This window comes from [Bacillus] caldolyticus (assembly GCF_003595605.1).
Classification (GTDB): Bacteria; Bacillota; Bacilli; order Bacillales; family Anoxybacillaceae; genus Geobacillus; species Geobacillus thermoleovorans.
This window is the reverse complement of the sequence record NZ_CP025074.1, coordinates 2679821-2910506: the sequence shown is the minus strand read 5'-3', so window position 1 is coordinate 2910506 and position 230686 is coordinate 2679821. Positions and strand designations below refer to the sequence as shown.

The 230686-nt window shown below is 54.8% G+C and carries 217 protein-coding genes, 2 riboswitches and 6 other annotated features (2 of these 225 cut by a window edge); of the genes, 37 read left to right on the top strand and 180 right to left on the bottom strand.

Going from position 1 to position 230686, the window contains the following annotated elements:
- The 5 genes in view from hemB to hemA are tightly spaced (at most 15 nt apart) and all read right to left on the bottom strand, a layout consistent with a single transcriptional unit that may run on beyond the window.
- Positions 1 to 768, bottom strand: the 5' portion of a protein-coding gene (hemB, locus tag CWI35_RS15060) for a porphobilinogen synthase (protein WP_081130499.1). The gene continues 207 nt to the left of window position 1, outside the view; 768 of the gene's 975 nt are visible here — the first part of the coding sequence; the start codon lies at positions 766 to 768; its stop codon lies off the left edge, out of view.
- Positions 769 to 1539: a uroporphyrinogen-III synthase gene (locus CWI35_RS15055; protein WP_011232120.1), complete on the bottom strand. Its 771-nt coding sequence runs from the start codon at positions 1537 to 1539 to the stop codon at positions 769 to 771.
- The gene (gene hemC / locus CWI35_RS15050; protein ID WP_014196450.1) at positions 1539 to 2468 is read right to left on the bottom strand and encodes a hydroxymethylbilane synthase; all 930 of its coding nucleotides are present in this window, start codon (positions 2466 to 2468) and stop codon (positions 1539 to 1541) included. Before hemC ends, CWI35_RS15055 begins: the two co-directional genes overlap by 1 nt.
- A 15-nt stretch (positions 2469 to 2483) precedes the next feature.
- On the bottom strand, positions 2484 to 3302 hold the full coding sequence (gene ccsA, locus CWI35_RS15045; RefSeq protein ID WP_013144585.1) for a cytochrome c biogenesis protein: 819 nt from the start codon (positions 3300 to 3302) through the stop codon (positions 2484 to 2486).
- Positions 3303 to 3312: 10 nt separating this feature from the next.
- Positions 3313 to 4677 carry a glutamyl-tRNA reductase gene (hemA, locus tag CWI35_RS15040; protein WP_011232123.1) on the bottom strand — a complete coding sequence of 455 codons (1365 nt, stop codon included), beginning with the start codon at positions 4675 to 4677 and terminating at the stop codon, positions 3313 to 3315.
- A 166-nt stretch (positions 4678 to 4843) separates the two neighbouring features.
- Between hemA and CWI35_RS15035 the strand changes: the two genes are divergently transcribed.
- Positions 4844 to 5329, top strand: coding sequence for a LiaI-LiaF-like domain-containing protein (locus CWI35_RS15035; RefSeq protein WP_011232124.1), 486 nt, complete (start codon positions 4844 to 4846; stop codon positions 5327 to 5329).
- Positions 5330 to 5370: 41 nt separating this feature from the next.
- Here CWI35_RS15035 and yihA read toward each other — a convergent pair whose 3' ends face one another.
- The 24 genes from yihA to CWI35_RS14910 all read right to left on the bottom strand — a co-directional run bounded on the left by yihA (position 5371) and on the right by CWI35_RS14910 (position 32828).
- Entirely contained in the window at positions 5371 to 5958 is a 588-nt protein-coding gene (gene yihA / locus CWI35_RS15030; RefSeq protein WP_011232125.1) for a ribosome biogenesis GTP-binding protein YihA/YsxC, read from the bottom strand.
- Complete coding sequence (gene lon / locus CWI35_RS15025) at positions 5955 to 8297, bottom strand: endopeptidase La (protein ID WP_119877903.1); 2343 nt, start codon at positions 8295 to 8297, stop codon at positions 5955 to 5957. Before lon ends, yihA begins: the two co-directional genes overlap by 4 nt.
- Positions 8298 to 8527: 230 nt before the next feature.
- Positions 8528 to 10201: an ATP-dependent protease LonB gene (lonB, locus tag CWI35_RS15020; RefSeq protein WP_011232127.1), complete on the bottom strand. Its 1674-nt coding sequence runs from the start codon at positions 10199 to 10201 to the stop codon at positions 8528 to 8530.
- A 143-nt stretch (positions 10202 to 10344) separates the two neighbouring features.
- The gene (gene clpX / locus CWI35_RS15015) at positions 10345 to 11610 is read right to left on the bottom strand and encodes an ATP-dependent protease ATP-binding subunit ClpX (RefSeq protein ID WP_011232128.1); all 1266 of its coding nucleotides are present in this window, start codon (positions 11608 to 11610) and stop codon (positions 10345 to 10347) included.
- A gap of 230 nt (positions 11611 to 11840) precedes the next feature.
- A complete protein-coding gene (gene tig, locus CWI35_RS15010; RefSeq protein ID WP_014196455.1) occupies positions 11841 to 13127 on the bottom strand; it encodes a trigger factor in 1287 nt (428 codons plus the stop codon).
- 164 nt (positions 13128 to 13291) lie between these two features.
- The gene (locus CWI35_RS15005) at positions 13292 to 14272 is read right to left on the bottom strand and encodes a tetratricopeptide repeat protein (protein ID WP_014196456.1); all 981 of its coding nucleotides are present in this window, start codon (positions 14270 to 14272) and stop codon (positions 13292 to 13294) included.
- A 196-nt stretch (positions 14273 to 14468) separates the two neighbouring features.
- Positions 14469 to 15062, bottom strand: a complete 594-nt coding sequence (gene leuD, locus CWI35_RS15000) for a 3-isopropylmalate dehydratase small subunit (RefSeq protein ID WP_014196457.1) — start codon at positions 15060 to 15062, stop codon at positions 14469 to 14471.
- A 96-nt stretch (positions 15063 to 15158) separates the two neighbouring features.
- A complete protein-coding gene (leuC, locus tag CWI35_RS14995) occupies positions 15159 to 16574 on the bottom strand; it encodes a 3-isopropylmalate dehydratase large subunit (RefSeq protein WP_021322168.1) in 1416 nt (471 codons plus the stop codon).
- Between the two features lie 20 nt (positions 16575 to 16594).
- A complete protein-coding gene (gene leuB, locus CWI35_RS14990; protein WP_014196459.1) occupies positions 16595 to 17710 on the bottom strand; it encodes a 3-isopropylmalate dehydrogenase in 1116 nt (371 codons plus the stop codon).
- A gap of 17 nt (positions 17711 to 17727) precedes the next feature.
- Positions 17728 to 19275, bottom strand: coding sequence for a 2-isopropylmalate synthase (locus tag CWI35_RS14985; protein WP_014196460.1), 1548 nt, complete (start codon positions 19273 to 19275; stop codon positions 17728 to 17730).
- Positions 19262 to 20287: a ketol-acid reductoisomerase gene (ilvC, locus tag CWI35_RS14980; RefSeq protein WP_014196461.1), complete on the bottom strand. Its 1026-nt coding sequence runs from the start codon at positions 20285 to 20287 to the stop codon at positions 19262 to 19264. The genes CWI35_RS14985 and ilvC overlap by 14 nt, the downstream gene beginning before the upstream one ends.
- A gap of 102 nt (positions 20288 to 20389) precedes the next feature.
- The gene (ilvN, locus tag CWI35_RS14975) at positions 20390 to 20908 is read right to left on the bottom strand and encodes an acetolactate synthase small subunit (protein ID WP_011232136.1); all 519 of its coding nucleotides are present in this window, start codon (positions 20906 to 20908) and stop codon (positions 20390 to 20392) included.
- A complete protein-coding gene (ilvB, locus tag CWI35_RS14970; protein WP_033845346.1) occupies positions 20887 to 22626 on the bottom strand; it encodes an acetolactate synthase large subunit in 1740 nt (579 codons plus the stop codon). The genes ilvN and ilvB overlap by 22 nt, the downstream gene beginning before the upstream one ends.
- Before the next feature lie 70 nt (positions 22627 to 22696).
- Positions 22697 to 22963: a binding site (T-box leader), on the bottom strand.
- Between the two features lie 22 nt (positions 22964 to 22985).
- A complete protein-coding gene (gene ilvE / locus CWI35_RS14960) occupies positions 22986 to 23885 on the bottom strand; it encodes a branched-chain-amino-acid transaminase (RefSeq protein WP_011232138.1) in 900 nt (299 codons plus the stop codon).
- Between the two features lie 516 nt (positions 23886 to 24401).
- Complete coding sequence (locus CWI35_RS14955) at positions 24402 to 24908, bottom strand: metallophosphoesterase family protein (protein WP_011232139.1); 507 nt, start codon at positions 24906 to 24908, stop codon at positions 24402 to 24404.
- Entirely contained in the window at positions 24905 to 25519 is a 615-nt protein-coding gene (locus tag CWI35_RS14950) for an XTP/dITP diphosphatase (RefSeq protein ID WP_011232140.1), read from the bottom strand. The genes CWI35_RS14955 and CWI35_RS14950 overlap by 4 nt, the downstream gene beginning before the upstream one ends.
- Entirely contained in the window at positions 25516 to 26286 is a 771-nt protein-coding gene (rph, locus tag CWI35_RS14945) for a ribonuclease PH (protein WP_119877902.1), read from the bottom strand. Before rph ends, CWI35_RS14950 begins: the two co-directional genes overlap by 4 nt.
- Positions 26287 to 26437: 151 nt before the next feature.
- Positions 26438 to 27511 carry a GerMN domain-containing protein gene (locus tag CWI35_RS14940; protein WP_011232142.1) on the bottom strand — a complete coding sequence of 358 codons (1074 nt, stop codon included), beginning with the start codon at positions 27509 to 27511 and terminating at the stop codon, positions 26438 to 26440.
- A gap of 104 nt (positions 27512 to 27615) precedes the next feature.
- Positions 27616 to 28410, bottom strand: coding sequence for a glutamate racemase (gene racE, locus CWI35_RS14935; protein ID WP_011232143.1), 795 nt, complete (start codon positions 28408 to 28410; stop codon positions 27616 to 27618).
- Positions 28411 to 28419: 9 nt separating this feature from the next.
- Positions 28420 to 28863, bottom strand: a complete 444-nt coding sequence (locus tag CWI35_RS14930; protein ID WP_014196465.1) for a MarR family winged helix-turn-helix transcriptional regulator — start codon at positions 28861 to 28863, stop codon at positions 28420 to 28422.
- Between the two features lie 208 nt (positions 28864 to 29071).
- Positions 29072 to 29296 carry a helix-turn-helix domain-containing protein gene (locus CWI35_RS14925; RefSeq protein ID WP_008881129.1) on the bottom strand — a complete coding sequence of 75 codons (225 nt, stop codon included), beginning with the start codon at positions 29294 to 29296 and terminating at the stop codon, positions 29072 to 29074.
- 233 nt (positions 29297 to 29529) lie between these two features.
- On the bottom strand, positions 29530 to 30291 hold the full coding sequence (sdhB, locus tag CWI35_RS14920; RefSeq protein ID WP_011232145.1) for a succinate dehydrogenase iron-sulfur subunit: 762 nt from the start codon (positions 30289 to 30291) through the stop codon (positions 29530 to 29532).
- A 1-nt stretch (position 30292) separates the two neighbouring features.
- Positions 30293 to 32050 (bottom strand): succinate dehydrogenase flavoprotein subunit, encoded by a 1758-nt coding sequence (sdhA, locus tag CWI35_RS14915; RefSeq protein ID WP_011232146.1) that lies wholly within the window; start codon positions 32048 to 32050, stop codon positions 30293 to 30295.
- Positions 32051 to 32219: 169 nt separating this feature from the next.
- A complete protein-coding gene (locus CWI35_RS14910; RefSeq protein WP_011232147.1) occupies positions 32220 to 32828 on the bottom strand; it encodes a succinate dehydrogenase cytochrome b558 subunit in 609 nt (202 codons plus the stop codon).
- Between the two features lie 244 nt (positions 32829 to 33072).
- Between CWI35_RS14910 and CWI35_RS14905 the strand changes: the two genes are divergently transcribed.
- Positions 33073 to 33525, top strand: a complete 453-nt coding sequence (locus CWI35_RS14905; protein ID WP_013144566.1) for a YslB family protein — start codon at positions 33073 to 33075, stop codon at positions 33523 to 33525.
- Positions 33526 to 33573: 48 nt separating this feature from the next.
- On the opposite strand, the gene uvrC is transcribed toward CWI35_RS14905, so the two are convergent.
- The 27 genes from uvrC to zapA form a co-directional block, all read right to left on the bottom strand.
- Positions 33574 to 35346 (bottom strand): excinuclease ABC subunit UvrC, encoded by a 1773-nt coding sequence (gene uvrC / locus CWI35_RS14900; RefSeq protein WP_119877901.1) that lies wholly within the window; start codon positions 35344 to 35346, stop codon positions 33574 to 33576.
- 6 nt (positions 35347 to 35352) lie between these two features.
- Positions 35353 to 36798, bottom strand: a complete 1446-nt coding sequence (locus tag CWI35_RS14895) for a nucleoporin-interacting protein (RefSeq protein ID WP_119877900.1) — start codon at positions 36796 to 36798, stop codon at positions 35353 to 35355.
- 47 nt (positions 36799 to 36845) lie between these two features.
- Complete coding sequence (locus CWI35_RS14890; protein ID WP_011232151.1) at positions 36846 to 37772, bottom strand: FTR1 family iron permease; 927 nt, start codon at positions 37770 to 37772, stop codon at positions 36846 to 36848.
- Positions 37773 to 37797: 25 nt separating this feature from the next.
- Entirely contained in the window at positions 37798 to 38559 is a 762-nt protein-coding gene (locus CWI35_RS14885) for a hypothetical protein (protein ID WP_011232152.1), read from the bottom strand.
- A 343-nt stretch (positions 38560 to 38902) separates the two neighbouring features.
- Entirely contained in the window at positions 38903 to 39664 is a 762-nt protein-coding gene (locus tag CWI35_RS14880; RefSeq protein WP_023633488.1) for a glycosyltransferase family 2 protein, read from the bottom strand.
- Positions 39621 to 41120 (bottom strand): alkaline phosphatase family protein, encoded by a 1500-nt coding sequence (locus CWI35_RS14875; RefSeq protein WP_119878020.1) that lies wholly within the window; start codon positions 41118 to 41120, stop codon positions 39621 to 39623. Before CWI35_RS14875 ends, CWI35_RS14880 begins: the two co-directional genes overlap by 44 nt.
- A complete protein-coding gene (locus CWI35_RS14870; RefSeq protein ID WP_240432113.1) occupies positions 41117 to 42043 on the bottom strand; it encodes a lysylphosphatidylglycerol synthase transmembrane domain-containing protein in 927 nt (308 codons plus the stop codon). The genes CWI35_RS14875 and CWI35_RS14870 overlap by 4 nt, the downstream gene beginning before the upstream one ends.
- Entirely contained in the window at positions 42033 to 42977 is a 945-nt protein-coding gene (locus tag CWI35_RS14865) for an NAD-dependent epimerase/dehydratase family protein (protein WP_119877899.1), read from the bottom strand. Before CWI35_RS14865 ends, CWI35_RS14870 begins: the two co-directional genes overlap by 11 nt.
- A gap of 219 nt (positions 42978 to 43196) precedes the next feature.
- Complete coding sequence (locus tag CWI35_RS14860; protein WP_119877898.1) at positions 43197 to 44402, bottom strand: hypothetical protein; 1206 nt, start codon at positions 44400 to 44402, stop codon at positions 43197 to 43199.
- A gap of 141 nt (positions 44403 to 44543) precedes the next feature.
- Positions 44544 to 45665, bottom strand: a complete 1122-nt coding sequence (gene ssuD, locus CWI35_RS14855) for an FMNH2-dependent alkanesulfonate monooxygenase (RefSeq protein ID WP_020278119.1) — start codon at positions 45663 to 45665, stop codon at positions 44544 to 44546.
- Positions 45666 to 45677: 12 nt separating this feature from the next.
- A complete protein-coding gene (gene ssuE / locus CWI35_RS14850) occupies positions 45678 to 46220 on the bottom strand; it encodes an NADPH-dependent FMN reductase (RefSeq protein ID WP_014196479.1) in 543 nt (180 codons plus the stop codon).
- Positions 46221 to 46377: 157 nt separating this feature from the next.
- Positions 46378 to 47178, bottom strand: a complete 801-nt coding sequence (locus CWI35_RS14845) for an aliphatic sulfonate ABC transporter substrate-binding protein (protein ID WP_238979929.1) — start codon at positions 47176 to 47178, stop codon at positions 46378 to 46380.
- 189 nt (positions 47179 to 47367) lie between these two features.
- Positions 47368 to 48150, bottom strand: coding sequence for an ATP-binding cassette domain-containing protein (locus tag CWI35_RS14840; protein WP_014196481.1), 783 nt, complete (start codon positions 48148 to 48150; stop codon positions 47368 to 47370).
- Positions 48151 to 48184: 34 nt separating this feature from the next.
- Entirely contained in the window at positions 48185 to 48970 is a 786-nt protein-coding gene (gene ssuC, locus CWI35_RS14835) for an aliphatic sulfonate ABC transporter permease SsuC (protein ID WP_014196482.1), read from the bottom strand.
- A 150-nt stretch (positions 48971 to 49120) separates the two neighbouring features.
- Positions 49121 to 50119 carry a sulfonate ABC transporter substrate-binding protein gene (locus CWI35_RS14830; RefSeq protein ID WP_014196483.1) on the bottom strand — a complete coding sequence of 333 codons (999 nt, stop codon included), beginning with the start codon at positions 50117 to 50119 and terminating at the stop codon, positions 49121 to 49123.
- Between the two features lie 247 nt (positions 50120 to 50366).
- Complete coding sequence (gene trxA / locus CWI35_RS14825; protein WP_014196485.1) at positions 50367 to 50681, bottom strand: thioredoxin; 315 nt, start codon at positions 50679 to 50681, stop codon at positions 50367 to 50369.
- A gap of 151 nt (positions 50682 to 50832) precedes the next feature.
- A complete protein-coding gene (locus CWI35_RS14820; RefSeq protein ID WP_119877897.1) occupies positions 50833 to 51810 on the bottom strand; it encodes an electron transfer flavoprotein subunit alpha/FixB family protein in 978 nt (325 codons plus the stop codon).
- A 65-nt stretch (positions 51811 to 51875) separates the two neighbouring features.
- Positions 51876 to 52652: an electron transfer flavoprotein subunit beta/FixA family protein gene (locus CWI35_RS14815; protein WP_033012308.1), complete on the bottom strand. Its 777-nt coding sequence runs from the start codon at positions 52650 to 52652 to the stop codon at positions 51876 to 51878.
- A gap of 65 nt (positions 52653 to 52717) precedes the next feature.
- Complete coding sequence (locus CWI35_RS14810; protein ID WP_119877896.1) at positions 52718 to 53491, bottom strand: enoyl-CoA hydratase; 774 nt, start codon at positions 53489 to 53491, stop codon at positions 52718 to 52720.
- 25 nt (positions 53492 to 53516) lie between these two features.
- Positions 53517 to 54104, bottom strand: a complete 588-nt coding sequence (locus CWI35_RS14805; RefSeq protein WP_011232163.1) for a fatty acid metabolism transcriptional regulator FadR — start codon at positions 54102 to 54104, stop codon at positions 53517 to 53519.
- A gap of 59 nt (positions 54105 to 54163) precedes the next feature.
- Entirely contained in the window at positions 54164 to 55864 is a 1701-nt protein-coding gene (locus CWI35_RS14800; RefSeq protein WP_119877895.1) for a long-chain-fatty-acid--CoA ligase, read from the bottom strand.
- A 77-nt stretch (positions 55865 to 55941) separates the two neighbouring features.
- Positions 55942 to 56106: a hypothetical protein gene (locus tag CWI35_RS18335; RefSeq protein WP_011232165.1), complete on the bottom strand. Its 165-nt coding sequence runs from the start codon at positions 56104 to 56106 to the stop codon at positions 55942 to 55944.
- A 13-nt stretch (positions 56107 to 56119) separates the two neighbouring features.
- A complete protein-coding gene (locus CWI35_RS14795) occupies positions 56120 to 56527 on the bottom strand; it encodes a DUF350 domain-containing protein (protein ID WP_015375560.1) in 408 nt (135 codons plus the stop codon).
- A 14-nt stretch (positions 56528 to 56541) separates the two neighbouring features.
- Positions 56542 to 58896, bottom strand: coding sequence for an endonuclease MutS2 (locus tag CWI35_RS14790; RefSeq protein WP_346426314.1), 2355 nt, complete (start codon positions 58894 to 58896; stop codon positions 56542 to 56544).
- Between the two features lie 20 nt (positions 58897 to 58916).
- A complete protein-coding gene (gene polX / locus CWI35_RS14785; protein WP_119877893.1) occupies positions 58917 to 60641 on the bottom strand; it encodes a DNA polymerase/3'-5' exonuclease PolX in 1725 nt (574 codons plus the stop codon).
- 41 nt (positions 60642 to 60682) lie between these two features.
- A complete protein-coding gene (locus CWI35_RS14780; RefSeq protein WP_020755584.1) occupies positions 60683 to 61222 on the bottom strand; it encodes a CvpA family protein in 540 nt (179 codons plus the stop codon).
- On the bottom strand, positions 61215 to 61490 hold the full coding sequence (gene zapA / locus CWI35_RS14775; protein WP_015375564.1) for a cell division protein ZapA: 276 nt from the start codon (positions 61488 to 61490) through the stop codon (positions 61215 to 61217). Before zapA ends, CWI35_RS14780 begins: the two co-directional genes overlap by 8 nt.
- Positions 61491 to 61601: 111 nt before the next feature.
- Between zapA and rnhC the strand changes: the two genes are divergently transcribed.
- Positions 61602 to 62531 (top strand): ribonuclease HIII, encoded by a 930-nt coding sequence (gene rnhC, locus CWI35_RS14770; RefSeq protein ID WP_119877892.1) that lies wholly within the window; start codon positions 61602 to 61604, stop codon positions 62529 to 62531.
- Positions 62532 to 62808: 277 nt separating this feature from the next.
- Here rnhC and CWI35_RS14765 read toward each other — a convergent pair whose 3' ends face one another.
- From CWI35_RS14765 to CWI35_RS14755, 3 genes are all read right to left on the bottom strand, one after another.
- Entirely contained in the window at positions 62809 to 63474 is a 666-nt protein-coding gene (locus CWI35_RS14765) for a type 1 glutamine amidotransferase domain-containing protein (RefSeq protein WP_119877891.1), read from the bottom strand.
- A gap of 245 nt (positions 63475 to 63719) precedes the next feature.
- Positions 63720 to 66884, bottom strand: a complete 3165-nt coding sequence (locus CWI35_RS14760) for an MMPL family transporter (protein WP_119877890.1) — start codon at positions 66882 to 66884, stop codon at positions 63720 to 63722.
- Positions 66881 to 67333 carry a MarR family winged helix-turn-helix transcriptional regulator gene (locus CWI35_RS14755; RefSeq protein WP_119877889.1) on the bottom strand — a complete coding sequence of 151 codons (453 nt, stop codon included), beginning with the start codon at positions 67331 to 67333 and terminating at the stop codon, positions 66881 to 66883. The genes CWI35_RS14760 and CWI35_RS14755 overlap by 4 nt, the downstream gene beginning before the upstream one ends.
- 279 nt (positions 67334 to 67612) lie before the next feature.
- Between CWI35_RS14755 and CWI35_RS14750 the strand changes: the two genes are divergently transcribed.
- A complete protein-coding gene (locus tag CWI35_RS14750; protein WP_047758138.1) occupies positions 67613 to 68893 on the top strand; it encodes an alkaline phosphatase in 1281 nt (426 codons plus the stop codon).
- 129 nt (positions 68894 to 69022) lie between these two features.
- Here CWI35_RS14750 and CWI35_RS14745 read toward each other — a convergent pair whose 3' ends face one another.
- From CWI35_RS14745 to modA, 4 genes are all read right to left on the bottom strand, one after another.
- Positions 69023 to 69334: a contact-dependent growth inhibition system immunity protein gene (locus tag CWI35_RS14745; protein ID WP_025038947.1), complete on the bottom strand. Its 312-nt coding sequence runs from the start codon at positions 69332 to 69334 to the stop codon at positions 69023 to 69025.
- An 86-nt stretch (positions 69335 to 69420) separates the two neighbouring features.
- Positions 69421 to 69771 (bottom strand): fluoride efflux transporter CrcB, encoded by a 351-nt coding sequence (crcB, locus tag CWI35_RS14740; protein ID WP_033006429.1) that lies wholly within the window; start codon positions 69769 to 69771, stop codon positions 69421 to 69423.
- Positions 69771 to 70160, bottom strand: a complete 390-nt coding sequence (locus tag CWI35_RS14735; RefSeq protein WP_119877888.1) for a fluoride efflux transporter FluC — start codon at positions 70158 to 70160, stop codon at positions 69771 to 69773. Before CWI35_RS14735 ends, crcB begins: the two co-directional genes overlap by 1 nt.
- Before the next feature lie 46 nt (positions 70161 to 70206).
- Positions 70207 to 70269, bottom strand: a riboswitch (Fluoride riboswitch).
- Positions 70270 to 70419: 150 nt separating this feature from the next.
- A complete protein-coding gene (gene modA, locus CWI35_RS14730) occupies positions 70420 to 71211 on the bottom strand; it encodes a molybdate ABC transporter substrate-binding protein (protein ID WP_020756292.1) in 792 nt (263 codons plus the stop codon).
- Positions 71212 to 71456: 245 nt separating this feature from the next.
- Between modA and CWI35_RS14725 the strand changes: the two genes are divergently transcribed.
- Positions 71457 to 72380 carry a helix-turn-helix transcriptional regulator gene (locus CWI35_RS14725; protein ID WP_015375574.1) on the top strand — a complete coding sequence of 308 codons (924 nt, stop codon included), beginning with the start codon at positions 71457 to 71459 and terminating at the stop codon, positions 72378 to 72380.
- Between the two features lie 111 nt (positions 72381 to 72491).
- Here CWI35_RS14725 and pheT read toward each other — a convergent pair whose 3' ends face one another.
- The 6 genes from pheT to CWI35_RS14685 form a co-directional block, all read right to left on the bottom strand.
- Positions 72492 to 74906, bottom strand: a complete 2415-nt coding sequence (gene pheT / locus CWI35_RS14720) for a phenylalanine--tRNA ligase subunit beta (RefSeq protein WP_119877887.1) — start codon at positions 74904 to 74906, stop codon at positions 72492 to 72494.
- A 21-nt stretch (positions 74907 to 74927) separates the two neighbouring features.
- Positions 74928 to 75962, bottom strand: a complete 1035-nt coding sequence (pheS, locus tag CWI35_RS14715) for a phenylalanine--tRNA ligase subunit alpha (RefSeq protein ID WP_015375576.1) — start codon at positions 75960 to 75962, stop codon at positions 74928 to 74930.
- Positions 75963 to 76004: 42 nt separating this feature from the next.
- Positions 76005 to 76240, bottom strand: a binding site (T-box leader).
- A gap of 87 nt (positions 76241 to 76327) precedes the next feature.
- Complete coding sequence (locus tag CWI35_RS14710) at positions 76328 to 77080, bottom strand: TrmH family RNA methyltransferase (protein ID WP_015375577.1); 753 nt, start codon at positions 77078 to 77080, stop codon at positions 76328 to 76330.
- Positions 77077 to 77601 carry a peptide-methionine (S)-S-oxide reductase MsrA gene (gene msrA, locus CWI35_RS14705; RefSeq protein WP_013144533.1) on the bottom strand — a complete coding sequence of 175 codons (525 nt, stop codon included), beginning with the start codon at positions 77599 to 77601 and terminating at the stop codon, positions 77077 to 77079. Before msrA ends, CWI35_RS14710 begins: the two co-directional genes overlap by 4 nt.
- A 232-nt stretch (positions 77602 to 77833) precedes the next feature.
- The gene (locus tag CWI35_RS14695; protein ID WP_015374689.1) at positions 77834 to 79201 is read right to left on the bottom strand and encodes an ISLre2-like element ISGsp3 family transposase; all 1368 of its coding nucleotides are present in this window, start codon (positions 79199 to 79201) and stop codon (positions 77834 to 77836) included.
- Between the two features lie 247 nt (positions 79202 to 79448).
- Entirely contained in the window at positions 79449 to 80192 is a 744-nt protein-coding gene (locus CWI35_RS14685) for an HI0074 family nucleotidyltransferase substrate-binding subunit (protein WP_119878019.1), read from the bottom strand.
- A gap of 127 nt (positions 80193 to 80319) precedes the next feature.
- Between CWI35_RS14685 and sspI the strand changes: the two genes are divergently transcribed.
- Positions 80320 to 80529 (top strand): small acid-soluble spore protein SspI, encoded by a 210-nt coding sequence (gene sspI / locus CWI35_RS14680; protein WP_015375579.1) that lies wholly within the window; start codon positions 80320 to 80322, stop codon positions 80527 to 80529.
- Positions 80530 to 80557: 28 nt separating this feature from the next.
- Here the strand turns inward: sspI and CWI35_RS14675 are convergent, their stop codons facing one another.
- The 8 genes from CWI35_RS14675 to ytxC all read right to left on the bottom strand — a co-directional run bounded on the left by CWI35_RS14675 (position 80558) and on the right by ytxC (position 87585).
- Positions 80558 to 81646, bottom strand: a complete 1089-nt coding sequence (locus tag CWI35_RS14675) for a M42 family metallopeptidase (protein WP_015375580.1) — start codon at positions 81644 to 81646, stop codon at positions 80558 to 80560.
- A 92-nt stretch (positions 81647 to 81738) separates the two neighbouring features.
- Positions 81739 to 82224, bottom strand: coding sequence for a dUTP diphosphatase (locus CWI35_RS14670; protein ID WP_025039320.1), 486 nt, complete (start codon positions 82222 to 82224; stop codon positions 81739 to 81741).
- A gap of 418 nt (positions 82225 to 82642) precedes the next feature.
- On the bottom strand, positions 82643 to 82894 hold the full coding sequence (locus tag CWI35_RS14665) for a DUF1294 domain-containing protein (protein ID WP_014196509.1): 252 nt from the start codon (positions 82892 to 82894) through the stop codon (positions 82643 to 82645).
- 57 nt (positions 82895 to 82951) lie between these two features.
- Complete coding sequence (rplT, locus tag CWI35_RS14660; protein ID WP_011232190.1) at positions 82952 to 83311, bottom strand: 50S ribosomal protein L20; 360 nt, start codon at positions 83309 to 83311, stop codon at positions 82952 to 82954.
- Positions 83312 to 83336: 25 nt separating this feature from the next.
- Entirely contained in the window at positions 83337 to 83537 is a 201-nt protein-coding gene (gene rpmI, locus CWI35_RS14655) for a 50S ribosomal protein L35 (RefSeq protein WP_011232191.1), read from the bottom strand.
- Positions 83538 to 83550: 13 nt separating this feature from the next.
- Positions 83551 to 84072 carry a translation initiation factor IF-3 gene (infC, locus tag CWI35_RS14650; RefSeq protein ID WP_074044349.1) on the bottom strand — a complete coding sequence of 174 codons (522 nt, stop codon included), beginning with the start codon at positions 84070 to 84072 and terminating at the stop codon, positions 83551 to 83553.
- A gap of 56 nt (positions 84073 to 84128) precedes the next feature.
- Positions 84129 to 84262: a sequence feature (ribosomal protein L20 leader region), on the bottom strand.
- A 150-nt stretch (positions 84263 to 84412) separates the two neighbouring features.
- A complete protein-coding gene (thrS, locus tag CWI35_RS14645; protein WP_119877885.1) occupies positions 84413 to 86374 on the bottom strand; it encodes a threonine--tRNA ligase in 1962 nt (653 codons plus the stop codon).
- A gap of 59 nt (positions 86375 to 86433) precedes the next feature.
- Positions 86434 to 86664 (bottom strand) — a binding site (T-box leader).
- Positions 86665 to 86709: 45 nt separating this feature from the next.
- Entirely contained in the window at positions 86710 to 87585 is an 876-nt protein-coding gene (gene ytxC, locus CWI35_RS14640; RefSeq protein WP_011232194.1) for a putative sporulation protein YtxC, read from the bottom strand.
- Between the two features lie 213 nt (positions 87586 to 87798).
- On the opposite strand from ytxC, the gene CWI35_RS14635 reads away from it, so the two are divergent.
- Entirely contained in the window at positions 87799 to 89160 is a 1362-nt protein-coding gene (locus tag CWI35_RS14635; protein ID WP_119877620.1) for an IS4 family transposase, read from the top strand.
- Positions 89161 to 89790: 630 nt separating this feature from the next.
- Here the strand turns inward: CWI35_RS14635 and dnaI are convergent.
- From dnaI to CWI35_RS14545, 16 genes are all read right to left on the bottom strand, one after another.
- Positions 89791 to 90732 (bottom strand): primosomal protein DnaI, encoded by a 942-nt coding sequence (gene dnaI, locus CWI35_RS14625; RefSeq protein ID WP_013144524.1) that lies wholly within the window; start codon positions 90730 to 90732, stop codon positions 89791 to 89793.
- Positions 90733 to 90743: 11 nt separating this feature from the next.
- Positions 90744 to 92129, bottom strand: coding sequence for a replication initiation and membrane attachment family protein (locus CWI35_RS14620; RefSeq protein WP_025039135.1), 1386 nt, complete (start codon positions 92127 to 92129; stop codon positions 90744 to 90746).
- Positions 92130 to 92233: 104 nt separating this feature from the next.
- Complete coding sequence (nrdR, locus tag CWI35_RS14615; protein WP_013144522.1) at positions 92234 to 92695, bottom strand: transcriptional regulator NrdR; 462 nt, start codon at positions 92693 to 92695, stop codon at positions 92234 to 92236.
- 67 nt (positions 92696 to 92762) lie between these two features.
- A complete protein-coding gene (locus tag CWI35_RS14610) occupies positions 92763 to 93161 on the bottom strand; it encodes an aminotransferase class IV (protein WP_014196515.1) in 399 nt (132 codons plus the stop codon).
- A gap of 123 nt (positions 93162 to 93284) precedes the next feature.
- On the bottom strand, positions 93285 to 93659 hold the full coding sequence (speD, locus tag CWI35_RS14605) for an adenosylmethionine decarboxylase (protein ID WP_011232199.1): 375 nt from the start codon (positions 93657 to 93659) through the stop codon (positions 93285 to 93287).
- Positions 93660 to 93973: 314 nt separating this feature from the next.
- The gene (locus CWI35_RS14600; RefSeq protein WP_021322135.1) at positions 93974 to 95002 is read right to left on the bottom strand and encodes a glyceraldehyde-3-phosphate dehydrogenase; all 1029 of its coding nucleotides are present in this window, start codon (positions 95000 to 95002) and stop codon (positions 93974 to 93976) included.
- A gap of 116 nt (positions 95003 to 95118) precedes the next feature.
- Positions 95119 to 95724, bottom strand: a complete 606-nt coding sequence (gene coaE, locus CWI35_RS14595) for a dephospho-CoA kinase (RefSeq protein WP_014196518.1) — start codon at positions 95722 to 95724, stop codon at positions 95119 to 95121.
- A gap of 27 nt (positions 95725 to 95751) precedes the next feature.
- Positions 95752 to 96576 carry a DNA-formamidopyrimidine glycosylase gene (gene mutM, locus CWI35_RS14590; RefSeq protein ID WP_025039134.1) on the bottom strand — a complete coding sequence of 275 codons (825 nt, stop codon included), beginning with the start codon at positions 96574 to 96576 and terminating at the stop codon, positions 95752 to 95754.
- Positions 96577 to 97041: 465 nt separating this feature from the next.
- A complete protein-coding gene (gene polA, locus CWI35_RS14585) occupies positions 97042 to 99678 on the bottom strand; it encodes a DNA polymerase I (protein WP_119877884.1) in 2637 nt (878 codons plus the stop codon).
- A gap of 153 nt (positions 99679 to 99831) precedes the next feature.
- Positions 99832 to 101580, bottom strand: coding sequence for a two-component system histidine kinase PnpS (gene pnpS, locus CWI35_RS14580; protein ID WP_014196522.1), 1749 nt, complete (start codon positions 101578 to 101580; stop codon positions 99832 to 99834).
- On the bottom strand, positions 101573 to 102280 hold the full coding sequence (locus CWI35_RS14575; protein ID WP_015375585.1) for a response regulator transcription factor: 708 nt from the start codon (positions 102278 to 102280) through the stop codon (positions 101573 to 101575). Before CWI35_RS14575 ends, pnpS begins: the two co-directional genes overlap by 8 nt.
- 208 nt (positions 102281 to 102488) lie before the next feature.
- Positions 102489 to 102956: a MaoC/PaaZ C-terminal domain-containing protein gene (locus CWI35_RS14565; protein WP_011232207.1), complete on the bottom strand. Its 468-nt coding sequence runs from the start codon at positions 102954 to 102956 to the stop codon at positions 102489 to 102491.
- Positions 102957 to 103040: 84 nt separating this feature from the next.
- On the bottom strand, positions 103041 to 103979 hold the full coding sequence (mdh, locus tag CWI35_RS14560; RefSeq protein WP_013524302.1) for a malate dehydrogenase: 939 nt from the start codon (positions 103977 to 103979) through the stop codon (positions 103041 to 103043).
- Positions 103980 to 104005: 26 nt separating this feature from the next.
- Entirely contained in the window at positions 104006 to 105277 is a 1272-nt protein-coding gene (gene icd, locus CWI35_RS14555) for an NADP-dependent isocitrate dehydrogenase (RefSeq protein ID WP_011232209.1), read from the bottom strand.
- Positions 105278 to 105349: 72 nt separating this feature from the next.
- A complete protein-coding gene (citZ, locus tag CWI35_RS14550) occupies positions 105350 to 106468 on the bottom strand; it encodes a citrate synthase (protein ID WP_011232210.1) in 1119 nt (372 codons plus the stop codon).
- A gap of 293 nt (positions 106469 to 106761) precedes the next feature.
- Positions 106762 to 107217: a DUF441 domain-containing protein gene (locus tag CWI35_RS14545; RefSeq protein WP_011232211.1), complete on the bottom strand. Its 456-nt coding sequence runs from the start codon at positions 107215 to 107217 to the stop codon at positions 106762 to 106764.
- A 93-nt stretch (positions 107218 to 107310) separates the two neighbouring features.
- Here CWI35_RS14545 and ytvI point away from each other — a divergent pair, with 93 nt between their 5' ends.
- A complete protein-coding gene (gene ytvI / locus CWI35_RS14540) occupies positions 107311 to 108429 on the top strand; it encodes a sporulation integral membrane protein YtvI (RefSeq protein WP_023633466.1) in 1119 nt (372 codons plus the stop codon).
- A 142-nt stretch (positions 108430 to 108571) separates the two neighbouring features.
- On the opposite strand, the gene pyk is transcribed toward ytvI, so the two are convergent.
- From pyk to dnaE, 6 genes are all read right to left on the bottom strand, one after another.
- Positions 108572 to 110335, bottom strand: a complete 1764-nt coding sequence (gene pyk / locus CWI35_RS14535; protein WP_025039133.1) for a pyruvate kinase — start codon at positions 110333 to 110335, stop codon at positions 108572 to 108574.
- Positions 110336 to 110362: 27 nt separating this feature from the next.
- On the bottom strand, positions 110363 to 111322 hold the full coding sequence (gene pfkA / locus CWI35_RS14530; RefSeq protein ID WP_011232214.1) for a 6-phosphofructokinase: 960 nt from the start codon (positions 111320 to 111322) through the stop codon (positions 110363 to 110365).
- Positions 111323 to 111501: 179 nt separating this feature from the next.
- Complete coding sequence (accA, locus tag CWI35_RS14525; RefSeq protein ID WP_011232215.1) at positions 111502 to 112479, bottom strand: acetyl-CoA carboxylase carboxyl transferase subunit alpha; 978 nt, start codon at positions 112477 to 112479, stop codon at positions 111502 to 111504.
- On the bottom strand, positions 112464 to 113336 hold the full coding sequence (accD, locus tag CWI35_RS14520) for an acetyl-CoA carboxylase, carboxyltransferase subunit beta (protein WP_014196529.1): 873 nt from the start codon (positions 113334 to 113336) through the stop codon (positions 112464 to 112466). Before accD ends, accA begins: the two co-directional genes overlap by 16 nt.
- Before the next feature lie 39 nt (positions 113337 to 113375).
- On the bottom strand, positions 113376 to 114059 hold the full coding sequence (locus CWI35_RS14515) for a FadR/GntR family transcriptional regulator (protein ID WP_014196530.1): 684 nt from the start codon (positions 114057 to 114059) through the stop codon (positions 113376 to 113378).
- A 59-nt stretch (positions 114060 to 114118) separates the two neighbouring features.
- Entirely contained in the window at positions 114119 to 117394 is a 3276-nt protein-coding gene (gene dnaE, locus CWI35_RS14510; protein WP_162924029.1) for a DNA polymerase III subunit alpha, read from the bottom strand.
- Positions 117395 to 117509: 115 nt separating this feature from the next.
- On the opposite strand from dnaE, the gene CWI35_RS14505 reads away from it, so the two are divergent.
- Both CWI35_RS14505 and ytrI read left to right on the top strand, forming a co-directional pair.
- Complete coding sequence (locus CWI35_RS14505) at positions 117510 to 117851, top strand: sporulation membrane protein YtrH (protein WP_011232219.1); 342 nt, start codon at positions 117510 to 117512, stop codon at positions 117849 to 117851.
- On the top strand, positions 117848 to 118351 hold the full coding sequence (ytrI, locus tag CWI35_RS14500) for a sporulation membrane protein YtrI (protein WP_014196532.1): 504 nt from the start codon (positions 117848 to 117850) through the stop codon (positions 118349 to 118351). The genes CWI35_RS14505 and ytrI overlap by 4 nt, the downstream gene beginning before the upstream one ends.
- Positions 118352 to 118672: 321 nt before the next feature.
- Here the strand turns inward: ytrI and CWI35_RS14495 are convergent, their stop codons facing one another.
- The gene (locus CWI35_RS14495; RefSeq protein WP_011232221.1) at positions 118673 to 119620 is read right to left on the bottom strand and encodes a DHH family phosphoesterase; all 948 of its coding nucleotides are present in this window, start codon (positions 119618 to 119620) and stop codon (positions 118673 to 118675) included.
- A gap of 100 nt (positions 119621 to 119720) precedes the next feature.
- On the opposite strand from CWI35_RS14495, the gene CWI35_RS14490 reads away from it, so the two are divergent.
- Positions 119721 to 120029 (top strand): YtpI family protein, encoded by a 309-nt coding sequence (locus CWI35_RS14490; RefSeq protein ID WP_011232222.1) that lies wholly within the window; start codon positions 119721 to 119723, stop codon positions 120027 to 120029.
- An 84-nt stretch (positions 120030 to 120113) separates the two neighbouring features.
- Here CWI35_RS14490 and CWI35_RS14485 read toward each other — a convergent pair whose 3' ends face one another.
- Both CWI35_RS14485 and CWI35_RS14480 read right to left on the bottom strand, forming a co-directional pair.
- On the bottom strand, positions 120114 to 121421 hold the full coding sequence (locus tag CWI35_RS14485; protein ID WP_011232223.1) for a CBS domain-containing protein: 1308 nt from the start codon (positions 121419 to 121421) through the stop codon (positions 120114 to 120116).
- Positions 121422 to 121538: 117 nt separating this feature from the next.
- A complete protein-coding gene (locus CWI35_RS14480; protein ID WP_062898864.1) occupies positions 121539 to 122219 on the bottom strand; it encodes a metal-dependent hydrolase in 681 nt (226 codons plus the stop codon).
- Between the two features lie 139 nt (positions 122220 to 122358).
- On the opposite strand from CWI35_RS14480, the gene CWI35_RS14475 reads away from it, so the two are divergent.
- A complete protein-coding gene (locus CWI35_RS14475; RefSeq protein WP_023633836.1) occupies positions 122359 to 123453 on the top strand; it encodes a M24 family metallopeptidase in 1095 nt (364 codons plus the stop codon).
- Positions 123454 to 123583: 130 nt separating this feature from the next.
- On the opposite strand, the gene ald is transcribed toward CWI35_RS14475, so the two are convergent.
- The 3 genes from ald to CWI35_RS18330 form a co-directional block, all read right to left on the bottom strand.
- Entirely contained in the window at positions 123584 to 124702 is a 1119-nt protein-coding gene (gene ald / locus CWI35_RS14470; protein ID WP_011232226.1) for an alanine dehydrogenase, read from the bottom strand.
- Between the two features lie 88 nt (positions 124703 to 124790).
- Complete coding sequence (locus CWI35_RS14465; RefSeq protein WP_011232227.1) at positions 124791 to 125555, bottom strand: SDR family oxidoreductase; 765 nt, start codon at positions 125553 to 125555, stop codon at positions 124791 to 124793.
- A 96-nt stretch (positions 125556 to 125651) separates the two neighbouring features.
- Positions 125652 to 125792: a hypothetical protein gene (locus CWI35_RS18330; RefSeq protein WP_011232228.1), complete on the bottom strand. Its 141-nt coding sequence runs from the start codon at positions 125790 to 125792 to the stop codon at positions 125652 to 125654.
- Positions 125793 to 125904: 112 nt separating this feature from the next.
- Between CWI35_RS18330 and CWI35_RS14460 the strand changes: the two genes are divergently transcribed.
- Positions 125905 to 126351 (top strand): universal stress protein, encoded by a 447-nt coding sequence (locus tag CWI35_RS14460; RefSeq protein ID WP_021322122.1) that lies wholly within the window; start codon positions 125905 to 125907, stop codon positions 126349 to 126351.
- Positions 126352 to 126437: 86 nt separating this feature from the next.
- On the opposite strand, the gene argH is transcribed toward CWI35_RS14460, so the two are convergent.
- Positions 126438 to 127817, bottom strand: coding sequence for an argininosuccinate lyase (gene argH, locus CWI35_RS14455; protein WP_021322121.1), 1380 nt, complete (start codon positions 127815 to 127817; stop codon positions 126438 to 126440).
- Positions 127818 to 127879: 62 nt separating this feature from the next.
- Positions 127880 to 129100 (bottom strand): argininosuccinate synthase, encoded by a 1221-nt coding sequence (locus CWI35_RS14450; protein WP_011232231.1) that lies wholly within the window; start codon positions 129098 to 129100, stop codon positions 127880 to 127882.
- A 180-nt stretch (positions 129101 to 129280) separates the two neighbouring features.
- Here CWI35_RS14450 and CWI35_RS14445 point away from each other — a divergent pair, with 180 nt between their 5' ends.
- Together CWI35_RS14445 and CWI35_RS14440 are read left to right on the top strand one after the other, a co-directional pair.
- Positions 129281 to 129631, top strand: a complete 351-nt coding sequence (locus CWI35_RS14445) for a hypothetical protein (protein ID WP_021322120.1) — start codon at positions 129281 to 129283, stop codon at positions 129629 to 129631.
- 303 nt (positions 129632 to 129934) lie between these two features.
- On the top strand, positions 129935 to 131593 hold the full coding sequence (locus CWI35_RS14440) for an acetate--CoA ligase (protein WP_119877883.1): 1659 nt from the start codon (positions 129935 to 129937) through the stop codon (positions 131591 to 131593).
- A 288-nt stretch (positions 131594 to 131881) separates the two neighbouring features.
- Here CWI35_RS14440 and CWI35_RS14435 read toward each other — a convergent pair whose 3' ends face one another.
- Positions 131882 to 132415, bottom strand: a complete 534-nt coding sequence (locus CWI35_RS14435) for a MogA/MoaB family molybdenum cofactor biosynthesis protein (RefSeq protein WP_023633831.1) — start codon at positions 132413 to 132415, stop codon at positions 131882 to 131884.
- Between the two features lie 323 nt (positions 132416 to 132738).
- Between CWI35_RS14435 and CWI35_RS14430 the strand changes: the two genes are divergently transcribed.
- Complete coding sequence (locus tag CWI35_RS14430) at positions 132739 to 134250, top strand: response regulator transcription factor (RefSeq protein WP_119877882.1); 1512 nt, start codon at positions 132739 to 132741, stop codon at positions 134248 to 134250.
- A 70-nt stretch (positions 134251 to 134320) separates the two neighbouring features.
- Here CWI35_RS14430 and CWI35_RS14425 read toward each other — a convergent pair whose 3' ends face one another.
- The 22 genes from CWI35_RS14425 to sppA all read right to left on the bottom strand — a co-directional run bounded on the left by CWI35_RS14425 (position 134321) and on the right by sppA (position 156312).
- Positions 134321 to 135556, bottom strand: coding sequence for an AAA family ATPase (locus tag CWI35_RS14425; RefSeq protein WP_052524465.1), 1236 nt, complete (start codon positions 135554 to 135556; stop codon positions 134321 to 134323).
- A 47-nt stretch (positions 135557 to 135603) separates the two neighbouring features.
- Positions 135604 to 136518 carry a R2-like ligand-binding oxidase gene (locus tag CWI35_RS14420; RefSeq protein WP_023633828.1) on the bottom strand — a complete coding sequence of 305 codons (915 nt, stop codon included), beginning with the start codon at positions 136516 to 136518 and terminating at the stop codon, positions 135604 to 135606.
- Between the two features lie 47 nt (positions 136519 to 136565).
- Positions 136566 to 138056 carry an aldehyde dehydrogenase family protein gene (locus CWI35_RS14415; RefSeq protein ID WP_119877881.1) on the bottom strand — a complete coding sequence of 497 codons (1491 nt, stop codon included), beginning with the start codon at positions 138054 to 138056 and terminating at the stop codon, positions 136566 to 136568.
- Between the two features lie 58 nt (positions 138057 to 138114).
- Positions 138115 to 138543: a hypothetical protein gene (locus tag CWI35_RS14410; protein WP_021322114.1), complete on the bottom strand. Its 429-nt coding sequence runs from the start codon at positions 138541 to 138543 to the stop codon at positions 138115 to 138117.
- A gap of 172 nt (positions 138544 to 138715) precedes the next feature.
- Entirely contained in the window at positions 138716 to 139822 is a 1107-nt protein-coding gene (locus CWI35_RS14405; RefSeq protein ID WP_011232248.1) for a Zn-dependent alcohol dehydrogenase, read from the bottom strand.
- Between the two features lie 27 nt (positions 139823 to 139849).
- Positions 139850 to 140176, bottom strand: a complete 327-nt coding sequence (locus CWI35_RS14400; RefSeq protein ID WP_068894899.1) for a hypothetical protein — start codon at positions 140174 to 140176, stop codon at positions 139850 to 139852.
- A 16-nt stretch (positions 140177 to 140192) separates the two neighbouring features.
- On the bottom strand, positions 140193 to 141938 hold the full coding sequence (locus tag CWI35_RS14395) for an ABC1 kinase family protein (RefSeq protein WP_011232250.1): 1746 nt from the start codon (positions 141936 to 141938) through the stop codon (positions 140193 to 140195).
- 20 nt (positions 141939 to 141958) lie between these two features.
- Positions 141959 to 143101 carry a thiolase family protein gene (locus CWI35_RS14390; protein WP_011232251.1) on the bottom strand — a complete coding sequence of 381 codons (1143 nt, stop codon included), beginning with the start codon at positions 143099 to 143101 and terminating at the stop codon, positions 141959 to 141961.
- A 114-nt stretch (positions 143102 to 143215) separates the two neighbouring features.
- Positions 143216 to 144058, bottom strand: a complete 843-nt coding sequence (locus CWI35_RS14385) for an SDR family NAD(P)-dependent oxidoreductase (protein ID WP_044730574.1) — start codon at positions 144056 to 144058, stop codon at positions 143216 to 143218.
- A 15-nt stretch (positions 144059 to 144073) separates the two neighbouring features.
- A complete protein-coding gene (locus CWI35_RS14380) occupies positions 144074 to 144865 on the bottom strand; it encodes an enoyl-CoA hydratase/isomerase family protein (protein ID WP_011232253.1) in 792 nt (263 codons plus the stop codon).
- A gap of 97 nt (positions 144866 to 144962) precedes the next feature.
- Positions 144963 to 146177, bottom strand: a complete 1215-nt coding sequence (locus CWI35_RS14375) for an acyl-CoA dehydrogenase family protein (protein WP_011232254.1) — start codon at positions 146175 to 146177, stop codon at positions 144963 to 144965.
- Positions 146174 to 147316, bottom strand: a complete 1143-nt coding sequence (locus tag CWI35_RS14370; protein ID WP_011232255.1) for an acyl-CoA dehydrogenase family protein — start codon at positions 147314 to 147316, stop codon at positions 146174 to 146176. Before CWI35_RS14370 ends, CWI35_RS14375 begins: the two co-directional genes overlap by 4 nt.
- Before the next feature lie 20 nt (positions 147317 to 147336).
- Positions 147337 to 148872: a long-chain-fatty-acid--CoA ligase gene (locus tag CWI35_RS14365; protein ID WP_011232256.1), complete on the bottom strand. Its 1536-nt coding sequence runs from the start codon at positions 148870 to 148872 to the stop codon at positions 147337 to 147339.
- A 135-nt stretch (positions 148873 to 149007) separates the two neighbouring features.
- Entirely contained in the window at positions 149008 to 149358 is a 351-nt protein-coding gene (locus tag CWI35_RS14360; protein ID WP_011232257.1) for an SCP2 sterol-binding domain-containing protein, read from the bottom strand.
- A gap of 136 nt (positions 149359 to 149494) precedes the next feature.
- A complete protein-coding gene (locus CWI35_RS14355) occupies positions 149495 to 150007 on the bottom strand; it encodes a hypothetical protein (RefSeq protein WP_011232258.1) in 513 nt (170 codons plus the stop codon).
- A 232-nt stretch (positions 150008 to 150239) separates the two neighbouring features.
- A complete protein-coding gene (locus tag CWI35_RS14345; protein WP_011232259.1) occupies positions 150240 to 151430 on the bottom strand; it encodes an acetate kinase in 1191 nt (396 codons plus the stop codon).
- Between the two features lie 379 nt (positions 151431 to 151809).
- A complete protein-coding gene (locus CWI35_RS14340) occupies positions 151810 to 152799 on the bottom strand; it encodes a class I SAM-dependent methyltransferase (RefSeq protein WP_021322113.1) in 990 nt (329 codons plus the stop codon).
- Between the two features lie 119 nt (positions 152800 to 152918).
- A complete protein-coding gene (tpx, locus tag CWI35_RS14335; protein ID WP_011232261.1) occupies positions 152919 to 153419 on the bottom strand; it encodes a thiol peroxidase in 501 nt (166 codons plus the stop codon).
- A gap of 124 nt (positions 153420 to 153543) precedes the next feature.
- On the bottom strand, positions 153544 to 154008 hold the full coding sequence (gene ytfJ / locus CWI35_RS14330) for a GerW family sporulation protein (protein WP_011232262.1): 465 nt from the start codon (positions 154006 to 154008) through the stop codon (positions 153544 to 153546).
- Between the two features lie 11 nt (positions 154009 to 154019).
- The gene (locus CWI35_RS14325; protein ID WP_025039240.1) at positions 154020 to 154709 is read right to left on the bottom strand and encodes a DUF2953 domain-containing protein; all 690 of its coding nucleotides are present in this window, start codon (positions 154707 to 154709) and stop codon (positions 154020 to 154022) included.
- Between the two features lie 109 nt (positions 154710 to 154818).
- Positions 154819 to 155292, bottom strand: a complete 474-nt coding sequence (locus CWI35_RS14320) for an RDD family protein (RefSeq protein ID WP_011232264.1) — start codon at positions 155290 to 155292, stop codon at positions 154819 to 154821.
- Positions 155293 to 155304: 12 nt separating this feature from the next.
- A complete protein-coding gene (sppA, locus tag CWI35_RS14315) occupies positions 155305 to 156312 on the bottom strand; it encodes a signal peptide peptidase SppA (protein ID WP_023633311.1) in 1008 nt (335 codons plus the stop codon).
- Positions 156313 to 156421: 109 nt separating this feature from the next.
- Here sppA and CWI35_RS14310 point away from each other — a divergent pair, with 109 nt between their 5' ends.
- Entirely contained in the window at positions 156422 to 157225 is an 804-nt protein-coding gene (locus CWI35_RS14310; protein WP_011232266.1) for an NAD kinase, read from the top strand.
- Between the two features lie 163 nt (positions 157226 to 157388).
- Here the strand turns inward: CWI35_RS14310 and mbcS are convergent, their stop codons facing one another.
- The 5 genes from mbcS to ezrA form a co-directional block, all read right to left on the bottom strand.
- Complete coding sequence (gene mbcS / locus CWI35_RS14305) at positions 157389 to 158981, bottom strand: acyl-CoA synthetase MbcS (protein WP_011232267.1); 1593 nt, start codon at positions 158979 to 158981, stop codon at positions 157389 to 157391.
- Positions 158982 to 159129: 148 nt separating this feature from the next.
- Positions 159130 to 159333, bottom strand: a complete 204-nt coding sequence (locus CWI35_RS14300; protein WP_011232268.1) for an alpha/beta-type small acid-soluble spore protein — start codon at positions 159331 to 159333, stop codon at positions 159130 to 159132.
- Positions 159334 to 159414: 81 nt separating this feature from the next.
- Positions 159415 to 160620: a tRNA uracil 4-sulfurtransferase ThiI gene (gene thiI / locus CWI35_RS14295; RefSeq protein WP_011232269.1), complete on the bottom strand. Its 1206-nt coding sequence runs from the start codon at positions 160618 to 160620 to the stop codon at positions 159415 to 159417.
- Between the two features lie 4 nt (positions 160621 to 160624).
- Positions 160625 to 161770 (bottom strand): cysteine desulfurase family protein, encoded by a 1146-nt coding sequence (locus tag CWI35_RS14290; protein WP_011232270.1) that lies wholly within the window; start codon positions 161768 to 161770, stop codon positions 160625 to 160627.
- 378 nt (positions 161771 to 162148) lie between these two features.
- The gene (gene ezrA, locus CWI35_RS14280) at positions 162149 to 163852 is read right to left on the bottom strand and encodes a septation ring formation regulator EzrA (RefSeq protein WP_011232272.1); all 1704 of its coding nucleotides are present in this window, start codon (positions 163850 to 163852) and stop codon (positions 162149 to 162151) included.
- 195 nt (positions 163853 to 164047) lie between these two features.
- Between ezrA and hisJ the strand changes: the two genes are divergently transcribed.
- Together hisJ and CWI35_RS14270 are read left to right on the top strand one after the other, a co-directional pair.
- Entirely contained in the window at positions 164048 to 164872 is an 825-nt protein-coding gene (gene hisJ, locus CWI35_RS14275; protein WP_011232273.1) for a histidinol-phosphatase HisJ, read from the top strand.
- A gap of 92 nt (positions 164873 to 164964) precedes the next feature.
- Positions 164965 to 165441, top strand: a complete 477-nt coding sequence (locus tag CWI35_RS14270; protein ID WP_011232274.1) for a GAF domain-containing protein — start codon at positions 164965 to 164967, stop codon at positions 165439 to 165441.
- A gap of 55 nt (positions 165442 to 165496) precedes the next feature.
- Here the strand turns inward: CWI35_RS14270 and CWI35_RS14265 are convergent, their stop codons facing one another.
- Positions 165497 to 167356 carry a sensor domain-containing diguanylate cyclase gene (locus tag CWI35_RS14265; RefSeq protein ID WP_021322106.1) on the bottom strand — a complete coding sequence of 620 codons (1860 nt, stop codon included), beginning with the start codon at positions 167354 to 167356 and terminating at the stop codon, positions 165497 to 165499.
- 310 nt (positions 167357 to 167666) lie between these two features.
- Between CWI35_RS14265 and rpsD the strand changes: the two genes are divergently transcribed.
- Positions 167667 to 168269: a 30S ribosomal protein S4 gene (gene rpsD, locus CWI35_RS14260; protein WP_011232276.1), complete on the top strand. Its 603-nt coding sequence runs from the start codon at positions 167667 to 167669 to the stop codon at positions 168267 to 168269.
- Positions 168270 to 168315: 46 nt separating this feature from the next.
- Here the strand turns inward: rpsD and tyrS are convergent, their stop codons facing one another.
- Entirely contained in the window at positions 168316 to 169575 is a 1260-nt protein-coding gene (gene tyrS / locus CWI35_RS14255) for a tyrosine--tRNA ligase (RefSeq protein ID WP_015375638.1), read from the bottom strand.
- A 50-nt stretch (positions 169576 to 169625) separates the two neighbouring features.
- Positions 169626 to 169850 (bottom strand) — a binding site (T-box leader).
- Positions 169851 to 170005: 155 nt separating this feature from the next.
- Here tyrS and CWI35_RS14245 point away from each other — a divergent pair.
- Entirely contained in the window at positions 170006 to 172756 is a 2751-nt protein-coding gene (locus CWI35_RS14245; RefSeq protein ID WP_119877880.1) for a transglycosylase domain-containing protein, read from the top strand.
- Between the two features lie 344 nt (positions 172757 to 173100).
- On the opposite strand, the gene acsA is transcribed toward CWI35_RS14245, so the two are convergent.
- Positions 173101 to 174816 (bottom strand): acetate--CoA ligase, encoded by a 1716-nt coding sequence (gene acsA, locus CWI35_RS14240; RefSeq protein WP_119877879.1) that lies wholly within the window; start codon positions 174814 to 174816, stop codon positions 173101 to 173103.
- Positions 174817 to 174990: 174 nt separating this feature from the next.
- On the opposite strand from acsA, the gene CWI35_RS14235 reads away from it, so the two are divergent.
- From CWI35_RS14235 to CWI35_RS14225, 3 genes are all read left to right on the top strand, one after another.
- On the top strand, positions 174991 to 175623 hold the full coding sequence (locus CWI35_RS14235; protein WP_011232281.1) for a GNAT family N-acetyltransferase: 633 nt from the start codon (positions 174991 to 174993) through the stop codon (positions 175621 to 175623).
- Between the two features lie 92 nt (positions 175624 to 175715).
- Positions 175716 to 176360, top strand: coding sequence for an acetoin utilization AcuB family protein (locus CWI35_RS14230; RefSeq protein ID WP_011232282.1), 645 nt, complete (start codon positions 175716 to 175718; stop codon positions 176358 to 176360).
- Positions 176357 to 177526, top strand: coding sequence for an acetoin utilization protein AcuC (locus CWI35_RS14225; RefSeq protein ID WP_011232283.1), 1170 nt, complete (start codon positions 176357 to 176359; stop codon positions 177524 to 177526). Before CWI35_RS14230 ends, CWI35_RS14225 begins: the two co-directional genes overlap by 4 nt.
- A gap of 163 nt (positions 177527 to 177689) precedes the next feature.
- Here CWI35_RS14225 and ccpA read toward each other — a convergent pair whose 3' ends face one another.
- The 12 genes from ccpA to CWI35_RS14170 all read right to left on the bottom strand — a co-directional run bounded on the left by ccpA (position 177690) and on the right by CWI35_RS14170 (position 188693).
- Positions 177690 to 178682 carry a catabolite control protein A gene (gene ccpA / locus CWI35_RS14220; protein WP_015375640.1) on the bottom strand — a complete coding sequence of 331 codons (993 nt, stop codon included), beginning with the start codon at positions 178680 to 178682 and terminating at the stop codon, positions 177690 to 177692.
- Positions 178683 to 178884: 202 nt separating this feature from the next.
- Positions 178885 to 179967: a bifunctional 3-deoxy-7-phosphoheptulonate synthase/chorismate mutase gene (locus CWI35_RS14215; RefSeq protein WP_011232285.1), complete on the bottom strand. Its 1083-nt coding sequence runs from the start codon at positions 179965 to 179967 to the stop codon at positions 178885 to 178887.
- Between the two features lie 211 nt (positions 179968 to 180178).
- Positions 180179 to 180508 carry a bacillithiol system redox-active protein YtxJ gene (gene ytxJ / locus CWI35_RS14210; RefSeq protein WP_011232286.1) on the bottom strand — a complete coding sequence of 110 codons (330 nt, stop codon included), beginning with the start codon at positions 180506 to 180508 and terminating at the stop codon, positions 180179 to 180181.
- Positions 180509 to 180513: 5 nt separating this feature from the next.
- Positions 180514 to 180909, bottom strand: a complete 396-nt coding sequence (locus tag CWI35_RS14205; protein WP_011232287.1) for a hypothetical protein — start codon at positions 180907 to 180909, stop codon at positions 180514 to 180516.
- Between the two features lie 15 nt (positions 180910 to 180924).
- On the bottom strand, positions 180925 to 181338 hold the full coding sequence (locus CWI35_RS14200; RefSeq protein ID WP_011232288.1) for a DUF948 domain-containing protein: 414 nt from the start codon (positions 181336 to 181338) through the stop codon (positions 180925 to 180927).
- 146 nt (positions 181339 to 181484) lie between these two features.
- Positions 181485 to 182789: a UDP-N-acetylmuramate--L-alanine ligase gene (murC, locus tag CWI35_RS14195; RefSeq protein ID WP_011232289.1), complete on the bottom strand. Its 1305-nt coding sequence runs from the start codon at positions 182787 to 182789 to the stop codon at positions 181485 to 181487.
- A gap of 153 nt (positions 182790 to 182942) precedes the next feature.
- A complete protein-coding gene (locus CWI35_RS14190) occupies positions 182943 to 185300 on the bottom strand; it encodes a DNA translocase FtsK (RefSeq protein ID WP_119877878.1) in 2358 nt (785 codons plus the stop codon).
- A 106-nt stretch (positions 185301 to 185406) separates the two neighbouring features.
- On the bottom strand, positions 185407 to 186012 hold the full coding sequence (gene ytpR / locus CWI35_RS14185) for a YtpR family tRNA-binding protein (protein WP_013144448.1): 606 nt from the start codon (positions 186010 to 186012) through the stop codon (positions 185407 to 185409).
- A 20-nt stretch (positions 186013 to 186032) separates the two neighbouring features.
- Entirely contained in the window at positions 186033 to 186830 is a 798-nt protein-coding gene (locus CWI35_RS14180; protein ID WP_119877877.1) for a DUF1444 domain-containing protein, read from the bottom strand.
- Positions 186827 to 187000: a hypothetical protein gene (locus CWI35_RS18325; protein ID WP_014196573.1), complete on the bottom strand. Its 174-nt coding sequence runs from the start codon at positions 186998 to 187000 to the stop codon at positions 186827 to 186829. Before CWI35_RS18325 ends, CWI35_RS14180 begins: the two co-directional genes overlap by 4 nt.
- Before the next feature lie 40 nt (positions 187001 to 187040).
- A complete protein-coding gene (locus tag CWI35_RS14175) occupies positions 187041 to 187571 on the bottom strand; it encodes a DUF84 family protein (RefSeq protein WP_119877876.1) in 531 nt (176 codons plus the stop codon).
- A 45-nt stretch (positions 187572 to 187616) separates the two neighbouring features.
- Positions 187617 to 188693 (bottom strand): M42 family metallopeptidase, encoded by a 1077-nt coding sequence (locus tag CWI35_RS14170; protein WP_119877875.1) that lies wholly within the window; start codon positions 188691 to 188693, stop codon positions 187617 to 187619.
- Between the two features lie 116 nt (positions 188694 to 188809).
- Here CWI35_RS14170 and CWI35_RS14165 point away from each other — a divergent pair, with 116 nt between their 5' ends.
- On the top strand, positions 188810 to 189109 hold the full coding sequence (locus CWI35_RS14165; RefSeq protein ID WP_011232295.1) for a PepSY domain-containing protein: 300 nt from the start codon (positions 188810 to 188812) through the stop codon (positions 189107 to 189109).
- On the opposite strand, the gene CWI35_RS14160 is transcribed toward CWI35_RS14165, so the two are convergent.
- Positions 189104 to 189952 (bottom strand): YtnP family quorum-quenching lactonase, encoded by an 849-nt coding sequence (locus CWI35_RS14160; protein WP_119877874.1) that lies wholly within the window; start codon positions 189950 to 189952, stop codon positions 189104 to 189106. The two genes, CWI35_RS14165 and CWI35_RS14160, sit on opposite strands and share 6 nt — an antisense overlap.
- 80 nt (positions 189953 to 190032) lie before the next feature.
- Complete coding sequence (gene trmB, locus CWI35_RS14155) at positions 190033 to 190686, bottom strand: tRNA (guanosine(46)-N7)-methyltransferase TrmB (RefSeq protein ID WP_011232297.1); 654 nt, start codon at positions 190684 to 190686, stop codon at positions 190033 to 190035.
- Positions 190687 to 190894: 208 nt separating this feature from the next.
- On the opposite strand from trmB, the gene CWI35_RS14150 reads away from it, so the two are divergent.
- Positions 190895 to 191164: a YtzH-like family protein gene (locus CWI35_RS14150; protein WP_033026022.1), complete on the top strand. Its 270-nt coding sequence runs from the start codon at positions 190895 to 190897 to the stop codon at positions 191162 to 191164.
- Positions 191165 to 191273: 109 nt separating this feature from the next.
- Here the strand turns inward: CWI35_RS14150 and CWI35_RS14145 are convergent, their stop codons facing one another.
- The 6 genes from CWI35_RS14145 to pepV form a co-directional block, all read right to left on the bottom strand.
- Positions 191274 to 192053: a phosphotransferase family protein gene (locus CWI35_RS14145; RefSeq protein WP_119877873.1), complete on the bottom strand. Its 780-nt coding sequence runs from the start codon at positions 192051 to 192053 to the stop codon at positions 191274 to 191276.
- A 453-nt stretch (positions 192054 to 192506) separates the two neighbouring features.
- Positions 192507 to 194663 carry a type I pullulanase gene (gene pulA, locus CWI35_RS14140; RefSeq protein WP_011232301.1) on the bottom strand — a complete coding sequence of 719 codons (2157 nt, stop codon included), beginning with the start codon at positions 194661 to 194663 and terminating at the stop codon, positions 192507 to 192509.
- A gap of 101 nt (positions 194664 to 194764) precedes the next feature.
- Positions 194765 to 195703, bottom strand: coding sequence for an NERD domain-containing protein (locus CWI35_RS14135; RefSeq protein WP_119877872.1), 939 nt, complete (start codon positions 195701 to 195703; stop codon positions 194765 to 194767).
- A gap of 11 nt (positions 195704 to 195714) precedes the next feature.
- Positions 195715 to 196293 (bottom strand): RNA 2',3'-cyclic phosphodiesterase, encoded by a 579-nt coding sequence (thpR, locus tag CWI35_RS14130; protein ID WP_119877871.1) that lies wholly within the window; start codon positions 196291 to 196293, stop codon positions 195715 to 195717.
- A complete protein-coding gene (malA, locus tag CWI35_RS14125) occupies positions 196290 to 197483 on the bottom strand; it encodes a maltose permease (RefSeq protein ID WP_119877870.1) in 1194 nt (397 codons plus the stop codon). The genes thpR and malA overlap by 4 nt, the downstream gene beginning before the upstream one ends.
- Positions 197484 to 197551: 68 nt before the next feature.
- Complete coding sequence (pepV, locus tag CWI35_RS14120) at positions 197552 to 198967, bottom strand: dipeptidase PepV (RefSeq protein WP_119877869.1); 1416 nt, start codon at positions 198965 to 198967, stop codon at positions 197552 to 197554.
- 250 nt (positions 198968 to 199217) lie between these two features.
- On the opposite strand from pepV, the gene CWI35_RS14115 reads away from it, so the two are divergent.
- A complete protein-coding gene (locus CWI35_RS14115; protein ID WP_008880936.1) occupies positions 199218 to 199439 on the top strand; it encodes a DeoR family transcriptional regulator in 222 nt (73 codons plus the stop codon).
- A gap of 95 nt (positions 199440 to 199534) precedes the next feature.
- Here the strand turns inward: CWI35_RS14115 and CWI35_RS14110 are convergent, their stop codons facing one another.
- Entirely contained in the window at positions 199535 to 200281 is a 747-nt protein-coding gene (locus CWI35_RS14110) for a pseudouridine synthase (RefSeq protein ID WP_047818892.1), read from the bottom strand.
- A gap of 104 nt (positions 200282 to 200385) precedes the next feature.
- Here CWI35_RS14110 and CWI35_RS14105 point away from each other — a divergent pair, with 104 nt between their 5' ends.
- The gene (locus tag CWI35_RS14105; protein WP_011232307.1) at positions 200386 to 200598 is read left to right on the top strand and encodes a hypothetical protein; all 213 of its coding nucleotides are present in this window, start codon (positions 200386 to 200388) and stop codon (positions 200596 to 200598) included.
- A gap of 216 nt (positions 200599 to 200814) precedes the next feature.
- Here the strand turns inward: CWI35_RS14105 and CWI35_RS14100 are convergent, their stop codons facing one another.
- Entirely contained in the window at positions 200815 to 202440 is a 1626-nt protein-coding gene (locus CWI35_RS14100; protein ID WP_119877868.1) for a putative polysaccharide biosynthesis protein, read from the bottom strand.
- A 112-nt stretch (positions 202441 to 202552) separates the two neighbouring features.
- Here CWI35_RS14100 and CWI35_RS14095 point away from each other — a divergent pair, with 112 nt between their 5' ends.
- Positions 202553 to 203863, top strand: a complete 1311-nt coding sequence (locus tag CWI35_RS14095) for a BaiN/RdsA family NAD(P)/FAD-dependent oxidoreductase (protein ID WP_119877867.1) — start codon at positions 202553 to 202555, stop codon at positions 203861 to 203863.
- 192 nt (positions 203864 to 204055) lie between these two features.
- Here CWI35_RS14095 and CWI35_RS14085 read toward each other — a convergent pair whose 3' ends face one another.
- The 10 genes from CWI35_RS14085 to CWI35_RS14040 form a co-directional block, all read right to left on the bottom strand.
- Positions 204056 to 204235, bottom strand: coding sequence for a sporulation protein Cse60 (locus CWI35_RS14085; protein ID WP_008880941.1), 180 nt, complete (start codon positions 204233 to 204235; stop codon positions 204056 to 204058).
- A gap of 115 nt (positions 204236 to 204350) precedes the next feature.
- Positions 204351 to 205991, bottom strand: a complete 1641-nt coding sequence (locus CWI35_RS14080) for a M4 family metallopeptidase (RefSeq protein ID WP_063329853.1) — start codon at positions 205989 to 205991, stop codon at positions 204351 to 204353.
- Between the two features lie 90 nt (positions 205992 to 206081).
- The gene (locus CWI35_RS14075) at positions 206082 to 207269 is read right to left on the bottom strand and encodes an IS701 family transposase (protein ID WP_119877768.1); all 1188 of its coding nucleotides are present in this window, start codon (positions 207267 to 207269) and stop codon (positions 206082 to 206084) included.
- Positions 207270 to 207744: 475 nt separating this feature from the next.
- Entirely contained in the window at positions 207745 to 207873 is a 129-nt protein-coding gene (locus CWI35_RS18710; protein ID WP_014196587.1) for a hypothetical protein, read from the bottom strand.
- Between the two features lie 15 nt (positions 207874 to 207888).
- Positions 207889 to 209163: a helix-turn-helix domain-containing protein gene (locus tag CWI35_RS14070; protein WP_119877866.1), complete on the bottom strand. Its 1275-nt coding sequence runs from the start codon at positions 209161 to 209163 to the stop codon at positions 207889 to 207891.
- 345 nt (positions 209164 to 209508) lie between these two features.
- Positions 209509 to 209823: a rhodanese-like domain-containing protein gene (locus tag CWI35_RS14060; protein WP_013144427.1), complete on the bottom strand. Its 315-nt coding sequence runs from the start codon at positions 209821 to 209823 to the stop codon at positions 209509 to 209511.
- Between the two features lie 57 nt (positions 209824 to 209880).
- Complete coding sequence (gene leuS / locus CWI35_RS14055; RefSeq protein ID WP_011232314.1) at positions 209881 to 212298, bottom strand: leucine--tRNA ligase; 2418 nt, start codon at positions 212296 to 212298, stop codon at positions 209881 to 209883.
- Between the two features lie 75 nt (positions 212299 to 212373).
- Positions 212374 to 212595, bottom strand: a binding site (T-box leader).
- A gap of 91 nt (positions 212596 to 212686) precedes the next feature.
- Complete coding sequence (locus CWI35_RS14050; RefSeq protein WP_119877865.1) at positions 212687 to 213886, bottom strand: MDR family MFS transporter; 1200 nt, start codon at positions 213884 to 213886, stop codon at positions 212687 to 212689.
- A gap of 210 nt (positions 213887 to 214096) precedes the next feature.
- Positions 214097 to 214261 carry a hypothetical protein gene (locus tag CWI35_RS14045; RefSeq protein WP_011232316.1) on the bottom strand — a complete coding sequence of 55 codons (165 nt, stop codon included), beginning with the start codon at positions 214259 to 214261 and terminating at the stop codon, positions 214097 to 214099.
- Between the two features lie 18 nt (positions 214262 to 214279).
- Positions 214280 to 214543 carry a YtzC family protein gene (locus CWI35_RS14040; RefSeq protein ID WP_011232317.1) on the bottom strand — a complete coding sequence of 88 codons (264 nt, stop codon included), beginning with the start codon at positions 214541 to 214543 and terminating at the stop codon, positions 214280 to 214282.
- Positions 214544 to 214828: 285 nt separating this feature from the next.
- On the opposite strand from CWI35_RS14040, the gene CWI35_RS14035 reads away from it, so the two are divergent.
- Entirely contained in the window at positions 214829 to 215416 is a 588-nt protein-coding gene (locus tag CWI35_RS14035) for a tRNA 5-(aminomethyl)-2-thiouridylate-methyltransferase MnmM (RefSeq protein ID WP_011232318.1), read from the top strand.
- Between the two features lie 47 nt (positions 215417 to 215463).
- Here CWI35_RS14035 and CWI35_RS14030 read toward each other — a convergent pair whose 3' ends face one another.
- The gene (locus tag CWI35_RS14030) at positions 215464 to 216573 is read right to left on the bottom strand and encodes a tetraprenyl-beta-curcumene synthase family protein (protein WP_014196592.1); all 1110 of its coding nucleotides are present in this window, start codon (positions 216571 to 216573) and stop codon (positions 215464 to 215466) included.
- Between the two features lie 338 nt (positions 216574 to 216911).
- Between CWI35_RS14030 and CWI35_RS14025 the strand changes: the two genes are divergently transcribed.
- Complete coding sequence (locus CWI35_RS14025; RefSeq protein ID WP_011232320.1) at positions 216912 to 217460, top strand: gamma carbonic anhydrase; 549 nt, start codon at positions 216912 to 216914, stop codon at positions 217458 to 217460.
- Positions 217461 to 217482: 22 nt separating this feature from the next.
- Here the strand turns inward: CWI35_RS14025 and metK are convergent, their stop codons facing one another.
- Complete coding sequence (gene metK, locus CWI35_RS14020; RefSeq protein WP_021322704.1) at positions 217483 to 218694, bottom strand: methionine adenosyltransferase; 1212 nt, start codon at positions 218692 to 218694, stop codon at positions 217483 to 217485.
- 129 nt (positions 218695 to 218823) lie between these two features.
- A riboswitch (SAM riboswitch) is annotated at positions 218824 to 218938 on the bottom strand.
- A gap of 218 nt (positions 218939 to 219156) precedes the next feature.
- Between metK and pckA the strand changes: the two genes are divergently transcribed.
- Positions 219157 to 220743 (top strand): phosphoenolpyruvate carboxykinase (ATP), encoded by a 1587-nt coding sequence (gene pckA / locus CWI35_RS14015; RefSeq protein WP_119877864.1) that lies wholly within the window; start codon positions 219157 to 219159, stop codon positions 220741 to 220743.
- A gap of 645 nt (positions 220744 to 221388) precedes the next feature.
- The gene (locus CWI35_RS14010) at positions 221389 to 222636 is read left to right on the top strand and encodes an MFS transporter (RefSeq protein ID WP_033845326.1); all 1248 of its coding nucleotides are present in this window, start codon (positions 221389 to 221391) and stop codon (positions 222634 to 222636) included.
- 358 nt (positions 222637 to 222994) lie between these two features.
- On the opposite strand, the gene CWI35_RS14005 is transcribed toward CWI35_RS14010, so the two are convergent.
- From CWI35_RS14005 to CWI35_RS13995, 3 genes are all read right to left on the bottom strand, one after another.
- Positions 222995 to 223897: an Rpn family recombination-promoting nuclease/putative transposase gene (locus CWI35_RS14005; RefSeq protein WP_119877863.1), complete on the bottom strand. Its 903-nt coding sequence runs from the start codon at positions 223895 to 223897 to the stop codon at positions 222995 to 222997.
- 280 nt (positions 223898 to 224177) lie between these two features.
- Positions 224178 to 224420 (bottom strand): DUF2584 domain-containing protein, encoded by a 243-nt coding sequence (locus tag CWI35_RS14000; protein ID WP_011232325.1) that lies wholly within the window; start codon positions 224418 to 224420, stop codon positions 224178 to 224180.
- 92 nt (positions 224421 to 224512) lie between these two features.
- Positions 224513 to 225301 carry an alpha/beta hydrolase family protein gene (locus CWI35_RS13995; RefSeq protein ID WP_119877862.1) on the bottom strand — a complete coding sequence of 263 codons (789 nt, stop codon included), beginning with the start codon at positions 225299 to 225301 and terminating at the stop codon, positions 224513 to 224515.
- Positions 225302 to 225592: 291 nt separating this feature from the next.
- Here CWI35_RS13995 and CWI35_RS13990 point away from each other — a divergent pair, with 291 nt between their 5' ends.
- Genes CWI35_RS13990 through CWI35_RS13980 form a run of 3 tightly spaced genes read left to right on the top strand, consistent with a single transcriptional unit; the run spans position 225593 to position 228200 of the window.
- Positions 225593 to 226597 carry an ABC transporter substrate-binding protein gene (locus CWI35_RS13990; RefSeq protein WP_119877861.1) on the top strand — a complete coding sequence of 335 codons (1005 nt, stop codon included), beginning with the start codon at positions 225593 to 225595 and terminating at the stop codon, positions 226595 to 226597.
- An 18-nt stretch (positions 226598 to 226615) separates the two neighbouring features.
- Entirely contained in the window at positions 226616 to 227407 is a 792-nt protein-coding gene (locus CWI35_RS13985) for an ABC transporter ATP-binding protein (protein WP_119877860.1), read from the top strand.
- Positions 227391 to 228200, top strand: coding sequence for an ABC transporter permease (locus tag CWI35_RS13980; protein WP_021322711.1), 810 nt, complete (start codon positions 227391 to 227393; stop codon positions 228198 to 228200). Before CWI35_RS13985 ends, CWI35_RS13980 begins: the two co-directional genes overlap by 17 nt.
- A 118-nt stretch (positions 228201 to 228318) precedes the next feature.
- On the opposite strand, the gene ytkD is transcribed toward CWI35_RS13980, so the two are convergent.
- The 4 genes from ytkD to CWI35_RS13960 all read right to left on the bottom strand — a co-directional run bounded on the left by ytkD (position 228319) and on the right by CWI35_RS13960 (position 230228).
- On the bottom strand, positions 228319 to 228786 hold the full coding sequence (gene ytkD / locus CWI35_RS13975) for an RNA deprotection pyrophosphohydrolase (RefSeq protein ID WP_011232330.1): 468 nt from the start codon (positions 228784 to 228786) through the stop codon (positions 228319 to 228321).
- 58 nt (positions 228787 to 228844) lie between these two features.
- Complete coding sequence (locus CWI35_RS13970) at positions 228845 to 229177, bottom strand: hydrolase (RefSeq protein ID WP_119877859.1); 333 nt, start codon at positions 229175 to 229177, stop codon at positions 228845 to 228847.
- Between the two features lie 61 nt (positions 229178 to 229238).
- Positions 229239 to 229634, bottom strand: coding sequence for a phage holin family protein (locus CWI35_RS13965; RefSeq protein ID WP_014196599.1), 396 nt, complete (start codon positions 229632 to 229634; stop codon positions 229239 to 229241).
- Positions 229635 to 229787: 153 nt separating this feature from the next.
- Entirely contained in the window at positions 229788 to 230228 is a 441-nt protein-coding gene (locus tag CWI35_RS13960; protein ID WP_014196600.1) for a Dps family protein, read from the bottom strand.
- A 151-nt stretch (positions 230229 to 230379) separates the two neighbouring features.
- Here CWI35_RS13960 and ytzI point away from each other — a divergent pair, with 151 nt between their 5' ends.
- Entirely contained in the window at positions 230380 to 230541 is a 162-nt protein-coding gene (gene ytzI, locus CWI35_RS13955) for a YtzI protein (RefSeq protein WP_014196601.1), read from the top strand.
- Between the two features lie 22 nt (positions 230542 to 230563).
- Here the strand turns inward: ytzI and CWI35_RS13950 are convergent, their stop codons facing one another.
- On the bottom strand, positions 230564 to 230686 hold the 3' end of the coding sequence (locus CWI35_RS13950; protein ID WP_023633424.1) for an S-ribosylhomocysteine lyase. The gene runs 354 nt beyond the window's last position; 123 of the gene's 477 nt are visible here — the last part of the coding sequence; the start codon falls outside the window, past its right edge — the gene reads right to left on this strand; the stop codon is at positions 230564 to 230566.

The following is a 230686-nucleotide window of genomic DNA, read 5'->3' as shown; positions in this document are numbered from 1 at the left end:
AATATCCATGTAGGCAAGCGCTGGCTTCACCATCAAGAAATCAGCGCCTTCTTTGACATCCGACTCCGCCTCGCGAAACGCCTCAAGGCGGTTGGCCGGATCCATTTGGTACGTCTTCCGGTCGCCAAACTGCGGCGCGCTGTCGGCGGCATCACGGAACGGGCCGTAAAACGCCGAAGCGTATTTGATTGCATACGACATGATCGGCACATACTCAAACCCTGCTTCATCAAGCCCACGGCGAATGGCGGCGACAAAGCCGTCCATCATGTTCGACGGCGCGATGATGTCGGCGCCGGCTTGCGCTTGGCTCACCGCCGTTTTGGTGAGGAGCTCGAGCGACGGGTCGTTCAGCACGCGCTCGTTTTCGACGACGCCGCAATGGCCGTGGCTCGTATATTCACATAAACACGTATCCGCAATGACGACTAGACCTTTGTGTTCAGCTTTGATTTGGCGGATCGCCCGCTGAACAATCCCTGTTTCGCAATACGCCTGCGAACCGACTTCATCTTTTTCATTCGGCACACCAAACACCATGACGGCGGGAATGCCAAGCTTGGCGATGTCGTCCACTTCCTCAGATAAACGGTCAAGCGATAAATGGTAAACCCCTGGCATCGACGGCACTTCCCGCTTAATGCCGCTTCCCTCGACCACAAACAGCGGATAAATGAGATCCTCGACGCGAAGATGCGTCTCACGCACCATCGCCCGAATCGCAGCCGTTTGCCGCAAACGGCGATGGCGGTCAAATGACAGTGCCATTCATCGTCCCTCCATGGAAAAATATTGTTCCATCGCTTTGATTATACCATCCGTCGTGTAATCAGCTGGACAAATATGTACGGTGATTCCTTCCCGCTCCGCCGCCTTTTTTGTCACCGGCCCGATGCAGGCGACAGCGACGCCGGAGAGAAGCGCGGACGCTTCCTCGCCAAGAAGGCGGGCAAGGCTATGAACCGCCGATGGGCTCATCAACGTAATCGCATCTAGTTTCCGTTCGCGCAGCAACGCCAACAATGGTTCTCGACCGCTTAGGTCTGGCACCGTTTGATAAACCGTAAACTCATCGACCGCTGCGCCTGCCTTCCTTAACGCCTCAGGCAGCGTCGGGCTTGCCAAATCACCTTTGACAAACAGCACCCGGTCGCCTTGTTTTACGCGCGGTGCAAGCATGGCGGCAAGCCGTTCAGCGGTGAAATCATCCGGTACGAGCGCCGGTGAAACACCGTACTCAACGAGCGCGGCCGCCGTCTTCCGCCCGACGACGGCGACATTCGGCAGCGGCCGCGGCAACGAAACGTGCGGAAAAAAGAAGCGGACCGCGTTCACGCTCGTCAACACGAGCCAGCGGTATTCCCCGAGCCGTCCGGCGAGCGCGGCGATGGCTTCCGGCGCAGCCGCCGGGCGGATGGCTATGAGCGGGATTTCGATCGGCACGGCGCCAACGGCGCGCAGCTTGGCGGAAAACGATGCCGCCTGCCTTTTGTCACGAGTGACAAGTACCGTCTTGCCGGCTAGGGCGCGATTGGCCATCAGTCGCCCAGCTCCTTTTTCACCCGCTCGATCAGCGCTTTTGCCCCTTGTTCGCTCAAGATGGCAGCCGCCTGTCGGCCGACCGCTTCCGGATCGGCGCCAGTGACGATTTCTTTATACATTTCTTTGCCATCCGGGGAGGCGACAAGCGCGGTAAGACGCACCGTCCCCTCCTTCACTTCCGCGTAGCCGGCAATCGGCACTTGACAGCCTCCTTCCATTTGCTGCAAAAAGGCGCGCTCCGCCCGAACAGCCCGCTCGGTTTGCTCGTCGTTTAACCGGCTGAGCCATTGGCGCAATTCGTCATCATCCTCCCGGCATTCGACCGCCAGCGCCCCTTGGCCGACCGCCGGAACACAGACATCAAAAGGAAGATAGTCGCTGATGACGTCATCGCCCCAACCCATGCGCGCAAGACCCGCCGCCGCCAGCACGATCGCATCGTACTCTTCGCTTTCGAGCTTCGCCAACCTTGTGTCAATATTGCCGCGAATCCATTTGATCGTCAAATCCGGGCGATAGGCAAGCAGCTGCGCCGAACGGCGCAAGCTGCTCGTGCCAATGACCGACCCAGGCGGCAAGTCGGAGAGCATCCGGTTTCCTTTGCTGACAAGCACATCGCGTGCATCTTCGCGGCGCGGAACCGCACCGATCACTAAACCTTCGGGCAGCACAGCCGGCATATCTTTCATGCTATGGACCGCCATATCGATGCCGCCGGCGAGCAATTCATGCTCAATCTCTTTCACAAACAACCCTTTGCCCCCGACTTTCGAGAGCGTAACATCAAGCACCCGATCTCCTTTCGTGACGATTTCTTTCACTTCAAACGTAAACGGCGCCCCAAGCTGTTTCAATTCGTTGATCACCCACTTCGTCTGGGTCAAGGCAAGCTTGCTGCGCCGCGAGCCAACGACAATGTTCCGCATCTCGTTCCACCTCGATTACGAATACCAAAAATGAAATTTTGACAAACTGCCAAACAAGAAAAAGTTGACAAGCAAAAATAAAAACGAACCGATATTCCATAGCGCGATCGCCTTCCCTTGCATCTGCCGGACGGCTCGCTTGTAAAAATAGACGCCATAGACGAGAAGAACGACAAACGACCCGAGCACTTTCGCATCATACCAATGGAAATGGTCGATTTGAATGTACGCCCAAATCACGCCAAGAATGAGCCCTAATAACAACATAGGCAAGCCGAGCGCATTTAAAACATACGACAAAAAATCAAGCCGCGACAAATCCGCCATGCGCCAAAGGCGCGCCCCCCACTTTTTCTTTTTCAGCAAACTGTACTGCAACATGTAAAGCACCGAAAACAGAAACGACAGCGTAAACGCCGCATACGCTCCGAGCGAAAGGGTGATGTGGATGATCAGCAGCTCCGAGACGAGCCGCTCCGCAACAGCCGGCGACTGCGAAGACGGTGCAAACGTATGAATGGCCAAAATAAAAAAAGCAAGCACGTTCGTAAAAAAGACGATGAAATCGACGCGCAGCAGCCGATTGATGACGAGCGACAGCGTAATGAGCAGCCAAGCGTAAAAATAAAGCCCTTCCGACATCGTTAAAATCGGAAAGCGCTTCGTCTCCATGATGCGAGAAACAAACGTCACTGTCTGCAAAAGCCATACAATAGAAAGCAACCAGAAGGCGATGTCGTTCGCCTTCCGGTTTTGTTGCAAAAAATCGATGAAATAGAATAGGATCGAAGCGATGTAAAGCAAAATGGACAACTCATACAACAGCGCCACCATCCATCCCACCTTACAGCTGCCATGATGGGCGGGCGGCACGGACCGCTTCCGCGTCTTGTTCATCGCATTGCACGGATTTCGCCTGCTCTATATGCCGCTCGGCTTTCACCGCATCTTCGATATTGAAAATTTTCATAAACAGCAAAAGCGCCTCCTCGGCATTCGGGCCGGCGGCGAGTTCCTTCGCCTGCAAAATCGGATCGCGGAGCAGCTGGTTAATAATGCTTTTCGTATGCTTATTCAACACTTTCCAGTCGCGCTCCGACAAATGCGGCAGTTTCCGCTCCAAACTTTTCATCGTTTCTGCTTGAATGGCCAGCGCCTTTTCGCGCAATGCGGCAATGACTGGCACGACGCCGAGCGTCTGCAGCCATTGGCTGAACGCCATAAGTTCCGCTTCGATCATCGTTTCAATGCGAGCCGCTGCCTTTTGCCGTTCCGCCAAGTTGGCCGCCACCACATCTTGCAAATCGTCAATGTCGTACAAAAACACCGTTTCCAAATCAGCCAACGCCGGATCCAAATCGCGCGGCACCGCGATGTCAACCATAAAGAGCGGGCGGCCTTTGCGCATTTTCTCAAGCGGCGCCACCATTTCCTTCGTCAAAATATAGCCTTTGGCTCCCGTCGAGCTGATGACGATATCCGCTTCCAGCAAAGCGCATGACAATTCGCCGAGCGGCTTCGCTTCGCCGGCAAACTGCTTAGCAAGCTGTTTCGCTTTTTCAAGCGTCCGATTGACAACCGTCACCTTCCCGACGCCGCTGCCGTACAAGTTTTGCGCCGCCAGCGTCCCCATTTTGCCGGCCCCGATAATCAAGACGTGCTTGCCGGCAAGGCGGCCGAAAATTTTCTTCGCCAGCTCAACCGCCGCATAGCTGACCGATACAGCGTGCGCGCCGATGCCCGTTTCCGAGTGGGCGCGCTTCGCAAAGGTCACCGCCTGCTTGAACAGATGATTGAAAATCGTGCCGCTCGTCCCGACCTCTTGAGCGAGCAAATAGCTGTCTTTCACTTGCCCTAAAATTTGCGTTTCCCCAAGCACCATCGAATCAAGGCCGGCCGCCACGCGGAACAAATGCTTTATGGCCGCTTCTCCTTCAAGCACACGCAAATACGGAGCAATCGCTTCCACTTTGACGCCAAACCATTCGGCTAAAAATGCTTTCATATAGTAACGGCCGGTATGCAGTTGATCAACCACTGCATAAACTTCCGTCCGGTTGCACGTCGAGACGATCACATTTTCGAGCACGCTTTTTTGCTTGGCGAGCTGTTTCATCGCCGCACCGAGTTCCGCTTCTGCAAACGCGAGCTTTTCGCGGATTTCTACAGGGGCGGTTTTATAGTCGACGCCAACGACTACGATTTGCACGATGCCATCCCCCTTATTGACCGAATCCCTTCCATCATTATATCACAACCGTCCATCGTTCCGGTTTGAAAAAATTGTGAACATGCCTCCAAAGCTATGCTAAACTGTAGACAGTGATCATTCTATCATAAACATGTCCAAAAGGGAAACGGAGGACGCGACGATCATGAAAACCCGAACGGTATTCGCCGGCATCTTGTTCATCGGCCTCGGGCTGTATTTTCTCGCCGGACAGCTGGAATCCCCCCTTTTCCATTTCTTCCAAGGGTGGCCGGCCTTGCTTGCCATTTGCGGCGCGGCTTTGCTTGGCCAGGCGCATTCAGCGCGTGAATATGCTTACCTTTTCCCCGGCTTTCTTTTACTCGGATTTGGCGTTGAGTTGCTCCTTGCGAGTGCATTTTCGGCCTGGCCCCGCGGCGTGAACATGTTTTTTTTCCTCATCGCGCTCGCTTTTTTCGCCAGCAGCCGCAAACAAAAAGGCGGGGCCGGCTTTGGCGTGCTTTTCTTGCTTCTCGCTGTCGTGCTGACGTTTTCCGGGCGCGGCCAGCCGTTCTTTCACCTCGTCCAAGCCGGACTTTCCTCTGTCTGGAAGTTTTGGCCGCTCGGACTCATCGCCATCGGCGTCTATATATTATGGACTAGGCGAAAATAGCCTTGGAAGTGAAAACACCAGCGGAATCGCTGGTGTTTTCGTCATGAGGCCACAAACGGCAAAAGCGCCGCCCATGCTTCGTCTTTCCCTTGTCCGGTCTCGGCGGAAAACAAAATGAGCGGGTCGCCGTCAGCCATCCGCAGCGTCTCGCGCGCGATTTTCGCGTGTTTTTGATGCTTGCCGCGCGGCACTTTATCCGCTTTCGTCGCGATGACGATCACCGGGATCTCGTAATGTTTCAAAAACTCGTACATCATCACATCGTCTTTCGTCGGCGGATGGCGCAAATCAACGAGCAGGACCGCCGCCTTAAGCGCCTCGCGCGTCGTAAAGTACGTCTCCATCATGTTCCCCCATTTTTGCCGCTCCTGCTTCGACACGCGGGCGAAACCATAACCTGGCACGTCCACAAAGTAAAACGAGTCGTTAATCAAATAAAAATTCAACGTTTGCGTTTTACCTGGCTTTGAGGAGGTGCGCGCCAAGTTTTTCCGATTGATCATTTTGTTGATGAATGATGATTTGCCGACGTTCGAACGGCCGGCGAGCGCCACCTCCGGCCGTCCGCCGTCCGGATATTGTTCCGGCTTGACGGCACTGGTCACAAGCTCTGCTTTCTTCACATTCATCGCTTCCACCCCACCAACGCGTGCGGCAGCACCTCATCGAGATGAGAGACGAGCACAAAGCGCAAGTCGCGCTTCACCGTTTCCGGAATGTCAGCCAAATCTTTTTCATTGTCTTTCGGCAAAATGACGGTTTTCAATCCGGCACGATGGGCGCTTAACGTTTTCTCTTTCAGCCCCCCGATCGCAAGAACGCGGCCGCGCAGCGTAATTTCCCCGGTCATGCCGACAAAGCGGCTCACCGGCTTGCCCGTCAAAGCGGAAATGAGTGCGGTCGCAATCGTAATGCCGGCCGATGGCCCGTCTTTCGGCACCGCTCCTTCCGGAACGTGGATGTGAATATCATATTTCTCATGGAACTTCGGATCAATGTCAAGCTCCTCAGCGCGCGACCGCACGTAGCTGAACGCCGCTTGCGCTGATTCTTTCATGACATCGCCGAGCTTGCCGGTCAAAACGAGTTTGCCGTTTCCTTTCGCGAGCGACACTTCGATGGCGAGCGTATCGCCGCCAAACGCCGTATACGCCAGCCCGGTCGCCACGCCGACTTGGTCTTCCGCCTCCGCTCGGCCGTAGCGGTATTTTCGCTTCCCTAAAAATTCCTCAAGATTGTTTTCTGTGATCACAACCCGCTTTTTCTCGCCGGAAACGATGAGGCGGGCCGCTTTTCGGCAGATAGCGGCGAGCTGCCGCTCAAGCTCCCGCACCCCGGCTTCGCGCGTATAATGGCGGATGATATCGAGCATCGCGTCATCGCGAATTTGCAACGCCGCCTTTTTCAGCCCGTGCTCGGTGATTTGTTTCGGCAGCAAATGCCGCTTGGCGATATGCAGCTTCTCCACTTCTGTGTAGCCTGGTATGTGGATCACTTCCATCCGGTCCAAGAGCGGCTGCGGAATCGCCGCCAAATGGTTGGCCGTGGCGATAAACATGACTTTCGATAGATCGTACGGCTCTTCAATGTAATGGTCGCTGAACGTATGATTTTGCTCCGGGTCAAGCACCTCCAGCATGGCCGCCGATGGATCGCCACGGAAATCGCTCGACATTTTGTCGATTTCATCAAGCAAGAAGACGGGGTTGATCGTGCCTGCTTTTTTCATCCCCTGGATAATGCGTCCCGGCATGGCGCCGACATACGTGCGGCGATGGCCGCGAATTTCCGATTCGTCGCGGACGCCGCCGAGCGAAACGCGGACGAAGCGGCGGCCGAGCGCTTTGGCGATCGAGCGGGCGAGCGACGTTTTGCCGACCCCCGGCGGTCCGGCGAGGCAAAGAATCGGACCTTTTAACGATTTCGTCAGCTGCTTGACAGATAAAAATTCAAGCACCCGTTCTTTCACTTTATCGAGCCCGTAATGCTCCTCGTTTAAAATCGCTTCCGCCCGCTTAATGTCGTGGATGTCTTCTGTTTCTTTCGACCACGGCAAGGCGATGAGCCAATCGAGGTAGTTGCGAATGACTGCGCTTTCCGCTGAGGTCGCCGGAATTTTTTCATAGCGGTCAAGCTCCTTCAATGCCGTTTGTTTCACATGCTCCGGCATGCCGGCCGCCTCGATTTTTTCTTTCAGCTCCTCGACTTCGCCCGTTTTTCCTTCTTTTTCGCCAAGCTCTTTTTGAATCGCCTTCATTTGCTCGCGCAAATAATACTCTTTTTGCGTCCGCTCCATCGACTGCTTGACGCGGGCGCTGATCTTTTTCTCAAGCTGGAGCACTTCTTTTTCGTTGTGCAAAATTTGGATGATTTTATTGAGGCGCTCTTTCACGTCGATCGTTTCTAAAATGCGCTGCTTTTCCTCAAGCTTAAGCGGCAAGTGCGAGGCGATGATGTCCGCCATTCGCCCCGGCTCATCGATGTCGACGATCGAGGCGTAAATGTCGACCGACAGCCGCTTGGACAAGTTTATGTACTGCTCGAAATATTCAAGCATCGTCCGCTTGAGCGCCTCATCTTCTAAATCTTTCGCCGCCCGATCAGCAAACTTTTCGACTTTGACGAGAAAGTACGGCTCCTCGCTGATCACTTCCGTAATGAGCGCCCGAGCGACGCCTTCGACAAGCACGCGGAACGTGCCGTTCGGGAGTTTTAGAAGTTGCTTGACGCGCGCGATCGTTCCCATTTTATATAAGTCATCCATGTCCGGTTCGTCGATGGCAACGTCTTTTTGCGACGTCAGCAAAATCATATGATCCTCAACCATGGCTTGTTCGAGCGCTTTGACCGATTTCTCGCGCCCGACATCCAAATGGAGCACCATCGTCGGAAACACGAGCAGCCCACGCAGCGGCAAAAGCGGAACGACCGTCTCCTTTTTCTTTCCGTTCACGCCGAACACCTCCATCTCTCGCTTCTATTCGTTTATTGTATAGTACGGTAGCCGGGTTTGTAAAATTTGACGAACGAAAAAGCGCGCGGCGCTCCGTCTGCAGGCAAAGAAAAACCGACTTCAGCGACGATCCGCTTGCGCCGAAGCCGTACATAAAAGAGAGGCCGGGCGAACCGCCCGACTCGGTTGCGAGCGGATCGCCCGCTTTCGTTGCCAATCGTTCGCCTTGCCGCCGTTTCCTTTGGCTAGACGAGCTTTTTCTCCGAGCGGTCCATAGCCGCTGGCAGCAGCGCGGGGCCGCGGCGGAGCGCCTCTTCGCCGAACACATGGACGAGCACTTCCTCGAGGCGGCGGACGGCGATGATTTGAATGCCGCTGACTTCGCCTAGCAACGATTGCATATTCTCAATCGGGATGATGACTTTTTTCGCCCCGGCTTGTTTGGCCGCTTTGATTTTGGCGAACACGCCGCCGACCGGTTTCACGCAGCCACGGATGCTGATTTCTCCGGTCATGGCGACCGTATGATCGACTGGCAGCTGGTAAATGGCGGAATAAATGCCGACGGCAATCGCCACCCCGGCTGAAGGGCCGTCAACCGGCACCCCGCCCGGAAAGTTGACATGAATGTCGTAGCGGTCCGCTGGCACGCCCATCGCCCGCAACACCGTAATGACGTTTTCCGCCGAGCCGCGCGCCATGCTTTTGCGCCGCACCGATTTTTCTGCACTGCCGATGCTTTCCTCCTCGACAATGCCGGTGACATTGATCAATCCTTTTCCTTTCGCCGGCAAAGCGGTCACCTCAATTTCGAGCAACGCACCGGTGTTTGGTCCATACACAGCCAGACCGTTGACGACGCCGACCGCCGGAGCGGAAGCGATTTTCTTCTCATAGCGCGGAGTCATTTGGCTCGATTGAATGACCCATTCAATATCTTTGTCCAAAATGTTTTCTCGGTTTTCCGTGATGGCCAGGCCAGCGGCAATTTGCATCATGTTGACCGCCTCCCGCCCGTTGCGCGCATAGGCGGCAAGGAGGCGAATGCCGCTTTCTGACACGTTCAAGCGGATTTTTTCCGCCGCCTTTTTCGCGATGAGGGCGATTTCATCTTGGTCCAACTCACGGAAAAATACTTCCAGGCAGCGAGAGCGAATGGCCGGAGGAATTTCGTTCGGCGTGCGCGTCGTCGCCCCGACAAGACGGAAATCAGCCGGCAGTCCATTTTGGAAAATATCGTGAATATGGCTTGGGATTTGCGGATTTTCTTTGCTGTAATAGGCGCTTTCAAAAAATACTTTCCGGTCCTCAAGCACTTTCAACAACTTGTTCATTTGGATCGGATGAAGCTCGCCGATTTCGTCGATGAATAAAACGCCGCCGTGGGCGTTCGTCACCGCCCCTTGCTTCGGCTGGGGAATGCCGGCTTGCCCCATCGCCCCGGCCCCCTGGTAAATCGGGTCGTGCACCGAGCCGATGAGGGGGTCGGCGATGCCGCGCTCGTCAAAGCGCGCCGTCGTCGCGTCAAGCTCCACGAACACCGCATTTTTCTTAAACGGGGAGAGCGGATTTTTTTTCGCTTCCTCAAGCACGAGCCGAGCAGCTGCCGTCTTGCCGACGCCGGGCGGCCCGTAAATGATGACATGTTGCGGGTTGGGGCCGCATAAAGCGGCTTTTAACGCCTTGATGCCGTCTTCCTGACCGACGATGTCGTCAAAACTTTTCGGCCGCACTTTTTCCGCCAGCGGCTCGGTGAGCGAAATCGAACGCAGCTTGCGGAGCTGTTCCATCTCTTTGCGCGACTCTTTATCAATCGAAACTTTTTGCACACGTTGCCCTCTTAGCAAATTCCAAAAATAAAGGCCGATGATGACCCCGAAAAACAGCTGGATGACCAGTACGATGTTCGTCCAATCCATGCCCCGATATCCTCCTGCCTTTAGATGGTATGTAGTATGATAGTATCTCCGCGAACTGGCGGGAATAAACAAAAAAAGCGCCGACCGGCGCCCAGGGCATGGGCGGCAAAAAAAGAAACCGCCGAAAAAAGGCGGTTTTCCCATCAGGCAGATGTTTTCCGTTCCAGCTCGATGACGGTGCCATCATGACGGATCAGCGTCGGCGGCTTTGTGCCGCGCACCGTGTCGAGCGTGATGATGCACTTTTGCACATCTTCGCGCGACGGCAGCTCAAACATCACATCGAGCATAATGCCTTCGATGATCGAGCGAAGGCCGCGCGCGCCCGTTTTCCGCTCAATCGCTTTTTTCGCGATTTCACGGAGCGCCGCTTCTTCAAACTCGAGCTCAACGCCGTCAAGCTCAAGCATTTTTTGGTATTGCTTCACAATGGCATTTTTCGGTTTCGTCAAAATGTCGATCAACGCCTGTTCGTCGAGCGGCTCGAGCGTCGTAATGACCGGCAGACGGCCGATGAACTCCGGAATCAGTCCGAATTTGAGCAAGTCTTCCGGCAGCACTTTCGACAACAAGTTTTTCTCGTCGACATCCGTCTGGTTCATTTCCGCGCCAAAACCGATCACTTTTTTGCCAAGGCGGCGCTTGATGATCGGCTCAATGCCATCAAACGCTCCACCGCAAATGAACAAAATGTTCGTCGTATCGATTTGAATGAATTCTTGATGCGGATGTTTGCGACCGCCCTGCGGCGGAACGCTGGCAATGGTGCCTTCTAAAATTTTCAACAGCGCCTGTTGCACCCCTTCGCCGGATACGTCGCGAGTGATGGAAGGGTTTTCCGATTTGCGGGCGATTTTGTCAATTTCATCGATGTAAATAATGCCTTTTTCCGCCCGTTCGACGTCATAATCAGCCGCTTGGATGAGCTTTAACAAAATGTTTTCGACGTCTTCGCCAACATAGCCGGCCTCTGTAAGCGAGGTGGCATCGGCGATGGCAAACGGCACGTTCAAAATGCGCGCCAATGTTTGCGCCAGCAGCGTTTTCCCGCTCCCGGTCGGCCCGATCATTAAAATGTTGCTTTTCGACAGCTCGACATCATCGATTTTGCTGCCGGAATTGATCCGTTTATAATGATTGTAAACAGCAACGGCGAGCGATTTTTTCGCCTCATCTTGACCGATGACGTACTCATCTAGAATTTCCCGAATTTCCAACGGTTTCGGCACGTCTTTAAATTCAAATTCCTCTTCATTGCCGAGCTCCTCTTCAACAATTTCCGTGCATAGCTCAATGCACTCGTCGCAAATGTAAACCCCCGGACCGGCAACGAGCTTTCGCACTTGATCCTGTGTTTTGCCGCAGAACGAGCATTTCAACTGCCCTTTTTCATCATTGAATTTAAACATATCATTCACCCCTTGCCAACGAAATCGCGCCTGCTTATGTATCCATTTCCGCCATCTCTTATGTCGTAAAAACGTATGTATTCGCTATTTTACCATAAATGTTCCTGAAAAAGCGAATGAAAAAACTGTTATCTGTTTAGAAAAGTTTGAAAATTGCCGCTCAGGCGCCATTGTTGTGGATAAAGAACAAGGCACGAACGTCTCGCGCCTTGTTCTTTCCTTAAGATATATTATGCCGCAACCTTGCTGTGCTCTACAAGAAAATCGACTGTTTTCCGCCATTTCAAATCTTCTTTGACGCCATCTAAGCTGCCGAGCAGCTCTTTCAGCTTGTCCACGCTCAGCTTGTAGGCTTCCGCCATTTTTTCGAGCTCTTTGTTTACTTCCTCGTCGGTTACTTCAATGTTTTCGGCCTTCGCGATCGCTTCAAGCGTCAACGCCGCGCGCACCCGTTTTTCGGCATCTTCTTTCATTTGCTCGCGCAACGACGCTTCATCTTGGCCGGAGAATTGGTAATACAACTGCAAGTTCAGACCTTGCATTTGCAGGCGTTGGTCAAATTCGCGAAGCATCCGGTCGGTTTCGTTTTTGATCATAACCTCCGGAATATCCATTTCGGCGTTGGCTGCCGCTTTTTCGACAACCGCATTGCGCAAGGCAGTCTCCGCCTCGTTCTTTTTCGCCTCTTCCAAACGGGCGCGAATTTTCGCCTTCAGTTCGTCAAGCGTTTCGACTTCTTCATCGACGTCTTTGGCAAACTCATCGTCAAGCGCCGGCAGCTGTTTCGCTTTCACTTCATGCACTTGCACTTTAAACGTCGCCGGTTTGCCGGCCAATTGCTTCGCGTGGTATTCATCCGGGAATGTGACTTGGATTTCTTTTTCCTCGCCGGCTTTCATGCCGACAAGCTGTTCTTCAAATCCCGGAATGAACGTTCCAGAGCCGATTTCAAGCGAATAGTTCTCCGCCTTGCCGCCTTCAAACGGCTCGCCGTCGACAAACCCTTGGAAATCGATGACGACCGTATCGCCGTTTTCCACCGTCCCGTCTTCTTTCACGACAAGTTCGGCGTAATTTTCTTGCAAACGTTTCAATTCGTTTTCGACATCTTCGTCCGTCACGGTTGTATCCATTTTTTCCACTTCAAGCCCTTTGTATTGACCGAGCTTGACTTCCGGCTTTACGGTCACTTTCGCTTTGAAAATTAAGCTTTTGCCTTTTTCCATTTGCTCAATGTCAATCTCCGGCATTGACACCGGTTCGATGCCTGCCTCTTCGACGGCTTTGGCATACGCCTCTGGCAGCAAAATGTCGAGCGCATCTTGATAGAGCGCTTCGACGCCGAAGCGTTTTTCAAACAGAACGCGCGGCACTTTCCCCTTGCGGAAGCCCGGAAGCGTGATGTTTTTCACCACTTTTTTAAACGCGGCGTCCAAGCCTTTGTTCACTTTCTCGGCGTCGACCTCAACGGTCAATACGCCTTCGTTCCCTTCAAGCTTTTCCCATTTGACTGACATCCTTGTTCCCTCCACCTGAAATCATTGCTCGGACCATAGCGCACTCCGCTTGTCCAGATCTTTTTATGATGCCCAATTATGTAGACAAGTATGCGAAAACAGATACATAGCACAGCCATTATATTATAACATACAACAGCCATGTTTCAACAGAGAACGAGCCATTAGAGGGAGGAAAGTTCCTCTATTTCGTATAGCTTTTGGCAAAGCGTTGCCATCTCCGCCGCCTCCACACCGTAGCGGTCGGCCAAGGCGGTCGCGTCAGCATCCAAGCCTAAAAACCGGCTCGCCATCCAATGGAGAGCAGCAAGCCAGGCCGCTGCATCCGCCGGCTCTGGCGGAAACGGGTACAACACATATGCATAGCGAAGCCAAATGTCCGCCGCCGTTTCATACAAACTCGGGCTTTCCGCCGCGAGCTGCTGTTCAAGCCGACCCAGCAACGATGAAGCAAATTCCGTTTCCGTCTGTTCGTCCAACGCTGACGGGACGACCTCCATGCAACGGCCAAATTTCTCAACCGTCACCGTTTCGTTGACTCGCTTCCCTGTCAACAGGCGAAGGAGCATCGTTTTCGCCATCGGGCTTTTTTCCGGTGCGCGTAAATATTGCTTGAGCAACGGCAGCACCGGCTCGATGTCTTCTTTTTCCAGTTGTTTAATCAGTTGCAGCTGCTCAGCAATGTCCCCGGACTCAAGCAGCCGTCTCACCCGCTTCCACTCCGCGGGCGGAAGCGTGCGGGCATTCATTTTTTCACTGAATCGAAGCAGCTGGTGAAGCTGTTCGCGCAGCGAAACGGATAACGACGGACGACGCAAGGCGTGGCGGATCACGGTTTCGGCCTTGCTGTATCGATTCGTTTGCAACAATATGGCAATATACATTTGCAACAGTTCACCGTTGCCCGGTTGCTCGTCAAGCAAACCGGCAAGACGCCGCTCCGCCTCATCATATTCCCCAAGCTCATAGCAACAGACAGCCAGCCCAAGCCGAACCGGAAAGCTGTGGTCGCCAAGCTGTTCGGCGGCGCGCAAAAAGCGGAGCGCTTCTTTATACCGCTTCGCCTCGAGCGCAGCAAACGCCTCTTCCATCAGCCGTTCTTTCGTTTGCGGAAACATGATGATTTTTCCTTTTTTCCCGGCCATCTTCGCCCGCTCCTATATGTGTTTACCACAAGTGTAACAAGTTTTCTTAGCCGAAACAAGCCAACCCTTTTTGGCGCTTGCTGCCGCCGTCCATTTTCTTCATCCTCCTATATGCAAAACAAAGAGGCTGTTCCTGCCAAAATAACGGCGGAACAGCCGATTTTTGCCGCCGCGCTGCACCGCAAAAAACAGACGCTTACGGCCGCAGGCTATGCTGTTGTTCATACGCTTGAATATACGGTTCATAGACAAACGTTAAATCAATTTCATCCCATCCCTTTAACAGCAACTGTTTTCGATACGGGTCAATGTCAAACGGACGCGAAAATCCTTCATCGTCAAATACCCGCTGTTCTTCAAGCGAAACCGTCAGTTCATAGTCTGCGCGCTCGCTTTGGCGCAGCAAGTAGCGGACATCCTCTTTATCCAGCCGGATCGGCAACAGCCCGTTTTTTAAGCAGTTGTTGTAAAAAATATCGGCAAACGATGGGGCAATGATGACGCGGAATCCGTAATCTTGCAGCGCCCACGGCGCATGTTCGCGCGATGAGCCGCAGCCGAAGTTTTCATCGGCGACTAAAATCGTCGCCCCTTCGTTTTCCGGGCGGTTGAGCTCAAACTCCGGATTTGGCGTGCCGTCGCTCAAATACCGCCAATCGTAAAAGAGAAACTGGCCAAAGCCGGTGCGTTCAATCCGTTTCAAAAACTGCTTTGGAATGATTTGATCGGTATCAATATTCGCACGATCGATGCCGGCGGTTTTTCCGCGATGGATCGTAAACGGCTTCATCGTCCTTTCCCCCTTCCGTTATGGATGTCACTGATGGCAAAGGAGCTCGGCTTCCTAGGATGCCGCGCCGCCTCTTTTGCCATCACGATCGTCAATTTAACAGACCGGCTCGGCTTCAAGCTGGCGCACATCGACAAAATGTCCGTAAATCGCAGCCGCCGCGGCCATCACCGGGCTGACGAGATGCGTGCGCGCCCCTTTTCCTTGCCGCCCTTCAAAGTTGCGGTTCGACGTTGACGCACAGTGCTCGCCTTCCGGAATGATGTCCGGGTTCATGCCCAAACAGGCGCTGCAACCGGAGTCGCGCCACTCAAAACCGGCGTCGATGAAAATTTGCGCCAACCCTTCCGCCTCGGCTTGTTTTTTCACTTGCTGCGATCCAGGCACGACGAGCGCCCGTACACCCGGAGCCACTTTTTTCCCTTTCACGATGCTCGCCGCCGCGCGCAAATCGCTGAGGCGTGAGTTGGTGCACGAACCGATGAAGACGTGCTGCACCGGAATATCCGTAATCGGCGTGCCCGGCTTGAGCCCCATGTACTCAAGCGCCCGGCGCACCGCGTTTTGCTCTGTTTTGCTTTCAAATTGCTCGGGATGCGGCACGACGCCATCGACGGAAGTGCTCATCGCGGGGTTCGTCCCCCACGTCACCATCGGAGCGATCGTCGACGCATCGATTTCAATCGTTTTATCGTATTCCGCCCCCTCATCGCTTGCAAGCGCCCGCCACCGTTCCACCGCCTTGTCAAACTCCTCGCCTTTTGGCGCATATTTGCGGCCGCGCAAATAGGCAAACGTCGTTTCATCCGGGCTGATGAGGCCGGCTCTCGCCCCAGCTTCAATCGACATGTTGCAAATCGTCATTCGCTCTTCCATCGACATGCGTCGGATCGCTTCGCCTGTAAATTCGATAATATAACCGGTGCCGACGCCAACGCCATAGCGGCCGATAATGGCCAAGATGACGTCTTTGGCGGTCACTCCTTTGCCGAGGCGGCCGTTGATGCAGATTTGCAGCGTTTTCGGCTTATGCTGCCAAAGCGTTTGTGTAGCCAATACATGCTCGACTTCGCTCGTGCCGATGCCAAACGCCAAGGCGCCAAACGCCCCGTGCGTCGACGTATGGCTGTCGCCGCAAACGATCGTTTTCCCCGGCTGGGTCAACCCGAGCTCTGGGCCGATGACGTGAACGATTCCTTGCTCTTCGCTGTGTAGGTCGGCGAGCGGAATGCCGAACTCGCGGCAGTTGCGCTCAAGCGCAGCGATTTGGTTGCGCGCCACTTCGTCGGTAATCACAAATCGGTTAACGGTCGGCACGTTATGGTCCATCGTCGCAAAGGTCAAATCCGGCCGCCGCACCTTCCGCCCTTTTTGCCGCAATCCTTCAAACGCTTGCGGCGAGGTCACTTCATGCACTAAGTGCAAATCGATGTACAATAAATCCGGTTTGCCCTCCTCACGGTAGACGACGTGGTTTTCCCAAATTTTATCGATGATCGTTTTCGGCTTCATTGGCTTTCACCTCGCACGTCTTAGGCATAAACGGTCATAATTTGAGCAATGGCCGTATAATCCAGCACCGCCGCTTTGATTTCTTCGACCATTTCGTTCGTGGATACGATGCGGCCGCCGCTTGGCGCCAAGTCGGCGGTGCGCAAACCTAGGGCGAGCGCCTGCCACACCGCGTGCTCTACCGCCTCCGCTTCCGCGGTGAGCCCGAACGACAGGCGAAGCATCATCGCGGCCGACAAAATCGCCGCAATCGGATTGGCTTTGTTCATGCCGGCGATATCAGGCGCTGAACCGTGCACCGGCTCATACAAGCTCGGACCGGAAGCGGATAAGCTGGCTGACGGCAGCATCCCGAGCGAACCGGACAACATGGAGGCTTCATCGCTTAAAATGTCGCCAAACATGTTTTCTGTCACAATGACATCAAACTGCTTCGGCGCACGGATGAGCTGCATCGCGGCATTGTCAACAAGCATATGCTCAAGCGTGACGTCCGGAAACTGCTTCGCCACCTCTTCGGCCACTTCCCTCCATAGACGGCTTGACGAAAGGACGTTCGCCTTGTCGACCGAAGTCACTTTTTTCTTCCGCCCGCGTGCGAGTATAAACGCCATGCGGACGATCCGCTCAATTTCTTCCTTTTTATATAACAAGGTGTCCACTGCTTTTTCTTCGCCGTTTTCGACGACGCGGCCGCTCGGCTGGCCGAAGTAAATGCCGCCGGTCAGCTCGCGGACGATGACAAAATCGACGCCTTGCACGAGATCCGGTTTTAACGGCGAAGCGGAAACCAAACTGTCATAGCAAACAACCGGCCGCAAGTTGGCATATAAGTCGAGCTGCTTGCGAATGGCAAGCAATCCTTTTTCCGGGCGCAAATGCGGAGGGTTGTCATCCCACTTCGGACCGCCGACCGCCCCAAGCAGCACCGCATCGCTTTCTCGGCAAAGGCGGAGCGTTTCCTCGGGGAGCGGCGTCCCCGCCTCATCGATCGCCGCTCCACCGATCAATCCATATTCAAACGTAAACTCGTGGCCAAACCGGATGCCGACCGCTTTTAATACCTCGACCGCTCCGGACGTCACTTCTTTGCCGATGCCATCCCCTGGCAAGACGGCAATCCGATAGTTTCCCATTCTGAATCCCCCCGTTTTTATGGTGTTGCCACTTTCTCGTTTTCGCCGCGCATCGCTTCGATCATAAACACACGGTTGATGGCGTTGATGTACGCTTTCGCCGATGCTTCCAACACGTCTTGTGCAGTGCCGCGCCCGCTCGTCTCGATGTCATGGGCGCGCACTTTGACGAACACTTGGGCCAACGCATCGCGGCCGCCGCCGACCGATTCGATCCGGTAGTCAAGCAGCGTCACCGGCGTTTGGAAGCAACGTTCCAATGTATTGTACAGCGCCTCGACGCTGCCGGCGCCGGTCGCCGCTTCTTGGATTTCATTCCCCTTCCCGTCTTTCAGTACAACTACCGCTGTCGGAATTTGATTCGTCCCGTATTGCACTTGAATGGAAGACAATTGGTAAAAATCTTTAAAGTGGTCGAACTTCTCTTCGAAAATCAACGCGATTAAATCGTCGTCGGTAATGTCCTTCTTTTTGTCCGCCAATTCTTTAAAACGGACAAACAGCTGATTGATTTCTTCATCGGACAACGTGTAGCCGAGCTCCTCAACCCGGTTGCGAAGCGCATGGCGGCCGGAATGTTTGCCGAGCACCATCGAATTCGACGGCACGCCGACGAGCTCCGGCGAAATGATTTCGTATGTCGTTTTTTCTTTTAAGACGCCGTCTTGATGGATGCCCGATTCATGCGCAAACGCGTTTTTGCCGACGACCGCTTTGTTGGGTGGAACGACGACCCCGGTCAGCTTGCTGACAAGATTGCTTGTGCGCTTAATTTCCTGCAAATTGAGGCGCGTTTCCACTTGATAGTAGTCTTTGCGGATGTGAAGGGCGACAGCGATTTCCTCAAGCGCCGCATTGCCGGCCCGCTCGCCGATGCCGTTGATCGTGCACTCGACCTGCGTCGCTCCATGTTCAATGGCCGACAGCGAGTTCACCACCGCCATGCCCAAGTCATCATGACAATGAGCGGAGAGTGAAACCTTTTCAATATTCGGAACATTGTTTTGCAAATAGAGGAAAATTTCCCCGTATTCTTTCGGCGTAATATAGCCGACCGTATCCGGAATGTTGATCACCGAGGCGCCGGCTTTGATCACTTCGGCGACGATTTTCGCCAAAAACGGCAACTCGCTTCGGCACGCATCTTCCGCCGACCATTGGACGATCGGGAAAAAGCGCTTCGCGTATTTCACCGCCTCAACCGCCGCTTCAATCACTTGTTCCGGCGTCATCCGCAATTTATGCACCATATGGATCGGCGAGGTGGCGATGAATAGGTGGAGCCGCGGCTCCGCGCCGCCTTTTAACGCCTCCCACGCCGCATCAATGTCGCTTCGGACCGAGCGCGACAGCCCGGTGACCGAGCATGTTCTCACCGTTTCGGCAATTTGTTTGACCGCCTCAAAATCGCCTTTCGATGAGGCGGGGAAACCCGCCTCGATGATGTCAACCCGCAGCCGTTCAAGTTGACGGGCAATTTCCAACTTTTCTTGCAAATTCAAGTTCACACCAGCGGATTGTTCCCCATCACGCAATGTGGTATCAAAAAACTTAATTTTTCGCACCTGGCACCACCGCCTCGATTTGTTTTGCCTTCACAAACGGCATCATGCTTCGCAGTTCGCGTCCGACAATCTCAATCAAATGCTCATTCTCACGCCGGTTGATGGCGTTGAACTCCGGACGGTTCGCTTGGTTTTCCAAAATCCAGCTCTTCGCGAATTTGCCGGTTTGAATGTCATCGAGCACCTTTTTCATTTCCGCTTTCACAGCGTCGTTAATAATGCGCGGGCCGGTGATAAAGTCGCCCCATTGCGCCGTATCGGAAATCGAATAGCGCATCCACGACAAACCGCCTTCGTAAAGGAGATCGACGATGAGCTTCATCTCATGCAAACACTCAAAATAGGCGACTTCCGGCTGATACCCGGCTTCAACGAGCGTTTCAAACCCGGCTTTGATGAGCGCCGTCAGCCCACCGCACAGCACCGCTTGTTCACCGAACAAGTCGGTTTCCGTCTCTTCTTTGAACGTCGTCTCCAACACCCCAGCTCGAGCAGCGCCGATCGCTTTCGCGTAGGCGAGCGCCGTTTCTTTCGCGTGTCCGGTCACATCTTGGTAGACGGCGATGAGCGCCGGCACGCCCGCTCCTTCCGTATATGTGCGCCGCACGAGATGGCCTGGGCCTTTCGGCGCAACCAAGAAGACGTCAACATGATTCGGTGGGACAATTTGGCTGAAATGGATGTTAAAGCCGTGCGCAAACACAAGCGCATTGCCTGGCTCGAGTTCCGGCTCGATTTCCTCTTTGTACACGGCCGGCTGCTTCTCATCCGGCAGCAGCACCATGACGATATCAGCCTGCTTCGCCGCTTCGCGGACTGAATACACCTCAAATCCGTCTTGTTCTGCCTGCTCCCACGATTTTCCTTTTCGCAGTCCGACGATGACGCGAACGCCGCTGTCGCGCAAGTTTTGCGCATGGGCGTGGCCTTGCGAGCCGTAGCCGATGATCGCGACCGTTTTCCCTTGCAAATATTGTTCGTTTGCATCCCCGTTATAGTAGACTTTTGCCATGATTACCCTCTCCTTTGTTCTGTAGTTTGACAATCCCTACGCTTGGCCGCCCCTTGTTTGGCGGTTCCATGAAGCAATCAGCGCTGTTTTGTATGATAGCTGTTAAATAATGAACGCCGTTTTCTGATTCGTCGTCGCTTTTTGCGCCCCGCGGGTGAACGCGGTCGTTCCCGTGCGCGCCACTTCCTTAATGCCGTACGGGCGCAATAGTTCAATCAACGCCTCGACTTTCTCCGGCTCGCCGGTCACTTGAATGACGAGGCTGTCTTTGCTTACGTCGACGATCGAGGCGCGAAACGGCTCGATGAGCGTGTAAATTTCCTGGCGGACCGCCGGAGGAGCGGCAACTTTAATGAGCGCCAGCTCGCGGGCGACGATCGCTTGGTCGGTGATGTCATTCACCTTCAACACATCAATCTGCTTGTTCAGCTGCTTAATGATTTGCTCCGCCGTCCGTTCATCGTCAACGTTGACGACGAACGTCATCCGCGAAATGCCCTCGATTTCCGTATGCCCGACCGTAATGCTTTCGATATTGTAATGCCGCTTTGTAAACAACCCGGTAATGCGGTTTAAGACGCCGGGGCGGTTGTTGACTGTCATCGTGATGATTCTTCGCATGCTTTCACCCCCACCATTTCATGAAGCCCTTTGCCGGGCGCCACCATCGGATAGACGTTCTCGTCGGCGCGGACATGGAAATCAAGCAGCACCGGCCCATCCATCGCAAACGCTTGTTTTAACACTTCGGCCGCTTCCGCCTCCGTCTTCGCCCGCAGACCTGGCATCCCGTATGCTTCGGCAAGCTTGACGAAATCCGGCTGGTTCGGAATGAGCGAATGGGAGTACCGTTTGTCATAGAACAGCTCCTGCCATTGCCGCACCATGCCGAGCGCCTGGTTGTTGACGATGACGATTTTGATCGGCAGCCGTAGCTCCTGGATGACCGACAGTTCTTGGAACGTCATTTGGAAGCCGCCGTCGCCGACGATCGAAACGACCGTAGCGCTCCGGTCGGCGAGCTGGGCGCCGATCGCTGCCGGAAGCCCGAAGCCCATCGTGCCGAGCCCCCCGGACGTCACCCACCGGTGCGGCCGGTTGAACTTGTAATATTGCGCCGCCCACATTTGATGCTGGCCGACGTCCGTCGTCACGATCGCCTCGCCGTTTGTCATTTCATAGATCATCTCGATCAGTTTTTGCGGTTTGATCGTGCCGGCTTCCGGCTCATAATGGAGCGGGAAGCGCCGCTTCCATTCATCAAGCTGCGCGAGCCACGCCGCGGTGTCCGCCGGCTTGCCTTGCTGGGCGATCAGCTCTTGCAAGGCGGCTTTTGCATCGCTGACGATTGGAATTTTCGTCGGCACGTTTTTGCCGATTTCCGCCGGATCGATGTCGATATGGGCGACGGTCGCTTTCGGCGCGAAATATTTTAAATTGCCGGTGACCCGGTCATCGAAGCGGGCGCCGATGTTGATGAGCAAATCGCATTCACACAGCGCCATATTCGCCGTATACGTACCGTGCATGCCGGCCATGCCTAAAAACAGCGGATGGTCGGCCGGGAAACCGCCAAGGCCAAGGAGCGTATGAATGACCGGAATGTTTTGCTGTTCGGCGTATTGCCGCAATTCATTGGACGCATTGGCGTGCAAGATGCCAGCGCCGGCTAAAATGACCGGCCGCTTTGATTGGCTGACCGCCTCGACAAGCCGGCGGATTTGCCAATGGTTCGGCTGCGTCGTCGGCTGATAGCCAGGCAAATGAACGTCTTGATCGTAATCAAACTCCCCTTCGGCCGTCGTAATGTCTTTTGGAATATCGATCAACACCGGTCCGGGGCGCCCGGTCGTCGCAATGTGAAACGCCTCTTTAATGATTCTCGGCAGCTCGCTGATGTCGCGCACTTGGTAGTTGTGTTTCGTAATCGGCATCGTAATGCCGACAACGTCCGCCTCCTGAAACGCATCCGAGCCGATGACGCTCGTGGCCACTTGCCCGGTAAAGACGACGAGCGGCAGCGAATCCATCATCGCGTCGGTCAACCCGGTGACGATGTTGGTCGCTCCCGGGCCGGAGGTGGCGATGACGACCCCTGGTTTTCCAGAAATGCGCGCATATCCTTCCGCCGCATGGATGGCCCCTTGCTCATGCCGCGTCAGCACGTGGAACACGCCGGCTTTATACAACTCGTCATACAGCGGGAGCACCGCCCCCCCCGGATAGCCGAAGATGACTTCGACTTTTTCTTCCTTGAGCGCTTCAATGAGCATCAGCGACCCGCTCATTCTCGCCTTCGTCCTCGCTTTTTCTTGTTCCTCGACTTTCATTTTTGTCATCGTCGATCCTCCCTGTGATTTGTCATCCATATAAAAAACCTTTCCGCCCACGATGGCTGTCATTTCCAGCCAAAGGGGCGAAAAGGTTTCCTTTCCGCGGTACCACCCTTCTTCACGGCCGTGACGGCCGCCTCAGGAGCGGCCAGCCGAAGCCGGCCGCTCATTTTGGTAACGAGTGAAGCGCGCGTCTCCACTCGTCCAGCCCTACTAGCCGTCCGGCGTTCAGGCTGGCGCTCAGAGGTGAGTTCATCAAGCGGCAACATCACCGGTTCGCAGCTCCCCCGGCTCTCTGTGGATGTTGACCCCGCTGACTACTTATCCTCGTCAACGCTTTTTCGCTATCCACTTGTCATGGACGATCAACCGACATTGGCGTTCGTCGGATACACCTTTACTCCTTCGACGACCACGCGGCGGCGAAATTCTTCAAGCAACCGCTTGGTATGCGGTCCCGGCGTCCCGTCGCCGATCGTCCGGCCATCGACTTTAATGACCGAAATGACTTCGGCCGCCGTCCCCGTCAAAAACACTTCATCCGCGACATAGACATCATGGCGGGTAAACGGCTCCTCTTTCACCGTATAGCCGAGATCCTCCGCGATTTCGATGATCGCTTGACGCGTAATGCCTTCAAGCGCCCCGACATACCCAGGCGGTGTGTAAATGACGCCGTTTTTGATGATGAAAACATTGTCTCCCGAACCTTCCGCGACATAGCCTTGATCGTTTAAGATCAGCGCTTCGCTTACGTTCGCCAAATGCGCCTCGATTTTGACAAGCACATTGTTTAGGTAGTTGAGCGATTTGACTTTCGGGCTCAGCACATCAGAGCGGTTGCGGCGCGTCGCCACTGTCACCACTTCGATGCCGGTTTCATATAAATGTTTCGGGAAGAGCGCGAGCGGCTCGACGATAATCACGATTTGCGGCGTTTTGCATTTGTACGGATCCAGTCCTAAATCGCCGACCCCGCGCGAAACGACCAGGCGGATGTATGCATCTTGATAGCCGTTGCGGCGGATCGTTTCGAGCACGTGGCCAATCATTTCTTCCTTCGTGTACGGAATGTCGAGCAAAATCGACTTCGCTGAATTGTATAGCCGATCTATATGTTCTTCGAGGCGGAATACGTTGCCGCTATAGACGCGAATGCCTTCAAATACCCCGTCGCCATACAAAAATCCATGGTCATACACGGAAATTTTGGCGTTTTCTTTTGTCACAAATTCTCCGTTTAAAAAGATCCATTGTTCGCCCACTTCGGTTCCCCTCTTCCTTGATCAGTCAGCAGTTGCTTTGAACGGCTCGATCATTGTATTGAGTCGTTTCTCTTATTTGAAAATTATAATAATCCGAAACCTTTGCGCCGTCAATAACGTTTTTTGAAAATTCCGATTGGTCAAACTATTTGAATGCGCTTACATTATGATAGAATCAAGGTTTTGCCGATATAAAAAAATTTTTTCTTTCTTTGCCGTCTCATAGAAAACGCGCCCTTGAGCGCAGTTCGCTCCTCATTCGATATGAACATAACGGGCTCAAGGCGCGCTCATTTTTCTGATAGAAAAGATCCGTAAGCAACGTTCGCTTCTCACTCGGACATGAAAATGACGAATCAAAACGATGCGCCTTTTTCCACTTCATCTCCCCAAAACGAAAAAAGGCGGCCCAAACACAGGCCCCCTTTCCAAACACGCTATATGGCACTTCCATTTTGAAAGCGAACCTGTTGAAGCGGCCTTGCTTACCGTAAAAAAGCCGGCGGTTTTGCCGGCTTAGATAGAAAACGTTTGTTCCATTTTGAGAATAGGCTGTCCATCCACTTCATAAAACTGGACGTGCGCCCGTCCGCTGTCGACCGTCAGCACCGCGTACGTTTTTTCTTTTCTTCCCCGCGGCAAGGCGATGCTGCCGGGATTGATGAACAGCAACCCATCGATTTGTTCAGCACCGGCCAAATGCGAGTGGCCGAAACAAACGACGTGAGCCCCTGTTTCTTGTGCGCGATAGGATAAACGCAAAAGCGACGTTTTCACCCCGTATAAATGGCCGTGGGTGACAAACAACCGAACGCCGCCCACCTCTTCGATGCGCTCAGCAGGAAACGCGGCGAAATCGCAGTTGCCGCGTACGACGGCAAACGGGGCAATCTCGTCCGCCCCCACCTCCAACTCCGAGTCGCCGCAATGGATAAACAAATCCGCTTCATGGCGATGACGGTTGACAATTGCAGCAAGTTCGGCAGTCAGCCCATGGCTGTCGCTCACAATCACCGCCTTCATTCCGTCCGCCCCTTTCCACCGACGATCTCCTCCCACTGCTCATCGAGCTTCGTCAGCGCCTTGGCGCGATGACTGATTTGATTTTTTTCCTCGGGCGCAAGCTCCGCCATCGTTTTTCCCCGCTCCGGAAGGTAAAAAACCGGATCATAGCCAAAGCCCCCCTCCCCACGCGGCGCTTCGGCGATATAACCATCGCATGTCGCTTCGACAACGGCGGTCGGCCGCCCTGGGATCGCGACGGCGAGCGCACAATGAAAACGAGCCGTGCGCTGCTCCATCGGCACCCCGTCAAGCTCGCGAAGCAGCTTGGCGATGTTGCGTGCATCGTTTTTATCTTCCCCGGCATAACGGGCCGAATGAACGCCCGGCCGGCCGCCGAGCGCATCGACCACGAGCCCGGAATCATCGGCGATCACCGGCCGCTTTAGACGCCGCGACGCCGCTTCTGCTTTGAGCACGGCATTTTCCGCAAACGTGCTTCCCGTTTCTGCGACATCCGGAGCGTCCGGAAAGTCAAGCAGCGATTTCACTTCGACGCCCCGCTTGGCAAACAAAGCGGCGAACTCGCGCACTTTGCCAGCGTTTTTGGTCGCGATGACAATCTCCTTCACTCTGTGTCCTCCTCTGCCGCTTCTTTTTTTTCGCCGATGCGCGCCGCCCACTCGCCCAATGCGCGGCGCTGAACGGCGATGAGCTGCTCGATGCCTATTTGCGCCGCTTCAAGCAATTCATCGAGCTCGGCGCGTGAAAAAACCGCTTCCTCTCCGGTCCCTTGAATCTCAACAAATTGACCGGCTCCGGTCATGACGACGTTCATATCCACTTTCGCCCGCGCATCCTCGTTGTAATCTAAATCAAGAATCACCCCATGCTCCGGATCGATGCCGACCGAGGTAGCGGCGAGAAAATCGCGGATCGGAAGCGCCTCGAGCCTCCCTTCTTCCACCAGTTTGGCAAGCGCCAACACAAGCGCCACATACGCACCGGTGATCGACGCCGTCCGCGTTCCGCCATCCGCCTGAATGACGTCGCAATCGATCCAAATGGTCCGCTCACCAAGCTGTTCAAGATCAACAACCGAGCGAAGCGCACGGCCGATTAAGCGCTGAATTTCCATCGTCCGCCCCGACACTTTTCCTTTGCTCGCTTCCCTCACATTCCGCTGCTCTGTCGCCCGCGGCAGCATCCCATATTCGGCCGTAATCCATCCTTTGCCGCCGCCGCGCATAAACGACGGCACTTTCTCTTCGACCGTCGCCGTGCAAATGACTTTCGTGTCGCCGACTTCAATGAGCACCGACCCTTCAGCGTGCTTCATGTAATGCGGGTTTATATGTACAGGGCGCAGCTCGCAACTGCTTCGTCCGTCCGCTCTCATCAACTGAGTCCTCCTTTTCTCCATCTTCAACGGAATGCCAGACGCCGCATTTCTTTCCACCTAGCGAAAAAAAGAAAGAGGCGGAATACGTTTCCACCTCTTTGTTATACCATAACGTCCTATTCGTTTCCAGCCTGTCAGCACCAACCGGTTAAAATGTCCCGGTATTGACGTTTTGCGGCCGAGCGACCGGTTTGGTGAGCGGCTTGCCGTCTTCCGTGACAAGATTGGCTTTGCCATTGACTGTGATCGCCACGCTTTCGACTCCTTTTTGCTCAGTGAGCGACAAAACGAGGGAATTCAACACGACGTCGGAAATGACATTTTTCTTGTTGCTTCCATAAATGCCTTCGTTAAAGTTGAGCGTCACTTTGCCATCCTCATATTTCGGGGCATCGACAAGCTTCGCGTCCGGCTGAAAGACGCCGACAAGCCCGCTCCCTTGCTCTGGTCCTTGAATCAGTTCGTTGACGGCCGCGGCAATATCATCTTTCTCCTTATTGGACACACGCCGTGTCACCGGCACATAGTATGTGCTGTTCCCTTGTTGGGCGACAAAATAAACGGTGACTGGATGCGTATTCGTAATGTCTGGCACGCCGCTCGCTTCCATATTGATGCCGTCGGCGCGGCTTACCCCATCTTGAATCGGTGTTTTATTGACCGGCATCACGTTTTGATCGTAGCCGTTGATGCGGATTTTGACGCGCTTGATATTGTCAAATTGCGTCAACGTCCACGTAATGGACTGCAAAATTCGTTTTTCGTCCTCCGGCTTATAGTTTTTAAATTCTGGAGAAAAGTCGGCGATCAACGTTCCGTCTTTTTCCAATTTTGTGCCAAGCACCGTCGTTCCGGCCGGAATGACCGCGCGGAAGCCGTTCGGCAACATTTCTGACACAGGTCCGTCTTCAACCAAATATTCGAGTACTTGTTTCGCCACGGCCTGCGTTTTCGGCAATTCCACTGTTTGCGGCACGACAAAGCCGTTTTTGTCAATCAAGTACAGCTCTCTTTTCACCGTCTCGGTGGCCTTCGCTTTCTCCTTCTCTTCCTTTTGGCTTTCCGTCGCTTCCTGAAGCGCTTGGCCGTCTTTGACATAACTCGTCTCTTGCGGCGGATCGATCTCCTTCACCGCCTCATCTCGCCCAAACAAACCGCAGCCGCCAAGCAACAACAGCGAGGCGAGCAGCGGCGCCGCCCATATGTGAGTCGTCCGTTTCATTGACGTTCCCTCCTACTCGTAGTTTGTACTACTATGTATACGAGCCGTTTTCCAAAATAGAATAAAAAAATCCTTTAGCGCATGGACGCTAAAGGATTTGTTGGTTACAGCCGAATCGCTTCGACCGTGCCGATCGGCTTGCCAAACCACTTCCCGGAAATCTTTTCAAACAGCTCTTTCGGCCCAGTCGTGAAAAACAAATGCTCCGGTTCGCGCTCGCCGGTGTAAAGGAGCTGGCTGTGATGCAAAATCGCGCTCACTTCACGAGCTGTCTCACCGCCTGAGCAAATGAGCTTCACGCGTTTGCCCATATACGTGCGAATGAGCGGCGCGAGCAACGGATAATGCGTGCAGCCTAAAATCAGCACATCGATCGGCAGCGGTCGGAGCGGAGCGAGAGATTCGGCGACGATCGCCATCGCCTCCTGCCCTTCAAAGTCGCCGCTTTCCACCAGCGGAACGAATTTCGGACAGGCCAAGCTCTCGACTTGGACGCGCGGATTGATTGATTGAAGCGCCTTTTCATACGCCCGGCTTCGGATCGTGCCAATCGTGCCGATGACGCCGATGTGCCCGCGCCTAGTCGCTTTCAGGGCGGCGCGAGCGCCGGGATGAATAACGCCAAGCACAGGAATGTCAAGCTTCGCCCGCACGTCGTCAAGCGCGACCGCCGTCGCGGTGTTGCAGGCGATAACAAGCATTTTCAAGGGATATTGCCGCAAGTAATCAATCATTTGCCACGTAAATCGACGGACTTCTTCCACCGGCCGCGGCCCGTACGGGCAACGGGCGGTGTCGCCTAAGTAAATAATTTGTTCTTTCGGCAGCTGCCTCATAATTTCTTTGGCGACGGTCAAACCGCCGACTCCTGAGTCAATGACACCAATTGCTCTTTCCAAGTGATCGCCTCATTCTTTCGTCATTTCTTGATGCAATTTGCGCAAACAACGCTCAAAGACGACGATTTCCTCGTCTGAAAAGCTTTCAAGCACGCTCGCTAGATCGCGCTGGCGTTTCTCAATCACTTCTTCGATAATGCGCTCCCCTTTTTCAAGAAGGCGAATGCGGACGACGCGGCGGTCGTGTTCATCGCGGACTCTGGCGACAAGTCCGTTCCGCTCCATGCGGTCGACCAAGTCGGTCGTCGTGCTGCACGCCAAATACATTTTGTTCGATAACTCGCCGACCGTCAAGTCCCCTTCTTCAAGCAGCCACTGCAGGGCGACAAATTGCGGTGGGGTGATCGGATAGTTGGTTAAAATTTCACGGCCGCGCTGTTTCAAATTTGCGGCGATATAGCGAAGCAATTTTTCCAACTCGGCGACCGTTCTTTCATTCATCGCAGACGGCATACCATCTCTCCTTGATCGTTTCCGCGGCCAGCCTCAAACGGCGGCTTGCGCCGACAGCTATTCTTACTTTTCATTTTACAACACCGGCAAAGATAATCAACAAAAAAATGCGGCGGCCGCCGCGGACGAAGGCCGGACGGGCGCCAAGCCTCGTCCGGCCGCAAGGGAACATAACAGCCGGCTGTCCAACAAGGAAAGCCGGCATCGTTTATAGTTCAAGTTCGCCCATTCGAAGCAATTCAATGACAGCTTGCGAGCGCCCCTTGACCCCAAGCTTTTGCATCGCATTCGAAATATGGTTGCGGACCGTTTTCTCGCTGATAAACAGCTCTTTGGCGATCTCTTTCGTCGTCTTGTCTTGCACGAGCAATTCGAAGACTTCTTTTTCTCTTTTTGTCAAAAGCGGCTTCGATTGAAACGATTTGTCCTTCAACGGTTGTAACCCTCCTTGCTCTCAATGGGCCCGAACTGCCGGATGGGTATTTCCTCGCCATATCGTATGTGAGAGCAAGAGCGGCGGTGACGAAAATTTGCTTATCTAATAGAAAAATGGGTCTTTTTTTTCTTCATCTTTCGGTTCGCCGGAGACGGTTGGCTGCCGCTTGTCCAGAAAAACAAAAAATCCCCCTCATGTCTATTCGAATGAAGGGGATTTTGATTCTGCCGCTACACTTCGTCGCTGCCAAAGAAATCGCGGAACATTTGAATCGTCGTTTCGCGGTTTAACGCCGCGATCGATGTCGTCAACGGAATGCCCTTCGGGCACGATTGCACGCAGTTTTGCGAGTTGCCGCAGTTGGCCAGTCCGCCGTCGCCCATAATCGCCCGCAGCCGTTCGGCTTTATGCATCGCCCCGGTCGGGTGGGCGTTAAACAGCCGCACTTGCGACAGCGGCGCCGGGCCGATAAAGTTCGACTTGCTGTTGACGTTCGGGCACGCTTCGAGGCAGACGCCGCATGTCATGCATTTTGACAGCTCGTACGCCCATTGCCGCTTCCGCTCTGGCATGCGCGGCCCCGGACCCAAGTCGTACGTTCCGTCGATCGGAATCCATGCTTTCACTCGCTTCAACGCGTCAAACATCCGGCTCCGATCGATGACCAAGTCGCGGATGACAGGGAATGTGCGCATCGGCTCAAGGCGGATCGGCTGCTCGAGTTTGTCAATGAGCGCGGCGCACGCCTGGCGCGGTTTGCCGTTAATGACCATCGAACAGGCTCCGCATACTTCTTCCAGACAGTTCATTTCCCAAGCGACCGGCGTCGTTTTTTCCCCTTTGGCGTTGACTGGATTGCGGCGAATTTCCATGAGCGCCGAAATGACGTTCATGTTCGGGCGGTACGGAATGACAAACTCTTCTTCATACGGCGCGGAATCCGGACGATCTTGGCGCGTGATGATCAAACGAACCGTTTTGTTCTCGCTCATCTTACTTCACTTCCTCTTTCTTTTTGCTGTAGTCGCGCTTGCGCGGTTTAATCAACGAGACGTCAACGTCTTCATAATGGAACGCCGGACCATCTGGCGTGTAGCGGGCCATCGTCGTTTTCAGCCACTCTTCGTCATTGCGCTCCGGAAACTCCGGCTTGTAGTGCGCCCCACGGCTTTCATTGCGATGGTAAGCGCCAAGCGTAATGACGCGGGCGAGCTGCAGCATGTTGTACAGCTGGCGGATAAACGTCGCTCCTTGGTTGCTCCATCTCGACGTGTCGGTGACGCTGATGTTTTTGTACCGCTCCATCAGCTCTTGAATTTTCTCATCCGTCTTCAGCAACCGGTCGTTGTAGCGGACGATCGTCACGTTCGCCGTCATCCATTCACCGAGCTCTTTATGCAGCACATAGGCGTTTTCCGTGCCGTCCATCGCCAAAATGTTCTCCCATTTTTCCTGCTCCCGTTTCACATAGCTGTCGTATAACGTCGACGGCATCGCATCCGCCGATTTCTCGAGGCCGCGGATGTAGCGGACGGCGTTCGGGCCGGCGACCATTCCGCCGTAAATCGCCGACAGAAGCGAGTTTGCCCCGAGGCGGTTCGCGCCGTGAATCGAATAGTCGCACTCGCCGGCAGCAAACAACCCTTTGATGTTCGTCATTTGGTCATAGTCGACCCATAAGCCGCCCATCGAGTAGTGAACGGCCGGGAACACCTTCATCGGCACTTTGCGTGGGTCTTCGCCCATGAACTTCTCGTAAATTTCGATAATGCCGCCGAGCTTAACATCCAACTCTTTCGGATCTTTATGTGACAAATCCAAATACACCATGTTTTCGCCGTTGATGCCGAGCTTCAAATCGACGCAGACGTGGAAAATTTCCCGTGCGGCGATGTCGCGCGGCACCAAGTTTCCGTAAGCCGGATATTTTTCCTCAAGGAAGTACCACGGTTTCCCGTCTTTATACGTCCAAATGCGTCCGCCTTCCCCGCGCGCCGATTCGCTCATAAGGCGGAGCTTGTCATCGCCCGGAATGGCGGTCGGGTGAATTTGGATGAACTCGCCGTTCGCGTAGTAAACGCCTTGCTGATAGGCGATCGAAGCCGCTGAACCAGTGTTGATGACCGAGTTCGTCGATTTCCCAAAAATGATCCCCGGGCCGCCGGTCGCCAAAATGACGGCATCGGCTGGAAACGCTTTGATTTCCATGGACCGCAAATCTTGTGCGACGATGCCGCGGCAGATTTGCTCGTCATCCAAAACGACGCCTAAAAACTCCCAATGCTCGTACTTCGTGACGAGCCCGGCCACTTCATGGCGGCGCACCTGTTCATCAAGTGCATACAAAATTTGTTGGCCAGTCGTGGCTCCAGCATAGGCGGTCCGGTGATGCTGCGTCCCCCCGAAACGACGGAAATCAAGCAACCCTTCCGGCGTCCGGTTGAACATGACGCCCATCCGATCGAGCATGTAAATAATCCCCGGCGCCGCTTCACACATCGCTTTGACCGGAGGCTGGTTCGCCAAGAAGTCCCCGCCATAGACGGTGTCGTCAAAATGCTCCCACGGCGAGTCGCCTTCCCCTTTCGTGTTGACCGCTCCGTTAATGCCGCCTTGGGCACAGACGGAGTGAGAACGCTTTACCGGAACGAGCGAAAACAGTTCGACAGGCACTCCTGCTTCGGCGATTTTAATCGTGGCCATCAAACCGGCCAGCCCACCGCCAACAACGATGATTTTCCCTTTTTTCATAGCTACTCACTCCCTAATAGATTGCTGCTTTTGCTTGCATGCCGCACGTTTTGCCTTGCCGGCCCGCCATCGACCAAGCGATCGTTCGGCGAACGGCTAAGACGCGATCTGTCACGAGCCAACGCAGCAGTTCATCGTCGAATCATTCCCTAGGAATGGAACGCTTGTCTTACGCAAACGCCAAGATGGCGCGAATGCCGACAATGGAAAGCGCGATGAAAATGATCATCGTAATGTACGTAAATACTTGCTGCGAACGAGGGGACACCGTCAACCCCCAGCTGACGCAGAACGACCATAAGCCGTTGGCGAAGTGAAAGACCGTGGACAAGATTCCAACAATATAAAATCCGAGCATAAACGGATTGTCGACAATGTTGGCCATCATATCGTAGTTCACTTCGGCGCCGAATGCGGCTTGCACCCGCGTTTCATACACATGCCAGACGACAAAAATCAATGTAATGATGCCGGTGATCCGCTGAAGCATGAACATCCAGTTGCGAAAATAGCCGTACTGGCGAGTGTTGAATTTGGCTGTAAACGCGATATAAATGCCGTATACAGCGTGGAACAACAATGGAAGGAAAATAACAAAAATTTCAAGAAAATAGCGGAACGGCAAGTTTTCCATAAACGCCGCCGCCCGGTTAAACGCTTCCGGCCCACGGGTCGCAAAATGGTTGACGACCAAGTGCTGCACTAAAAAGATGCCGACGGGAACAACCCCCAGCAGCGAATGGAGCCGGCGATAGTAAAACTCGCGATTCCCTGCCATTATGTAAACCCCCTTCAATTGAATAAAAAATATGTCCCTCTCGCTCGCCATGCGGAAACGAAAACGCCTTCCATTCCCTTATTCGCTTTGTCACATTCATTGTACTCCCACATTGTACAAGCGTCAAGAAAACACTGCCACAAAATGTTCAAACATTCTCATAGTTGCGCCACCTTAGGAAAGAGGATGCACTCCGGCAGCAATTCAGCTATAATGGGGAAATGGATAGAAAGAGGGGAAAACGATGAAACAGCCACCATTAGAGGATCAATATCAAATGTTTGGGTCGATTGCGCTTTCCGCATTCGGGGCTGAGCTGCTTCGCCATTCGCTTCTTCCCGAGCTGCTTGGCAAAGATGCCGCTTCGCTGCTGTACTGGGCCGGCAAACAGCTGGCACGGCGCTACCCGCTCGGAACGCTCGATGACGTCGCCGTATTTTTTGAACGGGCGGGCTGGGGGGAGCTATCAACCGGCGAAGAGCGAAACGACGAACTATATATCGAGCTGTCAGGCCCCATCATCGCCGCCCGCTTTTCCTTGTACGGCAGCTGCTCGTTCCAACTTGAGGCTGGATTTCTCGCCCAGCAAATCGAACAACAAAAGCGGTTCGTCACCGAAGCGGTCGAACTGCCGCCAAAGCGGGACGGCAAAGCGCGCATTTTGGTGAAATGGGATCGGAAGCAGGCGATCGAATGAAATGTAGGCAACGGGCGCCCGCTCGCAAAACGGGCGCCCGTTCAGCCATTATTCATGCAGTTTTTCATAGATTTTCTCCGCCACCGCTCGCGGAATGTTCGCCCGCTGCAACTCTTCCACCGTCGCCTCTTTCATCTTTTTCACAGAGCCGAAATAATTCAAGAGTGCTTTTTTCCGCTTTTCCCCGACGCCGGGGATGTCATCAAGCACGGAATGGAACATCGTTTTCTGCCGCGTCTTTCGGTGAAACATAACGGCAAACCGATGCACTTCATCCTGGATGCGCTGCAATAAATAAAACTCTTGGCTTTGCCGGTCAAGCGGCACGACATCCGGCGGGTCGCCGGCCAAAAGCTCTGATGTGCGATGTTTTTCGTCTTTCGCCAATCCAGCCAGCGGCACATCCAGTCCAAGTTCGTTTTCGAGCACATCCCGCACCGCCGACAAGTGGCCTTTGCCGCCGTCGATAATGATCAAATCGGGAAGCGGCAATCCTTCTTTCAACACGCGCGTATAGCGGCGGCGCACGACTTCGCGCATCGTTTCATAATCGTTCGGCCCCGCGACCGTTTTCACCTTATATTTCCGGTATTCTTTTTTCGCCGGCTTGCCATCGAGGAAAACGACGAGCGCCGAGACCGGATCGGCCCCGTAAATGTTCGAGTTGTCAAACGCCTCGATGCGGCGCGGCGCCGGAATGCCAAGACGCTCTCCGAGACGTTCGACCGCTTTGATCGTCCGTTCTTCGTCCCGCTCGATGAAATAAAATTTTTCTTTCAGAGCAATGGCCGCGTTTTTGCTCGCCAGCTCAACAAGCTCTTTTTTCTTCCCTTTTTTCGGCTGGACGACGGCAACGCCGAGCAATTCGCGGGCGAGCTCGCCGTCAATGTCGGACGGGAGGACGACTTCTTTTGGCTTCAAATGATGCGCTTTCGCATAAAACTGACCCAAAAACGTAAGCATTTCCTCATCCGGGTCTTGGTAAAGCGGGAAGATCGACACGTCGCGCTCAATCAGCTTCCCTTGGCGAAGGAAAAACACTTGCACGCACATCCAGCCTTTGTCGTACGCATAGCCGAATACATCGCGGTCGATGAAGTCGTTGAGCATCATTTTTTGCTTTTCCATCGTCATCTCAATCGCCGCGATTTGATCGCGGTATTCTTTCGCCCGTTCAAACTCGAGCGTTTCCGCCGCCTCGTGCATTTTCTCGGCCAACTCCCGCTTCACGTCTTCATACCCGCCGTTTAAAAAGCGGACGATTTGTTCAACCATCGCCTTATTTTGTTCGTCCGACACCGGGTGGACGCACGGGGCGAGGCATTGGCCCATATGGTAATACAAACAGGCGCGCGAAGGCAGCGTCGAACATTTGCGGAGCGGATATAAGCGGTCGAGCAGCTTTTTCGTTTCGTTCGCCGCCTGCACGTTTGGATACGGGCCGAAATATTTGCCGCCGTCTTTTTTCACTTTGCGGGTGATAAGCAGGCGCGGATGCTTTTCTGCGGTGATTTTAATAAACGGGTAGCTTTTATCATCTTTCAGCATGACGTTGTATTTCGGATCATGCTTTTTGATCAAATTCATCTCCAAAATGAGCGCCTCGGCGTTTGACGAGGTGACGATGTATTCGAAATCAGCGATCTCCTCAACAAGCCGCTGCGTCTTGCCGTCATGCGTCCCGGTAAAATACGAGCGGACGCGCTCTTTCAGCGACTTCGCTTTGCCGACGTAAATGACCGTTCCGTGTTTGTCTTTCATCAAATAGCAGCCCGGCTGCTCCGGCAGCACAGCCAGTTTTTCTTTCAGCCGCTCGTTCATTGGCCATCACCTCACTGCTCCATCAACCCATTCGTACAGCGTAATCGTCCCATACACCGGATCAGCAAGCAAACTGGAACGATACGTTTTCATTTTGCGCACATGGCGGGAAACATCGATCCCTTGAGCCTCGAACCCTTGGACAACGTGATTGGTCATATATATCGCAGCATGGCGGTAGTTTTCTTTGTCTTGCAAAAAGAAGGAAAAATGGAGCACGTCTTTATGTGGAAAGGGCACGTTCAAATAGTCTAGGACGCGCGTCTCTTCCCACGTATATACCACAAACGGCTGCCGTTTGTCACGCAAATCGTCCGCAAGCTGATACACTGCTGGCGGCGTCTTTGCCTGCTCGCGCAACAGCCCGATGCCGATTGTAGACTGCAGCATCACCACTGCCGCGGCAAGAACAAACCGCCATGTCCGGGGCGCGGCCAGCAGCCGCCCCCACACGAAAACGAGCGCAATGTGAACGAGCGGAAGGAGATGACGCGGCTTGTCAATGTTTTGTCCGAAAAGCGCCCACAAAGCATACAGCAACGCGGAAACGACAAGCGGGCGCGGAAGCCCCAACCGCCCCGCGCGCCAGGCGATGGCGCCGACCACTGCATAGGCAGCCAGCAGCCAAGCATTTCGGCTGGCCATGCCGGTCCAAAGAAAGTTGTCAAGGACAAAGCGGCACACCCGCTCCCAAAATGGAAGAGGGCTCGCCGCCGCCGTTCCCCCCCAGTCGCTGAAATGACCGACAACAAACGCAAAGCCAAGCTTGAAAAACGGCCAAAGGCCGCCTTCCGTCGCCGCGACCGCTGCCACCCAAACAAATTGAAAGGCGGCCGCCGCCAACAGCGATGCCGCCACGCGGCCGAGGCGGCGGTGCGTTTTCCAGTCTTCATGCCAAAGCAACAATAACGCCGAGGCAAAGGGGATGTACGATAGGCGAACCCCCATGAGGATGCTGAATAACGCCATCGGCAGCAGCTGCGCGGTCCATGCCATTCGCCGCCGCGCCCATTCCACGGCCCAGATGTACCACCAAAGCACGCCGAGCGCCGCACCGTCTGACATCGGTCGGGCGGAGGCAAGGAGCACGTAGCTTGAAGAGAGCACCGAAAGCGCCGCCCATAACGCCGCTGGACGCGGCATATGCCGAGCAAGCAGCAAAACGATGGGAAAGGCGGCGGAAAACAACACGAGCACATTCAAGATCGAAAGCGCTTTGGCCGGATTGGCAATGAAAGCGTGCACCGCCATGCCCCCGAGGACGAAATACGGATAGCCTGGGAAATGCGGCTGCATGGCTAACACATCATAGCGCCTAAGCGCCAAGGCAAAATCGACTTCATCCCATGTGGCCGCATACGGGCTCGCCCAATACAAACAGGCGCCAACCAACAAAGAGGCCGTTCCGACACCAAAGCCAATCCAAAAGCGGTCGCCGAACCGTTTGTTCACCGTGTTCCCCTCCAAAGAAAAAGTACAAGGCGCAGCGGCCTTGTACGTTACATGACGTTTTTTGTTTTTTCCTCCAAAGCGGCAATCGCCGGTTTCTCGACCACAGCGCTCTTTTGACCGCGGCGGCTCGTCACCAGCAAATACACGACGGCGAAGTAGCCGATATAGGCGATCACTTCTTCAAGCGACGGCATCGCTGAATAGCCAAACAACGCTTTTAAAAAGACGCCGACTTCGCCGGAAAAGACGGGGGCGACGCCATGATCGCGCACGTAATGTTCGTAGTCAATCGGATGTTCTGGAAGCAGCCATGTCAAATCATATACATGCGGCATGACGCTGCCGATGAGCCCAATGTCCTGCATCATCGAAATGGCTTGCACGAGCAGGCCAGCGGCGATCAAGACGATAAAAGCTCCGGTTACTTTAAAGAATGCTTTCAGCGGAATGCGCATCGTTCCTTTAAAGAAGAAGTAGCTGACCAAAGCGGCAATGGCAATGCCTGTCGCCGCTCCCCAGCCTTGTATGGCCGCGCCGATGTTGCCGTGCGTGATGGCAGCGAAGAAAAAAACGGTTTCCACTCCTTCGCGCAGCACGACTAAAAACGAGTGAATGACCATGCCGGCGACATTGCCGGCGGTAATAAACTGGTCCATTTTCCCTTCAACGTTTTGTTTCATGTCCCGGCTATGCTCGGCCATCCAAAACACCATCTGCGTCAAGAGCAACGCGGAGACGATCATGATGCCGATTTTTAAGTAGATTTCACTGCCCATCGCGGCAAATCCCGTGAACACGACTTGAAACAAAATGGCCGCCCCGATGCTCGCCAACACGGCCAAACCAGCACCAAGCCATACGTACTTCGTGTATTCGCGGTGATCGACACGTTTCAAATACGATGTAATGATGCCGACGATCAGCAGCGCTTCCAGCGCTTCACGAAACGTAATGAGCAGCGCTTGGACTTCCATGTCTCCGCCTCCCCTTATATTTGGACTAAGCCCGTTTCCGACGCCGCACATAAATGAGAGCCGCGCCGAGAACCACAATAACGATGACAACGAGCGGAATCCAGTTTTTTACTTTAGACAAATCGGTCCACTCTTTCTTTTGCACTGCATCCGGCTTTTCTGCAGCGTTTTCCGAAAAATGGCCGACTTTTAGGCTTTTCAGGCCGAATTGCTTCTGCAGCGTTGTTAAAATCGTCTCTTTGCTTTTCTTAAACACGTTGATATCCGATTTTTTCTCGCCGACACCGAACAGCCCCGGGTTGCCAAGCGACTGAAGCGCCTTGTCAAACTCGGTGCGCAGCTGTTTATCAAGTGCAGGGTCTTTCCCTTGGATGACCGGCGACAGCGCTTCATACGTCGCAAACGCCTTCGCCAACAGCCGCTTGCTCGTGTCGTACTGATCAAAGTTTGCCTCAATATTGTCCAAACGGCGAGCGATATTGAGCACTAAAATGTTTTCCATGTCCTTGATCACCGTTTGACGGTCCTTCGCTTCGATGGCCGCAAGCACCGCCTTGGACGGCTCAGGTCCCATATGCATGTCGATTTCTTCTTTTACGGTTTCGAAAATTTCCTTCGCTGCAGCAAAGTTCGGCGGCTGCTCGTTCAACTTTTCTTTCATCTCTTTATACGCCTCAGCAACCGCCTCTTTGTTCGGGTCTCCATACGAATAGGCGAACGCTTTCAGCGGAATGAGATTGAGAATAATGATCACTGCTATGTAAAAAAAGAAACGAAACGATTTCACGTTCCCTTCTCCCTCCATCAAGATCAATGATAATCATTATCATACTTATTGTCAATAAAAAATCATCCATCGTCGAAAAGGCTGGTGAAAAAACGATCATCTTCCTCAATCCATCGTTCGCGATTAGAGAGAAAAACAGGATTCCTCAAGTTGAGAAGTAGATCCGCATGTCTTATGACATCACCCGCCTTCTAAAAGGCTGATGATTTAGTGCAAAATACTGCTGATTCCATCTATTTCTCAATTAGAGAAACTTCGCAGAATCAGCTTTCTTTTCTGATGAAAATGCCGCCGATTGGCGCGTGAATGCAGTTTTTCGCCTGCCTTCTAAGCGCGAACTGCCTTACGAGCAATGGCGCGCCCGCTCTTGGGAGCGCCCATGCCCTTCTCGATCGACGGCCACCTTTTTCACCGGGCGGCGCATTTCCTTCCAGATGGCCGGGATGACCGCGGTCATATAGGCGGTGAACTTGATGAACGAACGGCCGGTCGTCCGCACTTGATAGCGGATCGGCACTTCTTTCAAACGAAACCCTTTGCGCACTAAATTGAGCGTCAACACTTGGGCGTAGTTGTAATCGTGGATGATTTCCGCCTCCTCCATCGCGTGGCGCGAAAAGGCGCGCATCCCCGACTGTCCGTCATACAGCCGCTGTCCTAGAAGAAGCGACTGCAGCCAAGTGAACAAATAATTCCCAAGGCGGCGATGCCATTTCATGCCGCGAATCGTGCCAAGGAAGCGCGAGCCGATCGTATAGTCCGCTTCACCGGTGAAAATCGGCGCTAAAAGGTCAGGAATTTGTTCCGGCGGATATTCGTTGTCAGCATCGATCATCACGCCGATATCCGCGCCAAGACGGACACACTCTTCAAGCCCTCGCCGCACCGCCGCACCGAGGCCGCGGTTTTCCGGCAGGCGGCAAATGATATCGGCCCCCGCTTCTTTCGCTACTTCGGCCGTTCGGTCCGTCGATCCATCATCAATGACCAAGACGATGACCTCTACATCGGGATGAAAATGACGCGGAATGCGGCGGATGACATCTCCAATCGCTTCTTCTTCATTGTGCGCCGGCAAAAAGACGATGACGCGCTGCTTCTTCATCGCTCTCCTCCTTTCTCATCGCCTCGATCAAAACCGGACCACGGCTATGGCTCGGATACGGCGCGCCGAGCAAATAGGCGATCGTCGGCGCCAGCGAAACGAGGCTTTTTTTCTCATCGACTCGTTTTCCTGCCTCAATCGCCGGGCCGTATAGAAAAAACGGCACATACCGCTCCCCTTCATCGAGGTGGCCGTGGCCGCCGATGCCATCCGCTTGGCCATGGTCGGCGCAGACAATCAATGTCGCGCGCTCGAGCTCGCCCCGTTCCTCAAGCCAGCCGACAAACTCCGCGATCAACGCGTCGGCTTCTTCAATTTTTTCGATATACTCGTCATACAGCACACCGCGGCTATGGCCGGTCTGGTCGGTGGCGATCAATTGCACGACAAGCAAGTCCGGGTGCTGCTCTTCCACAATGCGTTTCGCCCGCTCGATGATATAACGGTCGGCGAGGTCGTTCGGCATGACGGCCGTCACCGTTTCGACATCGTCGCCGAACGAATCGACCAAATGAGCGATGCCAAGCAAGCGGCCTGTTTTCCCTACTTTGCGGAGCGAGTCGAAGATCGTTTCCACTTTCGCTCCGAGCTTCCATACCATATTCGAGCGAATGCCGTGCTCAAACGGATACGTCCCCGTCAGCATCGAGGTGAAGCAGACGACCGTGCGCGCCGGATAGACGGTTTCCATTTGCGCAAATTCCGTCCCTTGCGCGCGCAGCCGCTTTAAAAACGGGGCGTTGGCCGCTTCAAACCGGTCTTTGCGCATCCCATCAATCACGATGACATACACTTTGTCACTGACCGGCGCGGTGGGACTCGGCACATTGTTCGTATAAGTCGGAATGATCTCCGGCTGCCAGTCGAACAAATTCCGATGCAAAATCCATGAAAACAGCCACACCCCAGCGGCAAACAGCCAAAGCGCCCCGCACAGCGGCGCCAAAGCCGCTCCTTGATCGATCTGCTGCGAAGCGTATTCCCATACGGACAAAAGAAGAAAACATTTTGGCAGCTGCTCTTGGGCGTTGCCGCTGGTCGAATCGCTGTTTTTCAGCACCAGCTTCCAAAAGCGGGTGAAATTCCACCACGACGTGCCGATGCGCAAATGGTAATACAGCGTCCCCCAAAAAAAGACGGTAAAGAAAAAGTAAAGCCCCGACGCCAACAACAACAACGACGCATCAGCGAACGACCAAACGATGAGAAACACGACATAAGGGATCCATAAATAATTGCGCAAAAACAGTGGATAATCGTACACATAATAGACAACAAACAACGGCAGCACCGCCGTCAGGCCAATCAGCCATGTCCATGCATGGCCGCCCATAAGATCAGCGGCATGGTAGATGCTCATCGTTCCCACGACAAAAATCGGCGTGAACGGCTTTCCTTCATTCAGCAAATTCCAGCAGCGCGCCGCGATTTTTTCGAATCGTGATGCTTGTTTCATCGCTTCTCCCTTTCCTTTTTCCATACACCCCGCACCATCTGCCAGTCGGACCGCCAAAACCACAATACCGCGGCACCAGCGGCGTAAGAAAACAAAAACTTAAACGCATGGGTCAACACTGCCGCCGCATATGCTTTCTCCCACGGTGCGCCGAGCCGGGTCAACGCAAACGCCATCACCGCCTCGTATGTTCCGATCCCGCCGGGGGCGACTTGGGCGATCTGGCCGGAAATGGTCGCGCTGTTTGCCCACACCGCCTGTCCAAAGGAAAGCGGGATGCCGACTGCTTTCGCGATCACGCCAATGACGGCCGCTTCACACAACCAGCTCGCCGCCACAGCCGCAGCGATCTCCACACCGCGGCGGCCCTGCAACACCGTCCGCCACCGGCGCCATAACCGTTCGAGGCGGAGCGGACGGCGAAACATCACGAGCACAAGCGCTCCCCCTGCGGCGGCCGCCCCCGCCAGCGGAAGGCCGGGAATCCGATGCATGTACACATACACCCCCGCTGCCGCAAAAACGCCCAGCACGGCCATGTCCAATAGCCGCATGACCGCAACCGACTCAATCGCCTCAGCGGCGGAAACACCCGGCTGACGGGCAAGCACAGCGACGCGGGCGGCATCGCCCATTTTGACGGGGACGAGATGATTGATCAACAAGCTAAGCAACACCCCACGCCAATAGATGGAAAAGACGAGCGGTTTCCCGACATATTGCTTCCATGCCCATGCCCGCAGCCAAAAGGACGTGCCATACACAAAGACCGCAGCAGCCATGGCAGCCGGATGGCGGGCCAGCCCGGAGAGATGCCGAAGCAACGCACGGCCGTCGAAATAGCGATACGTCAGCCAACCAAACAGAACAACCATGGCCGCTCCGGCAACCTGGAGCCCCGCCTTGGCCGCCCTACCGCTCATATTCACGCGCCCACGCCACCGTACGGGCGAGCCCTTCGGCAAACGGCACGTTCGACCGGTAACCAAACGCCCTTTCCGCCTTTGTGATGTCCGCCCATGTTGCCTTCACGTCCCCTTTTCGCTCCGGCGCGTGCACGATTTTCATATCGGGAAAGTGCTTCCGCAACTCAGCGAGCAACTGCTCCATGGTGACGGGCGCCCCGGCGCCCAAGTTGAACACTTCGCTTCGCCCGCCGCTGCGGTGAAGTGCTGCGATCATGCCCTCCACAATATCATCGATGTACGTATAATCGCGCGCCGTCCCCTTGCCATACACGACAATCTCCTCGCCCGCCAGCAATCGGCGCAAAAACGTGCCGATCGCCATATCCGGACGACCCCACGGCCCGTAAACGGTGAAATAGCGGAAAATCGTCATTTGGTAGCCATACAAATGGGCATAGGCATGACAAAACGATTCCGCTCCGTATTTCGCCGCCGCATACGGCGACACGACGCGGCCGTCAGCCATCTCTTCCCGGAGCGGCACATTGCCGCGGTCGCCGTACACCGATGACGATGAGGCAAACAGCACATGCGCCGCCCCCGCTTCCCCCGCCGCCGCCAACACATTGACCGTCGCTTTGATGTCATAATCGATATACGCGAGCGGCTCCACGAGGGAATACGGCACGCCCGGCAGCGCCGCCAAATGGTAGACGACATCGGGGCGAAACTGGCTGAACCAACGCTTCGTCGCTTCCCCATCAAGCAAGTCGAAGCGGGCAAGCGGCACCCGGCCGCCGGTGAGCGCGTGAAACTGCCGCTCCTTCCGCTCAACAGGATAGTACGGATGAAAACAATCGATCGCTGCCACTTCATGACCTTGTTCATGCAGACGAGCGGCCAAATGACTGCCAATAAATCCGGCTCCTCCAGTGACAACAATTTTCAACGGTTTCACCCCATTACAAAATGGACTATCCATCAGCATCTTACCACAGCCGCTCGGAAAAGTCGCGGCGCCATGAAAAAAACCAAACGTTTCCGGACAGACGGCTGCCCTGAAGGCACACAAGCTGCCTGACATCCACCATCGAGCACTCTGCCGACATCAAATCCGCTGCCTCCTTCGTCAAACAAGGGCGTCCACAGGACGCCCTTGTTTGCTAGGTTATTTCGCTTTTTCGATCACTTGTTGCAGCGCAGCTTCAATTTGCGGCAGCCATTTGTCAGCTTCGGCTTTGTTTTTCGCCTTTGCCGCCTCTAGGTAGCGTGTCGCCTGTTCGTTCAAGTCGGTGTATGCTTTGTCGCCAAGCAGCGTTTTGATATCCTGTTCGATCATGTTAATAAAGAGCGCGCCTTCTAAGGCGGTGATCACCGACTTGTCTTGCCCCCAATTTTCTTTGCTTTCTTCATATTCGTGAAGCGCCACTTTCGCCCATCCGCGCACGAACGCATGGTTCACCGCTTTCGGATCGAGCGTTTTGACATCGGTTTGCAGGTCAAACTGTTTCAAAATGTAGTCCGCCTCCTCCGCGGCATGCCGTTTCATATACGGATAGACGGACTGATAAAACGCCCAGCCTTCCGCCTGCTCCACTTTGGCTTCTTCGGCGTTTTCCTTGGCCGCAGCCGCCGCCTTCGCCGCATAGCCGTGCGGCAGCGCTCCGCTCGCTAAATAGAATGTTTTCATCAATGTTTTGTCCACGACTTGCTTGCCGAGGGCAAATGAGAGCGCATCATCGTTTTGGACCGCTTGCTCCATTTGGGCAAACGCCCCGTTGATCGCGTCAACCAACTTCGTTCCGTAAGCCGCATCGCGCTTTTCCACGGTCGACTGCAAAATCGCGTAAAAGGTTTTGGCTTCCTTAAGCTCTTCCTTTACTTCTTCCTTATTGGCCCAATGTTCTTCTGCTTCGGTAAACTCATGCTTGATCGTCGTGTAAAACACTTTTTGCATCAGCTTGTCAAAAATTTGCTTGACAACCAACGGCTCAAGCGACCCGTCTTTGCCGGCGGCCAGTGCGTTGGTAATATGTTGGTCAAGCGTATCTTCAAATTCCGCGTCACGTTTTTGTACAAGCGACTGCAGCTTTTCTTTGTAGATGCTCTCCACTTTGCCGAAGTCGACCGCCCCGCCTTGCTTCGCCTTCTCAAGCTCCGCGAGCGCTTCGCTGAACGCTCCCGCATAATCGACTTCCGCTTCTTCCTTCTCGTTCTCCGTCTTCTCTTCCTCTTTCGGCTTTTCTTGTTTTTCCACAGCCGTTTGGTTGCTGCTTTCTTTTTCTGTTCCCGCCGTCTGTTTGCTCTGGCCGCACGCGCCAAGCGCCAACGCCGCGGCGGCAAACACGGCGAGCCACTTCCATTTCAATGACATTATGTATCCCCCCGTTCACACATCCAAAAAATGATAATCAATATCAATACAATAAGATTATAAGAGAAAATGAATTTCAATGTCAACACATGATGAAAAAGAGAGGACTCCCTCGTTGCCGGTCCTCTCTTTCGCAATCAATCAAACTTTAATCACATTAGGGAAAAATTCGTGGCCCACAACCTCTCCCTGAATGGAGGAAGAGGAAGGAGTGTTCAAGTGCAACAACGGGAATAACAGCTCCGCCACTCGATACGCCTCTTCCAGATGCGGGTAGCCGGACAAAATGAAGTAGCGGATGCCCAGCTGCTCATACTCGCGAAGACGCTCGGCCACGGTTTCCGGATCGCCGACGAGAGCCGTGCCCGCACCCCCGCGCACCAATCCTACCCCAGCCCATAGATTTGGACTGATCTCCAACGAATCCCGCTTTCCGCCGTGCAGCTGTCGCATCCGTTGCTGTCCCACCGAATCGTAACGAGCAAATACCCGTTGCGCCTCTTCAATCGTCCGGTCATCGACATAGCGAATCAATCGCTCTGCCGCTTCCCATGCTTCTTTTTCCGTCTCACGAACGATAATATGGAGACGAACGCCAAATTCGATTTTTCTGCCTTCTTGACGAGCAAGCTCCCTTACCCGTTCGATTTTGTCTTTCACCTGTTCAGGAGGCTCGCCCCAGGTTAAATACACATCCGCATGGCGCGCCGCAACCCGTTGGCCGGCATCCGACGATCCGCCAAAAAAGATGGGCGGATACGGCTTTTGCACCGCTGGAAATAGCAGTTTGGCTCCCTTGACCGACACATGTTTTCCACTCAACGTCACTTCTTCTCCTGCAAGCAATCGACGCCAAATCGTCAAAAACTCGTCCGTTGCCTCATATCTTTCGTCATGGGACAAAAACAACCCATCCCCTGCCAGCTCAACGGGATCGCCACCGGCGACGACATTCACGAGCAGCCGGCCATCGGAAATCCGATCGAATGTGGAAGCCATGCGGGCAGCCAACGTCGGCGTCATCAATCCGGGACGGACAGCGACAAGAAAGCGCAAACGGTCGGTTTCAGCCGCCAATGCCGAAGCGAGCAGCCAAGGATCTTCGCACGATTTGCCGGTTGGAATGAGCACGCCCGTATATCCTAAGCGGTCGGCTGCTTGGGCGACTTGTTTGAAATAGCTGTATTCTGGGGAGCGACCACCTTTTGTCGTCCCTAAATATCGGCCGTCGCCATGAGAAGGGATAAACCAAAGCAACTCCATCTTTTTTCCTCCTTATCCAATCACGGTTTTTTCGGTTGCACAGGAAATGGATTGAAAGACCTCTTCCATCCGCGACAACAAATCGTCAGAAAGCACAAGGCGACCTTCGTCATCATGCCCCAACGTCCAATCCAAAATAAAGACGCCATGCAAGATTTCCCGCGCGCCCAAAATGGAGAAAATCGGTTTGAGCGCGTATTCGAGAGCCAACAGATGAGCAATGGTTCCCCCCGTGACAATCGGCACAACCAGCTTCCCTGCAAACGCCTTTTCCGGAAGCAAATCCAAATACGCTTTTAAAATGCCGGTGTAACTCCCTTTATACACTGGACTTAACGCAATGACCGCTCTCGACTGGCGGATCCAATCATGTGTTTCGGCGATCGGCTCACTCGATGAATGAGCATAAAGCAGATCTTCAGCCGGCAAATCGCGCAATCGGATGAAATGCACCGTGTGGCCGAGCTGTTGCAATTGCTCGCTCACCCATTCAGCCACCCGATTCGTTTTCGAGGTGTGCGACGGGCTTCCAGAAATAATGGCCACCGTTGTCATTTGTTTCCCTCCCACATTCTTTTTTTGCCCCCGTCGTCCTTGACATCCCTTTTGCCCCTTTGGCGGGCGTTGTTCAAGGGGATCCGGCTTTTACAACGCCCCGTCATGTTCAGTAGAACGGCTTGTATTCATGAACTGTTAATGTTACTGGATTACTTTATTGTTCCTTTATGACGACCACAGCATCTTTCGCTTTGACCCGTTTTGAGATCAACCCGGCTTCATAAAAACGATCTGCAATGCGCTGCTGGGCGTCGATCACCTCCTTCGTCAGCGGAAACACACCATATCCTCTTCGGCTCAACGTCCGTTTCCAAATTTCTTCGCCAATTTTCGTTTCTTTGGCCAATAGTTTGGCGGCTTCATCTGGAGAAGAGTGAATTTCTTGATGGACTTTGTTCAGCTGTGCAATGACAGTCTGAGCTACATTGGCATACTGTTTCACATACTCATTCCGCCCCACGATAAATCCATATTGTTTTGGAAGTCCTTTCGCATCAATCAAAATGCGCGCCCCGCCGTTCACTTCGGCATCAGCCAAGAACGGATCCCAAATGACCCAAGCGTCAACATCACCTCGCTCAAACGCAGTTCGCGCTTCAGACGGTTGCAAATACACGGGGGTAATGTCGTTGAGTGTCAATCCAGCTGTCTCCAACGCCGTCAATAACGTATAATGGGCGCTTGACCCTTTGCCGAAAGCCACTTTTTTGCCCTTCAAATCCGCCACCGTATGAATCGACGATGTTTTCGGCACGATGATCGCCCGCGCGACTTCCGGTTCATAGGCAAGATACACCAACTGTGAATCTGGATTGGCCTGCGCCAACACAGCGGGCGCTCCTCCGACATAGCCGATGTCAATCTGTCCTGCATTCAACGCTTCAAGAAGGGGGGGACCGGATTGGAATTCAAACCATTTTACTTGAACGCCATGCTTTTGCAATTGTTTTTCCAAGTACCCCTTCTCTTTCAAAAAGAGAGAAAATGATGATTTTTGAAAGCCAACGTGCAATTCTTTCGGCCAAGAATCCGTCGATGCCGACTGTTTAGGAGAAGACAAGGAAGCAGAACGTTCTTGGCCGCAAGCTGCCAACAACAGGAATGCACTCAACACCGAAAACAAAAGGAGCCTTCTTTTCACTGTCTATAGCGCCCTCCTTTTTTCACTCATCGAAGACGCGGCGATGACTTTCTCATCAGATTCTGCGCTTAAAATGCGGCGCAAAATCGTATCGACCAAATCAGCAAACGCCGCATCGCCGCGCTGCCGCGGCCGCGGCAAGCGCACAGGCAAATCAAGCGCGCATTCCCCGTCCTCAATGAGCACGACGCGGTCCGCCAACATCACTGCTTCATCAACATCATGCGTGACCAACAAAGCCGTAAAGCGTTGTTCCCTCCATAATCGTTCGATCAGCCGCTGCATTTCAATTCTCGTTAACGCGTCAAGCGCACCGAGCGGTTCATCAAGCAATAACAACTGTGGACGGCTGATCAATGCGCGGGCGAGCGCCACCCGTTGACGCTGGCCGCCGGATAACACCGATGGCCAATCATTCGCGCGGTCTGCCAAACCGACTTGTTCGAGCACTGTGATTGCTTGTTCTTTCCAGTCACCTTTCAAGCCGAGGCCGACATTGTCGATGACGCGCCGCCATGGCAACAGACGAGCGTCTTGAAACATGACGCGAGCTGCTGTATTCAACCCATGAAGCAACTGTCCATCCAGCTGAATCATGCCGGAAGTCGGCGTCTCCAATCCAGCAGCCAAGCGCAATAGTGTGCTTTTTCCGCAGCCGCTGCGACCAATAATGGCGATAAACTCCCCCGGTTTGACCGTTAAATCAATGCGGCGCAACACTTGTTGATCGCCAAACTGTTTGGCCACTTGCGCAAATACGAGCTCTGCTCCTCGTCCTGTTTCCATCTCTCGCTCTCCTTTCCCACTCCGTTTATGTCAGTTACCGATTTTGATAGTTGACATTCCAGCGAAGCCAACGTTTTTCCAAAAAACGGGCAATGCTGTCTGCGAGCTTGCCAAACAGCGCGTAAAGCAAAATACTGAACACAACGACATCTGTTTGCATAAATTCACGTGCATTCATGGCCAAATACCCGATGCCGCGGTCAGCAGCGATCGTTTCCGCGACGATGAGCGTCAACCACATAATGCCCAGCGCATAGCGCAGCCCGACCAAAATCGACGATAACGCGCCCGGCAGCCAAATGCGCCAAAAAAGCTGCCATGGTCCAAGTCCATAGACGCGCCCCATTTCAAGCAAACCAGCATCGACATTGCGGATGCCATGCAATGTGTTGACATACATCGGAAACAGCACACCTAGCGCAACAAGAAATACTTTCGCCTCCTCCCCGATGCCAAACCATAAAATGACGAGTGGAATCATCGCTAAATGCGGAATATTTCGAATCATCTGAATCGATGTATCCAACCAACGTTCCGCCGGACGAAACACCCCGTTGAGCAAGCCGAGCAGAAATCCGATTGATCCCCCGATCGCAAATCCAGTCAGAGCTCGCCAGAAACTAATGGACAAATGCTGCCATAGCTCTCCTTTTGATGCGAGATTCCAAGCAGCAGCGATCACATCGGTCGGTGCCGGCAGCACCCGCGAAGACAACCAACCAGCTTCTACAGCCGCTTGCCATGCCACAAGCAGAGCAACAGGCAACACCCATGGCACCGCCTTCCCCCAAGTCCATTCTGTCCATCTCGACGATTTCATCGCGTTCCCCCTCCGCATTCCTAGTGTGGTTTCTCATCCAAGCTGCCGCCGTCCTGCGTCCTTGTTGACGGATGACGCTGCGAACGAAGCCAGCCGATGACTTTTTGTCACGAATCACCCCCCGTTTTCCCTTCCCATTCCGTCTCCGCTTCATTTGGCTTCACGCCAAACCGCTTCGTTTACATCGATTTTCTTTGGCAACAACCCTAGCTGGCGAAATTGATCTGCAATCGTTTGCTGCTGGGTGATGACCTCGTTTGTGATCGGTTCCAAGCCATATGTCCGGCGTTTGGATGCGACTTCAAGCGCCGCTTCATCAATGCCGAGTTCCGGCGCCAAAAACTTTGCCACTCCTTTCGGATCGCGGTTTGCCCACTGGTCGACTTTCTTCAGCTCCTCTAAGATGACATGCACGACATCGGCATGATTTTGCGCAAACGAACGCGAAGCGAAGAAAAACTCACGGTTCGCTACCAATCCTTGGCCGTCAGCGAGCACTCGAGCCTTTCCTCCCTTTTCAGCGGCGGCGTAAAACGGGTCCCAAATGGCCCACGCATCAACGCTCCCCTGCTCAAATGCAGCGCGAGCATCGGCTGGTGGCAAATAGACCGGCTGAATGTCAGAAAGTGTCAATCCCGCTTTTTTGAGCACCTGCACAAGCAAATAATGGACATTCGATCCTTTGTTTAACGCCACCTTTTTCCCTTTCAAATCCGCCACTGTCTGAATGGACGAGTCCTTTTTGACTAAAATGGCCTCGGACACAGGATTGGGAGGTGACGTCGCTACATACAAGAGCGGTGTACCAGCCGCTTGAGCAAATACCGGCGGCGCTTCACCGGTATGGCCAAAATCGAGGCTTCCGGCATTCATCGCTTCCAACAGTTGAGGACCTCCCGGAAATAACGCCCATTGTACGGTGTAGCCTAATTTTTTCAGCCGTTTTTCCAAGTCACCACGCGCTTTTAACATGTTGAGTGTCCCGTATTTTTGATAGCCGATGCGGATGACTTTGCTAGATGGCGGAGAGGATGACGATGATTTGGCGTTCGCAGGCTCGTTATGTATTCCGCATCCAGATGCCATCGCCAGCCATAAAGTGACTGCTAACATTCCGCCCAATGTTTTCCAGAATACTTTGTTTTTCATGATCGCTTTTTCCTCCTTTGCTCATTTCTTGCAATGCTTTCACACACGTACGTGATCGTCATTCTTGATCTCCTTCTTAATTATGACTAAATAGACAGGAAAAGTATGAATAATAGGTGTAAAACAAACTTAACCACTAGGAATTGTTGGTTATAAATATAAAGAATTATCTGCCATCTGTCAACCATTTTTCAACAAAAAATAAAAATCCAGAGGAAGAGGCCTCTGGATTTTTCCTATGCCATCACTACACATGTTTGCCGACAAGCTGAGCAAGCGCCTCTTTCGGCTGATAGCCGATCGCTTTATCGACAAGTTCGCCGTTTTTGAACACGAGCAGCGTCGGGATGCTCATGACGCCGAACTTCGACGCTGTTTCCTGGTTTTCATCGACATTCACTTTGACGATTTTCACTTTGTCGCCCATTTCGCGGTCAAGCTCTTCCAGCACCGGAGCGATCATGCGGCACGGTCCGCACCATGGCGCCCAAAAGTCAACGAGCGTGAGGCCGTCTTTCGTTTCTGCGGCGAACGTTTGGTCAGTGGCGTTGACAATCGCCATATGGATTCCCTCCCATCTTCTTGAATGCTGCAAGCAAAGTATACCATGGAATGCATGTCGGCGCGAATGTTTTGCTTCGTTTCTACTATTCGCTTTTGCCGCGGAATTTATCCATCAAAAAACGGACGGCTGCAGCCGCCCGTGTTGTTCATTACGAATGCACTTTCAGTTTTTTGAACTCTTCGGTGAGGAGCGGAACGACTTCGAACAAATCGCCGACAATGCCGTAGTCCGCGACTTTAAAGATGTTGGCTTCCGGGTCTTTGTTAATGGCGACGATGACTTTCGAGTTGGACATCCCCGCTAAATGCTGGATGGCGCCTGAAATGCCGCAAGCGATGTAAAGGTCCGGCGTGACGACTTTCCCCGTTTGCCCGATTTGCAGCGAGTAGTCGCAATAGCCGGCATCGCACGCCCCGCGCGAAGCGCCGACCGCGCCGCCCAACACTTCGGCGAGCTCTTTGAGCGGCTTGAAGCCTTCGGCGCTTTTGACGCCGCGGCCGCCGGCGACGATCACTTTCGCCTCGGTCAAGTCGACGCCTTCCGCCGTTTTGCGGACGACTTCTTTGACAATTGCGCGCAAGTCTTTAATCTCGACGGCGAGCGCTTCCACGCTGCCTGTGCGCGACTCGTCGCGCTCAAGAGGCGCGATGTTGTTCGGACGCACCGTCGCAAAGATGATGCCGCTTGTCACGATTTTCTTTTCAAACGCTTTGCCGGAGTAGATCGGACGGGTAAAGACGATGTTGCCGCCTGCCTCTTCGACGGCGACGACGTCGGAAACGAGGCCGGCGTCGAGCTTGATGGCCAATTTCGGCGACAAGTCTTTGCCGAGCGCCGTATGGCCGAAGACGATGCCTTCCGGCTGCTCTTTGTCAATCACGGCTTTTAACGCTTGCGAATAGCCATCTGATGTATAAAATTTCAAATTCGGATGTTCGATGACGACGACGCGGTCCGCACCGCGGTAAATGAGTTCGTTCGCATGCGCCTGCACTTGGTCGCCGACGAGCACCGAGACGACTTCCCCGCCTTCGGCGATCGTTTTGGCCACTGCAATGGCTTCAAACGAAACGTTCCGCAGCGATCCATCCCGCACTTCTGCTAAGGTCAATACTTTACGTGCCATGTTTCAGTCCCCCTATCCTTTGATTCCCCGTTGTGCTTCATCCGAACGCCGACAGCGGTTTCCGCTTATACCACTTTCGCTTCGGAGCGGAGCAGCTGAACGAGTTCCTTCACTTGATCGGCGATCTCGCCTTGCAAAATTTTGCCCGCTTCGCGCTTCGGCGGCAAGAACACTTCGATCGTTTTTGTTTTCGCTTCAACATCATCTTCCTCGAGGTCCAAATCGTCAAGCTCCAGCTCCTCAAGCGGTTTCTTTTTCGCTTTCATGATCCCAGGCAACGACGGATAGCGCGGTTCATTCAGCCCTTGTTGAGCGGTGACAAGGAGCGGCAGCGACGTTTCGATGATTTCCTCATCCCCCTCGACGTCGCGCACAACGGTCACTTTGCCGCCGTCGGCAATGTCGAGCTTCGTGATCGTCGTCACATACGGAATGCCGAGCAATTCCGCAACGCGCGGGCCGACTTGCCCGGAACCGCCGTCAATGGCGACGTTGCCGGCTAAAATCAAGTCCGGGTTTTTGTCTTTTAAGTATTCAGCGAGCACTTTCGCCGTCGTATATTGGTCTTGTTCTTCGACATCATCGTCAATGTTGATGAGCACCGCTTTATCGCAGCCCATGGCGAGCGCCGTGCGCAGCTCTTTTTCCGCTTCCTCGCTGCCGACGGTGACGACCGTCACTTCGCCGCCGTGTTTGTCGCGCACTTGAATCGCTTCTTCAATGGCGTATTCGTCGTACGGGTTGATGATGAATTCTGCACCTTCCTCGTTGATCTTGCTGTTGACGATGGAAATTTTTTCCTCTGTGTCAAACGTCCGTTTCATCAACACAAAAATGTTCATGTCGTTCCCCTCCTCGGTTTGGTCGAACATTGTTTCATGTTCCAACATTCAGATATTTACAGGGATCATTTCCCTTTAAAGACAGGCGGCCGTTTTTCCAAAAACGCCTGCACGCCTTCTTTTGCATCCTCGGATACAAACACGCGGCCAAACCATTCCGCTTCCTCGCGCACTGCCTCGGCAAACGATTTTTCCTTCGCGGCGTTGAGCAGTTCAATCGTCGCACGGACGGAAAGCGGACTTTTGGCGGCGATCTTTTTCGCCAACACTTTTGCTTCATCAAGAAGCCGCTCTTCCGGCACCGCCTTGTTGGCAAGCCCCCATTCAACCGCTTCGAGTCCGGTGATCGGCTCGCTCGTCCACATCATTTCCGCCGCTTTGCCAAAGCCGACGTAGCGCACAAGCCGCTGCGTGCCAGCAAATCCAGGGATGATGCCAAGCTGCAGCTCCGGAAGGCCGAGTTTGGCGTTTTCCGCCACCACACGAATGTGGCAGCTCATAGCCAGCTCCAACCCACCGCCTAATGCGGCGCCGTGAATTGCCGCAATGACTGGTTTGGAAAAGCGTTCGATCCGCTCCATCACGAGTTGGCCGTTGCGCGACAAGCCGGATGCCTCCTCGACGGAAGCGATGGACGTGAATTCTTTAATATCGGCGCCGGCTGAGAAAAATCTTCCTTCGCCATGAAGCAACACGACGCGCACGTCCGGGTCGGTCTCGAGCTCGTCCAACACGGTTGAAAGCTCTTTCAAAACCGCTGATGAAAGGGCGTTCGCCGGCGGCCGCGAAAACGTCACGACGGCGACGAACTCCTCTTTCGCCAAACGAAAAAAGTCCATGAAGCCTCTCCCCTTTCTGCCTTTCCTAACGTCCGGCGGCGCACCCTTTGACGAGCAGTTCGTACACCGGATCGGCGAGGGCGGCCAAGTCATACTTTTGCTCGTTCATCACCCACGTCGTCACCGTTTCATCCAGGGTGCCAAAGATCATTTGCCGAGTGAGCCGGACGTCTAAATCTTGGCGAAACTCCCCTTTTTCCATCCCCTCCATGATGATGCGGTCGATGAGCCGCAAATATCCTTTCAGCACCTCATTGATGCGATGGCGCAGCTCTTTGTTCGACTGGCGCAGCTCAAGCTGCGTCACGACCGCCATATGCGGATCAGCGGCGAGGGCGGAAAAATGAGTTTTCACCAATACATACAATTTCTCTAGGGGGCTTGAAATTCCTTCTGTCTCTTGTTCAATTTTCTCGATGAACGCCCCCATCTTTTCCTGAAAAAGCGAAATTAAAATATCCTCTTTGTTTTTAAAATAAAGGTAGATCGTGCCGTCGGCGACACCGGCCTGCTTGGCGATTTTCGACACCTGTGCTTGATGGTAGCCGTGCTCGGCGATGACGACGACGGCAGCGTCAATGATTTGCTTAAATTTCGGCTTTTCCCTCCGCAATATGGATTCTCCTTTTCTCACGTTCCATCCACAAAATGAATGAATCATCATTCATATTTTCATTTTACGGGCAATTCTGCCGATTTGTCAAGCTTCTTTTTCTCCTCTTCCACCAACACGCGGCGCAAAATTTTGCCGACCGCCGTCTTCGGCAATTCGCTGCGGAACTCGTAGATGCGCGGCACTTTGTAAGCAGCCAGGCGCTGGCGCATAAAGGCGTCAAGCTCCTCTTCGCTGCACATTTCCCCCGGCTTTAATACAACGAACGCTTTCACCGTCTCGCCGCGGTACGGATCGGGAACGCCGATCACGGCCGCTTCCTGCACTTTCGGATGCTCGTACAGCGCTTCTTCGACTTCACGCGGGTAAATGTTGTAACCGCCGGCGATAATGACATCTTTCTTGCGGTCGACGATATAAAAATAGCCGCGCTCATCCATATAGCCAATGTCGCCGGTGTACAGCCATCCGTCGCGCAGCACTTGCTCGGTCTCTTCCGGACGATTCCAGTAGCCTTTCATCACTTGCGGCCCGCGCACGACGAGTTCTCCACGCTCTCCCGGCTTTGCTTCCTCACCCGTTTCCAAGGAAATGATTTTCGCGTCCGTATCCGGCCACGGAACGCCGATGCTTCCTTTCACCCGCTCCCCGTCCCAAAGGAAGTTGCTGTGGGTGACAGGGGACGCCTCGGTTAACCCATAGCCTTCAATCAACTTTCCGCCCGTCGCCCGTTCAAACTGCTCCTGCACCTCGACCGGCAGCGGAGCGGAGCCGCTGATGCAGACGTTGATCGAGGATAAATCATATTTCGGCAAATCCGGATGGTTCAACAAAGCGATGTACATCGTCGGCGCGCCTGGGAACATCGTCGGCCGGGTGCGCTCGATTGCTTTTAATGTTTGCTTGACATCAAAGCGCGGGAGCAGCACCATTTTACTCGCCATCATCACGGACAAATTCATCACCGTCGTCATGCCGTACACGTGGAAAAACGGAAGCACACCGAGCACCGTTTCTTTTCCTTTTTCGCATTTATACACCCAATGGGCGCACATGAGCGTATTGGCGATCAAGTTGCGATGCGTCAACATGGCCGCTTTCGGATGTCCCGTCGTGCCGCCTGTATATTGCAGCAGCGCCACATCTTCCACCGGATCGATGTCCACCCCGATCGGAGCGGTTTCCTTCTGACTGACGATCGTGCGGAACATATGAACGGTTTCGCTTTCCTCGATGCGGACGATGGGCATGTTTTGCTTCCGCTGCACAAGCGGATACAGCCATTTCTTCACCGTGGGCAAATAATCTTGCATTCTCGTGACAATCCAATGTTTGACTGGCGTCCTCCCTTTCACCTTTTCCGCCTTTGGATACAGAAGATCCATCGTCACGAGCACCGAGGCGCCGCTGTCGTTCAGCTGGTATTCAAGCTCATACTCGGTGTAAAGCGGATTCGTCTGCACGACGATGCCGCCGGCTAGGAGCGTCCCATAGTAGCTGATGACGGCCTGCGGGCAGTTCGGCAGCATCACCGCCACCCGATCCCCTTTTTTCAATCCGATCGTCCGCAAATAATGCGCGAATGTCAATGCTTGCTCGTACAGCTCGCGAAACGTCATCGTCTTTCCGAAAAAGTCGATCGCCTCATGGTCTCCGAATTGTTCCGCCGTCTCCCGCAAATAGTCGGAAAGCGTTTTCTTTGGATAGTCGAGCGTATGCGGAATCTCCGGCGGGTAGTGAGCGAGCCACGGTTTTTCCATCCCAATCCCCCCTTACTTCTATTTTATTTTACTTTTTCTAATTTTTCATCAAAAAAACGCCTCGCCTGAGCGAGACGTCACCAAAACCAGTACACCAAACCAACGAAGAAAAAGCACGCGCAAATGACAAACAAGATTTTCGCCAGCACATCGACCGATCGGTTGCGCACGGCCATATAGACGATGCCGGCGATCAAAAACAGCCCGACCGCAATCAACAACCATTTCACTACTGCGTTCATTCGTTGTTCCCCTTTACTGAATGCCTTCGCCGATGACAAACGACAAGCCGACGGAAATCACCATAGAAATCAAGCCGACGGCCCGGTTGTCATTGGCAATTTCGTCATCAATATTGAATTTCGGCGTCAAAAATTCGTAAATAAAGTACGCGGCCAGCAGAAGCAAAAACCCGTACAGCCCCCAGCCAATCATCGACGGCAGCGACTCATGGCGGGCGAGCGCATAGCGAAAAATGTTGGCGATGCCGAAAATTTTCCCGCCGGTTGCCATCGCCACCGCCACATTGCCTTTGCGAATCTCTTCCCAGTTTTTGTACTTCGTCACCAATTCAAATACGGCTAAAAAGACGACGATGCACAACACGGCGACGCTGAAATTGGCCGCCGTTTTCACCATGTCGTGCTCCCAAAACGACGCCATTGCCATCGCCCCCATCATTTCAGTTCCACGATCGTCACCCCGGTGCCGCCTTCATTCGCCTCTCCGAACCGGAAGCTTTTCACCGCCCGATGCTGCTTTAAAAACTGCTGCACTCCTTGGCGGAGCGCGCCCGTCCCTTTGCCGTGGATGATCGAAACGCGCGCATAGCCGGCGAGCACAGCATCATCCAAGTACTTCTCAAGCCGAAGGAGAGCGTCTTCGTACCGTTCGCCGCGCAAGTCAAGCTCGAGGCTCACATGGGCGTCCTTGCCTTTCACGGTCGCAATCGGCGTCACTTCTTTCGCCGGCGCGCTGCCGATATACTCCAAATCGCGTTCACGGATTTTCATTTTTAAAATGCCGAGCTGCACTTGCCATTCGTCGTCCGACACTTTTTCGATCAAATAGCCTTTTTGGTTGAGGCTCGTCACCTTCACTTCATCACCCGGCTGGAACACATGGCGTGAAGCAGCCTTTTTCGCCTTTTTCCGCTTCTCCACTTTCGGCATAGCGGCAGCGAGCCGCTTTTTCGCCTCGACGAGCTCATGCTCTTTCACTTCCGCCTGCTTTTCTTTTTGCAAGCGGCGCAGCTCTTGAATGATCCGCTCGGCTTCGCGTTCCGCGGCGCGGATGATGTCGGCTGCTTTTTGCGTTGCTTCCGCCAGCCGCTCCGCTTTTTCTTCTTCGAGCTCTTCCCATTTTTGTTCCCATTCGGCGCGCAGACGCTCAGCCTCCTCCAGCGCCGCGCGCGCCCGCGCTTCCTCTTCCTCCGCTTGCTTTTTGCTCCGTTCAAGCGACGCGATCATGTTTTCGACGTTATGGCTTTCCGCGCTCACTTGCGCTTTCGCCCGCTCGATGATGCGTTCATCAAGCCCAAGGCGGCGCGAAATATCAAAGGCGTTGCTGCGGCCGGGGATGCCGATCAACAGTTTATACGTCGGGCGGAGCGTTTCGGTGTCAAACTCGACGCTCGCATTCACGACACCGGGGCGGTTGTAGCCGTACGCTTTCAATTCGGGATAATGCGTCGTCGCCACCGTCCGCGACCCGCGCCCGTGCACTTCATCCAAGATGGCGATCGCGAGCGCCGCCCCTTCCTGCGGATCGGTGCCAGCCCCAAGCTCGTCAAACAGCACAAGGCTTTCACCATCGACATGGCGCAAAATGTCAACGATATTGACCATATGGGACGAGAACGTGCTCAAGCTTTGTTCGATCGACTGCTCGTCGCCAATATCGGCGAAAACGGAACGGAACACCGCTGCTTCCGATCCGTCGGCCGCCGGGATGAACAGCCCCGCTTGCGCCATGAGCGTCAACAAGCCGATCGTTTTTAACGTCACCGTTTTTCCGCCGGTGTTCGGCCCGGTGATGACGATCGTCGTATAGTCGCCGCCCAATTCAATATCATTGGGCACCGCCTTTTCTTGATCCAGCAGCGGATGGCGTGCCTGCAAAAAACGAAGATAGCCTCGGCTATTGACCGCTGGCTTCGCGGCTTGCAACCGGCGGGCGTATTTCGCCTTGGCGAACGCAAAATCAAGCGCCGCGAGCGCTTCGACCGTCCGCGCAAGCGGCTCGGCCTGCTCAGCGACTTTTGCCGAAAGTTCGCGCAAAATGCGTTCGATTTCTTGCTTTTCTTTCGCCCGCGCTTCGCGGAGCGCATTGTTCAACTCGACGACCGCCTGCGGTTCAATAAACAGCGTCGCCCCGGACGCCGACTGGTCGTGGACGATGCCGCCGTAGGCGCCGCGATACTCTTGTTTCACCGGGATGACATATCGGTCATTGCGGATCGTAATGATGGCGTCCGACAGCCGCTTTTGCGCCGACGGCGAGCGGATGATGCTCTCAAGTTTCTCGCGGATGCGCGCTTCCACTGACCGAATTTGCCCGCGCAGCGAGCGGAGGCGGTCGCTTGCGGCATCCAGCACTTCGCCATGGTCATCGATCGAGCGGCGAACGTCATGCTCGAGTTCCGGCGCTTCAGCCAATGTGTCCGCATAACGGAAAAGCCGCTCAAGTCCGCCATGCTCGTCATAGAGACCCGCGATCAGCCGCTTCATTTGCCGGCTTGCGGCCGAGGTGGCCGCCACTTCAAGCAGCTCTTGCGGGCTGAGCGTGCCGCCGATCGCCGCCCGCTTGAGATGCGGACGGATGTCGACTACTCCGTCAAGCGGCACATAGCCAGCAAGCCGCAAAACAGCGGCGGCTTCATCCGTTTCGTCAAGCCAAGCGGCCACCTCCTCCCAGTCAGAAGACGGCATGAGAGCGTCGATTTTTTCCAAACCGAGCGGCGAGGACGCATGCTCAGCCAACTGCTCTTTCACTTTATCAAACTCCAAGGTGTGAAGCACTTTTGGTTGCACGTATCTGACCCCCAGCTGATTCATTTCTTTCGTTTGTCGTGCAAAAACTGTTGCAGCTTTTCAAGCGGCCATGTGTTGATGACCGTTTCCTTATGGATCCAACCTTTTCTTGCCGTCGCTACGCCGATCGCCATATCCTCGAGCATGTCCAAATGGTGGGCGTCCGTGTTGATGGCAATGTACACCCCCGCTTCCTGGGCTTTTTTCACGTAGGCCGCCGACAAGTCGAGCCGGTTTGGGTTGGCGTTTAACTCAAGCACCGTGTTCGTCTCCGCCGCCAGCTCGATGAGCCGCTCGATATCGACGTCATAGCCGTCGCGCTGGCCGATCAGCCTTCCGGTCGGATGAGCAATGACATCGACGTACGGGTGGCGAAGCGCCGCCTCAAGCCGTTTCATGATCGTCTCGCGCGGCTGTTTGAACGCAGAGTGAATGGCGGCGATGACAAAATCAAGCTCCTTGAGCACGTCATCGTCGTAATCGAGCGTCCCGTCCGGCAAAATATCCATCTCAATGCCGGCCAAAATCGTAAAATCCGAATAGCGCGCGTTCAGCCGCTCAATTTCCTCGCGCTGGCGCCGCAACCGATCCGGGGTCAAGCCGTTGGCGACTTTCAAATAGTGCGAATGGTCGGTAATGGCGATATACCGATAGCCGCGGCGGCGGCACGCTTCGGCGAGCTCCTCGAGCGAACACGCGCCGTCGCTCCATGCCGAATGCATATGCAAGTCGCCTTGGATATCGTCAAAATGGACAAGTGGATCATCAGAAGAATATCGATCGACTTCCGTGCCATCTTCACGCAGCTCCGGCGGAATGTACGGCAGCCCGAAATGGGCGTAAAACGCCGATTCATCGGGGAACGTTTTCACCTTGCCTGTCGCTTGGTCTTCCACGCCATATTCGCTGATTTTCTCCCCGCGCTCTTTGGCGAGCTGGCGCATGCGCACATTATGGTCCTTCGATCCGGTAAAATGGTGAAGCGCGGTCGCAAACTCGTCCTCGCCGACGAGACGGAAATCAGCCGCAATTTCATCATCATACTGAAAAAGAAGCGACACTTTCGTCTCCCCAGCGGCGAGCACTTCGCGGATGCGCTCAAAGCCGAGCAGCCCGTCGCGCACCTCGGCCGGACGATCGGTAGCGATGACATAATCCAAATCTTTCACCGTTTCGTTCAAGCGCCGCAAGCTGCCGGCCCGCGAGAAGCGAATCACGCCATCAAGACAAGCGAGCTGGCGTTCCATGTCCGCCGCGATCGCGAGCACCCGGGCGAGCGGCAGCCGCTCGGGGCGTTTGCCTGCCTTTTCAATGGCCGCAAGCAGCTTTTCTTCCGTTTTCGCGCCAAAACCGGCAAGCGCGCGCACTTTTCCAGCCAAGCACGCTTCTTTCAATCCGTCCATATCGACAATGCCAAGCTCCTGATGCAGCTTGGCGATTTTTTTGCCGCCAAGCCCCGGCAGTTTGAGCAAGGCGAGCAGCGTCTCCGGAACATCGCGTTTTAGTTCATTCAGCACCGACGACGAGCCGCTCTTGATAAATTCGGTGATGATCGCCGCTGTGCTTTTGCCGATGCCGGGAATGGCGGTGAAATCGCCAATTTCCGCGAGGCTCCGCTCATCCGTTTCCAAGGCGTTCGCCGCTTTGCGGAAGGCGTTGACCTTAAATGGATTTTCTCCTTTGATCTCCATATACAGTGCGATCGTTTCAAGCAGGCGGATGACCTCTTTTTTATGGACGCTCATCCCCGTCCCTCCCTTTCCCGAAAAACCGCGGCCGCGCTCCGTCAAACGCGGCCATGAATCCACCAGTTGCCAAGCATCTCCGACAACACCGGCGTATGTTTCACAATCACGGTCGCCATGAGCGAACGCTGCAGCTGTTCTTGGACGCTGTCAATCGGCACGAGCGCACCGATATACAAAAGCAAAAAGACAAGCAAATACACTTCCGCAAATCCGAGCGCCGCCCCGGCCAAGCGGTTGACGCTGCGCAACAGCGGCAGCTGGGCGACGAAATCGAGCATCGAGCCGACGATTTGAAGCACGATTTTCACCACAAAAAATAAAAGTGCAAAGGAAATCGCCCGATAATAGGCATCGTCTAAATGGGTGCTCTGAAACAGCAGCTTCATCGTCTCCGGATCGCCGAACGTCGGATATGGAATCCAAAGGCGCAATGTCGGCACCAACCGTTCATAATACCGGTAAGCGACGTAAAAGGCAATGAAAAACCCGGCCATATGAATGAATTGGAGAATAAAGCCGCGCTTCAGCCCGATCATCGCCCCCAGCAACAGGACAAACAACAGCACGACATCAATCATCCTGTTTCCCGTCCTTTTCCTGTTTCAGCTGTTCCGCCAGCCGTTGATATTCTTCTTTTAGTTTGAGATATTCACTGGCGATGTTGACGGCCGTCAACACGGCCAGCTTCGGCACATCGAGCAGCGGATTTTTCTCACTGAATTCATGCATTTTATCGTCAACGAACGCCGCCACGAGCCGGATGTGGGCCGGGCTTTCCGCGCCGACGATCGTGTAGTCTTGTCCATAGATGCGGACGCTCACCCGCGTTTTTGGCTGTTCTGTCAAGCTTTCTCCCCCATTTCGCCAAATCCTACTGTTTATCATATCATGAACGCTGGTATAATGGAAAGAAGCGACACACAGCAACGATAGAGAAGATAAAGGAGCGATCGAACGTTGTCAAACTATGTGATTCAAGCCGACCAACAGCTGCTTGACGCCTTGCGCGCCCACTACCAAGACGCCTTATCCGACCGGCTTCCGGCTGGAGCGTTGTTTGCCGTCAAGCGCCCGGATGTCGTCATCACCGCCTACCGCTCAGGCAAAGTGCTGTTTCAAGGGAAAGCGGCGGAGCAAGAAGCAGCGAAATGGATATCAGGGGCGAGCGCCTCAAACGAAACAGCTGACCACCAGCCGTCCGCTTTGGCAGCTCATCAACTCGGGTCTCTTTCCGCCATCGGTTCCGATGAAGTCGGCACCGGCGATTATTTCGGCCCGATCGTCGTCGCCGCCGCCTACGTGGATCGGCCGCATATCGCCAAAATCGCGGCGCTTGGCGTGAAAGATTCGAAACAATTGAACGATGAGGCAATCAAACGGATCGCCCCCGCCATCATGGAAACCGTGCCGCATGCGGTCACCGTGTTGGACAATGCCGAATACAACCGCTGGCAGCGAAGCGGCATGCCGCAGACGAAAATGAAAGCGCTCCTTCACAACCGGACGCTCGTGAAACTCGTTGACGCCATCGCGCCCGCCGAACCAGAAGCAATCATCATCGACGAATTTTTAAAACGGGATTCGTATTTCCGTTACCTTTCCGATGAAGATCGCATTATCCGCGAGCGGGTGCACTGCCTTCCCAAGGCGGAAAGTGTCCACGTATCAGTCGCCGCCGCCTCGATCATCGCCCGCTATGTGTTTTTAGAGGAGATGGAGCAATTATCCCGCGCCGTCGGCCTCCTGCTTCCAAAAGGCGCCGGCGCCATTGTCGATGAAGCCGCGGCCAACATCATCCGCGCGCGGGGGGCGGAAGCGCTTGAGACATGCGCCAAGCTTCATTTCGCCAATACAAAAAAGGCGCTGGACATCGCCAAACGCCGGTAGTGGTTTCCATCACCCCCATGGGAAACGGCAGCGTTGGCTCCGTTGCAAAGGTCGGCCCGCAGCAGCGAAACGCCACCGTTTTCCGTCCTTTTCACCTGTTTCGGTTTACAGATGGTTTGCTAACTGGTGGTCGACAACATGCGTGGTGAGCCGAGAAGAGTTCTCAACAAACTCTTGACTGACCGGGATTCATTTCCGGACAACGGCCAGAAAATCGTGCAAAAAAACAAGACGCGCCAAAAAAGCAGCGTCTTGTCACAAGTTCAGCCGATATTACTCACGCCCGCTCTTCCAGCGCGGCGACGACTTTTTCCGCCGTGCTTCGGCTCGATTGCGGATTTTGCCCGGTGATCAAGTTGCCGTCGCGCACCGAGAAATCGGTCCATTTCTCGCCGCGGACGAAATTCGCACCGCGCAGGCGCAACGTCGACTCGAGCAAAAACGGCATATGCACATCAAGCCCGACTTCGCGCTCTTCTTCATCCGTAAATGACGTGACCGTTTTTCCTTTCACAATCGGCGTGCCGTCTTTGTACGTTGCGTTCACCAATCCCGACGGACCGTGGCAGACAGCGGCGATGATCCGGCCCTCTTCGGCAAACTGCTGCAAGACGTATTGCAGCGTTTCATTGTCGGGAAAATCGAACATCGTCCCGTGTCCACCGGGAAGGAAAATGGCGTCAAACCCGTGTGCATCGTCCTTGCTTAAACGTGTTGTGTTCTTCAGCACTGCTTCCGCCTCCGCCCAAGACGGGTCTTTTTCATTGATGCTGCGCGGGTCAAGCGGCACCTCGCCGCCTTGAATGCTCGCCACTTTCACGTCATACCCTTTTTCTTTAAATACCAAATACGGTACGGCAAACTCCTCAAGCCAAAGCCCGGTTTTATGGTCGTCGGTGATCGTCGTATGGTTCGTCACCACCATGAGCACTCGTTTCGTCATGGCGTCATTCCTCCTTTAGGTTCTGGAATGTTCTCTATCACTCATCATACCTTTACATTGGGCAAAAACGGAAAAAATATGCTCGTGAAATAGAATCATGATTGAGGGGAATGAATCACTGGAAGATGATCAAGCAACACGAACAGAACGTACATTCTCTTGATTAGAAGGTCGGCATCCTTTCCGTTCTCCCTAAAAAAGAACGCCGCTTCCTAGATCTTGGGAAGCAGCGATGGCCCGCCTTCTTAACTAATTTTTTGTTGTTCCAGTCCGGTTGTCTCGCTTGCCAGCTGCCGAAACGGCCACCAGTTCGCGCGGCCGAACGTGCGGACCATGACCGGCACAAACAGCGGCAGAACGACGAGGGCGTAAAGCAGAAGCCCCGTCAGCACAATCGTCGCGATTTGCAAGAGCGACAAGACGCCGGACGGATACATCGCGGCGAACGTTCCGCCTAAAATGACGGCGGCCGAGATGATGACCGTCCCCATATGGCCCATCGCCGACAGCATCGCTTCCTTCACCGGCCGACCGCGGTATTCGTTGAACCGGTCCATAAGGAAAATGCTGTAGTCGATGCCGAGCGCCAACAGCAGCACAAAGGCGAAGAACGACACCGCCCAGTTCAAGCCGGCATAGCCGAGGCCGTTGACGAAAATGAGTTCGGTGACGGCCATCGATGTGTAATATGTCAACACGAGCGACAAGATCAAATAGAGCGGCATGATAAGCGAACGAAGGAGCACTGCGAGCACGATGGCGATGCCGATCAACATCAGCACGGCCGTCCGTTTATAGTCGGCGTTTGAGATCGCCTGCAAATCGGCGTACGTGCTTGTGACGCCGCCGACAGCGATCGTCGCGTCTTCCCATTTCGTTCCTTTCACTGCCCGTTCGGCGGCGGCGCGAATGTCATCCATGCGGCCGAGCGCCGATGTCGAATACGGATTTTCTTTTAAAATGACATCGAACGTCACGATGCGCCGGTCTTTCGACATATACGCGTCTTTCGCCTGCGCAAAGTCTTGGCTTTCGCGCGCCTCTTTCGGCATGTGCCAGCCGGCCATGTCTTTCTCCGGGGCCGATGATAAATCGGCTAAATACGTTTCCGCCGTTCCGAGGCCGTCCGCCACTTTATGCAGCCCAGACGCGCTTTGGTCCAAGCCATTTACAAGCTGGCCGAGCTGGCCGCCAAGCGCGGAGAAATGCTCAAGCAATTGGCGCTGGCCGCCGTTCACTTGCTCAAGCCCTCGGGAGAATTGCGGCAATTTGTCAACCGCCTGTTTCTGGCCGTCGGCCGCTTTCGTCAATCCGGCTTCGAGCTCACTAAGCCCGGCAATGACTTGATCCAAGCCGCCGTTGACCGCCGCTTGACCAGCCGCGAGTTGGGCGAACGATTCGTTCGCTTTCGCCAAACCGGCGCGCGCCTGCTCAAGCGCCCCGTTCAATTGCGTGAGGCCGTCCGCCATTTGTTTCGTCTGGCCGGACAAGGCGGCAACCGTCATTTTCGCTTGTTGGTATTGCCCATCTTGACGGAGTTCCGGATGCGACTGTTCGACTTGCCCGAGCATCGTCTGCACGGCGGCAAGCTGAGCGGCGACAGCTTTTAATCCCGCTTCGATTTGCCGGTACTGGCCGCTTAGCGCCGACAGTCCTTGTTCCGCCTGCTTGTAGCCGTCAAGCAGCTGCGTGGCGCCTTCCTGCAGCTTTTTCGCATTGTCGCGAAGCGTCACTAAGCCGTTTTTCAGCTCACCGGCGCCCATCGCTCCCCGGCGCACGCCTTGTTCAATTTGACTGAGACCGGTTTGCAGCTGGCGCAGACCGTCTTCAAGCCGCTCCGTTCCAGAGACGAGCTGGCCGATGCCGGATGACGCCTGCTTGAGCTGCGGCGCGGACGAGGACAATTTTTCGCTTGCCGTCTCAAGTCCGGCGCCGATTTTCTCAATCCCCTCTTTGCCGGCGCCGAGGCCGTCTTTGAGCTGTTTCGCTTGTTCGGTGACATACAGCTCCTGAATCGGCTCTCCGGTCGGACGCGTCGCCGAGCGGACGCTTGCCACGCCATCAACTTTTTCGATCTCGCGGCTCATTTTCTCTATCAACGCCAGCCCTTCTTCCGAATCAAGTGGCTCTTTGCTTTTTACCACCACCTGCGTCGGCATGGCATCTCCCGGATTGAAATGATCGGCGATGATGCGAAATGCTTTGACCGAACGGTAATGATCGCCAATCTCTTCCATGGAGTCAAACGACAGCTTGCCGTTGTATGTCGCGAGCACCGGCACCGTCACAATCCCAACAATCGCCAGCGCCAGAAGCGGACGGGCGAAGGCAAAGCGACCGGCGGCGAGCCAAAGCCGGCTTTGCCCGTGCTCAAGCTTCCCGCGCACCGGCCAAAACAGCTTCTCGCCAAGCACTGCCATGAAAAACGGCACGAGCGTCATCAAGGCGGCAAGCAAGACCGCCACCCCAACGGCGACGGCCGCCGCCGATTGGTACAGCTTAAACGTCGACAACCCGATCGCCGCAAAGCCGATCATGACGGCAATGCCGCTTGCCGCCACCGTTTTCCCAGCCGTCCGGTACGTGGCGACGATCGCTTCCACCCGATCGCCGCGCTTCGCCAGTTCTTCTTTAAACCGGCTCAGCAGCAAAATGCAATAGTCGGTCCCAATGCCGAACAACACGGCGACTAAAAACGTCTGCGTAAACGTCGACAACGGAAAGTTGACCTGATCGACCAAAAACGCCACGACTGACTGCGAAACGACATACGTCGCCCCGACCACAAGCAGCGGAATGAGCGGCGCTACCGGCGAACGGAACACGGCGAGCAAGACGATTAAAATAAAAACGACGGTGATCCCTTCCGTTTTTTTCACGCCTGCCTGTGAGCTTGCCACCACATCTTCATCGATCATCCAGCCGCCGGTGAAATAATGCTCGACTTTGACGCCGCTGACGGCTTTATATAAAGCATCCGTCAGCTGTTTCGCCGTCCGGCCGGCCGGATCGATGGTGATGGAAATGAGCATCGTCGTCCCGTCTTTGGAGATGAGTTCTTTTTCGAGCTTCGGGTTGGCAAACGGCGAGACGATGTTCGTGACATGAAGCTCCTCTTTTTTCTTTTCGAGCGCGTTTACCGCCCGTTCAATCTCTTTTTTGTCATCCGCCGTCAACCCGCCTTTTTGGTAAAAGACAAGCACCGCGGAGCGTTCGTTTTGTTTGTTTTCCTGGCTGTTCGCCTCTTTGATCAGCTTTGCCGCCAATGACGACGAGTAGCCGTCAGGCACGCTCAACTGCCCTTTCTCGCGGACAAGATCGCCCATGTTCGGCGCCGTCGCCATGAGCACGGCCGCAATGGCGATCCATGCCGCAAGTACGAGCCATTTTCCTTTGATGATCGCTTTCATGTCGCCTCTTCCACCTCCTGCAGCACGTGGGCCAGCCGCTCATACGTGCGGATGAACGCTTCAATTTCTTCTTCCGGAAAGCGGGCGATTACTTCTTCGACGAGCCGATAGACGCTCCGGTCCATCTCCTTCACCCATGCTTCCCCGTGCTCTGTCAGCGATAAGACGATGACGCGCCGGTCGTTCTCGTCACGGTCGCGGCGCAGCCAGCCTTTGTCGACAAGGCGGTTCGTCATCGCCGTCACCGCGCTTTTGTTCACCCCGAACATCGCCGCGAGCTCCGTTGACGTGCACGTCCCCCGCCGGCGGATGTAGCGAAGCAAATAATATTGGTCATGCGTCATCTCTTCGCAAAGGCTGTCTTTGACAAGCGCCGCGCCGCGTTTCATCACGAGAAACGACACGGACAAATAGCGGTCGATCCATTCGTCGATGTTTCGTTCCGGCATTCCTTCACCTCCATTTGTTCAACAATTGAACAATTTGTCCAAACATCTCCCTCGGGACGGCGGCTTTTTTTATTTAGTTCAATGATTGAACTGTTAGTAACGATACCAAGGAAAAAAGAAAAAGTCAACGAGAAATGTGAGCAAAAGAACATCGAGTCTGTCCTCCCATTCCGAAACAAAGGAAATGTTTTCAAAATGATTACACGGCCTTCACGAACGCTTAACATCCAGCTTGTACGATAAAAGTGACCAAATCATCTGAAAAAGGAGAGGAGAACGATGTTCCGATCGAAACGCCGCACCGCTTTGCTCATTGCCGGGCTGAGCGCCGGACTGACGCTTTATCATGCTAGTCAAGCTGCATGGGCCGCCCCAACGAAACAATCGAAGCCGCCTGAAGTGAAAAATGTCATCCTTTTTGTCGGCGATGGCATGGGCACCGCGCATCGCAACGCCATTCGCCTCGCTACAAAAGGATTGAGCGGGGAATTGGAAATGGACAGCATGCCGTACAGCGGCCTCGTCCATACGAACTCTGCCGACGCGAAATCATTCATTACCGACTCCGCCGCGGCGGCGACTGCCATCGCCTCAGGCGTGAAAACATACAACGGCGCCATTTCCGTTGATCGACAAGGGAAACCAGTGGAAACGATTTTGGAACAAGCGAAAAAAGCCGGCAAGGCAACAGGGCTTGTCACGACCGCCCAAGTGACGGACGCCACACCGGCCGCGTTTGCCGCCCACACCGCCAGTCGTTCGGCGCAAAGCGACATCGCCAAGCAATACATTGAACAAACGAAAGTGGACGTCATTTTGGGCGGCGGGGAGGATTACTGGTACCCTGATGGAAATCCTGGCTATTACCCCGACCATCCAGCCGAAGATCCGGAAGAAGGAAGCAAAGGCACGCAAGGCAACTTGGTTGAACGGGCGAAACAATTGGGCTACACGTACGTCCGCACCGCCGATGAGCTGAAACAAGCGTCCGGCCGCAAGCTGCTCGGGCTGTTTGCCAATGAGGAAATGTTCCAGCAGCGACCGGAAGGGGAAGGGGATGTGTACAATCCCGTCGTGCCGCTGCCTGATATGACGAAAAAAGCGTTGGATGTGCTGTCGCAAAACAAAAAAGGCTTTTTCCTCGTGGTCGAAGAAGAAGCCATTGATGAAATGAGCCATGAAAACAACGGATCGCTCATGCTTAAAGCGGGCCAGCAGCTTGACGAAGCGGTCGCTGTAGCGAAGCAATACGCCAAGCGCCATCGGGATACGCTCGTCCTCGTGCTCGCCGACCATGAATGCGGCGGCTTGACGATCGAAACGCCGGGCGGCGCCGATGAGTCGGGAGACGGCAAGACGATTTCCGGCGAAGACGGCCCGTTTGCCATCGCTGGTTCTTCGCAAACGTTCGCCCTCGACTGGACGACAACGGGCCACACCGCCGCCGATGTGCCGCTGACCGCCATGGGCCCGGGGGCGGAGCGGTTCACCGGCGTGTACGAGAATACACGCATTCATGATATTCTTGAAGAATTATTGTTTGGAAAAAGCAAAAGATAACGCATCCGTGTTTCGGTCGTTGTCCTTCATCGATCTCCGATTCCCCGCGAACGAATCGTTTGCGGGGAATCGGTTTTGATTCATTGACCTGGATTGCCCAAAGACAAGTGAAAAAATGGTTTTTCATCATCAAAAAGACGTTTCATCAAGAATGCGCAAGACACGCTCAATGAACGCTTCGCCATCCTCGAATTCAATATACCGTAAACGATTATCATGCAAAAAGACTTCAACTTTTTTAAAGGTTTCCTTGTCGGCTTGGGCGACGACTGTTCGCAAATCAACCAACTCTCTCCGCAATGCGTTGACCAAACATTTCGGTTCATAATCGCGAAAATCGCGAATCCGACCATCAAACTCATCATCGATCGATTGGTTATAGTAGCCATCGATAAAGTATCGCAATGTCTTGAATCTCTCTTCCACTCTTGCCCTCGCCATTCTAGTCTCCTCCCCTGGCTCAACAAATCGCAATCTCTTTTCTCCCCCCCCGATCAGAAATCAAGCCCGTTTTTCATTGCCGCTCATCACCGCCCCACGCGATAGCCAAGCCACGCGAGCCACACGCCACACGAATACGTAGCCGCCAAATAAACGACCACCTTCGCCCATTGGCGCTGCTGCATCATTTGCACGCTTTCCCATTTCAACGTCGAAAACGTCGTGAACGCGCCCATGAAGCCGGTGCCGACAAGCAGCTTCGTCGCATCGGCGGCGCCGCTTCCGGCGAGCCAGCCAAGCAAAAAGGACCCAAGCAAGTTGACAATGAGCGTCCCTATGGGAAAACGCGGCGAACGCCGAGCCGCCCATCGGCTGACGGCATAACGGCAGATGGCGCCAAAAAAACCCCCCATCATCACCAATAGCGGTGCGGTCATCATGCTATTTCCTCCTTTCGCTTTGGATGGGCGGCAACATATCCCGCCCATGCGGCGGCTAGGCCGCCGAACAGGCTGGCGGCGATATACACGGCCGCCATGCCAAAGCGCCCTTGTTCCATCCATTCCACACATTCGACGCTGAGCGTCGAAAACGTCGTATACGAGCCGATGAACCCGGTCGTCGCCGCTGTTTTCAGCCACGGCGGCCAAGACGGGCGGCGGGTGAACACCACGGTGAACCAGCTGAGCAAAAACGAGCCGGTCCAGTTCACCAAAAGCGTTCCGAGCGGAACCCCTCCCAACCAGGCAGCGGGCACGACAAGACCAACGACATAGCGGACAAGCGCGCCGATCATGCCGGCTGCGCCGACGGCGAGATAGACCAATAACCATCCCTCCTTCGTAAAATAAACAGACTCCTGCCGCTTTTCATTTGCAGCAGGAGTCATCAGCCGGAAGCCGGCGGTTATGGCGAACTCCATCGCCTATAACGTTTTCTTGTTTGTTATTTTACCATATGTCCCCTTCCCATGTGAAGGACAGCAAACAGGCGGCATTTTGCCAAAAAAGAAGGCTGATTGTGCTAGGCTTCTCTAGTTGAGAAAAGACAGGATTCAGCGGTATTTTTACTCGCCCACCAGTCTTCTAGCGGGCGCGGCGAAATCCGTGCTCTTCGAACATTTGCAACGCTGGACCGCTTGTCAAATACGAGTAAAACTGTTGCGCCTCCTTGAGATGTTTGCTCGTCTTGACGACACCAAGCGGATAGACGATCGGGTCGTGCATGCCGCTTGGCACTGCAGCGACGATATTGACGTTCTCCGAGGCGAGCGCGTCCGTCCGGTACACAAATCCGGCGTCGACGTTGCCGGTTTCCACATACGTCAACACTTGGCGAACGTCTTTCGCGTACACGAGCTTCGGTGCCACCTTCTCCCACAGCCCCGCCTTCTCCAATGTTTGTTTCGCGTACATACCGGCCGGCACCGATTCGGGGATGCCGATGGCGATCCGTTTGGCGCGGATGATGTCATCGAGCGACTGAACCGCTCCTTCCCCTTGTTTTGGCGCAATGAGGACGAGTTCGTTCGCCAGCACTGTTTTTTCGTGTTTGGAATCGATCAACCCTTCTGCTTTCAATTTTTCAAACGGCACAGCGGCCGCCGAAAAGAAAAGATCGACCGGCGCCCCTTCGGAAATTTGCTTTTGCAAGGCGCCCGACGCACCGAAATTGTATTGGATGCGGATGTTCGGATGCTTTCGTTCAAACGCCGTTTTCGCTTCTTCCAGCGCTTCTTGCAGACTGGCGGCGGCGGAGACGGTGAGCTCCACTTTATCCGCCGGTTTCGTTTGCCCCTTCCCCTCTTTTGAGCCGCTGTCGCAGCCATACAAGCCGAACAGCAAGAGCAATGCGGCAAGCCATGCGATTTTTCGCATCTGTCTCCCCCTTATCTTTTTATATGTAATGATATCTATATAGGTTGTAATAAAGAATTTCCGACCTCCATGTCCCGTCTTTACTTTATCACCTAACAAGCTGGCACGGTGACAAGAAGAGCGAACAATGCCATGTAAAACAAAATTGCAACTTATATAATTATAAATAATAATAAGTAGTTAGGAAAGAAAAATTTTTCCCCATGCGTTCTTTGCGCTACAATGAAAGAAAGGAGGATGGCATGATGACGGAGCCGCAGTCATACACGATTGAAGAAATCGCTTCCTTATTAAAAGTGTCCAAACTAACGGTGTACGATTTAGTGAAAAAAGGGAAGCTGCCCGCCTTTCGCGTCGGGCGGCAAATGCGGATTACCGCGGATGATCTTCGCCGGTACATCGACGGGCAAAAAGGGGAGACAAGTCCCGTTTCTTCCGCCGTTTCACGGCCGGTCGAAGCCGCCGTTCGCCCCATCATCATCAGCGGCCAAGATGCGGCGCTCGATTTGCTTGGCGTCCATCTGGAAAAAAACGGCCCTTATCAATCGCTCCGCACCTACACGAGCAGCCTCAATGGGCTGATCGCCCTGTATAAAGGGCAATGCGACATCGTCAGCGTGCATTTGTTTGACGGGCAGACAGGCGAGTACAACCGTCCGTATGTGGAAAAGCTGTTGACAGGCCATGCGTACATCATGGTGAACGTCATGCGCCGGCCGATTGGATTTTATGTGTCAAAAGGCAATCCTCGCAGCATTCAAACGTGGCACGACTTAGGAAGGAGCGACGTCGTGATCGTCAATCGGGAGAAAGGGGCCGGGGCGCGCGTCCTGTTAGATGAACAGCTGCGCCTGCATGGATTGTCGCCGTCCGCCATTCGCGGCTATGAACGCGAGGAAACAAGCCATTTGAGCGTCGCCTCCGCGGTGGCGTCAGGTCTCGCCGATGTCGGCATCGGCACGGAAAAGGTGGCGCGAATGGCCGGCGTCGAGTTCATTCCGCTAATGAACGAACAGTATGATGTCGTCATGCTGCGGACGCCGGAGAATGAATCGCTCATCGCTTCCGTGCTCGACGTGCTCCGCTCCGATTCGTTCCGCGCCGAACTCGAAGCGCTCGGCGGGTACGATGTGTCGCAAACCGGGCGCATTATGGCTGAACGCGGCTGACAGGGCATCCGCCTTTGTTGGCATCCTTCGTTTTCTGAATCCGTTTGGAAACGAGCTCTCATCAAAAAAAGCTGTTCCAAAAGCGAATCGCTTTCGGAACAGCTTTTCGTTTTACCCGCGCAGCACGGCGCCAAATTGTTTCTCGACTGCGGCGAGCACCCGCTCGTGGACGGCGGCGACTTCTTCATCCGTGAGCGTCCGCTCCGGATCGTAGTAGCGGAGCGAGAAGGCGAGCGATTTTTTCCCGGCCGGCAGGCGGTCGCCTTTGTAGACGTCAAAGAGGGAGACGTCTTTGACGAGCGGTTTCCCGGCTTCGGCAATCGCCTGCTTCAAGGCGCCGGCTTCGACCATTTCGTCAACGACCAAGGCGATGTCGCGCACGACCGACGGGAAGCGCGGAATCGGCTCGTAGCGGATCGCTTCGCTTTCGGCATTCAACAGATCGGTCAAGGCGAGCTCGAACACGTACGTTTCTTTTAAATCGTACTCTTTTTGCACGGCCGGATGGAGCTGGCCGACAAAGCCGATCACCTTGCCGTCAAGCGCAATCTCCGCCGTCCGTCCCGGATGCAAATCGGCGCGCTTGGCCGGTTTGTATTCGATGCGGGCGGCGAGTCCAAACAAGTCGAACAAGCCGTCCAAAATGCCTTTGGCAACGTAAAAATCAACGGCCTTTTTCTCTCCTTGCCATAAATGGGCGTGCCATAAGCCGGTGAGAACGCCGGCGAGGCGCTCTTTTTCCGCTGGTTGGACGCCTTCTCCTTTGGACAAGTAGACAGAGCCGATTTCGTACAAGGCGACGTTCTCGACTTGGCGGGCGCGGTTGTAGCTCGCCGCTTCAAGCAGATGCGGAATTAAGCTTTGCCGCAAAACGCTCCGCTCTTCGCTCATCGGCAGCGCCAAGCGGACCAATTCGGCCGTCTCAAGCGCAAAGCGCGCCGCTTTGTCCGGGCTCGTGAGCGAATACGTGATGGCTTGGAACAAGCCCGCCCCTTCCAAATAGCGGCGGACGCGGCGGCGCTTCGCCTGATGCGGCGTGAGTCCGCCCGGCTTCGCCTCCGCCACCGGCAGCGTCGCCGGCAGACGGTCGTAGCCATACAGGCGCGCCACTTCCTCGATGATGTCTTCTTCAATCGCAATGTCGCGCCGACGCGACGGGACATCGATCGTAAACGTTCCGTTGTCTTCTGTGAACGGAAATTGCAAATTCGAAAGAATCACGGCCACTTCCTCTTTCGACATCGCCGTGCCGAGGACACCGTTGATGCGTTCGAGCGTGACCGTCACCGCCACCGGCTCCTCACGCCACACGCTCGCTTCCACGACGCCGCCGACGACCTCGCCGCCGGCGTATTCGGCCATCAGGGCGGCGGCGCGCTCGAGCGCTTCTTTCGTCCGCGCCGGATCGATGCCTTTTTCAAACCGAGTGCTCGCTTCGCTGCGCAGCCCGTGGTCTTTTACCGCCTGGCGGATGACCGGGCTTGTAAAGTACGCCGCTTCAATAAACACGGTTTTCGTGTCATCGTGCACTTCCGAATTCGCCCCGCCCATCACCCCGGCTAAGGCGACCGGCTCGCGGCCGTTCGTGATGACAAGGTGGTCTTCGGTCAGCTTCCGTTCGACATCATCGAGCGTGACAATCGTTTCGCCTGCCTTTGCGCGGCGGACGACAATTTCCTGCGAACCGAGGCGGTCGTAGTCAAACGCATGAAGCGGTTGGCCGTACTCAAGCAAAATGTAGTTCGTAATGTCGACGACGTTGTTGTGCGGGCGAATGCCGGCTGCCATCAAGCGCGCTTGCATCCAAAGCGGCGACGGGCCGATCCGGACGTTTTTCACGATCCGCCCGGCGTACAGCGGGTTGTCTTCCGGCGCCTCGACGCGGACGGAAATGTATTCATGGACATGTTCGCTGTTTTCCTTGACCGCCGCTTTCGGCAGCTTTACTTCACGTCCGAGAATGGCCGCGACTTCATAGGCGACGCCGATCATGCTTAAACAGTCGGCGCGGTTGGGCGTCAAAGACAGTTCGAGCACTTCATCGTGCAAGCCGAGCCATTCCAGTGCATCGGCGCCGACCGGCGCATCGCTTGGAAAGACGAAAATGCCGTCTGCATACTCTTTCGGCACGACTTTCGTTTCGACGCCGAGCTCTTGGAGCGAACAAATCATTCCGTTCGATTCTTCCCCGCGCAGCTTCGCCCGTTTGATTTTGAAATTGCCCGGCAGCACCGCCCCGACTTTGGCGACGGCGACTTTTTGCCCTTTGGCGACGTTCGGGGCGCCGCAAATGATTTGCACCGGCTCGCCTTCGCCAAGGTCAACGAGGCATTTCCGCAGTTTATCCGCGTTCGGGTGCGGCTCGCACTCGAGCACATGGCCGATGACGACGCCGTTCATCCCGCGGTCGAGCGCCTCAACCCGCTCGACTTCAATGCCGCTTTTCGTGATGCGATCAGCGAGTTCCGCGGCGGTGACCCCCGTCAAATCGACGTACTCGCTCAGCCAACGGTAAGACACGAGCATGGAAAACCCCTCCTTTTTCTGTTACACACGCAAAAATTGCCGCAAGAAACGTAGATCGTTTTGATAGAAATGACGGATGTCGTCAATGCCGTACTTCAGCATCGCGATCCGCTCCGGCCCCATGCCGAACGCAAAGCCGGTGTACGTTTTCGAATCAAAGCCGGCCATCTCAAGCACGTTCGGATGCACCATGCCGGCTCCTAAAATTTCGATCCAGCCGGTGCCTTTGCAGACGCCGCAGCCCCGCCCTTCGCATCGGAAGCAGGACACATCGACTTCGACCGACGGCTCGGTGAACGGGAAAAAGCTCGGCCGGAAGCGGATGTCGCGCCCTTCCCCGAACAGCTTGCGGGCAAATTCGCGCAGCGTCCCTTTCAAATCGCTCATCCGGATGTTCCGATCCACAACCAATCCTTCAATTTGCGTAAACTGGTGCGAATGCGTCGCATCGTCCGTATCGCGGCGGTACACTTTGCCCGGACAAATGATTTTCACCGGGCCGCGCCCGCGGTGTTTTTCCATCGTCCGCGCCTGCATCGGCGATGTGTGGGTGCGAAGCAAAATCTCCTCCGTGATGTAAAACGAATCTTGCATATCGCGGGCCGGGTGGCCTTTCGGCAAATTGAGCGCCTCAAAGTTGTAATAGTCGGTCTCGACTTCCGGCCCTTCGGCGACCGTATAGCCCATGCCGATAAACAAATCTTCAATTTCTTCAATGACGCGCGTCAGCGGATGGGGATTGCCAAGACTCACAGGTCGTCCCGGCAGCGTCACATCGATCGCTTCGGCGGCCAGCTTCCGCTCGACTTCCTCCTGTTCCAGTTTCGCTTGTTTCGCCTCGAGCGCCTGCTGAATCGCCGCTCTCACTTCATTGGCCAGCGCGCCGAGTTTCGGGCGCTCTTCCGGCGGCAATGCCCCCATGCCGCGCAGCACTTCGGTGATCGGCCCTTTTTTGCCCAAGTAAGCGACGCGCACGTCATTCAGTGCTTTGACGTCTTTCGCCTCATCGATTCGGCGAAGCGCTTCTTGCTTCAGCTCGTACAGCCGTTCTTTCACTTGAGTCCCTCCTCTATCCAAAATAAAAAACCCGCCCCCCCGGTAAGGGACGAGTTGTTGCTCGCGGTACCACCCTTGTTAACAGCACAAATGTGCTGTTCGCTTCATTGCGATAACGGCCGAAAGCCGGAACACCTTTACATCCCCTTTTGGGATGGTCCCGGTGTCAACTCGGGAGGTGAACTTCACTTGCGTCAGCCATAAAAACGCTCCCAGTCTCCGGCGTTTTCTCCCTGGATGGCGAGCAGCAAGCTACTTTTCTCCGTCATCGTTGTTGTCCGTATGGGAAATTGTCGCTATTCATTATACGCAAATGAGTGGGCAAAGGCAAGGTCAGGCCGAAATTTCTTTGCGCAGCTCATCGTTTACCGCACCGCCTGCAAGGAATAAAGCAAAATTCCGGCCGCGACGGCGACATTCAGCGACTCGGCTTGGCCGTAAATCGGGATGTAGATGGTTTCCGTCGTCATCTCGAGCCATTCGCGCCGGACGCCGCTTCCTTCATTGCCGACGAGCAAGGCGAAGGAAGACGAAGGCGGAACGGTGCGGTAATCGACGGCATTCTCCAAGGCCGTTCCGTACACCGGAATGCCCTGCTCCTTGAAACGCGCGATCCATTGCACCAAATCGCCTTTGACAACCGGAAGATGAAACAGCGACCCTTGCGTCGCCCGCACGACTTTCGGATTGTACACATCGGCGCACCCTTCGCCAAGGATGACAGCATCGATCCCGGCGGCATCGGCGGTGCGAATCATCGTCCCGAGATTGCCCGGGTCTTGCACGGCGTCAATGAGCAAGGCGGTCTTCACACCTTCAAGCTCGGCTGGCAACTTTCGGCACACCGCGGCGATGCCTTGCGGCGTCTCCGTGCTGCTGATCGCCTTCATCACCGCTTCGGTCACGATCACAACCGGGACGCTGACGTCCCAGCCGGGCGGGATGGCTGTCCGCTCGTCCACCATCAGCTCAACAAGCGGCGCGTTGCTTTTTACAGCCTCTTCGACAAGATGAAACCCTTCAAGCAAAAACAATCCGGTCTCATCGCGCCCTTTTTTGGTCAGCAGCTTTTTCCATTGTTTGACGCGCGCATTTTTCGGCGATTCGATCCGCTTCACCGTTTCGTCCCCCAATGTTTGGCGATAAACTCGTCGCGCCCGGACGCGGCGCGGTCTTGTTTGTAATGCTCCGGATTTTTCTTATGGTAGTTTTGATGATACTCTTCCGCCGGGTAAAACGTCGTCGCCGGCAAAATTTTCGTTACAATCGGCTTCGAGAAGCGCCCGCTTTCCTCGAGCGCCCGCTTTGACTGCTCGGCGAGCTGGCGCTGTTTTTCGTTATGGTAAAAAATCGCCGTCCGGTATTGCGGCCCGCGGTCGTGAAACTGGCCGCCGTCATCGGTCGGGTCGATTTGACACCAATACAGCTCCAACAGCCGCTCATACGGAAAGACGTCCGGGTCAAACGTGATTTGCACCGCTTCGTAATGGCCGGTCGTGCCGGTTTTCACTTGCTCGTATGTTGGGTTTTCGACATGCCCGCCCGTATAGCCGGAGACGATGCCGTAAATGCCGTCAAGCTCCTCAAACGGCGTCACCATGCACCAAAAGCAGCCGCCGGCGAATGTCGCTTTTTCCATTGTGTCGTCACCTCATTCGTCAAGTTTCTTCATTTGATTATAACAAAATGTGTGCCGTTGTCATCTTTCACGACCAAAGCCGAGTCAGTCAAGACTTTGTGGAGAACATTTTTTCGGTTCACTACGGGCGTTGTCAATCACTAGTTAGCGAACCATTTTCAGGAATTAATATCGTAAGCGCTTTCGGACTCTCATCCCTCATCTTGAGGCGATGATACGATATTCCATTTTTTTACACCCAACCACCATCCCGGAGCGCCGACAACGCTTGATGGATCGGTGTCCCGGATGACCGCTGCAGACACGGTAGATTCTGACGCACCACATCTGCCCATAACCGTCCGGCCTTCCGTTTGGCCTGTTCGATCCGCTTGGACTTTGTTGAGGCCGAGGCCGCCGTTCGGGTCTCTTCTTCCTCCACCAACTGCCCATTTCTCCGCCAAATCCCGTCGATTCGGGCCGCCATCGCCCTCAGAAACGCCCGAAGCCCTTGGTCTTTCCAGCTGCGGCGGGATTTCACCCGATGCGCAAACCGGCTCATCACGCTCTCGGCGTGGCCCATCGGACGCATGCCGGTCGTCTCCACCCCTTGCTCCGACAGCCACTCCCGATAGTCCCGGATGCATCCCGGCATCGACTCGATCCGGCGGATCATGGCAGCCATCTGCTTCTCTTTCGCTTCGTCCTCCAACGTGCCGACCGCGCTGTTCAGCTCCACGAGAAGCCCCTCTTCGTCTTGTTTCGCCAGCTTCTTCCGCACCTCCCGCCAACGCGGATGGCCGGACAGACACTGACGCAGCTCCCGCGCCACATGAAATCGATCCAGCTGAAAGCACGCCCGCTTCCCAAAATACTCCCGGCAGGCCGTGATCCACGACGCCGCGTCGCCGTTGATGATCAACAGGTCCCGGCACGGATCATAGGCATATTCGTTCATCAGCCACTCTTCGAACCGTTCCCACACGTCTCCCTCCCCTTCATGGAGGTAGTGGCGCCGGTTCACGAGCTCGAGCTGCGAACCGTTTCGTTTCCATCCCTCGTGAACCGCCAGGATTTTCTCTTCTTTCGCCCGTTTCCCTTTCCCCTGGCGGGAAATAAACAGTCCATCCGCCTCCACAAACAGCACCCGGCCGTGCCGTTGGGAAACAGGGCGGTGCAGCGAGACAGGGGCCTCCAGCACCAGTTGGCGAATCGCCTCGTGGCTCATGACCGCATACCCCACGATCGACTCCAACGTACGGGCCGCTTTGCGGTAGGAAGAGCACTCTACGGCCAACTCGACCGCCGTTTCCTCGAGGCAAGGACTGATCGATCGGGCCCCATCAAAGCCTAATTCGGCATCCAGCAAGAAGGTATAGTTCCCCGTTTGCCGGTCATAGTAGTAGTTCCGTCGAAACGTCACTTCTCCAAACAGCGTTTGGATCGTAGTCGGCCGTTTGTCTTTCAGCTGATACCGGCGCTTGTCCCGCGCTTCCGCCAGTTGTTGATCAATCTCCTCCAAAAGGGCCGCCAACAAGACAGCGAACACCTTTTGAAGAGTTCTGACTAATTGTTCCTCCAGCTCTTTTAATAAAGGCCATTCTGTGGTAAGATGTTTCATGGACTCTCTCCCTCCTGTTTTCGGTTGATGTTGACAATCACCATCATAGCAGGGAGAGAGTCCTTTTTGCATGACATTTGCTTTTTTCTACCGCGCTTCGCTTGGTGGCCCCGACGAGCGTCGCGAACAAAAGTTCGCAACCCTCGTCGGGGATCATTTCGGAATGTCACCCACAAATATTTTACTCACACACCAAAGCCAAGTTCCTTCACAAAGCCAGGCTCGTTCCGTTCCGCACGCCGGCCGCTCATGTCACTGAGTCAAGCTGTCGTTTCATTTCGTCAAGCAAACGGTCAAACAGCGGGATATAGTGGGTGCGAATGCGTTCATACATGTCCATGGCAGTTTCTTCATCATACGTATGGGACGTCCGGTTGCGGTCTTCGAGCATGCGAAGCCATGTCTCTCCGTCTTGAATCAACCCTTCCCGAAACGCCTCGCGAATCGTTTTCCTCGGACTCGTCACTTCAGCGTATCCCTGATGCTCCAAATAAAGTTTCATCCATTTCCATGCTAGTTCGTACGTGAATTCAAAGCGTTGAATGGTCGCATCAACAACAAGGTCATCCGTTTGAGCGTCTCTTGCGGCACTTTGCCGGAGTTTGGAGAGCGCCCGTTCGAAATCGTAAAATCGATCCATCAGCCGGCTCATGGTGACCATCACCTTCCCGTGCTCGTTCGTTTGAAAAATCGTCTTTCCTTCTTGGTCAATATTCATTTTTAGCTGTTCGTTGTGAATTTGATTGTAATCAACAACATCGATCGGATAAATGATCGGAAGTTCATCCAAGTCCGATTGCAGGAGGTACAGCGGGCCTCCCGGTTTTCGAAATTGGATCGCCAAATCGATATCCGATCCTTCCTTGTAATCGCCTCGTGCTCTTGAGCCGAACAAAATGACTTTTTCAATGACATCAGCATAACGGGAAAATAGATGGAGCAGTTGGCGAAATACCGTTCGTTCCAATCCATAGAGCGGTTTCTCGTCCATCGTCGCCATCACTCATTTCGGTCTAGTTTTTCCTCTATTATACCATATACGAGAGCCGCTCCATGTATAAATCCGCCGCCATTGGCAAACGATAACGGTGTACAATACGGCCAATGAGGTGAGACAAATGGATTTGAACTTGCGGAAAGCCATTATGCACAACGTCGCCAACAACTCGAAAGAACAGCTCGAGAATACAATCGAGGACGCGATCCAGCGTGGCGAGGAAAAATATTTGCCCGGCCTCGGCGTCCTCTTTGAAGCCATTTGGACGCACGCCAATGAACAGCAAAAAGACATGATGCTCACCACGCTCGAGCAGGCGGTTAAACAATGACGAACACCGGCCGAATTGGCCGGTGTTTTTATTCGTCAAACGTCAGTTGTTTCACTTTGTCGGCGTCAAGCCGTTTGATCACTTCGACAAGCAGCTTGACCGTGTTCTCGTAGTCGTCGCGATGCAAAATGGCGGCGTGCGAGTGGATGTAGCGCGTCGGGATGGCGATCGTGAGCGACGGAACGCCGCTGCCCGTTAAATGAATCGCTCCCGCATCCGTACCGCCGCCCGGCATGGCGTCAAAATGGTACGGAATGTTCAGCTCTTCCGCCACTTCGATGACGAATTCGCGCAAGCCGCGGTGCGACACCATCGTCGCGTCGTACAGGACGATGTGCGGGCCGGCGCCGAGTTTGCCCATCGCTTCTTTTTCCGACACGCCCGGTGTATCGCCGGCAATGCCGACATCCACCGCAAAGGCGATATCCGGCTGAATGAATTGGGCGGCCGTGCGCGCGCCGCGCAAGCCGACTTCTTCCTGCACCGTGCCGACGCCGTATACCGTGTTTGGATGGTCGACGCCTTTCAGCTGCTTGAGCACATCGATGGCGACCGCACAGCCGATCCGGTTGTCCCATGCTTTCGCGAGCAGCATTTTTTCATTGTTCAATACCGTAAATTCAAAATACGGCACGATCATATCGCCCGGGCGGACGCCCCACTCCATCGCTTCCTCGCGGCTTGTCGCGCCGATGTCGATGAACATATCTTTGATTTCCACCGGTTTTTTGCGCGCCTCCGGCGGCAGAATGTGCGGCGGCTTCGAACCGATGACGCCGGTGATGTCGCCTTTTTTCGTCACGATCGTCACGCGCTGGGCGAGCATTACTTGGCTCCACCATCCGCCAAGCGTTTGGAAGCGGATGAATCCTTTGTCGTCGATTTGCGTCACCATAAAGCCGACTTCATCCAAATGGCCGGCGATCATCACTTTCGGCCCGCCCGATTTCCCTTCTTTTTTGGCGATCAAGCTGCCGAGGCCATCCGTTGTCACTTCATCCGCATACGGAGCTATGTATGTCTTCATCACATCGCGCGCTTCCCGCTCATTGCCCGGGACGCCTTTCGCATCGGTCAGCGCTTTCAGCATCGTCAACGTTTCGTCCAACTTCGCCATCTTGGCACCCCTTTCCGGTTTTGTCCACTTTTTTATTATACTTGAAAAGGCTGACGATTGGCAAAATGAATCATTCGCCACCCGAAAAAAGATCAGTAGCGCTCGTTTTGCCGCTTGTGGTTCACTTCATTTTTCCGCCGATACGCCGCCTCGATGTCGTCGGAAGAAAAACCGAGCGCCACGCCAAGCCGCCAATACTCCGCAAACAGCGCATCATATTCCCCTCGCGCTCTCGTCTCCCCGAACCGCTCGGCGGCGCGAAAGATGGCCAAAAACTGCTCAACAAGCGGCCGCTCGACAGCCGGAAGCTCCCGGCTTTCATAAAACAGCCCGCAATCCAGCCCGAGCGACAGCAAAAAATGCAAACCGTCGACATATTCCTCCAGCACCCGTTCCGCCGGCGCCGACGGTTTCACGCTCCAAAATTTAAAACAGCGCGTCTCATTGGCCAGCTCCCCAAGTTCGACGAGAAACGCAAGCATTTTCCGATTGAACAAGTCCTCATGCATAAGGCCGTGCTCTGTTTCAATCCGCTCATCCAACATGCGCTGCATATCGTAAAGCAAAGGCCAATTCATCCTATTTCGCGCAGGAGACTCCCACTTCAATGACCAAAGGGAGTAAGTGGGAGAGGAATGCGCGTTCCCCCTTTCTTTTGTGTATGATATAATAAAGGCGTGGAGAAAACCGTTCAATAAAGGCACTCCAATAACTGCTACTCGATGTATGGAGTTGGTTACAGGAAACGTTGTAACCGTAAAACATCGAGCGTAGGTCCGTCTGTTGTGTGTGGAAGCCAAGTACTGCCAACAGACACACCGAGAGAATCGGTAACGATGCAGGCATGACCTGCGTCGTTGGGTAGTCGTCAACCTGCCCCCTGATGCAACCCCAAGTCAAGGAAGGAGGACGAAGTCCGTTTGCACTTCTGGGGAGTTGCAAGCCCCCACTTCAAGCGTTAGCTAAGTGGGAGTAGTTGACTCTCTCCTCCCCTTTCTACCTCATCCATCGCCAATAGAGAAACAGCTCCACCGCTGCCAACAGCGGCAAGCCATAGCCAAAAGCCCGATGGCGCGTTTTATGGCGAAACGTGTACATTCCAGCTGCCGCACCGATGGCCCCGCCCGCAAACGCCAGCAGCCAAAGCGTCCGCTCGGCGGTGCGAAAGCGGCGGCGCTTCGCCTTGTATTTGTCGACCCCCATCACGAAAAAAGCGAGAAGATTGATCGCTATCCCGTATTGTACCATATCGATCCCTTTCCTTGATAAGAAAATGGCCACCCTGATCAAGGATGGCCATCGTTGTTATTTATTCAAATTCGCTTTCGCCAAGTCGGCGAGTTGGGCGAACGCGGCTTGGTCGTTGACCGCCAAGTCGGCGAGCATTTTCCGGTTCACTTCCACGCCGGCCAGCTTCAAGCCGTGCATCAAACGGCTGTAGGACAAGCCATTTTGGCGAGCCGCTGCGTTGATGCGGACAATCCACAGTTTGCGGAAGTCGCGCTTCCGTTGACGGCGGTCGCGATACGCATACATGAGCGATTTCATCACTTGTTGGTTCGCGACTCTATATAATGCGTGTTTCGCGCCGAAATAGCCTTTTGCGAGTTTTAACACTTTTTTGCGACGTCTGCGCGTCACTGGTCCACCTTTTACGCGTGGCATAATCGTTCCCTCCTATAGTCGGTCGTTATTTCAAGTTGTCAAGCATTTGGCGGATGCGTTTGAAATCGCCAGGCGAGACAAGCGTCGCTTTGCGGAGATGACGCTTTTGTTTTTTCGTTTTATTGGCAAACAAGTGGCTCGTGTACGCGTGGCCGCGTTTTAATTTGCCGCTGGCCGTTTTTTTGAACCGTTTCGCCGAGCCGCGGTGAGTTTTCATTTTTGGCATCGCAGGTTCCTCCTTACTTGTTGTCGTTTTTCGGTGCGAGCACTAAAAACATGTTGCGCCCGTCCATTTTCGGCGCCGTTTCGACAACGGCAATGTCGGCGCACGCTTCCGAGAAGCGGTCAAGGACGCGCTGCCCAATTTCTTTATGGGTGATCGCCCGACCTTTAAAGCGGATCGTCGCCTTCACTTTATCGCCTTTTTCCAAAAACTTGCGCGCATTGCGCAGCTTCGTGTTGAAGTCATGCTCCTCGATCGTCGGGCTGAGGCGCACCTCTTTGACGTTGATCACTTTTTGTTTTTTGCGCGCTTCTTTCTCTTTCTTCTGCTGCTCGAAGCGGAATTTGCCGTAGTCCATGATGCGGCAAACGGGCGGTTTGGCGTTCGGCGCGACAAGCACAAGATCCAAGTTGCGTCTTGCCGCAATCTCAAGCGCCTCCTGCTTCGACTTGATGCCAAGCTGTTCGCCGTTTTGGTCGATCAAGCGCACTTCACGGGCACGAATTTGTTCGTTGATAATAAAATCTTTGCTAATAATGAGCCACCTCCAAGGTTTTTTCCGACTGGCTTGTTTGCCAGCAGAGCCCCACTTCCAGCCAAAAAAAAGCGCAGATGCACAAAGCACCCGCGCAGTACGTCCTTACACTCGCATTGACGAACCGTAACAACCTGCCAACAGCCGTCTTGGCGTCGGTCAGGTGAGAAGCGGGGTGCTTCTGCTTTTGTTACAAACAAGCAATCATTCCACTTTATACACTATACCACCTTGGCGATGGCATGTCAAGGAGCAGATCTTGATAAACACAACGAACTCCATTATAACGGATGTCCGCCCGATTGGCAAGAGAAAATTTGCAATGGTTCGTCTCATCGAGGTTTCAACCCGCCGATTGCGCGGATCGTGTCCGTTTTTCCCGCACATCGTCAGCGAGCAAGGCCATAAACTCGTCAAGCCCCATCGTCCGGCTTTCTTTTTCGCCATAGCGGCGGACGTTGACCGCTCGCTCAGACACTTCTTTATCGCCGACAACGAGCATGTACGGGATTTTTTGCATTTGCGCTTCGCGGATTTTATAGCCGATTTTTTCGTCGCGCTCGTCGACTTCGACGCGGAAGCCGCGTTCTTTCAACGTCCGCTGCACGTCATACGCGTAATCGAGGTGCGCCTCCGGCGACACGGGGATCACTTTGACTTGAACCGGGGCGAGCCATGTCGGAAACGCGCCTTTATACTCCTCGATGAGGAACGCGACAAACCGCTCCATCGTCGAGACGACGCCGCGATGGATGACGACCGGACGATGCGGCTTCCCATCCTCGCCAATGTACGTCAAATCAAAGCGCTCGGGCAACAGGAAGTCAAGCTGCACCGTCGAGAGCGTCTCGTCTTTGCCAAGCGCCGTGCGCACTTGCACATCGAGCTTCGGCCCGTAAAACGCCGCTTCCCCTTCCGCTTCGTAGTAGTCGAGGCCGAGCTCGTCCATGGCTTCCCGCAGCATGCGTTGGGCTTTTTCCCACATTTCATCGTCATCGTAATATTTTTCTTTGTCATGCGGATCGCGGTAAGACAAGCGGAACGAGTATTCCTCAATGCCGAAATCCTTATAGACTTCCAAAATCAAGTTGACGACGCGCTTGAACTCGTCTTTGATTTGGTCCGGGCGCACGAAAATGTGGGCGTCGTTGAGCGTCATGCCGCGGACGCGCTGCAGGCCGGTAAGCGCTCCAGACATTTCATAGCGGTGCATCGTGCCGAGCTCGGCGATGCGGATCGGCAGCTCGCGGTAGCTGTGCAGCTTGCTTTTGTAAATCATCATATGGTGCGGGCAGTTCATCGGACGAAGCACAAGTTCTTCGTTGTCCATCTCCATCGGCGGGAACATGTTTTCTTTGTAATGGTCCCAATGGCCCGATGTCTTGTACAGCTCGACGCTGCCGAGCACCGGTGTGTAGACATGATCGTATCCGAGCGCCACTTCTTTGTCGACGATGTACCGTTCGATAATGCGGCGGATCGTCGCTCCTTTCGGCAGCCATAGCGGCAAGCCTTGTCCGACTTGTTGCGATGTCGTAAACAGCTCAAGCTCTTTGCCTAATTTGCGGTGATCGCGCTCTTTCGCTTCTTCAAGCAGGCGCAAATAACGATCCAAGTCTTCCTTTTTGAAAAAGGCCGTGCCGTAGATGCGCTGCAGCATTTTGTTGTTGCTGTCGCCGCGCCAGTAGGCCCCCGAGATGCTGAGCAGCTTGAACTCTTTGATTTTTCCAGTCGACGGCACGTGCACGCCGCGGCAAAGGTCGAAAAACTCGCCTTGCTCATAAATCGAAATCGGCTCGCCTTCCGGAATATCGGCGATCAACTCGAGCTTCAACTCATCGCCGATTTCTTCATACAGCCGGATGGCTTCTTCGCGGCTCACTTCTTTGCGGACGATGTCCAAATTTTCTTTGACAATCTTGCGCATTTCCGCTTCGATTTTCGGGAGGTCGTCTGGCGTCAGCTTATGCTCCATGTCGATATCATAGTAAAAGCCGTTTTCAATGACCGGACCGACGCCGAGCTTGACGTTGCCATACAGCCGCTTGATCGCCTGCGCCATTAAGTGGGCGGTGCTATGGCGCAAAATGTCAAGCGCCTCCGGCATGTCTTGGGTAATGATGACAAGCTCGCCATCTTCGTGAAGCGGCGTGCGCAAATCAACGAACCGGCCGTTCAGTTTGCCGGCGATCGCTTTTTTCTTCAGCCCCGGGCTGATCGAGGCAGCGATGTCTTCCGTCGTCGTCCCCTTCGGAAACTCCTTTTCCGCCCCATCTGGGAACGTGATGCGAATGACGTCTGGCATTGGCAATCACTCCTTTGTCATGATGATGAAAATGGAAAAATAAAAAAACTCCTCCCTCCTAAAGGGACGAGTTTTCATCGTGGTTCCACCCTTCTTCCCATGGCAACGCCTCGCCATGCCATGGCTCAACAAGAATAACGGTCGTCCACCGGCGGCAACTACTGGGCGTTGCGTTCGCTGCCGCAGCTCTGAGGGGGTAAGCGCATTTTTCGTGTTAGGAAGGTTCCAGCCGCTGCCTTCCCTCTCTGGAAACCGTAAAAATGCGCCCATGTCCTCGTCATCGCTTGTATTCATCCATATTCATGACGTCATTATAGCGAAAACAGCAGGAAAAATCAAGCTTCTCCCCCATTTCCAGCGTTGGCGGCAAACAAGCGGGAAAAATCGGCGCGGCGGCAGACGATCAGCCGTTCTTGAAACACGTTTTGCAGTGTCTGCACCATGCCGTCATCCGGATGATCGGTGTACAGCTCAATTTCCGCCGGAGCGAGCGAGACAAGCGGAGCGAGCACCGATGCATCAATATACATCGGCTGGCTGAAGACGAGATGGCGGTCGATCAACTGTCTCACTTCCGCCGCCGACAGCTCCCGCCGCTCGCTGTCGTAAAATACGAAGTGCGGCGGATCGTGCACCAAATACAGGCGCGGCCATTGCGGCGTCCGGCCAGCCAGGCAGTCGCGCAGCATTTGCACAAAATTTTGATACTCCTGCTCCAGCTTGTATTCATCAATCGCCAGCTCGACATAATGTTGGAGGCGCTCCATATACGGCTTTAACCGGAACGTAACGAACGAAGAAAACGAAAATGACAAGCCGTCGCGCAAAAAGGAGGCAAAAGCGTCGCGCAACATCACGGTGCGCGAGGCGGCAAACGCCGCGCTTTTCCGGTAATCGCGCCGCTCGCCGTCCAAAAATGAATGAGCGAGGGCCAAAATTTGCTGCTGTTCTTCGACGTCGCGGAAATAAAAAACATTGGCAATGATGGATAGCAGCAGCCGGTCTTCCATCACCTCCTGCATAAACGCCGTCATCGCTGGGATGATATGCTCCTCAAGCACACGCTTCTCCTCGCCCTGTATGTAAACCGCCACGGTTTTGTTCCCGTCATAAGCGGCATGAAACAGCGGACCGTCATCCGGTTGCCGGTGATCTAGCAGCCCAACCAATTTTTCCGCCTCGCTTGCCTCGTCAAAATGGATTTCGATCACCCGCTGTCCCCCCTTTAGCCCGAAAGGCATGCTTGGTTTATATATATGGGGACAACGGGCTGTTTAGACTAAAAAACCACAAAGCTTAGCGGCGTTCATTGTTCGAGGAGAGGGTGCCCCCATAGCCATCAAGTTAAGAAAACAGGAATAAATATATGCCTGATTTGACCATCCTTTTGAAGACCTCATAATGTCTTAGAAAGGGTGGTTTTTTTGAAGACGTCCTTATCTCTCCGAGAAGAATGGCATTGTTTTTTAGACGGATTAAGAAGCGTGTTATCGTGCGAAGAACTTGAACATATGGCCCGAGATCATCAATTTATTCAACGAAAGGGGAAATTACGCGCCCATGATTTTGTGGCACTTTGCACATTTCTCCAGGAAGGAGGCGGTCAAAAATCATTGGTGCAGCTTTGCAGTGCTCTAGCTCTCAAGCAAAACACCTTTCTGAGTGCGGAAGGGCTCAATCAACGGTTTAATGAAAAAGCGGTGAGTTTCCTCAAAGCGGTGTTTGAAAAACTGCTCATTCATCAGACTCAGGAAGCCCGTCACTTATGTCAAAGACATTCGCTGTTTCGCCGGATTCGCATTCTCGATTCCACGTCGTTTCAACTGCCTCCTGAAATCCGGGGGATTTACGAGGGATGTACGGGGCCTGGGGTGAAAATTCAGCTAGAATATGAATGGCTAGAAGGGAAGTTTCTCCATGCGGATGTCGAAGATGCCCGTCATCACGACGCCGCCTACGGAGCGTCCCTTCTATCGACCATCCAAGAGGGAGACCTTTGTTTGAAAGACTTAGGCTATTTTTCGCTTGAGGGATTGCAAGCCATTCATGACGCCGGAGCCTTTTATATTTCCCGGCTCAAACACAATGTAGGGATTTACCAAAAAGAAGGAGACCGATTTCGAAAATGGGAACCAGAGGATTTCCTTGCGGTGTTACAACCCGGAGAAACCATGGAACTGGAACATGCGTATGTCAGTGGAAAGAAAGTTCATCAACCGCGGCTCATTGTGTATCGGCTGACCGAAGAACAGGAGCGACAGAAGGAAGGACAATGGAAACAGAAGGCGAAACGAAAAGGGGCCGCGTACGTGACGCGACGCCCCCACTCAATATATGTATATATCACCAATATTCCAGCGATTTATACCTCTTTGCACGAAATTCATACGCTGTATTCTCTTCGCTGGCAAATTGAAGTGGTATTTAAGACATGGAAATCCCTGTTTCACATTCATCGATTCAAACCGATGAAAGGGGCTCGCTTTCAGTGCCACCTGTATGGAACGTTGATTGCCTTATTGATCAGCTCCACTGTCATGTTTAAAATGCGGGAATGGCTCTATCGAAAACAGAAAAAGGAATTGAGCGAATATAAGGCGATGAGTATGATCAAGGAGTTCGGTATGGATTTCTTTCAAGCCTTATGGTGTTCTGAGGAGTTAGTTGTCCAACTCCTTTTAAAACTGTGTGACATCATCGCTCAACACGGAAAAAAATCAAGGCGTTATACAAAAAAGAGCGCTTTAGACATTATCGAGAGTTTGGTCATCATGCCGGTGTCATAAGAAATTCCCGCCTCATATACCATGAAAAAAACCTTCTATAGGGAAGGTGTATTTGGCATGCCTATCTTTATATATTCTCACGGTCACAGCCTCCAAAGATGAAAAGTGAAGCCTTGGAGCTACTCGCTCCAAGGCTTCACTTGATGGCTATGGAGGGTGCCCCAAAAGGATCGGGACACCCTTTCTTATTACCGTATACAGGCATAAAACAAGTGAACTACCCCCCACCTACGCTTCGCTTAGAGGTGGGGGCTTCAAGCGACTTGTGTGTGTTCGCTGAACGGTAAGCCACACACAAGAACCCTTTACGCTTCCCTTCGTTCCGAAGGTGTCCGTTCTAGCCATATTCTATCATATTCGTTGGCTAACGCCAACCGAAATTCATCTCCCACTTTCACTGGTGCTGGCGCACCTTCACGTTTAGAAGTAGGAGACTTCTTTCGGAGGGAAGTTAAATTAAGAAACAATATGTTGTGTTTTGTTTAAGGGAAATTACCCTTTTGGGTCAGCCCCAGTCGGCAAACGAACCGCTTGCCGACTACGGCAGAAAAGCTAGAAACAGAACCTGCTCAACTAGTTTTTATGGGTTAATCAACATGCCTGTGCAAACGGCAACGTTTCAAATCGCCTTTATATATTTTGCTCACGGCGGTTCGGTCCAGTGATTTCAATCGGATAGGCCAAATAGCGGATTCGCTCCATAATGCGCGCCGCCTTCACCTTCTCTTCTTCGCCGCGCTGCGAATACGTCAAATGATGGGCGAGCTGCTGCATATCAAAGTTCGACGTGAAAAACGTCGGCAAGTTTTCAAACATCCGGTATTGCAAGATCGGGCCAAATACATCATCGCGCACCCAGCTTGACATCGCCTCCGCCCCAAGGTCATCGAGCATCAGCACCGGCACTTTTTTGATATAATCAAGCTTTTCGTTCATCGTCTGGTCTTGAAGCGAATGTTTCATCTCACGAAACAGCTCGGGCACGTAGACGATCAGCGACGAAACGTTTCGCTTCGCCAGCTCGTTGGCGATCGCGGCGAGCAAATACGTTTTGCCCACCCCAAACGATCCGTGCAAATACAAGCCTTTCATTTTTTTCCCTGGCTCGTATTCCGCCACAAACCGCTCGGCAAATCGGATCGCTTTGATCCGCCCATCGTCATTGAGATCGACGTCAGAGAGCGAAGCACGCAAGATTTCGCGCGGCATGAACATGCTTTGAATGAGCGACTCTTGCCGTTTTCGCTCGTCATGCTGCACTTTTTTGGGGCAGCGGTCGTACTCAACGTCGATCCTTCCACCGTTGACCACCAAATTTGGATGGTACCCCGGCAGCATGTTGTTGCATCGCTCAAGGCCCGGACATTGGCGGCAATTCCCGTGCTGCTCGATGAACTCATACAGCTTCATCAAGCTGCGGTCAACCGCATCGGCCGACAATTGCCGTTCGTGCGCCCGCAAAAACGGCTGCACGTCCGGATGCTCCAAAATGTAGCGTTTCATTTGTTCGTAGCGTTGTTTAAACCGTTGATTGCCAAGCAACCGCTGCAACAGGTGGTTTACTCGTTCCATGGCTTTTCCCTCTATGATTCATCACGGTATTTTTTCAGCCGTTCCTCAAGCTCTTTGCGCGCCTGTTCGACGTCAAAATCATCATCATCCGGCTGGCTGTAATCCATGTTCAGCCAGTCCGGGACGATTTCCGTGCGCACGACTTTGCGCACCGTCCGCGTCCCTTTTTCCTTTTCGTTCGCCCAGTTTTGGTATGTTTTCGCCTCTTCTTTCGCCAGTTCCATTGCTTCCTTCACGGTTTTCACCTTTTTGCGCGCCCAATGGCTGGCGATTTTTTCTACGTATTTTTTCGACAGCTTCATATTCGTCCGGAGCATGACATAATAAATGAGCACGTTGACAACTCCGGGGAGCAGCTGCTGCTGGAACATAATGTCTTCGATCAACTGCAAATCAGCAAGCGACGGCTCAGCGCCGCCTGAAATCTCTTTCAGCAGCTGGCGCGGGGAAATTGTTTCCAGCTGTTTCATTAGTTGCTCCTCTTTTGTGCGCGGTTCGATGTTTTCCATCGTCCGGTAGGCGAGCGGCTGCACTCGTTCGACGAGGCGCGGCTCGACACCGCCATGTTCGAGCTCATACCATTCGCGCGCCGCCCGGCGCAACGCGTCAATATCGATATGATAGGCCGGATCGATGACGCCAAGGACCAGTTTTTGCATCTCAAGCGGCGGAATGCCGTATAAAAACGCCAGCTTTTTAATCGCTTCCTTCACTTTCGCTGTCACAGCCCGGCGCGGCACAAGCTGCTTGGACAGGCCGGCAAAAAACAGCTCAAAGTCGAATACATCATCATCGAGCACATACGACGCCTCATCCCGCCTGATGTGATCCTTCCCTTCAAGCAGCTCGGGCCCGGCTTCTTCGCTGAGGCCGGCGACGATTTGTTCAGCGGGCACGGCCGAAAACACGTCGGAAAACGACCGCGTCACCTGGGTGAATTTCGTTTCATCAATGGACGGACGGGCAAAAAAGTTGCTCAGCTGGATAAACAAGTGGCGGCCGACTTGCCGGTGCAAAAAAACGCTCAACATCTCGTCGCGGAAAAACTGGTCTGGCGCCAGCGGCGGACGCAGCTCATAAAGAAACAGCTTCGGTTCATCCGCCTCTGGAGCGTGGACGTATGTGTCGAGCAGCCCGATTCCTTCGAGTTTCAACCGTTCGCTGTAAATGTCCGGCAGTCCGCACTGCATGAGCGCCATAAGCCGATGATGGGTCGCTTCCTGGCCGTCAAGCAGCTCAAGCTCCCCCCAAAGCGTCATATAAAGCGCCAACGCCCGGCAGCCGATGAGCGGCTGGTAAAGCAGCGTCAGCACTTTACGGTCCACCTCTTGCAACACCCCACGGCTTTGCACGGTATAACGGTCGACAGCAATCAGCTCTTTCCAATGGTGCTGCATCGCTCCGACCTTCCATTCCGCCGTATTCGTTTCAAACCGGCTCTCCCCTTTCCTGCCGAAAAGACGTTGAAAAAAGGGCTTGCCGCCTAACGCCAAAGCCCTTTTTACCGTTGCCCTTTTTTGATCAGCTCTTTCAGTTCTTCAATGAACACATTAATATCTTTAAACTGCCGATAGACGGAAGCGAAGCGGACATAGGCGACCTCATCGATGTGTGACAGGCGCTCCATCACCATTTCGCCGATCGTTTCGCTTTTCACTTCCGAGACGCCTTGATTGCGCAGTTCGCGCTCAATTTCCTGCGTCACTTTTTCAAGCTCCTCGAGCGCCACCGGCCGCTTCTCGCACGCTTTGATCAAGCCGCGCAAAATTTTCTCCCGGCTGAATTCTTCGCGCGTTCCCTCTTTTTTCACAACAATCAGCGGCGGCTCCTCGATCCGCTCAAACGTCGTAAACCGATAATGGCACTGTTCGCACTCCCGCCGGCGGCGGATCGAACGACCCTCTTCAACCGGGCGCGAGTCAAGCACGCGCGTGCCTTGATGATGGCATGAAGGACATCGCATAACATCCACTCCGTTGATCTTCTTATTTTCTATCATACCGGAATGGACGAAAGCAGACAAGATATAGTTAGCTGTTCAGTCCGGAACCGATATAGGGCAGGCGGGCGTCGAGCTTCCGATACAAATCGAGAATGACCGCCCGGCTATGCCCAAAATCAAACGGCAATAGCTTCGTCTCCGTCGTCGCGGAAAAGTCGACCGCCGTTTCAAACGGCCGCACGGAAATGACGGTAGCGACGATGAACAACTTTTTGCCGCGCTTTGTTTGCGCACAAATTTCGCCGCGCTCTTCGGAAACAGAAACGAGCTCGGCGCCGGGCAGCGACGAGAGCAGCTCCTTGACCGCATCGATGACGGCGCGGTTCGTCGCTTTGTAATAATGGCTTCTTAGCTCTTCATCTTCATGATTTTCCCGCGTTTCACAATGGTTTGTGAAGGCGTATTTGAGTGTTTTCCACATGCTCATTGCCACGTCTCCCTAGTCATTCTTTTTCTTCCATCATACCATGATTTTCGCCGCTGTTGTACCGCCGAGGGCGCAAAAAAAGGAGCGTTTCGCTTACGCTCCTTTCGGTTTATCATTATCCAATTACAGCGCCTGCGCCTTTTTCACTTCGATCGGGCGCATGCCGCGCGGAAGTTCAATCGTTTCCCGCGTTTGCGCGCCCAGCATTTCGGCAATGTAATCGGCGGCAATCGTCGGGTCTAAATGGCCGCATGTATACACATCAATGCTCGCATAGCCGTGTTCGGGAAACGTGTGAATCGTCAAATGCGATTCCGAAATAATGACGACCCCGCTTACGCCTTGCGGAGCGAATTTATGGAACGCCACTTCGCGAATCTCCGCTCCCGACTTTAACGCGGCGTCAACGAACGTTTTTTCAATAAAATCAATATCATTCAGTTTGTCAAAGTCGCATCCCCAAAGTTCCGAGATAACGTGACGACCCATCGTGTCCATGAAAAGAATCCCCCTTTAACCAATTTTCTCAAACTAATAAAAAAACAGAAGGTGAGTTGCAAAATGGCATGTATAACTACCACGGGGGAAAGTTAGTCCTAAGAGGTCCTAACCCTTTAAGTAGTCACATTACCCTTGCCGTTAAGAAGTTCACGAGACATAGTATATTTTGTTTAGGGGGTTTTTGCAACAGGCTTTTTTAATTTTTTTGCATAAAAAAGAGAAAAAGCGCCCACGCCCGCACCGTGGCCCGATCCGTTTGTGCGGATCGCAAAAGCCATAGCGCAGGCGGCGCGCTTCACATCGAACCGCTGTTACGCATTGACGCTGAGACGCTCATTCATTTTGGCCGCGACAAGATGGGCTAAATCAACGACGCGGCACGAATAGCCCCATTCATTGTCATACCAAGCGAGCACTTTCACTTTTCGCCCTTCCATCACCATCGTCGACAGGCCGTCGATAATCGCAGAATGCGGATTCGTATTGAAATCGATCGAGACAAGCGGCTCCATCGTGAAATCCAAGATGCCTTTCAATGGGCCGTTGGCAGCGCGGATCAGCGCCTCGTTCACCTCATCAACCGTCACATCGCGCTTCAAGTCGACGACCAAGTCGACGAGCGAGACGTTCGGCGTCGGGACGCGGAGCGCCATGCCATGAAGCTTCCCTTTTAAATGCGGCAGCACTAGGCCAAGCGCTTTCGCCGCTCCCGTTGTCGTCGGGATGATCGACTGCGCGCATGAGCGGGCGCGGCGCAAATCTTTATGCGGGTTGTCGATGTTTTTTTGGTCGTTCGTATACGCGTGAACCGTCGTCATCAGGCCGTTTTCAATCCCAAACGCTTCATCGAGCACTTTGACGACCGGAGCCAAACAGTTTGTCGTACACGAGGCGTTCGAAATGATGAAATGGCGGTCGATGTCAAGCATATGCTCGTTGACGCCAACAACGATCGTCACATCTTCATTTTTGCCTGGGGCGGTTAAAATGACGCGCTTCGCCCCTGCCTCAAGGTGAAGGCTCGCCTTTTCGCGGTCGTTGAATTTTCCGGTCGCTTCAATCACAATATCGATATCAAGCTCTTTCCACGGCAGCTGTTTCGGGTCGCGCGAGTTTAACAGCCTCACTTTTTTGCCGTTGACGAGCAGGCCGTCTTCCAAGGCGATGACCTCACCGTCAAATTTACCGTGGTTTGAGTCATATTTTACTAAATGGGCTAACGTTTCCGGCGGATAGCTGGCGTTCACCGCCACAATGTCGAGGTCAGAGGAATTGATGGCGCGCCGGAACACCATCCGTCCGATTCGTCCGAAACCGTTAATCGCCACTTTCGCCTTCATTCACTTTGTTCTCCTCTCATATATGTTATACTATTTTCTTATATTCGTATAAATAGTATATCATATTTTTAGGAAATGTGGAGAACAAAATGACTGAAAGCGAACAAAAAAGACGCCTATTTTTCCAAGGCGTCCCATTGTTTCAAAATAGCCAACAGCTGACGGCGTGTCTCTTCCCTCGTTCCGTTATTGTTGATGACCGCGTCGGCCCGCTTCATTTTTTCCGCCAGCGGCCATTGAGCGCGAATGCGGGCGCGCGCTTCTTCCTCAGTGAACCCGTTCCGCTCCATCAGCCGGCGAAGCTGGATGTCATCGTCAACATACACGACAAGTACTTTATCGACCCAGGATGTCAATCCGCTTTCAAATAAAAGCGGAATGTCCAATACGACCGTTTTCGCCCCGGAACGGACGAGCGCTTCTTTCTCCGCGAGCATTTTCTGACGCACCGCCGGGTGAACGATGGCGTTTAGCTTTTTCCGTTCTTCTTCGTCGTTGAACACGATCGCCCCGAGTTTCGCCCGATCGATCTCTCCATTTGTCTGCAAAATGCCCGGACCGAAGGCGGCGACAATCTGACGGTAGGCGTCTTCCCCCGGTCGGACGACGGCGCGCGCCGCTTCGTCAGCATCAATGACCGGAAGGCCGAGCTCGCGCATCATCGCGCTCACCGTGCTTTTGCCGCTGGCGATCCCGCCGGTCAATCCGATCGTCAACGTCATGGAACCTCTCTCCTTTTTACACGCCGCCTAGCGCTGGCAGCGCGGGCAATAATGCGTGCCGCGGCCGGCGACGACCGTTTTTTCAATCGGCGTGCCGCATCGTTTGCATGGCTCTCCTTTGCGTCCGTAGACGAACAAGCTATGCTGAAACGCACCCGCTTCCCCTTGCGTGTTCACATACGTGCGCACCGTGCTTCCCCCTTTCATGACCGCCTCGCCGATCGTCGCCACCATTTCCTCATGCAGGCGCTCGATCTCTTTGCTGGAGAGAGAGGCGGCCGGCCGGCCGGGAAGAATGCCGGCGCGAAACAGCGATTCGTCGACATAAATATTGCCAAACCCAGCCACGACCGTCTGATCAAGGAGCAACGCTTTGACCGACCGTTTCGTTTTCACCGCCCGCTCCGCCAATACAGCTGGGGAAAACGCCGGGGAAAGCGGCTCCGGCCCAAGCTCAGCAAGCGGCGGCCGACGGTCAGCTTCTTCTTTGGCATAAACGTGCATCGTTCCGAACTTGCGCACGTCGCGGTAACGGAGTTCGCTGCCGTCCGTGAAGCAAAACACGACGTGCGTATGCGGTTCGAGCGGCTCGAGGGCAGAAGCAACGGCGTAGCGCCCTTCCATGCGCAAATGGGAAATGAGTGCATCGCGGTCGAGCAGGAATTTCAAAAACTTCCCTCTCCGTTCCAAACCACGCACCGTCTGTCCGATCATTCTTGCCGCAAACTCCTCGGGGTCTCGCGGATGGCGGATGATGTTCGGCCAAAAGATGCGCACATCCTCAATCGTTTTTCCGACAATAAGCGGCAAAAGCGTACGACGGATCGTTTCCACCTCCGGCAATTCCGGCATGGCGATCCCCCCTTTCCTCCGTTTTCCTGCATCGTTCCCGCCGACGCTTTCGCATTGACGCCGGTTCATCCGCCGAGAGAAAGATTCTCCATGGGGCGGCAGCTGTTTCGCTCCAATTCATCGAGTTGCAGCCGAGAATCGTCGCACCGAAAGATTCTGCCTAGAAGGCCGGTGAGAAACGCTGATTTTCGCAAAATCGGTCATGTTGGTTGAGAAGGACGACTCGATGTCCCAAGGCTTCTCAACTGGAGAAGAGTCGTTGTGAAACTGCTTTTTCATTCCATCACAGGCCTTCTTAGAAGGCTGATGAAAAACAATGGATTCGCTTGATTTATGAGAAATCACAAGGAATGAAGTGATGGTGTTGCAAGGTTTTTCAATTTGAGAAACACTGTTGGAGAGCAGTATTTCCCCTTAAATCACCGGCCTTTTAGGGGTGCCGGCGATCCACACCAAGACTCCTTTTTATTTCGCGTCATACCATGTCGAGCCGTAATGGTAATCGACTTTGAGCGGCACGCGAAGTGTGACCGCTTGCTCCATCACTTCCGGAACGAGCCGGCACAGCCGCTCCATCTCTTCTTTCGGCGCCTCCAAAATGAGCTCGTCATGCACCTGCAGCAAAAGGCGCGCTTGCAGCCGCTCTTCCTTCAGTCTGGCGTTCAGATCGATCATCGCCTTTTTAATAATGTCAGCGGCGCTCCCTTGAATCGGCGTGTTCATCGCCATCCGTTCAGCAAAGCTGCGGACGTTGAAGTTGCGGCTCGTAATATCCGGCAAATAGCGGCGCCGATGCAGCAGCGTCGTCACATACCCTTTCTGTTTTGCTTCTTGCACAATGTTTTCCATATACCGCTTCACGCCAGGGAAGCTTTCGAAGTAGCGCTCGATGAATTCAGCGGCCTCTTTGCGTGAAATATTTAAGTTTTGCGCCAAGCCGTAATCACTGATCCCGTAAACGATCCCAAAGTTGACCGCCTTCGCCTGACGGCGCATGTTGGGCGTCACTTCGTCCTCGCTCACTTGGAAAATGTCCATCGCTGTTTTCGTATGGATATCCAAATCGCGGCGGAACGCTTCCATTAAATTGTCATCTTCCGCAATATGGGCGAGGACGCGCAACTCAATTTGCGAGTAGTCGGCAGCGAAAATGAGCCAATCAGACTCCGACGGCACGAACGCTTGGCGGATTTTCCGTCCTTCCTCAAGCCGAATCGGAATGTTTTGCAAGTTCGGCTCCGTCGAGCTGAGCCGTCCGGTTTGCGTCAACGCCTGATTGAAAATCGTATGCACCTTCTTTGTATCGGGTCGCACGACTTTCAGCAATCCTTCAATATACGTCGACTGCAACTTGCCAAGCTGGCGGTAATGCAAAATGTTTTCCACGATCTCGTGATAAGGCGCAAGTTTTTCAAGCACATCCGCCGAAGTGGAGTAGCCGGTTTTCGTTTTTTTCAAGACGGGCAGCTGCAGTTTTTCAAATAAAATGACGCCGAGCTGTTTCGGTGAATTGATGTTGAATTCTTGGCCGGCGAGCTCATAAATGCGCTGCTCGACCGTGCGCAGCTGCTCGGCGAGCTCTTCGCCCATCTGTTCGAGCCGCTTCGTATCCACTTTCACTCCGGCAAATTCCATTTCCGCCAAAATCGAAGACAACGGCTGCTCGAGCTCGACGAGCAACCGATCTTGTTCGTTGCGGCGCAGCTCATCCAAAAACGGCCGTTCGAGCGCCCAAATCGCCGCCGCCTTGCGGACCAAATGCTCGGCGAGCACTGGCTCATCCGGCACGGCCCGCTTCGCCCCTTTGCCATACACCGCTTCATCCGGGCGCACCGCTTCGTATTGCTTCATTTTTGCTGCGGCAGCCACATCATCAACACCTTGCGCCGGATCAAGCAAATAGGCGGCCAGCAATAAATCAAAGGAAACGCCGCATAGCTCAATTCCTTTCCATTTCAAGGCGACTGCCGCGCGCTTTGAGTCAAACATGCTTTTTTTCTTCGTTTCATCACCAAGCCAGGCGACAAACTGCGGATCGGCAAGCGCCGTCTCCGGGCGCAGGAAAAACCGTCCATGTTCGTTGACCACAGCGATGCCGACGATCGGCGCATCATGATAATTTTCCTCGACCACTTCAACGACAAGCGCCGCCTTGTCGGCAAGCATCTCCTCCGTCACGCGGTCAGCAAGCGTAAATGCCATCTTGGCAAGCGGTTTTTCCTCTTCTGATGACGGCGATTCCATTTTCTCTAAAAACGATTGAAACCCAAGCTCTTTAAATAAAGCGACCACTTTCTCCCGGTCTTCCCCTTGATAGGCGATGTCATCAAGCGAGAGCTCGACCGGGGCGTCGCGGCGAATGGCGGCGAGCTTTTTGCTTAACAGCGCCATCTCCCGGTGTTGGCGCAGCGTTTCTTTCAACTTTTCGCCTTTGATCTCGTCAATGGAGGCAAGCACGTTTTCGACCGTGCCGAATTGCCTGAGCAGCTTGACCGCCGTCTTTTCCCCGATGCCCGGCACTCCGGGAATGTTGTCCGATTTGTCGCCCATCAATCCTTTCAAATCAACGATTTGTTCCGGAGTTAAGCCGTATTTTTCGCGGACCGCCTCCGGCGTGTACGGTTCGATATCGGTAATCCCTTTTTTCGTAATGTCCACCGTCACATGGGGGGAGGCGAGCTGGGTCAGATCGCGGTCGCCGGAAATGACTTTCACCTCAAACCCTTCCTGCTCAGCGCGGGCGGCAAGCGTTCCGATAATATCGTCCGCTTCGTAGTTCTCGAGTTCATAGGCGGGGATGCGATACGCCCTCAGCAGCTCGCGCAACAGCGGAAACTGCTCCGACAGCTCCGGTGGCGTCTGCTGGCGCCCACCTTTATACTCTTGAAACGCTTCATGCCGGAACGTCGTTTTCCCGGCGTCAAACGCGACAAGCATATGAGTTGGCTCTTCTTCCGCCAAAATTTTATTCAACATCATCGTAAACCCGTAGACGGCGTTCGTATGGATGCCTTTGTCGTTATGCAAAAGCGGCAAGGCGAAAAAGGCGCGGTACGCCACGCTGCTGCCGTCGATTAAAACAAGCTTTTTTTTCAATCTCATCCCTCCTCGGATGCTTCCTTGTCCTATTGTACCATGCCTGCGGCTTGCCTTGAACGCTCTCCCAACATGATGGGAGGCGCCGATTCATCCCGTGCTCACGCTCACGCTGAAAAATGGCAGGCTTCTCAGTTGGAGATGATAAAAAGAAGCCGGCTACCGCCCCGGCTTTGGAAAATGGATCGTGAACACGGTGCCGCGCCCCACTTTGCTCGCTACGGTAATATATCCATGGTGAGCCTCAACCAAATGTTTCACAATCGCCAGGCCCAACCCCGTTCCGCCGGAATCGCGGCTGCGCGCCTTGTCGACGCGGTAAAAACGCTCAAAAATGCGCGGGATTTCTTTTTCCTCAATGCCGATTCCGGTGTCTTTCACATGGATCAGCACTTCTTTCTTCGTCTCTTCCGCCTCGACAGCGACCCGTCCGTGCTCCGGCGTATACGTGATGGCGTTGGCGAGCAAGTTCAGCAAAATTTGCTTCATCCGATTTCTGTCACCGCGGATGACAAGCCCGGATGGCGATTCGATATGCAAATCAATTTGTTTTTCCGCCGCTTTTTGGCGAAACACAGCAGCCGCTTCGGCGATGACTTGAGCGATATCCACGTCTTCGAGTTGCAGCTGAAATCCGTGCTGCTCGATTTTCGACAAGTCCAACAGTTCCTCAACGAGCGTTTGCAGCCGTTCGCTTTCTTTTAAGATGATGGTCAAAAAATGTTCGAGCGCCGCTTCATCCTTCATAGCGCCATCCAATAGCGTTTCGGCGAATCCTTTGATGGACGTCACCGGCGTTTTCAATTCGTGCGAAACGTTGGCGACAAAGTCTTTGCGGATTTGCTCAAGACGCTTCAGCTCCGTAATGTCGTGAAACACGACGACAATCCCTTTCCATTCGGCGTTCGTGCCAATGATGGGAGCCCCGTATACATCGAAATGTTTCCGCTCGATGCCAATCGTCAGCCGCATATGCCGGCGCATCGTCGTCTCGGTGATGAAAATATCATCGATAAACCGGACGATGTCGCGGTGCGGCAGCACATCGGCGTACGGACGGTACAAACAATCCGACGGATCGAGATGAAACTGAGTCTGGAACGCCCGATTGATGAGAGAAATATGTCCGCGGTGGTCAATAAACAACAGACCGCTGCCGACGTTTTCAATGAGCGTGTGAAGCCGATCGGTCTGAATTTCCCGCGCCCTGCTCATCTCCTGCAAATGGCGGGCCAGCCGGTTGATCGAGCGCACAAGCATCCCGGCCTCGTTATATTCACCATCGGGCACACGGGCGGCGTAATTGCCTTTTTCCAGCTCAAACGCCACTTTCGTCGCTTCTTCAATCGGCTTCATATATTGATTGGCGATTTTCCAGACGAGGGCGATGATGACAACGAGCGCCATCCCGAGGCTGCTCGTGAGCACGCCCCAAATTTGCTCGTTTACTTTTTGGAGTGAGCTCGTCGGTGTGCTTAAAACGACGTACCCGCTCCGTTCACCGCGCTCGTACGGGACGATGTAGTAATAGACATCGTTTGTTTTTTCAATCACGGAAAAGCGGGGAAACTGCTTTTTGCGCAAAATCGCGCGGACGATGCGCTCATGGTCTTTGTCGCTGATCGCTGCGACGCGACCGCTGTCAAACCGCACCCGTTCTTCTTTATCGAGCACGGTGATGCGGGACGACAGTTCATTCCCCATTTCCTGCAAATCGGCGCGGATTTGCTCGAGCGGTTCATTTTCAAGCAAAATCGCAAGCGCTTGGGCCTCTTTTTCCATCCGTTTGTTCATCGTCTCGGCGTAAAAATCTTTCAGCAATTGCCCGAGCAAAAGCCCGAGGGCGATCAACACCGTGGCGATGAGCGTCACGAGCCAAAACAAAAGGCGGGTGCGGAAGCTATTCATGCCGCTTCGGTTCCTCCAACTTGTAGCCAAGGCCGCGCACCGTTTTAATGTACATCGGTTTTTTCGTATCGGTTTCGATCTTCTCGCGCAAGTGGCTGATATGGACGTCGACAATGCGTGTATCGCCGGCAAACTCGTAGTTCCACACGGCGCTGAGCAGCTGGTCGCGCGTCAACACCCGCCCTTTATGGCGAGCCAAATAAAGGAGCAACTCAAACTCTTTCGGCGTCAGCTCAAGCGGCTTGCCGTCGATCGTTGCTTCATAGCGTTCCGGAAAAATTTCCAGCTCGCCAACAACAAGCCGCTCGCTCGATTCAGCCGCCGGCTGAACGATCTCCGTGCGGCGCAAAATCGCCTTGACGCGGGCAATGACTTCGCGCGGGCTGAACGGCTTTGTCATATAGTCGTCGGCGCCAAGCTCAAGACCAAGCACTTTGTCAAATTCATCATCGCGAGCCGTCAACATTAAAATCGGCGTCATGATTTGCTGCTGGCGAAGCCGCTTGCACACATCAACGCCGTCAAGCTTCGGCAGCATCAAGTCCAAAATAATGAGCGCCGGCTGCTCGGACGCTACTTTCACGAGCGCCTCTTCGCCATCGTGAGCGGTCACGACGTGAAATCCGGCTTTCTCCAAATTGTACGACAACAGAGTCACAATCGGCTGTTCGTCATCGACAACTAAAATTTTTCGTCCCATGCCGCTCCTCCATCCCGTCCAATGGTTTCTGCCTTTATGATACCACAATTGACGCCTTGATTCGGACAAAAAAAAGAAAAAAGGGCGTTTTCCTGCGGACAGGTTGCCCTCGGAAAACTGCCCCTCGCGTTTGGCTGGCTTCCTTTGGCGGAAAGCGGCATGAAACTCCCCCTTTGTTTCGAAGTGGGGGACTGCTTTCAACATGAGGTCAAAAGTTCTCGAGCACCCGCCCGTCTAGGCGCGGCAACGTATGCGGCGGGCAGACAGACAGCGTTCCGTCAAGCACCGTCTCCGCACCGCGCGTCGCCATGACGGACAACGTCACGCAATGGCCCGCCTCATCGACATCGGCGACTTCGAGCAAAAATTCGAGCGTTTCATAATGATAAACTGGGCGGAGAAAGCGAAGATCCTGCCGCGTAATGTAGCTGCCCGGGCCCGGCAAATATTTGGAGACCGCGGAAGTGATCATCCCCGTCAACATGACCGGCGGCACGACCGGTTTTCCAAACGGCGTCTGTGAAGCATAATCATGCTGGATATAGAGCGGATTGGCATCATCCGTCAGCCCAAGATAAAGAAGCAAGTCTTTGTCTTCGATGGCGGCTTGGAACACGAGCTTTTCCCCCGCTTGAATTTCCCCGATCCGTCTCCCGAGCTTTCGTTTTTTCAACATGTTCCCACCCCTTCGTTGTCTAGAAAGCGCTTTCATTGACTGTGGGCAAAAATCCGGGGCAATGCCCGAATTTTTGCCTCGCCGCTATTCCAGCATGCGCATGACATTTTTAACGGATTCGACGGATTTGGCGAGCGCCGCTTTTTCCTCTTCGGTCAGCTCGAGCTCGATCACTTTCTCGATGCCGTTGCCGCCGAGGATCGTCGGCACGCCCAAATAAATGCCTTCATAGCCGTATTCGCCTTCAAGGTAGGCGATCGCCGGCAAAATGCGGCGCTGGTCTTTCAAAATCGCTTCGACCATTTCGACAAGCGAGGCGGCCGGTGCGTAGTAGGCGCTGCCGTTGCCGAGCAGGTTGACGATTTCACCGCCGCCTTTGCGCGTCCGCTCAACGATGGCGTCCAAACGATCTTTCGGAATGAGTTTTTCGAGCGGAATGCCGCCGGCGTACGAGTAGCGGACGAGCGGCACCATGTCATCGCCATGGCCGCCTAAAACAAACCCAGTGACATCTTTTACCGAAATGTTCAGCTCCTCGGCGACGAACGTGCGGAAGCGCGCCGTATCCAAGACGCCCGACTGGCCGATGACGCGGTTTTTCGGGAATCCGGATTCCTTAAAGACCGTATACGTCATCGCATCGACCGGGTTCGTCAAGACGATGATGTAGCAGTTCGGCGAGTATTTGACGACTTCCTTCGTCACTTGCTTCATAATTTTTTGGTTCGTCGTCACCAAATCGTCGCGGCTCATGCCCGGCTTGCGGGCGATGCCTGCTGTGATGACGACGATGTCGGAATCGGCTGTGTCAGCGTAATCCGATGTGCCGATGATATTCGCGTCAAAGCCGAGCACCGGGCTTGCCTCGAGCATATCGAGCGCCTTCCCTTTCGTTGGGTTCTCAAGCTGCGGAATATCGACCAACACGACGTCGCCGAGCTCTTTTTGCGCCAAAAGGAACGCCGTCGTCGCCCCCGTGAATCCGGCGCCGATCACCGAGATTTTTTTCCGTTTCATCGCCATCGTTTGCCATCCCTTTCCTTCAAAGGTTAGTCCATATTGCGGATGAGCGCATCAGCAAATTCGGAGCATTTCACTTCCGTCGCCCCTTCCATCAGGCGGGCGAAGTCATACGTGACGATTTTCGCGGCGATGGTTTTCTCCATCGCTTTGATGATCAATTTCGCTGCTTCGTTCCAACCAAGATGCTCAAACATCATGACGCCCGAGAGAATGACGGACGACGGGTTGACTTTGTCAAGCCCTGCGTATTTCGGCGCCGTGCCGTGCGTCGCTTCGAAAATCGCGTGGCCGGTTTCGTAGTTGATGTTGGCCCCCGGCGCGATGCCGATGCCGCCGACTTGAGCGGCCAGCGCGTCGGAAATGTAGTCGCCGTTTAAGTTCATCGTCGCGATGACGTCAAATTCGCGCGGACGCGTCAAAATTTGTTGCAGGAAGATGTCGGCGATGACATCTTTGATAATGATTTTGCCGGACGCTTCCGCATCAGCAAGCGCTTTGTTCGCCGCTTCCTTGCCTTCCGTTTCAACGATTCGGTCGTATTGCGCCCACGTGAACACTTTGTCGGCGAATTCTTCCTCCGCCAATTCATAACCCCAGTTTTTAAACGCGCCTTCGGTGAATTTCATAATGTTTCCTTTATGAACGAGCGTCACCGACTTGCGGCCGTGTTCGATCGCGTAGTTGATCGCCGCGCGCACAAGCCGTTTCGTCCCTTGTTCGGAAATCGGTTTAATGCCGATGCCGGACGTTTCCGGGAAGCGGATTTTGCGCACGCCCATTTCGTTTTGCAAAAAGTCGATGACTTTTTTCACTTCCGGCGTGCCTTTGGCATATTCAATGCCAGCGTAGATGTCTTCCGTGTTTTCCCGGAAAATGACCATATCGGTGTCTTCCGGGCGTTTCACCGGCGACGGAACGCCTGGGAAGTAGCGAACCGGGCGCAAGCAGACAAACAGGTCGAGCTCTTGGCGGAGCGCTACGTTCAGCGAGCGGATGCCGCCGCCGACCGGCGTCGTCAACGGCCCTTTAATGGCGATTATGTATTCGCGGATCGTCTCAAGCGTTTCATCCGGAAGCCAGCTGCCCGTCAGCTTGTACGCTTTTTCACCAGCGAGCACTTCCTTCCAGACGATTTTTTTCTCACCTTTGTACGCTTTTTCCACCGCTGCTTCGAGCACGCGCGAAGCGGCCGCCCAAATGTCCGGGCCGGTTCCATCCCCCTCGATGAACGGAATGATCGGGTTGTTCGGAACGTTGAGCACACCATTTTGGACTGTAATTTTTTCTCCTTGCGTCACGAGCAAAACCCCCAATGCAGTTTTTTTATAAAAAGGCGTGAAGGCGCGCCTTCACCGCCTTGTCCACTTGTTTTAGCCGCGCTCGTCGATCGGCACGTACGCCCGCTTGCCTGGGCCGGTGTACTCAGCGCGCGGACGGATGAGACGGTTGTTGTCGTATTGTTCCAAGATGTGAGCCAACCATCCCGAGGTGCGGCTGACGGCAAAAATCGGCGTAAACAAATCATGATCGATTCCTAAACAATGGTAAACCGAGGCGGAATAAAAGTCAACGTTCGGCGGCAGCGCTTTTTCCGATGTGACGATTTCTTCAATCTTCGTCGACATTTCATACCAATGCGGCTCGCCGACGAGCTTCGTCAGTTTTTCCGACATTTTTTTCAAATGTTTGGCGCGCGGGTCGCCTTTTCGGTAAACGCGATGGCCAAAGCCCATAATTTTTTCTTTGTTGGCGAGCTTTCTGCGGATGTATGGCTCGACGTTGTCGACCGTGCCGATTTCCGTCAACATTTTCATCACCGCTTCGTTCGCCCCGCCGTGAAGCGGCCCTTTCAAGGCTCCGATCGCCGCCGTGATGCCGGAATAAATATCGGACAGCGTGGCTACGCAGACGCGCGCCGTGAACGTCGACGCGTTCAACTCGTGGTCGGCATGCAGCACGAGCGCCTTGTTGAACGCTTCCGTGGCGATGTCGTCTGGTTCTTTGCCGGTCAGCATGTACAAGAAATTGGCGGCAAAGCTCAAATCTTTGCGCGGCGCAACCGGTTCCAACCCTTTGCGCACGCGGGCGAAGGCGGTGACAATCGTCGGGATTTTCGCCTGCAGGCGAATGGCTTTCCGATAATTCGCCTCTTTCGTCATCACATCCGCCTCTTCGTCATACAAGCCGAGAAGCGATACCGCGGTGCGCAAAGCCGCCATCGGATGCACCTTGTCAATCGGATACAGCTTGAAGTGTTCAATGATTTCATTTGGAATTTCAGCGTTTTCCGCCAACTGTTTCTTTAATTCCTCAAGCTGCTCTTTCGTCGGCAGTTCGCGATGCCAAAGCAAATAAACGACTTCTTCGAAGGAAGCGTTTTCGGCTAAATCGTCAATGTCATAACCGACATACGTCAACGTGTCATCGATGATCGAACTGATGCTTGAAGTTGTGGCCACAACTCCCTCTAACCCACGGGTTACTGTCATGTTCAATCTCCCCTTCTCTTCATAAGTTCCGGCCATAACGACCGATGGCCGATGAGCGCTTGCTCGAAATGGAGGCAAAAACAAACGCGCGCGCGAAAGTGCTTACATGACGCCGGCGACAACCGCCCCGTCGCAACAGCTGCACAATGCTTGGCCGAAAACTCACTCACGTTTATTATTATAAACAATTATCAGACTTTTGTCAGCTGTCACACGTCAAAAGAAATGATGATCAGGAATAAAATGGAAATCGATTCATCTCAAAACGGAGGATCCCACACACCGCCTGATGATCAAAAATATTCTACCATTTTGATGACCGTATAGGCAATGCCAGCGCCGATCAATGGACCAACCGCCACCCCATGAAACAGCGAAACCGCGAGGATGGTGCCGAATGCAAGCGCGGCGGTCATATGCGGGTCATTGGCAAGGAGCGTTACTCCATTTTTGGCGATCAAGGCGACAAAAATGCCAGATGCGAGCGCCACCCAGGCCGACAACGACTGCAGAGAGCCGACAAGCTGCCGAAAGCCGATCTCCCCAGAAGCGATGGGAGCGAGCACGGCGATCGTAATGACCGTCACTCCCCAGTTGATCCCTTTGGACTGAATGATCGGCAGCACTTTTTGATCCAAGCCGACAAGTTTGATGGCCAACAGCACAACGATGGCGACAATAAGCGACTTGTTTTTCGCAAGAAAGCCGAGCGCAAGCAACAACAATAAAAACAACACCGGTTCGTTCACGGTCGTCCGTCCTTTCCTATGAAACTTGTCTTTTTGCTTCCCCGTAAGAAAACGTGTAATATATCAATATGGAACGTCGTTGGAGGTGAAACATTGTCCCGAGTTTATGTTGATCGCTTTTTGCGCTTTTTTCTTGTCATCGCCGCTGTCGCGCTCGGCGCCATCGCTATGTACTACATCGCGACGGTGACGTATCCGTTCATCATCGCCTTTTTCATCGCGATGATCATCAACCCGCTCGTCGATGCTTTGGAGCGGAAAGCGAAAATGCCGCGCTGGCTCGCGGTCAGCGTCACGCTCATCATGTTGTTTGCCGCGGTCGCCGGCTTGGTCACGCTTCTTGTTGCCGAAATCGTTTCGGGAACGCAATATTTAGCCCGCGTCGTGCCGGAAAAATTTCAAGCATTGATCACGTACATGGAGACGTTCGTCGCCGACCAAATCATCCCGATTTACAAAGATTTGGCCGGGATGTTTAAAAGTTTAAGCGCCGCCCAACAGGATACGATTATGCAAAACATTCAAGCCGTCGGAAAAAAAATTGGGACGACGGTTGGTGAATTTGTCCAGAGCATCCTGCAAAACATTCCGCAGCTTCTCGCCTGGCTGCCGAATGCCGCGACCGTGTTTATTTTTTCGCTGTTGGCGACGTTTTTCATCAGCAAAGACTGGCACCGTCTGATGCGCATGGCGCAGCAATGGCTGCCGACGAAAGCCCGCACAAGCGGAAAAACGGTGTTTCTTGATTTAAAGCGGGCGCTGTTTGGCTTTATCAAAGCGCAGGCGACGCTCATTTCGATTACGACGGTCATCGTGTTGATCGGCTTGCTTATTTTGCGCGTCGATTACGCCATTACGATCGCATTGATCATCGGGTTCGTCGATCTTTTGCCATATTTGGGAACGGGGATTGTATTTGTTCCTTGGATCATTTACACCATGGCTAGCGGCGACATTCCGTTTGCCATCGGATTGGGCGTGCTGTATGTCGTCGTCCTCGTCCAACGGCAAATCATGGAGCCGAAAGTGCTTTCTTCAACGATCGGCCTCGATCCGCTCGCGACGCTCATCGCCTTGTTCGTCGGCTTCAAACTGCTCGGCTTTCTCGGCTTGATTGCCGGCCCCGTCGCGCTTGTCATCATCCGCACGCTCCATAGCGCCAATGTTTTTCGTGATCTTTGGCGCTTTATTATCGGCAAGCCGGCCACGTAATCGAAGGGAGCTGTCTCAAAAGCTCGGCTTTCTATAATAGGAATACAATCTTTCGTTTCACAAAGATGTTTAATGGGTATATAGGACGATGCGAAAGGGTGTCCCGCTGCTTTTGGGACACCCTGTTTTGCTGCAACGTCCGTTACAACACGCTCGCATGGCCGCGGTAGACGGCGCCAAAGCCGCCATCGACCGTGATCTCTTGCCCATCTTTAAACAAGCTTGTGGCATTTTCCACCCCGACGACGACCGGAATGCCAAGGCTTAAGCCGACGACCGCCGCATGGCTCGTCAACCCGCCTTCCTCGGTGATGATCGCCGCCGCTTTTTCGATCGCCGGCATCATATCGGCATCGGTGCTGATGGTGACTAAAATGCCGCCCTCTACCATTTTTCGGCACGCCTCTTCTGCCGTTTTGGCGACGACCGCCTTGCCGAATGCCGACTTGCGGCCGATGCCTTGCCCTTTGGCAAGCAAGTCGCTGATGACGTGCACTTTCATTAAGTTCGTCGATCCCGTTTCGCCGACCGGCACGCCGGCCGTGATGACGACCAAGTCGCCGTGCTTCACCAAGCCGGAGCGCACTGCCGCGTCGACCGCCACATCGAGCATTTCATCGGTTGTATTGACATGCGGTGCTTCTTTCGTATACACGCCCCAAATGAGCGCCAGCCGCCGCGAGACCGCTTCGTTTGATGTCACCGCGATGATCGGGGCTTTCGGGCGGTATTTCGCCACCATCTGCGGCGTTTTTCCGCTCACCGTCGGCGTCACGATCGCCGCGACATCCAAATTGAGCGCTGTGTGGGCGACCGATTGGCCGATGGCATCGGTGATCGTCGTTCGGCTCTCTTTCGTGCGCTGGGACAAAATGTCGCGATGCTCCAACGCCTGCTCGGTGCGGAGCGCGATTTGGTGCATCGTCCTTACCGCTTCGACCGGATACTGGCCGGCTGCGGTTTCTCCGGAAAGCATGACGGCGTCGGTGCCGTCAAAAATGGCGTTGGCGACATCGCTCGCCTCAGCCCGCGTCGGCCGCGGATTGCGCTGCATCGAGTCGAGCATTTGCGTCGCCGTGATGACCGGCTTGCCAAGCATGTTGCACTTTTTAATGAGCATTTTTTGAATGAGAGGCACTTCCTCAGCCGGAATCTCAACGCCAAGGTCGCCGCGCGCCACCATGAGGCCATCGGCGGCTTCCAAAATTTCATCGATGTTGGCGACGCCTTCTTCATTTTCAATTTTCGCGATAATTTGGATATGTAAGGCGTCATTCGCCTCGAGCAGCTCGCGGATTTCGAGCACATCAGACGCCCGGCGCACAAACGAGGCGGCGATGAAGTCGATGCCTTGGCGGATGCCAAATAAAATATCGGCTCGGTCCTTCTCGGTGATGCCCGGCAAATTGACACGCACGCCGGGGACATTGACCCCTTTTTTGTTTTTGAGCACACCGCTGTTTAAGACGGTCGTGGCAATTTCTCCAGCTTGCTTGTCGACCGCGTTGACTTCAAGGCCGATCAACCCGTCGTCCAGCAAAATTTTCGAACCAACGGACACATCATCGATCAGCCCCGGATAGGTGACGGAAATTTTTTCCGGCGTGCCGAGCACTTCGCTCATCGAAATGATGAGCTTTGCCCCTTCCTTCAGTTCGACGGCGCCGTTCTCCATATTGTGCGTGCGGATTTCCGGGCCTTTCGTATCGAGCAAAATGGCGACCGTTTGGCCCGTCCGCCTCGCCGCCTCGCGAATGTTGGCGATGCGCCGCCCGTGTTCCTCATGATCTCCGTGCGAAAAGTTGAGGCGCGCCACGTTCATCCCCGCTTCGATCAATTGCACGAGCTTGTCTACGCTCTCGCTTGCCGGCCCGATCGTACAGACGATTTTCGTTTTCCGCTTCATCACTTCTTCTTCCTTTCCCCTCGGGAATTAAATCGACAGCTCTTTCGACAATGTATACATCCGCTGATCGACCGTATGTGTTTTCGCCAACGCTTCGGCAATGTCATGGTCAACGATTTGGTTGTTTTGAATGCCAACGCAGCGGCCGCCTTTGCCTTCAAGGAGCAGCTCGACCGCACGGGCGCCGAGGCGGCTCGCTAACACGCGGTCAAACGCCGTCGGCGATCCGCCGCGCTGCACGTGGCCAAGCACCGTCACGCGCGTCTCAAAGCCGGTCGCCTCTTGAATTTGCCGGCCGAAGTCGACGCCGCTGCCGACTCCCTCGGCGACGATGATGATGCTGTGTTTTTTGCCGCGTTCATGGCCGCGCTTCAAGCGAGCGATGATGTCGTCCATGTCGTAGTCCGCTTCCGGAATCAAAATCGTCTCCGCCCCTCCGGCAAGCCCCGACCATAGCGCAATATCGCCGGCATGGCGGCCCATCACTTCGACGACGTACGTCCGCTCATGCGACGTCGCCGTGTCGCGGATTTTGTCAATGGCGTCAATGACCGTATTGAGCGCGGTGTCAAAACCGATCGTAAAATCGGTGCCTGGAATGTCGTTGTCGATCGTCCCGGGCACGCCGACGCACGGGAAGCCGTGCTCCGTCAATTTTTTCGCCCCTTGATACGACCCGTCGCCGCCGATGACGACCAGCCCTTCAATGCCGTGCTTTTTCAGCTGCTCGATCCCCTTTTTCTGTCCTTCTTCCGTCTTAAACTCCGGGCAGCGCGCGGTATAAAGGATGGTGCCGCCGCGATGGATGATGTCCCCGACGTCCCCGACTTCCAGCTTTTTGATATTGCCGGCGATCAACCCGGCATACCCGTGGTAGATTCCGTACACTTCCACCCCATGGTAAATCGCTTTGCGGACGACAGCGCGAATGGCCGCATTCATGCCCGGCGAGTCGCCGCCGCTTGTCAACACACCAATCCGTTTCATCATTTCCACCTCGTTTGCATCGAATTGCACACGTCCGACCTCATACGTCTTCTTGAACATCCCTAATGTACCATGAACAACAGCGGAACACAATATAGAAGCGATCGCTGAAACGGCTTACAAAAGTGGATTTTTTCACGATAGAACAAAGCTGTCCCACGACGGAGACAGCTTTTTCCTTATCTTGCCCGAATCGTTTCCGGCAAAAACGACACTTGGCCCATTTGTTTAAATTTTTCATAGCGCTGCCGGACGAGCTCTTCGCCGTCAAGCGCCAACAGCTGTTTGAGCGAACGGCGCAGCACGCGGTCAATTTCTTTTGCCTGCTCGTCGGCGTTGCGATGAGCGCCGCCTTTGACTTCTGGAATGATTTCATCGATGACGCCGAGCGCCTTTAAGTCATGAGCGGTGATTTTCATCGTTTCCGCCGCCCGCTGCGCCAATGAGGCGTCTTTCCACAAAATCGCCGCCGCCCCTTCCGGCGAGATGACCGAGTACGTCGAGTTTTCAAGCATATGGATATGATTGCCGACGCCAAGGGCAAGCGCCCCGCCGCTTCCGCCCTCTCCGATGACGATGCAGACGACAGGCACCGTAAGCCCAGCCATTTCAAACAAGTTGCGGGCGATCGCCTCGCTTTGCCCGCGCTCTTCGGCCGCTTTGCCCGGGTAGGCGCCTTTCGTGTCGATAAAGCAGATGATCGGCCGCGAAAACTTTTCTGCCTGCTTCATGAGCCGCAACGCCTTCCGGTATCCTTCCGGATGCGGCATGCCAAAGTTGCGGCGCAAGTTTTCTTTCGTATCTTTGCCGCGCTGATGACCGATGACCGTCACGGGGAGTCCGTCGTATTTGGCGATGCCGCCGACGATCGCCTCGTCATCGCCAAAGCAGCGGTCGCCGTGGCACTCAAGAAAGTTCGTAAACAACCGCTCGATGTAATCGAGCGTCGTCGGCCGCTGCGGGTGGCGGGCGATTTGCACGCGGTCCCACGGCGTCAAATTCGCATAAATCTCGTTTTCCAGCTTGGCGAGGCGCGCCTCAAGCTTTTCGATTTCCGCCGATAAATCGACGTCCGCCGTTTTCATGAACTCTTTCAACTCTTGAATTTTGCGGCGCAGCTCGACAAGCGGCTTTTCGAATTCTAATTCCGCCACCATCCCTCTTCCCCTCCTTTTTGATGAAGATCCAAGACGACCGCAAGCGTTTCTTTCAGCTCGTGGCGGTGAATGACGGCATCAAGCTGCCCGTGCTTCAGCAAAAACTCCGCCGTCTGGAAATCGTTCGGCAGCTCTTCGCGCACCGTCTGCTCGATGACGCGGCGGCCGGCAAAACCAATGAGCGCCCCCGGCTCGGCAAAGTTATAATCCCCAAGCGAGGCGAAACTCGCCGATACACCGCCGGTCGTCGGGTGGGTCATGACGGAGATGAACAAGCCGCCGTCGTTGCTGAACCGTTTGAGCGCCGCGCTTGTTTTCGCCATTTGCATGAGGCTCAACACCCCTTCCTGCATGCGGGCGCCGCCGGAAGCGGTGAAAATGAGAAACGGCATCTGCTGTTTGTGCGCCCGTTCGACGGCGCGGGTGATTTTTTCGCCGACGACCGAGCCCATGCTGCCCATGCGAAACGATGAATCCATGACAGCAATGACGAGCGGATGGCCGTCAAGCGCCCCTTCGCCGGTGACGACCGCCTCGTTCAGCCCTGACTTGCGCCGGTCTTCTTCCAGTTTTTCGATGTAGCCCGGAAAGCCGAGCGGATTGACCGAGATCATATCGGCGTCATACTCGCGGAAGCTGCCGTCATCAAGAAGGCTTGCAATCCGTTCACGCGCCGGCATCGGATGATGGTAGCCGCAGCTTAGGCAAACGCGCAAATTTTTGATCAACTCTTTTGTATACATAATTTTCTTGCATTGCGGACATTTCGTCATCACGCCTTCCGGCACTTCATGCCTCGCTTGTTCTGAAGGCAGCGGTGCATACTTTTTCTTTTTCACAAACAAGTCTTTCCACACGAGGGAGCCCCTCCTTTGCGTTTTCGCCTCTCTACTACTTTATCGAAAATGGACATCATTGTTTGTCAAACGATGTCCGGCCTGTTTCGACAACGGCGAAGGCCGTTGCGCCTCCCAAACGGCGACAGTCTCCGCCGGATCTTGCCTTTCCAAAGCGGCAAGCAACTGTTCATAACCGGCGTCGGCAAGGGGCGGCTCGGGCGCAAATGAAGCGGCAAACCCCGACAGCACCCGCCAAATGCGGGCGAGCAAAACATTGCCAGCTGCTTCCACCACCGTCTCGAAAAACCGCGCGAAATCAATCGGTTTTTGACGAACGATTTTTTTCAACTCGTCTACGTCCTCCGCGCTCCGGCGCCGACACGCAAGGGCAAGCAACAGGCGCTCGATGAGCCATTTTGTTTCCGCCAAATCGGCCTTCGCCCGTTCGTTTTCCAACAAAAACATCGCCAACAGGTCGATCAGCTGGTGGCTGCCGACCTCACGCCTATACCTCCCCTCGCCGCGCCGCGTTTCAATCAAGCCGAGAAATTCAAGCGCCCGCAACGCCTCGCGCACCGATGAACGCCCGACGCCGAGCCGTTCGGCCAGCTCGCGCTCCGACGGCAGCTTGTCGCCAGGGGCTAAGTTGTCTTCCGCCATCATGCGGCGGATATGTTTTAACGTCTCGGCATACACGTTCTCCTCTTTGATACAATGACCCCTCTCCTTCGCTTCATCCACTGGTCTGACCACCTAATGGTTATACGATATAACAAAATAATGAAATAGTAAAGAGCGATTTACTTGACGACCACGCGTCCGAAGCTGAACAAGGAAAGCAGTTCATCGACAAGCGGGGCGGTGAGATCGGCCGCATACCGTTCGGGAAGACGGAGAAGCTTTCGCTTCGCTTCATCGTACAAATACACCGGAGTGCGGCCTTGGTGTCGTTCCAACAGCGGCTTCAGCGCGGCAAGACGCGCCTTGTCTTGGCGGCTGGCGTCGATATACAACGCCGACGCCGTCAAGCGTTCGGCCCGGCGGATGATGAGCTGACGCCGTCCGCCGCGCACCTCAATCGTTCCGGCAAGCAATACAAACTGCCCTTCTTTCAATATGTCCGCCGCGCGGCGGTAAACGTTCGGAAACGCCACCGCCTCCAATTCCCCGCTCTCATCGCCGACGGTGAAAAACGCCATTTCTTCACCCTGCTTTGTTCTCGTTTTCCGTATGCGGACGACCGCTCCCCCGACTACAGTTGACGGACCTTGTACATCGGCAACACACACCGCCCCCGCCGCTTGCAGCAACGGGCGGCACACCGCCGCCGGATGCGGGGTGACGGCGAAGCCAAGAAACTCCGCTTCCCGCCGCCGCCGTTCGGACAAAGGCCACGAATGTGCGGCAGCATATTTCGGTTTTAACGACAGCCCTCCGGCTTGCAGCGCCTGAACCCATTGCGCATGTTCGATCGCAATGTCAATGCTGGCAAGAAGCGAAGCCCGATCTGCACCGAACTCGTCAAACGCCCCAACGGAAATGAGCGCCTCGAGCGCCGGGCGCCCGAGCCCTTTTGGCAGCAGGCGAGCAGCGAAATCAAAGAAGTCGGCAAACGGTCCGTTCGCTTTCCGCTCCTCGACAATCAGCTTCGCCGCCGAGCCGACTTGCTTCACCATCGCGAGCCCAAGGCGAATGGCGCTCCCCTCCACGGAAGAGCGAAAACCGCTTTTGTTGACCGACGGCAAAAGGACGTTGATCCCTTTTCGCGCCGCCTCCCAATAGTATACCGCCGCTTTTTCTCGGTCGCCGGAAGCATTGGTGAGCATGACCGCATAAAAACAAAGCGGGTAATGAGCTTTCATATACGCCATCGCATACGACAACAGCGCATAGCTGACCGCGTGGCTTCGGTTGAAGCCGTAATCGGCAAAGCGGACGATGTGTCGGTACAGTTCCTCGGCGACTGCTTTCGGATAGCCGTTCGCCACGCAGCCGGCGACAAACGCCTGACGCTGCTCAGCAAGCAGCGCTTTCTCTTTTTTCGCCACCGCCCGGCGAAGCACGTCCGCTTGTCCGAGCGAAAATCCGGCAAGCCGGGCGGCGATTTGCATAATTTGCTCCTGGTAGATCAACACCCCGTATGTGGGCGCCAAAATCGTCTCAAGATCAGGATGGGCATAGGACACCGGCTCTTCCCCGCGCTTGCGCCGGATGTAAACGGGGATCATTTGCATCGGCCCTGGCCGATACAAGGCATTGACGGCGACGACATCTTCCAATTGCGACGGCCGCAGCTCGGCGAGCACATGCTTCATCCCGCTTGATTCCAGCTGAAAAATGCCGTTTGTATCTCCAGCGCCAAGCAGCGCGTACGTTTTTTCATCATTGAGCGGCAGCGTGCGGATGTCAAACGGCTTTCCTGTCTGCCGCTCGATCAAACGCACGATCTGCTCGATCAACGTGAGCGTGCGCAAACCGAGAAAATCAATTTTCAGCAATCCAAGCGCTTCAAGTGCCCCCATCGCGTATTGCGTCAGCGGCCATTCGCCATGGCTTGGCTGCAGCGGCACGAAGCGAACGAGCGGCTCCGGGCTGATGATGACACCAGCAGCGTGGATCGACGTATGGCGCGGCAGCCCTTCCAGTTTTTGCGCAACAGCCAGCCACTCTCTCCCTTGCGGAACCGCTGCCACCGCGCGCCGAAAAGCGGCGGACTCGGCATGCCATTGGCGGAGCGTCACACTTTGTTTGCTCGGCAGCAGCGCCGCGACCTGTTCCGCCTCCCGCTCAGGGACGCCAAGCGCTTTGGCCGTCTCGCGCAGCGCCGCTTTGGCGCCGAACGTGCCGAACGTAATGATTTGCGCAACGCGGTCGCGCCCGTATTTATCCGCCACATAGCGAATCACTTCTTCGCGCCGGTCATCAGGAAAATCCAAGTCAATATCCGGCACCGACGCCCGCTCCGGATTTAAAAACCGTTCAAACAAAAGCCCATACTTGATCGGATCGACATCGGTGATCGACAATGCGTAGGCGACAAGCGACCCGGCCGCCGAACCGCGGCCCGGGCCGGTTAAGATGCCGCGCCGGCGGGCGTAGGCGAGCACATCGGCGACGATCAAAAAATAGTCGCTGAAATGAAGCGACTGAATCACATCCAGCTCATGCGAAAGCCGACGCCAGTAGCGCTCATCGGCCGACGGCACGCGTCGGGCGAGCCCTTGTTCCGATAAGCGGCGCAAATAACTGTCGGCCGTCTCTCCGTCCGGAACGGGATACGCCGGCAGCCGCCAGCCGCCAAACTCGATTTGCAGCTCGCATTGATCGGCGATCGCCAGGCTGTTCTCGAGCGCCTCCGGCAAGTCCGCAAACCGGCGCGCCATCTCCTCTGGCCCCGCCAAATAGCGGCCGTTATCGTCCTCAATGTCAGCGAGCAGCGCGCCGCGGCCGATGGCCTGCAAGCAACGCCACGCCACGGCATCGCTGCGCTCCACGTAACGGACGTCGTTCGTCGCCACGATCGGGACGCCGGTTTCCTCCACCAGCTGCAACAACCCGGCTTCATATGGGGCTCGCGTTTGCTCGCCGCGCTGAACGGCGACATACAGCCGTCCTGGAAACAGCTGATGATAGCGGCCAAGCGCCTCTTTCGCCCGCTCCCATTCGCCGGCGGCCACAAGCGACTCGACGCGTCCCTCGCTTCCGGGAGTGATGGCGATGATGCCGCCGCTTAAGCGTACAAGAGCGGCTTCCTCCATATGCTTTGTTTCCCCCATTTGCATCATGGTGCTGATTTCAAGCAAATGGCGATACCCCTCTTCATTGGCGGCCAACAGCACGAGCGGGAACGCTTCCTCCCCAGAAAGAGCGACATCAGCCGTCACGCCGATAATCGGGCGAATGCCGTTCTGCTTGCATTCCCGGTAAAACGGAATAGCGCCATACAACACATTCCGGTCCGTGAGCGCGAGCGCTTGATAGCCGAGCTGTTTCGCCCTCGCTGCAAGCGCCTCCACCGCCGCTGCACTTTGAAACAAACTGTATCCGCTCAACACATGCAAGTGGACGAACATCATGACCATCCCTCCCTCATCCGTGCGCTTGACGGGCGAAAACTTTTCTTTCGGCTACATACTCCGTCCACCCTATTGATATACATAGATAAGAGAGAAAGAAAGGGCGGGGAAACGCATGAACGAAAAAGCGGCCTTCTTGCCGGCGTTTATTCAAAGCTATTTTATCGCCGTCGGCGTGCTGCTTGGCGGCGCCATCATCGGCGCGCTCGGCGCGTTTTTGAGCGGCGGCCAGCCGCTGACGGCCATGTACCGATTTGCCGGCGATTTGCGCATTTGGGCGGTCGTCGCCGCCATCGGCGGGACGTTTGACACGTTTTACGTCGTTGAGCGAGGGCTGTTTTTAGGGGAAACGAAAGACATCGTGCGGCAATTTTTGCTCATTTTGTCCGCCATGGGCGGAGCACAGACCGGAGTGGCGATCATCACGTGGCTGACGCAGGAGCACATTTCGCCATGAGAATTCCTCCGTATTACCAATACCCGTCATGGCAGCGCTTTTTCGCCGGCGCGGCGATCGGAGCGCTCATCAGTTGGTTTGTCTTTTTGTATATTTTCGGCGTCTTGCAGGAAAAACAAGTGCAACACGTCAATGAGCTCAACGAACAGATCGCCGATTTGCAAAACGAAATTCGCATTTGGCAGGAAGACTATATTCATTACAATAAGGAAATGAAAAAAAAGCTGACCGTGCAGGACGTTTCCGTCCATCTCGCCAACGCCGAGCAATATAAACTTGATTCATACACGACGTTTCGCATTGAAGACAGCGTCAAAGAAGATTTGTCCCATTTGATTGCGAAAGACATCGAAACGGTGTACAACAGCCGCGAACTGATTGAGCGGGCAATTGAAAACAAAACGTATACGATCCACGAGAAGACATACCGGCTTGAACTTCACACACTCACGATCTTTACCTTGTTGGCCGTCGAAGTGAAACTGACGCCGCTTCCGTAGAGCGCGCCTTGCCGCCCCATTCCGCCGCGGTGGAGTGCCAAACAAGCGCGTCTTGCGGGAAAAGAGGGTGTCCCGAAAGCCTTCGGGACGCCTTCTCCTATCAACATGACGCTTCATTTGAAACAACAACTTTGTGACATACTCCCACCACCTACGCTTCGCTTAGAGGTGGGGGCTTCTCGGGTAATCCCATCTCATGATGGGAAGTTGACCGAGCGATCCCCGTGTGCCCCACGGTTTTACTGAAATTCACCTCCCACTTTCACTTCGTTTAGAAGTGGGAGACTTCTTTCGGAAAGATGTTAAAACCACCCGTTTCCGTCACCGCTCAGCCCGGCAAACCGCTTTTACGTCTTCAATCACGCGATCCGCTTCCTCCCAAGAAGCAATGGACGCACCGGCTGCGAGCGGATGGCCGCCGCCGCCGTAGCGTTTGGCGACCACATTGATGACCGGCCCTTTGGAACGGAAGCGGACGCGGATTTCCCGTTCTTCCTCAATGAAAAACACCCAGGCGACAATGCCGTCAATATTGCCGAGCAAACTGACGAGTTGCGACGCCTCAAGCGGGGTGACGCCGTATTCCCCAAGCAGCGCCCGCGGCATTTTCACAGCCGCCACCCCTTCCTCGATCATAAAGTTCGACAACACATAACCGCTTAAGCGGGCGAGCGGCAAGCTCGTCCGATACAATCCGTCGTACAATTCCGTCAGCGAAAAACCGTACGAAATGAGCTCCCCAGCGTAGCGGAACGTTTTTTCACTTGTGCGCGGAAACAAAAAGCGGCCCGTATCGCCGACAATGCCGGCGTAAATGAGACGCGCCGCCTCAGCGGTCATCGTCAACCCTTCCTCTTTCCCCGCCAAATAAAACTCATAAATCATCTCGCTTGTCGAACTGGCGGCGGTATCGACCCACATAATGTCGCCATACGGCGTGTCGTTCGGGTGATGGTCAATTTTAATGAGCTTTCGCCCGAGCCGATAGCGGCTGTCGCAAATCCGCTCCTCATTGGCTGTATCGCAGACGATCACAAGCGCCTGTTCATAAACGGCATCGTCAATGACATCCATTTGTCGTAAAAATGATAACGATGGGTCATCGGTCCCCACCGCATACACTCGTTTTTCCGGAAACGACGCCCGAAGCAACGCCGCCAACCCGCCTTGCGACCCGTACGCGTCCGGGTCCGGGCGAACATGGCGGTGGATGATGATCGTGTCAAATTCACGAATCGCATCAAGAATTTGTTGATGAACCGGTTTCATTCGTTCTTCCCCTTTAGTCACCTGTCATATTCAACCGCTGGCATTTTTCCCTGCTTCTATGTACAATGAAAAAAGAAATGAACAACGGAGGGACCCAACCATGCCAGCCTTGGTTATTTTCATTATATTTTCCTTTTCGTTTTACGTCTATTATAAAATCCGCTACGTCCGCTCCCAGCGCCCGATGGAACGCCGCTTTCTCTCAGCGAAATCGAGCATGGCGCTTGGACTGTTCGTTGCCTTGTTCGGGATCAACCAATTGTTTTTGTATCAGACAACCGTGACCTATATCATCTGCGCCATTTTTATCGCCTTAGGCTTCGGGAGCGTTTGGGCCGGCTACCGCGCCTACCGCTGCTATCTGCCGCAGGCGGTCGAAGAGGCAAAGGAAGCGGCAAAACAAGGGTAATGCCGTTTGGCGTATGCGCCGGTCAACGATAAAGGAAAAGGATGTTCCCATAAGGAAGTGGACATCCTTTTTTTCCTTTACCGTTTATCGGTCGATCAGCTGGCACATCATCATCGCTTTGCCGACAAGATCGCCTTCGTTATACACTTCGACATCCACTTTCCCGAACTTGCGCCCGAGCTCTAAAAGCTTTGCCCGCACGTCGACCGTGCTGTCGATTTGCACCGGCTTGATGAAGTAAATCGTGATATTTTCCATCACCAAATCGCCGCGTTTGTACGCGCGAAGCATGCGCGCCGCCGCTTCGGTGACGATCGTCGTAAACACGCCGTACGAGAGCGTCCCTAAATAGTTCGTCATCTGCGGCGTGATCGTGCAGCGAAACAGCGTTTCTTTGTCGCCTGACTCACGAAACTGGGCGGTGATGAGATCATCGATCGTCTCCCCGACTTGCGGCTGGCGCTGCGCCATTTGCAGCGCTTTTAACACGTCTTGGCGGCTGATGATCCCTTGCAGCCGGTTATAGTCATCCACCACCGGGAGAAGCTCAATTCCTTCCCATACCATAATATGAGAAGCAAACGCCACTGACGTTTTTCCGTTCACCGTAATCGGCTGCTTCGTCATCACCTTTTCGATCGGCAGCTGCCGGTCGACATCCAGCACGTCTTTTGCCGTCACAACCCCTTGCACTTTCAGCTCATCATCGACGACCGGGAACCGGCTATGGCGCGTCTCTTTGTTCAACGCATACCACCGCTCAATCGGATCATGGACGCGCAAGTACGCTGTTTTGTCAAGCGGAATGAGAATATCCTCGACCAACACAATTTCTTTTTTGATGAGCTGGTCGTAAATCGCCCGGTTGATCATCGTCGCGACCGTAAACGTGTCATAGCTCGTCGAAATGATCGGCAGCTGCCGCTCATCGGCGAGCTTTTTCACGTGGTCGGCCGTGTCAAACCCGCCGGTGATGAGCACGGCCGCCCCCGCCTGAAGCGCCAGCTCGTGCGCCTTCGTCCGGTTGCCGACGATAAGCAAATCCCCTGCGCCCGTATAGCGCATCATCGCCTCCAGCTGCATTGCGCCGATGACAAAACGGTTGAGCGTCTTATGCAGCCCTTCACGTCCGCCAAGCACTTGGCCGTCCACAATGTTGACAACCTCGGCGTACGTAAGCTTCTCAATGTTTTCCTTCCGTTTCTTCTCAATCCGGATCGTGCCGACGCGTTCAATCGTGCTCACATACCCTTTGTTCTCAGCGTCCTTGATCGCCCGGTACGCCGTCCCTTCGCTTACGCCCATTTCCTTGGCGATCTGCCGGACAGAAATTTTCTCGCCGATCGGCAGCCGGTGGATGTATTCCAAAATTTGCTCGTGTTTTGTCGCCAACGGTTCTTCACCCTTTACGCGTTTGTTACTTTCATTATAACGGGCCTGGCGGCGGGGATTCAACGGTCGCGCCGGCCATCATAAAGCGCCCTTCCCAAAGCGGGAAGAGCGCCTCTGTTACAGCTCGATGCTTTCCCCCGGTTTCAACGCGCGGCCGACGCCCGGCGGAAGGAGCGAGACGAACCGCTCGGGGTCTTGGGTGATCGGCGGGAACGTGTTGTAATGGATCGGCACGACGAGTTTCGCCCCGAGCCACTCGGCGGCGACCGCCGCGTCTTCCGGCCCCATCGTGAAGCTGTCCCCAATCGGCAAAAAGGCGACATCGATGTTATGGCGCTCGCCGATCAGCTTCATGTCGGAAAACAGCCCGGTATCGCCGGCATGATAGATCGTTTTGCCTTCGGACGTGAACAAAATGCCGGTCGGCATGCCTAAATAAATGATTTGCTTGTCGTCCGTCACAAACCCGGAGCTGTGGAACGCCTGCGTGAACTTGACCGTGCCAAAGTCAAATTCGCGCGCCCCGCCGATGTTCATGCCAAACGTCTCGACGCCTTGCCAGCTTAAATACGTCGCCAGCTCAAATGTGGCCACGACAAGGGCGTTGTTCCGCTTGGCGATTTCAACCGTATCGCCGACATGATCCCCGTGCCCGTGCGTCAACAAAATGACATCCGCTTTCACATCCGCCGCGTTCAAATCGGTCGTCGTATTGCCGGTGATGAACGGGTCGATCAAAATCGTTTTTCCGTTCGTCTCAATGCGGACGACCGAATGGCCATGGTAGCTGATTTTCATCGTCACATCTCTCCTTTCCACTACACATGATTCGCCGCCGCCCATCCATTCCCTTCTTTTCCCTCCTGTCCATTTACAAACGGCCCGTTTCTTGATACGCTCAAAATGGACGATCAAGAAAAAAGGAAGGAAGGGAACGATGAACCAACGGCTGGATGCTTTTTCATCATGGCTTCAACATCATGATGATTCATTTGCCTTCATTACGTCAAGCGCCAACGTTTTTTATTTGAGCGGCTTTTTTTGCGATCCACACGAGCGGCTGCTTGCATTGCTTGTTTTCCCTGACAGCGAGCCCGCGCTCGTCTGTCCGCAAATGGAAGTCCCGCGCGCCCGCCGGAGCGGCTTTGGGTATACGGTGATCGGCTACGACGACAGCACCGACCCATGGGAAGAGATCGGGCGCCATCTCGAAGCGCGCGGCGCAAAACCCGGCTTGATTGCCATCGAGAAAAACCATTTGTCGTTCGCCCGTTTCGAGCGTCTCTCGGCATTGTTTCCAAACGCCAAGTGGCACGACGCCGAAGAAAAGCTGCGCCAGCTTCGCCTGATCAAGGATGAGCAGGAAATGAAGGTGTTGCGCCAGGCGGCGGAACTTGCCGACAAAGCGATCGAAATCGGCGTCTCGGCCATCCGCCCGGGCGTGACAGAGCTCGAACTTGTCGCCGTTATTGAATATGAGCTGAAAAAACTCGGCGTTGAAGGGATGTCGTTTCCCACGACCGTGCTCACGGGCGCAAAATCAGCCGATCCGCACGGCGTGCCGGGAACGGCGGCGGTCGCACCAGGCGATTTCGTGCTGTTCGATTTGGGCGTCATCGTCGATGGGTATTGCTCCGACATTACCCGCACCGTCGTCTGTCAGACGGCAAGCGACGAACAGCGGCTCATTTACGATACCGTTCGGCGCGCCCAGCAGGCGGCGATCGACGCCTGCCGCCCGCAAACCGCGATGGGCGAGATCGACCGCGCCGCCCGAAACGTCATCGAACAAGCCGGCTACGGAGACTATTTCACCCACCGCGTCGGGCACGGCTTAGGGATCGAGATCCACGAATACCCATCGCTTCATGGCGCCAACAACGAACCGCTCGCCCCCGGCATGGTGTTTACAATCGAACCAGGCATTTACGTCCCATCCATCGGCGGCGTGCGCATTGAAGACGACGTCGCGGTCACGGATCATGGGGTTGAGGTGTTGACGTCGTTTTCGAAGGAGTTGATCATTGTTTAACGAGAGAGGCCATTGGCAAAAGCTGCCGCGAATGAGCGCATCAAAAAAGCTGTCCACCGGCCCGATCCCCAAGTCGATTCGGACAGCTTTGTTTTCTCATCGCCATCAAGGCGGCTCCATCTTCATTGTTTCATCCCTGCAGCAACGAATGAACATCCGTATACGGCATGTTGTGCGCCGCCGCGACCGCTTCGTACACGATGTGCCCGTCGAGCGTGTTGATCCCTTTTAACAGCGCCGGGTTATCCAAGCACGCGGCGCGGTAGCCTTTGTTGGCGATTTGCAAGGCGTATGGGATCGTGACGTTCGTAAGCGCGAATGTTGACGTACGCGGCACAGCGCCCGGCATGTTCGCGACGGCGTAATGGACGACGCCGTGCTTGACGTATGTCGGATCGTCGTGCGTCGTGACGCGGTCGGTCGTTTCAAAAATGCCGCCTTGGTCAATGGCGACGTCGACCAACACCGAGCCTGGCGTCATCGAGCGCACCATCTCTTCCGTCACAAGCTTCGGCGCTTTCGCCCCCGGGATCAAGACGGCGCCGACGACCAAATCGGATTCGCGCACGCACTCGGCGATATGATACGAGTTGGACATCAACGTCGTCACTTGGTCGCCGAACAAATCATCGAGCTCGCGCAGCCGCTCGGCGTTAATGTCCAAAATCGTCACGTCCGCCCCGAGGCCGACCGCGATTTTCGCCGCGTTCGTCCCCGCTGTGCCGCCGCCGATGATCGTCACTTTGCCGCGCCGCACCCCGGGCACGCCGCCAAGCAAAATGCCTTTCCCGCCGTGCGGCTTCTCGAGAAACTGGGCGCCGACTTGCACCGACATGCGGCCGGCGACTTCACTCATCGGCGTCAACAGCGGCAGCGAGCCGTTCGCAAGCTGCACCGTCTCGTAAGCGATGCCGACCACTTTTTGCTCGACGAGCGCTTTCGTGAGCGCTTCGGCCGCGGCTAAATGCAAATACGTAAACAAAATCAATCCGGGGCGAAAATAGCGGAACTCCTCAGCCAGCGGTTCTTTCACTTTCAACACCATCTCCGCCGCCCAGGCATCTTCCGCTTTCGTCACGATCACTGCCCCGGCTTTTTCATACTCGGAATCGGAAAAACCCGACCCAGCGCCGGCTTCCGTCTCCACATACACGTCATGCCCTGCTTTGACGAGCGTCATCACGCCTGCCGGAGTGATGGCGACGCGGTTTTCATTGTTTTTGATTTCTTTTGGAATGCCGATCTTCATTACTTTTTCCTCCTTTTTCCTTCCCGCTTCTTCTTTTATTGTGCCCCGTTTCGCGCAAAAGCAAACGAAAAAGGAGGAGGCGCTGTTCTCAACGGAAAAGGTGGCGGTAAATGACGTTCGCTCCGCCGGTGACGTCAATGACGGCGCCGGTGATGAAATCCGAGTCGTCCTCGCATAAAAACGCGATCACGCGGGCGATATCTTCACCAGTCCCCGGGCGTCCGACCGGCGTTTCCGCATCCCGCCTGGCGCGGGCGTCGGCGATCCCCGCCTCTTTCATGGCGCCGACAATATTGCCTGGGCACACCATATTGGCGGTAATGCCATATTCCGCCTCTTCCAGGGCGATCGTTTTCGTCAGCGATACAAGCCCGACTTTCGCCGCGCCGAACGCCGAACGGTGCACCCAGCCCGGGGCATCCGCCGCTCCTTGAAATCCGTACGTAATGATGCGGCCAAACCGTTGTTTTCGCATAATCGGGATCGTCCTTCTCACTAAATGGAAGACCGAGCTCAAATTGCCTTCAATCATTTCGTACCATTCGTTTTCCGTATAATCGGCCAGCTTTTTCCGTTCAAAAATGTACGGCCCTGCATTGTTGATGAGGCAGTCAATGCGGCCAAACCGCTCCATGGCGGCGTCCACAAGCGCCGCTAAATCGTTTTTGTCCGTCACATCTCCCTGCACAAACTGGAGGCGGTCAGCGGCGCCGCGGTACTTCTCGGCAAGCGAGCGCACCGCCTGTTCATCGCTCCGGTAGTTCACCGTCACCGAGTAGCCTTTATCAAGCAGCAGCTCGGTCACTTTTCTCCCCAATCCTTTCGCTCCGGCCGTAATCAAGGCGTGCCGCACCCTTCTCCCTCCTCGTCGCGATTTGCTGTCTCATTTTTACTTTACTACAAACCGGAGCGAATACAAAAAAATAACCATAACGCGCAGGCGCTATGGCTATTCGCCGACTTCGCGGCGCGGGTCGTAATACGATTCATCCTCGTCAACAATGCCGCTTTCATACGACTCGGTAATTTGCTCGGTGATCGTCCGCACTTCCTCCTCATCGTACTGCCAGTCGTTATACCGCTTTTCCATTGCTCTTCCTCCCCTGTTCACAAAATCTCAATATATGGCCTAGTTTCTCGTCAAAGGGCGATGGGTATACCATATATAGAGATAGCATTTTTAACCAAAGGGAGGGGAGAACATGACCATGACCTACCAAACGATCGTCGTCGCCGTCGATGGCTCGAAAGAAGCGGAATGGGCGTTGAAAAAAGCGATCCAAATCGCCAAGCGAAACGGAGCGAAACTCATTTTGTCCCACATCATCGATTTGCGCGGGTTCACAACCGTGGAAGCGCACGATTACGCCCTCGCCGAACGGTCGGAGCAATATGCGAACGAACTTCTGGAACGGTATAAAAACGAAGCCATCGCCGCCGGGCTCGACGATGTGGACATCGCGGTCGAATTCGGCTCGCCGAAAGTGAAAATCGCCAAAGACGTCGCTCCGAAATACAAAGCCGATCTCATCGTTTGCGGGGCGACCGGTTTAAACGCTGTCGAACGGCTCTTGATCGGCAGCGTTTCCGAAAACATCGTCCGCCATGCGAAATGCGATGTGCTCGTTGTAAGGACGCCGAAAGAATAATGTCTTCGTCACATGAAGCAGATGGACCGAAAAACTTCCTTGTCCGATGCGAAAACATGTGACGGTCAAAAAAGAACACCCCGCCGTTACGGGGTGCTAAGCAACTGTTTCGCCTTCGCCAGCGCCGCGCGCACTTCGGCAAAACCGGTGCCGCCGGCGCTGTTGCGGCGGTTGACGGCCGTGCGCGGGTGCAAGGCGTCATAAATGTCTTCTTCAAAAAGCGGCGACGCTTCTTTGTACACGTCAAGCGGCAAATCAGCCAAAAAGACGCCTTGTTCGATGCAATGCAAGACGAGCTTGCCGACGATTTCATGCGCCTCACGGAACGGGACCCCTTTCGCGGCCAAGTAATCGGCAAGCTCGGTCGCGTTTGAAAAGTCTTGTTTCGTCGCCCGCTCCATCACGTCCGTGCGCACGTTCATCGTCTCAATCATACCGGTGAAAATTTTCAGCGACCCGATGACCGTCTTTACTGTATCAAACATGCCTTCTTTATCTTCTTGCATATCTTTATTGTAAGCAAGCGGCAGCCCTTTCATCACCGTGAGGAGCGCCATCAAGTGGCCGTACACGCGGCCGGTTTTGCCGCGGATGAGTTCGGCCATGTCCGGGTTTTTCTTTTGCGGCATGATGCTGCTGCCGGTCGCAAACGCATCATCCAGCTCAATGAACTGAAACTCTTGGCTTGACCAAAGAATCAACTCCTCGGCCAACCGCGACAGGTGCATCATGAGCATCGAACTGTTGCTTAAAAACTCGATGATGAAGTCGCGGTCGCTCACCGCATCGAGGCTGTTTTCGTAAATATCGGCAAAGCCCAAAAGCTCCGCCGTCCGATGCCGGTCGATCGGAAACGTCGTCCCGGCGAGCGCCCCGGCGCCGAGCGGCGAGCGGTTGATGCGCTTTTGCGACTCGGAAAACCGCTCATAGTCGCGCTCGAGCATCCAAAAATAAGCCAGCAGATGGTGGGCGAACGAAATCGGCTGCGCCCGCTGCAAATGCGTATATCCGGGCATGATCGTTTCGACATGCTTTTCGGCTTGAGCGACAAGCGCCCGCTGCATCCCGCGGATGAGGCCGAGAATCTCTTCAACCCGCTTGCGCAAGTATAGATGCATATCGGTCGCCACTTGGTCGTTCCGGCTCCGTCCAGTGTGCAGCTTGCCGCCGACCGGTCCGATGTCGTCGATGAGCATTTTTTCAATGTTTAAATGAATGTCCTCGTAGGCAATGGAAAATTTGAGCTCCCCTTGCTTCGCCTTTTCCAACAGGCGGATGAGCCCGCCTTTGATCTGCTCTACATCGCCTTCAGGCAGGATGCCGCATTCGCCAAGCATCGTCACATGGGCAAGGCTGCCTTCAATGTCTTCTTCAACGAGCTCTTGGTCGAATGGGATCGACGCGCCAAACTCGTCGACCCATTCTTCCGCTGTTTTCGTAAACCGTCCGCCCCAAAGCTTTTTCACGAATCTCGCCGCAGAGGAATGCGACTTCCTCCTTCCTTTCATGAAGTTCCCTTCATTTTCCTTCATTGGCCGGTCGGCACTGACGCCTTGTTTTGCTTGTTCACGATGCTGTGCACTTTCGTCGGCAGGCCGTACAGCGAAATGAATCCGACCGCCGCTTGATGGTCAAATTCATCTTCGGACGTGTATGTTGCCAATTTTTCATCATAGAGCGAGAACGGCGATTTGCGCCCTTCGACGATCGCATGGCCTTTAAACAGCTTCACGCGCACGACGCCGGTGACGTTTTTCTGCGTTTCTTTCAAAAACGCGACCAACGCGTCTTTCAGCGGTGAGAACCAAAGGCCGTTGTAAATGACTTCGGCGATTTTTTGTTCGATGATCGGTTTGAAATGGGCGACTTCTCTCACCAATGTCAAGTCTTCCAGCTCTTTATGCGCTTTAATGAGCGTGATCGCCCCTGGGCATTCGTACACTTCGCGCGACTTGATGCCGACAAGGCGGTTTTCGACGTGGTCGATGCGGCCGACGCCATGCTTGCCGGCCAACGCATTCAGCTCCAAAATCAATTGCGCAAGCGGATACGCCTTCCCGTTTAACGTCACCGGCACGCCTTGTTCAAAGCCGATCTCGATGACATCCGGCACATCCGGCGCGTTCTCAAGCGAAGCCGTCAGCTCATACGCCTCTTCCGGCGGCGCCGCCCACGGGTCTTCCAAAATGCCGCACTCGTTGCTTCGTCCCCACAAGTTTTGGTCGATGGAAAACGGGCTGTCAAGGTCAACCGGAATTGGAATGCCGTGCTTTTTCGCGTATTCGATTTCTTCCTCGCGCGACCAGCTCCACTCGCGCACCGGGGCGATCACGTCCAAATCTGGATTGAGCGCTTTGATCGACACTTCAAAGCGCACTTGGTCGTTCCCTTTCCCCGTGCAGCCGTGGGCCACCGCCACCGCGCCTTCAAGCTCGGCGATTTCAACGAGTTTTTTCGCGATGAGCGGACGCGACAGCGCCGAAACGAGCGGATATTTCCCTTCGTACAACGCGTTCGCCTGCAAGGCGATGAGTGCATACTCGTTCGCAAACTCGTCTTTGACGTCGATCACGTACGATTTCATCGCGCCGACTTTGAGCGCTTTTTCTTTCACGAAATCGAGGTCTTTCCCTTCGCCAAGGTCCAAGCAGCACGCGATCACATCATAGCCGCGCTCCTGAAGCCATTTGATCGCAACTGATGTATCTAAACCACCAGAGTATGCCAGCACCAATTTCGGATTTGCCATGGTCGTTCTCCTCTCTTGTCACATAAATATACTTAAACATAAATAAATATTCAAATTTAATACATTATCACTTTATCAGCTTTCGGATCATTTTTCAATACGTATTCCTGAAAAAGCATAAAAATTCCACCACGCTCTATGGGGACGTTTCGTATAATAGAAGAAAAGGAGGCCATGAGGATGAACGGCATCTTCATCGAAGACAAACGGCTCGGCATCCGCCTGCCGCATCTGGACAAGCCTTGGGAGGACTACAGCCCAAACGAACAAGAGGCGATTTTACTGGAATGGGAAACGATCCGCGGCTTGATCCCCGACCGCATCGCCGAACTGGAGCGGGAAATCAACGAAAAACAAGACGCGCTCGGCCAAGAAGCGGATTTTGCGCGCTCGTGCCAGCTCAATGCTGACATCGCCGAGCTCGCTTCGATCGTCAACGATTTATGGATTTGGTATCGCACCGCTCCATCCGTTTCATCGCCGACACGGAAAAAAGCGGGTCGAAAAACCATAACACCCCATAACAAATGAGCGCCGATGCCGCTTGTCCCCTTTTTGAAGACGGCAGACAAACCATGCGGCCGCAACAATTTTGACGAGAAGATCGAGGATTGATGCGGCGGATTCCGCCGCGATGACGAAGGATACGCTGTCGCAAACGAAAGCTTTCTTGGCGATTGAAGAGGAGCACTCAAGCTGGAGAGCTCCTCTTTTTTCATTCTATCCCCTTTCTCAAACGATTTCCATTTATTATCCGCCAAAAATATATTGAATTTTATTTTTATTTCAATTATTATTGATTTGACTCCTTTTCACACAACGGAGGGATCAGACATGGCCAACCATCTATCACCCGCTTCTATCATTCAATCGTTTTCTTGGGATCAGGCATTCGCCCACTACGACGGCGATCCGCGCGGACGGTTCAACGCCGCCCACGAAGTATGCGACCGGTATGCCGAGGATCCGAATCGCATTGCGCTGTTTTATGAAAACGCTTTAGGAGAGCAAAAAACGATCACCTATCGGCAATTGCGCGATTGGTCGAACCAAATGGCGAACGTGTTCCGCAAGCTGGGCGTGAAAAAAGGGGATCGCGTCTGCGCGCTGATGCCGAAAAACCCGGCCCTTGTCGTCTACATTTTGGCGGCTTGGAAAGTCGGCGCCGTGTATGTGCCGCTCTTTACCGCGTTTGGCCCGCAGGCGATTGAATATCGCATCAACCATTCCGAGGCGAAAGTCCTCTTGACGAACAAGGAACAGCGCGCCAAACTGCCGCCGCGGGACAACATGCCGACATTGGAGCACATTTTTGTCATTGACGGATCGTCTCATGATCAAGACCAGCCATTTTGGGAAACGCTTTCATCGATGCCGACTGAGCACTCGATCGAAGAAACGACGGTCGACGATCTGCTCGCGATTCAGTATACGTCCGGCTCGACCGGGATGCCAAAAGGCGCCATGTGGCCGCATAACGTGCTCATCAACATTTATCCGTATATGCGCTATGCGATTGGCCTGCGCGATGACGATGTCTTTTTCGGCGGGGCGGATCCGGGCTGGGCGTACGGGCTGATCTTTTGCACCTTCGCGCCGATGGCCTTTGGCGTGCCGATCGTCTTTTACGAAGGGCCGTTTAAGCCGGAGACGTGCTATTCCTTGATGGAAAAATACCGGGTGACCAATTTCGCGTACGCCCCGACCGCGTACCGGGCGATGGCGGCGGCCGGCGCGGACGTCATTCGCCGCTATCAACTGAACGTGCGCGCCATGAGCTCAGCGGGCGAACCGCTCAATCCGGAAGTCATCCGCTTTTTCCAAGAGCATTTGGGCGTTACGATCCATGACCATTATGGCTTGTCGGAAACGTTGATGCTGATCGGAAACTTCAACGCCGCCGAGATGGAAATCCGGCCCGGCTCGATGGGATGGCCGCTGCCGGGCTTTGACGTGGCCCTGCTCGATGAGAATGGAACCCCAGTCGCCGACGGCGAAGTCGGACAAATTGCCTTTAACACCGACTCGATCCCAAACGTCTTTAAGGGGTATTGGAAAGACCCTGAAAAAACCGCCGAGCGGCTCGTCGGCAAGTGGTTTTTGACCGGCGATTTGGCGACAAAAGATGAAGACGGGTATTTCTGGTTCCAAGGACGGGCGGACGACATCATCTCGAGCGCCGGCTACCGCATCGGGCCGTTTGAAATTGAAAGCTGCCTCCTTGAGCATCCGGCTGTCGTCGAAGCAGCCGCCGTCGGGAAGCCGGATCCCGTCAAAGGGGAAATCGTCAAAGCGTTTGTCGTGCTCAGAGAAGGCTTTGCGCCGTCGGACGAGCTGGCCGAAGAGCTGTCCTTGTTCGTCAAAACGCGCTTATCCAAACATGAATACCCGCGCGAAGTCGAATTTGTCACCGAACTGCCGAAAACGCCGAGCGGAAAAATCCAGCGGTTCATCCTGCGCAATCAAGAAAGGGAAAAGTCAATCAAGGCTTGACGAGTGAAAAGGGCTGATTTGTGCTGCCCACAATCTTCTCAAAAAAGCTGCTAGGGACAAGCAATTGTCCTTGGTGGCGCAAATCAGGGGTGAACAGAATCGGAATTTTCTTCCATTTGGTAAAATATACAAAAAAACAAAGAGGAGGGTGTCCCAAAAGGATCGGGACACCCTTTCTTAACTATATGTAGGCGTAAAACAATCTTGAAGAAACGATGTGTTGTGTTTTGTTTAAGAAAAAACAACCTTTTAGGTCAGCCCCCCATTTCCGCTCATCCTCTCCTTTCGTCAAAGCGTCTTTCGCTGCTTCTCCCTATCCTTCCGAATCTCTCTCACCACATGCCCCAACTCCGGCAAAATGAGCTTCGTCATCGCGAGGCGCACAGCGCCGGTGGAGCCGGGAGTGCAAAAGACGGCGGTGTCCATCGCCACGCCGGCGACGGCGCGCGACAGCATGGCGGCCGGGCCGATGTCTTCGGTGTAGCTTAGGAAGCGGAACAGCTCGCCAAAGCCGACGAGTTCTTTCTCAAGCAGCGCACCGACCGTTTCGATCGTCACGTCGCGCTTGGCGATGCCGGTGCCGCCGTTCGTGAGCACCGCATCAACATCAAGGCGGCGGCAGCCGTCAAGCACTGCCTCGCGAATGGCGTCCGCTTCGTCTTTCACGATCTCATAGCCGACGACCTCATGCCCGGCTTCCGTGAGCAGCTCGATCATCAGCCGGCCGCTTTGGTCGGTTTCCTCCGTTCTCGTGTCGCTGACGGTGATGACTTTGCAGCGGACGGTTTGGGGAGCTTCTTGTTTATGGACAGCTGTGCTCATTCCCTCATCTCCTTTTGTCATTTTGTTGTTGGCTATAGTATAGCAAAAATTACCCAACTCTTGCCGGCTGCTTCTCGCTGGCGAAACGAAAGGAAAAGACCCCCATCGTGAAATCGATGTCTTCCGCCTACACTCCACAAGACAACCAATCGGCTGTCCCGAAGGCGCGCCTGGCCGTTTTCGGGCGGCCGTCTTTTTTGTACACTTTCGGATAAAACTATTTGTTATATAATAGACAGAATTGTTATAATATTAACACATAAAGAAAAACGCAATTGTCCACTCATGGATAACGGACAAGTCGGCAAAAGGAGGGAAAAGCGGTGCATCGTACGCTAAGTGAAAAGCTACAGGCCATTTTGCAAGATGGGATGGCGGTCATCGGACGGCACCGCGAATCGATCGCAGCCCGCTGGAATGAAAAATTAGGCGAATTGAAGAAAAAGCAGCATATCGCGGCCCATTCACTTGAAGCGGCCATTGAACTGCTTTCCAAACACATGACGGAAGCGAATGGCGAGGCGCGCGAATGGCTGAAAACGATCGGTGAAGCATGGCGCAGCCATTCATGTTTTTCGCCGTCCAACAAAATGACGTTTGTCTTTACGATGCTCGAAAATGCGGTGCACGAAGTCGTTCAAGCCATCCCCGGCAGCACATTTCATGACCATCAAGCCGTTCAATATTTGTTTTCCAAAATGTATGAGGCCGTTTTTTCCCCAACGGTCGACAACCAGCCGGACATCGGTCGGTTTTTGGAACAGCTTGCCGTCTCGAGACAAATGCCCATCCATTGGATCGCCGAACTGGACAAGGCGGACGGCCGCTTTTACGTCAAAAAACTATACGGAGAAGCAGAGTGGCTGCCGACAGACGTCCACATGATGGGGGCTGACACCATTTTTTCCTTGGGTGAACAGCTGCTTGCCTATATGCCAAAGGCGAGGGGAAAGAAACGCGTCATTCCGCTTCCATGGGAAGAAAGCGTTTTCCTATTTTGCACAGATGAAGCGGATCACCAAGTTCTTCCGTTTCTCCTTCATTCGTTCGAATTGTTTCACGCCGGGGGAATGGCGCTTGAGCAAACGAAACAAGACCAGCTTTGGAAAGATGCCGTCATTTTATTTGACCGGTTGATCATGCGTGCGAAATCATTGCAGCAGGCGGTGGAATACATTTCCTCCGGTTTTGTCTCCTATTTGCCGTTTGAACGATGCGCACTGTTCGCCTACTCGAGTGTCAATGAAAGCGGATTCGGACTTTACGGATACAAACTGGACATCGATCAAATCAAAAGCATTCGCGAGGACATTAATGCCTTGCCGCTCATTAAACAGTACGTGCAGCAGCTGCAATTGCTTGGCAATCATATGGCGAACGTTCCGCCCATTTACTTGTCTGATGCAGCGGAAGGGTTGCCGGCGAAATATGTGGAACAATTCCAGCTCGAATCGATCGTCATCGCTCCGATTTACGCTCCATCGGAAAACCGGCTCATCGGTGCAGCCATTTTGGATCAAGGCCCCGGGCAACCTTTCACGTTATCGAGCGACATTTTCACCGCGGTCATGAAATTCGGCCAAAGCGCCGGCGAAGTGCTGGCGAAATTCAACGGAAGCCGTCCGGAGCTCGTTCCATCAGTGCCGCACTTGTCGCCGCGGGAAATCGAGGTGCTGAAGCTCGTCGCCGAAGGGGCGTCCACGTATGAAGCAGCGAAGCGGCTCCATTTGAGCGAGTATACGGTGCGCGACTATGTATCGGCCATTTTGCAAAAAATGAACGCCAAAAATCGGACGGAAGCCATTGTGAAAGCGATCCGCGACGGCATTATTTGAAGCGCCGGCGCGGAAAAAAGAGCGCGCCGCTTTTTTTTTTTGCCTCTTGACAGCGGCGCGTCCCCGCGCTTTATGGCAGCGCCCGCAGCCAGCGTTTCAGCTCATTTTTCTGTTGTTCGAGCTGTTGTTTCACTTCCTCAAGCTGTTCAAGCTGCGCTTTATACTGTTGAATGCGTTCCGACACCTGTTCGATCATCCCCTTCTCTTCTCCCGCATCGGAAAGCGGCGCAGGCAGTTCCTGCGTCGGCAGCCGTTGTCCGCTCCCCGTCCCATCCGGCGGCTTATGCTCCTTTAACTCCTGCTGCATGTCTTTCAACTGTTCATTTGTCTGCTGCCAGATGGCATCGATTTGTGCCAGCTGTTCAGTCAGCTGCTCCGTCTGGTTGCGGATCATCTGCTCGATGCCATCGAGCGTCTTCCCGCTCACCCCGGATTGCACCACATCGCTGATTTGGTCAATCAGCTCGCTTGTTTTCTTCTGTTCTTCTTTCACTTCCTCGATCAACCCGCCCGCCGGGTCAAGCGATGGAAGGGTGATGGTTGACGGCTGCTCGGCAGGAGCAGTTGGGATCGATGGCGTCCCTTCTTTCTCAGGTGCCGGTTTTACGGATGGCGGATCGTTTCCGTCCCCCGCCCCATTGCTGCTTCCATTCGTCGGCCCACTGGGCGCAGCGGAAGATGGTTCATCCGGCGATGCGCTCGGTTCCGATGGCGCGGTTGGCTTTTCTCCTGATGACGGCGCAGCCGGCTGATCGGTTTCCGTTGACGTCTCTGGCGGTTGGCCCCCATTCGATTTCATCGAGCTGCCCTCATCCACTGAAGCCGTTCCGAACGCCGCAGCAGCGGATAACTGCGGAATGACAAGCTCATCCGCCGTCAGTTCTGTCGCGACTACCGTTACATCTTTCAAACATTGCTCGACAAGCGGCACGCCATCCATGCACAGACCGCCGATTTCCATTTTTTTCACTCTCATTTTCATCCATTTTGTCCGCGCAACTTGATCGGTATGGAACGTAAACGACACAGTGTGCCCCGCCATCGTTTGTTGTTTCGTCAATGTCATCCCGTATATTTTCGCTTGAATAAAGGCGATGGGCATATCTCCCGTTAAAACGACCGGCGCTTTGAGAATGATTCCGCCTAAATCGATCGTCCCAACCACTTTATCTGCATGTATGACAAATCCGGACGGTTCCTGTCCTTCTGCCGCCGCCCGGCCAGCGCCGCCCAAAAGCCAGCCAACAACGGCAGCCAAAACGGTTACAACAGAAAGAGCAACGATTCTTCTCAAACGTTCAGCCATCTTCATCCCCCTGTTGGTGGCGGAAACAGCCGCTCCCGCGCTGGTTTTCAGCGTTCCGCCTCACTCAACGTTTTTTCGAGCTCCTCGACGCTGTCATACCGTTTCGCTCGGCTGATTTGTTTTTTGCGAATGTTGAACTGTTTGACGACATAGTTGTTCAGCATGTCGTAGTCGATCTCGAGCGCATATGTGCGGGCGAGCTGCTGCTGGCGCTTTCCGAGCTCGGTCAAATAGGCGACGTAGCCGACGACATGCGGCCATAATTCGTCCATATAGCGGATGAACAACTCATAATATCGTTCGTTTTCATTGACGAGCCGTTGGATCGTATAAATGCCGAACTGAATGTGCCGGCCTTCGTCCATGTTCAAGTAATCGATCCCTTGGAGCAACCCTGGGAACAGCCCGGCTTTTTTGTAAATTTGCCGGAACGTGTAATAGCCCGATTCGGCGAGCGTCCCTTCGACGATCATGTTGTAGACGGTGGCGGCGCGGATGACCGCTTCCGGCGAGTCGTCGGTGTACAGCCGGTTCATCGCCTCCGGCAGCGCTTCGTAAAAAATGCGTTTATAATGGTCGTTATGGAAGACGGACAAGTCCATGGCCCCGATGCCGACTTCCTGCTGCCAGCGGGAAAACATCTCGACATGTTTCGCCTCATCATGCATAAACGTCGTCAAAAACATCACATCTTCGAGCCGCCCTTGGCGCGCGAGGGCGTTCGTCATCGGCAAAATATCGAGCGTCACGGCCTCCTCGCCGGCGGAAAAGCCGGCAACGAGCGGCAGCGCCGCGATCTTTTCTTCGCTTGTCAAACGCGCGAAATCTTCTTTGTCTTGGCTGAAATCGATGTCCGCCGGGTTCCATTTCCCGTTCCGCTTCGCTTTTTCATACAATTTGTACATCGGATGCTCCCAATCGATCGTTCCTTTCACCGTTTGAAATCCATCGTGATGGACCATCGTGATCTCCCTCCTTGAAATGCTCTATTAGGAAACCACCTTCGACCTTAAAACAAAGTCATCGGCCGGTCGTTCATATCGCAAATGACCGTTTTCGTTTCTAAATACGCTTCAAGCGCCTGCATCCCGAGCTCGCGGCCGAGGCCGCTCTGCTTATAACCGCCAAACGGCGCAGTCGGCGACAGCACTTGGTACGTGTTGATCCACACGGTTCCGCTTTTCACCCGCCGCGCTAAGCGGAGCGCCCGCTTGATGTCATTCGTCCAAACCGCCGCCGCCAAGCCGTAAATCGTATCGTTGGCAATGGAGGCGGCTTCCTCTTCATCTTGAAACGGAATGACAGCGGCGACCGGCCCGAAAATTTCTTCACGGGCGATGCACATCGATGGCGATACATCGGCAAAGACGGCCGGTTCAATGAAATAGCCGCCGCCAAGCCCATCTAAAGCGCTCCCTCCCGCAACGAGCTTCGCCCCTTCCTGCTTGCCGATGTCAATGTAGCGCAATACTTTCTCGTATTGCTCCCGGCTGATGACGGGGCCAAGGTCGCTGCGCGCATCCGTGCCGGGCCCGACTTTCAGCTTTTTCGCTTTGCTGGCCAACAGCTCGACAAACGTTTCGTAAACCGGCCGTTCCACTAAAATGCGGCTCCCGGCCTGGCATACTTGCCCGGAGTTGTAGAACACGCCAAACAGCGCGCTTTTTGCCGCCTGTTCGAGATCGGCATCGGCAAAGATGATGTTCGGCGACTTGCCGCCGAGCTCAAGCGTCACCCGCTTAATGTGGGGAGCGGCCGCCTGCAAGATGTGGCGCCCGGTTTCCGTTTCGCCGGTAAAGGCGATTTTCGGCACGCGCGGATGGCGGACGAGCGCTTTTCCGGCCTCATCGAGTCCAGGCAGGACGTTGATGACGCCTTCCGGCACGCCGGCCTCATGGCAAATCTCAGCAAGCTTCAACGCCGTCAGCGGCGTTTCCGGCGCCGGTTTTACCACCATCGTACAGCCCGCCGCCAGCGCTGGGGCGATTTTCCACGTCGGCATCAAAAGCGGAAAGTTCCACGGGGTGATGAGCCCAGCCACCCCGATCGGCTCCTTCATCGTCCACGCCATATAATCCGGCGCCGAGCCGGCGACGGAAAACGGCAGCACCTCCCCTTGCGGCTTGACGACAAGCGAGGCGAAAAAGTCGAAGCAGTCGGCGGCGAGCGGAATTTCAATAAACAACGCTAGATTGATCGGCATGCCGTTTTCCCGCGTCATGAGCTGCGCCAGCTCGCAATGATGCTGGCGGATCAGTTCAGCGATGCGGCGCAAGATGCGTCCGCGCTCAAGCGGGGAAATGGCCAGCCAGCGCCGATCCGAAAACGCCTCTTCGGCGATGGCGACCGCCGCGTCAACATCGTCCTCGCCAGCGTTGGCGACGCGGGCCGTCACTTCGCCCGTCGCCGGGTCGATGACGTCAAACCGTTCGCCGCTGGCAGCCGGCCGCCATTCTCCATCAATCCATAAATCGGCTTCCGTCGTTTGCGCCGAAATCATTGTCATCTCCTCCTTTCCATCGCTCCACGTTCCCGATTGATCGGATCTTGAAACCAAGCTACGGCAATAAATCGCTCCGCCCGATTTCCTGCAAATAGTCGCGGTACGCCGGGTAAATGGCGTCAAGCTGCGGCAATACTTTCAAGGCGTTCACAAGCGGGCCTTGCACTTTGATTTGCTGGCGGGCGAGCGCCTGCTGCAAGTCGAGCTTCCCAAGCCAAAACTTATGCCCGACATCCGCCGTCTGCTCAAAAATGAGCTCCGGGCGCAGCGCTGTTTCGCCGCAGACAATTTTCAATTTCCCATTTTCATGCGTCCACGTAATTTTCGCTTCCGGCTTATGAAAAATATATTGAACATACGCGTCATAGCCGGGGCTTAACTCTGTCGAGGCGATCAATTCCTTTGACTCGTCCGTCTCCGCCACTTTTTCAAAAAAGCGGCCGAGAACGTCATACAGCTCCTGCTCGCTTTGAAACACCGGCATGTCAATCCCCCTCTCGTCTCGATCGTTCCACGTTTTTTTCGATCCCCTTGTTTGCCCGCCCAAACACCGGCCTTCCCGTTTTCGTCCAAGGGCAGATGGAACGCCATCTTTCCGACCGCCCAACGGCTTCTCTTGTTTGTTCACCCAAACGCACGCGGGGCGGCTTGTCGTCTCATTCTTCAAAGCGAATGATGCCGCGAATGTTTTGCCCGCTCTTTAAGGCGGCGAATCCGTCGTTGATTTGGTCGAGCGAATAGACGGCGCTGATGAGCGGTTCGAGCTTCAGCTTGCCCGCCGCGTACAAATCAAGCAGCTTCGGGTAGTCAATCGGCGGATTGCCTTGGCCAAGCCAAGAACCGGTCAACGCTTTGGATTGGGACGGCAGCGAAAAGGCGTTGATCTCCACCGCTTCATGCGGCGCGGCGATGCCGACGATGACCGTCGTTCCCGCTTTTCGCGTCATGTTGTATGCGTCGGCCATCGTCTCCGGGCGGCCGATCGCTTCAAACGCATAGTCGACGCCGATGCCGTCGGTCAAATCGAGCACGGCGCTCACGGCATCGTCCTCGCGGGCGTTTACGGTGTGCGTCGCCCCGAACGTTTTCGTCATCGCCAATTTTTCCTCGACAATGTCGACGGCGATAATTTGTTTGGCCCCGGCGAGCGCCGCTCCTTGGATGATGTTGAAGCCGACGCCGCCGGCGCCAATCACAGCGACTGTGCTGCCCGGGCGCACTTGCGCTGTATGAATGGCGGCGCCCACCCCGGTCATGACGCTGCAGCTGATCAATGCCGCCAACTCAAACGGCACATCACGGCGAATCGGGATGGCTGCCTGCTCCGGCACAATGGTGTACTCGCTGAACGCGCCGGCGGTTAAAAATTGATAGACGGGTTTTCCATGCAGCGAAAAGCGCGTCGTCCCATCCGGCAGCGTGCCGGTCGCCATCAGCCGAGCCGCCTCCTCGCATAGATCGGGCCGCCCGGTGCGGCAATAGCTGCACGTTCCGCATGACGGCACCCAATTGAGCACCACATGGTCGCCTTGTTTGACACTTGTCACCCCTTCCCCGACTTCCTCAACAATGCCCGCTCCTTCGTGGCCGAGCACAATGGGAAGCGGGAGCGGCAATTGCCCTTGAACCACATGCCAATCGCTATGGCAAAGGCCCGCCGCTTTCATTTTCACTTTGACCTCCCCGCGCTTGGGGCTTGCCAAATCCAGTTCTTCGATTGACAGCGGCTCCCCGTAGCGGTGCAATACTGCGGCTTTTGCCATGTCGTTCCCTCCTTTTCCATCCGCCCATTACGCCCGCTTGCCGGCCATATCCGCTTCCTCTTCACGGATGCCGCGGCCCCGCAATGCATCCAAATAGGCGTCCCATTCCTGCTTGAGCGTTTCTTTCAGCTTGAAAAGGCCGATGATGAGCGGCCGGGTCGAATGGTCTTGCAAAAACACATCGCGGATGACATCCTCAAACTCTTCCTTTTTCCCCGGCAGGCCGTGGTCTTTCCCATACAGCAAATGCTTATCGAGCAACCGCCGGATCGTCGGGCTTCCCGGCCCGCCGCTTTGCCGGTAAAACGCTTCGATGCGCTTTGACATCGTCAGCTCTTCTTGTTCCTCGCGCATGTTCCTTCCTCCCTCTTTAAAATCGCGGCCGCTGTTTGCGCGTCCGGAACAGCCGCCAGCCAAGGAAAACGACCAAGATGACAGAAACGGCCAACCCGATGTTGGCGATCGTCGTTTTCTCCATGCCGAGAAACGTTCCGCCCGGGATGCTGGCGACAATAAACCCGGTGGCCATAATGATGGCAAACGCGATGAGGGAAAGCGCCAAACGGTTGGCGATTTGGTTGAGCGTATTGCGCGTCACCGGGTCGGTTTGGACTTGCACGGTCATGCGCCATTTGTTTTCGGCCATCGTCTCCAACACTTTGTTGAACCGGCGCGGGAAGGTGGCGATCATTTCCGCCGTTTCAGCGACAAGACTCGCGTTGGCGCGAAAATTAAAGCGCTTTCCGAGGATGCTTTTTAAAATTGGAATTTCATACGCCTCCACGACTTCGCCGTACGAAATTTCCGGGCAAATCCAGCGCGCCGTCCCTTCGGTGGCGGAAAATCCTTTCGCCCAAAGCGCCAAGCCGTTCGGGACTTTGCAGTAGTTGCGGAGCCCGATCGCCGTCGCTTCAAGGACGAGGCGGCCGTAGTTGTAGCGGCTGCTCCCTTGATGGGCGGACACATAGTTTAACGTCAACGTCCGCAGTTCATCTTTCAATTTGACAACATCGGTGTAAATGGTGGGCGACATCAGTTCCATAAACACTTCGGCGGCGTCTTCCGCCTGGTTGAGCTGGATGTGCAAAATGACACGCATCAAAATTTGCGCCATCACGCTGTCCATCCGCCCGGTCATCCCCCAGTCGATGATGACCGCCTTTTTCGTCCGCTTGTCGATCATAATGTTGGAACCGTGGGCATCCGCATGATAATGGCCGTCGAGCATCGTTTGCACGTAATGATGGACAAGATCGATCATGATGTTGATCCGCTCTTCGAAGGTGAGAAAATCGACAGGGAAGTCTTTAATGAGCCAGCCGTCAATGTATTCCATGATCAAGACGCTTTTCGTCGCTTCATACACGTGCGGAACCGTGACATGTTCAGCCCTCCTTTCGTACTTTTGCTTCATTTCTTGCATTTTTCTTGCTTCTTCCGTCATGTCCAGCTCATCCATGGCGCTGCTGTAATAATCTTGCACGAGCCCCCCGAGGTCAAGGGCGGCCTGCAGTTCAGGCGGCAGCCGCTTTTGCAGGCGGGCGGCCATTTTTTTAATGATGGCGATATCGGTTTGAAACAGTTTTTCGACCGTCGGGCGCACGACTTTGACCGCGACAACCGGCCCGTCTTTAAGTTTCGCTTTGTACACTTGAGCGAGCGACGCCGAGCCGAGCGGCTCCTCCTCAATCCATTCAAACGTCTCCAAGCCGTCAGGCAGCTCCCGCTCCAAAATGTATTCGATTTTGGCAAACTCAATGGGCGGCACCCGGTCAAGCAATTTCTCCAGCTCAAGCGTAATCGGCTCTGGCAATAAGTCTTGCCTTGTGACAAGCACCTGCCCGAGCTTGATGAACGTCGGGCCGAGCTCCTCAAACGCTAGGCGCAGCCTCCGGCCGATATGGTGCAAATATTGTTTGTCTCCCTCGTTCCCTCGCAGCTTGCGGGCAATGGCGTCGCCCAGCACCATGCCAAGCCCGTTTTTGACAAGCACAGCGATGATTTTCCGCCGCCGTTTTCCCGCCGTAATGGCAGCCAGCTCCTCTTCAATGGCAGCGCCAATGGCCGCAAAGTCGCGCGCTGGTTTTGGCTTGGCCGTTTCGAGTGATGCGTGCAACCCGCTTTCCTCCTTTCTGCTTACAGCCGCTCGATGATCGTGGCTGTCGCCATGCCAAAGCCGATGCACATCACTTGCAATCCGTATTTCCCGTCCATGTCCTCAAGCTCATGGAGCAGCGTTGTCATCAGCCGGGCGCCGCTCGCGCCGAGCGGGTGTCCGAGGGCGATCGCTCCGCCGCGCGGATTGACTTTTGCCATATCCGGCTCGAGCTCCCGCTCCCACGCCTTCACGACCGAAGCGAACGCTTCATTGATTTCGATGACATCGATTTGCTCAAGGCGCAGTCCCGTTTTTTCGAGCACGCGGCGCGTGGCCGGGATGACGCCCGTGAGCATCAGAATCGGATCTTCGCCGACGACCGCGCGGGCGACGATGCGGGCTCTCGGTCGCAAACCGAGCTGCCGGGCTTTTTCTGCCGACATGAGCAGCACGCCGGCCGCTCCGTCGCTCACTTGGCTTGAGTTGCCGGCCGTGATGACACCGCCTTTTGGCTGAAATGATGGCGTTAACGCTGCTAACTTTTCGAGCGAGGTGTCGCGCCGAATCCCTTCGTCGCGGGTGAAGGACACCGTCCCCTCCTCGCCCGGCACGTCAAGCGGAATGATTTCCCGCTCAAACATCCCGCGGTCGGTTGCCGCCGCCGCTTTTTCATGGCTTTGCAAGGAAAACGCATCAAGCTCTTCCCGCGACAATCCCCATTTTTTCGCGATCATCTCCGCAGAAATCCCTTGCGGCACGATGTTGTACCGACTTGTCAGCTGGCGGCTGAACCGCCCCATGTCGCTTCCCATCGGAACGCGCGTCATGCTTTCGACCCCGGCGGCGATGGCGATGTCGATGTCGCCAGCCAAAATCGCTTGCGCCGCGTTATGGATGGCCTGCTGACTCGAGCCGCACATCCGGTTTAAGGAAAACGCCGGCACTCCGACCGGAAATCCGGCGGCGAGCACCGCTTGGCGGGCGATGTTGCCCCCTTGCTCTCCGGTCATCGTCACACAGCCGACGATGACATCTTCCACCAGGCCGGCATCCAGCCCATTTCGGTCGACAAGCGCCCGCAACACCGGAACAAGCAAATCGACCGGATGGACGCTTGAGAGCGCCCCTTTTTTCTTGCCGATCGCCGTGCGCACGGCGTCAACAATCACCACTTCCCTCATGCCGCTCCTCCTGTTCCGTATCAAAATCGAACCGTTTTCCTGCGCGGCTAGAGCCGCCGCAGGCCTCTCTTCCTATGTTCAAATCGCCACATTCCAAAGCGGGCCGCTTATTCATCAGAACGTAAACAATTCGATGCCGCCTGAAACATTCAACCCAATCCCCGTGATGTACTTCGCTTTATCGGAACAAAGGAACACGATGGCGTTGGCGACGTCTTCCGGTTCGCCCGGGCGGCGGAACGCCGTGCGCTGGATCATCCGCTCGTTCATTTTCGGATTGCCCATGCGGAACGCTTCTGTATTGATGATGCCCGGCACGATGGCGTTGACGGTGATGCCGTAGCGCGCCCCCTCAAGCGCCATGCTTTTCGTAAAGCTCAACACCGCTCCTTTCGTGGCCGAATAGCTCGCCTGGCCAAAGCCGCCAAGCGTCCCGGCGACGGACGACATGTTGATGATCCGCCCCCATCTTTGTTCTTTCATATACGGCCATACCGCTTTTGTACAGTTGTACGTGCCGGTCAGGTTCACCCGCAAATCGCGCTCCCAAAACTCATCGTTTTGCTTTTCGATTTGCGAAACGTGGTCGAGCGTGCCGGCGTTGTTGACGAGAATGTCAATGGAACCAAACTCTTCCTTGACGCGGGCAAACACTTCTTTCACTTGCTCGCGGTCGGTGACGTCCATTTTGAGAGCCAGCGCCCGCCGCCCCATGGCGCGAATGTCTTCCGCTGTCTTTTCGGCGTACACCACTTTTGTACTCTGCATCACTTGTGAGAGCGGCCCATATTTTTGCGCCGTCTGTTTGCTTTCTTCATCCGATTCGAGCAAAATATCGGTAATGACGACATCCGCTCCCGCTTCGGCAAGCGCCAAGGCATCCGCGCGCCCGAGGCCGCGTGAGGCGCCGGTGACGACCGCCACTTTTCCTTTCAGCAGTTCCGCCCATGACGACATCGGTGATCCCTCCGTTTAACGTAAAAATTGCGGTTGTTTCTTTTGGAAAAACGCCGCCAGCCCAATCGCCGGCTCTCCTGTCTTAAACGTTGCCGCAAATGACGCCGCTTCGATGCCAAATCCGTCTTCTGGAAGCCCTTCGGCCGCATAGATGGCCCGCTTGGCGAGCCCCATCGCCCGCACGGCCCCTTCTGACAGTTGCTCGGCAAACGCCGACGCCTCTTCTTCCAACCGCTCCGGGGGCGTGACGCGATGAACAAGGCCGAGTTCGAGCGCTTCTTGCGGGTCAAGCCGTCTGGCAAGAAAAATGAGTTCCGTCGCTTTCGCCCGCCCGACGAGGCGCGTCAACCGCTGCGTGCCGCCCGCGCCGGGAATGAGGCCGAGCGAGACTTCTGTCAGGCCGATTTTGCCGCCGCCCATGATGCGGAAATCGCACGCCAGGGCCAATTCACAGCCGCCGCCGAGCGCATAGCCGTTGATGGCCGCGATGACCGGCTTCGGCATCGTCGCGAAGCGGTCGAAACAGCGCTGCATGCGGGCGCTTTGTTCGGCGATGCCCGCTTCATTGCCGGCAAACTGGGTTCCTCGCTGAATCATGTCCTTTAAATCAGCGCCGGCGAGAAACGTTTTCGGATGGGCCGACGCGATGACGACAACGCGCACTCCGCGGTCGGCTTCCAATTCATCGGCCGCTTTCTCCAATTCTTCCATTAATCGCTCGCTAATGGCGTTCGCCGGCGGGTTGTGGATCATCACCCAAGCGACTCCTTTGTTTCGCCGCTCTATGCGCAACGTTTCATAAGGCATCGGAATTCCCCCTTTCGTTCAATCGAACCGGCAAACTTCACAAATGATCATCGCTCTCCACCGCGAGCGGAGATGTTTGGGTCGCCGCCTCGCTCTTCTATACGTGCACGCCGTATGGCGCATACAACCGTCTTGCTGTGACAAGGCGCTGGATTTGCTGCGTGCCTTCAAAAATATCAAACACTTTCACATCGCGGTACAATTTCTCGACCAAATGTCCGCCAAGGCCGACGGGACCGAGCAGTTCAAGGCACATAGCGCAGACATGAAGCGCCATTTTACCGGCGACTGCTTTGCAGACGGCCGCTTCCATCGCATTCGGCTCGCCAATGTCGGCTTTCCACGCCGCTTCCCACGTCAACAGGCGAGCAGCGTCAATCTCTTGCTCCGCCTCGGCAAGCAGGGCGGCTGCTTCATAGTACAACCGTCCTTGTTTCGGGTACTCGCTGCGAACGATGTCAAGCGTATATTCATAGGCGGCGCGGGCGATGCCGACGGCCATGGCCGCGACGATCGGCCTCGTGCTGTCAAATGTTTTCATCGCCACTTGGAAACCGGACGGTTTATTCGCATTTGCGCTATACAACTCTTCACCGCCAAGCAAATTTTCATCAGGAACAAAGCAGTCTTCAAACAAGAGCTCCGCCGTTTCATTGGCGCGCAAACCCATCTTATGGACGGTGCGGGTCGCGACAAATCCCGGCGTCCCTTTTTCGACGACAAACGCCCGGTGCCCGGCGCGGCCCAACTTCGGATCAACCGTGGCGAACACGACGACCCAAGAAGCGCGGGCGCCGTTGGTGATGAAAATTTTTTGCCCGTTTAATACATAGCCGCCGTCCACTTTTTTCGCCGTCGTGCGGATGCCGGACGCGTCCGAGCCGGCTTCCGGTTCCGTCAAGGCGTAAGCTCCCCAGCGCGGCTCCTCCTTCGTGAAAATGGACAAAAACCGCCGTTTCTGCTCCGGCGTGCCGCTCGATTGAATCGGCGGCCCGCCAAGGCCAGGGCCGGGAAGGGAAAGGGCGATGCCTGGGCATCCCCACGCGAGCTCCTCAGCGGCGATGACGGCCACGCGGTTGCCTTCGCGCTCTTTTTTCTCTTTCTTTCCTTCCGCATGAGACGGCGGACGCCCTCCGCCAAACGAAGACGCATTCAGCTGGATGCCCATTTTGTTGACTTTTTGCAGCCATTCGTCCGGCACTCGCCCGAGCCGGTCGGCCTCCAGCGCGATCGGGCGCACTTCATGTTTAGCAAACCAATGAACGAGTTCTTTGATTTGTTTTTGCTGCGGTGAGAATTCAAAGGAAATCATGGCGCCACCCTCTCTTTCCGTTTGCCCAGCAGCTGTTCGCCGCGGCGGATGAGCCAGTCCGTTTCCCGGCCGTACAGCATCACTTGCGCTTGGGCGTCGCGCATCCATTTTTCGGCTGGGTATTCTTGCACGTACCCGTGCCCGCCGAGCATTTGCACGGCCTGATCGGTGACATAGCGCAGGGAACGATGAGCCCGCGACAACGCCCTCCAGGCGTAGCCGCCCGCCTGTTCATCCCCTTGGTCAACCGCAGCGGCCGCTTGCCATACAAGCAGTTTCGCCCCGCGGCATTCGAACGCCATCTCTGCGATCGTAAATGACACCCCTTGGAACTTGGCGATCTCTTGTCCGAACGCCTTTCTTCCCGCAGTGTATTCAATGGTGTAATCAAGCGCCGCCTCCATCAAGCCGACTTCCTTCGCCGCTTCGATGACTTGGTTTCGGGCGCGCACGCGGTTGAGCAATGCGTCCGCTTCCGGTCCGCGGGCAACGAGTTGTTCCGGACCGGCGTACACTTCCGCAAACCGAAGGCGAGCGATGCCGGCAGCAAGCAGCCCAAGCCTTATGTCTCCTTCTTCGATCTCCCATACTCGCTCATCAAAGGCGAGCAATACCGTTTCCTCTTCTTCGTCCCTAGCGGCGATGACCGCCCAGTCGGCTTTCGACGCCAAGCGGACTGGAGACGACACCCCGTCCACAATATATCCGCTGCCGCGCCGGCGCACGCGAATCGCTTCCTTCAGCGGTTCTTTTTGTTCCGCTTCGTCGATCCAGGAGACAGTCGGCCATCCGCCTTTCGCCATCTCCCGGTACCGGTGCCACACGCGGTGCTCGGAAGACAGACGAAAGAGGGAAGACGCCTCTTGCGCCCCCGGAAGCCCTTGAATGACGCCTAAATCGCCATAGCTGAGCCCTTGCCAAATGAGCGCTTGCGACAGAAGGGGCAGTTCCAAGCCTCCCCACGATTCCGGGAGCTCGAGCGCCGACAAGCCGAGCTCATCCACCCGGTCACTCAAGTCAGCCGAAACGGTCCGGCGTTTCTCACATTCTCTCGCGGCCGGCCGAATTTTCTCGACGGCAAGGCTGCGGGCGACTTGAAAAAACGCCTGTTCTTCTTCAGTCGGTTGAAACGAAATCACCTTGTCCCTCTCCTTTTCCATTATGATTGGACAGCGGGAATAAACTCGCTGGCCCATTCACGCAGCTTCTTTTTGTCGATTTTGCCGATGATGTTTTTCGGCAGGTAGCCGACCTTTTTCAAAAAGCGCGGGCTTTTGTATTTCGCCACCCGCTTTTGGCAAAACTCGATCAGCTCCTCTTCGGTCACTTGGGACCCACGTCGGACGACGACATATGCGGCGACTTCTTCCCCCATTTTCGGCGAAGGGACGCCGACAACGCCGGCTTCAAGCACATCCGGATGGGACATAAGCAGTTCCTCGATATCGCGCGGATAAATGTTGAATCCGCCGCGAATGATGACATCTTTTTTCCGGTCGACGATAAACACGTACCCGTCTTCATCGATGCGCGCCATATCGCCGGTATACAGCCAGCCGTCGCGCAGCGCTTGGCGCGTCTCTTCGTCTTTTCCGTAGTAGCCTTGGAAAACGTTCGGGCCGGAAACAATCAGTTCTCCGACTTCGTTCGGCGGCAGGCGGTTGCCGTGTTCATCGACGACAGCCACTTGCACGCCAGGCAACGGAAGCCCGACCGACCCCGGCTTGATCGGCTTCGTCGGATCGGTCGCCGTCACAATCGGCGCCGCCTCGGACAGTCCGTATCCCTCCAAAATCAGGCAATTGAACTTGCGTTGAAACTGCCAAGCGAGCGACGGCGGCAACGAAGCCGAGCCGGACACGCACGCGACCAAACTGGATGTGTCATAGCGGTCCGCCTCGGGGCAATAGCACAACGCATGGAACATCGCTGGCACCATCGCCGTATGCGTCACTCGATGCCGTTCGATTGTCTCCAGCACTTTTTTCGGCTCGAAATACGGCAGGAGGACGATCTTGTCGCCCAATAACAGCGCGACGTTCATCATCGTAAAACCGAACGCATGGGAGATCGGCAGCACGCCAAGACCGACGCGGTCATATTCGGTAGGCAGCCGCTTCGCCATCTCGGCCGCTGCTTCCGCGTTGGCATACAAATTGCGGTGCGTCAGCACGACCCCTTTCGGATGGCCGGTCGTTCCCGATGTGTAAAGCAAGGCGGCAGGGGCATTTTCGGTGACTGCCGCCAGCGGCATGCTGGCAGGAGCTTGCTCCATTCTTGTTCGCAGAGAGCGCGGTGAATGAGGATCGTCAATCGTAAACATCATCGGAGGCGCCGGCAAGCCATTGGCGGCCTCTTTCGCTTTCGCCCACAGCATTTCCGCCGTCAGCACAACTTTCGGTTCGCAGTCTTTAAAAATGTAATGGAGCTCCTGCGTCTGCAACAGCGGCAACACCGGCACGACAACCGCTCCTGCTTTCAAGACGCCGCTGAAGGCGACTACTACTTCTGGGCTGTTCGGCATCGTTACAACAACGCGGTCGCCCGGCTTGACCCCAAGTTCAATCAACGCATGAGCCAGCTGGGACGAACGGGCGTCGCAGTCCACGTTCGTATATTCGTTTCCTTCAAAAATCAGTGCCGGATAAGGACCGAACCGCTCGATATTTTTCGTCCAAACCGTTCGTAAATCCATTCCCCCGTCTCCTTTAACCAAATTAGGCGGGCCTGCGAAAAAGGCCAAGCCCGCCGCCTTTCGTCTCCTTCCTTCTGACGGTCGGCGCTGTTGTCAATGCACGGAAAAACATGCCGGCCGGCTTTCTTGTTGTGCTTATTGGTTTTGATTGGCGCTGTTGTAGGCGGACAGCACTTCTTGGAGCCGCAGCGCCAGCCCCATGTCCCCGTCAATGCGAAGCCGCCCGCTCATAAACGCTTCCGTTCCGTTGAGCTCGCCGTCCACCATTTTTTTAAAATCCTCGCTGTCCATGCTGAGCGTGCAATCAGGCGTTTCTTGCTCCCCTTCAATGACAAATCCAGCGTCTGGGCGAAGGACGACTTGGTACACCCCCGCATCAGACCCGCTTAAGTTAAACTGGTACACCGCGACAATCCCATCGGCGCGGGATGGGTCTTCCCTCAATTGCGAATCGATCAGTTGGAAAATGTCTCTTACCGTCGTCATCTTCATGGCCTCCTTAAAAATTTAGAACTGTCTGAAATTTCATTTTGTAATTTTACTATATCGCGTTTCCGTTTCATGTCCTATCCCGAAAATCGTCGGAACTTTCTTTCCTCCCTCGCGGCGCTCCCCGATGTTTTTACGCCTTTAAAGCATGGAGAAGCGCGCGCTCATCGATCAGTTCCAAATAGCGCCGATAAAGCGGAAACGCCGGCACGATGCGCGGCAACAGCTGCAACGCCTTCGCTTTCGATCCTTTTGCCTTCATTTTTCCGGTCATGAGCGCCAATGGAACGTTGATGTTGCCGCCCCAAAATTGGTGGGCGATATCGCCGGTCGTCTTGATGGCGACATCAGGCGCATCGATTGCCTGCCCGAAATAAATGGCGTAGTTTTCACCGGTTTCCGGCCGCCTCGCATCGATGCTGATGACCGCCTCCGGATCGGTCAAATAAAAGACGAACGCGGCGCGGGAACGGCGGATTTGTTCTCCAATCCGATTGATTTGCTCCACCTCGTTGCCGTATTCCTTATACGCTGGATGCCGCTCCCACCAGCTGCGCAGCTCAAATTCCGTCCTTGGGCGCGACGGAATTTGCATAAACTCGCCAATCACCCGATACACATGAGCATCATCACGAAACAATGCCATATCCGTTCACTCCCTTCAACCGAGTATGCACTCTCATTTTGGCGTGAAACAACGCTGCCGGCAATTCCGATGATTGCCGGGGAGACGAAAAACGCAAGACATCTCCGTCCGGAGTTGTTGAAACAAGAATCAAGCGCACCAAAGCGGCAAAACAAAAAAATGGCTGCCCCGTTTGTTTGGGGCAGCCGTTTTGGCCAAAATGGCTGCAACGATTCTTTTTATTACAATCCGCTTACAAATTCGCCAACCGCATGACGTCGCGGGCGATCATCAACTCTTCATTGGTCGGGATGACGAGCACTTTGACCGGCGAGTGCGGATAGCTGATGAACGCTTCCTTGCCGCGCACTTTGTTTAGGATGGGATCCCAGTAAACTCCCATAAACTCGAGGCCGCGCAACACTTTCGCCCGCACGACTTCGCTGTTCTCGCCGATGCCGGCGGTGAAGATGATGGCATCGACTCCGCACATGCGCGCCGCATACGAGCCGATGTACTTATGAATGCGGTTCGCAAACACTTCAAGTGCCAGTTCCGCGCGCTCATTTCCTTCGGCGGCCGCTTTTTCCAAGTCGCGCAAATCGCTCGAGATGCCGGACAGACCGAGCATGCCGCTCTTTTTGTTCAGCACTTCAATCACTTCATCCGCAGTCATTCCCGTTTTTTCCATAATGTACGGGATGAGCGCCGGGTCGATGTTGCCGGAGCGCGTTCCCATCGCCACGCCGGCTAATGGCGTAAAGCCCATGGACGTGTCGATCGACTTGCCGCCCTCAACCGCCGCGATGCTCGCCCCGTTGCCTAAATGGCACGAGATGAGGCGCAGCTGTTCGATCGGTCGGCCGAGAAGCTCCGCCGCCCGCTGGGTGACGTATTTGTGCGACGTGCCGTGGAATCCGTACTTGCGGATGCCGAATTTCGTGTAATACTCATATGGCAAGCTGTATAAAAACGACTGTTCCGGCATCGTCTGGTGGAACGCCGTGTCAAACACCGCCACGGCCGGCACGTCCGGCAGCACTTCCTGAAACGCCCGAATGCCGACGAGGTTGGCCGGGTTATGGAGCGGGGCGAGCTCGGACACTTCTTCAATTTGCTTGATGACGTCCTCGGTGATGAGCACCGAATCACTGAACTTCTCCCCGCCGTGGACGACGCGGTGCCCGATGCCGTCAATTTCGTCAAACGAACGGATAATGCCGTAGCGAATGAGCTTATCAAGCAGCATTTTAACGGCCGCGGCATGATCCGGAATCGCCGTCACTTCTTGATGTTTTTCACCGTTTACGACAATGGTGAAAATCGCGTCGTCAAAGCCGATCCGTTCGACGACCCCTTTGGTCAACACCGTTTCTGCCGGCATCTCAAACAGCTGGAATTTCAACGAGGAACTTCCCGCATTAATGGCTAGCACTTTCGCCATCGAAAACACAGCTCCTTTTTTGCCAAAATCCGCTCGCGCTTACCGTTAGTGTGCGCGATTGGGCGCCGTTTCACTATGCCTTTTTCATTGTATGCCTCCCGTTTTCGCGTTTCAAGCGCGGCTTTGTTTCGCAACCGGTTGCAAGAAAAAGTTTTTATGTTGTGAAAAATGAAAACGGAGCTGACCGAAAAGGTCGGTGAAAAACAGCGATTCTTCGATGAAGAAAAGAGCAACATTTATCATCTTGAGCCGAGAAGACCCCCCACTTCCACGCGTGAGCGCAAGGGGAGGAAGATGCAACCTCTCGTTTTGTGAAGGGGCTTGACGGCCTATACGGTGATCAAAAAGGGCGTCCCGCTGCGTTTGGGACACCCTTTCGTCAACATTCTTTTTCCTCGGTGATCCAGGCGTCGATTTTCGCCATCATCGCCTGCATCGCCGATTTGTTGGAAAACCGCGGCAGCTCGACAAGCAGCACGTGTTTTGGCTTTTTGACGTTCGGCCCTTTCTTTTGCAAAATCAACACGCTTTTTGCCGCCTGATCGTTTTTAAACATCGACAGCGGCAGCTGCAAGACTCCTTGGACAATGGCCGCCTCTTTTAAAAATTCGTTCAGCTGCCCCGCCTGCGGGCTCGAGAACAACATATTCGGGATGAGGAAAAACAAGTAGCCGCCCTCTTTCGTATAGCGCAAGCTTTGCTCGATGAACAAATGATGGGCATACGACCGGCCTTCCTTCGCTTTTAAGGCGAAGCGGGCGGCATTGTCGTCATCCGGGTAATAGCCGACCGGCAGATCGCAGACGACGACGTCAACCGGCTCAACAAACAGCGGCCTTAGGCTGTCTTGGTTAAACAGCTGCACCGGATGCTTTTGCAAGTTCGCGTTGACGTACGCCAATTTGACAAGCAGATCATCGACATCGCTGCCGTAGCTCGCCGCCTGTTTTCCTCGAAGGCCGTTTAACACCGCCGTCAATAAATTCGCCGTGCCGACGGCCGGGTCGAGGATCTTAAGCGCCAAATGCGAGCGCGTAAACTCGCGGACCAAATACGCCAAAAACAAACTGACCGCATCCGGAGTCATTTGGTGGTGCGGCTGGACATGCTTGCGCATCCCTTTTAACACCGCAAGCTGAAACGCCTTGCGGATTTCTTCGTTTTGAAACCGTTCCAGCATCAGTTCGCGATACTGCTTTTTCAGCCGTTTCGCGTTCAGCTCGCTCACTTCGCTTTGCAGCACGTCGCCGTGGAACAAATTCTCCCCCGTCTCCGCGACGGCTTCTAAATACGTGCATTGCAATTCTTCTTGCAAAAGTTGGGCCGTTTCATCGAATACCGTGAACAACCGTTCGACTGGCGTCATCATCTGTACGTCCCCACCTTTCTGCCAACGTCCCTTCTGTATATTGTACGACCGTCCGCCTCGCGCCGCAAGAAAAGCGCCGATAGGAACGAAAAGGCCCCGAACGGGTCGGGGCCTTTTCATTATTTCGCCGCTTTCGCCGCTTCAATCGCCGCTTCGTAGTTCGGATGGTTCGTCACTTCCGGCACGTATTCGACATACGTCACTGTGTCATTGCTGTCGATGACAAACACGGCGCGGGCAAGCAGGCGCAGTTCTTTGATCAAGACGCCGTATGCTTGTCCGAACGAAACATCGCGATGGTCGGACAACACTTGAACGTTCTCAATGCCGGCGGCGCCGCACCACCGCTTTTGCGCAAACGGCAAATCGACGCTGATCGTCAACACTTTCACATTGTCGAGCTTTGCCGCTTCCTCGTTAAACCGGCGCGTTTGCGCGTCGCAAACTCCGGTGTCGAGCGACGGAACGACGCTGATCAGGCGGACGTGCCCTTTCGTATCCGCGAGCGTCACTTCCTGCAAGTTTTGATCAAGCACGGTGAAATCCGGCGCTTTGTCGCCGACTTTCACTTCGTTGCCGACAAGCGTCACCGGCTGCCCTTTAAACGTCACATAGGCCATGGGTTCTCTCCCCCTTTAGAGAAAATATGTACTACTTCCATACTAAAACGCGGAACGGAATTTTTCAACGATTTTGTCCGTTCATGACAGCAGACAAACAAAAGGCCGGACGCCAACGGTCCGGCTAAATGTCAAAGTCGTCTGCTTTTTGGCCTGCGGCGCCGTCTTTCTTGTTTTTCTTCAGCATCGCCTGAATCTTCTCAAACGCCTGCGGCGCGACATCGAGAATTTTTTCGTATAAGTGCGTGCTTTCATCCAAATGGAGCAGCTTCACCCCGGACGAGTTGACGACGAGAAACGCAATCGGCGTAATCGAGACGCCGCCGCCGCTGCCGCCGCCAAACGGATGTCCGTTCCCTTGGGCCTGCCCGTTCCCGTCGGCTTGCGCCCCTTGGCGGCCATTTTGTTGGCCGTCAAGCATAAACTCGCTGCCGCCGGCGGCAAAGCCAAACCCGACTTTCGAAACGGTCAAAATGACACTGCCGTCAGGCGTCTCCACCGGGTCGCCGATAATCGTATTGACGTCGATCATTTGTTTTAAGTTTTCCATCGCTGTTGTCATCAGCCCTTGAATCGGATGGTTCGTCATCGTCATTCCTCCTAGTAGCCTTCATTTGCCTGCTTGGCCGCCAATGGGTTTCGCTTTGGCAGCCGCCGTCCGCGCCAATGTTTGACCACTCGCAATCCTGCTACCATAGCATGCCCGATTCGAAACTGAATCATACATAAAAACACCGTTTCCGAAGCGGCCCGATCGTAGGCCGGAACGATGACGACAGCCGGAGTTGTTTTCATGTTCATATAGCGGCTCGCCGCGCCGATGATCATGTATTTCAGCGACCAGCCAAGCCCCACGAGCAAGCCGGTTGACGCGGCGTCGCCGGTGCCGATTCTCGTTTTCCACTCCCATTTCGTAATCGTCACGTGGCGATAAAATTGTTTCATAATTTCATGCAAGTCGACGACTTGCTCGAGAAACCGTTTCAGCTGTCGAAACAGGTCAGCGATTTTTTTTAGGGTCAATTTCCCTTTCTTTTCCTCCTTCCCGCGCGTTCCCTCCACTCCTTTTTTCTGGAGAAACGCCACTCCCGGCGCATCCGGATCCATGTCCAGCTTGATGAGCGGAATGCGGACAGTATAGCGGAGGAGGCCAAACAGCGTGCGCACCACGACTTTGCATTCATCGTCGTCTTTCACATGGCGAAACACGACCGTCACCGATACTTTCATCCAGGCGACGAGAAGAAGCAAAAGAACAACCGTTGCGATGACCGCGATGACTGCTTTCAATGTCCGCCCTCCCTTTCATCATACATTGTCGCCATCTGGAAAAAAAATAAACCTGCCGTTTCGGCAGGCGGACATTGGTTGACGTTCTGTTCTTGATGCAGGCGGATTGTTACTCGCGGACGACGATCGTATCCGCGAACTGGTCATGCATCCCTTTTTTCTTTTCGGAAAACGCAACAAACAAAAAACCGATGAACAGCAATTTTTTCGCGATGAATTTGCCGACGACTTCGCGAAACAACACGGTCAGCCAGGTGAGCGGCTCGCCGCGCTCATCGACCACTTTTAAGCCGAACACCATTTTGCCAAGCGTCTGCCCAAACGCTTTCGTCATCAACACGAAATAGGCGTAAAAGACGACGGCGGCCGCGACCGCCGCTGGCGCGAACAAACCGTCCTGCGCAAGCGGCCAATCGAACAGGCGAAAAAGCGGCCAAACGATGAGCCGGTTGAGGCTCGAGACAACAATGACATCAAGGCAATACGCCCAAAAACGAAGCCAAAAGCCGCCGTAGCAGAGGGGGCGCTCTGCCGGCGGGAGATGATGATCCGCCAGCGTCGCCGTTATTTGCATGTCCGTCATGTTTCCACTCCTTTATTCGGCGTATAAATACATAAGCCGCGGCGAGGAAGGGCGCGACAACAGGCGGATGAGCCCGGCCGCCTCGCTGTCCGGCTTCATCCGGTTCGACACCATCTCAAAGAGAGAGCTCCACGGCGCATCGTTCACGTATTTTACGACTTGAGCGCCGGTTAAATGATGCTCTTTTTTGAGCGCAGCGATCGCGTCATCCAAGTAGCCGAACTCGTCGACAAGGCGGAGCTCCTTCGCCTGTCGCCCGTCATAAATGCGGCCGTCCGCCAGCTTGCGCACCGTGTCTTCCGGCAGCTTTCTCCCTTTGGCTACCACATCAACAAACGCATCATACGAATCATTGATCAGCCGCTGCAAAATCTCCCGTTCCGCTTCGGTCATTTTGCGCGCCGGATTCATGATGTCTTTGTACGGCCCGCTTTTGATCGTGACAAGCTCCACGCCGTACTTCTTTGCCAGCCCTTCATAGTTGACGCTTTGCATGATGACGCCGATGGAGCCGGTGATCGTCTCCGGGCTGGCGAAAATTTTATCGCCGGCCGCAGCGATATAGTAACCGCCCGAGGCGGCCATGGCCCCCATCGATACGTAAATCGGCTTGTTCGTCTTCTTTTTCAGCTTCATCAGCTGATCGTAAATTTCCGCGCTTTCCGCGACACCGCCGCCCGGCGAATTGATGCGCAAGATGATCGCTTTGACGTCTTGATCCTCTTTCGCCTGTTTGATCATTTGCAAAAACGTTTGGTGGTTGTACTGTGATGAGGAAAGAAGCGACTCCGCTTCCCCCGCATCTTGAATAACTCCGTTCACTTCCAACACAGCGATTTTTTTCAACGGGTCGCCCTCGGCGATGACTTCTTCGCTAAATGGCGACTCCATGAGCGCCAGCCAGCTTTCCGACCAGCCGCCGGCCTTGTCGGACAAAAGAACGCCAACCGCTTGAACAAGCACCGAGATCACAAACAAGGCGGCGGCGATGGCCAACGCGGTCCATCGTTTTCGATTCATCGTCTTCCCCCCTGCATCGGCTGCCCATATTTTTAGAATCCTGGCAAACGTGGTACAATATTCATTGTACATCGATTGATTAGATGATGCCATCGGGAGGACGCAAAACATGGATATGGAACGCAACCGTCTTTATTTTTTTTATAAGCGCGACGACAAGCTCATCGAACGGGTGAAGCCGCTCATTGAGCTGGCAGAGCGCGGTCCGTTTGTGGTCGTCGACGACTATCGGGAAGCGAACATCATCGTCAGCATCGGGGATGACGGCGCGTTTTTGCAGGCGGTGCGGCAGACGGGATTTCTTCCTGACCGTTTGTACGTCGGCGTGTCCGTCTTGCCGGCGCGCGGGTTTTACTGCGATTTCCATATTGACGACATCGATCATATGGTGGAAGCGGCGAAAAATTGGAAACTCGAAGTGCGGCGCTACCCAATCATCGAAGTGACGATCGACGGCGCGGCTTCGTTTTTCTGCTTAAACGAATGTTCGATCCGCTCGCAAATCATTAAAACGATGGCGATCGACGTTTTCATCGACGACTTGCATTTCGAGACGTTCCGCGGCGACGGCATCATCGTTTCGACGCCGACCGGCAGCACCGGCTACAATAAATCGGTGCACGGAGCGGTCGTCGATCCGCTCTTGCCGTGCTTTCAAGTGAGCGAACTCGCCTCGCTCAACAGCAACCGCTATCGGACGCTCGGCTCGCCGTTCATTTTGAGCGGCTCGCGGACGTTGACGCTGAAAATGTCGGAAGAAACAAGCCATTTTCCAATCATCGGCCTCGACAATGAAGCGCTCAGCATCCAGCATATTGAGCGGATTGACATTCGTTTAAGCGACCGGGTGGTCAAAACGGTGCGCCTAAAAGACAATTCGTTCTGGGATAAAGTGAAACGCGTCTTTTTGTGAAGCGTGTGTCTGTTCTCCCGGCGAAACACCGGATCTAAAATGGCGAATCCGTTCGACGCGCATGCGGCAAGAGGGTGTCTCGCAACGAGACACCCTCTTGTTTGGCCGCTGTGCGGACATCGCTCCGCTTCTGGCAACGGCCAGCTCAATCGGCTCTTTCTGCTTACAACGACCGGCCGGCAAGGCGGGCTTCCCGCTCGCGCAGCTCGACGCGGCGGATTTTTCCGGACGCCGTTTTCGGCAAATCGTCGACAAACTCGATTTTGCGCGGGTATTTGTACGGCGCCGTCAACTGTTTCACATGTTCTTGCAGGGCCGGAATCAGAGACGGATCGTCTTTGTCGACCCCGTCGCGCAGCACGACAAACGCTTTGACAACATGGCCGCGCACTTCATCCGGACTGGCGACGACGGCGCACTCTTTTACGGCTGGGTGCTTGACAAGCGCGTCTTCGACTTCAAACGGGCCGATCGTATAGCCGGCGCTGATGATGATGTCATCCCCGCGGCCTTCAAACCAGAAATAGCCGTCTTCGTCTTTGCGCGCTTTGTCTCCCGTAATGTAGTAGTCGCCGCGGAACTGCATCGCTGTCCGCTCCGGATCTTTGTAATAATACTTAAACAGCGCCGGCGTTTCGATATGGACGGCGATGTCGCCGACTTGTCCGGGCGGGCACGGCTCGCCGTTTTCATCGATAATTTCGACGCGGTTGCCTGGCGTCGGTTTCCCCATCGAACCCGGCTTGATGGGCATTCCTTTCATGACGCCGACAAGCAGCGTGTTTTCTGTCTGGCCGTAGCCGTCGCGCACTTCGACGCCGAAATGCTTGGCAAACGTGTCGATCACTTCGCGGTTGAGCGGCTCTCCGGCGGACACGGCGCTGTGCAAATGAGATAGATGATAGCGGCCGATGTCCGGCACTTTCGCCATCAAACGATACTCGGTTGGCGTGCAGCACAGCACATTGATGTTGTATTTTTCCAATAGCTGCAAATATGTTTCCGGCTCAAAGCGGCCGTAGTAGACGAAACCGGTCGCCCCCGAGCCGAGCACCGATAAAAACGGGCTCCAAATCCATTTTTGCCATCCCGGTCCGGCCGTCGCCCAAACGAGGTCGCCTTCTTCAATGCACAGCCAGTTTTTCGCAGCCGTGCGCAAGTGGGCGTACGCCCAACCATGGCAATGGACGACCCCTTTCGGATTGCCGGTCGTGCCGGATGTGTACGACAAAAACGCCATATCATCGCGCGAGGTATCCGCCGCCTCGAGCGTTTCGCTCTCTTTGGCCATGGCGTCTTCAAGCGGAATCCATCCGTCCCGGGGTTCCCCGATGACGAACTTCGTCAAACGTTCGATGCCGTCAATCGGCGCAAATTCGTCCGTATACGGCGCATAAGCGACAACCGCTTTCGCTTCGCTATGGACGAGCCGATATTGCAAATCCTTTGTCCGCAGCATCTCCGAGCTTGGGATGACGACAAGCCCGGCTTTGAGCGCCCCTATATACACTTCGTATGTTTCAATGAGGCGCGGCATCATGACGAGCACTTTATCGCCTTTTTCGAGCCCATGTGATAAGAAAGCGTTTCCAATTTGGTTGGCGCGCGCCATCAAGCGGCCGTATGTAATCTCTTTCGTTTCGCCTTGCTCGCTCTCCCATTTCAACGCGATCCGGTCCGGGTCGGCGGCCGCATGCCGTTCCATTTCCGATGTTAAATTGTAGCGCTCGGGAGCAATCAAGTCTTCCCGCCTCATCGTTCCTCTCCCCCTCTGTCTTGTTTCGCCTTGGTCGGCATCTCTATTATACAAAATAGTCGTTCTATTTTGAATACCGTTTTTCTCATATGAAAGCGGCGGGGAATGCCCCCGCCGCGTAAGCCATCAGTAAGCCATCATTATGAAATTAGAATTGGCGTGCGCCGCCCAATTGTTGCTGCGCCATGGCTACGAGACGTTTCGTGATCTCGCCGCCGACCGAACCGTTGGCGCGCGAAGTCGTGTCAGCGCCTAAGTTCACGCCAAATTCTTGAGCGATCTCATATTTCATTTGCTCCAGCGCTTGTTGCGCACCCGGAACAAGCAGTTGATTGCTGTTGTTGCGTGCCATCTGTTTTCACCTCCTTGTACCTATAGAATGTGTGAAAACAGATGGCGATATGCAGCGATGCTTTTTGGTAAATTTTGAGATTCAAAACAGCTCGGCAAACTCATCGCCCTGCCCTGTTTCTTCATCAATGACGAGCGTTTCTGTGTCATTGACTGCCTTTTCCAGAAGCGGAGCGAGGTCGAGCTGGCTCTCATAATGGAACACTTTTTCTTTTTTTGGCTTCGTTTTCGGCGCTCTTGGCGTAAAAATGGTGCAACAGTCTTCATACGGAAGAATGGAAATATCATGTGTGCCGATTTGCTTCGCCAGCTCGATAATTTCAAGTTTATCCATCGAAACAAGCGGGCGCAAAATCGGGGTATTGGTCACCTCATTGATCACGTACATGCTTTCTAGCGTCTGGCTCGCGACTTGGCCGAGGCTTTCGCCTGTGACAATCGCCAACGCCCGCTGGCGGCGGCGCAGCGCGTCGGTGATCCTAAGCATCGCCCGCCGAGTGGAAATGAGCGAGTACTCGTTCGGAACTCCTTGATAAATGGCTTGCTGCACTTCCGTAAACGGCACGATGTGAAGCTTGATTCTCCCGCCGTATGTCGTCAACTTGCGCACGAGGTCAATCACTTTTTGCTTCGCCCGTTCGCTTGTAAACGGCGGGCTGAAAAAGTGGACGGCCTCGATTTCCAAACCGCGCTTCATCGCCAAATAACCAGCAACCGGGCTGTCGATGCCGCCGGAGAGCATGAGCATCGCCTTGCCGCTCGTTCCGACCGGCAGGCCGCCGGCGCCGAAAATGTCGCGGCACGTGACATATGTCCCGTCTTGGCGCACTTCAATGCGCACGTCAATATCCGGCTCGCGCACGTTGACCCTAAGCCCGTCCGTCTGCCGCAAAATATGCGCCCCCACCTCGTAGTTCAGCTCGTCGCTTCGATACGGAAACTGCTTATCGACGCGGCGGGCGCTCACTTTAAACGTTTTTCCTTTGTATGGGAGCTGGCGGACGGCGGCGAGCGCCGTTTCCTTAATGGCGTCCAGATCGTTTTCGCACTTCATCGCCAGGCTGAACGAATGAATGCCAAAAACGGTTTTCAGCTTTTCGATGATCGGTTCATGCGGCTCGCCGTTTAATAAAATGTACATTCGGTCGCGCATATATTCAATCTGAATCCGCTCGAACGCCTGCAGTTTGCGGGCAATGTTGTTTTTAAGACGCCGGACGAAGATGTTCCGATTTTTTCCTTTCGTCGTCATTTCTCCGTAGCGGATCAAAATGCGGTCATAGTTCATCATCTTATTCCGTTACCTCGCTTAATGTTTTGATCGCCTGCTTGATCGCTGCCACCGCCGGCGCGATTTCTTCCCGGCTGTTGTCAAACGACAAGCTGATGCGAATGCCGCGCTCGGCTCGGTCTTCACCAAGCCCCATGGCCAAAAGCGTCTTGCTCGGCGCCTTTTTTTTCGATGAACAGGCTGACGTCGTCGAAACGTAGATTCCGCTTTTTTCCAGTTCGTGAACAAACACTTCCGGCTTCACGCCGCGCTTTAACGAAAAGTTGATGATATGAGGAGCGGCGCCATCGCGCGGCGTGTTGATCTCGATGTCTGGAATCGCCAAGAGCGCTTCAAGCCACTCGTCTTTCAATGCTTGAAGCCGGCCGATGTCCCGCTCGTAGCGCTCGAGCGCCAAGCGAAGCGCCTTCGCCATCGCGACGATGGCGGCGACATTTTCCGTTCCGGACCGAAGCTGCCGCTCCTGCCCGCCGCCGGCAATCAACGGCGCCAAGCGGACGCCTTCACGGACGTAAAGCAAGCCGGCGCCGCGCAATCCGTGAAATTTATGCGCCGATATCGTGCATAAATCGACACCGGCTTGCTTCAAGTCGAGCGGCACTTTGCTGATCCCTTGCACCCGATCGACGTGAAACAATGTTTTCGGATAGCGGGACAAGAGGGCGCCGATTTCTTCGATCGGCTGCACCGTGCCAACTTCGTTATTGACGTGCATGACCGACACGAGAATCGTATCGTCGCGCAGCGCGCGTTCCACTTGCTCAACCGATACCCTTCCTTCGCGGTCGACCGGCAAGTACGTCACCTCAAAACCAAGCTCCTCAAGCTGGCGGCACGGTTCAGCGACAGACGGATGCTCGATTTTCGTCGTAATGATATGCCGGCCGCGCCGCTGATATTGCCAGGCGACCCCTTTGATGGCGAAATTGTTCGCCTCCGTTCCGCCGGAGGTAAAAACGATTTCGTTCGGCTTAACGCGCAGCATGGCGGCGATTTGTTCACGCGCCTGCGCCAAAAGCCGCTCCGCCTTCATGCCCAGCCCATGGAGCGACGACGGATTGGCAAAATAGTTCGTTGCGACGGCGACGAACGAATCGATCACCTCGGGAAATGGTTTGGTCGTCGCACTGTTGTCAAGATAAATCATCGCTTCCATCCTCCGCTCATTGTCGGCAAAATATCGCTGTACATCGTCCATCTTAACCAAAACAGGCGCCAATCGACAACGAAAACACACCGTCATTTACATTATTCACCAAAAACCCATTGAACAATCTCCCACCTGCGCTTAGAGGTGGGAGATTCTTGGGAACACCCGCCCCACGGCAGGCTGTCAGCCAAGCCATCCCCGTGCGTCCCACGGTTTGGCTGCCTTACGAAGACAGCAAACGAAGCCCCTCATTCAAGATATTCCGGGCGGCGTTCTTGTTCGAGGGAAGAGGCAGAAAAGCTTGTGTTCAGCCATATGATTCTGTGTTTTTTAGGTAAAATAATGGATAATCAATACTCGTGATCGGGTGGTTTATCACTGTTCGCGGCTGTTATCCTCCTGCCATAATTTCTGCACACGGTCAAACGCGCCCGGCTCGACTTCTTCAACGGCCGCCACCGCCTGTCGGAGCGCCTCCTCATAATCATAATGGCGAAATAAAAATTCGGCTTCTTCCAGCCCTTTGCGGACCGCTGGATAGCGGCGGCGGTAGCGGTTGCCGTATTGAATCGTCCGCTCCGCCAGCGTCGCCTGTTCGATCATTTCCACCGTCCGCTCATACAACCGTTCCACAGCCGCTTTCGCCTCCTCCAACGCTTGGTCGACCGCCGGCATGTCAAGCGGCTTTTCTTCAAGACGCGCGGCAACGGCTTGCAAGCTGCGTCTCGCTTCCGCCAATTCAAGCGCATACGGTTCAGGCAGCCCCGGCAGCCGGCTTTTTTGCACAAGGCGGAGCGCCTCGGCCAATGTTTTTCTCATGCCGTCAAGCTTTTCGCGGGCGATCAATTCGTCTTTGCGCAGCGTCTGCAGCATCGTTCGAAACTGTTCATGCTCTTCCTTCATGAGGTCGATCTGAGACACAAGCTGCTCAAGCTCCTCTTTCAGGAGCGAATACGCTGTTTTCGCCTCGGCAACGCGGTCTTGAATGAGAAAAAACCGCTTTTGCAACTGGTGCAGCTGCTTTTCGATGCTCCGGTACTTTTCGAGGTCGCTTGGCGCCAAATGGTAGCTTTGCTGGACGAACAGCGCCTCGGCCTCGGTTTCCTTCGCCTCGGCGGCGAGCTCCTGAAGCATGCCGCTGAGGCGCGGCATTTCCGTTTGCACATATTGATGCGCGAGCACTTCGTTTTCGAGCAAATCGTAGAGCGCGTCGATCTCTTCTTTCAGCTCAGCGACAATCTGCTTCGCTTCTTCGATGCGCAGCTCATGGATCATGGCCAGACATTGCTCGATTTTTTCCCGTTTTTCCTGAAGCGTGCGCTCCATGTGCAAATGGTCAAGGATGTATCCGCGCTCTTCCATCTCTCGATAGCCATCAGCCAACTCAGCGAGCTGAGCTGGCAACGACGTTTGGCATTCGCCAAGAAGTTTGGGAATTTCTTCCATCATGGCTGTGAGCCGGCCGAGCTCTTCCTTCAGTGTCAGAACCACATCGCGCGCCGCCAAATAGTTGCCGGCTTCCGTCAATTCGGCAAACCGCTGAAACTGCTTTTCCGCTTCCGTTAAACGGACGTCAAGCAAGTCGGCAGCCGAACCGAACGTATAACGGTAAGCAAGCAGCGCCTTTTTCGCTTCCCGGTGAGCCGCACGCAGCTCCTCGATCTCCGCCCGGCTTTGTTCCTCGCTGCCGATCAACTCATTCACTTCATGAATGATTTCATGCACTTCTTCCTCAAGACGACGCAATCCGTCGGCGATCTGCCCAAGCAGCCGGCGCGCCTGCCGGTAGCGGTATTTGTCGAGCAGCCGCTCCGCGTCAAACAGCTGTTCTTCCACATTCGGCAGCTTCACTGCCACAATGTCGTCCCATTGCTGGCGCCATCGTTCAAACAGCTGCTCCGTCTCCCCTGTCATATTCAGCTGTTTCACTTTCGCCAGCTCATCCGGCACCGGCCGGTTCATCAAGTTGATTTTCCATTCCTCGAGCCGATCGATTTCCCGGTACATCCGCTTCCGGTACACATGATTATATATGATTGCCCCCGCTCCGAGGAGCAGAACGATCCATGCCATTCCCATCCGCTGATGCCCTCCTTGCATTCAAGCTACTTCTATCGAACAAACGAAAATAGCGGAGAAGGCAAAAATATATGTTTTTCAATGTTTTTATGATACCATGTTAACGACATTTTTTGACCAAAATTTTTATTTTTTTTACAAGAATCTTCACTATTTTTGCTATGATACATAAGGAAGAAAGGAGGAAAATCGATCATGCGCGACGGGCATATTCATACGCCGTTTTGTCCGCACGGAAGCCAAGATCCGCTTGAGGCCTATGTAGAGCGCGCGATCGAACTGGGCTATACCGACATTTCCTTTACGGAGCATGCCCCGCTTCCTGAGCGGTTTATCGATCCAACGCCCAACCAGGACTGTTCGATGAAGCTTAGCCAGCTTGAGCGCTATTTGCACGCCGTCGCTGAGGTGAAAGCCCGCTACCGAAACGACATTGCCATCCGTGTCGGGCTCGAAGTCGATTTTATTCCTGGCTTTGAGGAAGAAACAACCCGCCTGCTCGACGAGGTCGGCCCGCTGCTTGACGACAGCATTTTATCGGTTCACTTTTTGGCCCACGAAGGGCAATATGTATGCCTTGATTACAGCGAAGATATGTTCGCCGACATCGTCCGCTTGTTCGGATCGGTCGAACGCGTCCACCGCGCCTACTACGAAACGGTGCTGCAATCGATCCGCACGGAGCTTGGCCGCTACAAACCGAGACGCATCGGCCATATGACGCTTGTGCGCAAGTTCCAACGCCGTTTCCCATGCTTGGAACCAATGGATGAGTGGATTGTTGCCATTCTCGATGACATCAAGCAGTTCGGCTATGAATTGGACTACAACGGCGCCGGCGCCGCCAAACCGCTCTGCCTTGAGCCGTATCCGCCGGGCGGCGTGATCGCCGAGGCGCGGCGGCGGGGCATCCCAATCGTCTACGGATCCGACGCCCATCGCGCCGCCGACTTGCACCAAGGACGGGAGAGGATGGACCGCGAGGCGCTTTCGGTTGACAACCGCCCGCAGCCGTCATAAAATAGGCGAATCAGCCATTTCCCTGCTTGCATCCTGCTGGATGTTGAGGCCAGAGTCCTGCTCCAACCATGATGAAAAAGGAGGCTAGTTCTATGTTTCGTCCCATGGCTTACAACGGAACACGCGAAGAAAATTACGCGCTCGTCATCGAACAGCTGAAATCGCTCATTTCCGGGGAACCCAACTTCATCGCCAACTTGGCGAACGCAGCCGCCTTGCTCAACCAGTTTTTCACCGACATCAATTGGGTCGGTTTTTATCTCGCAGACGGCGAGGAGCTTGTGCTTGGCCCGTTCCAAGGCTTGCCGGCATGCGTGCGCATTCCGTTCGGCAAAGGGGTGTGCGGCACGGCGGCCGCCAAACGGCGGACGGTGGTCGTTCCAGACGTTCACCAATTCCCGGGCCATATCGCCTGCGATGCGGCGTCTCAATCGGAAATCGTCGTGCCGCTCATCAAAGACGACCGCGTCATCGGCGTTCTTGACATCGACAGCCCGGTGAAAAACCGCTTCGATGACATCGACCGCCGCTACTTGGAGCAGTTTGCCAGCGTGCTCATTTCCGCCTGACGAAAAAAGCGCACCAAGCGCGAAGAAGGAATCCGCTTGCTCGGATTCCTTTTTTTTACACCTTATACAAATGACAGTCATCGTGCACAAAAATGCAGTTTTTTCCCGTCTCTTTTGCCATATAAAGCGCGGCGTCGGCTCGTTTGAACAGCTGTTTTGCATCCTCGCAGCCTTGGCGCTCCCACCATGACACGCCGCACGAAACGGTCACCGTCGGAATCGTTTGTTCTCTGACTTTTTCTGTGATGCGGCGGGCAATCGAAATGGCGTCAGACAGCGGCACTTTCGGCAAATACACCGCCAGCTCTTCCCCGCCCCAACGCGCCGCCACATCGCCATCGCGAATGTTGGCGCGCACCGTCTCAGCCACTTGGACGAGCACCCCATCGCCCGTTTGATGGCCGTACACATCGTTGATTTGCTTAAAGTTGTCAATGTCAAACAAAATGAGCGCCCCGGATGCATCGGATCCCATGGATGTTTGGATCACCTCGTCCAAGTAACGGCGCGTATGCAGCTTTGTCAAATAATCGGTGACTACCATCTTCTCGAGCTCTTCGCGCAGCATCGCGTTCATAAACGCCAGCGTTGAATGTTGAACGAGGGATTCCAAGAGCTTAAACATCTCAAACGTAAATCGGTATGGCTCGCTGGCGAGCGCAATGCACAGTCCCTTCGTTTCCTTGTTTTGCTGCATCGGCGCCGCCATGATGGAACGAAACGAACCGAAAGCGGACACGCATACATCACCGGCAAATAAAATGTCATTTCCGCTTTGGCGCCGCTTTTCCACCCATTCGATATAGGGCTCGGACCGATGGTCGAAAAAAAACGGCGTGCTGCCTGGCAAAAGCTCCCGCTTGCCGTCGGCAAACAAGAAAAAACCGACTTCATCCGCGCCGAACGATTGTTGGATTTGCGATACCATGTACTCAATGGCTTCATGAAGCCGCGGCCGGGCGTTCAATTGGCGCATTGTGTCGTTGATCAGCTGCAAATCGGCGACAAGCCGGCGCGACTGTTCATACAACTTGGCGTTCTCAAGCGCGCTTCCAGCCGTGCTCGCCAGCAGCGAAATAAAATGAATCTCTCGTTTTGGAAATGGCGCAGCGTATGGGGCGATAATTTCAATCACCCCATACACCGCCTGCACCCCTTTAATCGGGGCGTACAGCACCGAGCGCGGCGGCGCCTCCATCTCCTCGCATTGCACTTGTCCAGTCAAAAACGCCCGCAACGCCGCCGTCTGTTTTTCCCTTTCATCCAATACAAGCGTTTTAATCGGCAAATTTCCGCGCAGATGGTTGTCATGCGACAACAGAAGGTGGTAGGTGAATGATGGATAGACGTTTTGCAGCGTGCGGATAATTTCTTCAAGCACAACATCGATATGCATCGAGGAATGAATTTTTGCGGCAAAGTGATGCAGCTGTCCATACCGTTTCTCTTCGCCCTCTCCTTGCAGCACCGCGCTAAGTTTCCGAAACAATCGCGCCAAATCCGTCCGGATCTCCCACAACAACCGCTCGTCAAAACCGCCATCTTTTCGATACATCAGCTCGACCATCGCCGGCGTCTCATCGGAAAGCATGAAAAAGAGCCGGGCCGCCATATGCGGCCCACCGGCATCGACAACAGCGACTTTCCGCTCTCCATCAGCCGCGATCGGCCCAGCGTCCGGCGTCCCAACCGCGGCCGCTTCCGGATAAAAGGCAGCCCGCACCGGGTCGTACAAATAAAAAACGGCTTGCTCGAGCGCCAGCTCTTCTTTTAGCAGCGCGAGCAACTCGCCCGCCGCCGCCGAAAACGGCCCATCGTCCTGAAACGCTAAAAACCAGTGGAAAAATTTTTGTTTAAATGATTCATACCGCTTCATTTCTTCCTTGTTCATCGCCTTTTCCACCCAAACCGGCATCATCATTCCAAATGAGAGAATGGGATGACAAATTTTTTCTAAAAATTGCATCTTTTATTATATCATACAAATAGAGAAGAAGGGAAACAAAATGTTGACTTTATCCTCTAAAAATCATATAATAGCCTTTGTGTAAAATATAGCAGCCTTTGTGCCCACCTTTATGGTTCATTTTGTTCCTCGACCCGCCGAGGTGCATCGTGTAACTCTTAGCTGCGAGAGCGAGGATGCATGAAAACAAAATGGCCATAATTGTTGGCGCACATCTGCTTTTATTTTACGGGAATAAAAGCGTAAGGAGGAGCAACGAATGGCTCGTTATACTGGCCCAATGTGGAAAATTTCCCGCCGCCTTGGCATCTCGTTGAGCGGCACGGGGAAAGAATTGCAAAAACGTCCGTATCCGCCTGGCCAACATGGTCCGGGGCAACGGCGGAAATTGTCGGAATATGGCTTGCAGCTGCAAGAAAAACAAAAGCTGCGCCATATGTACGGCGTGAACGAACGCCAATTCCGCAAAACGTTTGAAGAAGCAGGCAAAATGCCGGGCAAACACGGCGAAAACTTCATGATTTTGTTAGAATCGCGCCTAGACAACCTCGTCTATCGCTTAGGGTTGGCCCGCACGCGCCGTCAAGCCCGCCAGCTCGTGACGCACGGCCACATTTTGGTCGACGGCAGCCGTGTCAACATCCCGTCGTACCGAGTCAAACCGGGACAAACGATCGCCGTTCGCGAAAAATCGCGCAACTTGCAAGTGATTAAAGAAGCGCTCGAAGCGAACAACTACATTCCGGATTACTTGACGTTCAATCCGGAAAAAATGGAAGGGACGTACACCCGCTTGCCGGAGCGTTCCGAACTGCCGGCGGAAATCAACGAAGCGCTCATCGTCGAGTTCTACTCGCGTTAAGGCGCAAAAAAGATCCGAAATGCCGATGCATTTCGGATCTTTTTTCTTAGGCGTAGCGAATCAAATAATACTTTTTCTTCCCGCGGCGGATGACCGTAAACCGCCCCTCAAGGCGGTGTTCAGCCGTTAATATGGCTCCGACGTCTTGAAGGCGCTCGCCGTTGACGTAAATGGCGCCGTTTTGGATGTCTTCGCGCGCTTGCCGCTTCGATGGCGAAATGCCGGCAGAAACGAGCAGCTCGACAAGCGGAACGTCGCCTCCTTCATGAACGAATGACGGCACATCTTTGAACCCTTGCTCAATTTCCGCCGCTGTCAAATTGGCAATGTCGCCGCTAAAGAGCGCTTCAGAAATGCGAATCGCTTGCCTGAGCGCCTCTTCGCCGTGCACGAGCTTTGTCACTTCCTCAGCAAGCGCCTTTTGGGCCGCCCGCTTCTCTGGGGCTTCACGAAGCTCTTGTTCAAGCGCTTCGATTTCCTCTTTTGACAGGAACGTAAAGTACTTCAAGTAGCGGATCACATCGCGGTCGTCGGTGTTGATCCAAAACTGGTAAAACTCGTACGGCGATGTTTTCTCTTTATCGAGCCAAATCGTGCCGCTTTCCGTTTTCCCGAATTTCGTGCCGTCCGCTTTCGTCACAAGCGGGATCGTCAAGCCAAACGCCCGCGCCTCGCCTTTCGTTTTGCGAATAAGCTCAAGCCCTGCCGTGATGTTGCCCCATTGGTCGCTCCCGCCGATTTGCAGGCGGCAGCCTTCCGTCTCGTACAGGCGGAGAAAATCGTATGCCTGCAGCATCATATAGCTGAACTCGGTAAATGAAATGCCCGTCTCGATGCGCGATTGCACCGACTCTTTCGCCATCATGTAGTTGACGCTGAAATGCTTGCCCACATCGCGCAAAAACGTAATGACATCCAGCGGCCCGATCCAGTCGTAGTTGTTTTTGATTTTCGCCGGATTGCCGTCCGCTTCAAAATCTAAAAAACGGCCGAGCTGTTCTTTAATACGCGCGCTCCATGCCTCGACGGTTTCTTTCGCATTGAGCGTGCGCTCGCTTTTTTTCCCGCTCGGGTCACCGATCAACCCCGTCGCTCCGCCGACTAGGGCGATCGGCCGGTGCCCCGCCTGCTGGAAGCGGCGCAGCGTCAAAATAGCGGCCAAGTTGCCGATATGCAAACTGTCCGCCGTCGGGTCAAACCCGCAGTAGAGCGTCACCCGCTCCTCATTCAACAGCTTGCGCAACCCGTCTTCATCCGTCGTTTGGTTGACGAGCCCGCGCCATTGCAATTCCGCAAGCAAATCCATGTCCTTCACCTCTCTATAAATGTCATGCAAAAGAAAACACCCGCCCGTGATGAAGGGGCGAGTGTTCGTCGCGGTACCACCCTACTTAGAAAGCATGGTGCTTTCTCACTCATTTGGATAACGGCGCCGGCCGGCGGATGGCTACTAGGTGCCAAAAACGTTCGCCATCGCTGCTCAGGGAGGTAATTCACGCCTGCCTGTGGACTGGCTCGCACCGTCCGCCAGCTCTCTGCACCAGGGAGACAGCCGCTACTTGTTCCCATCATCGCTTTCTCATATGAAATATATACATTCTTATTACCATAGCGATGCGCTCGCTGTCAACTCTAACGCTTTTCGCACAAACGGCGAAAAATCGGCAAAATTCCACAATGCCTCCCCTTCCTATGGTATACTGATATATAATGACTTGCCGCATAGGGGGGCTGGCATGAAGCGAAACCAACTTTCCATTTCTCTTGAAAAAGCGTGGCATTATTTTTCCCTTACATACGATGTGGTTTGGAACGTCATCTTAATTTTGCTCATCGTCGCACTCTGCCTTGTCTGCTTTGCCATCGGCGCCGGCGCCGGCTATTTTGCCTTTTTGGTCAAAGATATGCCCGTTCCCTCGCCCGACGAGATGAAAAAGGAGATTTACCATTACGGCGAAACGAGCCACATGTACTTTGACGGCGGCGTATATTTAGGGCGGTTCCGGTCCGACCTTGACCGCGAGGCGGTGCCTCTTTCCGAGGTGTCGCCATACGTCGTGCAGGCGATCATCGCGACCGAAGACGAACATTTTTATGAACACGACGGCGTCGTTCCGAAGGCCGTCATCCGCGCCGTGTTTCAAGAGCTGACCAACTCGCCGGTCAAAAGCGGCGGGAGCACGCTTACGCAGCAGCTCGTCAAAAACCAGATGTTGACGAACGAGGTGTCGTTTGAGCGGAAGGCGAAAGAAATGCTGCTTTCACTTCGTCTGGAGAAATTTTTTTCCAAAGAAGACATTTTAGAGGCGTATTTAAACGTCGTTCCGTTCGGCCGCAATTCTTCAGGGCGCAACATCGCCGGCATCCAAGCCGCGGCCCAAGGCGTCTTTGGCGTCAACGCCAAAGAGTTGAATCTCGCTCAAGCGGCGTTTTTGGCCGGACTGCCGCAAAACCCGTTCGTCTACACCCCGTTTGCCGCTGACGGCAGCGTCAAATCGGATCTCTCGGCGGGATTGAAACGGATGAAAACGGTGCTGTACCGGATGAAACGGGCCGGCTACATCTCGGAAAAACAGTATAAGGAAGCGCTTTCCTATGATGTGGCGAAGCATTTCGCCGCCCCGAAGCCGTCGCCGTTTGAACAATATCCGTTTTTGACGATGGAGATTGAGCGGCGGGCGAAAGAGGTGCTCGCCGAGACGTTCGCCAAGCGCGACGGCTATAAGCCGGAAGAGGTGAAGCGCGACCCCGCTCGTTTCCGCCGCTACCTCGGCGAGGCGGAAAAAGCGTTGCGCCAAGGCGGATATCGGATTTATACGACGATCGACAAAAAGATTTATGAACAAATGCAGCGCATCGCCGCCCGCTACCCGTATTACGGAAGCGACAATGTGTATTACACCAAAGACAAGAAAACAGGAAAAATGATCCCCCATCGCCAACCGGTCGAAGTCGGGGCGATGCTCATCGAAAACAAAACGGGAAAAATCATCAGCTTCGTCGGCGGCCGCGATTATGGGCGCGAGCAGTTGAACCACGCCACCCAGGCGCACCGGTCCAACGGGTCAACGATGAAACCGCTCTTAGTATACGCGCCGGCGATGGAGATGGGCGTCATCCAGCCGGCGACGATCATTCCCGACTTGCCGCTTTCGATCGGTTCGTATACACCGAAAAACGCGGACGGAAAAACGCACGGGCTCGTCACGGCGCGCTATGCCTTGCAGCAATCGTTCAACATTCCGGCTGTTCGGACGTATATGAGAATTCGATCCCGCCATCCGATCGACTATTTGCATAAAATGGGGGTCACGAGCGTCGCCAAACAAGAAGAGGCCAATCCAGCTTTGGCGATCGGCGGGACGCACATTGGCGTCACGGTCGAGGAAAACGTCAACGCCTATGCGACGTTCGCCAATTACGGATCGTTCGTGGACGCTTACATGATTGAGAAGATTGTGGACAAAAACGGAAAGATCGTTTACAAACATCAAAGCAAACCCGTCCCGGTGTTTTCGCCGCAAACGTCGTACTTGATGATTGATATGATGCGCGACGTGCTTCACGGCGGAACGGCCTCGTCGGTGCCGCGCTACTTGACCTTTTCCGCCGATTGGGCGGGAAAAACCGGCACATCGCAAGACAAGCGCGATTCGTGGTTTATCGCCGTCAATCCGAACGTCACGTTCGGCGTTTGGATCGGCTATGACCGGCCGGCGCCGCTTGAGTCCCGCTACAAAGGGCTTTCCTACAGCCAGCGCACCCAGCTGTTATGGGCGCGGTTGATCAATGCTGCCTATCAAGAAAACCCGAAGCTCATCGCTCCGCCGAAGCGGTTTCTCATGCCAGGCGGCATCGTCCGCCGCGCTTACTGCGCCGCGAGCGGCTTCAGCCCGTCGGCCGCGTGCGAAAAAGCCGGGCTCGTCCGTTACGATCTGTACAATACGAAGTTTGCACCGCGGGAAGGAAGCGGCGAGGAAGTGATGGAAAGCCGGGTCGTCGTCATCGGCGGACGCCGCTATGTGGCGCTTGAGACGACGCCGGAAGAGTTTGTCACTCGCGAAGTGATCGTGAATCCGAAGCTTCTCGCCGATTGGGGGATCAACGGCGAAGGGCAGGCGGGCGATGCATCGCTCGTCTCCACATTAAAGGAAAACGGCCGTCCACCGGCTCCACCCGCCGCTCGGCTTGCAGGGGGCAAGCTCGTCTGGAATCGCCATAACGAGCCGGATGTCATCGGCTACCGCGTCTATCTAGTGAACGAAACGAGGGAACGACGCCTCGCCGCCGCTGTTAAAGCGGACGAGGCAGCCTCGTTTTCGCCGCTGCAGCCGGGCGCCGCGTACTGCGTCACTGCTGTGGACATCGCCGGACAGGAATCGGCGCCGTCGAACCTCGTTTCGCTGCCGTCCGCCTCGCCGCCCAATTCCGGTCATCAAAAGAGCGGCGAGCCGTCTTCTCCCCCGCCGTCGGGTGACGTGGAGTGACAAGGAGCTGACCCAAAAGATTGTCTTTCTTTGATTGGCTTTCTTTAGAAGATGCCATTCGTTTTGAATAAAGAGTTGGCGCGTATATATGGTGATCGAAAAGAGGGTGTCCCGATCCTTGTTGGGACACCCTTTCTTGTTTTGTGAAGATGGGGATTTTCGCCAAATGGATGGTTCTTAAGCGAAGAGGAAACGGGCATGTATCAAGTTTTTCAAATGGAGAAATCACGCTGTTGGCCGCGTTTTCCGTTCCATCACCGTCTTTGCAGCCGCCCCGCTTCGGCCCCAGCCTGAAAAGAACAACAGCGCCTGGAACAGCGGATGTTCCAGACGCTTTTCGCTCATCAGTCTTCCATCGTCGACAAATCGCCGGTCGGCAAGTTGAGCTCCCACGCCTTTAGGACGCGGCGCATGATTTTCCCGCTCCGCGTTTTCGGCAGTTTGTCGCGGAACTCGATCTCACGCGGCGCGGCATGAGCGGCAAGCCCTTTTTTCACAAATTGGCGGATGTCTTCTTTCAGCTCCTCGGACGGCTCGTACCCTTCGCGAAGCGCGATGAACGCTTTGATGATTTCCCCGCGCACCGGATCCGGCTTTCCGATGACGCCGGCTTCGGCAACGGCCGGATGCTCGACGAGCTTGCTTTCGACTTCAAACGGCCCAACGCGTTCGCCGGATGTGTTGATGACATCGTCAACACGGCCTTGGAACCAGAAGTAGCCGTCTTCATCCATGTAGGCCGAATCGCCGGATACGTACCAGTCGCCGATAAAGTATGATTCATATTTTTGCGGGTTGTTCCAAATCGTTTTCATCATCGACGGCCAGCCTTTTTTGATGGCCAAGTTGCCCATCCGGTACGGCGGCAAGACGTTTCCTTGGTCATCAATGACCGCCGCCTCAACGCCCGGAATCGGTTTCCCCATCGATCCCGGCTTGATTTCCATGCACGGGTAGTTGCAAATGAGATGCCCGCCTGTTTCCGTCATCCACCACGTATCATGGATGCGGCGGCCGAACACTTTCATCCCCCAGCGGATGACTTCCGGGTTGAGCGGCTCGCCGACGCTCAAAATGTGGCGGAGCGAGCTTAAATCATATTTTTTCACGACTTCATCGCCGGCGCCCATCAGCATGCGGAACGCCGTCGGCGCGCTGTACCAGACGGTGACGCCGAAATCTTGGATCGTTTGATACCAAGCATCCGGGCTGAAGCGGCCGCCGACGATGACGCTTGACGCTCCGCACAGCCACGGGCCGAAGATGCCGTACGACGTCCCGGTCACCCACCCCGGGTCAGCCGTGCACCAGTAAATGTCGTCTTCTTTTAAGTCGAGCACCCATTTCGCCGTTTGATAGTGCTGAATCATCGCGTTATGGACGTGCAAAACGCCTTTCGGCTTGCCGGTCGAACCGGATGTGTAATGCAAAATCAAGCCGTCTTGGCGGTCGACCCATTCGATGTCGAAATGCTTGCTTGCCTCATTCATCCGCTTTTTCAAATCGATGTACGGCCCTTCCTCGACAATGCCGTCGCCGACCAAAAAGACGTACTTCAACTCCGGCAAATCGCCGACCGGCACGCGCGGCAGAAGCTCCGGCGTCGTAATGATCGCCTTCGCCCCGCTGTCTTCAAGACGGTCGCGCACCGCTCCTTCCATGAACGCCTCAAACAACGGCCCGACGATGGCGCCGGTTTTAATGATCCCAAGCACCGCAAAGTACAGTTCCGGAGAACGCGGCATGAACACGAACACACGGTCGCCCTTCTGAATGTCCGCCGCCTGTTTTAAGACGTTCGCCACCTTATTGGACATCTCTTTCATTTCTTTGAACGTATATTTCTCGTTCCGCACCGCGTCGCGGTAATAGAGCGCCACTTTATTTTTACGGAACGACTCAGCATGGCGGTCGATCGCCTCATACGCCATGTTGACTCGGCCCGTTTCATGCCAAGAAAACTCTTTCTCCACTTCCGACCATTGAAACTGTTTATATGTTTCTTCGTAGTTTTTCAAATTGTAGTCCCCTTGTATGACAGGAAGCCGTTCTGTGTTCATTCTCCGATCCCCCTTATGTAAGTGATTACATTTCTATTATAGTCGATTGAAAACCATTTCTCAATTTTTAAAATATTCCTCGTCCCCACTTTTTTGAAATTTTTTTGAACCGCACCAGCCGGCGCCGTTTTTATGTATAATGGAAGCAGAACGACCAATTCAGGTGGTGGACGAATGGAACATAAAAAAACGTATAACGCCAAAGAGCTGAAAACCCCGAAAGGAACGCTCCTCATCGAAGGGCCGGTGACGCCGGAAGCGTTGGCCAGCTACGAATTCCACCATGACCTCACTTCCTTCCGCCCGCCTGCCAAACAGCACAAAGCGTTGATCGAAATCGCCAAGCTGCCGGAAGGGCGGATCATCATCGCCCGCCGCGGCGAGGTGATTGTCGGATATGTGACGTTTTTGTATCCCGATCCGCTTGAGCGTTGGTCGGAAGGGAACATGGAAAATTTGCTCGAGCTTGGCGCCATTGAAGTCATTCCGGAGTTCCGCGGGTTTGGCGTCGGAAAAAATTTATTGATCGTCTCGATGATGGACGACGCCATGGAAGACTACATCATCATTACAACGGAGTATTATTGGCATTGGGATCTAAAAGGCACGGGGCTGAACGTATGGGAGTACCGAAAAGTGATGGAGAAAATGATGAACGCCGGCGGGCTCGTCTGGTATGCGACCGACGACCCGGAAATTTGCTCCCATCCGGCGAACTGCCTCATGGTCCGCATTGGCAAACGGGTCGACGCCGAATCGATTCAACGGTTCGACCGGCTTCGGTTTATGAACCGCTATATGTACTAGCTGAAATTCTCAGCTGTCCGGACGTTTGCGCCCGCCTTGCCGGTTGCGGGCGGCGCGCATAAAATGCCACGCACAAAGGGGAGAGGAGAACGATGCTTGTCGAACAAGTGATGAAAGCACCGGTTATCACGCTTCGCGCCACCAATACAATCGCCGAAGCGCTGCAGCTGCTAAGACATCACCGCATCCGCCATCTGCCGGTCGTCGACGAGGAAGGACGTCTTCTGGGGCTTGTGACGAGCCAAGATTTGCGCGACGCGAGCCCGTCCATTTTCCATCTTCATGAACATCTTGAAGACTTGCAAAAACCGGTCAGCACGATTATGAAAACCGACCTCATCGTCGGCCATCCGCTCGATTTCGTCGAGGAGGTGGCGGCGCTCTTTTACGAACACCGAATCGGCTGTCTGCCGATCGTCAATCACGGGAAACTCGTCGGCATCATCACGCAAACGGATTTGCTCCGCACGTTCATTGAATTGACCGGCGTTCACCAGCCGGGGTCGCAAATCGAGATCAAAGTGCCGAACGAAACCGGCATGTTAAGCAAAGCGGCGGCCATCATCAGCGAGCGCCATGTGAACATCGCCAGCGTCTTGGTGTATCCAGCTCCGGATCCGAATGAGAAAATTTTAGTTTTCCGCGTGCAGACGATGAATCCGCTTCCATTGATCCGCGATTTGCAAAACGCCGGCTATCACGTGCTATGGCCGAACTTGCCGGGGGTTACGTCATGAGCCGAAACTGCGCATTCGTCTATAGCGAGCAATTTCTTCAGTACAAATTTCATGACGACCATCCGTTCAACCAGCTGCGGGTCAAAATGACATACGACTTGCTTTGCACGCTCGGCGCGCTCGAAGACCGCCAGATCGTCGCCCCGCGCATGGCGACCGATGACGAGCTGGCGCTCATTCACGACCGCTCCTACATCGAGGCGGTGAAAGCGGCCGGGCGCGGCGAGCTGTCGGAAGCGGCGGCGCAAAACTACGGCCTTGGCACCGAGGATACGCCGATTTTCCCAAACATGCACGAAGCGAGCGCTCTTTTGGTCGGCAGCACCCTCACCGCCGTCGACGCGGTTCTTTCCGGAGCGGCCGAGCATGCGCTCAACCTTGGCGGCGGTCTGCACCACGGCTTCCGCGGCAAAGCATCCGGCTTTTGCGTCTACAACGACAGCGCGGTCGCCATTCAATACATCAGGGAGAAATACGGACTGCGCGTGTTGTACGTCGACACGGACGCCCACCACGGCGACGGGGTGCAATGGGCGTTTTACGACGATCCGAACGTTTGCACGTTTTCCATTCATGAAACGGGGCGCTATTTGTTCCCAGGGACCGGAAATGTCAACGAGCGCGGCTTAGGCGCGGGCTACGGCTATTCGTTCAACATTCCCGTTGATGCGTTCACGGAAGACGAATCATGGATCGCCGCCTATACGACCGCGCTTCGGGAAATCGCCGACTTTTTCCGCCCGGACGTCATCGTGACGCAAAACGGCGTCGACGCCCACTATTACGATCCGCTCACCCATTTGTCGGTGACGATGAAAACCTACCGCGCCATTCCGAAACTCGCGCACGAAATCGCGCATGAATATTGCGGCGGACGCTGGATCGCCGTCGGCGGCGGCGGCTATGACATCTGGCGCGTCGTGCCGCGGGCATGGGCGCTCCTTTGGCTCGAGATGACGGGACAAGCCGATGTGTCCGGCCCGCTGCCGGATGAGTGGCGCGAACGTTGGCAACCGCTTTCACCCGTCGCGCTTCCGCTCGAGTGGGACGACCCGGATGACTTGTATCCCCCGATCCCGCGCAAGGCGGAGATCAGCGAAAAAAATGCGCAAACGGTGGAAAAGGCGTTGTATTTCATTCGCAGTCAACGCCGGGCGGGGACTTGATTTTTTTTCATTTAAAGAAAACAATGGATTTCTACGTCCTGTTTTCCTAGTCAACTTCCGTTTTCACCGAAAAACGGGCCGACTGCAAGGCGATTGCAGCTGTCAAAAAAGAAATGGAGCAAAGCAAGCAAGAAGCTGGCCCCCGTGTTGAGGCCAGCTTTTTTCATTTCGTCGACTCCCGCACTTCAAGCCGGTGCGGCAAGACAACGATATGGTGGTCCACTGGCTCTTTGTTCATATACTTCGTCAAGAGCCGCATCGCCACCGCCCCGATGTCGTACATCGGCTGCACGACGGTCGTCAGCCGCGGCCGCACCATCGTCGCCAATCGCGTGTTATCAAAACCGACGACTTCCAGTTCATCCGGCACGCGCACCCCGTGGTCTTGGGCGCTGTGGATGATGCCGAGCGCCATTTCGTCCGTGCCAGCAAACACCGCCGTCGGCCGTTCGGCAAGCTCTGTGATTTTCTCATACGCCTCCAAGCCGGAGTCGTACGAGTTGTCGCCCTCAATGACGAGCTCTTCCTCATACGGCGCGCCGTGTTCCTCAAGCGCGCGTCGGTACCCCGCCAACTTCCGCTGGTTGATCGGGTCATCGGTCGGACCGGTTACATAGACAATGCGGCGGTTTCCTTTTTCCAGCAAATACGTCACGGCTTCAAACGCCGCCTGCTCGTAGTCGATGTTGACCGAGGGAATCTCGTTCGGTCCCATCGTCGCCGCAAGCACGATCGGCACCGACGACTTTTGAAATTCGGCGACGTGCTCTTCGGTGATCGTCCCGCCCATAAACAACAGGCCGTCCACTTGCTTGGCGAGCATCGTGTTGAGCAAATGCAGCTCTTTTTCTTTGTTTTGGTCGGAGTTGCTCAAAATGATGTTGTACTTGTACATCGTGGCGATGTCCTCAATGCCGCGCGCCAGTTCGGCGAAGAAAATGCTCGAAATATCCGGGATGATCACTCCGACCGTCGTCGTTTTTTTGCTGGCGAGCCCCCGCGCCACGGCGTTCGGGCGGTAGCCGAGCCGTTCGATGGCCTCAAGCACTTTTTTCCTCGTCGACGGTTTGACGTTCGGGTTGCCATTGACGACGCGCGAGACGGTCGCCATCGAGACGTTCGCCTCCCGCGCCACATCATAAATCGTTACCGTCATTTTGTTTCACTCCTTTTCGCTCGATCCGATAACCGGTCAAATTCCGAATGTATGTACAACTATCATACGATACATTATCGCCAACTCGCAACGAAATCGCAACCATTTTGCCGGTTTGTTCACAAACCGTTCACGGGTAGTTTGCCCCAACACTCGCCATCTCATCAAAAAATCCCCTCGGGCAACAACCGAGGGGATCGTCTTACGCCTGAACAAACTGACGTTGGAACGCGCGCACTTCTTCCATAAACTCGTTGAATTGAGCGATGTCCATTTGCTGGGCGGAATCGGACAAGGCGACGGCCGGGTCCGGATGCACTTCGGCCATGACGCCGTCGGCGCCGATCGCCAAGGCCGCTTTGGCGCACGGGATGAGCAGATCGCGCCGCCCCGTTGAGTGGGTGACATCGACGAACACCGGCAAGTGCGTTTCTTTCTTCAAAATCGGCACAGCCGAAATGTCGAGCGTGTTGCGCGTCGCCCGCTCGTACGTACGGATGCCGCGCTCGCACAAAATGATCTGCCCGTTTCCTTGCGACATGATGTACTCAGCGGCGTTGATGAATTCTTCGATCGTCGCCGCCAAGCCGCGCTTCAGCAAAATCGGCTTGTTCACTTGGCCGGCTGCCTTAAGCAGCTCAAAGTTTTGCATGTTGCGCGCGCCGATTTGGATGACGTCAATATAGTCCAAGGCGATTTCAATGTCCGCCGGGGTGACGATTTCACTGATGACCGCCAAATCAAACTCATCGGCGATCCGTTTCAAAATTTTCAGCCCTTCCACGCCGAGCCCTTGGAAATCGTACGGCGACGTGCGCGGTTTGTAGGCGCCGCCGCGCAGCAGCTTGATCCCTTGTTTTTTCACGGCCTCCGCCACCGCAGCGACTTGTTCATAGCTTTCCACAGCGCACGGGCCCATGACGAAATATTGATTGCCGTCGCCGATTCGCTCGCCTTTCACTTCAACAATCGTGTTTTCCGGATGCTTTTTCCGCGAGACAAGGAGCGCCTTGCGGTGGTCGTCTTCCTGCAGCTCGAGCGCTGCTTTAAAAATTTCCTTGAAAATGTGCTGCAGCGTCGATGTTTCAAACGGCCCATCGTTATGCTCGGAAATGAGATCCAACATTTTCCGTTCGCGCACCGGATCGTAGCGGTGCGTCCCTTGCGCTTCTTTAATTTTTCCGATCTCCTGAACGAGCCGCCCCCGTTCATTGATCAGTTTCAACAGCTGCAAGTTGATCTCATCGACTCGCGCCCGCAGTTCGTCTAATCTCTCATTGCTCATGCTTTTCTCATCCTTTCGCCAAGTGTAGTGCATTGTTTTCGCCGCTTGCCGGCAAGCGGCGCCCCCGTCTTGGAGAGCGAAGTCGTTTAATTAGTGTTTATTATAATCGATGGAGCTATCGTTGTCACGAAAAAAATGCTTTTTTGATTAAACGCTTTTAAGCGATAAAGTAAAAAGTGTGCAAAAAACCGCCCGCAGTAAAGGCGGACGGTCAAGCGCCGACATGCTCCGAGAGCGCGCCATACGTAATGGCCCAATGGGACGCATGCCAGACGACGCGGCCGTTTTCAAACAGCAGCACTTGCGGCGACTCGTGTTTCACCCCGGTCGTTTCGGCGATATAGTTGGAGAGCGGCCGCGCCTCTTGGACGTACAGGCAATACACCGCCAGCTCTGGATGGTCTGCGGCGAACTTCTCGCATTCGCCAAACGCCGCTTGACTGATCGGGCAGGTGAGGCTATGCTTGACGAACAAAAAACGCTCCGTTTCCTTCATGACGCGGTCAAACTGTTCGATCGTCTCCAGCTTCTCCATTCCCATCGCCTTCACTCCGTTTCTTTTCGCGACGTGATGCTTTGCTCGGCGTCATCAAGCGCCGCCTCGGCTTCCTCAAGCAGCTTTTGCAGCGTTTCCCGGTCGGCTGGCCCGGCGGATGGCGGAATCGGAATCGTCGCCTCCTTGGCTTCCTCTCCATCGTTTTCCCCGCCGGCTGGCGCCGTCGTGGATTTCAACGGGATGAAGTTGGCGATTTCCTTCGTTTTCTCTTTCGCCGTTTCCAACCATTCGACAGCCGTTGTTTTCACCGGCTCCCACGTTTCATCGTTGCTCCACTCGGCCAGCCATTTCCGCCCTTTTTCGCTCGTCAAAAACAACGCAGCAGCCGCGCCGGCGATGCCGCCGACCAGCGCGCCAAGCAAAAATCCACCGTTATTTTTCGCCATTCGATACACCCTCCTTTAACGATTGTTTTTTCTCCATTTTTCCCGTAAATCGAGCAAAACATTTGTCCAGCGCAACGCCTTGCCCCATTTTCCTTGCCCCAGGCCCGCCCGCGCCGACAAACCGGCAGCCGCCTGCCGAAGCGCGCGGTTGAGCGAACGAATCGTGCCGCCGATCTCTCCGACCGCTTCGATTGCGCCATTTAGCGTTTCTACTTTTTTTTGCACATCGCTGGCGATGCCGTTGGCCGTATGGAGAAGTTCACGAACTTCTTTCGCCACCGTTTGCACTTGCTCATCGGCATGGTCGATCGCCGCCGTCAGCCGGCGCAGCGTTTCCTGCAAAACGATGAGCGTCCTGGCTATGTAAACAACAAGCAGCAAAAAAGCAAGCGCGATGAGCGCCACGCTTCCATACAAAAGCCATTCCACCCGATTCCCTCCTTGCCCATTCGAACGTTTCATTCCCTTTGTACCCATCTTTTCCCGCTTTCAAACTTCGACATAGAAAAGACGGCTTCCTTTTTGAAACAGGAAAAAACGGGCCATCTTCATCACAGCCCGTTCCCTGTCGGCCGTCAGGCGGAAAGAACGGCCCGTTCGTACGCTTGTTGAAACTTTTGAATGTCGCCGGCGCCCATGAACACCAACACCGCGTCTTGATGCTGCTTCAACACGGCTACGTTTTGTTCCTCAAGCAGCTGGGAACGCGGAATTTGCGCCTGCAAATCACGGATCGTCAGCTTGCCCTCATGTTCGCGCGCCGAGCCGAAAATGTCGCACAAATACACGTGGTCCGCTTGCAGCAAACTTTCGGCAAACTCGCGCAAAAACGTCTGCGTCCGCGTATACGTATGCGGCTGAAAAATCGCCACCACTTCGCGCCCCGGATATTTTTGCCTTGCCGCCTCCAATGTCGCCGTAATTTCGCGTGGATGATGCGCGTAATCATCGATCAGCACTTGGCGCCCGACCGTTTTTTCACTGAAGCGGCGCTTCACGCCTTGGAACGTTTGCAGCCGCTTGGCGATCGTGCCCGCATCCACCCCTTCGTAGTGGCAGAGGGCGATCACGGCGAGAGCATTCAATACGTTATGAGTGCCGAAGCGCGGAATGGCAAACGAAGCGAAAAATGTGTTGCGCACGAACACATCAAACGCCATCCCTTCCGTCGTCTTGACAATATTGCGCGCCTGAAAATCGTTTTCTTCGCCGAATCCATAAAACAAAATCGGCACTTTCGCCTGAATGTTCGGCAAATACGGATCATCCCCACAGGCGACGATCGCTTTTTTCACTTGATTCGCCATTTGCTGGAAAGCGGAAAACACATCGTCGACATTGGCAAAATAATCCGGGTGATCAAAGTCAATATTTGTCATGATCGCATAATCTGGAAAGTAGGAAAGGAAGTGCCGGCGGTATTCGCACGCTTCAAACACAAAGTATTTGCTCCCTGGCTCTCCTTTTCCCGTGCCGTCTCCGATCAAATAGGACGTTGGATGGGCTCCTTGCATCACATGGGCAAGCAACCCCGTCGTCGTCGTCTTTCCATGCGAACCGGTCACCGCGATGCTCGTAAACTTGCCTGCCAGCTGGCCTAAAAAGCGATGGTAACGAATGACAGGCACACCAAGCTGACGGGCCGCCTCGATTTCCTCATGCGTATCCGGAAATGCGTTGCCGGCAATGACCGTATAACCTGGACGAATATTGTCTTTCGAAAAAGGCAGCACCGGGATTCCCCGCTCTTCAAGCGCCTTTTGCGTGAAAAACCATTTCTCTACATCCGACCCTTGCACCGTATAGCCAAGGTCATGAAGCACTTGCGCGAGCGCGCTCATCCCCGTGCCTTTAATGCCTACAAAATGGTAAGCTGTCATCGTTAAGCCCTCCAACCATCGTCTCTCTGTAAGACAGTATATGATATCCATCTCGTTTTGCCATTTCTCTCATTGCGGTGCACCATTCATTTCCCCATTATAGCACGCAAGGAGGCAAAACACTACCGCCCGCCCAAAGGAGGCCGCCCGCCCTCAGCTGTTCTGCTCGCGCCAGCGCTCCCACTCATCCTCGCTCATCAACACATCGCGCGGTTTGCTGCCGCGCGCCTCCGAAATCAACCCTCGTTCCTCCATCATCTCGATCAACCGGGCAGCGCGGTTGTAGCCGATGCGGAAATGACGTTGCAGGCTCGATGTCGACGCCCCTCCTTGGGCGATGACAAACCGGCACGCCTCCTCGAACAGTTCGTCATCCTCGCCGCCCATCGACGCCGTTTGCCGAAAATCGTCCGGATCAAACAGATAGGATGGGCCTTGCTTCTCTTTCACGTGCGCTGCCACCCGCTCGATTTCCTCATCAGAAATAAAGCAGCCTTGCAGCCGCACCGGCTTGGCCGAACCATTTTCCAAAAACAGCATATCGCCGCGCCCAAGCAGCCGCTCAGCCCCATTCACATCTAAAATGGTGCGCGAATCGACTTGGGAGGAGACGGAAAACGCAATGCGCGTCGGAATGTTCGCCTTGATCAATCCCGTGAGGACATCGACCGACGGCCGCTGCGTCGCGATCAGCAGATGGATGCCGCACGCCCGCGCTTTTTGCGCCAGCCGGCAAATCGATTCTTCGACATCGGCTGGAGCGGCCATCATGAGGTCCGCTAGCTCATCAATGACGATGACGATGTACGGCAGCGGCGGCTCGCTGCTTCCGCGTTCGCGAAGATGGGCGTTATACTTTTCAATATCGCGCACGCCGGCGTGGACAAACTGTTCATACCGCCGTTCCATTTCGCCGACCGCCCACTTGAGCGCCCCCGCCGCCGCCTTCGCCTCGGTGATCACCGGGCTGAGCAAATGCGGCAGCCCGTTGTACGGCGCCAGTTCGACCATTTTTGGATCAATAAGCAGCCATTTCACTTCGTGCGGCGCTGCTTTATACAACATGCTGATAAGCATCGCGTTCATGCATACGCTTTTTCCCGACCCGGTCGCCCCGGCGATCAGCCCATGCGGCATTTTTCGGATGTCAGTCACGACCGGCGCACCGCTAATGTCAAGCCCAAGCGCCACGGTAAGCGGCGATGGGCTTTTACGGAACGCTTCGCTTTCTAAAATTTCCCGCAGGCGCACCGGACGGCTCGTTCGGTTCGGCACTTCAATGCCGATCGTCCGTTTTCCCGGGATCGGCGCCTCGATGCGAATGTCCTTCGCCGCCAGACTGAGTTTGATATCATCGATTAAACTCGTAATCTTGCTCACTTTCACTCCTAAATCCGGCTGCACTTCAAACCGCGTCACCGTCGGTCCTTGCGTCGCCCCAACGACTTTGGCGCCGATATGGAAGCTCGCAAACGTCCGGTCCAAACGCTGGCATTGGTCGCGAAGCCACTGCTCGTCGCGTTCGGCCGCTTTCTCGGGCGGTTCAAGAAGCGCCAATGGCGGCAGTACGCAGCCGTTCGATCGATTCGCCGCCTTTTCTTCGAGTTTGCGCCAATCTTGCTTGAACATGATCACATTATACGGGATGCGCGTTCGTTCGGGGCGGGAAGCCTCCTCCCGGCCCGCGGGCGCCGCCGAGTGACGGATTTCGCGATCTGGGGTCGTCTCCCGCTGTTCTGTCGAAGAAGCGCTCCCTCCGTCTCCATTCTTCCTCATCTGTGACGGCACCCCTCGTCCTTCGCTCTCCAAGCCGCCGTCTGTTGCGTGCGGCGCGCGTTCGTTGCCTCGTTCGTCCAGCTCCCGCCCTTTCTTTTCATCCGCCTCGGCATCACGTTCTTCCTGCCCTGCCGCCGGCGCCAGCTCATTTTTTCCTTCCGTTTCCATAACAGCCGCGGGCATCGCTCCGCTCGCGTCTTCGTTCCATTCCTCTGCCCCCTTGGCCAAAGGCGCCTCTTCTTTTGGCGGTTCAGCCGCCCGGCTTTCCGTGCCCTCTCGCGCGTCTCGCCGTGTCGCTTCTCCGCGGAGGGCCTCTTCCCGAACCGCCTCATCGCTCCGATTCTCTATGTCCCCCGCACCGGTCAGCCCGGGTTCATCCGCTCGTTGCCGCTGTTTCCCCCGATTCCGATCATATCCAAAAACCGGGGATGGCACATCAGACGGGCGGAACGGCCGTTTTTCCGCTATTTCCCTTGAAACGCCAGCCGACGGGCGCCGACTCGGCAGCGGCCGGGATGCCTCGCTTTTCGCCCGCCCCGACCTTTCCCGATTTTCACCGGGCTGGTCATCCGGAATCAACGGAAAGCGGAAGCGGCCTTGCGGATATTGGTAAATGACATTCACCGCGCCGCGTTCGGGCATGCTGGCCGACAGAGGGGAATTCGCTCGCTGTTCGTTCCCTTCCTCTTCCTCATCGCTCGTGAGAAAACGAAGCCATCGTTTCCAAAATTTCATCCATCACGTCACTCTTTCTTTGCCTTCATTGTCGGAAAAAACGCCACTGGCGTCGTTCCAGTGGCGAAACAACAGTCGGAATCCGTCTGCACCGCCCGTCGGAACGTCAAAAAACGAACGGCTGGCCGACCTCATACTCATCGGACAGCACCAAAATGCCTTTCTCCTGCGGGGCGTTTGGCAGCCCAAGCTCGCGGGCCGAACAAATCATGCCGGATGACCGGACGCCGCGCAGCTCGCTTTCTTGAATGACGAGGCCGTTTGGCATCACGGCGCCGATTTTGGCGACGACGACTTTTTGCCCTTCGGCGACGTTCGGCGCTCCGCAGACGATTTGCAGCACCTCACCGCCGACATCGACTTGGCAGACGCTCAATTTATCGGCGTTCGGATGCTTTGTTTTCTCTTTCACATATCCGACGACAAACTTCGGCGACAAGTCAGCTTCGATCGGTTCGTCAAAACCGTTTTTCGCCAAGATGTCGTTGATGACGCCGACGAGCTCCTCATTCACTTCCAGCGGACCGTTGCCGGAAAACGGATAGTACGAAGACGCGGAAAAAATGTTATAGCCGACCGTCTCGCCCGTCCGTTCGGACATGATGCGGACGACATCGCCTTGTCTGACAAACGTCCGTTCCTCATCCGCCGCCGGTTTCAGCGACACGAGCAACACGTCGCCGACCCCTTCTCGGTTGTAAAACACGTTCATCGCTCTCTTCCTCCTTGTCGCTACGTTCTCCGTTTTTTTCCTAAAATGAAAATCGGTTCAAGTTTCCCATTTTCGTATAAAAACGACAGCGCCGTGATCGGCACGCGGCCGCCGGCAAAAAAGCTCATCGTCATTTGCGCGAGCACGTCATAACCGATGTCGTTGCGCACATCAGCGATAACAAGCACATCTTGATGCGGAACAGCGACGGCCATCGTTCCTTCCACGCGCGCCCGCATATCGGCCAAAAACGATTCGTTTAAAATGCGGCTCGCATCATACCCGTCATTGGTGTTCACAAAATAAAACACGTTGTCCGCCACCCGGTCCTCTTTCACCGGCGTCGGCAGCGACCTGACGTTGAAACGGGCGATTTCCTTCACCCGCTCGCGGCTCCATTTGTCTTTCTCCAGCATGCACTCATCAATCAAGCGATACGTTTTGCCTAGGTCGAGCGCATAGTAAATGCGCGTTTCGGCTGTATGATCATCAAACAGCAACGGGACGCCTTCTTTCGTCTCCGTCGGAAACGACGCCGAGCGAATGACGGGATAAATGTTCCGCTCGTTTCCGGAAAGCGCCGCGTCTTCCTCCATCGTTTTCAACGTTTGCTCCACATAATAAACGACTTCGCGCACCGCCTCGTCTTTTTGTTCGTGCCATTTGGCAATCACGCCGGGAAGCGAGATCGTGACGCCTTTTTTCGTGCGGCGGTCTTCGACGCGCATCGCGTCTTGCTTGGCGTCAAAGCGAAACGTCCAGTGCGGGTGGGCGACGAGACGTTCTTTAATCTTCTCATACATTTGCCGGCTGTTCATTCGTGTTCCTCCTTGTTTTGCCGGCGGCCGTGCCTTCCGTTTCCCTCTTTCGGCCGGGACTTGGCCAAAGGCGCATCCGGCGTTGACAATGCCAGGCCATGCCCGTGCGGCGTTTTCCACCGTTTGACGTTGCCAGCCGCTCGGTCTAGATCCTCGCGCGGCCCGCTCATTCAGCCGCCCGCCATCATCGGCATGACCGTTCGTTATTTATCATACATGGAACGACCCGTTTTGACAAAGCCATTCATATTGACCGGCCAAAAGCTCGACGATGTGGGAAAACATCGCCGATCGGTCAACGCGCCCGTTCGTCAATACGCCGACCGCGCCTTCTTTCCGCCGAACGTTCCTCCTCCCGGTGTACGCTTCCATCACGTCGCCGAGCTCGCGCCCCGCCTCGATGCCGGCCCCGACGTCCGGCGGGAGGGCGAGGCGGGCGCCGGCGGCGGCCACCACCACTCCGTTTCGGTCAGCGAGCGCCCCCCAGTTGCACAGCCACCATTGCCCATCGATCTTCGTCACGCCGCCTTCCAATCCGATGCCGATGTCCGCCTCCGCCGCTTCGAGCGCCCGTTTGGCGCGCCCGATGGCGCCAAGCCGCGTCTCCTCATCGGACAGCGGCTGCGCGGAAACGCCTGATGGCACCTCAAGCGATACAATGCGGTATTCCTTTTCCGAAAGCACCGCCCGAACGGCGGCGATTTTCACTTCATTGTTCGTTCCGACCGCAACAGTTTTCATCCAGTGCCCTCCTTGTCATGGAAAAGGAGAAGCGTTCGCTTCTCCTCAGCTGTTTTGGCGAATCGTCTCGACCGTCGTCCGGTCGCACCGTTTGACGAGCTCAACGATGAGCTGTTTGGCCGCCGCGTAATCATCGATATGAATGATCGACGCATGCGTATGAATGTAGCGGGCGCAAATGCCGATCACCGCCGACGGCACGCCGCGGTTGGCGATATGGACCCGCCCGGCGTCGGTTCCGCCGCCTGGGGAAATGAAAAACTGATACGGGACGCCAATCGTTTCCGCGGTGTCAAGCACAAACTCGCGCATGCCGCGGTGCGTAATCATCGTCCGGTCGTACAAGCGGATGAGCGCCCCTTTGCCGATATGGCCGAACGCCTGCTTGTCGCCGGACATGTCGTTGGCCGGGCTGGCTTCCAAGGCGAAAAAGATATCCGGGTTGATCATCGCTGCCGCCGTCTGGGCCCCACGCAGCCCGACCTCTTCCTGCACAGTCGCTCCAGCGTACAAGACGTTCGGCACTGTTTCGCCGTTCAGCTCTTTTAACAGCTCGATCGCCAACCCGCAGCCAAACCGATTGTCCCACGCTTTTGCCATCACGGTTTTTCCGTTGGCAAGCAAAGTAAACGGGCTGACCGGCACGATCGGCTGACCGGGGCGGACGCCGACTCGTTCGGCATCTTCACGGCTTTCCGCTCCGATGTCAATCAACATGTTTTTCATCTCCATCGGTTTCTTGCGCTGCTCCTCATCAAGCAAATGCGGCGGAATCGACCCGATCACGCCGATGACCGGCCCTCCGTCCGTGATAATCTGCACGCGCTGGGCGAGCAGCACTTGATCCCACCAGCCGCCGAGCGGCTGAAACCGAATCATGCCATTGTCGGTGATCGCCGTCACCATAAATGCGACTTCATCCATATGGCCGGCAACCATCACCGTCGGGCCCGCCTCATCGCCGCGTTTGACGCCGAAAAGGCTCCCGAGGCGGTCTTGCACAATGTCATCGGCGTATTTCGCGAGCTCTTGGCGCATAAACTGCCGCACCGGATGTTCATAACCCGGTGCGCCTGGAAGCTCGGTCAACGTTTGGAATAATTGCAGCGTGTCCTTATTCATCACGCGTCTCCCTTTCTATGTTCGATTTCACCGTTCCGTTTCTTTCCGTCCTTCTTACATGTTCCGCCAAAATCGGCTATACTAAACCGTATCAAAGCGAAAAGGAGGAAAGAAACATGGCTTGGAAACAGTGGCTCGTCGGCGCCGCCGTCGGTGCGGCCGTCGTCTATGCCATCCGCTCCGCTTCCAAACCGGCGCTCCTTGCCCCGGAACAAGCGCTGGCGCTGGCGAAAGCCGCGCTTGGCGGTCCGCGCGCCATCCGCGGTTCCTGGATTCAATCCGCCCCGGAGCGGTATGAGAAAAACGGCCTGGCGTACACCGTATACCGCGGCGGCGTCTGCCGCGACGACGGGGATGACGAGTTTTTCATCAACGCCTACACGGGAGCCATCGTAGACGCCAAGCCGCTGTCATAGCGGCCGCTCCCGCTTCACGGCGGCGGCCATCGTCCCGTCTTCCTGCCATTTCACAGCCCGATAGTAGGCATCATGGTAGAAGGTAAACCACGCATTTTGCTTTACGCCGTACGGGAGCCATCGCTGTTTGGCAAAAATCGAATCCATCGGGTAATCGTCGTACGCCATCACCCAAAGGACGTTTTGATGGGCGTGCGTGCCAAGCAAATCGCCAAGATGAATGGCCATCTCCCCGTCTGATTCGATGAGCACGATCGCATGCCCGGCGCTATGCCCGCCGGTATGGACGAGGCGGATGCCAGGAACGACTTCCGTTTCCTTTGTAAACGGAACGACTTGATTCGCGATCGGCTCCCAATTTTCTTTCCAATACGTATTGCGCGATCGGATGTTCGGGTTTCGCATTTCCTCCCACTCGACATCCGAGGTGATGATCGCCGCGCGCGGAAACGCCGGCACGAGCCGTCCGTCTTCCCAAACGGTCAATCCGCACGCATGGTCAAAATGCAAATGGGTCATGATGACGATGTCGATGTCGCGCCGCGTCAGCCCGAGCTTGGCAAGCGATTCATCAATCGCTGATTCTTCCGTGACGCCGAAGTTTCGCTTTTGCTTGTCGGTCAGCTTGCCGTTGCCGATGCCGGATTCAATGAGCAGCCGTTTTCCATAGGCTTCCACCAAAATCGGATCGGTGCGCAGCTCGATTTGATTGTTGTCGTTCGGCGGATATTTTTTCGACCAAAGCGGTTTCGGCACGACGCCAAACATCGCCCCGCCGTCAAGATGGGTGACGCCGCCCCGAAGCCATGTCAATGTGACTTGTCCAATTCGCAACTGTTCCATTTCCTCTCTCCCCCCTCCACTAGTGTACCATTTTCTCCATCAATCGGAAATAGAAAAAGACCCGACCAATCGGTTCGGGCCTATGACGACCGCCGCGGCGGGCGCACCGCCTCGCATCGGTAAATGCGGTTTCCTTTGGCAGAAAATTTTTCCTCATACTCTGTCATGACATTGTCCGTCATGCCGCTTTGATGCAAGTCGAGCTGGACCGATGCGAGCACAAACCCATATTGCGACAAACTGACAAGCGAGTATTCGAAAAACGATTGATTGTCCGTTTTCAAATGGATGTCTCCGTCTTCCGCCAAAATGCGGTCATAGAGCGCCAAAAAGTCCCGATACGTCAGCCGCCGCTTTTCGTGCCGCTTTTTCGGCCATGGGTCGGAAAAGTTCAAATAAATGCGCGACACTTCCCCGTCGGCAAAAAACGCGGTCAGATCTTTCGCATTGGCGTTCAGCAGCTTGACGTTCGCGAGCCCGCTTTCGATCAGTTTGTCAAGCGCGGACACGAGCACGCTCGGGTACAGCTCGATGCCGATGAAATTGACATCCGGATGAAGTTTGGCCATTTCCGTGATAAATTTGCCTTTCCCCGTCCCGATCTCGACATGGAGCGGTTGGTCGTGGCCGAACAGCTCGCGCCATCGCCCGCGCTTTGTTTCGGGATCGGGAATGACGTATTGCGGATACGCGGCGATTTTGTCTTTCGCCCACGGTTTGTTGCGCAAACGCATATTGACACCTCAGCCTTGTTTCCGTTTGTTGGTTTGACGATACCACACTCGCGCCAAAGAAGCAAACGCGAAAAAACGCCCGGGCTTGAACGCTCTCCCACCTACGCTCACGCGTAGAAGCAGGGGGTCTTTTCGGTTTCGAATCATAAACTCGGCTCGATCCGGGCATGATAAAACCGTACAGCCTGGCGAAAGGATGGTGACCAGCATGCCGCTCAACTATAACCATCAATTGACCGTACTTCGCGACATTTTATCCGAACATCAGCTCGATTGCTGCGGAACGGTTTCCGAATGCGAACAAATTGAACGGCTCGCTAAATCGCTGCTCGCCAACGATGAGGTGGACGGCCAAGTCAAGCAAATTCTCCCCCATATTTACGCTTATGGCCAAGGCGGGAAATACAGCGCTGATTTAAACGCCCACATTTCCGCCCACCAAGGCCAGCTCGCCGACTGGGTGAATGGGCTGTCCTGACCGCGGCGTCTCCGTCATCGGCAGCGGAAACAAATGGCGCGGCGGCAGCCGAACACAGCGATCGCGCAGCCCCCGGCGCCGGCCGTTCGGACGCTGAGGCCTCGCTTGGTCAACTCTCTACCATGACGCGCTTCAATAACCGAAGCGACTGCTCCTTTTCTTTTTGGCCGTCCTTCCCTTTCGGCCAAAACAGCGAGTGCAACGTATGAGCGATCGTATACCACTTTAGGCGGAGGCCAAGCTCCTGGCTCCATTCCCATCCGTACTGGTCGAGCCACGTCTTCCATTCGGCGCGCGGAATGTACAGATGAAGGAGCATGCCGATGTCGATCGCCGGATCGGCGATCATCGCTCCGTCCCAATCGATCAAGTACAACGTGCCATCGTCGGTCAGCAGCCAATTGTTATGATTGATGTCACAGTGGCAGACAACATATTCGCCATCCGGCAATGACGATATATGCTGTTCAAGCCAGTCAAGCGCCTGATAGACGACAGAACCGCCAACCGGATGGCGCCCTTGTTCTAAGAGGAGGGCGAGCATCGTCTTCGCGCGCAGCGGAGATTTGCCGAGCCGCTTCAGCATCGTCACCAGCTCTTTTGAACGATGGATTTTCCTTAGCAGCGCCGCCACTTGCTCGCTTCCCATCTCCCACGGCTTCAGCTCCCGGCCGTTCAGCCATTGCTGGGCCGTAAACACATCGCCGTTTTCGAGCCGTTTCGTCCATACAAGCTTCGGGACGATGCCCTCGGCCGACAATACAGCCAGAAACGGAGAAGAATTCCGCTTTAAAAACAATTTCTTTCCTTCATATTCCGCAAAATACGCATCCCCTGTAGCGCCGCCAGCGGGAGTGATCTCCCACTCCTTACCTAGTAACTGTTCCAAGCGTGTTCACCTGCGACTTAAAAATAGAAACATCTCCGTTTGCTTCTCGCGCCCAAATAAAAAGGACGGCCAGGCCGCGTCCTTCCTCCGTCCGTTTTACTTGTATTATACTGAAATACCGCTCCGGCATGCAAACATTTTTCTCGGCAAACGCCCTGCTTAAAACTGCCAAAGCGGAAGTGCCCCGCGGCTCCCACTCCGATCGGCCGCCCTTTCCCGTTTCGTCTCAACTGGAACACCGTTCATTGGGTGCGCCAAAGACGAGCGCAGCCGCTCTTGCAAAGGGCTGACGACTGAAACAAACAACCTGCTCAACGCCGGTCTTTCTCAAGTGCAGAAGGATTGCCAAATCGGCTTCTCCTTTCCGACAACCCCCATTGGCTTGGCGAACATACTCGTTTTTCATCGGCCTTCCAAAGGTCTTGTGGCGAACCCCGCGCGCCGTCTGAGCGGTCACCCTGCAGGATGGACGAGCACCCATGTGCCGATGCCGTCAAGCCGAAGCATGCCGCGCGCTTGGCCAAAGGGCGTTGTCCCGCATCGCTGTCCGTCGCATACAACCGCCCACTCGCGCTCGTCGGGGAGCGCAATGGCTGTCTCTTTCTCCTCGTTATGATGCACGACGATGATGTCCTCCCAAGGCCCATAGACGGCGGCATCATGCAATCGGTAGGCGATGACCGACGGCGGCAGCGGCTCAAGAAACGTGAAATGACGCAGCACTTCCGCCTCCGTGGCGAGGCGAAATGCGCCATGCGCACGGCGAAGGGCGATCAATCCTTGAACGTAGCGGACGTCGTCTTCATAGCGGCTTTTCCGCTCCCAATCCAGCTGATTGACCGCATCCGGCGATCGGTAGCTGTTCCCATCGCCGCCTTTCGTCCGATAAAACTCTTGGCCGCTGTGCAAAAACGGAATGCCTTGCGCCAACAGAACGATCGCCGTCGCCAGCTTTTGCCGCTTTCGCCGGAGCCATTCCGGCTCATCATGGTTGGCCGCCTCCATCTTATCCCAAAACGTATGGTTGTCATGACATTCGACGTAATTGATTGACTGACGCGGGTGGCAAAACAGCCCGCCGAGCGCTCGCAAGCTCCCGGCAATGGCGAGCTTCACCTGTTCTCGCCCGCCTGGGTTGCCGAGGGCGAACCCACGGTCCGGCAAATGAAAGGTGCTCCCTTTCACCGCATCGCGAAACCGGTCATTGAAATAAGCGAAGCGCGGCAGCTGCTTGGCGTTGGCCATCGTCGCCTTTTGTTCCGGTGGAAGAGGCGTCGGCAAATCCCACCCTTCCCCATACACAAGGATCGACGGATCGATGGCGTCGAGGGCATCGCGCACCGCTTTCATCGTCTCGATATCGTGCACGCCCATCAAATCAAAGCGGAACCCGTCAATGCCATATTCTTTCGCCCAAAACACCACCGAATCGACGATCCAGCGGCGCGCCATCCGCCGCTCCGAAGCGATGTCGTTGCCGACGCCGGTGCCGTTGGCCGGTTGGCCATAGGCGTCGTAGCGGAAGTAATAACCGGGAACGAGCTTCTCAAGCGGCGATTGCTCCCGGTCATAGACATGGTTGTAGACCGCATCCATCACGACGCGCAAGCCATTTTCGTGCAGCGTGTGGATCGCCTGCTTCAATTCTACAATGCGCGCGTATGGATCCGCTGGATCGGTCGCATAACTCCCTTCCGGCGCATATAGATGAAGGGGATTGTATCCCCAGTTGTAAGCCGCTTGTGGGTCGCGCTCATCGACGCCCGCAAAGTCCATAAACGGCATGAGCTGCACATGGGTGACGCCCAGCTCTTTGACATACGAAAGCCCGGTGGCCGTCCCGTTCGGCCCGCTCGTGTTCGTTTCGGCCAGCCCGAGATACTTCCCTTTATGGACGGCGCCGCTGTCCGGGTGGCTGGTAAAGTCGCGGATGCTCAGCTCATAAATGATGGCATCCGTCGGCGAACAGAGCGGTGGAAGCGGCAAAGAGGGCGGCGCCAGCTTCGTTTTCTCCCAGTCGATCACGACGCCGAACTCGCCATTGACCGAAACCGCGGTCGCATACGGGTCCACTGCCTCGCGCCATACGCGGTTGATGCAGGCGATATATGTGTAACGCGCTCGCTCCCAATCGCCGGGGACGACGGCTGACCATACGCCGCGTTCGCCGCGCACAAGCGGCACGCAGCGGATCTCGTCGAGATGCGGATGAACCAGCTTGACGCTAACCGCGGTGGCGGTCGGCGCCCATACGCGAAATACCGTCTGTTCTTTGAGATACTCCGCTCCTAACGGTCCATCATAGAAAAACCGATCATCAAATGCAGGAGTGCGCACAACGGCGCCGATTTGAACATCGGTCTCCTCCCCGCGGCAAGAACGCACCCAGTATGTCGCTCCAAACTCGAACGCGGATGCAAACCGGCACACATATTTCACCGTCTCCCCAACATCCTCGACGTGCTGCACGGACAGCGGAATCTCCTCGCCGCTCGGCGCCACGAGCGTAAACGGCGCCATTCCATCAAAGCCGAGCGATTTCGGCGCAAGCACAACGATTTGATCCATCTCGTCCAAATAGGCGGCAAACGTTCGGCTGATGTGAAGCATGTGCGTTCACCCCTTTTTTCTCCCGTTAATACCATCATACGTAAAAGAAAAAGGGCGGTGCCAAATCATCGGCCGGTCGCCCTATCGATGCACAGATGTTTCTATTGTTGCCCTTCCTCGCTGTTCATATTCTCGTCTTGCCGGCGGTCGTAAAAGCTGGCGCAATGGCGAAGCAGCGCCTCAGCCGCTTTCAGCTGCCCGTGCCGAAGCGGGAGAGCGGAGCGGCGCAGGCGGGAAAACCACTCGTCATAATTTCGCTTATCAATATAGCGGATAAACGGAAAAAGACCGCCGCTGTCAATGTAGCCGGAGCGGTTTAACAGCACGAGGTGGATCGGCCAATCAACCCCATGTTTGCGAAAAATCTCCGAAACGATCTGCTCCGTCCGCCGCAGCGACACGACCGGGTTGACCAGCCTCGTTTCGTTCGTTCCGGCTTGTTCCACCCAAAACCGGCCGGTTGACGCCATGACGATGTTGTCCGGCCTTCCTTCGACGAAGGCAATGCACCAGAGCGCGGATGGCGTCAACATCATCGTCTCCAGCTCCACCGGCGCCTTGCCGACCATCGCCACAGGCCGGTAAAAGCATAAATGCGTATCCGGAAACCGCTGCAAAAAATATTTCAACGTCTCATCGCCATACACGGCTTCATCGAGGGAGGAAACGTACATCATCGTGGAACTCGCCCATTTCAGCTGCAACTCGAACAACTCATCCAAAAACTGCTGTTTCAATTCCTCCAGAGTAGCCGCCGGACGAGCCATCGGCGCAAGAGAAAACGTCTCTTCTTCCGTAAGCGCGGCACGGCGGCGCCATCGTTTCGTCAGCCGTTCCCACCATGACGGTTTGTCAAGCCAAGCATTCCACGTCTCGCCCGTTTCAAGCCATCCGCTGGCCTCAGCCGTTCGTTCGGCTTGCCACCGCGCTTTTGCCTGCTCCCATTGCCGCTGCTTCAGCCGGATGAACTCCGGCACATAATAGTACACATCCGTTTCGTAGCGGGAAATGCAATCCATGAGTTTAACGAGCTGACCCATTGTTTCACCTGCTATTTCCGGCCATTCATCGGCGCGCCAAGCAACGGGAACACGGCGATCGCTTCGTACTTCGGCGTCCGTTCCATATTCGTCCGATACAGCACGATCTCAGGCACCGAAAACACCGCCTTGGCCGCGGCAAGCGAACGGAGGCGATCCGGGTGAAACGGTTCGGCTCCCTGCCATTTGCGAGCGATCGTAATATGCGGGGCAAACGGCCGCCGGTCCAAGGAAAACCCAAGCTTCATGCACGCTTCATACACGTCGCGCCGCAGCGCATGCAGCCGCTCTTCCATTTCGACTCCTTGCCAAAAAATGCGCGGCGCCGTCCGCTCCCCGAACGTCCCAAGCCCGGCAAGCACGAGGGGAAACGGGGCGCATCGGGCGGCGGTGGCGGCCATCGCTTCGCACAGCGGCGCCATTTTTTTCGGCGGCACATCGCCTAAAAACGCGAGGGTGATATGATAGTCCTCTTCATGCACCCATGTGCGAAACGGCAGCGACGGCGCCGCATTGCTCGAAAAACGGGCGATGGCTTGTTTCGCTTCGGCTGTCAGCGGAACAGCGATGAAATAATGATTCCGTTTCATCCTTTCTCACCTGCCGATTTGGTCGTTTTTTCTAGTTTCCCCAGCCAAATGAGCACGAACACTCCAACGATGGTGCAAGCGCCAAAAAACACGTAGACAGCGCCGATCTGCCAACGCTCAAGCAAATATCCGCCCGCCAGCGTGCAAAACCACGCGCCAAGGCCGTTGCCGACCGCTGAGTATAACGCCACGGCCGTCGCCTGCACCCGCTCCGGCGCCAAGCGGCGCGCATATTGAAGCGCCGTCGGGATCGCCAGCCCGACCGAGCAGCCTTGGACGACCGTCGTTACATACACAAACCAAAGCGGCGGGTCGACCGCATACGACAACCAGCGGACTGCCGAGATGAGCGCCGCCAATAGAAGAAGCCGCACCATGCCGAAGCGGCCGATGAGCCGATCCGCCGCTTTCATAAACGGCGCCTCGCTGCCAGCGGCAAACAAAAAGGCGAGGCCGATGCCAGTTAACGTCCCGCCCAGCTCATGAATGAGCAACCCGAAATACGAATTGTTGGCCAAAATCGGGCCAAACAATAAAAACGTCGCCACAAGCAGCAGCCGAAACGGGCGGGACGCCAGCAGCCCGCGCACGTCCTGCCGCGTCAGCGCCCCCGGCGCCCCCATCGGATAGCGCGGCAGGCGGGTGGCCAAAGCCGCCGCGGTGAGCAGCGCCAACGAAAAGGCGTAAAAAATGACCGCAAAGGCGATATGATCAGACAGCCAGCCGACGGCCAGCACCGCCATCGCAAACCCAAGCGACCCCCACAGCCGGATCGCCCCGTAGTTTCCGCCCGAGCGGCGCACATGATGAAGAGCGATGCTGTCGGAGAGTGGAACGATCGCGCTTTGCGCCGCCGAAAGCAGCACGGTCAGGGCGACGAACACCTGGTAGTTTCCGGCCAGCGAATAAAGAAGCCCAAACAGCGCTGTCACCCCGAGCGCCAGCGTCAACAGTTCGACCGGTTTGCGCGTATAATCGGCCGCCGTGCCCCAAAGCGGCTGGGCCGCCATCGTCACGATCGGGGGAAGCGACATGATCCAGCCGATCGCCGCCCCCGAAAGGCGCGCCTCTTCCTGCAAATAGACGGACAAAAGCGGAAACAAGGCGCCAAAAGCAAAAAAGATGAGAAAGTAAAAGAGCGGAAACACCGTTTTTCGCGCTGCCGCCCCCCGTTTGAACGCCGCTTCCATCCCGTCCCCCCTTTCGTGAAAACAACGCCCGCCCCGCTCTCTTTTTCGCCGGAGCGGCGGACCGCCGTTTATTTCGCCAGCTCGTAGATCGCCTGCGCGTAAATGGCCGTCGCTTTCACCAAATCGTCGATTTCGATATACTCATCTTTCTGGTGGGCGACGTCCGGGCGGCCCGGAAACAACGCGCCAAACGCCACTCCGGCGGTCAAGGCGCGGGCGTATGTGCCGCCGCCAATGGCCAAAAGCCGAGCCGGCTCGCCTGTCTGCTCTTCGTAGACGCGCTGAAGCGTGCGAACAAGCTCGTGGCTCGGATCGATATAATGAGGCTTCGTATCGCTGAAACGGCTGAGCGCGAATCCATGTTCAGCCGCAGCGCCGGCGAGCGTCCGGCGGATCGCGTCGCCGGCGGCCGTCACCGGATAGCGGATGTTCAGCCCAATCGTTCCGCCATGCCGCCGGTCATACGACAGCACCCCGACGTTGACGGTCAAGTCGCCGCTTTGTTCGTCCCGATACGCAAGGCCGAGCCGCCGGCCGCGGGCATCGCCGAAAAAGGCGGAGGTCACAAACTGAACGAACGGCCGGCTTCGGCCATCGAGCGGAAGCGACGCCAAAAACTGCGCCAAATAGACGCCGGCGTTTTTGCCGCGCTCCGGCTCGGCGCCATGAGCGGACACCCCTTCCAATTGAAAGACGACGGCCCCTTCGCTTTGCCTCATGCTCCCCTTTACGCCGCGCTCTCGGCAAAACTGTTCATAGAGGCCAAGCAGCTCCTCCGTCCGTCCCGCTCCTTCCACCACCGCTTCGGCCGCATCCGGCACCATATTGTAGCGGCGCCCGGCTTGGAATGAGGCAAGCGCGAGCCCTTCCGCCTCCGCCGATTCAGGCGGTCGGTACGACAAATCGGCGTCAATGATTCCTTTTTCGGCATGAATGATCGGAAAATCAGCATCCGGCGCAAACCCGACATCCGGCATTTCTTCCCGCTGAAAATAATGAGCGACGCAACGCCAATCGCTTTCCTCGTCGCCGCCGAGGATAAGCCGCACCCGCTTGCGGAGCGGCAAGCCGAGTTCTTTGACGATTTTCAAGGCGTAAAACGCCGCGACGGTCGGCCCTTTGTCATCGATCGCCCCGCGCCCGTAAAGGCGGCCATCCTTGACCTCAGCAGCAAACGGATCAACGGACCAGCCGTCCCCTGCCGGCACGACGTCCAGATGGCCGAGCACGCCGATGAGCTTCTCCCCTTCTCCCATTTCGATATGACCGGCATAGCCGTCGACGTTTTTAATGCGAAAGCCTTCTTCTTGACCGCGAGTTAACATGTAATCGAGCGCCTCCGCCACCTTCGGGCCAAACGGCGCCCCCGGTTTCGCCCCGCCGTCATCGCGGACGCTCGGAATGCGGACAAGCGCTTGCACGTCGCGGACAAGATCGTCTTTTCGTTTCTTCGCTTCGTTCATCCAGTCGATGTTCAACGCCATTCTTCCTTTCCTTATTCAACACCCTTTGTTGCCAACGTATCATATCAAAAACAGGAAGTCAAAATGTTTCATTCGTTGCAAATCGATTTCCGTTTCATGACAAAATGTTGAAATTTTTCGTGAATAGAGGCAACCGGGTAGCATTTTCCCTCTCATTTCGTGTACAATGGTAGTAAACAGACAAAGACATCTCTCATCTGCTAGCGGTCGGTTGTGCCATGCGAATGATGCTAAGATAGGGAGTGGTCTTTTGAAACCTTCAACACATCGGATGCTTACCCGCATCAAATCCGTGTATATGTACATTAGCGAAAAAGGAACGGTTACGACCCAAGAGCTTGTTGATGAGTTCGGCACCACCCCACGAACGATCCAGCGCGACTTAAACGTGCTTATGTACAACGATCTCGTTCGCAGCCCAAGCAAGGGCAAATGGACGACCACAAACAAAAAAGTGCGCATCTCTTCGTAAACCCGGTGCCAATAGGGTAGGCAAGATGGGAGATGAACGCGAACCATTTTTCCACAGATGAATATCCACTATTTTTCCATAAAAAAGGAACCGCGTCAGGTTCCTTTTTTTTCGTCCGTCTCTGGCCGGTATTGCTTCAACATGTCCACCTCTTCGTCCGTCAATTCCCGATACTCGCCGACGGCCAAATCCGGGTCAAGGGCGAGCGGCCCCATTTGAATTCGTTTTAAATAGACGACCCGTTTGCCGACCGCTTGGAACATCCGCTTCACTTGATGGAACTTCCCTTCGGTGATCGTCACCTCGACATCGGAACGAAGGCCGGATTTCAACACAACGAGCTTGGCCGGCTTTGTTTCATAGCCGTCATCAAGGACGACGCCGCGCTGAAACACCGCGACATCCGCTTCCGTCACTTCCCCGTCCACGACGGCAAAATACGTTTTCGGCACGTGTTTTTTCGGCGACAACAGCTGATGGGCGAGCTGGCCGTCATTCGTCAAGAGCAGCAGCCCTTCCGTATCTTTGTCAAGCCGCCCGACCGGAAACGGGGAAAATGCCCGGTCTTCTTCTTCAAGCAAATCGACGACCGTCTCTTCCACGGCATCTTCCGTCGCGGAAACGACCCCCGAAGGCTTATTCATCATCAAGTAAATGAATGGCTTGTACTCGACCGTTTCTCCCCAAACGGTCACGATTTGCTCATCCGGCCGCACTTTCGTTTTCGCATCACGGACCGGCGCGCCGTCCACTTTCACCGCTCCGGACTTGAGCAGCTTTTTCACTTCCTTCCTCGTCCCATACCCCATATGGGCGAGCAGCTTGTCAATGCGCAGCTCCACAAATCTCCCTCCTAAAAATATGGCCTTCATTAGGCGTTCATCTAGTCCGCTTCCGCCTTCCCCCCATACACTGTGAAGGAAACATCAAGAAGGGGGATTTGCCGATGAATGAATATTACTATTATGTCCCAACGTTGGATGATTACCGTCAACAGCCGCCAGCCAGCCAATTTTGGCCCGGATACCCAGGCGGGCCATTCGCCAACTGGGCGCGGCGCATCGAACGGCTTGAGCGGGCCGTCGAACGGCTCGACCGCCGGCTCGACCGGGTGGAAAGCCGCCTCGATCGCATCGAACGCCGGCTCGGCCTGTCGTAAGCGAAATGGAGAAAGAAGGCGGGGACGACCGCCTTCTTCTTTTTTTGCCGCAAGCCGAACGGCATGGGGGAGGGCGAAAAACAGCCGTCGTCGAACCCTTTCGCTCGGGCGCCGCGATGTTCGCAAGAAGCGCCGTCCGCCGGGCTCCCGGCCTAAACGAGCCGCTTCTAGGAAACGGCCGTCCGGTCAACGGCCGATCCCCCCATACACCCTCGTCTACGATACCGCCTTTTTCTCTTTCCGGCGCCAAAACGCAAACCGGTCGCCAAACAGCGCCGAAAACAACCCGGAGCGGATGCTGAGAAACAAGTAGACGGCCGCCCCGACCGCTGCGCCGATGGAAACAGCGCCCACCGATTCAGCGGTGCCGGCGCGGTAATCGATCCATCGGGACGCCAGCGCCTCGACCCCCATAACCGCCGCTGACATCGCCGCCGTCAGGATGGCCATAAACGCCGTCCGGCGGGCGACAAACCGATAGCGGTAGCGCGTGCGGCGCTGAATGACCCATAAGTTGAACGCCACCGAGACGAAATAGCCCGCCATCGTGGCCACAATGGCCCCGACGGCCGACCATTTCATAATGAGCGGCGTGTTGAGCAAAAGCTTCACAAGCAAGCCGGCTGTCAAACTGACGACCGTAAACCGCTGCTCGTTGATGCCTTGCATGATCGCCGCCGTCACAGAAAACAAAGCGTACAAAATCGCCGCCGGCGCATACCAGCGCAACACTTGTTCACCAAGCGGATCATAGCTGTAAAACGAGCTGTACACCGGCCCTGCAAGCACCGCCATGCCAATCACCGCCGGGAGCGTTAAAAACATGAGCACTTGAAACGTCTGGTTCAAATATTGCCGCAGCGCTTTCCGATCTTGCGCGACATACGCTTTCGTAATCGTCGGGATGAGCGCCAAGCTGAACGAGGTCGCGAGCGTCACGGGGATGACGACGAGCTTTTGCGCCCACATGTTGAACACGGAATACGCGTGCTCCGAGATGTTCCCGCGGCCCGCCGCCGCCATCGCGTGATTGAACGTAAACTGATCGACGAGCTGGTACAGCGACATCGACAAGCCGACAAAAACAAACGGAATCGAAGAAAGAAGCAGCTCTTTATACATCGCCAAAAGCGACACGTCCGCTTCGCCGCGGTCACGCGCAAGCAGCGACTGCAAATACGGACGCCGCTTCCACCAATAGACAAGCAACACCAAAAGCCCCGCCGCCGCCCCGACAAACGCGGCAAACGTCGCCGCGCTCACAGCGGAGACGATCGAGCCGTCCATCAGGCGCAAAATGACGTAGCACGCCCCAAGCAAAAACGCGATGCGTGCGATTTGTTCGACGACTTGCGACAGCGCCGTCGGGCCCATCGACTCATGTCCTTGGAAAAATCCGCGGATCAAGCTCATCACCGGCACGATGAGGAGCGCAAAGCTGACCGCGCGGATGACGGCCGTGACGTCGTCGACCGAGTTGACGTTCGTTTTCGCATCGATGACGTGCGGCGCCAAGATGGGCGCCAGGGCGTACAAAATGAGCCATGAGGCGATGCCGCTTGCGATCATCAAGACAAGGCCGGAGCGAAAGAGCCGATAGCCGACGCCGTATTCCCCAAGCGCGTTGTATTTCGACACAAACTTTGACACCGCCACCGGCAGCCCGCCGGTCGCCAAGCTCAAAAAAATTTGGTACGGCACATAGCCGTATCCGTACAGCGCCCCGCCGCGCTCGCCGACAAGATGGTAAAACGGGATGACGTAAAATAAACCAAGAAGGCGAGAAATCATCACGCCAGCCGTTAAAATAAACGTGCCGCGCAGCAGTTTCGATGTTGACATATGACCCCTTCCCTAGCCATGGACGTTGAAAATGACAACGTATCTATTTTACCATAGTTGTCAATGGAACGAAAAATATCGGCCACGCGCAGAAAGAAAGGGTGGAATGAACATGGGATACGACGTCATCATCATCGGCGGCGGTCCGTCCGGGCTCATGGCGGCCATCGGCGCCGGCGAAGAAGGGGCGAAGGTGCTCTTGTTGGAAAAAGGAACGAAGCTCGGGCGCAAGCTCGCCATCTCCGGCGGCGGACGCTGCAACGTGACGAATCGGCTGCCGGTGGATGAAATGGTCCGCCATATTCCCGGCAACGGCCGCTTTTTATACAGCGCCTTTTCCGTATTTAACAATGAAGACATCATCCGCTTTTTTGAGCGGCTCGGCGTGCCGCTCAAGGAGGAAGACCACGGCCGCATGTTTCCCAAAAGCGACAGCGCCCAGTCGGTCGTCGACGCGCTTGTTCGCGGATTGTCGCGCCTTGGCGTCGATGTTCGGCTTGAATCGCCAGTGGCGGACGTGTTGTATGAACAAGGAAAAACAGTCGGTGTCACGCTGAAAAGCGGGGAGACGATCCACGCCCGTGCGGTTGTCGTCGCCGTCGGCGGCAAATCGGTGCCGCAAACCGGCTCAACGGGCGACGGCTATCCGTGGGCGGAAAAAGCGGGCCACACGGTGACCGAATTGTTTCCAACCGAAGTTCCGATCGTCTCGCATGAGCCGTTCATCCGAGAGCGGACGCTGCAAGGCTTGTCGCTGCGCGACGTCGCGTTAAGCGTCTTAAAGCCGAATGGCAAACCGATCATCACCCACCGGATGGATATGCTGTTTACGCACTTCGGCATTTCCGGCCCAGCTGCTCTCCGCTGCAGCCAGTTTGTCGTTAAGGCGTTGAAAAAAGCGGCGGACGGCGCGGTCAAAATGAGCATCGACGCGCTTCCGGACGTGACGCAGGAAGAACTGTTTCAACAGTTCGCCAAGCTGTGCAAAGAGGAGCCGAAAAAGGCGATGAAAACGATCGCCAAAACGGAGCTTCCCGAGCGGTACGCCGTCTTTTTGCTCGAGCGGGCCGGCATCGACCCGCACGCCTCTGCCGGCACGGTCGGCCATGAGGCGCTGCGGGCGTTTGTCCGACAGTGCAAACAGTTTACCTTTTACGTCCACGGCACGCTGCCGTTTGAGAAAGCATTCGTCACCGGCGGCGGCGTGTCGGTCAAAGAAATTGAGCCGAAGACAATGGCCTCCAAATGCATGGCCGGCCTTTACTTTTGCGGGGAAATTTTGGACATTCACGGCTACACGGGCGGCTACAACATCACCGCCGCCCTTGTCACCGGGCGGCTCGCCGGCGTGAACGCCGCCCGCTATGCATTGGCGGAAAAAAACGGGGCGAGCGGCTCCGCGGGGCAGACAGCAACGAATTGACCGCCGTCCTCATGCCCCTCGGGTGCTCCGGGGCGTTCGCTGACATTCCGACAACGCCCGTCTTCAAGGCGGGCGATCGCAAAATTTCGCCGCCTGAAATGGAAATGCCGCAACGAAAAAAGCGTCGCCCGCTTTGGGGGGATCAGCACGAAAACGGCCAAAGAATCCCGCAGTCTGGAGCCGTGTGAAGTGTCAAGTCCGGTAAATGACCATGGCGGAAAAACAGTAGATTTGCTCGCCTTCCGATTCCATCGCCGCCACACTGTACTTGACATCGATCAACTGTCCGTCTTTCAATCGGGCTAAAAAATCATTGACCGCCGCTTCCAAATCTTTTTCATGCTCTTTATCAAACACTTTCACTTTGTACATCGCCATTCCCCCGTTTTCTTTTTCCTTTTCCACGCATTTAGGGAAAATCCTGCCCACAAAAGGCGTCACGCGCCCTCGAACAGCGGGACGCGTGACGTCAGAAACTTCATTCGTCTTAATACACTCCAACCGCATTGAACGCCTGTTTCACCGAGTTGACTTCTTGGCTTGTCGACCCGTACAAATCAGCGGCCGCTTGCACGCAGGCGGCGCGCAGCTGGCTGAAGTTCGACGTCGGCGTCAAATAGTAGACAAGCGCCCGGTAGAAAATTTTCCCCATTTTGTCGCGGCCAATGCCGGTGACGCTCACGCCGTAATGGACGCCGCCTTGGCTGAGCAAGTACGCCGCTTTATTGATGATGCCGCTGTTTGTATGGACTCCTCCATTGTCTTGTGTGCCGGTGTACCGTTTGGAATAATGATCCGGATCGCCGTATTTCGCCGGATCCGACATGGAGCGAAGCGCGTCGCCGGCGATCCCAGGCGTGTAAATGTCTTCGCCGATCTCCCAGTCCGGGTTGCGGTTGGCGTAGAACTCCACGAGCGTGCCGAAAATATCGGACATCGCTTCATTGATGGCGCCGGATTCGTTTTGGTAAACAAGCCCGGCCGTATAATCCGTCACCGCATGGGTCAGCTCATGCCCCACGACGTCAATGCCGCCGGAAAACGGCAAAAACGTCTGTCCGTCGCCATCGCCGTACACCATTTGCGAACCGTTCCAAAACGCGTTGTTGTAGCCACGGCCATAATGGACGGTCGAACGGATGGCGGCGTTTCTGCCGTCATAGCTCAGCCGGCCGTGCACATTTTTGTAGTAATCATACACGACGCCGGCGTAATAATGGGCGTCCACGGCCGCCGCGTCATAGCTGGCGAAAAATTGGTTGTCGACATCGGCCCATAAGCTGCCGGGCAAAACGGTGCGGTTTCGTCCGTCATACGTAAAAATGCCGCTGCCGCGCGTATTGTCTTGCAAATAGTAGTAGCCGTAATACGAGGAATACGTCGTATTGATATATTTCTGATCCCCCAACACACCCCGGCCCACGCCGACCGTCGACGCGCCGGCGACCGGCTGCCCGCCGCCCGGCTTCGCCTCGTCCATTTGGTTCCATTTGTTCAACACTTTTCCGTCCGCGGCATCGATCATGTAGATCCAGTTGCCTGGGACAGGGGTTAAAAAGCGGACATTGACTTCATAGGCGAGGCGCGGGGTCTCCCCATCCGGATAGATGACAAGCCGCGTTGGTTTTCCCTCTTCGGCCGCCGGCCGTTCTTTCGTCACCGCATCAGCCACATCTTGTTTCGCGATCATTTCCGCTTGTTGAACGGAAATAGCGGCTTCTGTTTTCAACGTTCGTTTGTCCAAATTCGGAATGAGCGTACCCGACAAAGAGGACAATTCGCCATCGTTGACATGGGCAACGAGCACGGCGCCATACACGGGGATGCCGTGATAGCGCTGTTCAAAACGCATGACCGTATGGCCGAGTTCATCCGTTTGTTTGCCAATCAAGCTCAGCCGTTCGCGGGCTTGTCCACCAAGCTGGAACGTATTCTTCTCTTGATCAAGATAACGGTAAACCAATTCTTCCGGAGCATCCTCGCCTTTTAACAGCGGACCAGAAACGAACGATGGCGTCTTCCACTGTTCGTTCCACACCATTGATCTTTCCTTCGCTGAAGCACCGAGCGGCCAAGCCATCAATCCAAACGCCAACCCAATCGCGCCAAGCATCGCCCGTTTGTTCATTCCCTTTACCCCTTTCTTATATTTTCTACTGTAGATGAGCATTTTTCATTACAATAATTTCCATGGTTAGAGAGACAAACAGGGTACCCCTTACGCGATACGGAGCTGTTTTTTGATCACATCAATGGGAATATCTTGCTTTGCAGCGTCATAAATGAACTCGACGACGCTGTGGTCTTTCCGCGACCGAAGAAGCTCCAGCCCGGTGGAGAGGTTTTGTCGGGATTCGGCGATGCTGTACACGCAGGCCAACAGCACCACCGCCCAATACCGTTTCACCGCCCGAATGTGGCGAACGCGGTATCCATCCAGCTTCAGTTGATCTTTCGCCTGCCGGAAAAAGCACTCGATCGTCCAGCGCTGGGCGTAGTAACGCAAGATGTCTTCGTCCCCGAGTTCCCGGTCGGTGCTCAAGATGCAATGAAGATGTTCCGGCGCCATCGGCTGATCCGCCTTCCAAGCCAGCAGCACCACCGCGTCATCGAGGCCATGGATGGCCCCCTCATAGCGATACACGCGATAACGCTCCTGCCCCACCGTGACGAGGCGGGTGTCTTTGGACTCGATATAGCGGGCGAACTGCTTGGCTTGGATGGCGATGCCTTTCGGGTAGAGAATCCGGTTCGTCTTGAGCATCGCGATGACATGGAATCCCTGTTTCAAGCAGGCTTCAATGAGCTTTTTGGACGGATACCACGAATCCATGAGCACATACACCGGCTGAGCCCGCTTCACCTTGAGCGAGGAAAGCATCTCGATCGCCAGGTCGATCTTGCTTTTTCCCGCTTTCTTGTCATACAGGCGGAACGCAAATGGGAACGCCTGCGTGAAGGTGTGCACCATCAGCCAAACGAGCGAATGCCCCCAGACCGATTGATGATCTTTATGCGAGTAGTGCCAGTCGCACCCTTGAATGGCGTGCGCAGCCCGTGACGAAGGCTTCGTTTTTTGGCAAATCGTATCATCAATCGAAACAAAAAGGGGTTGATTCTTCCGTTTGGCCAGTCGTTCGACCTGGGAAAGGATCCACTCTTGAAGCTTCCCAAGCAGCCTTTCCTCGTTCCAAGGGCTTTTCGTGAAAAAGTGACTGAGCGTCGTTCGATGATTCGGATGAAAGCTCCAGTAATGAATATCAGTCAATGTTCCCGAGAATCCCTTGGTGGTCAAGGCATCGACAATATGAATGAGATGCTTGATGACCGATTTGGAAAGCTGCAGCGTCAACCCCAGCGTGAAGAAAAACTTGTGGATTCCTTGGTGATGTGCTAATCTATTCATGAGACATGAACCTCCTTGTGGATAGTTGGTGGTACATCTATTCTAACCAAGGAATCGGGTTCATGTCTCCTTTTTTGTTTAGTTGTCAATTTATGTCAGTGAATTTGCTCATCTACAGTTTTCTAATTATTTATTCTAATAAAAATTTTATTACAATATATTTTGATTGGGTATTGGGAAAATGATCGGGTGACATGCGGCCTGATCCGGCAGCCTATTTTCCGTTTTTCCCTCTTTGCGGCTTTCCGCCTGCGACAAAACGGCCAAAGTGAAACACGACCGACAGCGAAGCTGCCAAGCGGAAAAAACGATTGATCTTTTTCGCTTGAGCCGACGGATTTCCACAGAACGTGCTTTGACGGACAAAACAAAAAACCGACTCATCCCCCGCTTTCGCCCCATGGCGAAAACAGGAGACGGATCGGTTCGAAGAAGATCAACACAGACAGGCAAAGCGCCAATCCAGCCGCTTCTTTTATCGGGCGATCACCGTCGGCGGCGGATGCTCATCTTTAGCCGCTTCTTTCACCCCGATGCCTTGACCAAAGGCTGAAGCGAGGCCAAGGACGGCGAGAACGATGATCACAACGACCCGCTTTTTCACGAGCTTCACCTCCTTTCAAACGCCTGTTTGCGCCCGCAAGAGAGCGCAACTTAATTGATAATATTGGGCCGCCTGCTTGTATTGGCGCCTCCGCATATAACAATCCGCCAAATATTCGGCATACAATGACGCGTCGTCATACTCCTTCTTTTTTTGGAAATAGGGAATCGCCTCCTGTTTGAGCAGCCGCTCTAACCGTTCATCGTCTGCACTCAAAAGCAGCCGGTAAATGGAAAAATGCAAATAATACTCATAATGCTCGGACGCGCCGTTAGGGGCTTGTTCGAGCTGTTTCCACCCTTCCTCGACAGCCATCGACGCTTTGCGATAATGCTTGGCATCGCAATGCACGCGCACGAGCGACAAAAGCGTGATGAGCCGAGCATCCAGCGGGGCGTCCTCTTTATAGATCAAACTGTTCTCGTAATGTTGCACCGCCTCGCGGTATTGACGTTTCATTCCTTTCAAGTGGCCGAGATTGTGTTCCACAATCCCAAGAAGCCGTCGATCATCCACCATCCTCGCCGCCTTTTGGGCCAGCAGACAATGGTCGACCGCTTTGTCGATCTCCCCGCAGCGCCGGTAGCAAATCGCCAGCAGCACATGGCATTCGGCGCTCCGCCGCAAGTCGTATTCCGCCTGGCTGAGCGCCAGCGCGCGCTCGGCGTAATGAAGGCATTGAAACCATTTCCACAGACGGCTGCATGCAAGCGCCGACAAGTAAGCCAAATCGGCCTCCTCCCCGCTCGTTTTCCATTCCCCCTTCAACAACTCTTCTGCCTTTTGATAACAATGCAAGGCGTCGTCATATTTTTCTTGACAATAATATAAAAGCCCAAAAAACTTCCAATAATAATAGCGCATGTCATCACTCAACGACCCATACCAGTCCCGCACGCTTTGCGCCGCCGTTTCCGCCCCCTTTTTGTCGCCAAGAAGCAGCCAATACCGGATTCGCATCAGCTGAAAATAAATCATGGCTTCGGCATCCCCAGACTGCTCGCATCGTTCTTTGACCGTTTCATACAGTTCCCGCGCGGCAGGCACATCACGGTTGGTCATCGCCTTATACCACGACATCACCCATTCGAACCATGAAGGCATTGTTTCGTTTCCACCCGGCCGGATGTCCAGCCGCCGAAACAGCCATTCGAGCACCTCTTGGCTCGGGATGACTTGGTTATTCTCAATTTTCGATAAATAAGAAACCGAAATAATGCCTTCAGCCGTTTCTTCTTGGGTCAGGCCTTTCATCAAGCGGGCGAATTTCAAGCGGTCGCCGAGTTTCAACAGAGAGCTCCTCCTTCGAACAAGTGTCTGATTTTACCGAAAATTATATCCTTTCCTTTTTTTTCTTGCATCACACTTTGGTACTAAAACAAAATGGAAAAAGCGCCCCAAAAAGCTGGGACGCTTTTTCGCTCCTACCCCGCAAGCGGACCGGGGAAGCGCAAGCCGCCGACGCATGAAAAGGCCCGCGGCAGCCAGCCATTCCTCTGCCTCTTGACTGAACGGGGCCGTTCGGATGGATCCATTTCCCATCCGCTGACACGTTCCGTCGTTTTGGTCTCGACAAAAACGGGATCACTTGGATGACGGCCCGCCGCCATGCCCTGTTCTTTGAGCCGGAAGCGCTTATCGCTTCGGCACTGTTTCGCCTTCCCACTCGAGCATGCCGCCCGTCATGTTGCGGACGCGATAGCCAAGCTCTTGCAAGTAGCGGCAGACGTTTTCGCTCCGCCGTCCGGAGCGGCAGACGAAAATATATTCTTCGTTGCGGTCGAATTCCTCAAGCCGATCGGGGATGTCGCCCATTTTAATATGTTTGGCGCCGGGGATCATGCCGAGGGCGACTTCCTCGTCTTCGCGCACATCGACAATGTTCAGCTTTTCCCCGCGTTCGAGTTTTTCTTTCACTTCAGCCGGCGTGATTTCCTTGATCTCTTCCATGGCAGATCGACCCCTTTCGTTGGTGGATCAGGAGCGGGCCGAAGCCCGCCCTCATCATCAGTTGGCGACGATATTGACGAGCTTGCCGGGGACGGCGATCACTTTGCGCACGGTTTTGCCCTCAAGCTGCTCTTTGATTTTTTCATCGGCGAGCGCCCGCTCCTCGAGCGCTTCTTTTGGCAAGTCAACTGGCACGTGCAAGCGCGACCGCACTTTGCCGTTGATTTGCACGACGATTTCCACGACGTCTTCCACAAGCTTCGTTTCATCATACGTCGGCCACGGTTCATAGGCGATCGTGTCCGTGTGGCCAAGCTTTTGCCACAGCTCCTCGCCGATGTGCGGGCAGACCGGCGACAAGAGCTTGACGAAGCCTTCCATGTATTCTTTTTTCATTTGCTCCGCTTTGTACGCTTCGTTGATGAACACCATAAGCTGCGAAATGGCGGTGTTAAAGCGCAAGGATTCGTAGTCTTCCGTCACTTTTTTCACCGTTTGGTGATAGATGCGCTCGAGCGTATCGTTTGCCGGTTCGTCGACAATGTTCGGGTTCAGTTCGCCATTCTCGGTGACAAAGAGCCTCCAGACGCGGTCGAGGAAGCGCCGCGCCCCGTCAAGCCCTTTCGTCGACCAAGCGATCGACGCCTCAAGCGGCCCCATGAACATTTCATACAGCCGCAAGGTGTCGGCCCCATGGCTTTCGATGATGTCGTCCGGGTTGACGACATTGCCTTTTGATTTGCTCATTTTTTCGTTGTTTTCGCCTAAAATCATCCCTTGGTTGAACAGCTTTTGGAACGGTTCTTTCGTCGGCACGATGCCAAGGTCATAAAGAAACTTATGCCAGAAGCGGGCATAAAGCAAATGCAGGACCGCGTGCTCCGCCCCGCCGATGTAGACATCGACCGGCAGCCACTTTTTCAGCTTTTCCGGATCGGCGAGCTGCTTGTCGTTGTGCGGGTCGATGTAGCGCAAATAATACCAGCAGCTTCCAGCCCATTGCGGCATCGTGTTCGTTTCGCGCCGCCCTTTTTTCCCGGTTTTCGGGTCGACAACATTGACCCATTCTTCGATGTTGGCCAGCGGCGACTCGCCCGTTCCCGACGGACGGATTTCATCCGTTTTCGGCAACACAAGCGGCAATTCCTCTTCCGGCACCGGCGTCATCGTGCCGTCTTCCCAATGGATGATCGGAATCGGCTCGCCCCAGTAGCGCTGGCGGCTGAACAGCCAGTCGCGCAGCCGGTACGACACTTTTTTCCGCCCTTTGCCGTGCTCCTCAAGCCAGGCGATCATTTTGTCGATCGCTTCCTGCTTGTTCAACCCGTTCAAAAACTCGGAGTTGATATGCTCGCCATCTCCGGTGTACGGTTCTTTTTCGATATCGCCGCCGGCGACGACTTCTTTCATCGGCAAGTGGAATTTTTTCGCAAACTCGTAGTCGCGCTCATCGTGCGCCGGCACGGCCATGATCGCTCCGGTGCCGTAGCTCATCAAGACGTAGTCAGCGATCCAAATCGGAAGCCGATCGCCGGTAACCGGGTGAATGGCGTACGCGCCGGTGAACACGCCCGTTTTTTCTTTCGCCAAATCGGTGCGCTCAAGGTCGCTTTTGCTTTGAATTTCCTTTAAGTAGGCGTCAACGGCTGGCTTTTGCTCCGGCGTCGTGATTTTTTCAACGAGCGGATGCTCCGGCGCCAAGACGGTGTACGTCGCGCCAAACAGCGTATCCGGACGCGTCGTGAACACGGTGAATGTTTCGTCATGGCCGTGGACGGCAAACTCGATTTCCGCTCCTTCCGAACGGCCAATCCAGTTGCGCTGCATCTCTTTAATGCTTTCCGGCCAGTCGAGCTCTTCCAAATCTTCAAGCAAGCGGTCGGCATAGGCGGTGATTTTCAGCATCCATTGCCGCATCGGCTTGCGGATGACCGGATGCCCGCCGCGCTCGCTCCGGCCGTTGATCACCTCTTCGTTCGCCAGCACCGTGCCGAGCGCCGGACACCAGTTGACCGGCACTTCATCCATGTAGGCGAGCCCTTTTTCATACAGCTTCAAGAAAATCCATTGCGTCCATTTGTAATAGTTCGGGTCGGTCGTATTGATCTCCCGGTCCCAGTCGTACGAAAAGCCAAGCGATTTGATTTGCCGGCGGAAATTGTCGATGTTTTTTTGCGTAAACTCCGCCGGGTCGTTGCCGGTATCGAGCGCATATTGCTCGGCCGGCAGCCCGAACGCGTCCCAGCCCATCGGGTGAAGGACGTTGTACCCTTGCATCCGCTTCATGCGCGCCAAAATATCGGTCGCCGTATATCCTTCTGGATGGCCGACGTGCAAGCCGGCGCCGGATGGATACGGGAACATGTCGAGAACGTAAAACTTCGGCTTGTCATCATCATCGGGCGTGCGGAACGTTTTGTTTTTCTCCCAATAGTCCTGCCATTTTTGTTCAATTTCGCGGTGGTTGAAGCTCATCGCAGCACTCCTCCTATCAAGTTCTACTTGCATCATTGACGAAAATATGTACAAAAAAACCCCCCATCCCCACAGCAAAGGGACGAGAGGCGCGCTTCCCGCGGTACCACCCTTTTTGGCGCGCCAAACGGCGCACCCGCTTTCTTCCTTAACGCGGATGGACGGCCGGCGCTGTCGATGACCGTTCACGCCGGCAACTCCGAGGCGAGTTCACGAGCCGACTTCGGTTGACTCGCACCATCCGTCAACTCTCTGCCGTCCGTCGGGCCCGCTACTGCTCCTCTTCACCGTTATTCGCCTTATTCGCACATGAATCGACCGATGAGTGGACAGAATGACAAATTTATTATTATTTTAAAAAATTTGTCGATCAATTGCAAGCCGAAATCTATACGGAAGCCGCGGTTTTTTCATCCGCGTTCTCCGTCCGCTTCGGGAGCCGACGATCATGCAAAAGCGCGGCCAGCACCGCCAATAAGGCAAACAATGCTAACATCATGATGAGCAGTTTCATTCCAAACAGATCGGCGACCGAGCCGCCGATGACCGGTCCGATCATCCGTCCGGCCGTGGCCGTCCCGTTGACGATTCCTTGGTAAAACCCGGCTTTCCCCGGGGGCGCCCATTCGTTCACCGCGGCCGGAATCGCCGGCCAGACGATCATCTCGGCGATCGTGAGCACAATCATGGACGCGGCAAACTCTGCAAACGAATGCGCCCCCAACAGCATGGCAAACGAAACGGCGAAAATAAAAAAACCGATCACGATTTGCCGCTTCAACGTCGGCATGAAGCGGCGGATGACCGCTGACAACAGCGGCTGGGCCAAGACGATCAACGCTCCGTTGATCGTCCAAAGCAAGCTGTACTGCCCGACTGGTATCCCGAGCTCGCGTGTATAGGCGGCGATCGTCGTCGACCATTGGACATAGCTCAACCAACACAGTCCATAGCCGGCGCAAAGGAGGGCAAACGCCCAGCCCGCGGAGCGGGATGGCGCTCTTTCCGCTTCTCCGGATCGTTTCTTTCTCGGCGGCGGCAAGAGCGGAACGCGGCGCAGCCCGGCCACAACCGTAAACAAAAACGCGGCATACAACAAAAGATTGGCGAAAAAAACGAGCGAGAACGAATATGAAGCGACAAGCCCGCCAAGCGCCGACCCGACGGCGACGCCGATGTTTTGCGCGACATACAAGGCGTTGAACGCCCGCCGCCCCCCTTCCGGCCAAATCGCCCCGGCGTACGCCGACGCGGCCGGAAAGACGACGCCGCTGCCAACGCCGACAAACGCCAAAAACACCGCATAATGCGGCCAACCGTGCCAAACGCTTAAGCCGCCGAGCGCGGCTATCGTCAACATCGCTCCGGCCAACAAAACGCGAAACCCGCCGATCCGGTCAAACAAAAAGCCGCCGGCCAAGCTGCCGATGACGCTTCCCCCAGAGTTGAGCATGAGCACGACACCAGCGACAGCGAGCGGCTGGCCGAGCTGTTCGTGCAAATAGATCGTGTTTAGCGGCCATAGAAACGACGCCCCTGTCACATTGAGCGCCATGCCGACAAGCAGCCACCAAAGAGCGCGGGGCATCGGTCATCATCCTTTTCTGGCTTTTATTTTGAGTTCCGAAATAATTGTAGGGGAAAACAGGAAAAAATGCAATCAAAAAGGCGGAGCGTTCCGATGCGTCCGCCACTTTTTTGCCAAACTAACTCCCCACGGAAACAATGGCTTTTGAAGCGGGGCTCCTGCGCGAAAAGAAGAACAAGTTGGAGCGGCTTCCGCCCCTTTGGCTTGTCGTCACCCGTTCCGCTGCTTGGAGCGGATCGGTTGGCCGCCCGTTTCCTCGTATTGCTTTTTCGCCAGCTTCACCGGGTCAAAGTCTTGACCAAGCTCAAGATCGTTATTGTTTTGGCCGTTGCGTGTTTTTTGTTCCGGATTCGTTTGTTTCAAGCGTCGCTTCATGTTGTGTTCCTCCTCGTTTCAGCGGTCAAGCAAAATCATGTCGTTTTGCAATTGCTCCAGTTGGAGCCGCATCCGATGCAGCTGCTCGCGCTGCTGGGCGTTGCAGCTTCGCGCCAAGTGCGCTAAATCGATGACCGTCTGCTCGAGCATCTGCTGGGCGTTGGTGTATTCGGTGATGTTGTAATGCTCCTGCTTTTGCGCTTCCGTATATTGCTCTTTCGCGTAGCGGATCACATCTTCACACCGCTGCAAAAATTCCTCAACGGATTGTCTTGTCGCCATGCGCTCACCTCGTTTCGTGATATTCCCTCATGTTTACTATGCGCCGCATAGGCCGGCCGTATCACGCCAATGATTGGCAGCGGTCGATTTTCCATGAAGTTTTTGTTACAATGCCGACGTGAGGATCTTCGTTCAGCTCGATCAATGTCGGTCAGCTCAAGGTTTTCTGTCACGCCGGCGCAGAGGATGGAAAGTTTAGGGGAAAAGCGATGGCATCCGACACTTTGGCGCAACGCCACGCCTGCCAACGTAAACGATGAAACGATCACAAGGAGGGGCCAACCGATGGCTTTGATGAACATTTTGCCGTTTGCCCGCTTTTTGCTTGATCAAGCAGTCAACGAAGGCGACATCGCCGTCGACGCGACCGTCGGCAACGGGCACGACACCGTGTATTTGGCCCAACGCGTCGGGGATTTCGGCCATGTGTTCGGCTTTGACATTCAGTCTGAGGCCATCACCGCCGCTTCCGCCCGCCTCGCGAAACATGGGCTATGCGGGCGGGCGACGTTGTTCGAGCGAAGCCATAGTGAACTGCTTGAGGCGCTTCCCGCCGATGTACACGGGCGCATCGCCGGCGCGGTGTTCAACCTCGGTTATTTGCCGGGCGGCAATAAGCAAATCGTCACCCAGCCGGAATCGACGATCGAAGCGGTCCGCCAGTTGCTTTCCGTCATGAAGCCGGGCGGCGTCATCGTTCTTGTCGTCTACCACGGCCATCCGGAAGGAAAGCGCGAACGCGACGCGCTCCTTGATTACGTCCGCTCTCTTGATCAACGGCGCGTCCATGCCTTGAAATACGAATTCATCAATCGGCAAAACAACCCGCCGTTTTTGCTCGCGCTCGAAACCCGGGCGGATAAGGGCGCCTGAATCAATCGGATCCCGCCCCTTTTGCCAATACAAGCAAACGGCCGCCCTTATGAAAAGGACAGCCGTTTTTGCCGCTCCTGCCAAAAGCGGTATGCTTTTCCGTTCCAATAGAAAAACTGCGACGCCGCCCCGCCGGCGCGGACGAGCCGGCGCGCCAGCCGGCGCAGCCCGCGCTGCTTTTTCACCTTGGCATCCGACAAATACAACCCAAGAAGCCCTCGGTGAATAAGGCGGTGAAACTCGCCGTGCGGAAGGGCGCCGACATGGCGGTCGGCCTCTTCGATGAAATGGCAAAGCCGCTCAAGCATCACCGTTTCATTCGGATAGTAAAAGCAAAAGTTTAAATCGCCGCCGTCCCGGTCTTCCTCCTGATCGATCAAATAGTCGAGCAAAATGTGCAGTCCTTGAATGTACGGAAAATAACCGTCGCGCACTTGTCTCGCCATCTCCGGCGGCAGCGATTCGCCAAACGCATAGGCGACGAGGCAGAAAATGCCGAGCGTCGAACCGGAGCAGGCGGAAAACTCATACCACTCCATCGGCGGCAAGGCGTCTTTGTATTGCGCGAACCATTTCTCCAGCCGCGGCACCCGCTCGCTCGCTTCAACATGTTTATGCACTTGCAAGTCGCAATAATATCCGGCCAATTCATGCAAAAATGGGGCGATCGTCTCATAATGGCGCACCGTCTCGAGCACCTCTTGGCACGTGCGGACAAGCGCCGGCAAATAGCCGCCGTCTTCCTGTTCGCGGCGATGGCGGTAATAGTTCGACGGCTCTGCTCCGATCGTCAAAGCGTCCGGCATCGAATCGTGCAAGGCGCGAAAGTCGAGCGGATCGAGCGAGGTGCTGCGGTCGCACAAATTATCCAAATAATCGCTGATCGTCTGGTAAGCAACGATAAAGCGGATGCAATCCTCCATGTTTTCTCCGGCCAAGAGCGCCAAAATGGAGCCGCCTTCGCAATGGAACGTTTTCGAAGCGATGCTCGCGAGCGCCTGGCGCCGCAATTCCGGGTCGGGAATGCGCTCGGCTTGGCGCCGCCAATAGGCAAGCTCGCGGTGGACAAGCGGAAGCACGTCACGATACACCATTTTCATCAAGGCGATGGGGTTTTTCGGAATGTTCAATCGGCTCACCTCAGGTGCAAACACCATGGTCTCGTCTCCTAGCATTTCCATCTTATCGGCAACCAAAATCGTTTCGCGTCTGAACAGCTTGCGATCTCGTCTTCCAGTATTGCCATCAATGCGGCCGGGGCAAACCATAAAAGGGTTGGCGACGGAGTGAAAAAGCCGCTCAACAACGGTTCTTCTCACGTTGAGAAGCTTTGTGAAATCGGATCTTCTTCCCCGATCCCAACCACTCATCGGGCGAAACGAAACGTTTTTCACCAATCCCGATTAGGCGCGCTCGCTTTCGTTGGCGATTTGGACGCAGCGTTGTACAATACATGGTGAACGATCGATTTTGCAACAGAAAGGAACGAACGCCCATGATTTACCCATACAAAGGCAAAACGCCGCAAATTGCCGCCTCCGCCTTTATCGCCGACTATGTGACGATCACCGGCGATGTCGTGATCGGCGAAGAGACAAGCATTTGGTTCAATACCGTCATTCGCGGCGATGTGGCGCCAACGGTGATTGGCAACCGGGTCAATATTCAAGATAACTCAATTTTGCATCAAAGTCCAAACAATCCGCTTATCATTGAGGACGGGGTGACGGTCGGCCATCAAGTCATTTTGCACAGCGCCATCGTTCGCAAAAACGCGCTCATCGGCATGGGCTCAATCATTTTGGACCGCGCGGAAATCGGGGAAGGCGCGTTTATCGGCGCCGGCAGTTTAGTGCCGCCGGGCAAAAAAATTCCGCCCAACACGCTCGCCCTCGGCCGGCCGGCGAAAGTCGTCCGCGAACTGACGGAAGACGATATCCGCGAAATGGAGCGCATCCGCCGCGAATATGTCGAGAAAGGGCAGTATTACAAAGCGCTGCAGCAACAGCGGACATCGTGCGCCGACAAAAAAGAGCTGCCGTGATCAGGCAGCTCTTTTTCTTTCATCACTTGTCCGCCAACGCCAGCGCTTGTTCTTTCAACAAGGCGGCTTTGTCGGTGCGCTCCCACGGCAGGTCGATGTCCGTACGCCCAAAATGGCCGTAAGCAGCCGTCTGTTTGTAAATCGGGCGGCGAAGGTCGAGCATTTTGATGATGCCCGCCGGGCGGAGATCGAAGTTGTTGCGCACGACTTCAATCAAAATGTCTTCCGACACTTTGCCGGTGCCGAACGTATCGATCGAAATCGAAACTGGGCGGGCGACGCCGATCGCGTAGGCAAGCTGCACTTCGCATTTGTCGGCCAGTCCTGCCGCGACGATGTTTTTCGCGACATAGCGGGCCGCATACGCCGCCGAGCGGTCGACTTTCGTCGGATCTTTGCCCGAGAACGCGCCACCGCCGTGGCGGGCGTAGCCGCCGTACGTATCGACGATGATTTTGCGCCCCGTCAACCCAGCATCCCCTTGCGGACCGCCGATGACAAACCGTCCTGTCGGGTTGATGAAATATTTCGTGTTCTCATCAAGCAGCTCCGCGGGCACGACCGGCTTGATGACCTGCTCTTTAATGTCGCGCTGGATTTGCTCTTGCGTAATTTCCGGATGGTGCTGCGCGGAAACGACGATCGTATCGACGCGCACCGGTTTGCCGTTTTCATCGTATTCGATCGTCACTTGCGTTTTCCCGTCCGGCCGCAAGTACGGCAAGACGTCCGTTTTGCGCACTTCCGCCAATCGGCGCGCCAAGCGGTGCGCAAGCGAAATCGGCAGCGGCATCAATTCTTCCGTCTCATTGCAGGCGAACCCAAACATCAATCCTTGGTCGCCGGCGCCGATCGCTTCAATTTCCTCGTCAGTCATCTGACCTTCGCGCGCCTCGAGCGCCCGGTCCACCCCCATCGCAATGTCCGGCGATTGTTCGTCAATCGACGTCAGCACCGCGCACGTATCAGCGTCAAATCCGTATTTGGCGCGCGTGTAGCCGATCTCCCGGATCGTATCGCGGACGATGCGCGGAATGTCCACGTATGTTGATGTCGTGATTTCCCCGCTCACGAGCACCAGCCCGGTCGTGACGCTCGTTTCGCAGGCGACGCGGGCGTTCGGATCTTTTTCCAAAATGGCATCCAAAATGGCGTCAGAAATTTGGTCGCAAATTTTATCCGGATGTCCTTCCGTCACAGACTCTGAAGTAAACAAGCGGCGTTTGGCTGACATTCGGTTTGTTTCCTCCTCTTGGCATAATGTGGCGACACGGAACTCATTTCCCTTTTTCCCTTCGCAATATAAAAAACCTTTCCTGTAACGGCTGAGGAAAGGTCATGGCAATCGTATTGCTTCCTTTCACTCTTATCGTTCAAGGACTGCGCCTTGCCACAGGTTAGCACCATTTCACACATGTACAGTTGTGACGGTTGCTGGGCTTCATCGGGCCTGTCCCTCCACCGGCTCGGGATAAGAGTATCCGTTCAATGACTTATCTTATCGCAACGGAATCGGCAAAGTCAACTATCAAAATTCATTTTTTATCATTTCCAGCCGCGAAAATTCTTTCCTCAAGGAAACCAACACATTGGGCAAAATAAAGTTTGAAAAACCCACACAATTAGTATGGACTATTAATAAAAATGTGTTATACTATTTTCAAGAGTGATTACAAAAAGAAGGCAGGTTTTGAATATGGGGATCGCAAACATGACGAATAAGCTTGATTTATTGCTGCAAAAACCGTACGTGCATCATCAACTGTCCGTCGCCGAGCTCGTTGAGAAAGTCCTGCAACGGAACGAAGGACGGCTGACGCACACCGGAGCCGTCGCGGTGACAACCGGCAAGTACACAGGGCGGTCGCCGAAAGACAAATACATCGTCGAAGAACCGTCAACGAAGCAAACGATCGACTGGGGCGCGGTCAACCAGCCGATGTCTCCGGAGACGTTTGATAAACTGTACGACAAAGTGCTCGACTATTTAATGAAGAAAGATGAACTGTTCGTGTTTAAAGGCTTTGCCGGCGCCGATCCGAAATCCCGGCTGCCGATTCAAGTCGTCAACGAATTCGCCTGGCACAACTTGTTCGTCCATCAGCTGTTCATCCGGCCGAACGCCGAAGAGCTCGCCGCGCATGAGCCGCAATTCACCGTCATTTGCGCGCCGAACTTTAAAGCCGATCCCGCCGTTGACGGCACGCGCTCGGAAGCGTTCATCATCATCTCGTTTGAACGGCGCACCGTGTTGATCGGCGGCACCGAGTATGCCGGCGAAATGAAAAAATCGATTTTCTCGGTGATGAACTATTTGCTGCCGGAACAAGGCATCCTGCCGATGCACTGCTCGGCCAACGTCGGCCAGGAAGGCGACGTCGCCCTCTTTTTCGGCTTGTCGGGAACGGGAAAAACGACGCTCTCGACCGACCCGAACCGCCGCTTGATCGGCGATGATGAGCACGGCTGGTCAAACCGCGGCATTTTCAACATCGAAGGCGGCTGCTATGCGAAATGCATCAACCTATCGCGCGAGAAAGAGCCGCAAATTTTTGACGCCATCGGCTTCGGCGCGGTGCTCGAAAACGTCGTCCTCGACGACGCGACGCGGGTGCCGAATTACGACGACGGCACGCTGACGGAAAACACGCGCGCCGCCTACCCGCTTCAAGCGATCAAAAACATCGTCGACCCAAGCGTCGCCGGCCATCCGTCCACGATCGTGTTTTTGACGGCTGATGCGTTCGGCGTCCTGCCGCCAATCAGCAAGCTGACGCGCGAACAGGCGATGTACCATTTCTTAAGCGGCTACACAAGCAAACTCGCCGGCACCGAACGCGGCGTCACCGAACCGGAAGCAACGTTCTCAACGTGCTTTGGCGCACCGTTTTTGCCGCGCCCGGCCGTCGAATACGCGGAAATGCTCGGGCAAAAAATCGCCGAACACAACGTCCGCGTCTTTTTGGTCAACACCGGCTGGACAGGGGGACCGTACGGCGTCGGCAGCCGCATGAAGCTCGCCTACACCCGGGCGATGGTGCAAGCCGCTGTCGAAGGGGAGCTCGACAACGTCGAAACGGTGCAAGACCCGATTTTCGGCCTCGCCATCCCAACCCACGTCCCCGGCGTGCCGGATGACGTCCTGCAGCCGCAAAACACATGGGCTGACAAACAAGCATACGAACAAAAAGCAAAAGAGCTGGCGCAAAAGTTCCGCGCCAACTTCCGAAAGTTCGCCCATATCGACCCGACGATCGAAAAACTCGGCGGACCGCTCGTGTAACAAGAACCCGGCCGGACAGGGAACATCCTGTTCGGCCGGTTTTTCTGTTCTTTCCTCTGCTTTCGTCTCCGACACTGAATCGTTAGACATTTCTGTACGTCGGTCCGTTTCATTCGCCTCAAACAACCAGACTCGAGCAAACGCAATGAGCTTCTGTGTTTTCATTTGCCGCAATGGCCATGAGTTCTGCAAGGAATACGTAATGTCATCAAAAGATGGATGATTAATGAACTTGCGCATTATTTCTAAAGTTTTTACTCCCTGTTTCCCCAAGAATTGTGTTCTTACTTCTATTTCTCCAACTGTTTTCCGCAAATCATTCATATACTTATCACAATTTTTAGTATCATTAAACAAGTGATCAAGATGCATAATTCCTATAGAAACTCCAGCAGCATGATATGCTCTGTCTAAAGGCCTTTTGATTTTCAAGATACTCTAAACAGAATAAGGGGGAGGCTTCCATTGCTTCAGTATATCCATTTACCTTTAGCAGATTGTTGAAAATCAACCCGTTTTCCTTCGCTCCATCGTTTTGGGGCGTGGCAAAAAGCCAGTTTCATCAAAGACTGAAGATCTGATTTTTGGTTCATTTTGACTATTCCATCACCAGTCGTTTCGATGATCAAAGAGAGGATTGAGGTCATGAAAAATAAAACATTTCATTTCCTTTGGATCGGACAATCTTTCGCGAATTTCGGAGATGTGTTCTACATTGTTTCCGTTGTCTCTTACCTATATCATTTGACATCGAAAGCCATGGCTGCCGCATTAGTCCCTTTTTTCGTTACATTGTCGTTATTTATTAGCGGAATCGTCGCACCGATATTTTTCGAAAAATATAAACTAAAAACGTTATTGTCCTACGGACAAATGTGTAAAACATTTCTGCTGCTTTTTCTCTCGCTGTTTTTGCACTGGGGTGCGGAACATTACACTGCGATCGTTTATGTTTTTGTATCATTGATCGCTTTTTTAGATGGGATCAATAATCCGATTAAAAACTCCCTCGTTCCTTTTATCGTTTCCAAGGAGGAAATCTTGAAAGCCAACAGTTTTGTAAACACGTTAGACCAATTCATCAAACTTAGCGCATGGCCGATTGGGAGTTTGATTGTCAGTGTAGGGTCGCCGTTCCTTTTAATCAATATCACCTTATTGTTCTATGTCGTCTCAAGCATTCTCATGTTTCTGTTGCATATACAAGAACATACAAAGAAGAAGACGGCTCAAGGCAAAGGCCTAAAGAACTTTCTCCTTTCGATCAGTCTAGGATGGGAATACACTTGGAGAAATGTGCACGCTAAATCGATTAGCTTCATGTCATTTTTTGAAGGAATCGGAAATGGGGTCTGGATTTCGGCCATCCTTTATATGTATGTGAAAGAACAATTACATGTAGGAGAGGAATGGTGGGGATATATTAACTCTGTTTTCTTTGGCGGCATGGTGATAGGGGGATTGTTAAGCGTTAAGTTTAGTCAATCGGTTGAAAAAAATCAGCAATTTTTTGTATTGTTTGGCCCGTTTTGTATCGCTATTGTCACACTGTTATTTGGCACAACGACGCACGGTGCGCTGGCGCTTATGTATTCCACCCTGTATGGGATCATCGAACAATGGAAGGTGATTTGCCTTCAGACGATTCTGCAAAAAAATGCCCGGATGGACGCTCTGCCTCATGTTTTTTCCGTGCAGGGAGTCATTAGTTCCGTAACGTTCGGGATTTCCGCCTTATTGATGAGCTTTATAGCCGATGTTTACGGGATTCGCTTTTCGTTTTATTTGTCTGTTTGCTGCTTTTTGATCAGCGGCTGGATCAGTTATCGTCAGCGAAAAATCTGGAGTTATAAGGAGAACCAAAAAGGAGAAATCACTGGAACTATTTTGTGAGCTCCCTCTGTAAATGATCACTTTATTTCAGAACAAAGCAAAGGAATCAGTCTTGCTTAATCATATGGCAGAGTGCAAACATTGAAGATAGCGGGAAACAGATTACAAGTGTTCGAGTCTTGCTTAATCATATGGCAGAGTGCAAACCGAAGGATTGTTTGCGCTCCTGCCTTTTCAAAATTAGAATAAAAACGCCAATCGGGACGATGAACGTCACCGACAAATTCTGTCAATAGACTTTACCCTCGATGGCCGTAAGGTTCGAACGCATAAAATGATTGTCGTCGATCCCCCGGGGTTTTTGCACGATTGGGGGTCGACGACAATGTGAGGCTCGACGGCGAAGAGTCTGCTCTGCTTACCCCTTCACCCGTTCGATCTTCTCAACCGGCAGCCCGGTCAGTTCGTGGATCGTGTCGACATCGTACCCTTTCGCCAGCATTCTCTTCACCACGTCGAGCTTCCCTTCCTCGATTCCTTGTTGGCGCCCTTGCTTCATCCCTTGTTTGACTCCTTGTTGAATTCCCTTTTCCATTCCCCGCTGTTCGTACGAGACGATGAGCTCCATCACTTGCTTCGCTTCCTTCGTTTCCATTTGGCTCACCTCGTTTCGCAGTTTGGCTTCCTCCTCTTCGGACAACCGCAAATACGTTTCAAAAAAACCGAACAACAGCCGCTGTTTCGCCTCATCGAGCTCAAGGCGGACGAGCATGCGCAAAAATTCTTTTTTCACTTCGACCTTTTCTTCTTCATTATACCCCATTTTGCTTAACAAGGCAGCGGCGACGGGATTGTCATGGCGGATGTACGCGCGCCACGGCAGTTTGCGCAGCTCCACCGTCAAGTAACGAAAATCGAGAACCGTCAAAAACGGAAACTGGACGACCAATGAGGAAGGTTCATCGTGGTGTTCATCATAGCTGAAGATGGCGATCGGAACAATACGGCGGCGGTATTTTTGAAACAAGCGGCTGAAGTAGAGGAACATTCGCTCGGGGAAGGTCCGCTGTGCGTAGCTTTGGTGTTCGACATGGACGATGATGAGCCCTTCCTCCCCCTTCATCTTCGTTTCGACCAACAAGTCGACGCGATGCTTCTCTCCGGCCGTCACGTCGGTAAACAGTTCTTCTGTGAGGAAAGAAAGGTGGTGAACGTCGATGTGCTCGTACACGTTGGGAAAGAAAAGAAGCAAAAACTCTTCGAAAAACGTCGACAGCAGCTCTTTGAACAACCGGTCGTGATCGATTCGCGGTTTGGCCACGTTTCCCCTCCTTGCGGCATCGAATTCATCGTATGATATTCGCTCTCCGCGGCCAAACTCCTTCTCCTCCCCCCTACTTTTTTTATGGTATGATCAAACGTCGCACAGGAAATCCTCAAGCAAAGGCTATTTTTATGCTTGTCTGAACCGGCCTGACGCCACAAGTTAACTATAGACGGAAAAAACTTGAGCCAAGAGCGCAAACCGTTCTTCCGTTTGCGCTCCTGTCCGATGAACCCGTTCAGCTCTCATTCAGCCGCTTCATGGTGTGCAGCCTCGTTCAATTCGTCGAATACAGGCTGACGAGCTCATACGTCACCGTCGTCCGACTGTCTTCCCATTCGAGCTTTCTCACGACCGCGACGCCGCTCGCTTCGCTTTGCACCGTCCGGCGCACTTCAAGCGGCACGTCAAGCGGATACAAGCGGTAGCCTTCTTTTTTCAACACAAACACATTTCCTTGAACGCGCTGTTCCTTTCCTTTTGTCACAATGACCGTCTGCAGCTCCATCGGCATGCCCATATGATTCCAACCTCCTTGGCACCCCATCGATTCGTTGGCGGCCGCGCCGCCACCCGAGCGGCGCACGCAGCCGCCCCTCTAGTTGTATCGTATCACATCGTCGGCTGTTGTTTCATCCATTCCGTGAGCCTTTGCACCGTCTCGCGATTGGCTTGCGGCGGAAAATAGTGGGTGAACTCAGGGAAGTACCAAGCCGTGACCGGTTTGCCGAGCTGCTTCAGCCGCCGTTCCAGCCGCCAGGCGTGCTCAATCGAGACGTTCTCATCGCGCTCGCCGTGGATGATGAGCACCGGGGCCTTGAGCCGTTCCAGATGATAGAGCGGCGTGCGGTGCCGGTAGCGCTCCGGGCATTTGTTCGGCGTCCCGCCGATGACGCGCTTCATCATCCGCCGCAAGTCAGGCCGCTCCCAATACGTAAGCTCCATATCCGCCACCCCTCCCCAGACCGCCACCGAACAGACCCCCTCGGCCATTAGGGCGGCATGGAGCGCCATCGCCCCGCCGCGCGAGAAGCCAAACACGTGCACGCGCCCGGGATGGACGAGCGGATGGCGGCGAAGGAGATGAAACCCAGCGAGCGCGTCATAACGGTCTTCACCGGCGAAATCTTCGTTTCCTTCTCCGCCCCCATTGCCGCGATAGAGCGGAGCGAAGACGACAAACCCGTGCGAAGCGAATTGGACAAGGCGCGGCACCCGCACTTGCCCGACGTTTTTGATGCCGCCGCGCAAATACAAAAACCCGTCATAAACGCCTTTTCGCTTCGGCGCCGCTAAAAATCCTTTCACCTTCAGCCCTTGGGACATATAGGTGACAAAGAACACATCGATTCCCGGATGCGGCGACGGAAACCGGTATTGGTCGATGATGTCCCCGTCCATACGCCTGCCTCCTTCCTACGCGAAAACAGATGATGCGAACCACCCGTCATCATCCCCCAACGCCTTCTTTCATTAGGGCAAGTGGGGCTGTCCGACTGCCTCGCTGTTGGTGCATGCCGCCCCTTGGCCGAGCGTCAGCTTGAAAAAGCCCTGGAGCGCGAGGAGCGTCCCGACCGCCGCCCGTTCTGGTTCGACCGCCCATTTTTTCTAGGCATTCACACATTTTGGCTGCGTGCATACGATAAGGTGAAACCACGGTTTACCGCATGCGAACCAAGGGGGTTAACGAACATGAAAAAATGGGCCGTATGGTTATGCTCGCTTCTGCTGCTTTTGCCGCTTTCAGCCTGCACGAATGACGGGGGCCAAAGCGAAAAGCCGCTCCAAAAAGTGCGCCTCGCCGAAGTGACGCACTCGATTTTTTACGCGCCGCAGTACGTCGCCTTGGCGAAAGGGTTCTTCAAGGAAGAGGGGCTCGATGTCGAGCTGACGACGACATGGGGCGGCGACAAAACGATGACGACGCTTCTTTCCGGAGGCGCGGACATCGCGTTGGTCGGTTCGGAAACATCCATTTATGTGTATGCACAAGGGACGGACGATCCCGTCATCAATTTCGCGCAGCTCACGCAAACCGACGGGACGTTTCTCGTTTCCCGCAAAAAAATCGACCACTTTACGTGGGAGATGCTGAAAGGAAGCACGTTCCTCGGCCAACGAAAAGGCGGCATGCCGCAGATGGTCGGCGAATATGTGCTGAAAAAGCACGGCATTGACCCGCATCGGGATTTGAAGCTGATCCAAAACGTCGATTTCGCCAACATCGCCAACGCCTTTGCGAGCGGGACGGGCGATTTCGTCCAGCTGTTTGAGCCGACGGCGAGCCTTTTCGAACAAGAAGGGAAAGGCTATATCGTCGCTTCGTTCGGCATGGAGTCCGGACGCGTCCCGTACACATCGTACATGGCGAAACAAAGCTATATGAAAGAGCATAAAGACGTGATTGAACCATTCACAAGAGCCATCTACAAGGCGCAGCAATGGGTCGAATCGCACAGCGCAGCTGAAATTGCCAAAGCCATTCAACCGTACTTTAAGGACACGGACTCGGCCATCATCGAAAAAGTGGTTGAGCGCTACAAAAGCCAAGGGACCTATGCGACCGATCCGATTTTGGATGAAGAAGAATGGAACAACTTGCAAACCATTATGGCCGAAGCCGGCGAGCTGCCGAAGCGCATCGACCTGAATACGCTTGTCGATTCGTCGTTTGCCAAAAAAGCGATGAACGATTGACGAAAGCGGGTGAACGTCATGTTTCTTTCGATCGACCGCCTTTCGCATACGTATTTGACGAAAACGACCGCTGTCACTGCGCTCGATGACGTGTCGCTGTCCGTCGAGAAAGGAGAATTTGTCTCCTTTCTCGGCCCAAGCGGCTGCGGCAAAACGACGCTTTTGTCGATCATCGCTGGGCTGATTGAGCCGACGGAAGGGGCGGTCCACATCGAAGGCCAACCGATTTGGCCGAGCGGAACGGCCGCGCCGACGGCGCGGCGCGCGGTCGGCTACATGCTTCAGCAAGACTATTTGTTTCCGTGGAAAACGATCGAAGAAAACATCCTTCTCGGGTTGAAAATCACCGACACGCTGACCGCTGACACGAAAGAACGAGCGCTCGCTCTGCTGTCGGAGATCGGCCTAGCCGGCGTCGAGTCGTATTACCCGAGCCAGCTGTCCGGCGGCATGCGCCAGCGCGCGGCGCTCGTGCGCACGTTGGCGACCGACCCGAAGCTGCTTTTGCTTGATGAACCGTTTTCCGCCCTCGATCAACAAACAAAGCTGAAACTGGAAGAACTCGTTTGGAAGACGTTAAAACAATACGAAAAAACAGCGGTGCTCGTCACCCATGACATCGAAGAAGCCATCGCCATGAGCGATCGCATTTTCTTGTTTTCGCCACGCCCCGGCCGCCTTGTGCGGACGTTTGTCATCCCGAATGAACTGCGCTGCCGCCCGCCGCTTGCCGCCCGCCAGCAGCCATCGTTTCCGGCGCTCTTTCAATCCATTTGGAAGGAGATGGAGGCCCTTGAATCCGCCCAATGAACGCATTGAAGCGCTGCACACAGAATACCTCACCGTCTTGCGCAAAGAACAGCGGATCATCCGCCTTTGGCAGACGGTGCTGCTTGTCGCCTTTTTCGCCGTCTGGGAAGCGGCAAGCCGCTTCCATTGGGTCGATCCCCTTCTATTTAGCTCTCCATCCGCCATCGCCAAGCTGTTTGTCGAAAAAATGAGCGATCACTCTCTATTCGCCCATACATGGGCGACGCTGTTTGAGACCTTGCTTGGATTTTTCATCGGCACAGCCGGCGGGGCGCTGATTGGCGCGCTTCTTTGGTGGTTTCCGCGTCTGGCGAAGACGCTTGATCCGTATTTGGTCGTGTTCAACGCCATGCCAAAAGTCGCCCTCGGGCCGATTTTGATCGTCGCTCTTGGACCGGGATTTACGTCGATTGTCGCCATGGGCGTCGTCATCTCCATCATCATCACGACGATCGTCGTCTATTCGGCGTTCCAAGAGGTCGATCCGAACTATTTGAAAGTATTGCGGACGTTCGGCGCCACCCGCTACCAATGCTTTCAAGAGGCGGTGCTGCCGGCGTCGTTCCCGGCGATCATTTCGACGTTGAAAGTAAACGTCGGCCTCGCTTGGGTCGGCGTCATCACCGGCGAGTTTCTCGTCTCGAAACAAGGGCTTGGGTATTTAATCATTTACGGCTTCCAAGTGTTCAACTTCACGCTTGTGTTGATGAGCCTGCTCATCGTCGCCTTGCTGTCGACCGTTATGTATCAGCTTGTCGCCTTGATCGAGAAAAAATGGGGAAACCACCGCTAGCGGGACGCCCGCCGAATGTTGCCGGGCGTCTCGTTTCATTCCTGTCGTCCCAATGAGCCGGCATCCGCCGCTTTTGGGAAGCCCATCTTCGGGAGCCGCCGCCGATCGGCGCCCCTTTTCAATCGATCAGCCCGCGCTGTTTCAACTTGGCAAGCGCCAGTGAAAGCACGTCATCTTTCATGAAATAGCTGAAACGCTGATCGGCGCGGATGTCATCCGGCAGCGCCTCAAGCAGCACCGGGCCGTTCGTTTCCAAATACGACCCCCGCTCGACGAGCGCAGCGATGTCGGCAAAATACATGTTTTTCACGATATCCGGCTCCACTTCATATTGGCCGATGTATTCAAGCCGGCCGACGATTCCCCCCGTTTCTTCCATCACTTCGCGGGCCGCGGCTTCCGCCGCTGTTTCCCCTTCTTCCACCTTGCCGCCGGGAAACTCAAGGCCGCGGCGCGGATGATCCGTCAACAGCCATCGCCCGCCATAGCGGCAAATGACCCATACATGCCCGGGGGAGGGGGAAAACGGATGATCCGCAAAGGCCAGCCGAACGCGATGTCCGTAGTAATCGCGAAATTCATGCATCGGACTCTCCCCTTTCCTCTCCCCATTATACAGAAAAACGCCGCTCGACTCGCGGCGTTTACTCTTCTTTTTCGTCAGGAAGGATGCCGAGCGAGCGGATATGCTCCTTCGCCTCCTCGTTGCCGAGGCGGTAAATCATTTCATAAATTTTCGTCAACGTCCGGTCGTAAGCATCGTTTTCCCGATCATAATGGTATTGGATGTACGGCACATGGGTGCGCCAAAACGCCTGCCAGTCGGTGGAGTAGTTTTGGTCAAAATACTCGCGCAGGCGTGCGATTTCCTCGTCGGTCGCCTCAATTTGAAAGTCCCACGGCGATGCCGTTTTCAACTGGGAAATTTCCCCGTGCGCCATTGAGACGTAATACGTCTTTTTTTGTTCATCTGCCACCTTCATCCACTCCTTCTTTTGCTCTTTTTGCTTAGTGTGGGGCAATCGGGGAAAACTATGCTCATTTTATTTCATCTTTCAACAGCTCGATCGCCTTGCGCAGCACGGACGGGATCGGAACGCCCGCCCGGCCGGCGTTTTCCACAATCGAGATAAACTCATTGGCGATATAGAAAAAAATGATCGCATCGCGGATGACATGCATGTTCCATCCAATGGCCAAATCGACGAGATGCGATGCTGCCACCAGAACGAAAATCAACAGTTTGCGGATGATGCCGCGAAAGCCGACTTGACTTGACAGCTTGCCTTCGACCGCGCTGGCGGCAATGCCGGTAAGGTAGTCGACAATGACCAAAGCAAGCAAAATCACGACAAATGAGTCCACGCTGCCGACAAACATCGACAGAAACGAACCGAACAGCGACACGGCAACCATCGGGATCGGCTTGTTCACGCTCCCCCCTCCTTGAACATAGGATACGCGTAACTATCGTATGCCCGGAGGGGAGAACGCGGCGCGGCGCATTCCCTAAAAAATCGCCCTTTTTCGACAAAGAAAGGACAAAGCAAAAGGCCGTCCCCCGGCCTGAGGACAGCCTCCTCATTCTTATCGTCCTAAGAACGATTTCAACATCCAGACGTGTTTTTCCAAGCTGCGATGAATGCCAAGCAGCATATCCCCCGTCGTTTCATCGTTCACTTCATCCGCCAGCTGCATGCCTTCTTTCAATTCGCCGATCATCGTTTCAAAGTCACGGACAATCGAAGCCACCATTTGTTCGGCCGTTTCCGTCCCGGCCGCTTCTTTGACGGACGCCTGCTCGAGGCAGTCTTTCATCGTCGCCACGGGCTTGCCGCCCAACGCCAGCAGCCGCTCGGCCAGGGCGTCAATGTGGGTCGCGGCTTCGTTGTACAGCTCTTCGAATTTTTCATGCAGCGTGAAAAACTGCGGCCCGGTGACATACCAATGGTAGTTGTGCAGCTTCACATACAAAACAGTCCAATTGGCGATTTGCTTGTTGACAAGATCGATCAGTCGAGTTGCCATCGTCTCACTCCTCCTCATGGTTCTCTATACCCAGCTGGCTTGTTGATGAAACATGGGAAACGCACCGATGGATAGCTTCCCCCGATTCCGCCGAAAATATGAACGCCCGACCTGCGGAATATGGTATAATAAAAAGAAAAAGGTGGGCGTCATGATGTACTGGACGTTGGTTGTTTGCCTCATCATCGCCGCTGTCGTTCTCGCGTTGGCGGTCATCACGACTTCCAAAGCGTACACGTACAAACATACGGTCGATCCGCTTCCAAACGAGCGCGGCAGCGAACAACAAGCCGGCCCGAAGCAGCCGCAGTAGCGGCGCGGGGCCGGCTTGTTCATCAACCAAACACCTTTTTCAACTCTTCTTTCTCTTGCGAAAGCCAAAAGCGCATCAGCTGTTTGGCCGCCTCTAGGTCATGCAGCTTCGCTTGGCCGCATTGCCGCTCGGTCGCGGCTGGCAC

Coding starts and splice junctions, on each gene's coding strand:
- CWI35_RS15055 (WP_011232120.1), bottom strand. CDS start 1,539: ATGGCCAATCGCGCCCTAGCCGGCAAGACGGTACTTGTCACTCGTGAC.
- hemC (WP_014196450.1), bottom strand. CDS start 2,468: ATGCGGAACATTGTCGTTGGCTCGCGGCGCAGCAAGCTTGCCTTGACC.
- ccsA (WP_013144585.1), bottom strand. CDS start 3,302: ATGGTGGCGCTGTTGTATGAGTTGTCCATTTTGCTTTACATCGCTTCG.
- CWI35_RS15035 (WP_011232124.1), top strand. CDS start 4,844: ATGAAAACCCGAACGGTATTCGCCGGCATCTTGTTCATCGGCCTCGGG.
- yihA (WP_011232125.1), bottom strand. CDS start 5,958: ATGAATGTGAAGAAAGCAGAGCTTGTGACCAGTGCCGTCAAGCCGGAA.
- lon (WP_119877903.1), bottom strand. CDS start 8,297: ATGGAGGTGTTCGGCGTGAACGGAAAGAAAAAGGAGACGGTCGTTCCG.
- lonB (WP_011232127.1), bottom strand. CDS start 10,201: ATGGATTGGACGAACATCGTACTGGTCATCCAGCTGTTTTTCGGGGTC.
- clpX (WP_011232128.1), bottom strand. CDS start 11,610: ATGTTTAAATTCAATGATGAAAAAGGGCAGTTGAAATGCTCGTTCTGC.
- tig (WP_014196455.1), bottom strand. CDS start 13,127: ATGTCAGTCAAATGGGAAAAGCTTGAAGGGAACGAAGGCGTATTGACC.
- CWI35_RS15005 (WP_014196456.1), bottom strand. CDS start 14,272: ATGGCCGGGAAAAAAGGAAAAATCATCATGTTTCCGCAAACGAAAGAA.
- leuD (WP_014196457.1), bottom strand. CDS start 15,062: ATGAAGCCGTTTACGATCCATCGCGGAAAAACCGCCGGCATCGATCGT.
- leuC (WP_021322168.1), bottom strand. CDS start 16,574: ATGAAGCCGAAAACGATCATCGATAAAATTTGGGAAAACCACGTCGTC.
- leuB (WP_014196459.1), bottom strand. CDS start 17,710: ATGGGAAACTATCGGATTGCCGTCTTGCCAGGGGATGGCATCGGCAAA.
- ilvC (WP_014196461.1), bottom strand. CDS start 20,287: ATGGCAAAAGTCTACTATAACGGGGATGCAAACGAACAATATTTGCAA.
- ilvN (WP_011232136.1), bottom strand. CDS start 20,908: ATGCGAAGAATCATCACGATGACAGTCAACAACCGCCCCGGCGTCTTA.
- ilvB (WP_033845346.1), bottom strand. CDS start 22,626: ATGACAAAAATGAAAGTCGAGGAACAAGAAAAAGCGAGGACGAAGGCG.
- CWI35_RS14955 (WP_011232139.1), bottom strand. CDS start 24,908: ATGAAGGCGGTGATTGTGAGCGACAGCCATGGGCTGACTGCCGAACTT.
- rph (WP_119877902.1), bottom strand. CDS start 26,286: ATGAGAGCGGACGGACGAAGCAGTTGCGAGCTGCGCCCTGTACATATA.
- CWI35_RS14940 (WP_011232142.1), bottom strand. CDS start 27,511: ATGAAACGGACGACTCACATATGGGCGGCGCCGCTGCTCGCCTCGCTG.
- CWI35_RS14930 (WP_014196465.1), bottom strand. CDS start 28,863: ATGCCGTCTGCGATGAATGAAAGAACGGTCGCCGAGTTGGAAAAATTG.
- sdhB (WP_011232145.1), bottom strand. CDS start 30,291: ATGAGCGAGAACAAAACGGTTCGTTTGATCATCACGCGCCAAGATCGT.
- sdhA (WP_011232146.1), bottom strand. CDS start 32,050: ATGAAAAAAGGGAAAATCATCGTTGTTGGCGGTGGGCTGGCCGGTTTG.
- CWI35_RS14910 (WP_011232147.1), bottom strand. CDS start 32,828: ATGGCAGGGAATCGCGAGTTTTACTATCGCCGGCTCCATTCGCTGCTG.
- CWI35_RS14905 (WP_013144566.1), top strand. CDS start 33,073: ATGAAACAGCCACCATTAGAGGATCAATATCAAATGTTTGGGTCGATT.
- uvrC (WP_119877901.1), bottom strand. CDS start 35,346: ATGAACGAGCGGCTGAAAGAAAAACTGGCTGTGCTGCCGGAGCAGCCG.
- CWI35_RS14890 (WP_011232151.1), bottom strand. CDS start 37,772: ATGGAAGTCCAAGCGCTGCTCATTACGTTTCGTGAAGCGCTGGAAGCG.
- CWI35_RS14880 (WP_023633488.1), bottom strand. CDS start 39,664: ATGAAGAAGCAGCGCGTCATCGTCTTTTTGCCGGCGCACAATGAAGAA.
- CWI35_RS14875 (WP_119878020.1), bottom strand. CDS start 41,120: ATGAAACAAGCATCACGATTCGAAAAAATCGCGGCGCGCTGCTGGAAT.
- CWI35_RS14870 (WP_240432113.1), bottom strand. CDS start 42,043: ATGAGCGGTAGGGCGGCCAAGGCGGGGCTCCAGGTTGCCGGAGCGGCC.
- CWI35_RS14860 (WP_119877898.1), bottom strand. CDS start 44,402: ATGTCATTGAAATGGAAGTGGCTCGCCGTGTTTGCCGCCGCGGCGTTG.
- ssuD (WP_020278119.1), bottom strand. CDS start 45,665: ATGGAGTTGCTTTGGTTTATCCCTTCTCATGGCGACGGCCGATATTTA.
- ssuE (WP_014196479.1), bottom strand. CDS start 46,220: ATGACAACGGTGGCCATTATTTCTGGAAGCCCGTCGCACACCTCGAAA.
- CWI35_RS14840 (WP_014196481.1), bottom strand. CDS start 48,150: ATGGAAACAGGACGAGGAGCAGAGCTCGTATTTGCGCAAGTGGCCAAA.
- ssuC (WP_014196482.1), bottom strand. CDS start 48,970: ATGAAATCGTCGAGATGGACAGAATGGACTTGGGGGAAGGCGGTGCCA.
- CWI35_RS14830 (WP_014196483.1), bottom strand. CDS start 50,119: ATGAAAAACAAAGTATTCTGGAAAACATTGGGCGGAATGTTAGCAGTC.
- trxA (WP_014196485.1), bottom strand. CDS start 50,681: ATGGCGATTGTCAACGCCACTGACCAAACGTTCGCCGCAGAAACGAAA.
- CWI35_RS14820 (WP_119877897.1), bottom strand. CDS start 51,810: ATGGCACGTAAAGTATTGACCTTAGCAGAAGTGCGGGATGGATCGCTG.
- CWI35_RS14815 (WP_033012308.1), bottom strand. CDS start 52,652: ATGAACATTTTTGTGTTGATGAAACGGACGTTTGACACAGAGGAAAAA.
- CWI35_RS14810 (WP_119877896.1), bottom strand. CDS start 53,491: ATGGACTTTTTTCGTTTGGCGAAAGAGGAGTTCGTCGCCGTCGTGACG.
- CWI35_RS14800 (WP_119877895.1), bottom strand. CDS start 55,864: ATGGAAAAACCGTGGCTCGCTCACTACCCGCCGGAGATTCCGCATACG.
- CWI35_RS18335 (WP_011232165.1), bottom strand. CDS start 56,106: ATGAACGCAGTAGTGAAATGGTTGTTGATTGCGGTCGGGCTGTTTTTG.
- CWI35_RS14795 (WP_015375560.1), bottom strand. CDS start 56,527: ATGGCGTCGTTTTGGGAGCACGACATGGTGAAAACGGCGGCCAATTTC.
- polX (WP_119877893.1), bottom strand. CDS start 60,641: ATGAGCGTCCATAAAAAAGAGGTCATCCGCCTGCTTGAAACGATCGCA.
- CWI35_RS14780 (WP_020755584.1), bottom strand. CDS start 61,222: ATGATTGATGTCGTGCTGTTGTTTGTCCTGTTGCTGGGGGCGATGATC.
- CWI35_RS14765 (WP_119877891.1), bottom strand. CDS start 63,474: ATGACGAAACGAGTGCTCATGGTGGTGACGAACCATACGACGATCACC.
- CWI35_RS14760 (WP_119877890.1), bottom strand. CDS start 66,884: ATGAAAGCGATCATCAAAGGAAAATGGCTCGTACTTGCGGCATGGATC.
- CWI35_RS14755 (WP_119877889.1), bottom strand. CDS start 67,333: ATGCCGGAACGAAACATCGACGAATGGATCGACCGCTATTTGTCCGTG.
- CWI35_RS14750 (WP_047758138.1), top strand. CDS start 67,613: ATGTTCCGATCGAAACGCCGCACCGCTTTGCTCATTGCCGGGCTGAGC.
- CWI35_RS14745 (WP_025038947.1), bottom strand. CDS start 69,334: ATGGCGAGGGCAAGAGTGGAAGAGAGATTCAAGACATTGCGATACTTT.
- crcB (WP_033006429.1), bottom strand. CDS start 69,771: ATGACCGCACCGCTATTGGTGATGATGGGGGGTTTTTTTGGCGCCATC.
- modA (WP_020756292.1), bottom strand. CDS start 71,211: ATGCGAAAAATCGCATGGCTTGCCGCATTGCTCTTGCTGTTCGGCTTG.
- CWI35_RS14725 (WP_015375574.1), top strand. CDS start 71,457: ATGACGGAGCCGCAGTCATACACGATTGAAGAAATCGCTTCCTTATTA.
- pheT (WP_119877887.1), bottom strand. CDS start 74,906: ATGCTCGTGTCTTACCGTTGGCTGAGCGAGTACGTCGATTTGACGGGG.
- msrA (WP_013144533.1), bottom strand. CDS start 77,601: ATGGAAAAAGCGACATTCGCCGGCGGCTGCTTTTGGTGCATGGTGACG.
- CWI35_RS14695 (WP_015374689.1), bottom strand. CDS start 79,201: ATGAAACATCTTACCACAGAATGGCCTTTATTAAAAGAGCTGGAGGAA.
- CWI35_RS14685 (WP_119878019.1), bottom strand. CDS start 80,192: ATGGACGAGAAACCGCTCTATGGATTGGAACGAACGGTATTTCGCCAA.
- sspI (WP_015375579.1), top strand. CDS start 80,320: ATGGATTTGAACTTGCGGAAAGCCATTATGCACAACGTCGCCAACAAC.
- CWI35_RS14675 (WP_015375580.1), bottom strand. CDS start 81,646: ATGGCGAAGTTGGACGAAACGTTGACGATGCTGAAAGCGCTGACCGAT.
- CWI35_RS14670 (WP_025039320.1), bottom strand. CDS start 82,224: ATGAATTGGCCTTTGCTTTACGATATGCAGCGCATGTTGGATGAGCGG.
- CWI35_RS14665 (WP_014196509.1), bottom strand. CDS start 82,894: ATGGTACAATACGGGATAGCGATCAATCTTCTCGCTTTTTTCGTGATG.
- rplT (WP_011232190.1), bottom strand. CDS start 83,311: ATGCCACGCGTAAAAGGTGGACCAGTGACGCGCAGACGTCGCAAAAAA.
- rpmI (WP_011232191.1), bottom strand. CDS start 83,537: ATGCCAAAAATGAAAACTCACCGCGGCTCGGCGAAACGGTTCAAAAAA.
- thrS (WP_119877885.1), bottom strand. CDS start 86,374: ATGCCAGACGTCATTCGCATCACGTTCCCAGATGGGGCGGAAAAGGAG.
- dnaI (WP_013144524.1), bottom strand. CDS start 90,732: ATGGAACGAGTAAACCACCTGTTGCAGCGGTTGCTTGGCAATCAACGG.
- CWI35_RS14620 (WP_025039135.1), bottom strand. CDS start 92,129: ATGCAGCACCATTGGAAAGAGCTGATTGCTGTCGACCGTTATACCGTG.
- nrdR (WP_013144522.1), bottom strand. CDS start 92,695: ATGCGATGTCCTTCATGCCATCATCAAGGCACGCGCGTGCTTGACTCG.
- CWI35_RS14610 (WP_014196515.1), bottom strand. CDS start 93,161: ATGAGCATGTGGAAAACACTCAAATACGCCTTCACAAACCATTGTGAA.
- speD (WP_011232199.1), bottom strand. CDS start 93,659: ATGGACACGATGGGTCGTCACGTTATCTCGGAACTTTGGGGATGCGAC.
- CWI35_RS14600 (WP_021322135.1), bottom strand. CDS start 95,002: ATGAAGGCGAAAGTGGCGATTAACGGTTTCGGACGAATCGGACGGATG.
- coaE (WP_014196518.1), bottom strand. CDS start 95,724: ATGACGTTGACGATCGGATTGACCGGCGGGATCGCCAGCGGCAAAAGC.
- mutM (WP_025039134.1), bottom strand. CDS start 96,576: ATGCCGGAATTGCCGGAGGTGGAAACGATCCGTCGTACGCTTTTGCCG.
- polA (WP_119877884.1), bottom strand. CDS start 99,678: ATGAGATTGAAAAAAAAGCTTGTTTTAATCGACGGCAGCAGCGTGGCG.
- pnpS (WP_014196522.1), bottom strand. CDS start 101,580: ATGAATAGCTTCCGCACCCGCCTTTTGTTTTGGCTCGTGACGCTCATC.
- CWI35_RS14575 (WP_015375585.1), bottom strand. CDS start 102,280: ATGGGACGAAAAATTTTAGTTGTCGATGACGAACAGCCGATTGTGACT.
- CWI35_RS14565 (WP_011232207.1), bottom strand. CDS start 102,956: ATGTTGAAAAAACGAAAGCTCGGGAGACGGATCGGGGAAATTCAAGCG.
- mdh (WP_013524302.1), bottom strand. CDS start 103,979: ATGGCGATGAAACGGAAAAAAATCTCGGTGATCGGCGCCGGATTCACG.
- citZ (WP_011232210.1), bottom strand. CDS start 106,468: ATGACAGTAACCCGTGGGTTAGAGGGAGTTGTGGCCACAACTTCAAGC.
- pyk (WP_025039133.1), bottom strand. CDS start 110,335: ATGAAGCGGAAAACGAAAATCGTCTGTACGATCGGGCCGGCAAGCGAG.
- pfkA (WP_011232214.1), bottom strand. CDS start 111,322: ATGAAACGGATTGGTGTGTTGACAAGCGGCGGCGACTCGCCGGGCATG.
- accA (WP_011232215.1), bottom strand. CDS start 112,479: ATGGTGGCGGAATTAGAATTCGAAAAGCCGCTTGTCGAGCTGCGCCGC.
- dnaE (WP_162924029.1), bottom strand. CDS start 117,394: ATGATGTTCGTCCACTTGCATGTGTTGAGCGGATACAGTTTGTTTCAA.
- CWI35_RS14505 (WP_011232219.1), top strand. CDS start 117,510: ATGAACGAAAAAGCGGCCTTCTTGCCGGCGTTTATTCAAAGCTATTTT.
- ytrI (WP_014196532.1), top strand. CDS start 117,848: ATGAGAATTCCTCCGTATTACCAATACCCGTCATGGCAGCGCTTTTTC.
- CWI35_RS14495 (WP_011232221.1), bottom strand. CDS start 119,620: ATGAAACCGGTTCATCAACAAATTCTTGATGCGATTCGTGAATTTGAC.
- CWI35_RS14490 (WP_011232222.1), top strand. CDS start 119,721: ATGCCAGCCTTGGTTATTTTCATTATATTTTCCTTTTCGTTTTACGTC.
- CWI35_RS14480 (WP_062898864.1), bottom strand. CDS start 122,219: ATGAAAATCAGCTACCATGGCCATTCGGTCGTCCGCATTGAGACGAAC.
- CWI35_RS14475 (WP_023633836.1), top strand. CDS start 122,359: ATGAACCAACGGCTGGATGCTTTTTCATCATGGCTTCAACATCATGAT.
- ald (WP_011232226.1), bottom strand. CDS start 124,702: ATGAAGATCGGCATTCCAAAAGAAATCAAAAACAATGAAAACCGCGTC.
- CWI35_RS18330 (WP_011232228.1), bottom strand. CDS start 125,792: ATGGAAAAGCGGTATAACGACTGGCAGTACGATGAGGAGGAAGTGCGG.
- CWI35_RS14460 (WP_021322122.1), top strand. CDS start 125,905: ATGACCATGACCTACCAAACGATCGTCGTCGCCGTCGATGGCTCGAAA.
- CWI35_RS14450 (WP_011232231.1), bottom strand. CDS start 129,100: ATGGCAAATCCGAAATTGGTGCTGGCATACTCTGGTGGTTTAGATACA.
- CWI35_RS14445 (WP_021322120.1), top strand. CDS start 129,281: ATGAACGGCATCTTCATCGAAGACAAACGGCTCGGCATCCGCCTGCCG.
- CWI35_RS14440 (WP_119877883.1), top strand. CDS start 129,935: ATGGCCAACCATCTATCACCCGCTTCTATCATTCAATCGTTTTCTTGG.
- CWI35_RS14435 (WP_023633831.1), bottom strand. CDS start 132,415: ATGAGCACAGCTGTCCATAAACAAGAAGCTCCCCAAACCGTCCGCTGC.
- CWI35_RS14425 (WP_052524465.1), bottom strand. CDS start 135,556: ATGGCTGAACGTTTGAGAAGAATCGTTGCTCTTTCTGTTGTAACCGTT.
- CWI35_RS14420 (WP_023633828.1), bottom strand. CDS start 136,518: ATGGTCCATCACGATGGATTTCAAACGGTGAAAGGAACGATCGATTGG.
- CWI35_RS14415 (WP_119877881.1), bottom strand. CDS start 138,056: ATGATTTCGGCGCAAACGACGGAAGCCGATTTATGGATTGATGGAGAA.
- CWI35_RS14410 (WP_021322114.1), bottom strand. CDS start 138,543: ATGCCGGTGTTTCAAAGCGAGCAGGAGCTGTATGACGTTCTCGGCCGC.
- CWI35_RS14405 (WP_011232248.1), bottom strand. CDS start 139,822: ATGGCAAAAGCCGCAGTATTGCACCGCTACGGGGAGCCGCTGTCAATC.
- CWI35_RS14400 (WP_068894899.1), bottom strand. CDS start 140,176: ATGCGCGAGGAACAAGAAGAGCTGACGATGTCAAAGCGCATCGAAGCG.
- CWI35_RS14390 (WP_011232251.1), bottom strand. CDS start 143,101: ATGAGGGAAGTGGTGATTGTTGACGCCGTGCGCACGGCGATCGGCAAG.
- CWI35_RS14385 (WP_044730574.1), bottom strand. CDS start 144,058: ATGTCGTCATGGGCGGAACTGCTGAAAGGAAAAGTGGCGGTCGTCACC.
- CWI35_RS14380 (WP_011232253.1), bottom strand. CDS start 144,865: ATGCCTTATGAAACGTTGCGCATAGAGCGGCGAAACAAAGGAGTCGCT.
- CWI35_RS14375 (WP_011232254.1), bottom strand. CDS start 146,177: ATGATTTCCTTTGAATTCTCACCGCAGCAAAAACAAATCAAAGAACTC.
- CWI35_RS14365 (WP_011232256.1), bottom strand. CDS start 148,872: ATGGATTTACGAACGGTTTGGACGAAAAATATCGAGCGGTTCGGTCCT.
- CWI35_RS14360 (WP_011232257.1), bottom strand. CDS start 149,358: ATGACGACGGTAAGAGACATTTTCCAACTGATCGATTCGCAATTGAGG.
- CWI35_RS14355 (WP_011232258.1), bottom strand. CDS start 150,007: ATGGCATTGTTTCGTGATGATGCTCATGTGTATCGGGTGATTGGCGAG.
- CWI35_RS14345 (WP_011232259.1), bottom strand. CDS start 151,430: ATGGCGAAAGTGCTAGCCATTAATGCGGGAAGTTCCTCGTTGAAATTC.
- CWI35_RS14340 (WP_021322113.1), bottom strand. CDS start 152,799: ATGATGACGCCAGTCGAACGGTTGTTCACGGTATTCGATGAAACGGCC.
- tpx (WP_011232261.1), bottom strand. CDS start 153,419: ATGGCCTATGTGACGTTTAAAGGGCAGCCGGTGACGCTTGTCGGCAAC.
- ytfJ (WP_011232262.1), bottom strand. CDS start 154,008: ATGACGAACCATCCGATTCAAGGGCTGATGACAACAGCGATGGAAAAC.
- CWI35_RS14320 (WP_011232264.1), bottom strand. CDS start 155,292: ATGACGGACATGCAAATAACGGCGACGCTGGCGGATCATCATCTCCCG.
- sppA (WP_023633311.1), bottom strand. CDS start 156,312: ATGAATCGAAAACGATGGACCGCGTTGGCCATCGCCGCCGCCTTGTTT.
- CWI35_RS14310 (WP_011232266.1), top strand. CDS start 156,422: ATGGATATGGAACGCAACCGTCTTTATTTTTTTTATAAGCGCGACGAC.
- mbcS (WP_011232267.1), bottom strand. CDS start 158,981: ATGAGGCGGGAAGACTTGATTGCTCCCGAGCGCTACAATTTAACATCG.
- CWI35_RS14300 (WP_011232268.1), bottom strand. CDS start 159,333: ATGGCACGCAACAACAGCAATCAACTGCTTGTTCCGGGTGCGCAACAA.
- thiI (WP_011232269.1), bottom strand. CDS start 160,620: ATGAACTATGACCGCATTTTGATCCGCTACGGAGAAATGACGACGAAA.
- CWI35_RS14290 (WP_011232270.1), bottom strand. CDS start 161,770: ATGATTTATCTTGACAACAGTGCGACGACCAAACCATTTCCCGAGGTG.
- ezrA (WP_011232272.1), bottom strand. CDS start 163,852: ATGGGAATGGCATGGATCGTTCTGCTCCTCGGAGCGGGGGCAATCATA.
- hisJ (WP_011232273.1), top strand. CDS start 164,048: ATGCGCGACGGGCATATTCATACGCCGTTTTGTCCGCACGGAAGCCAA.
- CWI35_RS14270 (WP_011232274.1), top strand. CDS start 164,965: ATGTTTCGTCCCATGGCTTACAACGGAACACGCGAAGAAAATTACGCG.
- CWI35_RS14265 (WP_021322106.1), bottom strand. CDS start 167,356: ATGCCGGTTTGGGTGGAAAAGGCGATGAACAAGGAAGAAATGAAGCGG.
- rpsD (WP_011232276.1), top strand. CDS start 167,667: ATGGCTCGTTATACTGGCCCAATGTGGAAAATTTCCCGCCGCCTTGGC.
- tyrS (WP_015375638.1), bottom strand. CDS start 169,575: ATGGATTTGCTTGCGGAATTGCAATGGCGCGGGCTCGTCAACCAAACG.
- CWI35_RS14245 (WP_119877880.1), top strand. CDS start 170,006: ATGAAGCGAAACCAACTTTCCATTTCTCTTGAAAAAGCGTGGCATTAT.
- acsA (WP_119877879.1), bottom strand. CDS start 174,816: ATGAACACAGAACGGCTTCCTGTCATACAAGGGGACTACAATTTGAAA.
- CWI35_RS14235 (WP_011232281.1), top strand. CDS start 174,991: ATGGAACATAAAAAAACGTATAACGCCAAAGAGCTGAAAACCCCGAAA.
- CWI35_RS14230 (WP_011232282.1), top strand. CDS start 175,716: ATGCTTGTCGAACAAGTGATGAAAGCACCGGTTATCACGCTTCGCGCC.
- CWI35_RS14225 (WP_011232283.1), top strand. CDS start 176,357: ATGAGCCGAAACTGCGCATTCGTCTATAGCGAGCAATTTCTTCAGTAC.
- ccpA (WP_015375640.1), bottom strand. CDS start 178,682: ATGACGGTAACGATTTATGATGTGGCGCGGGAGGCGAACGTCTCGATG.
- CWI35_RS14215 (WP_011232285.1), bottom strand. CDS start 179,967: ATGAGCAATGAGAGATTAGACGAACTGCGGGCGCGAGTCGATGAGATC.
- ytxJ (WP_011232286.1), bottom strand. CDS start 180,508: ATGGGAATGGAGAAGCTGGAGACGATCGAACAGTTTGACCGCGTCATG.
- CWI35_RS14205 (WP_011232287.1), bottom strand. CDS start 180,909: ATGGCGAAAAATAACGGTGGATTTTTGCTTGGCGCGCTGGTCGGCGGC.
- murC (WP_011232289.1), bottom strand. CDS start 182,789: ATGACAGCTTACCATTTTGTAGGCATTAAAGGCACGGGGATGAGCGCG.
- CWI35_RS14190 (WP_119877878.1), bottom strand. CDS start 185,300: ATGAAATTTTGGAAACGATGGCTTCGTTTTCTCACGAGCGATGAGGAA.
- ytpR (WP_013144448.1), bottom strand. CDS start 186,012: ATGAACGTGTTTTACAACCGAGAAGGGGTCGGCGACGTGTTGCTCGTG.
- CWI35_RS14180 (WP_119877877.1), bottom strand. CDS start 186,830: ATGAACAGCCGGCAAATGTATGAGAAGATTAAAGAACGTCTCGTCGCC.
- CWI35_RS18325 (WP_014196573.1), bottom strand. CDS start 187,000: ATGAGCGGGCCGCGCGAGGATCTAGACCGAGCGGCTGGCAACGTCAAA.
- CWI35_RS14175 (WP_119877876.1), bottom strand. CDS start 187,571: ATGAAAACTGTTGCGGTCGGAACGAACAATGAAGTGAAAATCGCCGCC.
- CWI35_RS14170 (WP_119877875.1), bottom strand. CDS start 188,693: ATGAATAAGGACACGCTGCAATTATTCCAAACGTTGACCGAGCTTCCA.
- CWI35_RS14165 (WP_011232295.1), top strand. CDS start 188,810: ATGGCTTGGAAACAGTGGCTCGTCGGCGCCGCCGTCGGTGCGGCCGTC.
- CWI35_RS14160 (WP_119877874.1), bottom strand. CDS start 189,952: ATGGAACAGTTGCGAATTGGACAAGTCACATTGACATGGCTTCGGGGC.
- trmB (WP_011232297.1), bottom strand. CDS start 190,686: ATGCGTTTGCGCAACAAACCGTGGGCGAAAGACAAAATCGCCGCGTAT.
- CWI35_RS14150 (WP_033026022.1), top strand. CDS start 190,895: ATGCCGCTCAACTATAACCATCAATTGACCGTACTTCGCGACATTTTA.
- pulA (WP_011232301.1), bottom strand. CDS start 194,663: ATGCTTCACATCAGCCGAACGTTTGCCGCCTATTTGGACGAGATGGAT.
- CWI35_RS14135 (WP_119877872.1), bottom strand. CDS start 195,703: ATGGGTCAGCTCGTTAAACTCATGGATTGCATTTCCCGCTACGAAACG.
- thpR (WP_119877871.1), bottom strand. CDS start 196,293: ATGAAACGGAATCATTATTTCATCGCTGTTCCGCTGACAGCCGAAGCG.
- malA (WP_119877870.1), bottom strand. CDS start 197,483: ATGGAAGCGGCGTTCAAACGGGGGGCGGCAGCGCGAAAAACGGTGTTT.
- pepV (WP_119877869.1), bottom strand. CDS start 198,967: ATGGCGTTGAACATCGACTGGATGAACGAAGCGAAGAAACGAAAAGAC.
- CWI35_RS14105 (WP_011232307.1), top strand. CDS start 200,386: ATGAATGAATATTACTATTATGTCCCAACGTTGGATGATTACCGTCAA.
- CWI35_RS14100 (WP_119877868.1), bottom strand. CDS start 202,440: ATGTCAACATCGAAACTGCTGCGCGGCACGTTTATTTTAACGGCTGGC.
- CWI35_RS14095 (WP_119877867.1), top strand. CDS start 202,553: ATGGGATACGACGTCATCATCATCGGCGGCGGTCCGTCCGGGCTCATG.
- CWI35_RS14085 (WP_008880941.1), bottom strand. CDS start 204,235: ATGTACAAAGTGAAAGTGTTTGATAAAGAGCATGAAAAAGATTTGGAA.
- CWI35_RS14080 (WP_063329853.1), bottom strand. CDS start 205,991: ATGAACAAACGGGCGATGCTTGGCGCGATTGGGTTGGCGTTTGGATTG.
- CWI35_RS14075 (WP_119877768.1), bottom strand. CDS start 207,269: ATGAATAGATTAGCACATCACCAAGGAATCCACAAGTTTTTCTTCACG.
- CWI35_RS14060 (WP_013144427.1), bottom strand. CDS start 209,823: ATGGAAGAGATCAAGGAAATCACGCCGGCTGAAGTGAAAGAAAAACTC.
- leuS (WP_011232314.1), bottom strand. CDS start 212,298: ATGAGCTTCAACCACCGCGAAATTGAACAAAAATGGCAGGACTATTGG.
- CWI35_RS14050 (WP_119877865.1), bottom strand. CDS start 213,886: ATGCCCCGCGCTCTTTGGTGGCTGCTTGTCGGCATGGCGCTCAATGTG.
- CWI35_RS14045 (WP_011232316.1), bottom strand. CDS start 214,261: ATGAAGCGACGCTTGAAACAAACGAATCCGGAACAAAAAACACGCAAC.
- CWI35_RS14040 (WP_011232317.1), bottom strand. CDS start 214,543: ATGGCGACAAGACAATCCGTTGAGGAATTTTTGCAGCGGTGTGAAGAT.
- CWI35_RS14035 (WP_011232318.1), top strand. CDS start 214,829: ATGGCTTTGATGAACATTTTGCCGTTTGCCCGCTTTTTGCTTGATCAA.
- CWI35_RS14030 (WP_014196592.1), bottom strand. CDS start 216,573: ATGGTGTTTGCACCTGAGGTGAGCCGATTGAACATTCCGAAAAACCCC.
- CWI35_RS14025 (WP_011232320.1), top strand. CDS start 216,912: ATGATTTACCCATACAAAGGCAAAACGCCGCAAATTGCCGCCTCCGCC.
- metK (WP_021322704.1), bottom strand. CDS start 218,694: ATGTCAGCCAAACGCCGCTTGTTTACTTCAGAGTCTGTGACGGAAGGA.
- pckA (WP_119877864.1), top strand. CDS start 219,157: ATGGGGATCGCAAACATGACGAATAAGCTTGATTTATTGCTGCAAAAA.
- CWI35_RS14010 (WP_033845326.1), top strand. CDS start 221,389: ATGAAAAATAAAACATTTCATTTCCTTTGGATCGGACAATCTTTCGCG.
- CWI35_RS14000 (WP_011232325.1), bottom strand. CDS start 224,420: ATGGGCATGCCGATGGAGCTGCAGACGGTCATTGTGACAAAAGGAAAG.
- CWI35_RS13995 (WP_119877862.1), bottom strand. CDS start 225,301: ATGGACGGGGACATCATCGACCAATACCGGTTTCCGTCGCCGCATCCG.
- CWI35_RS13990 (WP_119877861.1), top strand. CDS start 225,593: ATGAAAAAATGGGCCGTATGGTTATGCTCGCTTCTGCTGCTTTTGCCG.
- CWI35_RS13985 (WP_119877860.1), top strand. CDS start 226,616: ATGTTTCTTTCGATCGACCGCCTTTCGCATACGTATTTGACGAAAACG.
- ytkD (WP_011232330.1), bottom strand. CDS start 228,786: ATGCATGAATTTCGCGATTACTACGGACATCGCGTTCGGCTGGCCTTT.
- CWI35_RS13960 (WP_014196600.1), bottom strand. CDS start 230,228: ATGGCAACTCGACTGATCGATCTTGTCAACAAGCAAATCGCCAATTGG.
- ytzI (WP_014196601.1), top strand. CDS start 230,380: ATGATGTACTGGACGTTGGTTGTTTGCCTCATCATCGCCGCTGTCGTT.